Here is a 226828-nt window from a genome sequence, read left to right as displayed (position 1 = left end):
GGGCCCCAGGGTACGGGAACGTCGGTATCGCACCAAGAATAGTTCGAACGGGCTATGGCGGACCATCCCAGGTGATCTGGTGCCCGCGCCCGAACCCCGGGAGTCTGGAACAACATCGGCCCCCGTCGATGGGGGCCATCTCGGGGAAGGTGTGGGCCGTGAGCTGGAACGAGGACTGGGCGGGAGCCGCCCTGTGCAAGGAGTCGGCAGACGCGCTGTTCGTCCGCGGGGCGGAGCAGAATCGCGCGAAGCAGGTCTGCCGGGGCTGTCCCGTGCGCAGCGAGTGCCTGGCCGAGGCGCTCGACAACGACATCGAGTGGGGCGTCTGGGGCGGCATGACCGAGCGGGAGCGTCGCGCCCTGCTCCGCCGCCGCCCGAACGTCGTGTCCTGGCGTGCGCTGCTCGAGGCGGCTCAGGAGAGCCGCGTCACCCAGGCGACGCCGGCCGCGAGCGCCGCGGGCTGACCCGGTCGGCGTGACCCAGCCGACCTGACCCACCGGGTCCTCAGCGCGTCGACGCGGCGAGCAGCTCGCCGACGCGTCGCAGTCCGGCCAGGTCGTGCACGTCGGTCGGCAGCGACGGGACCTCAGCCACCCGTACGCGCGGGTGCGCCTGGGTGAACCCGCGCACCGTCCTGCGCTCGCGCGCGCAGATCCTGGCCTGCTCGACGTGGACGTCGAGAAGCGCGGCCACCACGTCGTCGTTCGCGCCCCGCCGCCGGCGCACGATCGCGGGGTCCTCCGGCTCTCTCGCATCGTCGCCACGGCCGTTCGCCTCGGCGTCAGGGGCCGGCTCGGAACCGTTCGTACGGCGGAGTACGCGCGCCGCCGCCAGCGCGTCGTCGGGGTCGAGGTCGGCGCGGGGCGTGGTCATCCGGTTCACGACGAGCCCCGCGAGCGGCATCCGGTCCTGGCTGAGCCGGTCCACGAAGTACGACGCCTCGCGCATCGCGTCGCGCTCCGGCGCCGCGATGACGAGGAACGCCGTCCCGGAGTCCTGGAGCAGCGCGAACGTCGCCTCCGCGCGCGCCCGGAACCCGCCGAACAGCGCGTCGAACGCCGAGACGAACGTCTGTACGTCACGCAGCACCTGAGCCCCGAGCACCTTCCCGAGCGCGGACGTGACCATCCCGAACCCCGCGGAGAAGAGCCGCGCCGGGCCACGCGCCGGCGCCAGCAGGAGTCGCAGCAGGCGTCCGTCCAGCAACGACGCGAGCCGCTCCGGGGCGTCCAGGAAGTCCAGCGCCGAGCGGGACGGCGGCGTGTCGACGACGATCAGGTCCCAGCGCGGGTGCTCGGCGTCGGCGATCGCCTCGGCGTGCAGCTGCCCGAGCTTCTCCATCGCCATGTACTCCTGCGTGCCGGCGAACGAGCTCGACAGCGCCTGGTAGAAGGGGTTCGCCAGGATCTGGGCGGCCTTCTGCGGTGACGCGTGCGCCTCGACGACCTCGTCGAACGTGCGCTTCATGTCGAGCATCATCGCGTCGAGCGATCCGCCGTCGGCGCCGACGCCGTCCACCGGACGCGGGGTGTTGTCGAGCTCGGTCAGGCCGAGCGACTGCGCGAGACGCCGCGCCGGGTCGATCGTGAGCACGCAGACCCGCCGCCCCTGCGAGGCCGCCCGCAGCGCCAGCGCCGCCGACGTCGTCGTCTTGCCGACGCCGCCCGAGCCGCAGCAGACCACGATCTCGAGCCCGGGGTCCGCGAGCAGCGCGTCGACGTCCAGCGGACCGCTCGCGCGACCGCCGGCCGTCCGCACGGTCGACGACGGGGTCACGGCAGGGCCTCCGCGAGCGTCTCGCCCAGCGACAGCAGCTGCGCGAGGTCGATCCCCTCGCTGACCGCCGGCAGCTCGACGACGGGCGCCCCCGCGTCGTCGAGCAACGCCCGCTGCGCGGCCTGGAGCCGCATCCGCTCGATCCGTTCGCGGCCCTCGTCCAGCAGCGCCTGGGCCTGTCCGCCGTCGAGGTCGAGACCGGCGCTCCGCAGCGTCCGGCGTACGCTCGCCGCGGTCAGGCCGCCGTTGCTGATCCGCTCGATCTCGTCGTCGTCGAAGACCGCGGGATGCACCTGGTTCACGATCAGGGTGCCGATCCGCAGCTCGGCCGCGGTCAGCTCGTCCACGGCGTCCAGCGTCTCCTGCACCGGCATCTCCTCCAGCAAGGTGACGAGGTGGACCCGCGTCCGGCGCGAGCGCATCAGCGTCATGATCGAGTCCGCCTGGCGATGGATCGGCCCGACCTTCGCGAGGCCCGCCACCTCCGCGTTGACGTTGAGGAACCGCGCGATCCGCCCCGTCGGCGGAGCGTCCAGCACGACGGCGTCGTAGACCGGGTCGCCGTCGTCGTCGCGCCGGCGCACCGCCTCGTACACCTTGCCGGTGAGCAGCACGTCGCGGACGCCGGGCGCGATCGTGGTCGCGAAGTCGATCACGCCGAAGCGGTCCAGCGCCTTGCCGGCACGCCCGAGGCGGTAGAACATCGCGAGGTACTCGAGCAGCGCCTCCTCCGCGTCGATCGCCAGCGCGTACACGGCGCCGTCGTCGAGCGCCGCGACCTGACGCTCCTCGTACGGAAGGGGCGCGACGTCGAAGATCTGAGCGATGCCCTGGCGTCCCTCCACCTCGCAGAGCAGCACCTTGCACCCCTGTGCGGCCAGGCCGACGGCGAGCGCGGCCGCGACGGTGCTCTTGCCCGTCCCGCCCTTGCCCGTCACGACGTGCATCCGGGTCTGCCCAGCCACGAACCCGAGCGTACGGGGTCGGGATACAGTCGACCCATGACCCAGTGGGAGTACCTGACGGCACCGGTCCTCGTGCACTCGACGAAGGCGATCCTCGACAACTTCGGCCGCGACGGCTGGGAGCTCGTGCAGATCGTGCCCGGGATGAACCCGGAGAACCTCGTCGCGTACTTCAAGCGCCCGATCCAGGACTCGTGATGCCGGCGCCGAGCGAGCGTCTCGCCGGGCTCGGCCTCGAGCTGCCCGACGTCGTCCCGCCGGTCGCCGCCTACCAGCCGGCCGTACGGACGGGCTCGTACGTCTACACCGCGGGCCAGCTGCCGATCCGCGACGGCGACCTGATCACGACCGGCAAGGTCGGGGCGGACGTCACCGTGGAGGAGGCAGCCGCGTGCGCCCGGCAGTGCGCCCTGAACGCTCTCGCGGCCGCCGCGTCGCAGTCCGGCGGGCTGGACCGGATCGCACGGATCGTGAAGGCCGTCGTGTTCGTGGCGAGCACCCCCGACTTCACGGGGCAGCCCGTGGTCGCCAACGGCGCCAGCGAGCTGCTCGGCGAGGTGTTCGACGACGCGGGCCTGCACGCCCGCAGCGCGGTGGGTGTCACCGTGCTGCCGCTCGACGCTCCGGTCGAGGTCGAGCTGGTGGTGGAGGTCGGCTGAGCCTCGAGGCCGGCCGAGCGTCGGTGCCGGTCGATGGGATAGACCTAGGGGCATGACGATGCGCGTCCCCCTGCCCACGTCCCTGCTCGAGCACGTCGGCCGTGACGTCGAGTCCGCCGCGCCCGCGCGCGACGCGGCGACCGTCGTCCTGCTCCGCGACGGGACCGACGGCGTCGAGGCGTACCTCCTGCGTCGGCAGCAGTCGATGCGCTTCGCCGCGGGGATGTACGTGTTTCCCGGAGGCGCGGTCGATCCGCGCGACTCCGACGCCGATCTCGCGTGGGCCGGGCCGGCGCCGGCGATCTGGGCGGAGCGCTTCGGCTGCTCCGAGGAGCTCGCGCGCGCCCTGGTCTGCGCGGCCGTCCGGGAGACGTTCGAGGAGGCGGGCGTGCTCCTCGCGGGCCCCGACGCCGGCTCCGTCGTCGACGACGCGAGCGCCCCCGACTGGCAAGCCGACCGGGCCGCGCTCGAGGCCCACGACATCTCGCTCGCGGAGGTGCTGACCCGGCGCTCGCTCGTCCTGCGGACGGACCTGCTGGCCGCGTGGACCCACTGGATCACGCCGACGTTCGAGCCGCGCCGCTTCGACACGCGGTTCTTCGTGGCGGTGCTTCCCGAGGGCCAACGCGTCGGCACGCTGCCCGGCGAGGCCGACCACGCCTCCTGGATGCCTCTGGGTGCGGCGCTCGCCTCGGTCGACGCCGGTGAGATGGGGATGCTTCCGCCGACCGCCGTGACGTGTCGCGACCTCGCGGGACTGGAGCACGCCGCCGAGGCGCTGACCGCCGCGGCCGACCGTACGATCGCTCCCGTCGTCCCGCGCCTCGTCGTGATCGACGGAAACCCCTACCTGGAGACGGAGCTGCCATGACTCCCCAGACCGCCGTCGCGTCGCACGGGACGCCGTCGCCGTGGGCAACGTTCGTACGCGAGGACAACCCGGGGCTGATGACGCTCGACGGGACCAACACCTGGGTGCTGCGACGGCCGGACGCACCCCCGGGGGCGCTGGCGGTCGTCGTCGACCCCGGCGAGCTCGACGAGGAGCACCTCGGGCGCGTGCTGTCGGTCGCGGCGCCGGTCGGACTCGTCCTGCTCACGCACCACCACCACGACCACACCGAGGGTGCCGAGCGCTTCGCCGAGCTGTCCGGTGCACCGGTGCGCGCTGTCGACCCGGCGCTGTGCCGCGGCGGCGGGGAGACCCTGACCGACGGCGAGACGGTGGAGGTGGACGGAGTCCGGCTCGAGGTGCTGGCCACCCCGGGCCACACCCGCGACTCCGTCTCGTTCCTGCTGCGCGACGACGCGTCCCTGCTGACCGGAGACACCGTCCTCGGACGCGGAACCACCGTGGTCGCCCACCCGGACGGCGCGCTGGGCCCGTACCTCGCCTCGCTGGCCGCGCTCCGCGCCGTGGTCGACACCCTCGGTGGGCCGGTCCGGCTGCTGCCGGGCCACGGACCGGTGCAGCCCGACGCCGGCGCCGTGCTGGACGCGTACGTCACGCACCGCGCCGAGCGTCTCGATCAGGTCCGCGCCGCGCTCGACGACGGCGCCCAGAGCGTGGAGGACGTGGTCAGGATCGTGTACGCCGACGTGGACGAAGCACTCTGGCCGGCGGCGTCGCGCTCCGTGGCCGCGCAGCTCGACTACCTGCGGGGCGACGAGCAGTAGCGCCGCGCAGTCTGCCCAGCCCACTGGGGAGACCCCCACCGGGCGCGGGAAACCATCAGGGCCTGGTGCGCAACTCCCCAGCCAGCTGGGGAGACCCCCACCTGGCGCGGGAAACCATCAGGGCCTGGTGCGCAACTCCCCAGCCAGCTGGGGAGACCCCCACCTGGCGCGGGAAACCATCAGGGCCCAGTGCGCAACTCCCCAGCCAACTGGGGAGACCCCCACCTGGCGCGGGAAACCATCAGGGCCCAGTGCGCAACTCCCCAGCCGGCTGGGCAGACTGTCACCCCCAGCCAACTGGGCAGACCGTCACCCGTCAGCTGCAGGGGCAGGGACAGCCCGTCACCCGCAGGGGCCTGCGGACCGGACGTCCGCGTCGGCGTGGCGGCGCCTCAGCGGGCGCGCTTGGAGAGGCGGTCCGGCTCGATGATGACGACCGAGCGGGGCTCGAGGCGCAGCCAGCCGCGCATGGCGAAGTCGGCGAGCGCCTTGTTCACCGTCTCGCGCGAGGCGCCGACGAGCTGGGCCAGCTCCTCCTGCGTCAGGTCGTGGTGCACGTGGATGCCGTCGTCGGCCTTGCGCCCGAAACGGTTCGAGAGGTCCATGAGCGCCTTCGCGACGCGCCCGGGGACGTCGGAGAACACCAGGTCGGCGACCACGTCGTTGGTCCGGCGCAGCCGCGAGGCGAGCTGGCCGAGCAGCGCGCGGGAGACGTTCGGGTGCTCCTCGAGCCACTTCGTCAGCTCGTCGTGGCCGAGGCTCTCGAGCTCGCACTCGGTGACGGCGGTGGCCGTCGCGGAGCGCGGACCCGGGTCGAACAGCGACAGCTCGCCGAACATCTGGCCGGGCCCGAGGATCGCGAGGAGGTTCTCGCGGCCGTCGGCGGAGCTGCGGCCGAGCTTGATCTTGCCGTCGGTCACGATGTAGAGACGGTCGCCCTCGTCCCCCTCGTGGAACAGCACCTCGCTGCGGCGGAGGTGGCCCGAGGTCATCTTCGAGCCCAGCGACTCCGCGGCCTCGTCGTCCAGCCCCGAGAAGAGCGGCGCCTGGCGCAGTACGTCGTTGTCCACGAGATCTCCTTGTCCCCGACGGAACGGCCGTCGTCCGACGGATGCAGTCATCCGTACGTCAGTGTCCCCCATTGTGTCAAAGGATCGCCAGCATGGCGCCGCTGCGCGTGGCGACCTCGCCGCGATGCTGGACGTCGGCGCTCCTGCGTAGGCTGGCAACGTGCCGAAGCCCGCCCCCGCCGCGCGCCGCCCAGCGAAGAAGCAGCCCGCGAAGAAGAAGCTGCCCGAGGTCCCCGATCCGCCGACCTCGCTGGTCCGCCGGGCACGCAAGATCGACAGGGTCCTGGCCGAGACCTACCCTGACGCCACGATCGAGCTCGACTTCGACGACCCGTTCCAGCTGCTGGTCGTCACGGTGCTCTCGGCGCAGACCACCGACCGCAGGGTCAACGGCGTGCGTCCGACGTTGTTCGGGCGGTTCCCCGACGCGCGTGCGCTCGCGGAGGCGGACCAGAGCGAGGTCGAGGAGATCATCAAGCCGACCGGCTTCTTCCGCGCGAAGGCCGAGCGGATCATCGCGCTGGCGACTGCCCTGGTGGACGACTTCGGGGGCGAGGTCCCGCCGCGGATGGACGACCTCGTGACGCTGCCCGGTGTCGGGCGCAAGACCGCCAACGTCGTGCTCGGCAACGGCTTCGGCATCCCGGGCTTCCCGGTCGACACCCATGTCCAGCGGCTGTCGCGCCGGCTCGACCTGCTCGACGCGACCACGGCGAAGGATCCCGTACGGGCCGAGATGGCCCTCAACCGTCTGGTCGCGAAGAAGGACTGGACCGCGGCGTCGCAGCACCTGATCTGGCACGGCCGGCGCTGCTGCCACGCGACGAAGCCTGCCTGCGGAGCCTGCTCGATCGCCCGGTGGTGCCCGTCCTTCGGGGAGGGCCCGACCGACCCGGAGGTCGCGGCCAGGCTCCTGCGGACCGAGGGGCGGGCGTGAGCCGCTCGACCCTCGTCGCGGTGCTGCTCGGCGCCGTGGTCGTCCTCGCGGCGTGTGGCGGCGAGGATCTCAGCCCCGCCGATGCGCCGGAAGCCTCAGGAAGCGCCGCGAGCGTCGACGCGGACGCCGCCGAGCTCGCCGCGGCGAAGGCCGACGCGGGGATCGAGCCCTGCCCGCGGACGAGCAAGCGGGGGGCTGTGCCGGACGGCCTTCCGGCTGTCGTGCTCGAGTGTCTCGGTGGTGGCGCCCCGGTCAACCTCGCCGGCCTCCCGGGCACGCCGACGGTGATCAACCTCTGGGCCAGCTGGTGCGGGCCGTGCCGCGACGAGCTGCCCGAGCTCGCCCGGCTGCACACCGAGGCCGGCGGGCAGGTCGCGGTGCTGGGCGTCGACTACCGCGATCCCGACCCGCTCGGCGCCATTGCCCTGGCGGCCGACAGCGGGGTGACGTACCCGCTGGTCAGCGACCCCGACGAGGCCGTGCGCGACGCGCTCGGCGTGATCGGCCTTCCGCAGACCGTGTTCGTGGACGCGTCGGGCACAATCGTCGCAACGGAGCGCCGTCCGGTCACCGACTACGACGACCTCGTCGGCCTCGTCGACGAGCATCTCGGGGTCGACCTCCGATGAGCGGCACGCGGAGCACGAGAGGACCGTCGATGACCCACGAGCCCGAGCTGGTCGGCCACCAGGCGCTGCCCTCGTGGCTGCGGCCGGTGGCCGAGGCGGGGTCCGCGATCGACAGTCCGCGCTTCCTCTCCCCGTCGATGCCCGAGGCCCCGACGGACGCTCGTCCCGCGGCGGTGCTCCTGCTGTTCGGTGAGGGCGAGGCCGGTCCGGACGTGCTGCTCACCGAGCGCGCGCACACCCTGCGGTCGCACGCAGGCCAGATCGCGTTCCCCGGAGGTGCGACCGACCCGACCGACGCCGGTCCGATCACCACCGCGCTGCGCGAGGCCGAGGAGGAGGTCGGGCTCGACGCCGACGGCGTGGACGTGTTCGCGACGCTGCCGCGGCTCTGGCTCCCCCCGAGCAACTTCGCCGTCACCCCGGTCCTCGGCTGGTGGCGCGACCCGGTCCCGGTCGGACCGGTCGACACCGTCGAGGTGGCGTCGGTGTTCCGCACACCGCTGGACCACCTGATGGATCCACGCAACCGCTTCACCGTCACCCACCCGTCGGGCTTCCGCGGGCCGGGTTTCGACGTCGCTCACGGCCTGACTCTGTGGGGCTTCACGGCGGGTGTGATCGCACGGCTGCTCGCCCGGGCCGGCTGGGAGCGCCCGTGGGACACCGAGCGCCTGCGCCCGTACCCTCAGCCGCGCACGGACCCGGTGATCGAGGAGATGGAGGCCGACGTCGCGCGGTCGCAGCGACGAGGCGACAGGTGAACCTCGTCGACGTCGCGATCCTCCTGGTCGTCGTGGCGTACGCCGCGGTGGGTTACTGGCGCGGCTTCGTCGCCGGGTTCGCCGGTGTCCTCGGGCTGCTCGTGGGCGGGTCCGTCGGGCTGGTCCTGGTCCCGCTTCTCCTCGGCGGGCTCGAGAGCGGGCTGGGTCGCTCGCTGCTGGCGCTCATGGTCGTGCTCGTGCTGGCGTCGTCCGGGCAGGCGATCGGCTCGCACTTCGGGGGAGGTCTCCGCGACCGCCTGACCACTCCCGCAGCCCGGGCTGCGGACGCGGCCGGCGGGGTCGCGCTCAGCGTCGCCGCCGTCCTGGTGCTCTGCTGGGCGCTGGGATACGCCGTGTCCGGGGCGCAGATCCCGGGAGCGTCGTCGTCGGTGCGTGGCTCGAAGATCCTCGCGACGATCGACGGCGTCATGCCGGACCCCGCCCGGGAGGCGCTGCACTCGTTCGACGGGATCGTCGACTCCACGCTCTTCCCGCGTTATCTCGACCCGTTCGCGCCCGAGACGATCGAGCCCGCGGCCGCGCCCGACCCCGAGGTGCTGAAGCAGCCCGGGGTCCGCAAGGCCCGGCGCAGCGTCGCCCGGATCACCGGGCAGTCGTCCTGCGACCGGATGCTCGAAGGCTCCGGCTTCGTCTTCGCCTCCGACCGGGTGATGACGAACGCCCACGTCGTCGCCGGCGTCACCCAGCCGTACGTGACGGTGCGGGGCCAGGAGTACGAGGCGACGACCGTGGTCTACGACCCCGATCTCGACGTCGCGGTCCTCCGGGTGATCGGGTTGCGGGCTCGGCCGCTGGCCTTCGACCCGTCCGGGGCGCCGGGAGACGACGCCGCCGTGCTCGGGTTCCCCGAGAACGGCCCGTTCGACGCGCGCGCGGCACGGATCCGTTCCGAGCAGCGTCTGCGCAGCCGCGACATCTACGGCGAGCAGCGGGCGACCCGTGAGGTCTTCTCGCTGAGGAGCCTCGTACGTCCGGGCAACTCCGGCGGGCCCGTGATCTCGTCGCAGGGGCGCGTCTACGGGGTGGTCTTCGCTGCGTCGGTGGAGGACTCCTCCACCGGGTACGCGCTGACCGCCGACCAGGTCGCGGAGGCCGCCGAGGACGGCCGGACCGCCATGCGCCCGGTCTCGACCGGTGCGTGCGCGCGGTAGCCCTCACCGGGGCCGGGTGACGGCGGCGCGAGTGGGGTCGGGGACACTAGGGTGCGCACAACGGACGCGCGTGCTGACGACCCGAGGCGAAGGACGACGATGAGGACCCTGGTGGCTCTCCTGCTCACCGTGCTGCTCACCCCTCTCGCCGGCTGCGCGGCCGGCACGTCCGAGGAGGCGAGCGACGCCGCCACGGCGACCGCGCCGGCGACGCGCGGCTCGCTGGGGTCCGACGTCGAGGACGCGGTCGCGGTCGAGGCCGCCGATCGCGTGGTCGGGCTGTGGGCGCGACCGGACCTGCCGCCCGCGCAGTGGGCCGCGGAGCTGCGTCCCCACCTCTCGGTGGTCGCGCAGTCCGCGATGGCCTACGTCGACCCGTCGACGCTGCCCGACACCGAGCCGTCCGGCGAGTCGTTCGTGACCTCCGGGGCCGAGCTGCAGGCGGTGGTGGTGGTGCCGACCGACGCAGGCGACTTCCGGGTGAGCCTCAGCCGCCGCAGCGAGGACTCGAACTGGTCGGCTGATCGGGTCCGAAGCCCCGGCGACTCCTGATCGGCTCTAGTCTCGACCACGTGCGGAGCGTGTGGTCGACCCTGATGGTGCTGGTGGCGCTGACTGCCACGGCGTACGCCGTGCCTGCGGCCTGGTTCGAACGGACCGTCGTGGACGAGGAAGGGTTCGTCGCCCTTGTGTCCCCGCTCTTCGACGACCCGGCCGTCCGCGACGTCGTGGTCGACGACGTCAGCGACGCGGTGATGGAGCGCTCGGGCCTCGACGGCGCGGCTGCCGTGGTCGCCGAGCGCGTCGTCCGTACGGCGACCGAGCAGGTGCTGGTGAGCCCGGAGCTGTCGGCTGCGTGGGTCGAGGTCGCGCGCCGATCGCATCGCATCGACGTGACGGACCTGCCGCCGGAGTCCCTGGAGGGGCGCTTCGCGCTGGACCTGACGCCGCTGGTCGAGGTCGTCGTCGACCAGGCCAACACGACGTTGGGGGTCGACCTGCCGGTCGGCCGCGACTACGTCGTGCTGGTCGGGACGCCTGAGCACCGGCAGGCGTTCGACCGGCTGCGGGACGTGACCCGGTGGTGGGGTGCGGGCGTCGCCGTCGCGGTGGCGGCAGCGATCGGAGCGGTGGCGCTGGGCCGCAACCGCGGTGCGGTCACCGCGCTGCTCGGCGTCGGACTGGTCCTGGTCGCGGCCGGCACGGCGGTCGTCGTACGGGTGGCGGTGCCCGCGGCGCTGTCCGGCGACCAGACCGAGTCGCGGGTGCTCGGCGCGGTCACCGAACGGATCGGGGAGCAGGCGGTGGAGTCGTACGACGTGTGGGCCACCGCGACCGCCGTGGGTGGCGTCGTCCTGATCGTCGTGGGACTGGTGTGGCTCAGTCGGTCGAGGGCGTCGCGGCGGGCTGTCCCTGCCCCTTGAGGGCCCCCGGGATCTCCTTCACGGTCGCGATCGTGCGCTCGGGTGCTCGCACCTTCTTGACCATCCGGATCCCGATCAGGGCGCAGATGACGACGACGAGCAGCCAGATGCCGGTCATGATCAGGAAGCCCCACGTGAAGGCGATGCTGACGTCGTGGTCGAAGACCCAGGCCAGGAAGAACCCGCCGGCCATCGACAGCATCGTGATCACGAAGAGCATGAGCACGGCGACGGCCGCCAGGAAGCCCGCGCCGACCGCGCCCGACTTCGCGCTGACCTTGACCTCGGACTTCGCCAGGGCGATCTCGGTGCGCACGACGGTCGACAGGTCGCGACTGGCGTCGGCGACCAGCTGCCCGATCGTCGGCTCCTGCGACGCCTCTGGGCTTGCGGGAACACCTGGCTCTGACATCACGACTCCTCGTCGATGCTCGTGCGGTTCTCGCACGAGCCTAGGGGATATCGTCCCGCGTTCGTCGGCGCGTCGCCGGTCGGCCGCAGGCGGGTTCCGGCCGGCGACGCACCGTACGGGGTCGTTCAGTCGTCGTCGGCGCCGCTCGACAGCCCGGTCTTGATCTGGTCCATCACGCTCGAGTCCGCGAGAGTCGTGACGTCGCCGACCTCACGGTTCTCGGCCACGTCCCGCAGGAGGCGGCGCATGATCTTGCCCGAGCGGGTCTTCGGCAGCTCGGGCACGACCATGATCGAGCGCGGCTTGGCGATCGCGCCGATCTCCTTCGCGACGTGGTTGCGCAGCTCGGTGACGATCTCGTCGCCACCGCCGCCCGCGGACTCGCGCAGGATCACGAACGCGACCACGGCCTGGCCGGTCGTGGCGTCGGTGGCTCCCACGACCGCGGCCTCGGCGACCTTCTCGTGCGAGACGAGGGCCGACTCGATCTCGGCCGTCGACATGCGGTGGCCCGACACGTTCATCACGTCGTCGACGCGGCCGAGCAGCCAGATGTCGCCGTCCTCGTCCTTCTTGGCGCCGTCACCGGCGAAGTACACGCCCTCGAAGCGCGACCAGTACGTGTCGATGAACCGCTGGTCGTCTCCCCACAGCGTGCGCAGCATCGACGGCCACGGCTCGGTCAGCACCAGGTAGCCGCCGGAGCCGTTCGGGACCGGCTGGCCGGAGTCGTCGACGACGTCCGCACCGATCCCGGGCAGGGCCTTCATCGCCGAGCCGGGCTTGCCCGAGGTGACCCCGGGGAGCGGGCTGATCATCATCGCTCCGGTCTCGGTCTGCCACCACGTGTCGACCACGGGCGTACGGTCGCCGCCGATGTTCGTGCGGTACCAGACGTACGCCTCGGGGTTGATCGGCTCGCCGACCGACCCGAGGACGCGCAGGCTCGACATGTCGAACTGCTCGGGGATGTCCGCACCCCACTTCATGAACGTACGGATCGCGGTCGGCGCGCAGTACAGCAGCGTCACGCCGTACTCCTGCACGATCTCCCACCAGCGCCCCTTGTGCGGCGTGTCCGGCGTGCCCTCGTACATCACCGAGGTGGCGCCGTTCGCGAGCGGGCCGTAGACGATGTAGGAGTGCCCGGTGACCCAGCCGATGTCCGCGGCGCACCAGTAGACGTCGGTGTCGGCCTTGAGGTCGAAGACCGCCCAGTGCGTCCAGGCGGCCTGGGTGAGGTACCCGCCGGTCGTGTGCAGGATGCCCTTCGGCTTGCCGGTGGTCCCCGACGTGTACATCACGTACAGCGGGTGCTCGGCGTCGAACGCCTCGGGCGTGTGGTCCGCCGACTGGCCTCCGACGAGCTCGTGCCACCACGCGTCCTTCTCGCCCCACGCCACGTCCTGGCCGGTCCGGCGGACCACGAGGACGTGCTCGACGCCCGGCGAGCGGCCGACGGCGTCGTCGACCGCGGGCTTCAGGGCCGACGGGGCGCCGCGGCGGTAGCCGCCGTCGGCGGTGATGACGACCTTCGCCTCGCAGTCCGAGATCCGGCTCGCCAGCGCGTCGGAGGAGAACCCGCCGAACACCACGGTGTGGATCGCGCCGAGCCGGGCGCACGCGAGCATCGCGACGACCGTCTCGGGGATCATCGGCATGTAGATCGCGACCCGGTCGCCGCTGGTGACGCCCAGCTCGGTGAGGGCGTTCGCGGCGCGGCAGACCTCGTCCCTGAGCTCGGCGTACGTGATCGAGCGGGTGTCGTCGGCCGGCTCGCCGACCCAGTGGATCGCGACCTTGTCGCCGTTGCCGGCCTCGACGTGGCGGTCGACGCAGTTGTAGGAGGCGTTCAGGGTGCCACCGACGAACCACTTCGCGAACGGTGGGTTCGACCAGTCGAGGACCTCGTCGAACGGGGTCTCCCAGGACAGTCGCCGAGCCTGCTCCGCCCAGAACGCGAGCCGGTCCTCGGATGCGGTCTCGTACGCGTCGGCCTGGACGTTCGCGCTCGCCGCCAGGTCTGCGGGCGGGTCGAACCGGCGGTCCTCGTGCAGCAGGTTGGACAGGCTGGGTTCCGTCACTGTGCTTCCTTCTCTGGTCGGCTCTGCGCTGGTCGTTGCCATTGTGCCTCGGGTCACACCGCAGCGGGACGGGCGGCCGTCGGCGGACCCGGCGAGCGGGCGTACGGGTCGGTCCGACGGCCTTCGCGCCGCGCTCGACGGTCGGGTCGCGAGCACGTCGACGGCGTCACCGGCGGCACGCTCCGGCCTGTGAGCAGGGGCGATGGTGGAGCGGAAACATCGCTGAAATATCAAGGGTCATGTGATGAAAACGTGATCTAGGGCACCGAGGGGGGAGGCGGTGTGACGTACGTCGGCGAGGGGCTAGGATGACGCCCACGGGGGCGGCAAGGGAATCTCGGATCCACCAGACCGCAAGAGCACAGAAGAGAGCATTCGTGACCGCGTATCCCGGATGGCAGATCATCCACGAAGCCACCAGCAAGGGCCCTTCCTCCATGCGTCGCGTCGTGATCTTCAGTCATCGAGCGGGGTCGCGCCTGCGCGTCACCAGCGACTACCGCAACGACGTCGCGACGACCGTGGCCGAGTCCTGGTCGACGATCGGATGGGTCGAGGCGCACCGCAACGTCGACAGCCAGCTGTTCCGCAGCAGCACGCCTAACGAGGCCGCGATGGTCGACACCCTCGACCGGCTCCTGATCGACGTGTTCCGGTTGGCCAGCCAGATCGTGATCGGCCCTGCACCGAGCCAGCCCCAGACCCCGGTGTCCTCGGTCTACTCCGACGCGATGCGCTGACCCGCCTGGCCGCCCTGTGCCGGTCGAGGCCGCGCCTCGCCGGTCGAGCCCGCGCCGCTGGTCGAGGCCGCGCCTCGCCGGTCGAGCCCGCGCCTCGCCGGTCGAGCCCGCGCCGCTGGTCGAGGCCGCGCCTCGCCGGTCGAGCCCGCGCCGCTGGTCGAGGCGCGAGCGGAGCGAGCGATCGAGACCCGTCCTCCTCAGTCGTCGCCGATGCCGCGGGCCACGAGCGCGTCGCCCGTGTCCTGCGCACGGGCGACGGCGCGCAGGACGAACGGGATCAGCACGGCGCGGGCGTTCCGCTCGAGACCCCGGGCGCGGGCGGCGTCGCGGGTCTCGTGCCCGAGCTCCAGCAGAGCCGGGATCGAGCGCAGCATCAGCGCGAACGCCAGGCCGACGCGCTCCGGGTGCACGCCGAGCCGGCGGAACGGCCCGAGCCAGCGCACGATCGCCTCGATCATCGCGTCCACCGGCGTGGTCGCGGTGACGACGGCGGCAGCGAGCACGAGCGTCAGCAGGTCCACCGGGACCTCCACCGCGCGCTGCCACGTCGCCTGCCATGCCTGGAACACCGCGAGCGCGGCCGCGACCAGGAGGATCGGACGGAGCGCGCGGACGCACTCGCGCAGGCTCAGCCCCGCGTACACCGCGACTCCGGTGACGACCAGCAGCCCGGTCACCGCCGCGACCGGCCCGCGCACCCAGGTCACGACGACCGCCGTGAGGGCCAGCGCGAGCAGGGTCGCCCCGACGCTCATCCGGTGCAGCAGCGTGTCGCCGGGGCGATAGAGGCCGATCACGGTGCCACCAGCGCGCGATAGTGGGCGATCGCGTCGTCCGGGGCGCCGTCGTAGGCCACGGCGCCGTCCTCGACCACGACGACCCGGTCGCACCGCGCCGCGAGGTCGAGGTCGTGCGTCACCAGGACCAGGCGCTGCTCGAGCCCGAGCAGCAGGTCGCCGATCCGGCGGGTGTTGCGCAGGTCGAGCAACGTCGTCGGCTCGTCGGCGACCACGATCCGAGGGCCGGTCGCGAGCACGCCGGCGAGGGCCAGCATCTGCTTCTGCCCGCCGGACAGGGCGTGCACCGAGGTGTCGGCCAGGTGCTCGAGGCCGTGCTCGGCGAGCGCCGCCAGGGCCATGGCTCGACGCTGCGCCTTGTCCGCGCCGCTGCGTCGCAAGGAGAGCGCGAGGTCCTCGGCCGGGGTCGGCATGACCAGCTGCGCCTCCGGGTCGGTGAAGGCGAACCCCACCCGCCGGCGGACCGCGGCCGCGTCCTCGGTCACGTCGATCCCGTCGACCTCGACGGTGCCGCGCGACGGCGTCACGAGGCCGTTGACCAGGCGCGCGAGCGTGGACTTGCCCGACCCGTTCGAGCCGATGAAGGCCACCCGGTGCTCGGTCAGCGTCAGGTCGACGGGCCCGAGGATGCGCAGCATCCCCGCGGGGACGCCGGGCGGGCGGGCGTGCGCGGGGGCTGCGTCCGGTGCCCGCCCGGCGTCGGTCCTGCCCCGCCGCCGTCGCGGTACGGGGGGTGTGGTGCGGTCGCTGACGAGCACCTCGACCCCCCGCATCGCGATGGCGGAGGGCCGGGGGTGCTCGGACGTCGGGGACACGGCTCAGTCGGTCGTCCGCCGCGCGGGGAGCAGGGACGGGAAGGCGCGGTGGACGGCGACGGCGACGATCGCCACGGCGAAGCTCTTCACGGCGTCTCCGGGCCAGAAGACGACGTCGATCCGGAACGCGCCGGCCAGCGTCAGGTCCGGCACGCGCAGCGCCATCCCGACGATGCCCATCGGGTGGGTGAACAGGAAGTTGGCGGCGAGCGCCGACGCGAAGACGAGGGGCACGCTGAGCGCCACCCGCTCCCGCGGGATCCGCTCGACGAGGAAGCCCGTCATCCACGCCGCCAGGGGGAAGGCGAGGATGTAGCCGACGGTCGGGCCGGCGAGGACGCCGAGGCCGCCCGCCCCGCCGGAGAAGATCGGCAGCCCGGCGAGGCCGGCGACGACGTACAGCAGGGCGGCGAGGAAGCCGCGTCGGGCGCCGAGCACGGCTCCGGCCAGCCCGACGGCGAAGGTCTGCAGCGTGATCGGCACCGGAAGGCCGACGTTGATCGCCGGCAGCAGTGCGCACGCGGCGATCAGGGCGGCGAAGAGGGCGATCAGCGCGACATCGGCGGCGGGGGAGCGGTGGGCGACGCGGATCGGCGCAGCCGCGTCCACGGCTGCGGCGCTCGGGTTGGTCTCAGGCATGGGCGTCACTGTAGTCCGTCCTGACCGTTTTCCTGAACAGTGTTCAGGAGGCGGAGATCGTGACCTGCGTCACCAGCTCGCGTGCAGCGGGCGACCTTCGTCGTAGCCCGCGCTGCTCTGCAGGCCGACGACGGCCCGCTCGGCGAACTCCGGCAGCGTGCGCGCCCCCGCGTACGTCGCCGACGACCGCACCCCGGCGACGATCGTGTCCACCAGGTCCTCCACGCCGGGCCGCTGCGGGTCGAGGTACATCCGGGAGGTGGAGATGCCCTCCTCGAACAACGCCATCCGCGCCCGCTCGAAACCGGCCGCGTCGCGGGTGCGGTTCGAGACCGCACGGGCCGAGGCCATCCCGAACGACTCCTTGTACGGGCGCCCGTCGGTGCCCGTCCGCAGGTCGCCCGGGCTCTCGTACGTCCCGGCGAACCAGGAGCCGACCATCACGCTCGCCGCGCCCGCGGCCAGCGCCAGCGCCACGTCGCGCGGGTAGCGCACGCCTCCGTCCGCCCACACCGTCGCACCGAGCTCGCGCGCCGCCTCGGCGCACTCGAGGACGGCGGAGAACTGCGGACGGCCGACGCCCGTCATCATCCGCGTCGTGCACATCGCTCCCGGCCCGACGCCGACCTTCACGATGTCGGCGCCGGCCTCGACCAGGTCGCGCGTCCCGTCCGCGGACACGACGTTGCCCGCGGCCACCGGGACCCGGCGACCCGCCCGCGCCTCGTACGCGTCGCGCTCGGCGACCACCGCCGGAAGCGCGGAGAGCATCTTGTCCTGGTGGCCGTGCGCGGTGTCGACCACGAGCACGTCCACCCCCATCTCCAGCAGGCGCGCGGCCTTCGCGGCCACGTCGCCGTTGATCCCGATCGCCGCCCCGATCACGAGGCGGCCCGACGGGTCGAGCGCCGGCTCGTAGATCGTCGACCGCAGGGCGCCGGTCCGTGTCACGACCCCGACGAGGTCGCCGCCGTCGAGCACCGGCGCGTACGCGAGGTGGCGCTCGCTCATCGCGTCGAAGATCGCGCGCGGCTCCGTACCGGCCGCGATGGTCAGCACGTCCGTGCTCATCACCTCGTGGACCTGCGCGAACCGGTCGACCTCGGCGCCGTCACGCTCGGTCACGACGCCGAGCGGCTTGCCGTCGGCGACGACCAGCGCCGCACCGTGCCCCCGCTTCGGCAGCAGACTGAGTGCTTCGCCGACCGTCGTCTCCGGCGTCACCGAGACCGGGGTGTCGTAGATCGGGTGCGCGGCCTTGACCTGCGCGACCGAACGAGCCACCACGTCGAGCGGGATGTCCTGGGGGAGCACCGCGACGCCTCCGCGCCGCGCCAGCGTCTCGGCCATCCGCCGACCGGAGACCGCCGTCATGTTGGCGGCGACCAGCGGGAGCGTCGTGCCGACGCCGTCGGCCGTGGACAGGTCGACGTCGAAGCGCGACGTCACCGACGAGCGGGCCGGCACCATGAAGACGTCGCTGTAGGTGAGGTCGTGGGACGGCCTCAGATCGTTGAGAAAGCGCACCCGTCCAGCCTACTCGGGGCCGCGGTGGCGCTGCGGCGCCCGGCGAGCCGCTCAGCGGTAGCGGTGGAAGACGCGCTGCGCCTCCCGGAGCCGGGCCCAACCGACCTCTCCGTACGGCTCGGCCCGGGCGCGCACGGCCGCCAGCACGTCGTCGGCCGAGCGCCGCGCCGTCGCGACCAGCTCGTCGGGATAGCCGAACCGCAGGCGGTGGTCCTCGAACTCGTCCTCGTCGAGCAGCCGGACGTCGCCGTCGACGGTCAGCACCACGTCGAGGTCGAGGTCGACCATCGTCACCACGTCGTCGGACTCCCAGTGGGCCGGCGTCGTCATGTCGGCGTACATCGCGTAGCGCAGCCGGTGCTGGGGCGCGTCCCAGGTGGCGTGGAAGGTCGGGACCACCGGCGCGTCGGTCGGCACCAGGGTGACGCTGTCGACCCGGGTGTGCATCTCGCGCCCGGGGCGCGCGGCCCGCGTGCCGGCACTCATGTACAGCCAGGTGCCCCACTCGTCGACGTCGAGCAGGGCAGTGTCGAACTCCCAGTGGGGCTGGTCGGGGTACTTCGTCGTCACCTGGCGGACGTGCCGACCGCGCGTGCGGCTGTTCACACCAGCGAGGCTACGTCGCCGGTGGTGGTCCGTCGCCCCGCTCGCGCGGGCCCGAGCGGGTCAGGCGGCGATCGCGACCGGGGTCTCGCACGGCCGGGGTGCCTCGGCCGCCGCAGCAGGGGCAGCAGGCGCGTACGAGGCGGCCGCGACCGACAGCAGGTGCAGCATGGTGACGCCGAGCGCCTCGCACACGGCGGCCAGGATCTCCGAGGACGCCTCCTTCTGCCCGCGCTCGATCTCCGACAGGTACGCCAGGGAGACCTGGGCCGCGGCGGCGACGTCGCGGAGCGTGCGCCCGCGGCGACGGCGGGTGGAGCGCAGCGCGTCGCCGAGCGCCTCGCGCAGCAGCGGAGGCCGTTCGTCGACGTCGGGGAGCCCGACCAGGAGCGTGCTCACCCCTTCACGCTAGGCGCAAGGTCCAAGGATCCGCCATCGAAGCGCGGGCTCGTTCGCTGACAGCAGACGCGGAGCTCACAGGCGGAAGGCGAGATCACCCTCGGAGGTCGGTCGCTCCGGTGGCAGCGCGTCCTTGTGCACCTCGGCGGAGAAGCAGCGCGTGGCGTAGCGCATCCGGAGGCCGTTGTGACCGCTGGCGTAGGAGTCGTAGAGCGTGCGGACCGAGCTCAGGACACGCTCACGGGCCCCCGGGTCGAGGGACGCCACCTGCGGGCGCGTACGGACGAGCGTCAGCAGGCCGTCGAGGTCGAGGCGGTGCCAGACTCCGTGGTCGGACTGCTCGGGCAGCGAGAACAGCCCGGACAGCGGGAGGCGCTCCGCGACGTCGGCGAGGTCGTCGGCGTCGCTGCCGATCAGCGCGGACAGGCGGCGCGCCCACGGGACGGACTCGTCGCGTACGTGCCAGACGAGGCCCAGCCGCCCGCCGGTCCGGAGCACGCGTGCGATCTCGGGCAGGGCCCGCGCGGCGTCGAACTGGTGGAAGGCCTGGGCGGCGAGCACCACGTCGAACGACCCCGCGGAGAACGGCAGGCGTTCGGCTGCGGCGCGGACCACGGTGACGTCGACGCGGCGTGACAGCCGGTCGAGCGCGTCGGCGGCCACGTCGACGGCGACCACGTCGTGGTCCTGCTCGGTCAGTGCCGTCGTCATCGCACCGTCGCCGGCCCCGAGCTCGAGCACGCGGAGGGGCCGGTCCCCGACCAGCCACCGCACGGTGCGTGGCGAATAGGCGAGCGACTCGCCCGGCTGCGTCCCGTGCGAGTCGAAGGCGCCTTCGAGGTTCCCCGGACCGTCCACGCCCTGAGGCTAACCGAGCCGGACCATGGCGCCGAGTACGCTGCAGGGCGTGCCCGACCCGTTTTCCGCGCTGATGGACCTCGAAGGCGTCCCGTCGGCCTTCGCCGCCACCCGTGACGGGATCGACTCGCTGCTGCGCGATCGTGGGCTGCGACGCACGAGCCCCGAGGCGACGGCCGAGTCGCTGCTGCGCGGCGCGGCCGCCAGCGCCGCGATCGAGGGCGCGCCGTACGACCTGGAGGCGCTGCGTGCGGGCGAGGGCGACCCGCTTGCGCTGGCGGCGGCCCGGATGTCCACGGAGCTGCTCGGCCTGGTCCCGACCTGGCAGCGAGCGCCCCTGCAGGCCCTGGCGCGCCTGCACACCCTGGTCGCCCGCGGTGGGGTCGCCGACGCCGATCTGGGACGTCCCGTCGACCCCGCAGGCGCGCGACGGCTGACGGCGCTCGCGCAGACCCTCGCCGCGCCGAGCGACGCCCCGGGGCTCGTCGTCGCAGCCGTCGTGCACGCCGAGGTGGCCACGGCCGGGGCGTTCGCGTCGGACAACGGTCTGGTCGCGCGCGCGGCCGAGCGGCTGGTGCTGGTCGCCCGGGGAGTCGACCCGGCGGCGCTCACCGTGCCGGAGGCTGGGCACCGCGCCGCGGGACGGGCGTACGGGGCTGCGCTCGCCGACTACGCCGGCGGCTCGCCGGCCTCCGTCCACCGCTGGCTGCTCTACGCCGCCCAGGCCTTCGCGGACGGCGCCGAGGCGTCCCCCGTCGAACCTCCGCGAGGGCCACGGCGCACCTGATCGCGGATTCGCGGCAACCATCGGCCGAGCCTCCCCGAAGTACCTCATAACGGGGTCGCGGCCGGTGGCCCCTCGACGGAGGGAATGCTCGTGAAGATCCGTACGATCGCCGCGGCCGCGCTGGCCGCGCCGCTGCTCGCCGCCGGGGTGCTCGCTCCGGCCGGCTCCGCATCCGCCCAGACGCCGACCGGCAAGGACGGCGCGAAGGGTGGGGACGGGCAGCGCAGCCTCGCTGCGGTGCTCACCTCGGACGGCAACCGTTTCGACCGTCGCGGCGGCGACTACGACATCGTCACCGAGGCGGTGCTCGCGGTCGTCGGCGCGAAGCCCGACAGCCCGGTGGCGGTCCTCGCCGACGGATCGACGCCCGTGACGGCGTTCCTCCCGAACGACTGGTCGTTCAAGCGGTTCGTCAAGGACGTCACCGGCCGCTGGTACCGCTCGGAGAAGAGGGCGTTCGACGCGATCGTCGCCGCCGCCGGCGTCGACACCATCGAGCAGGTCCTGCTCTACCACGTCGTCCCCGGCGCCACGCTGACCTCCAGCGACGCCCTCGGCGTCGACGGCGCCTCGCTGACGACCGCCCAGGGCGGCGCGATCGAGGTCGACGTGAAGTCGCGCTGGTTCCGCGTGGTCCGGCTGCACGACGCGGACCCCGACGACCGCGACCCCTACCTGAACCCGTTCGCCCTCGACATCAACAAGGGCAACCGGCAGATCGCTCACGGCATCCTCGGGGTGCTGCGTCCGATCGACCTGTGACACGACCTGTGACACGACCGAGAGAAGGAAGAGGAAGCATCATGCGCACGCTCATCCGTACGATCGCCGGCGCAGCAGCCGTTGCGGCATCGGCACTCATGTTCGCGCCGGCGGCCCAGGCCGCCGACGCCCAGGTCACGGTGGTCCACGGCGTACCCGGGGCGACCGTCGACGTCTACGCGAACGGGGAGGCGCTGCTGACCGACTTCGAGCCGGGCACCGTCACCGACCCGGTCGCGATCCCCGAGGGGGACTACGACCTCAAGGTCGTCGCGGCGGGGGACGGCCCTGACGGCGACGCGGTCATCGAGGCCAACGGCGTGGCCGTCCCCGGGGGTGCCAACCTCTCGGTGGTGGCCCACCTCGATGCCGACGGCAACCCTGTGCTCACCCCGTACGTCAACGACACCTCGGCGACCGCGCCCGGTGAGGCACGGGTGACCGTGCGGCACGACGCCGCGGCGCCCGCGGTCGACGTCCGGGCCAACGAGGAGGCCGTCTTCACCAACCTGAAGAACCCCGACGAGGCGTCCGCCGACCTGCCGGCCGGGACGGTCTCCGCCGACGTGGTCCTGGCCGGGACGTCCGACGTCGCCATCGGCCCGGCCGATCTCGACCTCGCCGAGGGCGTCAGCACGATCGTGTACGCGTGGGGCAGCGCCGAGGACGGCAACCTGGACCTCGCGGTCCAGACGATCGACGGCCTGCACTCCTCGCCGTCGGGCGTTCCCGGCGGGACCGGTGGCCAGGCCGCCGGTGACGACGCGGTCCCGTTCTGGGTCATCGGTGCAGGCGCGCTCGCGGCCGCCGGTGCGGCCCTCGTGCTGACCTCGCGTCGGCGTTCCGAGGTCCGGTGATCCGAACACCATCCCCGCGGAGGGTGGCCGTCGTCCTGACGGCCGCCCTCCTCGGCGGTCTGCTCACCGCCGCTGCGCTGGAGCGCAGCGGTGACGGTGAGCCGGACCGGACGTTCGCCGCCGAGCTCCCGCGCGCGACGGCCCTGGGCGAGGACGTCCTCGAGCCGGCCCAGCAGCCCGCTCCCCGGCCTGCGCCGTCGGCGAAACCCCGTGGGTCCGCCGCGCTCCCGAAGCCGGCGAAGGAGCCGCCGGCCCCGTCGCGGCTCCGGATCCCCGCGGCGAACCTGTCGATGCCGGTCCGTGCGATGGGCGTCGACAAGCGTGGCGAGATGGCGCTGCCACGACGCACCACGGCCGTCTCGTGGTACCGCTACGGGCCGGGACCGTTCGAGGCCGGCGCCACCGTGCTCGCCGGGCACGTGGACACCGAGGAGGACGGGATCGGTCCCCTGGCGAGGGTCGCCGGGCTGAGGAAGGGCGACCGGATCGTGGTCGACTCCGGCCGCCGACGGGTGGTCTACCGGATCACCTCGGTGACACGAGTGGCCCAGCGGGACCTGGACACCGCCGCGTTGTTCTCCCGGACCGGGCCGCCTCGCCTGCATGTCGTCACCTGCGGAGGGCGGTACCGTCCCGAACGGGGGTACGAGGACAACGTCGTGGTGGCCGCGCGTCCGGTCGAGCGAGGCTGAGGTGGTCGTACGGCGGCCCGATCCGAGACTCGTGGCAACCACGCGGCACCGACCGACGAAGTAGAGGTATGGACAGCTCCGAACCAGCCCGCGGGCGATCGATCGGGCAGCGGCTCGCTCGCCACGACGAGTCGGCGCTGGAGGACGCGTACGAGGCGTACGGCGCGACCGTTCTGGCGTACGCCCGCCGCTACGTCGGTGCCGACGAGGCCGAGGACGTCGTGCAGCGGACGTTCCTCGACGCCTGGCGGGGTGCTCGACGGTACGATCCGAGCCAACGCTTCACCTCGTGGCTCTTCACGATCGCGCACCGGCGCGCGGTCGACGTGCTGCGGACGCGGAAGGTACCGGTGGTCGACGTCGAGGCGCTGCGCGATCTTGCCGCAGAGGACGGTCGCGAGTCGGCCGACCGGTTCGCCGACGCCGCCGACGTCCGGTGGGGCCTGGCGCGTCTGCCCGAGCACGAGCGGGTGGTCGTCGAGATGGCGTACTTCGACGACCTGACCCAGCGTGAGATCGCCGAGCGGCTGGAGCTGCCGATCGGCACGGTGAAAGCAAGAGCCTCGCGTGGCATGCGCAGGCTGGGCGGAATCCTGAGGACCACGACCGAGGAGGGTGAGCGGTGATGACCGACGACGAGCAGACCCACGAGCCGCACCCCGACCTGGTCGCGCTGCTGCGCGGCGAGCTCTCCAACGCCGAGGCGCTGGAGGCCGGGGACCACCTCGACGCGTGCGAGCAGTGCCGTGCCGAGCTCGCGGAGACGGCCGTGGGCCATGCGCTGTTGGCGCGCACCCGGCGTACGCTCCGTCCGCTCGGCGCCGCCTCCGCCCCGTCGCACGCGGTCGACGACGAACCGCCGGCCGACGCGCTGCCCCCGCTCGAGATCCCTCGCCGCCGGTGGGTGCGGCCGGTCGCGCTGGTGGCGGCCGCCGCCGCGCTGGTCGTCGCCACCGCGGGCATCACCTCGTGGGTCGAGTCCGACCCCGAGACGCCTCCGGTGGCCGCGCCCGAGCGGTCCGCACCGCTCGAGCCGGTCGACAGCGACGGCAGCGGGCTGGTCGAGATGGCGTCGGACGCCGGGGACGAGGTCACCATGACGGTCGAGACCCACGGGCTGCCGAAGACCGGTGCCGGCGAGTACTACTACGTGTGGCTCTTCGACCCGACGACGGAGAAGATGCTGGGTCTCGGCGTGATGGACCCGGACGGTACGGCGTCGTTCCGCGTGCCGGAATCGCTGGTCGGCCGCTACCAGGTGGTCGACGTGAGCCTCGAGAGCGACGACGGGGACCCGCAGCACTCGGTCACGTCGGTGCTCCGGGCGACCTACGACGAGGCGTGAGGAGCTCGCGCCCTGCACGCAGAACAGACGCGCCACCTGCTCGAGGTGGCGCGTCTGCGGCGGGCCGTACTCCCGGCTACCAAGCGTCCGTGATTCCGTAGCATCGCTCCGGGGCCCAAGGGGTTGTCCCGGATGCGAATCCCCATAAGACGGGAGGATCGCCGCGTGGGTACCGGTTGTGTGGCCTGCCTCTTACTTGTCTCTTTTGTACCTGTCGATCCCGGATCGGGCTACCCCTACTCGGAGGTAATCTCGCCTGCCTCCGGCGTGTCGGTCACTCCGGACGGCGCCGCTTGATCTGGTGGAGCGCGACCCCGGCCGCCGCCGAGACCGCGGCGGCGGCGAGGCCCGCGACCGCGACCTTCGAGCCGGTCGACTCGAGAGTCACCCGGCTGCGCAACGCCACCGGCTCGTCGAACTCGAGGACCGGCCAGCCCTCCTCGGTCGCGACCCTGCGCAGCGCGCGGTCGGGGTTGACCGCGACCGGGTTCCCGACCTCGGCGAGCATCGGGACGTCGGTCTCGGAGTCGGAGTAGGCGTAGGACTCTCCGAGGTCGTAGCCGTGCTCGTCGGCGAGCTCGCGCACGGCGAGCGCCTTGTTCTCGCCGTAGGCGTAGAAGTCGATCTCGCCGTTGTAGGCGCCGTCGACCTCCACGAGTCGCGTCGCGATCACGTGGTCGGCCCCGAGCATCGCCCCGATCGGCTCGACCACCTCCGACCCGGACGCCGAGACGATCACCACGTCGCGACCGGCCGAGTGGTGGTCCGCGATCAGCGCGACCGCCTCCTCGTAGACGAGCGGGTCGACGACGCTGTGCAGCGTCTCGGCCACGACCTCGCGCACGGTCCGGACGTCCCAGCCGCGGACGAGGTCCGTCAGGTACGCGCGCATGCGCTGCATCTGGTCCTCGCTGGCACCGGACAGGGCGAAGACGAACTGGGCGTACGCGCTGCGCAGCACCGCGCGGCGGTTCAGCAGGCCGGAGCCGTAGAAGTGTCGTGAGAAGGCGAGCGTGCTGGAGCGCGCGATGATCGTCTTGTCGAGGTCGAAGAAGGCGGCCGAACGGACGGCGGCCGAGGGCGTGGGCGTCGCACCGGACGTGGTCACGATTCCAGCATAGGCCGCGGGGCACGTCGGGCAGCGCTCACCTCGGACGCGCCTGCACCGGGCGCGCCTGCACCGGACGCACCTGCACCGGGCGCACCTGCACCGGGCGCACCTGCACCGGGCGCGCCGGCACCGTCCACCGTTGCTCCCCAAGATCCTCGCCTCCCCAGACCGTACGGAGCGGGGTGCCGGCCCGGCGTGCCGAGCGCGAGCCTGGGTCCATGCCGTCAGGATCCGAGCACTCGTCCCGGTCAGCGCGCGATGCCGTCGCGTCCCTCCGTCGTGTCGGAGCGTCGCCCGAGCCCCCGACGGGTGGCCGCCCGCTGGTCGTGACCGCGGACGACGATCTCCTGGACGACCTGGTCCGTCTCTGCGCAGCGCTGGACCGGGAGCCGACGGTCGCGCACGACGTCGGTGCGGCACGGCGCTGGTGGGTGCGCGCTCCCGTGGTCGTCGCCGGCACGGACCTGCTGGAGGCCCTGGCCGACGCCGCGTTGCCACGACGCCCCGGGGTCGTCGCCGCGGGTCGGCTCCAGGCCGGGGAGCGCACGTGGTCCACCGCTCTCGCGCTCGGTGCCGAGCGGGTCCTCCGGCTGCCCGAGGACACCGACGACCTGAGCGACCTCCTGGCGACCGGCATCGAGGGGACCGGCGAGCCCGGGCCGGTCGTGGCGGTGCTCGGCGCGTCGGGCGGGGTCGGTTCCTCGACGATGGCGACCGCGCTCGCGGCAGTCGCGGCTCGCGACGAGCCCGTCGCGCTGGTCGACGCCGACCCGCTCGGTGGAGGCATCGACCTCCTGCTCGGCGAGGAGGACCGGCCCGGCCCACGCTGGCCGGACCTCGCCGACACCCAGGGCCGGCTGTCGGCGACCGCGCTGCGCGACGTGCTGCCGCGCGCCTCCCGCCTCGGCGTGCTGTCCTGGGACCGAGGGCCGCTGCGACAGCCTGCGCCCGGGGCACTCGACTCGGTGCTCGACGCGGCCCGGAGGTCCCACGGTCTGGTGGTCGTCGATCTGCCGCGGACGGGGCCGGGTGACGAGGCGCTCGAGCACGCCACCGCGGTCGTGGTCGTCGTGCGGGCCGACGTGCGGGGCGTCGCAGCCGCGACCCGGCTGCTTCCGGGGCTGCTGGAGCGGGCCTGCGAGCCGCGGCTGGTCGTCCGTCGGCCCGCCGGCACCGCGACCGATCCACGCCTGGTCGCGGAGACGCTCGGCCTCGCCGCCGTCGCCGTGGTGCGCGACGACCCGGGTCTTCGCCGGGCCGTCGACGAGGGCATCGGCCCGCTCGCGCGCAGCCCGCGGCTGCGGCGTGCGGCGCGGGACGTGCTCGACTCGCTCGACCTCCGTGTGTCGCGATGACGCGGCCGGACACGCGGCTCGTCGAGCAGATCCGGGCGCAGCTCGCCGAGTCCGGCGAGGACCCGACACCGGAGCGGGTCGCAGCCGCCCTGCGATCGTCCGGCCGTCTCTACGGCGACCGGACCGTGCTGGCGCTGGTGGACGCGCTCCATCGGGAGACCGTCGGGGCGGGACCGCTCGAGGGCCTCGTGAGATCCGCCGGGGTCACCGACGTCCTGGTGAACGGGCCGGACGAGGTCTACGTCGACCGCGGGGAGGGCCTGGAGCGGACCGACGTGCGCTTCACCGACGACGCGGCGGTCCGCCGGCTCGCGCAGCGGCTGGCCGGCATCGGAGGCCGCCGCCTCGACGACGCCAGCCCGTACGTCGACGTCCGCCTTCCCGACGGCACGCGGATGCATGCCGTCCTCGCACCCATCGCCCGACCGGGCACCGCGGTGTCGCTGCGGGTGCCGGCGCGCCGGTCGTTCGGCCTGGCGGAGCTGTGCCGAGGAGCACCGGACGAGATCCTGGACCTGCTCCGCCGGGTGGTCGCGGCCCGGGTGGCCTTCCTCGTGACCGGCGGCACCGGCTCGGGCAAGACCACCCTGCTCGCGGCCATGCTGTCGGAGGTCGGTGCGTCGGAGCGGATCGTGCTGGTCGAGGATGCGAGCGAGCTGCGGCCTCGGCATCCCCACGTGGTCGCGCTCGAGGCGCGGACGGCCAACGCCGAGGGCGCAGGTGCGGTGGTGCTGCGCGACCTCGTGCGGCAGGCCCTGCGGATGCGTCCGGACCGTCTGGTCGTGGGCGAGGTCCGTGGGGCGGAGGTGGTGGAGATGCTCGCCGCGCTCAACACCGGCCACGAAGGCGGGTGCGGGACGCTGCACGCGAACGCCCCACGCGACGTCCCGGCCCGTGTCGAGGCCCTCGCGACGGCCGCAGGTCTCGCACGCGCCGCTGCGCACAGCCAGCTCGCGGCAGCCCTCGACGTCGTCGTCCACGTCGCGCGTGCGCCCGACGGGCGGCGCCGGGTGGCGCAGATCGCGATCGTGGCGGCGCTCGACGGTCGCACCGTCAGCTGCACTCCCGCCGTCGCGGTCTCCGCCGAGGGGACGGTGACGCGGTTTCCGGCCCTCGACCGGCTCGACCATCTGCTCACCGGTGGACGAGCGACGTGACCGCCGCGGTCGCTGCCCTCGCGGCCGGGGCATCGATGTGGCTGTGGGTGCCGGGTGGCCGGTGGAGGCTGCGACGGGTGGTCGGCCCCGACCCCGGTGGCGCGTCCGGGTGGCGGTCGGTTCCCGTCCTTGCCCGCGGCGACTCGTCGACCGCGGTGATCGTCCTCGCCTGCGTCGTCGTCACCTGTCTCGTCGTCGCCGGAGTGCGCCCGATGGTCGCCACGGCCGCAGCGGTCGCGGTGGTGACGGCGTTGCGGATCAGAGCACGGACTCGTCGGCGCCGTACGGTCGCGCGGACCCGGCGGGAGGTTGCGCGAGCCTGCGACGCTCTGGCGTCGGAGCTCGCGGCCGGCACCGCCGCCCAACGGGCACTCGACACCGTCGCTGCGGAGTGGGAGGTGCTCCGCCCGGCGGCGGCGAGCGCACGTCTGGGCGCGGACCCGACGGAGGCGATCCGGGTGGCGGCACGCCGGTCGGGCGCCGATGGCCTGCGGGTGCTCGCTGCGGCGAGCGAGGTGAGCCGACGGACCGGAGCTCCTCAGGCGATGGTCCTCGACCGCGCCCTCGCGGCCCTGAGAGCTGACGAGGACCTCGCACGCGAGGTCGAGGCCGCGCTCGGTCCTCCGCGCGCCACCGCGAAGCTCCTCGCCGTGCTGCCGGGTGTGGCCCTGGCGCTCGGCGCCGGGTTGGGCGGGGATCCGCTCGCCTTCCTGCTCGACTCCCGTCTGGGGGGCTGGTGTCTGCTCCTCGGGGTGTGCGCTGCGGCCGCCGGGCTGGTCTGGGTGGAGCGGATCGCCGACGGAGCGAGCCGATGATCCTGGCAGCCCTGGCAGCGGCCGCGGCTGCACGCCTGTGGCTGCACGACACCGCAGGCGTGCGTACGAGGCGCTTGCGCGCACGGCCCCGGGGATCCCGCGGGCAGCGTGGGCAGCCCGCCTGGCTCGCGTCGCCCTGGCTGGCCGGCGCCCTCGCCGTGCTCGGGGTCTCCCGCATCGTCGAGGGCCTGACGGGGCTCGCCGTCGGCGCGGTCGTCGGGGCGGCGGTGGCATGGTGGGTCTCCCGGCTCGAGCCGGCCGCCGAACGCCGCCGCCGTGAGCGGATCGAGCGGGACCTGCCGCTGGTGCTCGACCTCGTCGTCGCCGCGGCGCACTCCGGCCGGCCCACGTCGGTGGTGCTGATCGCCGTCGGCGACGCGATCGGAGAGCCGACGGCGGACCCGCTCCGGACGGTGGCAGCCCGGCTCGACCTCGGTGTCGAGCCGCACGAGGCGTGGCGCGACGTCGCGGACGACCCGGTCCTCGCGCCGCTGGGTCAGGCCTTCGTCCGGGCGAGCCGGACAGGGTCGGCGATCTCCGGGACCCTCGTGCGGGCCGCCGACGAGGCGCGGGCACAGCAGCGAGCCGCGGCAGACGCTGCCGCACGCTCGGTCGGGGTGCGCACCGCCGCACCCCTCGGCGCCTGCTTCCTGCCCGCGTTCATCCTCCTCGGAATCGTCCCGGTGATCGCGTCGACCTTCCGCACCCTCGGGCTCTGAGGTGCCCGCTGCGCACCTCCGGTGCCGTTCCACAGGCCGTCCCGCTCCCCAGGGCCGCCGGCGGTGTGGCGATCCCGGCGCCGGCGCACCACGGAGACGACGTCCGCGTCGTGCGGACGAGCCATCGAGACAGGCCGTCGAGGCCAGACAGGAGAGACCATGAAGATCCTCGCCACCCTCCGTGCTCGCGCCGGTGAGCAGGGCATGTCCACCTCGGAGTACGCCGTCGGCACCGTCGGTGCGTGCGCGGTCGGTGGGGTGCTCGTCAAGGTCGCGCAGTCGGACTTCTTCAACAACTTCGTGACCGGCGTGATCCAGAAGGGCCTCGAGCTGCTGCCGTTCTGATCGTCCTGGGCGGGCGGCTCCAGGGTCGCCCGCCCACGTCCCTCAGCGCCCGCACCACCCGACAGGAGAGTCCCGTGACCCACCACCCCAACCCGACCCGCGACGAGCGAGGCACGACGACAGCGGAGTACGGCGTCGGCACCGTCGGCGCCATCGGCATCGCGATCACCCTGTACTACCTCGCCACCCGCGGCGCGGCCGGAGAGATCCTCTCCAGCCTGTGGGGGCGTGCGATGGACGGCCTCCGCTCGGCCCTTCCCTTCCTTCCCGAGGTTCCGTGGCCGTGGTGAGGCGTCGCCGGGCACACGGTGGGGCTCGGCGCCGAGCTTCACCGCACCGCAGTGCTCCAGGCCTCCGAGGGCGCCGCCCTCGTGCTGAGGACGGGATGGTGACCGCGGAGACCGCGACCGCACTTCCGGTCCTCGTCGTCGTCACGATCGCCCTGACGTGGGGGTTGACGCTGGCCGTGACCCAGGCGCGGCTGGTCGACCTGTCCCGTGACGGCGCCAGGATGCTGGCGCGCGGCGAGTCCGAGGCCGCCGTCCTGCGTGAGACTCGCTCGATGGCGCCGGCAGGCTCGGACGTCGTGATCGAAGGCGCCGACGACGTGGTCTCCGGATCGTCCGGGTTTGCCCGATCCCGACGGCCGGCGGAGTCGCGGGCGCTGCCGGACGGTGCGGTGCGCGTCACGGTGCGTGCGGAGGCGCGCATCGACCTCCCGCTGCTCCGTCGGCTCCCGGCCGTCGCCCTGCAGGCGAACGCGGTCGCGGACGTCGAGGGCGGAGAGCCGTGAGCAGCCTGCGGGGCCGCCTCCTGCCGGACTCACGGGCCTCCGGCGTCGACGCGTCGAAGGGCCGCAGCACCGAGACCGGGGCGGCGACGCTCTACGTGGTCATCGCGGTGGCGGTCGTGGTCGTGGTCTTCGCTGTCTGCGTCCACCTGATCGCCCTCACCCGGCTCCAGCACCGCGCCGCGGCGGCCGCTGATCTCGCGGCGCTCGCCGCGAGCGCCGCCTCCCTCGCCGGGGAGGACGGCTGCCTGCGGGGCCGGGTGATCGCGGCGGCCAACGACGTCGAGGTCACCTCCTGCGAGCGCGCGCACCACGCGGTCACGGTCAGGGTCGAGGCCGGTGCTCGGCTCTGGGGGCGCTGGTGGCGAGTCCGGGCGATCGCTCGCGCAGCCCCGCGGGACTACCGACCCGCCGCGTGAGGCTGCGCAGCGTCACGGGCGACGGGGCCCGAGGCCTGTGAAGAGCGCGTCGACCACGCGGTCCACGAAGCGGTGGGTGAGTGGTTCACCGGTGATCAGGAGCTGGAAGTAGAGCGGGCCCGACAGGATCGCCATCGCGAGGTCCAGGTCGAAGTCGGGTGAGATCTGGCCGGCATCGCGTGCCCGCTCCAGGCGAGCGACCGTGCGGGCGGCCTGCGGCGCGATGAACCGCTCGTTGAGCGCGCTCAGGACGCTGGGGTCGTGCTGGGCCTCTGCGATCAGCGCCCGGTAGAGCGAGCCGAGCGGCCCGGACCCGAGGAGGTCGACGGCGGCGTGGATCTGCTCGCGGAGGTCTGCGACGACGTCACCGGTGTCGGGATAGTCGAGGCCGTCGTCGTTGCCGGTGAGGACCGCGTCGAGGAACAGGGCTCCCCGCGACGGCCACCGTCGGTAGATCGTGTGCTTGCCGACGCCGGCACGGGCGGCGACCCCCTCGATGCTCAGCTTGGGGTAGCCGACCTCTCGCGCGATCTCGAGCGCGGCGCGCCGGATCGACTCGGCTCTCTCGTCCGACCTGCTGGTTCGTTCGTCAGCCATCGGATCACCGTAACGGAACGGCACGTGCCGTGTTGACGGAAGGAGGGCGCCTTGCCATGATGGAGCGGCACGGCACGGGCCGTGCCGTTTGTCGAAAGGCCTCCATGGACCATTCCTCCCCTCCCGCCGGTGGCACCGCCGTCTCCTCGACGACCGGTGCAGGATCGGTTCGTCTCACCCCGTGGCCCACCGCCCTCCGTACGGCGCGGAGTCGACCGCCGGCGCTGCGAGGGGGCGGGTCTCCTCGCAGCGGTCGCCCGGCCGACCTCGCCGGCCTCGGGGCTGGGCTGGACCGGGCTCGGCTCACGGGCGGCCCTGACATCCGTCAGGTCCCGTGCCACTCCCGCGACCCGGACTTCTTCTTCTCAGAGACTCCCGACGGTGTCGAGGCGGCCAAGGCGGTGTGCCTCGAGTGCCCGGTACGCCGGGAGTGCCTCGCCGGAGCGCTGGAGCGAGCCGAACCATGGGGAGTGTGGGGCGGGGAGCTCTTCTCGAGTGGTGTCGTCATTCCCCGCAAGCGACCGCGGGGGCGTCCCCGGAAGTCGTCGGCCTGACCGGGCGTCGATCCGACCGGGTGACGGTGCTCCCTCAAGAGGAGCGGCGAGGGGACTCCGGATCGTCGCCGGGTGCAGCGGCTGTGCGGCCCGGGTCCGCAGCGGTGCCGGGTGTGCGAGCCGCACCCGCGGTCGCGTCGCCGGCGGGCGCCTCGGGGGTGGTCTCCGAGCGGTCGGGCTGCGAGCGTCGGGACTCGTCTGTGCCGACGTCGCGTGAGCCCGCCTGTGCCGCCGCGAGGTCGCGGTCGTCGGCGAGCCGCTCGTCGGGTGCCTCCGGCGCCGCGGCCTCGCGCTCGCGCAGCAGTCGCTTCTGGTCCTTGCGGAGGCGACGGTTCTCCCGTCGAACCTGGTAGGAGCGCCTGGTGCCGCGCATCATCAGCCAGAGCCCGACGACGACCACGAGCATCGTCGCTGCACCCAGCACGAACAGCCCGATCCCGGTCGTGTCGAAGTCGAGGCCGAGCACCGAGATCGACACGCCCTCGGCCGCCTCGGCCACGACCACCACGACGACGAGGACTGCCACGGCCACGAGAAGGACGCCCAACGCGATCATGTCCAACCCCCTCCAGGATGCGCTCCCACCGTAACGCCAGGGGACGGGTCAGTGCCGATCGTGCGCGGCGTCAGGCCGCGTCCACGCTCCCGAGCGACGCCTGGGCGAGCACGGCGTCCAGGAGGACGATCGCGCCCGTCTTCGACAGGGGGTGGTTGCCGTTCCCGCACTTCGGTGACTGCACGCACGACGGGCACCCGTCCGGGCACGTGCACGACGCGATGGCCTGCCGGGTCGTCTGGAGCCAGTGATGGACGACGTCGTAGCCGCGGCGGGCGAAGCCGGCGCCGCCGGGCAGGGCGTCGTGGACGAACACGGTGAGCATGCCCGTGTCGGGATGCATCGCCGTCGAGACGCCGCCGATGTCCCACCGGTCGCAGGTGGCGAGCAGGGGGAGAAGTCCGATCGCCGCGTGCTCGGCCGCGTGAGCGGCACCGGGCACGAGCTCGGGTGCCAGACCGGTCGCGGCGACGACATCGCCTGGCAACGTCCACCACACCGCGCTCGTCCGGAGCGTCCGCACCGGCAGGTCGAGCGGCACCTCGCCGAGGACCTCCCCGGAACCCGACCGACGCCTCACGTACGAGACCACCTGCGTCGAGACGTCGACCTCACCGAAGCAGGCCGAGGCGCGGTCCCAGACCGTCTGCTCGTGCTCGGCGACGATCGCGATGTCGGTGACGGTGCGCGCCGACGTCGTGTGGTCGGGCTCGTCGGCGCGGACGAGCGCGACGCCGTCGTGCGGGTCGTAGTGCTCGACGACGAACGACTCGCCGCGGTGCACGTACACGGCGCCGTCGTGGACCTCGCCGTCCGCACGGCCGCCGTCGACCGTCCCGAGGAGCCGACCCGTCTCGGTGTCGACGATCTGCGTGGCCTGGCCTCCGACCGAGCGGATGTCGACGAGGTCCGCCGCCCGGTCGCGTCGCACCCAGAACCAGCCCTGCGCTCGGCGGCGGAGCCAACCGGCGGCCACGAGCGCCTCGACGCCGTCCCGTGCCCCCGGACCGAACAGCTCGAGGTCGCCCTCGGTCAGTGCGGTCTCCTGTGCGGCGGCGGCGAGGTGACCGGCGATCACGTGCGGGTTGGACGGGTCCAGGACCGTCGCCTCGACCGGAGCACCCAGGAGCGCCTCGGGGTGGTGGACGAGGTAGGTGTCGAGCGGGTCGTCCCGTGCGACCAGCACGCCGAGCGCGCTCCCACCACGTCGTCCCGCGCGGCCGAACTGCTGCCGCAGCGCCGCCCTGGTCCCGGGGAACCCGGTCGTGAGCACGGCGTCCAGCCCCGCGATGTCGATCCCCAGCTCGAGAGCGTTGGTGGTGGCCAGTCCCAGCAGGCGGCCCTCGCGCAGGTCGGTCTCGATCGCGCGGCGCTCCTCCGGCAGGTAGCCGCCGCGGTAGGTGCCGACCCGGTCGGCCAGGTCGCCGTGGACCTCGCCGAGCATGGCACGGGCCGCGAGCGCGACCGTCTCGGCGCCCCGCCGTGATCGTACGAAGGCGAGCGTCCGGATCCCGGCAGAGACCAGGTCCGCCAGGAGACCGGCCGACTCGGTCGTCGCAGAACGCCGGACCGGCGCACCGTCGGCGCCACGAGCGTCGATCAGCGGCGGCTCCCACAGGGCGTAGGCGACCTCGCCGCGCGGGGCCGCGTCGTCCACGACCTCGCTCACCTCCAGCCCGGTCAGCAGCGAGGCCGAGCGCGCCGGCTCCGCCGCGGTCGCCGAGGCGAGCACGAACGTCGGATCCGCGCCGTAGGAGGCCGCCAGGCGGCGCAACCGGCGGAGCACGTGGGCGACGTGGGACCCGAACACGCCGCGGTAGTGGTGCGTCTCGTCGACCACCACGTACTGCAGCCCGGCGAGGAACCGCGCCCACCGCGCGTGCGACGGCAGCAGCGTGCGGTGCAGCAGGTCGGGGTTGGTGAGGATCCAGTTCGCGTGGTCGCGCGCCCACTGGCGCTCCTCGCGGCTGTTGTCGCCGTCGACCGCAGCGCTGCGGATCCGGCGGTCGTCTCCGACGAGGGCATCCAGCGCGGCGAGCTGGTCGCGGGCGAGCGCCTTGGTCGGGGCGAGATACAGGACCGACGGCAGCCGCCGCAGGCCGTTCGCGTTGCGCTGCCCCGCGTCGGAGGCCGACCGCAGCGCCGTCACCGCCGGGAGGAGGTACGCCGCCGACTTGCCCGACGCGGTCCCGGTGGCCACGACGACGTGGCGCCCGGCGCGAGCGCGCTCGGCCGCCTCGGCCTGGTGCGCCCACAGCGTGTCCGCGCCGAGCCCGGCGAAGCGTCGCCGCAGGTCGTCGTCGACCCACGCCGGCCACGCGGCGTACGTCGCCTGGCGCGCGTCCTCGCGCTGCAGGTGCAGGAGGCGTCCGTCGGACGCACCGGGCGTCCGTAGCAACGTCTCGACGGGATCGGTCACCCCTGCAGTCTGCCAAGTCCCTCCGACGGGGCGTGCTCACAGTCGATCGGAGCGCCTCGCGGCATGGTTGAATGGCAACGAATCCCGGCCGCTGGAGGAGCGACGAACGTGGACCTCTCGCTCGAGACCCGACGAGTCGGCGACGCGCAGGTCGTTGCGGTCGCCGGCGAGATCGACGTCTACACGGCGCCGCGTCTGCGGGAGGCCCTCGCCGATCTGGTCGAGACGGGCCACCACCGGATCGTCGTGGACGTGGAGAAGGTGGACTTCCTCGACTCCACCGGCCTCGGCGTGCTCGTCGGGGGACTGAAGCGGGTCCGCGCCAACAACGGCAACCTCGCGGTCGTCTGCACCCGCGAGCGGTTGCTGCGGATCTTCGACATCACCGGTCTGGCCAAGGTCTTCGGGATCCACGACAGCGTCGACGCCGCGGTGACGTCGGTCTCGCGCTGATCGCCGCCTCCGCACGCGGCCGGGGACGACGCCGATAGCGCACGTGGTGAGACGACACGCAGCAAACTGTTGTGTTCTCGATCACCTTCCTGGTTGGGTGTTCGAGCACCCTCCACGTCGGGACCCGTGCTGAGGAAGGAACCGGATGCCGTACTCCACCATGGCTGCCGCCGAGGATCTGTCGCTGTCCAGCAGCAACATGACTCTCGTCGGCGTCGTCGCCGCCGTCGCCGTCGTCGCCCTCGTGATGGCCGCCGTCTTCCGCAGGGAAGTGCTGGCCGCTCCCGAGGGCACCCCCCGGATGCAGGAGATCGGGCGAGCCGTCCAGGAAGGGGCCTCGGCCTACCTGACGCGGCAGTTCAGAACGCTCGCCGTGTTCGCGGTGCTGGCGTTCGCGCTGCTCTTCGTCCTCCCCGGCAGCACCGAGGTCCGGGTCGGACGGTCGCTGTTCTTCCTGCTCGGCGCGTTGTTCTCCGCCGCGATCGGCTACCTCGGGATGTGGCTCGCGGTCCGCGCGAACGTCCGGGTCGCTGCGGCCGCCCAGGACGTCGGGCGCGACCCGGCGATGCGGATCGCCTTCCGCACGGGCGGCACCGTCGGGATGTCGACGGTCGGCCTCGGCCTGCTCGGCGCGGCCGTCGTGGTGCTGTTCTACAAGGGCGACGCGCCGTCGGTGCTCGAGGGCTTCGGCTTCGGCGCGGCGCTGCTCGCGATGTTCATGCGGGTCGGCGGCGGCATCTTCACCAAGGCCGCCGACGTCGGCGCCGACCTGGTCGGCAAGGTCGAGCAGGGCATCCCCGAGGACGACCCGCGCAACGCCGCGACGATCGCGGACAACGTCGGCGACAACGTCGGCGACTGCGCCGGCATGGCAGCGGACCTCTTCGAGTCCTACGCCGTGACCCTCGTGGCCGCCCTGATCCTCGGGTCGGTCGCGTTCGGCGAGGACGGCCTCGTCTTCCCGCTGATCGTTCCCGCGATCGGTGCCCTGACCGCGCTGATCGGCGTCTACCTGACGCGTCCCCGCGCCGGCGAGGGCGGGCTCACGACGATCAACCGTGCGTTCTACATCTCGGCCGCGGTCTCCGCCATCGGGTGTGCGATCGCCGCCTTCCTCTACCTGCCGTCGAGCTCGGCGGACCTGGTCGACGCCGGGGGCAGCACGCAGGTCGAGGCTCTGTTCGGCCAGCTCGGTGCGATCGAGCCGCCGGGCGAGTTCAACCCGCAGATCGTCGCGATCGTCGCGGTGCTGATCGGCATCGTCCTCGCCGCGGTGATCCTGGCCCTCACGGGCCACTTCACCGGCACGGAGCACCGCCCGGTCACCGACGTCGCCAAGACCTCGCTGACCGGTCCGGCGACCGTCATCCTGTCGGGCTTCTCGCTGGGTCTGGAGTCGGCCGTCTACACGGCGCTGGTGATCGCGGCTGCTGTGTACGGGGCGTCGCTGCTGGGCGGCGGCGCGGTGCTCGTGTCGCTGTTCGCGATCGCGCTCGCGGGCTGCGGACTGCTGACCACGGTCGGCGTGATCGTCGCGATGGACACCTTCGGGCCGGTCAGTGACAACGCACAGGGCATCGCCGAGATGTCCGGCGAGGTCGACGAGGAGGGCGCGGCCATCCTGACGGAGCTCGACGCCGTCGGCAACACGACCAAGGCGATCACGAAGGGGATCGCGATCGCCACCGCGGTCCTCGCGGCCGCGGCGTTGTTCGGGTCGTTCACCGACACGGTCTCGCGGGCGGCCAACGACATCAGCGGCAACGTCGACGACCTGAGATCCGGCGAGCTGCTCAGCCTGCTCGGTGTCCTGAACGTCGCCGAGCCCGACATCCTGGTCGGCCTGCTGATCGGCGCGGCCGTGGTGTTCCTGTTCTCGGGTCTGGCGGTCAGCGCGGTCGGACGTGCGGCCGGCGCGGTCGTGTTCGAGGTCCGGCGACAGTTCCGTGAGATCCCCGGGATCATGGAGGGCACCGGCCGCCCGGAGTACGGCCGTGTCGTCGACATCTGCACGCGCGACTCGTTGCGAGAGCTGGCGACGCCGGGAGTTCTCGCGATCTTCGCCCCGATCGCGGTGGGCTTCGGGCTCGGAGTGGGACCGCTCGGCGCCTACCTCGCGGGCGCGATCGCCTGCGGTGCCTTGATGGCCGTGATGCTGGCGAACGCCGGCGGCTCGTGGGACAACGCGAAGAAGCTCGTCGAGGACGGCAACCACGGCGGCAAGGGCTCCGTGGCGCACGAGGCGACCGTCATCGGCGACACCGTCGGCGACCCGTTCAAGGACACCGCCGGCCCGGCGATCAACCCGCTGCTCAAGGTGATGAACCTCGTCGCGCTCCTGATCGCACCGGCCGTCGTCTCGACGTCCTTCGGTGATGACGCGAACCCGGCTCTGAGGTACACGATCGCCGGCGTCTCCGTGCTCATCATCGTGGTGGCGATCGTCGTGTCCAAGCAGCGCTCCACGGCGATCGCGGACAACGACGACGACGTCGACCGCGGTGGCGACGGTGACGGTCCCGACCACCACGGTCGTACGCCGTCCGGTGTCGACTACGACGCGACCAGCGACGACGACCGGGAGCCCCGGCGCCACCCGGTCCAGGACCCGCCGCGCTACGACGAGTCGGGGTACGAGGACCCGCGCCCGGTGGAGTAGCCCTCGTCCGCGATGTGGGCGGTTCGGGCCCGAGTCACCGACGTGATTCCAGCCCGAACCGCCCGAATCGTGCTCGGAGTGGACGCCCCTAGGGTGGAGGCATGCTCCGCGACCACGATGCCGCTGCCCTGGCGGAGGCGTTGCGCTCCGCCCCGTACACCGTCGACGCCGTCGCGGCCCTGATCGGACCGGACGCCCACCGGGCCCTGCTGCGCAACGAGACCACGGCCGCCCGGCGCGCCACCGGCGACGGATCTGCGCTGGCGACGCTCACCCGGATGTTCGCGCTCCAGCTGCCCGTCGCTCTGGCCGACGCAGAGCGCGCGCTGCCCGGCCTGGTGGATCCGCTGACGGTCGCCGGTGTCCTGGAGCGCTCGGTCGGCGAGGTCGCGGCGCGGGTGGACCTGCGGGCGTACGGCGACGAGGAGCACGACTGGTGGGTGGTCTGCGACCTCACCCCCGGTCTCGACGGGACGCCGCGGACGGTCGGACCGGAGCACGTGCTGGGGATCAGCGAGGCCTCGACGTCGCTCGCGCAGCTGACCGTGCGGGAGCCGGTCGCTTCCGCCCTGGACCTCGGGGCGGGGTGCGGGGTCCAGTCGCTGCACCTCGCGACCCACGCGCAGCGTGTGGTGGCGACCGACGTCAACCCGCGCGCGCTCTGGATGGCGCGACTGACCGCCCAGATCAACGCCAGTGCGTACGAGGTCCGCGACGGGAGCCTGTTCGAGCCCGTCCGCGGGGAGCGGTTCGACCTGATCGCGACCAACCCGCCGTTCGTGGTGTCGCCGGCGACGGGTGAGCGGCTCGTGTACCGCGACTCGGGTCTGCCCGGCGACGAGGTCGTCCGGCGGATCGTGACCCAGGCGCCGGACCACCTGAATCCCGGAGGCTGGTGCCAGGTCCTCGCGAACTGGGTGCACGACGCCGACCGGCCGTGGACCGAGCGGCTGGCCGACTGGCTCGCGCCGACCGGCTGCGACGCCTGGGTGCTCCAACGCGAGGTCGCGGACCTCCCCACGTACGTCGAGATGTGGCTCGCCGACGCCGGACTGCAGGGCGCTCCCGACTACGTCGAGCGGTACGACACGTGGCTGTCGTGGTTCGACCAGCAGGGCATCGAGGCGATCGGGTTCGGGTGGCTGAGCCTGCGCAACAGCGGTCGTGACGAGCCGGTGCTCCGCCTGGAGGAGTGGCCGTACGAGATCGAGCAGCCGATCGGCCCGCACGTCGCCGCGTGGGGCGCCCGCAGCGACGCGTACGGTGACCTCGGCGACGACGCGCTCCTGGCGACGCACCTCACCCAGGCCGACGGGCTGGTGCAGGAGACCGCGGGCCCGGCCGGCGCCGCGGATCCCGAGGTGATCATCCTGCGGCTCCAGCGTGGCGTACGGCGGGCTCGGCAGGTCGACACCGTGGAGGCCGGCTTGGTCGGCGCGTGCGACGGCGACCTCAGCGTCGGGCAGATCCTCGATGCGCTCGCGACGCTGCTCGAGCAGGATCCGACGCAGGTGCGGGCGCAGACCCTCCCGGCCGTACGCGAGCTCGTCGCCGACGGCTTCCTGCACTAGCGACCACGGGCGTCCCGCACTCCCCGGGCGCGGCCCGGCCCGTACCTGGCTGGGCAGACCCGCACCTGGCTGCGGAAACCTCCCGTGCCGAGTGCGGGACTCCGTAGCCGGCTACGGAGTCTCCTCAGCCCTGCCGCAGACTGCGTCCGAGCCGGACGGCGAGTCCTCCGAGGAGCACCGTCAGCAGACCGAGGAGGCCGAGACCCGGGGTGACCGGGCTGCCGGTCCACGGGAGGTCCTCGTCAGCGCCCCCACCGGCGCCGGTCCCGGGCGGCGGGTCGAACGTGTTCGTCACGGTGACGCGCACGTTGCTCCCGTCGTCGACCGTCACGGTGCCCGGGTCGATCGCGACGGCATCCGCACCGCCGGAACGCGGCTCGGTGACCGTGCACTCGGCTCCGGCGGGTACGTCGTCGACCGCCCAGGTCTCGCCCCCGGCGAGCTCGGTCCGCTCGTCACGGACCTCGTCGGGCGCTGCAGCGTCGAGCGTGCACCGGACCCGCAGGGTGAACGGACCCGCACCCGTGCCGTCGACGACCTTGCGGATCCGCAGACCGCCGGCGCCGTACGTGTTGGTGGCGGTGACCGCGTCGAGCTCGGCGCCGCCGGCCGTCAGCGTGAACGACACGGAGTCGCCGTCGCCCTCGGACTCGGTGCCGCTCTGCGTGACCACCAGGGCGGTCGCCTTCGCGCCACCGTCGTCGGTCTCCGTCACGGTGCAGTCCGATCCGACCGGCAGCCCGTCGAACTCCTGGGACTCGCCCGAGCCCAGCTCGACCTCGGTGTCGAGCACGGTCTGGTCGTTGAACGTGCACAGCGCCGAGAACGTGTACGTCAGGTCGTACGCGATCGGGTCACCGTCGCTGTCGACGGCGCCGCCCGGGTCGACCTGCTTACCGAGCACCAGGCCGGTGTCGTCGAAGGTGTTCGTGATCGTCGCTGTCGTACCGTCGACGGCGACGACGACCTCGCCGTCACCGGTGATGGTGGTCGACGTCGCGCCACCGTCGTCGGTCTCCCTCACGGTGCAGTTCGCGCCGACCGGCATGTCGGCCGTGGTGAAGGAGCCTCCGGCCTCGATCGTCACGTCCAGCGGACCGGGCGCGGCATCCGGGTCGTCCGGGTCGATCACGAGCGGGATGTCGCCGTCCGCGGTCGCGTAGGAGCAGGAGATCTCGGCGTCGAACTCGGCCGGCGCGACGTCGGCCGCGTCGCCGTCGACGACCTTCTCGACCGTCAGCGGCGCGACCTCGAAGGAGTTGATCACCTCGAACCGGGCCGTCACGTTGTTCCGGACCGTCACGGTGTCGGGCACGATCAGGACCGTCGGCGGATCCTCGAGGTCCTCGCCCAGCTCCTCGGTGATCGTGCACTCGGCACCGACCGGCAGACCGGTCCACTCCCCGATCGGGTCGTCGGCCGGCACGACCTCACGGATCGGACCGCCGGGGATGTCGGCGTCGGGGATCGGCGTGGGCGTGCCGTCGATGTCACGGGTGCAGGAGAGGTCGAAGATGTAGGTCACCTGGAGCGCATCCTCGAGGGCCTGGCCGTCGAGGCCCGCGACGACCTTGCGGACGTCGATGGTGCCGGTCTCGAAGGTGTTCGTCACGGTCACCTCGGCCGGATCGTCGACGTCGTCGTTGCCGACCGTGACCGGGTTCGGCGCGATCGAGGAGGTCGTGGCGCCGCCGGTCGCGGTCTCGGCGAACGAGCACTCGGCGCCCGTCGGGAGATTCTCGACCGACCACTCCAGATCGTCCGGCGCGGTGAACACCTCGGAGTCCTCGTACACGGGGTCGGGTGACGTCCCCGCGAGCTCGCACGTCATCTCGACCTCGAAGGGCGCCGTCGCCCAGTCGTCGGCTCCATCGCCCTCGACAGCCTTCACGACGTCGACCGAGCCGACGGTGTAGCTGTTCGTGTAGGCGACGGCGTTGACGTGCTCGTCGCCGTCGTCGGGGTCCAGGACGAAGTCGACCGTGGTGCCGTCGATCTCGTCGGCGTCGACCCCGGACTGCGTCAGCTGGATCGACGTCTCCGCCGCTCCACCGGTGCCCGTCTCGGTCACGGAGCACTCCGAGGCGGCAGGCAGGTCGTCGAACGTCATCTCCTCGCCGTCGCCGAGGCTGAAGCTCTGCTCCGCGTCGGGGATCATCTCGGTTCCGTTGAACGTGCACGACGCGGTGAAGTCGTAGTCGGTGTCGTACGTGATCGGCTCGCCGTCCTGGTCCTCGGCGCCACCGGTGTCCACGGTCTTGCTCACCGAGAAGCCGGCCAGCTCGTACGTGTTCGTCGCGGTGATAGCGAGCGGAGGGATCGGGTCCGGCCACGCCTTGTACAGGATGTCACCGCGGTCGGCGAAGTCCCGCGTGGCCTCGACCTCGCCGGAGGCGGGATCGACCCCGGCCGGGTCCCAGGTGACCGTCGCCCCCTGCGGCGCGGGCTCCTCGGTCGCGGTGCACTCGGCGCCCCACGGGATGGTGAGGTTGCCGCTCGCGTTCACGGTGATCGGCAGGTTGGTCGACGGGACGGTGACGAGGCTGCCGTCAGCGCCGTCGGCGTCGACGATCGAGACCTCCTCCGGTCCCGACGTGCACGACAGCCGCATCGTGTACGACGGCGGGATCGCCGTCGGCGGGAAGCCGTCCGGCACGTCGACGATCTTCTGCAGGTCGAGCTGGCCCGTGGCCGTCGCGACCCCGACCTTCCGCGGCTCGATCACCGCGGTCGGGTTCTGCACGTCCGAGCCGTCGGTGGCTCGGGCGCCTGCGGCGATCGAGTTCCACGCGACGGGCGTCGGCGCCACGAAGCCCGGCTCTTCCGGCGTCCAGGGAGTCTGCGTCTCGTAGGTGAAGGTCTTGGTCTGGAGCGGCAGGAGACCGTTCTCCGGGCCTGGGTTCTCCGAGTAGTCGACGATCCCCTTGACGGCACGCGCCTGGGCGAGCTCGGCGGCGGTCGTCGCCGAGGTGATCCGGATCCAGTCGCGGCTCTCGACGTCGTCGTAGCAGTCGGGGTAGTTCGCCTCGCTCCAGTCCGGATCCGTCTCGCTGAGGATGTCGGCTTCGTTGCAGGCGACGTCCGGCACCGTCGTCATGTAATAGAACGTCTCGAACTCGTCGTCGAGATCGACCGGCTCGCCGTCCGAGGTGAAGTTCCCGAGCAGGGTCGGGGTGAACTCCGAGTCGCGGTCCGTCGGCAGGATCACGCCGGTGTCGCCCGGCGTCGGGAGGACGTCGATGCCCGCGACGATCCCGGCGATCGTGTTGCCCGAGTTCGTGAACCGCGTCGCCCACCGCTCGGTCCCGCCCGGTCGCGTGATCGGAACGCAGGGGTAGGTGTAGAAGCCGTCGGGGGCGTTCGGGGACTCGCAGGAGTTGAGTGACGACGCGCCACTGACCAGGATGCCGAGATCGTCGTAGTTCTGATCGCCGGGTGCGGCGTCGGGCAGGCCCGCGCCGACGCCCCTGACCGCCTTCGCCACACGGATCGGGGATGCCGGAAGCGGCTCGGTCACCGTGATCGAGGAGCAGCTGTCGACCAGCTCGGAGGTCCGGTCGATCGTCTGGTTGCGGGTCGACTCGCAGACGTCGTACGTACGGTCGTCGCTGACCGTCACGCGGTTGCGGACCTGCGTCCCCGGGTTGAGCCCCGGCTGGTAGACGAGCGGCGTGCCGATCGTCAGCACGTCCCCGGGCTCGAGGACGAAGCCGTCCGGCGGGGTGATGGTCAGGACGCCGGTCTCCTCGTCGAGGTCGGCCGTGAAGCCGTCCGTGGGCTTCGGCGTGCCGTCCGCGCCGACCAGGGTGAAGGTGTACTCGACCTCGGGGTTCCCCTCGTCGTCGACCGGGAGGACGAGCATCGCGCCGTCTTCGTTCGTCTGGATCTGGTCGGTGATGGTGACGCCGGTCTGCGGCCACGATCCGGTGTTGGTGATGGTGATCGTGTAGGGGATCGGGGTGTCGGGGAGGTAGAGCGGCGGGTCGTCGTCGCCGCGACCCGGCGACTTCACGATCGAGACCTCGTTGGTCAGGTGACGCAGGAGCGTCGAGTCGGTGTCGGAGTCGGACGCGGTGTACTCCTGTCCGCCCGCCTCGTTGAACGCGCCCGTCGCGTCGACGTCGACCGTGTCGGTGGTCCGGCCCTGCTCGTCCTCACCCGGCGCCGTCTCCATCCCGGGCAGCGTCGACGGGACCGGCACCGTGTCGTCCTCGCCGTTCGGCCCGATGATCAGGGTGTCGCGCCGGGTCGCGGTGAAGGCGACCGGGACGACCGGCGTCGATGACCGCTCCCAGCCGGTGTTGTCGGCGTTGCGGAACGAGAACCGCAGCCCGCGCACCTGTGCTGCCGAGACGCCGTCGGGGAGCACGGGAAGGATGTCGCCGGTCACCTCGGTCCACTCGCCCTCGGCCCAGCATCCGGTCAGGTCCTCCGACCCGTTGCACAGGGCAACAGGACTGCCGCCCGCGTCGAGCTCGTAGGTGATGCCCACCAGCGCGTCCGTCTTGATCTGCGCGATCGGGTCCTGGCGTGTGGTCGGCTCGAAGGAGGTGAAGTCGAACGCGTTCCAGAACGTCTCCGCCGTGTCGCTGATCGTCAGCTCGCGGGTGCGGACGTTCCCGGTCGGCTGACCCTCGAGGGTGATCGTGTAGACGTCGCTCTCGTCCTCGTACCGCTCCGCCGGAGCGATCGTCTTCTCGGCCTGGACGCCGTAGGTCGCCTGCTCGATGACGATCTGGGCGGGGGAGGTCGCCGTGGCGTCGTCCTCCGGACTGCTCACGTCGCTCTGGGCACGGTTGATCGCCGTGTCGCCTTCCTCGATCGGCGCGCCGCTGGTGCGGTAGGTGGGGCGGAGACGCAGGCTCAGCTCGACCACCGACGTGGCATCGGGCTCGATCGCGACCAGCGTGCCGTCCGGGCTGTGGTGGAGGACGCTGATCCCGGTCACCGTCGCCAGGCTTCCCTCACTGCGCGCGAGGGCCTCGTCGATCGTGATGGGAGCGTCCACCGTGCCGGTCTGATGGGTGAGCACGACCTCCGTCAACGCTGGATCCGCGCCCGCAGGCACGCTGATCGAGACGATGTCCTGGAGGTTGAACATCTCGAACACGTTCGTCGGCGGGGTCCCGTCGACCGGATCCGTGACCGTGAGGTCGGAGACGAGGGCCGGGGTCGTGTTCGTCGCGGTCAGCGTCACCAGCGTGAGCGGGAAGTCCTGGATGCTCGTCCCACCGCCGGCCGGGGGAAGGCCGATGGAGTCGGCGTCGAACGTCTTGGTGATCGTGGTGTTGACGTTCTCGTCCGTGATCGTGATCAGTGCGTCGTCGGTCGACGGGTCGTAGTCGTCGGGCGTCAGGCTGGCGGTGTTGTCGACCAGGCCGGCCGTCCCGGTGTTGTAGGTGTAGTCGTGCTCCGTGCCGAGGACCGGCTGGGACGGGTCGGAGCGGAGCGTCTGGCGGATCTGGAAGGTGAGGTCGACCGGCCGGCTCGCGGCGTTCGACAGAGCGACACCGCTCCCGACCGGCGGGTCGGTCGCCGGGTTGGTGATCCGGTCGCCGCGGGTCGGGCTCTCCTCGAAGGTCAGGCGGACCCCGATCGTGGAGGCCTGCTGGTCGGCGTCGAGGGTGTAGCCGGGGAAGGTCCCGTCGCAGCCGGCGCCGTCGGCGCCGCAGACGTCCGTGGTGATGTCGACCCAGCCCGACCCGTCGTACAGCTCGACGGCCGTGACGGCGTCGAAGGTCATGAGCGGATCGCTGCTCGCGTCGATCGGCTGGATCTCGACCAGGTCGAAGGCGTCGAAGACGCTGGTGGAGACGTCGGCCAGCTCACCGGCGCTCGCGGGGTCGGCGACCACCGCCTGCTCGATCGGGAAACCTCCGGTGCCCCACAGGACGCGGGCGGCCCGCTGGTCGTCGGTCAGCGCGGGCACCGTAACGGCGTCGCTCGGGTTGCCGGAGTCGGGATCGAGCCACGTCTTGTCGAGCAGGTCCGTGCCGGGGCCTCCGTCGACGGGGTACACGTCGATGGTGTCGTCATCGTCGTCGTAGACCGGGGTGTCCTGCGAGGCGTCGTTGTCGACCTTCGACTGCGCGTCGTTGTCGTACGTGAGGGTGCCCGTCGTGTCGTCGGGGAGAGCGCTGCCCGACCCGTCACGCATCGTGTCGCGCTGGCTGACGGTGAAGTACGGGGTGACCTCGAAGCCGGGCGGCAGGGTCCCGTCGGGGTCGGTCGGTTCCCAGGTCAGTCGGATCCCGGCGATGTCCTCGCGCTCGTCGGCCGTCGGTGTCCAGGTGTACGGCGAGGCGTCGGCGCCGATGTCCGACTCCACCGTCACCCACTCCTGCTCGGAGTCGCTCCAGTACTCCACGGTGAGCGTGGTGTTCGTGGGGATCTCGACCGGTCCGAGCGACGCCAGGTCCATCCGGTTCCAGAAGTCGGTCAGCGTCGGCGGTGCGTCGCTGTCCGGCGGCTGCGGGGACGGGTCGGTGATCTGGAGGTAGTCCGACCCGATCGTCGAGCTGTCGGAGACCCCGGCGTTGAGTGAGATCACCGTCGACGCGCCGGGAACCCCGGGCATCTCGGTCCGGATGATGTCCTTGGTGATGTCGGTCTCGACCTGGAGCGGGAGGACGTTGATCGTCGCCGAGTCGGTGTCGTCGGCCGGCGTGCCGTTCGCGTCGGTGACGGTGGTGCTCGTCGTGTTGGTCGAGGTGTCCGGCCCCGAGCCGTCCGGCAGGGTCTCGACGGTGACGTCGTACGCGATGTTCGCGGTCGCGTTCGCCTGGATCGGTCCGGCGAAGGTGATGGTGAAGCCGGTGACGGTCTTGCCGGCGTCCGGGTCCGGCAGCGTGTTCGGGACGTCGGTCGTCTCGGTCGACGTGGTCCCGTCGTCGTAGGTGTAGACGATCGTCGCCTCGGTGGCGTTCGCGGGCCACTGGATCGAGTCCGGGTCGAACCCCTCGAACGTCACGTTCTGGTCCACGAAGCTCGCGGTGCCGGCTGCCGGGTCCTGGATCACCATCTCCGTGACGGGGATCGACCCGACGGCCGACGTGATCGTCGCGGTGGTCGTCCCACCGGAGGGCACGTTCGTCGGCGTGTAGGTCTTCGTGGTCTCGACCGTCGGGGCCGTCCGGTTGATCACGACGGTCGCGGCGTCCGTGACCGGCACGGACGTGGCGTCGTCCTGGGTCACCAGCGCGGACGTGACGTTGTCGACCGTTGTCGCACCTTCAGGGAGGTCCGCGACGTTCGGACGCGTCTCCGTCGCCAGCACGATCGTGCTCTCGGTGTCCGGTGGGATCGTCGCGCCGTCGTCGCCGATCCACGTGATCCGGAGGCCGTGCACCGCAGTCAGGTCGGGAATGCCCGACAGAAGGGCGTTGGGATCGGTCGGGATGGCCGACGGTGTGCCCTCGTTCCAGGTGCCGTCCTCGCTCTGCCAGTCGACCTGCACCTGGACCGCGCCGTCGGGCGGGGTGAACGAGACGACCCCGGTCACCGCGAGGTACTCGAACGGGTCGTCGGCGCCGTCCGCGGGATCCTGGACGACCAGGGAGTCGACCGACGCGTTCGAGGTGTTCGCGGAGTCGATCGTGATCTCGACCGGCACGCCGGGGACGCCGGGCACCGTGGTGGGATCGATCGTCTTGTCGACCGTCGCGGCGAGCGTCGTCTCGATGTTCAGGGTGACGTCGGCCGAGTCGGAGGCAGGGTCGCCGTTGGACTGCGTGACGTCGGCGGTGTTCGTGACGGTGCCGTCGTAGTCGCCCGAGGCGTCCTCGGGGACCTCCACGTTGACGATGATCGAGATGTCGCTGCCGGCGGTGAGACCGATGACCCCGCCGCCGAGGGTTTCGGTGAAGTCGATCGTGAAGTTGTCGCCGTCCTCCGTGATCTCGGCGTCGCTGGTGCCGCTCACGGTGACCGCCGGGTCACCGGACAGGACGAGCGGCGGAGGGAGGGTGTCGGTGAGCTGCGCATCGTCACAGCCCGGTCCGTCGAGGTTCGAGCACGACACCTCGATCTCGTACTGGAACGTGTCCCCCGGCTCGTACCCGCCGGCCGGCGGCGTGCCGACCACGGACTTGTCCACCGACACGACTCCCGTGCCCTGGGCGAGCGCCGGCGCGAACACCGCGCCGGTCAACGCGAGCGGCAGAGCGATGAGCAGCGCGGCGACGAACGACAGGGCAGCACGAGCTCGGTGGGACACGTAGCCTCCGGGGTCGAAGCGGACGAATCGGCAGGATCCTGCCCCTCAGACTGGCGGTCTCGGAACCTTTCCACAACCTCAACCGTTGACGTCACCACCTGTCCGCTTCTCGCCGGACACCGGGCCCCGTGGTGCACACCGGTGTCCTCCGTTTTTCGCCGAACGCGCTACCGTGGCGCTCGGCTGCCCCGTTCGGGCGCCCGGACGGGCCGTCCCGTCCGACCCACACGCCAGGAGCACACGTCCGTGACCTCTCTCGTCATCGTCGAGTCGCCGAAGAAGATCGCGCAGATCGCCGGCTACCTCGGCAAGGGCTACGTCGTCGAGGCCAGCTTCGGCCACGTCCGCGACCTGCCCAACGGCGCGGCGGAGGTCCCCGCGAAGTACAAGGGGCAGCCCTGGGCGCGGCTGGGTGTGGACGTCGACGGCGACTTCGACCCGGTCTACGTCGTGCCGGCGGACAAGAAGGCCCAGATCACCAAGCTCAAGAAGCTCCTCAAGGAGTCCGACGAGCTCATCCTCGCGACCGATGAGGACCGGGAGGGCGAGGCGATCGCCTGGCACCTCGTCGACGAGCTGAAGCCGAAGGTCCCGGTCCGCCGGATGACCTTCAACGAGATCACCCCGCAGGCCATCGAGGCCGCGATCGCCAACACCCGCGAGATCAACACCGACCTCGTCGACGCCCAGGAGACCCGTCGCATCCTCGACCGTCTGTACGGCTACGAGGTCAGCCCGGTCCTGTGGAAGAAGGTGATGTCGGGTCTCTCGGCAGGGCGCGTGCAGTCGGTCGCGACCCGGCTGGTCGTCGAGCGCGAGCGCGAGCGGATCGCGTTCCGCTCCGCCACGTACGCCGACCTGGACGCCCGGCTCGACGCGGGCGAGGGCAAGGACCCGCAGGTGTTCCCCGCCCGGCTCGTCAACGTCGACGGCGCCCGGGTCGCGCAGGGCCGCGACTTCGACTCCGAGGGGCAGCTCACGGGCAAGCCGCCGGTGATCCACCTCGACGAGGCCCGCGCCGTCGCGCTGGCCGACGGGCTGCGCGACGCGACGTTCACGATCCGCTCGGTCGAGTCGAAGCCCTACACCCGCCGCCCCTACGCCCCGTTCCGGACCGTGACGCTGCAGCAGGAGGCGGGCCGCAAGCTCGGCTGGGGTGCGCAGCGCACGATGCAGGTCGCGCAGCGGCTGTACGAGGGCGGGCACATCACCTACATGCGGACCGACTCGACGACGCTGTCGCAGACCGCGCTGGACGCCGCGCGGGCACAGGTCCGCGAGCTGTACGGGCCGGACTACCTGCCCGAGGCGCCGCGGACGTACGCCTCGAAGGTGAAGAACGCGCAGGAGGCGCACGAGGCGATCCGTCCGGCGGGCGAGACGTTCCGTACGCCCGGCGACACCGGGCTGAGCGGCGACGAGTTCCGGCTGTACGAGCTGGTCTGGATGCGCACGATGGCGTCGCAGATGAAGGACGCCCGCGGCAACACCGTGACCGTGCGGATCGGCGCGACCGCCGGCTCCGGTGAGGAGTGCGAGCTCACGTCGTCCGGACGCACGATCACGTTCTACGGGTTCCTGAAGGCCTACGTGGAGGGCGCGGACGACCCCGAGGCGGAGTCCGACGACAAGCAGACCCGGCTCCCCGACGTCGCGGAGGGGGAGACGGTGACGGCCGCGTCGATCGAGGCGGCCGTCCACGCCACGAAGCCGCCCGCGCGCTACACGGAGCAGACGCTGATCGGCGAGCTCGAGAAGCGCGAGATCGGGCGCCCGTCGACGTACGCCTCCATCATCCAGACGATCCTCAACCGCGGCTACGTCTACAAGAAGGGCAACGCCCTCGTCCCTGCCTGGGTCGCCTTCTCGGCCACGCGGCTGCTCGAGCGTCACTTCGGGCGCCTGGTCGACTACGGCTTCACCGCGATGATGGAGGACGTGCTCGACGAGGTCGCTGCGGGCCGTGAGCGCCGACCTGAGGTGCTGCACAGCTTCTACTACGGCGACAAGACCGAGGACACCGGGCTGAAGAAGCTCGTCGACGGCCTCGGTGACATCGATGCCCGCGAGCTGTCGACGTTCGACCTCGGCGACGGGGTCGCGATCCGGGTGGGGCGGTACGGCCCGTACCTCGAGGGCCCGGACGCCGACGGCGTGGTGCAGCGCGCGAACATCCCCGACGACCTGCCGCCGGACGAGCTGACGATGGACAAGGCCCGCGAGCTGCTCGCGAACCCCGCCGGGCAGGACCGCGAGCTCGGGGTCGACCCGTCGACCGGGCGGACGATCGTCGCGAAGAACGGTCGCTTCGGCCCGTACGTCACCGAGGTGCTGCCCGAGGCGGAGACGCCGGCGAAGAAGGGCGCGAAGAAGGAGAAGCCGAAGACCGGCTCCCTGCTCAAGTCGATGGACCTCGACACCGTCACGATCGACGATGCCCTCAAGCTGTTGTCGTTGCCGCGCGTGGTCGGGGTGGACCCGGAGTCCGGCGACGAGATCACCGCGCAGAACGGCCGGTACGGCCCGTACCTCAAGAAGGGCACGGACTCGCGCTCGCTGGAGACCGAGGAGCAGCTCTTCGACATCACCCTCGAGCAGGCGCTGGCGATCTACGCCCAGCCGAAGCAGCGCGGTCGTCGCCAGGCTGCCGCTCCGCTCAAGGAGCTCGGCAACGATCCGGCCAGCGGGAGCCCGGTCGTGGTCAAGGACGGGCGGTTCGGGCCGTACGTCACCGACGGTGAGTACAACGCGACCCTGCGCAAGGGCGACGAGGTCGAGACCGTGACGCTGGAGCGCGCCGCTGAGCTGCTCGCCGAGAAGCGCGCCAAGGGCCCGGCGAAGAAGTCCACGCGCAAGAAGTCGACGGCGAAGAAGACGCCCGCGAAGAAGACGACGAAGAAGTCGACCGCCAAGAAGACCGCCAAGAAGTCCTGAGCCCGCCCCGACCGTCGAGCCTGTCGTGATCGCGACTCGTGCGTAGGATGCACCCGATGGCGAACGTCGACGTGATCGTGGTGGGGGCCGGCGTGAGCGGGCTCGTCGCGGCCGACCGTGTGCGGGCCGCCGGCCGCAGCGTGGTGGTGCTCGAGGCGCGGGACCGCGTGGGTGGGCGGACGTGGACCGAGACCGTCGACGGCGTCGACGACGTGCGGGTCGACTCGGGCGGTGCGTGGGTCGCGCCGGACCAGCGGCTGGTGGCCGCCGAGCTCCAGCGCTTCGGGCTGACGACGACGGCGCAGGCCGGCGTCGGCGACGCTCTCATGCGGCTGCACGGTCGGACGCGGCGCTACCGCGGTGCCGCGGCGACGCTGGACGCCGTCGCGACCGCCGACGTCGCCCAGGCGATGCTGCGTTTCACCGCGGCCGCGAGCAAGGTGTCGCTGGAGGAGCCCTGGCACGGGGACGCGGCCCGTCGCTACGACGCGATGACGTTCGAGACCTGGATCCGGCGGACCTGCCTGACGTCGAAGGGGCGGGACTTCTTCCGCGGCGCGTGCGGGGCGGTGCTCGCGACCTCGCCGTCGAACGTCTCGCTGCTCCACGTGCTGTTCGGCGCACGCTCCGCCGGGGGTCTGGAGCACATGCTGACGACCGAGGGCGGGGCGCAGGACGCCCGGGTCGTCGGCGGGATGCAGCAGCTCGCGCAGCGCCTCGCCGAGCCGATGGGGCGCTGGGTCCGGCTTGAGGAGCCGGTGTCCGCGATCCTGTCCGACGACGACCACGTGACGGTCGACAGCGACTCCGGTGCGACCACGGCGCACCGCGTGATCGTGACGGTCCCTCCGGCGCTGGCCGCGAGCATCGACTACCGCCCCGGTCTGCCGGCGGGGCGCACGATGCTCACACAGCGGATGCCGCACGGCAGCGTGATCAAGATCCACGCCGTCTACCGTCGCCCGTTCTGGAGGGAGCAGGGGCTGTCCGGGGAAGCGATGACGGACCGCGGTCCCGTGTCCGTCACCTTCGACACCTCCGAGCCGGTGGGCGACGGGTACGGCGTGCTGACCGCGTTCGCCGAGGCCGACGACGCGATCGCCCTGGCGGCGTTGTCCCCGCAGCGTCAGCGCGCGGAGGTGCTCGACGCGCTCGCGGACCTGTTCGGTCAGCCGGCCTACGACGTGGTCGCCCTCCAGCTGCGGAACTGGACCGACGAGGAGTGGACGCGCGGGTGCTACGCCGCGCACCTGCCACCCGGGGCGTGGACGCAGGTCGGCACCGCGCTGCGTGCGCCGGTCGGGCGGATCCACTGGGCGGGCACGGAGACCGCGCGTCGCTGGTGCGGGTACGTCGACGGAGCGATCGAGTCCGGTGAGCGCGCCGCGGCGGAGGTGCTCGCCGCCCTGCCGTGATCGCGAGATGCTGAGCGCGTGACGACACCGCTGATCAGCGTCCTGAGACCACGCGATCCCGCTGAGGGGCACCGCTCCGCCACCCCGCTGGAGCTCTTCACCGACCTGTGCTTCGTGGTGGCGGTCGCCCAGGCCGCGACCGCGCTCCACCACGCGGGGTCCGAGGGCCACCTGATCGAGGGCGTCGGGCACTTCGGGCTGGTCTTCTTCGCGATCTGGTGGACGTGGTTGAACTTCGCGTGGTTCGCCTCGGCCTACGACGACGACGGCGCCGCCTACCGCGTCCTCACGCTGCTGCAGATCTTCGGCTCGCTCGTGCTCGCCGCGGGCATCCCCCGCATGTTCGAGGGAGAGTTCGTCCTCGGCGTCGCAGGCTACGTGATCATGCGCCTCGGGCTGGTCGCGCAGTGGATGCGCGCCGCGGCCGGCGACCCGGAGCGCGCCACCACGTGCCGGCACTACGCCGCGGGGATCAGCGCGGTGCAGGTGCTGTGGATCGCGTACCTCTTCGTCCCGCACTCGCTCGACGTGCCGCTGTTCCTCGTGCTCGTCGCCTGCGAGCTCGCGGTGCCGGTGTGGGCGGAGCGCTCGGGGCAGACGCCGTGGCACCCGCACCACATCGCCGAGCGGTACGGGCTCTTCTACATCATCGTGCTCGGCGAGACGATCCTGTCGACGACCGTCGCGATCCAGCAGGCGCTCGACGAGCGCGAGGTCGACGCCGCGCTGGTCGGTGTCGTCGCGGGCGGGGTGCTGATCGTGTTCAGTGCCTGGTGGCTGTACTTCGCGCGGGACTCCGCCGCCTTCCTCAGCCGCGTCCGGTACCTCGGGACCGGCGTCGAGTACCTGTGGGGGTTCGGGCACTACTTCATCTTCGCCGCCGCGGCGGCGCTCGGGGCGGGTCTCGCGGTCCGCGTCGACCACTGGACCCACCACGCGCACGCCTCCGAGGTGCAGACCGCCGCGGCGCTGACGATCCCGCTCGCGGTCCTGCTGGCGGCGCTGTGGGCCGTGACCGTGCGCCCGCACGCACCGTCGGGCGCGGAGGCGGCACGGTACGCGGTCGCGATCGTCGTCGTGCTCGCGTCGACGTACGCAGCGGTGCCGTAGCTGATCAGCGGCATCGTGTGCGTCGCGCTGCTCGTGGCAGAGGTGCGGTGGCCCGGTGAGGAGTCTCCTCGCGACACCGCCGGTGCCGCCGACGCCGACTGACAGGGGCGATCGCTAGGCTGAGCCGGTGGCGTATCACCCCGGGAGCTCCGACGACAACGACGTCAACGGCATCCGCCTGGTGCTCGGCATCAGGGTGTTCCGCCGGTTCTGGGCGGCGCTCGGCGTGGCCTCGCTGGCGGACTGGATCGGCCTGCTCGCGCTGACGGCCTACGCCAACGACATCGCCACCGGCGGCTACGCCGGGAAGAACTTCGCGATCGCGGGCGTCCTGTTCGCCCGGCTCGCCCCCGCGCTCGTCATCGGACCGTTCGGCGGCTACGTCGCCGACCGGCTGGACCGCCGGCTCGTGCTCACCACCGGGCTGCTGCTGCGCGCCGTGATCTTCGCGAGCATCCCGCTGGTCGGGACGCTGTGGTGGCTGCTCGCGGCGACCGTCCTGATCGAGGCCGTCAACGCCGTGTGGATGCCGACGAAGGACGCGACCGTCCCCACGCTCGTGCCGCGGGCCCACCTCGACGACGCCAACCGCCTCAACCTCGCCACGACGTACGGGTCGGCGCTGCCCGCTGCGGCGCTGTTCATCGTGGCGACGACCGCGACCCGCTTCATCGACGGCCTCACACCGGTCGAGCTGCCCGCGGTCGACCCGACCCTCTACCTGGTCGCGATCGCCTTCGCGATCGGAGGCCTGATCTTCCTCGGGCTCCGCGACATGCCCGCCGGGTCGGCGGTGCCGGAGGACGAGCAGGTCGGCCTGTGGCGCACGATCGGCCAGGGCTGGGCGTACGTGTTCCGCACCCCGCTGGTTCGAGGGCTGGTGCTGGGGATCGTGGGCGCGTTCGCCTGCGGCGGGGTCGTGATCGGCCTCGGTCGTGTGTTCGTCGGTGACCTGGGCGCGGGCGACCCGGGCTACGGTCTGCTCTTCGGCTGCGTCTTCCTCGGCCTCGGGCTCGGGATGTGGCGCGGGCCGCGCGTGCTCGAGCAGGTCAGTCGCCGACGGATCTTCGGGGTCGGTCTGATGGGAGCGGGCGTCGCGCTCGCGGTCGTCGCCGTGATCCACAACATGGCGCTGGTCGCGATCCTGGTGACGATCGTCGGGTTCTGCGCGGGGGTCTCGTGGATCACCGGCTACACGCTGCTCGGGCTCGAGGTCGACGAGGAGATGCGAGGGCGCACGTTCGCGTTCGTCGCGTCGCTGGTGCGGCTCGTGCTGTCGGCGGTGCTGGCGGTCGCGCCGCTGGTCGCCGGCGTGATCGGCTCGCACACGATCGAGATGCGTGAGCTGGGGGACTACACCTACACGGGCTCGGAGATCACGATCCTCATCGCCGCGGTCGTGGCGTTCCTCTTCGGCGCGGTCTCGTTCCGGCAGATGAACGACCGGGTCGGGTTGTCGCTGCTCTCCGAGGTCCGCCAGCGCCCGGGACTGGCCCCGGTCTACCCGGAGCACGGGCTGTTCGTCGCGTTCGAGGGCGGTGAGGGTGCCGGCAAGTCGACGCAGGCACGGATGCTGGTCGACGCGCTCCAGGCCGAGGGCTACCGCGTCCTCCTCACCCGTGAGCCCGGTGCGACCGACGTCGGCCGCACGCTGCGCCAGATCGTGCTCGACCCGGCGACGGGCGACCTGTCGCCGCGCACGGAGGTCCTGCTGTACGCCGCGGACAAGGCCGAGCACGTCGACGCGGTGGTCCTCCCCGCCCTCGAGCGCGGTGACGTGGTCGTGTGCGACCGCTACGTCGACTCGACCCTCGCGTACCAGGCGGGCGGCCGTGCGCTCGACCGTGAGGAGGTCGAGCGGGTCGCGCGCTGGTCGACCCGCCAGCTCCGCCCGCACCTGACCGTGCTGCTCGACGTGGACCCGTCGGTCGGTCGGTCGCGCTTCGAGGTGGCCGACCGGCTCGAGGCGGAGCCGAAGGAGTTCCACGCGCGGGTGCGTGACACCTTCCTGGACCTCGCCGAGAGCGACCGCAACCACTACCTCGTCGTCTCCGCCGACCGCAGCGTGGTGGCGATCGCGGACGAGGTCCTCGAGCGCGTGCGCCCGCTGCTGGGCCTCGTGCACCCGGCGATCGCCGCCCGGTCGGACGACGCCGAGCGCACGGACGACGGCGGCCACGGCACGGACGGGTCACGCGGCGACGGCACGGACGGGTCACGCAGCGAGGACGACGGCGGCGAGCGTACGGGCCCGGAGTCGCCGCGATGAGCGTGTTCGACGACCTGGTCGGGCAGGAGGGGGTCGTCGAGACCCTGCGCGGGGCGGTCGCGTCCGCGTCCGAGCGGCTCGAGGGCGGCCGGGGGACCGCGATGACGCACGCCTGGCTGTTCACCGGTCCGCCGGGGTCCGGGCGGTCCAACGCCGCCCGTGCATTCGCCGCCGCCCTCCAGTGCGAGTCCGGGGGGTGCGGCGCGTGCCACGCGTGCCGGACGGCATTGTCGGGCGCGCACCCGGACGTCTCGCTGGTGCGCACGGACGGCCTCAGCATCGACGTCGCGGAGGTGCGCGACCAGGTCCGCCTCGCGGCGATGCGCCCGTCCGAGGGCCGGTGGCAGGTCGTCGTCGTCGAGGATGCCGACCGGTTGACCGAGAAGGCCGCCGACGCGCTTCTGAAGAGCCTCGAGGAGCCACCGCCCCGTACGGTCTGGATGCTCTGCGCGCCGACGTCGGAGGACGTGATCGTGACGATCCGCTCGCGGTCGCGGCAGGTGGTCCTGCGGACACCGCCCGCCGAGGCGATCGCGGCGATGCTGGCCCGGCGCGACGGGATCGACCCGGGCCGTGCGCTCGAGGCGGCGCGGGCCTCGCAGGGCCACGTCGGCCGGGCGCGGGCGCTGGCGACCGACGAGGCGGCGCGCAAGCGGCGAGCCGACGTCCTGGCGATCCCGGGCTCGCTCACGTCGATCGGCGCCTGCCTGGACGCGGCCGCCACGATCAGCGGGACGGCGCAGGCCCAGGCCGACGAGGTGGCCGAGCGGCTCGAGGAGTCCGAGCGCGAGGCGCTGCGGATGGAGTTCGGCGTGGAGGAGCGTGGGCGTCGCCCGGCCGGGTACGCCGGCAGGCTCGCGAGCCTCGAGAAGGAGCAGAAGCGTCGGCGGACCCGGATCGCCCGCGACTCGATCGACGGCGTCCTGCTGCAGCTGCTCGCCTACTACCGTGACGTGCTCGCGACCCAGACCGCGGAGGGGGCGGCCCTGGTCAACGCCGACGTCCAACGCGAGGTGGCCACAGTCGCCACGACCTTCTCGCCCGAGGAGACGCTGGCCCGCATGGACGCGATCCTGACGTGTCGCGAGGCGCTCGACGCGAATGCCGCGCCTCAGCTCGCGCTGGAGAACCTCATGCTCGGTCTGCGCGGCTGACGACCCTTCCGGTGGTCGACTCTCGATCACCCGCTCCGCCCCCCCGCCTCGAGTACCGCCCGAGCGGAGCGAGGCGGAACCGGTGGTCGAGGCCGAGCGGAGCGAGGATCGAGACCCTCACCCTGGGATCGAGACCCTGTGGACAGCGGGCTTCGCCGTCACCGCCCTTCGCATACGGTGGGTGTCGCCGACGACGAGGGGACACACGTGCGGGGACGACGACTGGCGGTGCTGGCCGCAGCGACCGCGATCCTGGTTGCGGGGTGCACCAGCGCACAGGACGCCCGCGGTGGCGACGACCCGACGGCCGCCGCGACCTCGTCGGCCGCCGACGTGCGGACGCCTCCCGACCCGGCGCTCGCTCCCTACTACGAGCAGCAGGTCGACTGGCGCTCCTGCGACGGCGACGAGTGCGCCGACGTCGAGGTCCCGCTCGACTACGCCAACCCCGATGGCGAGCGGATCGCCCTGCGGTTGCGCAAGCACGTCGCCGGTCGGCCCGACGACCGGGTGGGGACGCTGTTCGTCAACCCGGGCGGCCCCGGGGTCTCGGGCGTGGACTACGCGGCGTACTTTCCCCGCGTCGCGGGGGAGGCGGTGACCGACCGTTTCGACGTCGTGGGGTTCGATCCGCGCGGGGTCGGTGCGAGCTCGGCCCTCGACTGCGGCGACACGGCCGAGGTCGACGCGTACGTCGAGACCGACCAGACCCCGGACGACGCGTCCGAGGAGCAAGCGCTGGTCGAGGCGTCCCAGACGCTCGGTGAGGAGTGCGAGCGCGGCTCGGGGGCACTGGCGTCGCACGTCTCGACGGTCGAGGCGGCCCGTGACCTCGACGTGCTCCGTGCGGTCGTCGACGACCAGGCGCTGCACTACCTGGGTGCGTCGTACGGCACGAAGCTGGGCGCGACGTACGCCGAGCTGTTCGCGGACCGCGTCGGTCGGATGGTGCTCGACGGCGCGATGGACCCGACGCTCGACTCGGAAGGGGTCAACCTCGGGCAGGCCGAGGGTTTCCAGACGGCCCTCGAAGCGTACGTGGCGGACTGCGTCGAGACCGCCGGGTGCCCGCTCGGTGAGGACACCGACGCGGGGCTGGAGGAGATCGGGGACCTGATCGCGTCCCTGGACGACGACCCCCTCCCCACCAGCGACCCGGACCGTCCGCTGACCGAGGCTCTGGGTTTCTACGCCGTCGCGTACCCGCTGTACAACGAGGCGTCCTGGCCGGTGCTGACCGAGGCGCTGGCCGACGGGCTGGACGGCGACGGGGACACGATGCTGTTCGTCGCCGACCAGTACCTCTCGCGCGGCTCCGACGGCTACACGGACAACTCGACCGTGGCGTTCCCGGCGATCTCGTGCCTGGACGACACGGGCGACGTGTCGCTCGACGAGGCGCGGGAGTCGCTCGCGGAGTTCGAGGACGTCTCCCCCGTTCTCGGACGGTCCTTCGCATGGTCGGCGGTCGGGTGCTCGACGTGGCCGATGGAGGCCACGGAGCCGGCTCCGGAGATCGATGCCGCCGGAGCGCCTCCGATCCTGGTGGTCGGGACGACCCGCGACCCGGCCACCCCGTACGCCTGGGCCGAGGCGCTCGCCGACCAGCTGGACTCGGGTGTGCTGGTGACCCGGGACGGCGACGGGCACACGGGATACGCGGCGGGCAACGGCTGCGTCGATGCTGCAGTTGACGAGTACCTCGTGGACGGTACGGTTCCGGAGGACGGACTCGAGTGCTGAGGTTCGTCAACCCCTGACCCGGGTCGGGCGCGCGCTCCCCCGTCCGCGCCCGACCCGGCCCCCCCTGCAGACCCGTTCGTCGAGGCGCGAGCGGAGCGAGCGATCGAGACGCCCTTCCCGTTCGTCGAGGCGCGAGCGGACCGAGGCGCCGTTCCCGTTCGTCGAGGCGCGAGCGGAGCGAGCGATCGAGACGCCCCTCTACTCCACGGGGCGCAGGTTCCCCAGGACCCGCTCGACGTCGATGACGATCGCCACGCGCGTCGCGTTCTCGCGGGGCTGGCGATAGCGCCGGGCGTACCGCGCGACGGCGTCGGCGATCTCATCTGCGTCGCGGGTGACCCGCGCGATCCCGAACAGCGTGACCCACTGCCCGCCGTCGACGTGGTTGACCGCGACCGGAGCACCGTCCGGCCCGGCGGACTCGACGGTGCGGACCTTCACGGACCCGTCGCGTGTGATGACACGCGCAGTCCGGGTCTCGGCGTCGTACGTCACCCCGACCGGAACGAGGTGGGGGGTCCCGTCGGGTCGCACGGTCGCGAGGGACGCGAGGTGGTACTCGCCCATGAAGGCGACCAGTGCCGGATCGTCGAGGTCGAGGCGTGCCATCAGCCGCGGAACGCCTCGTGGTGCCGGATGACCTCGCTGATGATGAAGTTCAGGAACTTCTCCGCGAAGGCGGGATCGAGATCGGCCTCGACGGCGAGCGACCTCAGCCGTTCGATCTGTCGAGCCTCTCGGTCCGGGTCGGCCGGTGGGAGGTCGTGCGTCGCTTTCAACCGGCCCACGCGCTTGGTGCACTTGAACCGCTCGGCGAGCATGTGGACGAGCGCGGCGTCGATGTTGTCGATGCTCGAACGCATCTCCTCGAGCTCGGCGAGCACAGCCGGATCGGGGGACGGTGCGGACGGCTCGTCGGAGCGGTTCGCTCGCGGATCCTGTGCTTCGCTCACGCTGCCCGAGTCTAGGTCCACCCGGCTTTGAGAGCGGTGTGGCCCCTCGGCTACACTCGACTCCGGTCCGCGGGCGATCCCTGCGCGACCGCGCCGCTTTAGCTCAGTCGGCAGAGCGTCTCACTCGTAATGAGAAGGTCGTCGGTTCGATTCCGACAAGCGGCTCCAGACCGGGAAGGTCCTGATCAGCATCTCCGCTGAACAGGACCTTTCCTCGTCCCGTCAGGCGGTTGCTCGCACGATCTGCTTCCCCGGCAGCAGGCAGCTGAGAGGGATCGCGACGAGCGCGGCCGCGGCGGCTGCCCAGAAGGCGATGTCGAACGCGGCGACCAGGTCGTGTCCGCTGACGATCACCTGCTGGAGCACGACGGCGAAGATCGCGGTGCCGAAGGATCCACCGAGCTGCTGGGTGACCCGGGTGATGATGCTCGCGGAGGGGACCTCGTGGTGGTCGAGTCCGACGAACGCGGCACTGGTGAGCGGGACGGTGACCAGCCCGAGGCCGAGTCCGCGGACCAGCAGGACTGCACCGAGGAGCCAGTTGCTGGTGTCGGAGCCGACGTACGCGAACGGGATGGTCGCGGCGGCGATGATCGCGAACCCGGTCAACGCGACGAAGCGCGGGCCGCGCTCATCGGTCAAGCGGCCGGCCGGGGTGCGCGACAGGAGCGCGCCGACGCCCTGGGGGATCAACAGGAGCGCGGTGTCGAGTGCGTCGAGCCCTTGGACCTGCTGCCAGTACAGCGGGAGCAGCAGCATGGCGCCGTAGAGAGCTGTGCCGACGAGGAAGCCGAGCGCGGAGGCCGACGCCAACGGGCGGTGCCGCAGCAGGCGCAGGTCCACGAGGTTGTCCTTGGCACGACGCAGGCCCCGTACGGCGAACGCCGTGACGAGCGCAATCCCGGCCAGCAGCGGGACGAGGACCTCGGCGCTCCCGAACCCGTTCTCGGGGACGACGGTCAACGCGTAGATGAGGCCCGTGACGCCGGGGGTGAGCAGCGTCAGGCCGACGACGTCGAGGCGGGCGGTCGGGTCAGGTGTGTCGCGGGGGACGAACGTGATCGCGAGGAGGGCTCCGATCACGCAGAAGGGGATGTTGATCAGGAAGAGCCACGGCCAGGAGGCGACCTCGAGGATCAGGCCGCCGAGGACCGGCCCGAGGATCGGTCCGAGCGCGGCCGGCAGCCCGACGACGGCCATCACGCGGCCGAGGTTGTGGCCGCGGGCGGCCTGCATGATGAGCGTCGTCATGAGCGGGATCAGCACACCGCCGCCGATGCCCTGCACCACGCGGAACGCGATCAGGCTGGTGGCGTCCCAGGCGATGGCGCAGAGGATCGAACCGAGCATGAAGACGAGCAGCGCGGCGATCCAGAGCTGCTTGCCGCCGAAGCGTCGCTGCGCCCATCCGGTGATCGGGATCGTGGCGAACAGCGCCAGGAGGTAGCCGGTGCTGATCCACTGGATCGTGGCGAACGACACCTCGAACTGAGTGCTCAGGTCGTGCAGGGCGATGCTGATGAGCGTGGTGTTGAGCACCACGGCGAACCCGCCGACCAGCAGCGTCATCGCGAGGCGCCAGACGTCGGCGGGGATGCCGCCACGCTCGGGTGCGGCGACGTCGGCGACGGCGGTCGGCGCCGGCCCTGCGTCGTCGGGTGCGAGGGGTGTGGTCATGGTGCGCGCCTCCTTGTAGATACTGAATCGTTTCTTAAAGGCACGCTACGCTCGCGTGTTAAGATACGCAACAGTTTCCTAGTGTGAGGTGCGAGACGTGACGAGACGCCGGGGCGAGGAGCTGGAGAGGGCGCTGCTGGATGCTGCATGGGCCGAGCTCGCCGAGCGGGGCTACGCCGCCTTCACCGTCGACGGCGTCGCCGAGCGCGCCGGCACCAGCAAACCGGTGCTCTACCGGAGGTGGGCCGACAAGCAGGAGCTGACGCGCGCGGCCGTCCGCCATGCGATCGACCAGCTGCCGCGGCACGAGCCCGACACCGGGAGTCTGCGCGGCGACGTGCTCGCCAGCCTCCGCTACGCGAACGAGACCCGGGTGGAGTTGGTCGGGCTGATCAGCGCCCAGCTCGGGGCCTTCTTCCACGAGACGGAGACTCGCCTCGTGGACCTGCGATCGGAGACGCGACGCGAGGACAGTCCGTGGGGGATCGGGCAGCCGATGTTCGTCCGCGCGCTCGAGCGGGGCGAGGTCGACCCGGAACGCCTGACCCCGCGGATCGCCGCGCTGCCTCTCGATCTGTTCCGCAACGAGGTGCTGAGCACGCTGCGGCCGGTGCCTGAGCCCGTGCTCGAGGAGATCGTCGACACGATCTTCCTGCCGCTGGTGACCCCGAGGTGAGGAGAGCAGGAGTGCGCAGACCCTCGGCGGGCGCTGTTACGCCGCACATGAAGGGGCTGGCGGTCGAACGCCTCCGTGAGCGCATCTACGTGACGTTCACGTCGATCGCTGTGCTCTACACGCTGAGCCTGCACGCCGAAGGGCTGTCGCCGGGGTCGGTCGCCGCCACTCTGGCGATCACCGGGATCGGCACCGTCCTGGCGACCAGTGCCGCCGAGGTGATCGCCCATGTCTTCGTGTACGGCGAGTCGCTGTCGCGCGAGCACCTGGGCCGCATGACGAAGGTCGCTGCCGGGGCGCTCTCCGCACTCGTCGTCCCGATCCTGGTCATCGTCCTGGCGGGCTGGGACTGGTGGGACCTCGACACGGCGCTCACGGTGTCGGTGGACGTCCTGGTCGTCACGCTTGCGCTGATCGTGTGGTCCGGGGTGCGCCGGACCTCCGCGTCGCCGTTCCGCAAGGTGCTGGCGGTGCTGTCGCTGTCGGTCCTGGCGCTGGTCGTGATCGCGTTGAAGAGCGTCGCCCACTAGCCCCGGAGCTCGGACTCAGGTCGGCTCACAGCAGGTCGAGCCCCGCCGCGACCACGCTGTCCGCGTCGATCCCGTGGTGGCGGTAGACGTCGTCCAGGTCACCGGACTGGCCGAACCGCGTGACGCCCAGGTGCTTCGCCCGCACGCCGTTGATGCCGGCCAGGAACGCGAGCGTGTGGGGGTGACCGTCGAGCACCGTCAGCAGTGGCGCGGCTCGATGCGCGGGAAACGCGGCATCGAGGACCCAGGTCGGTGCGTCACCGCTGCCCGCACGGGCCTGCACCGCGTCGAAGAGCAGGCCCGGGCTGGTCACGCACACGACGTCGACGGCGGTGCCCCCGGCCTCGAGCCGCTCGGCGGCGGCGAGCGCCTCCGGCATCATCGCTCCCATCGCCGCGATCGTGAGGGCGGGCGTGTCCTCGGTGCGGCGGATCGGGTACGCGCCCGCCACCGCCTGTCTGCGTCGGCGCTCCCGGGCGGCCGGGTCGGTGGGAACGGCCGCGAGCTTCTGGTCGACGGGACGGGTCGACAGCCGCAGGTACGCCGAGGTGCCGTCGGGCCGCCCGATCTGCGCCATCGCGGCGAGCAGCGTCCACTCGACGTCGATCGCGAACGCCGGCTCGTACGTCGTGCAGCCGGGCTGCTCGAGGCCGACCGACGGGCTCGTGATCGACTGGTGCGCCCCTCCCTCGGGGCCGAGGGTGACGCCGGACGGGGTGCCGACCAGGATCGACTGGCCGCCGGCGTAGATCCCGAACGACCACGGCTCCAGCGCCCGCTCGACGAACGGGTCGTAGAGCACCCCGATCGGGATCAGTGGCTGACCCCACCGGCTCCAGGTCGCCCCGAGCTCGCCGAGCAGGCCGACGAGGTTGACCTCGGCGATGCCGAGCTCGACGTGCTGGCCGGTTGGCTGCTCGCGCCAGTGCAGGATCGTCTCCGGGTCGTCGTCGAACCAGTCGCGCCGCTCGCTCGACGACCAGACGCCGACCTTGTTGACCCAGCCGCCGAGGTTCGTCGACGAGGACACGTCCGGTGAGAGCGTCACGACCCGGCTCGCGGCCTCCGGAGCGCTGCGCGTGAGGTCGAGCAGCGTACGACCGAGCGCGGCCTGCGTCGTCGCGCGCCCCGACGGCGTACGACCGAAGTCGGTCGGCAGGGTCGGCGCCGGGACGGAGGGCACGGGGGTCCGGTGGAGCCGTGCGGCTGCCTGCTCGCACAGCAGGCCGGCCTTCGACGTGCTGTCGAAGCGCTGCCACGGCGCGTCCAGCGAGGTGCCGCTGACCTGTGCCAGGTCGCGCATCTGGGCCTCGTTGAGGAGCGAGGAGTGGTTCTGCGGGTGGCCCTCCGACGACAGGCCGCGGCCCTTGATCGTGTACGCGAAGATCACGGTCGGCCGGTCGTCGGCGATCGCGTCGAACGCGTCGGATACGGCCGAGAGGTCGTGGCCGCCCAGGTTGCGCACCGCCGCGTACAGCGTGTCGTCGTCCAGCGTCGCGATCAGGCGGCGGATCTCCTCCGCGCCTGCGCCGTCGCCGGGCAGACGCTCGCGCAGCTGCTCGGGCGTGCAGCGGAGCAGGCGCTGGTACTCCGGGTTGAGCATCGTGTCGATCCGCGTCCGCAACGCGTCGCCGCCCGGGCGGGTGAAGAGGTCCTCGAGGATGGCGCCGTACTTGATCGTGAGGACCTGCCAGCCCGCCGCCTCGAACATGCCCTGCAGCCGGGTCGCCCCGATGTTGGGCACGACGCGGTCGAGCGACTGGCGGTTGAGGTCGACGATCCAGCAGATCTCCCCGAGGTCGGTGACCATCGGGTCGAGGATCGCCTCCCAGATCGCGCCCTCGTCGAGCTCGGCGTCGCCGAGCAGCGAGTACTGCCGGCCCGAGCCGACCACGGGCTCGCGGGAGGCGACGTAGCGCCGGGCGAGCGCGCCCCAGATCGGTGCCGTCGCGCCGATGCCGACCGAGCCGGTGGAGTAGTCGACCGGATCGGGGTCCTTGGCGCGGCTCGGGTAGCTCTGCAGCCCGCCGAAGGCGCGCAGGGTCGTGAGGTACTCCTCGTCGAGCTCGCCGAGCAGGTAGTTGATCGCGTGCAGGACCGGTGACGCGTGCGGCTTGACCGAGACCCGGTCCTCGGCACGCAGGTGCTCGAACCACAGCGCGGTCATGATCGTCGTCATCGACGCCGACGACGCCTGGTGGCCGCCGACCTTGAGGCCGCTCTCGTTCGGTCGGACCCGGTTCGCGTGGTCGATGATCGCCGTCGAGAGCCACAGGACCCGCTGCTCGACCTCGCGGAGGGTCGCCAGGTGATCGTCCTTCGTCTCGGCAGCGGGATTCGTCATCGTTCGTCACCATCCGGGTCGCGCGGCGGTCGTACGGGGTAAGTGTCGTTCACCTCGGGGGGTCGAAGCACGGCGGGCGCGTCCCGGATCGTCCTCGCGCGCCTCGGTCACCCGTACGAGTCCCTGGTCGTCCGCACCGTCGGCCCCGTGCCGAACGCGGGTCCGGCCGGAGCTCGGCGGGACCCGGGTCGAGCGCCGCTGACGTCGCGGTCGATCGGAGCGACCGTGGACCTGCCAGGACCGGCACACCGGTCGTTCGTGCGTTCCGAGGAGGATCCCATGTCCGTTGCAGCCACCCGACCCACCCCGTCCCTCCCGCGCCTGCGCGGTGCCGCCGGACTGGTCGCGGCACTCGCGCTCGTGCTGGCGCTCGTCGCGCCCGCCGGGAGCGCGTCGGCCTCGCCGAACCCGACCGCGCTGCTGCCCGCAGCCGCAAGTCCCACGGTGGCGACGCCCGTCGCGCGAGCGAAGAGCGCACTGGCCGACGCGCGCGCCCAGCTGAAGAAGCGCCGGTACGCGAAGGCGAACGCGTCGCTGAAGCGTGTCCGCGTCAACAGCGGTCGGGCGCACGTGGCAGCGCTCGCCCTGATCGGCAAGCCGCCGACGGACCCGGAGAGCGACGACCCGCCAGGTCCGCCGGCGGTGCTCGCCGCCCTGGGTCTCCAGCGCCGGATCAGCATCGACGCCGCCACGATGTTCGCCGGGATGAAGACTCACCCGAAGGTCGTGCAGGCGCTGCGGGCGACGCTCTACTGGCCCCACCGGCGACGCGACGCGATGATCGCCCGCGTGATCGGGCTGCCGCCCGAGGGTGCCGGCGCCGATTATCCCGACTCGATGGCCGACACCATCGCCGGGTACACGAAGGAGATCGCGACCATCAACAAGGCCCTGACCCGCTACCGGCTGTCGGCAGGCGGTCGTACAGGCCTGCGCAACGCGCTCGCGCGGGTCAAGGCGACGAAGCGGGTCGTCACCGTGGCGTTCGGGGACGAGTAGTCGCGCCGCGCGGGACGCGAGTTCCGCTGGCCTCGGGGTCCGGGTGGACGGCCGTGCGTAACGGCCGCCCACCCGGACCCCGGGACACGGCCCCTCAGGCCGCGGGGGTGTGCTGCGCGGGATCCGCCTCGGTCTCGCCGATGCGGACGACGTCGCGCTGGCCCCGGGCGTAGAGCTGGCGCTCGCGCGGGTTCAGTCCGCCCCACACGCCGTACGGCTCGCGGACCTTGATCGCGTGCTCGAGGCACTGCTGGACGACGGGGCAGCCGGCGCAGAACGTCTTGGCGCGAGCCTCGCGCTCGGCGCGGGCGGCGCCGCGCTCGTCCTCGGGGCTGAAGAACTCCTCGGTGTCGACGCCGCTGCAGGCGGCGTCGAACTGCCACTCGTAGGAGTCCAGGATCGGAGCGGGGAGACGAGAGATGGTGGACATGGTTCCTCCTCTGGGGGGAGTCTCAAATCGCCGACCGTTTCGGCGAGCTCCGGGATGTCCGGTGTCGTGCTGTTCATGAACATAGACGAAAACTTCTTCAACTGTCCAGCCCAAGTGAATAACTTGATACGCTGAGAACCGATGCACGACCAGGACGGTGTCGGCAGCGGGCGCTGCGCGGGCACCGGGAGGGACTCGGATGCCGACCCAGGGGACCACCAGCGTTCGCGACGCAGCGGCGCGTCTGGGGTTGCCGGCGGCGACCCTGCGGACCTGGGAGCGCCGCTACGGTCTCGGACCCTCGGCCCGCAGCGCCGGCGGGCACCGGCGCTACTCCGAGGACGACCTCGCCGTGCTCGGCCTGATGGCTCGCCTCGTGCGCGACGGCATGCAGCCGCGCGACGCAGCGGAGGCGGCGCGCGGCAGCCGTGGGTCGGCCGGGCCGCTGATCATCAGCTCCGGCAAGGACCAGGCGAACGCCGAGCTCGTGGCGGTCCTCCTGGCAGCGGCCCAGCGGCACGACGCCGCGACCCTGCGCCGCCACGTCACCCGGGTGGCCGCCCAGCGCGGGGCCCTGCGCGCATGGGACGAGATCCTGGTGCCGCTGCTGCGCGCGATCGGAGAGCGCTGGCGCGACCCGGACTTCGGGATCGCCGGGGAGCACCTGGCCTCGGAGGTCATCACGTCCGTGCTGCGGACCTGTACGGCCCTGGCGGCCCGCGACCTCGGTGCGGTCCAGGCGGCGCGGTCGCACGAGGTGCTGCTGGCGAGCGCCGAGGAGGAGCAGCACGCGCTGCCCCTCGCCGCGCTCGAGGCGGCCCTGGCCCAGCAACGGATCGGCTGCCGCATGCTGGGCGCTCGGACCCCGGCACGCTCGCTGGTCTCCGAGGTCGCCCGGACCCAGCCGTGCGTGGTCTTCGTCTGGGCGTCGATGCCGTACCGCGACCCGGACGTGCTGCGCGATCTCGTCGACGCGGCGTCCGGGGAGCTGACCGTCCTGCTCGGCGGTCCGGGCTGGGCCCGTACGCCCCGGCCCGACTCGGGCCCGCGGGCCCGGGTGGCGGAGGTGACGGACCTGCCCGGCGCGGTGGAGTCCGTGGCCTCGACGATCGGGGTCGAGCTGCGCGCGGGTGGGTTCAGCGAGGAGCCCTGAACGAGTTCCTCGCACCGGAACTTGTTCAGCCCCACATCGAGACGAACAAGACGGTACGGTTCCGGTGACATCGGTGCCGCCGTCAGGGCTCGCCGGTCCGCGTGACACCGGCGGAGCCGGTGTATAAGAAGGCATGACCTCCGACCCCGACGCGCCGGAGCCGTCCCGGTTGGACCGGGCCCGCGCGGGTCTGGTGGCGAGCACCAACCCCGCGACCGCGTGGGGGTCGATCCTCGTCCTCGCCGGCCTGCTGGTCCTGGGGCTTCCAGCCGTGAGCGTGACGACCATCGAGATCGTGCTCGGGGTCGTCCTCTGCGGCGTCGGCCTGGTGGACGGCGTGTACGCGGCCACGGGCCGGTGGGGCCGCCTGAACCGGTCCCGGTGGCGCGCCGGGCTCCGGGCCCCGTTCGTGCTCGTGACCGGCTTCGTCGTGATCGTGGCACCGGCCGAGGCGACCGTCCTGATCTTCGCGGCGGTCGGGCTGTACATGTTCGTCCGTGGATCCGTCGCGCTCGCCGGCGCGGTGGTCCGCCGCAGGCGCGACCGTCTCCCGGCATCGCTCGTGATGGTCGCCGCGGGACTCCTGTTCTTCTTCGCCTCCACCGTCGTCTCGCAGGGCATCGTGCTGGCCGTCGCGATCGGAGCGACCATCCTCGGTGGGATCCTCCTCGCCTACGGGCTGCGTGCGGGCCTGCACCCGGGACAGATCGACCTCACCGACGCCGGGGTCGTGGAGATGCTCGACGGCTGGGTGCGGGGCGCCGACGTCGGCGACGCCCGCCGCGACGAGCTGGCCGAGACCCTGTACTTCGAGGCCCCGCAGCGTGCGGACAAGCTGACGGCGTGGTGGGTGATGCTGCTGCTCAGTGCGGCGATCGCGACCTTCGCCGTCCTCCAGGACTCCACCGCGGTCGTGATCGGCGCGATGCTGGTCGCGCCGCTGATGGTGCCGATCCTCGGTCTCGCGGGCGCCCTGGTCAACGGGTGGTCGTCGCGGGCCGCGGCCTCGGCCCGGCTGGTCGCGGCGGGCTCCGCCGGCGCGATCGGGATCAGCTTCCTGCTGTCCCGCTGGGCTCCGCCGCTGATCAGTCTCGACGCGAACAGCCAGATCTCGTCGCGCGTCAGCCCGACCCTGACCGATCTGCTGATCGCCGTGGCTGCCGGCGCGGCGGGGGCGTTCGCCACCGTGAACGCGCGGGTCGCGGCGTCGATCGCCGGTGTCGCGATCGCCGTCGCCCTCGTCCCGCCGCTCAGCGTGGTCGGGATCTGCCTCGGCGCCGGACTCGTCGACGAGGCGTTCGGTGCCTTCGTGCTGTTCATGACGAACTTCGTCTCGATCGTCCTCTCGGCCGCCGTCGTGTTCGTGCTCGGCGGCTTCGCGAACCCGGCGGTGCTCCGCCGCCAGGGGCGGCAGGTCCTGCTCACGATCGCCCCGTACGGCGCGCTCGCGATGGTCGTCCTCGTGCCCCTGATCTTCACGTCCGCCGGCATCGTCGCCGACGCGTCCCTGAACCGCGAGGTCGCCGGCGTGGTCGACGACTGGGTCGGAGACCGCAACCTGCGCGTGGTCTCGGTCGACGTGACCGCCGGGGAGGTCACCGTCGAGGTCACCGGCTCCGGCTCCCTGCCGGCCGTCGCGGACCTTCAGGACGCGGTCACCGACACCGCCGGCCGTGAGACGGCAGTCCGGGTGGAGTACACGCCGAGCCGGACGGTGGAGGTCGACGCCGACGGCAGCCTGCGGATCGAGTGAGGAGCCGCGACTCAGGCGGCGGGCGGGCGCCGCCGAACGAGCGCGGCCTGGCTGACCTGGCAGATCGGCGCGCCCGTCGCGCCGAACACCGCCGCGTTGACCAGCGCGCGTCCGGCGTCGGCCATCGGGGTGGTGTGCTCGAACAGCATCCACTCGTCCGCCCGCACGTCACCCTGGAACCACAGGGCGTGATCGAGCGACACCGCCCACCACTGCTCGGCCATCGTGCGCTCGTGCCCGGTGACCGCGCCGTGCGGGGCGACAGCAGTCGCCATCAGCATGAGGTCGCTGGCGTAGGCGAGCGCGGCCCGCTGGCGTACGGGGTCGTCGCCGATCGCGTGGGGTGCGCGCATCCAGATGTTGCGGGCGGCGGTCGCCGAGTGCGGCGGAACGACGTCCTCCTCGACCGGCGCCACCCGGACCTCGATCGCGGTGAAGCCCTCCCAGAACTCGCCGAGGCCACCGTCGGGCTGCGCCAGCACCCGCAGGTCGACGCTGTCCTCCGGTGGCGCGACGGCCGGTGTCGTACGGGCGTGGTCGATCCCGTCGGCAGGCGCGCTGGACGCGACCGCGGTCCGGCAGACCAGCCGGCCGTCCTGGTGCGCGCGCACCTCGTGCACGCACGAGCGGCCGCCCTCGCGCAGCACCTCGACGTCGAGGTGGACCGGCGAGCCTGTCGTCCCCGGACGCAGGAAGGACGTGTGGGTCGAGTGGACGACCGTCTCCGGCCCGGCGCAGTGCCCGGCCGCGACGATCGACTGCCCGACGAGCTGCCCGCCGAAGAGCTGGGGCAGCGGGACGACGTCGCTGGCGCCGACCCACCGGCGCGTGCCGGTCTGCTCGAGCGTGAACAGCCGGTTCAGGGGCCCCTCCGTGAGCAGCGGGCCGGTGAGCGTTCCCGCCATCACGACTCCGAGGCCAGCGCGTCGCGTCGCCGCGGTGGTCGCGGGAAGAACCCGCTGGTCCGCGCGACGTACTCGTCGTACGCCGCGCCCTTGCTGCGCCGCATGCCCTTCTCCAGCAGCGCCTTGCCGCTGTAGCTCACGAGCAGCTTCGTCATGACGATCGGCGAGACCACCGCGACGATGCCGATCGGGTGGCCGAGAGCGAGCATCCACAGGCCGAACCACACGCACGCGTCGCCGAAGTAGTTCGGGTGGCGCGTCCAGGCCCACAGGCCGCGGTCCATGATCCGGCCGGCGTTCGCCGGGTCGGCCTTGAACCGCGCGAGCTGCCAGTCGCCGATCGCCTCGAAGGAGAAGCCGACGAGCCACAGCGCGATGCCGAGCGCGCCGAGCAGGCCGATCGACGCGTCCTCGTACATCGCGACCTGGACCGGCAGGGAGATGAACCAGAGCAGCACGCCCTGCAGGCCGTAGATCTTGCGGATCAGGAAGCCGACGAGCGAGCCGGTCTGGTGCCGCATCAGCGCCGTGTAGCGCTTGTCCTCGCCGTGGCCGCGGTTGCGGTTGCCGATGTAGATCCCGAGGCGCAGGCCCCAGACCGCCGTCAGGGCGAGCACGACGAGTCGGCGGGCGTCGTCGCCGTCCGAGGAGGCCGAGGCCAGGTAGGAGACCACGGCGACGACGACGAAGCCCGGACCCCAGACGATGTCGATGATCGACTGGTTCTTGATCCGGATGGCCGTGGCCATGACGAGGCCCATCAGCACGACGACGGCGACGGCGCTGAGGAGCAGGTTCAGGGCGAGGTCGGCCCAGGGAAAGTCGGACATGATGCGTCTTCTTCGCTCTCTGTCGGCTCAGACGAGGTCGGCGGCGAAGCCCTGGAAGGCTTCCTGCGCCTCGCGGTACGTGTGGGACTCGCCGGCACGGGACTGCGCGACCAGCTCCTCGAGCGCCGCCGGTGTCAGCGGACCGTCGGGGAGCAGGACGGTGCCGCGCTCCACGGAGTCGGCGACCCGCAGACCACCGGCCCCGGCGACGAGGACCTGGCCGTTCAGCGTCGAGCGCGGATCGAGGAGGGCCGACGCGATCGGCGCCACCGACTCCGACGTCATCGTCTTCGCGTAGCGCGGGTCCATCCCGGCCTCGGTCATCTGCGTGGTGGCGTACGGCAGCAGCACGTTCGTGTGGACGCCGCGTCGCTCGCCCTCGACCGCGGCGGTGCGGCCGAGCGCGATCACCGCACCCTTGGACGCCGCGTACGCGGAGACCGTCGGCTCTCCGTGCAGGCCCGCTGTAGACGCGACGAGCAGGATCCGGCCGCGCCGTGCCTCCCGCATCGCCCGGAGCGCTGCCGAGGCGACGAGCGCGGTGCCGGTGACGTTGACGTCGAGCACCGCCGCGAGGTTCTCGGGTGTGGTGCTGTGGAACATCTGCGGGCTGCTGATCCCGGCGCTCGTGATGCAGGCGTCGAGCCGGCCGAAGCGTTCGAGCGCGGTCTCGACGAGCCGGGTGGCGGTCGCGGGATCCTCGACGGCGCCGTGGTCGGCCACGGCCGTGCCGCCGGCGGCCTCGATCTCGGCGGCGACGTGGTCCGCCGGGCCGCGGCCGTGCTCGTCGACCTCGCGGTTGCGGTTGTTGACGACGACGGTGGCGCCCAGGCTCGCCAGGTGGAGCGCGAAGGCGCGGCCGAGGCCCTTCCCTCCGCCGGTGACGACGGCGACCTGGTCCTGCATCGGTCGGGTGCTCATGCTGCGATCCTCTCCACCAGGACGGCGACTCCGAGGCCGGCGGCCCCGCTGACTGCGGCGACGCCGTAGCGGCCGTCGCGACGCTCGAGCTCTTCCACGCAGCTGCCGACGAGGATGGCGCCGGTCGCGCCGAAGGCGTGCCCCATCGCCATCGTCCCGCCGTTCGGGTTCATCCGCTCCGGACCCGCGTCGAGGTCCCGGCGGAAGCGCAGGCACAGCGCCGAGAACGCCTCCGCGAACTCGAACACGTCGATGTCCGCGGGACGCAGCCCGGCGCGGGCGATCACCGTCTCGACCGCGGACTGGCCGGCGGTGAGCATGAGGACCGGGTTGACCGACGTGGTCGCCGCACCGAGGACGCGGGCACGCGGCCGCAGCCCGGCCCGCTCGGCGGCGTCGGCGTCGCCGAGCAGCAGCAGCGCGGCGCCGTCGGCCATCGCCGGTGACGTGCCGACCGTGTGCAGGTGCTCGATCCGGTCGACGACCGGGTAGGCGCCGAGCGCGATCGCGTCCTGGCCCTGCCCGCCCAGCTCGGCGAAGGCCGGGGGCAGCCCGGCCAGCGTCTCCGCGGTCGTGCCGGCGCGGACGAGCTCGTCGTGGTCGAGGCCCGGGCTGGACTCGCTCGGCGGAACCGGCACCAGCGATCCGCCGAACACTCCGGCGGCGTGTGCCGCGGCGGCCTTCTGCTGGGTCTCGAGCCCGTACGCGTCGAGCTCCTCGCGGGTGAAGCCCTCCAGCGTCGCGTTGAGGTCGGCGGCGATGCCCATGTGGACGGACCCGATCTGCGCGACCGTCGCCGGGTCGCTCCACAGCGGCCCGCGGTCGACGAACATCGGCACGCGTGACACGCTCTCGACGCCGCCCGCGACGCCCAGACGCAGGTCGCCGGCGCGCAGCCGAGCGGCGGTCTGGCCGACCGCGTCGACGCCGGACGCGCAGAACCGGTTCGTCGTCGCTCCGGCCACGTCGTCGCCCCATCCCGCCAGGAGGGCGGCCGTCCGGGCGATGTTGCCGCCCTGCTCGTCGACCTGCGAGGCGCACCCGAGGGTGACGTCCTCGACCGTCGACGGATCCAGGCCGGTCCGCTCGACGAGCGCCTGCTGGAGGTGCACGACGAGGTCGATCGGCGTGCGGGAGTGCAGCGACCCCTTCGGGGACGCCTTCCCGCGTGGCGTTCTGACGTAGTCCAGGACGAGGGCCTCGGGCATCGGTGCTCCTTGGTCGCGACCACGGAAATGTGATCGGTGTCGCTTCAACTGGTGGAGATACTCTTTTAGTTGTAGTACGGTGAGCACGTTGTTGGCAAGCGAAACAGTGTTGGCAAGCGAACCCGCAGGGGCGAGCGAACCGCCGTGACGAGCGAAACCGCGACGCGATCCGGATGCCCGCGGCGCGACCGGGCGACAGACTGACCTGAGAAGGGGATGCGAGATGAGCGAGACGAACATCTGGGTGCTCGGCGGCTACCAGAGCGACTACGCCCGCAACTTCACTCGCGAGGGCCTCGACTTCGCCGACCTCACCCGCGAGGTCGTCGAAGGGGCGCTGAGCAGCGCCCGCGTCGACGGCACCGCGATCGGGGTCGTCCACGTCGCGAACGCGTTCGGGCAGCTCTTCACCCACCAGGGCCAGCTCGGCGCGATGCCGGCCACGGTCCACGAGGACCTCTGGGGGACGCCGTCGTCGCGGCACGAGGCCGCCTGTGCGTCCGGAAGCATCGCAGCGGTGTCCGCGATGGCCGACCTGCGCGCCGGCTCGTACGACTCGGCGCTCGTCCTCGGCGTGGAGCTGGAGAAGACCGTGCCCGGCGACGAGGCCGCCCGCCACCTCGGTGCCGCCGCGTGGACGGGCCACGAGGGTGGGGACGCGCGCTTCATGTGGCCGTACATGTTCAGCCTCGTCGCCGACGAGTACGAGCGTCGCTACGGGCTCGACGAGGCCCACCTGCGGGCGATCTCCGAGCTCAACTTCGCCAACGCGCGCCGCAACCCGAACGCCCAGACCCGCGGTTGGGACGTGCCCGATCTGGTCGCCAACGTCGGCCGCGACGACGAGACCAACCCGGTCGTCGACGGTCGCGTCCGCCGGTTCGACTGCTCCCAGGTCACCGACGGCGGTGCAGGCGTGGTCCTGGTCAACGACGCCTACCTGCGCGACCACCCGGACGCCCGTCCGATCGCCCGGATCGAGGGCTGGGGGCACCGTACGGTCGGGCTCGGCCTGGAGCGCAAGCTCGAGGTCTCCGCCGACCAGCCGTACGTCCTGCCGCACGTCCGTCAGGCCGTGCTCGACGCCTTCGGCCGCGCGCGGATCACGCTCGAGGACCTCGACGGGCTCGAGACCCACGACTGCTTCACGCCGAGCGAGTACCTCGCGATCGACCACATCGGCCTGACCGGGCCCGGCGAGTCGTGGAAGGCGATCGAGAACGGCGAGATCGCGCCCGGCGGCGTGCTCCCGATCAACCCCAGCGGCGGGCTGATCGGCGGTGGCCACCCGGTCGGCGCGACCGGAGTGCGGATGCTGCTCGACGCGTCGAAGCAGGTCAGCGGCGACGCCGGCGACTACCAGGTCGACGGGGCCTCCCGTTTCGCGACCCTCAACTTCGGCGGCAGCACGGCGACGACGCTCAGCTTCGTCGTCGGCGCGGTCCCCGCCTGATCCCCGGCCGCGCAGCCACGACGAGACGCATAAGGAGAACCATGGACATCGAGATCGTCGGGCGGATGCTGTCGACGCTGCCGAGCGACGACGAGCACCCGTACCGGACCGGGCCCTGGCAGCCCCAGACGACGGAGTGGGTGGCCGACGACCTCGAGGTCGTCGAGGGTGAGATCCCGCGCGACCTCGACGGTGTCTACCTGCGCAACACCGAGAACCCGCTGCATCCGTCGCTGAAGAACTACCACCCGTTCGACGGGGACGGGATGATCCATGTCGTCGGCTTCCGCGACGGCACGGCGTTCTACCGCAACCGGTTCATCCGCACCGACGGCCTCCTGGCCGAGGCGGAGGCCGGCGGTCCGCTGTGGGCCGGTCTCGCCGAGGCGCCGGGGATCGCGCTGCGCGAGGACGGGTGGGGCGCGCGCACGCGGATGAAGGACGCCTCCAGCACCGACGTCGTCGTCCACCGCGGCCAGGCGCTCACGAGCTTCTACCAGTGCGGCGATCTCTACCGCGTGGACCCGTTCACCGCGCAGACGATGGGCAAGGAGAGCTGGAAGGGCCGCTTCCCGTTCGACTGGGGCGTCTCGGCGCACCCGAAGGTCGACGACCGGACCGGCGAGATGCTGTTCTTCAACTACAGCAAGGAGGCGCCGTACATGCACTACGGCGTCGTCGACGAGTCCAACGACCTCGTCCACTACGTCGACGTCCCCCTGGCCGGTCCGCGCCTGCCGCACGACATGGCGTTCACCGAGAACTACGCCATCCTCAACGACTTCCCGCTGTTCTGGGATCCCGAGGCGCTCAAGCACGACGCGCACATCGCCCGCTGGCACCGCGACATGCCGTCGCGGTTCGCGGTGATCCCGCGCCGAGGGCAGTCCTCGGACATCCGCTGGTTCGAGGCCGAGTCGACGTACGTGCTGCACTTCGTCAACGCCTACGAGGACGGGGACGAGATCGTCCTCGACGGGTTCTTCCAGGGCGATCCCGAGCCGGCCGACAACGGGATGGGCAACAGGTGGCAGCGGGCGTTCCGTTTCCTGGCGCTCGACCGGATGCAGTCGCGGCTGCACCGCTGGCGGCTCAACCTCGTGACCGGGCTGGTCAAGGAGGAGCAGCTGTCGGACAGCATCACCGAGTTCGGGATGATGAACGGCGCCTACTACGGCGGCGAGTACCGCTACGCGTACGCCGCGACCGGCAAGCCGTCGTGGTTCCTCTTCGACGGGCTGGTCAAGCACGACCTCCGCGACGGGACCGAGGAGCGGTTCACCTTCGAGGACGGCGTGTACGGCAGCGAGACCGCGATGGCGCCGCGCGTCGGCAGCACCGGTGAGGACGACGGCTACCTCGTCACGCTCACGACGGACATGAACGCGGACGCCTCGTACTGCCTGGTCTTCGACGCGGCGCGGGTCGGTGACGGGCCGGTGTGCAAGCTGCGGCTGCCCGAGCGGATCTCCAGCGGCACCCACTCCACGTGGGCTCCGGGCGAGGAGCTGCGGCGCTGGCAGACTGCGGAGTCGGCCGCGGACGCGGTCGGGCTCTGAGCGCGCGCGACGCCCGAGCCGTCACGACAACGAGGAGACCCGGATGGTCGACCCCACGTCCGAGCAGGACGCCCCGACCCGCCTGGAGGCCGGCGGGACGAACGCCATCGGCCGGATGCTCGGCGTCCTCGGTGACGAGTGGACGCTGCTGGTCCTGCAGCAGGCGCTGACGGGCGTCAGCCGGTACGCCCAGTTCCGCGCGAACCTGCCGATCTCCAACTCGGTGCTGACCGCGCGCCTGCAGCGGCTGAGTGACGAGGGGATGCTCGAGCGGCACGTCTACCAGACCAACCCGCTGCGCGCGGAGTACCGGATCACGCCGCGCAGCCGCGCGCTGTGGCCGGTGATGCTGTCGATCTGGGAGTGGGAGCGGCACTGGGTCGCCGACCGTGCCGACGACCTGCCGGTGATGCACCACGACACCTGCGGGCACGACTTCGCGCCGCTGATGTGCTGCCGTGCCTGCGGCAAGTCGGTCTCGGCCCGCGACGTGGCGGCCGCGTGGGGACCGAGCGGCACCTGGGAACGGTCCGTGCCCGCGGGTGCGACCCGGCGCCGGTCGGACTCCGACGGAGCGCACGGCCAGGCCGGGCTCTTCCCCGACACGATGACGATCTTCGGCAACCGGTGGGCGTCGGCCCTGATGGGGGCGGCGTTCCGCGGCCTGACGCGGTTCAGCGACTTCGCGTCCGCCCTGGGCGCACCGCCGACCCTGGTCGCGGACCGGCTCAAGGCGTTCTGCGCGCTCGGGGTCCTCGAGGCGACGGAGAACCCCACGCGGTCCGACTGGGTCGAGTACCACCTGACCGAGAAGGGGCGCGCGTTCTTCCCGGTCGTGGTGGCGAGTCTCCAGTGGTCCGAGCACTGGTTCGTCGCGCCCGAGGGGCCGGCGCTCGTGCTCAGCCACCGGTCGTGCGGCGCCGAGCTCGTCGCCACCTTCACGTGCGACCAGTGCCGCGAGCCGCTGGCCGGGCACGACATCAGCATCCGACCCTCGGCCGAGGGCGGCGATCTGCCTCGAGGAGGAGCAGAGACATGACGACACGCACCACGCTGGCCGACATCGTGCGGGACACCGCGAAGGCCACCCCCGACGCGCCCGCGATCGTCGGCGAAGGACGCTCGGTGACCCACGGTGAGCTGTCGGCGCGGTCCGACGCGCTGGCCGCCGGGCTCGTGGCGAGCGGGCTGCAGGTCGGGGACCGGGTCGCCTACCTGGCCCGGAACGCGACCGAGTACTGGGAGCTGTTCTTCGCGGCCGCCAAGGCCGGCGTGGTGATCGTGCCGCTGAACTTCCGACTGTCGGCCGACGAGGTCGCCTGGATCCTCGGGGACGCCGAGCCCGCCGCGATCCTCGCCGAGGACCATCTCGCGCACCTCGTGCCCGACGACTTCGCGGGCCCCCGGCTGGTCTTCTCGCAGGACGGCGAGCCGCAGGTCGGCGCCGGCTGGCAGGCGTACGAGGCGTGGCTGGCGCAGATGCCGACGGCCGACCCGCACCGCGAGGTCACCGGCGACGGGCTGTTCTGCCTGATGTACTCGTCGGGCACCACCGGCCGGCCGAAGGGCGTGACGACCACGGTCGCCGGGTTCCTGTGGGCGGTCGAGGCGTTCGGGGCGCAGTTCGACGTGTCGCCGAGCTCGGTCAGCCTCGTGCCCACGCCGTACTACCACATCGCCGCGGGCGGCTGGTCGCTCATCGCGCTGGCGGCCGGTGGCCGGATCGTGCAGTTCACCGAGGTCACGCCGCAGAACATGCTCGGTCTCATGGTCGGCCACCGCGCGACCCACGTGATCATGGTCCCGACCGTGATGCAGCTGTTCATCACGAACCCGCAGGCCGCCGCTGCGGACTACTCGAGCGTCGAGTGGGTCGTGTACGGCGGTTCGCCGATCTCCGAGACCGTGATGGTGGGCGCGAAGGAGGTCTTCGGCGCCGAGCTCGCGCAGAGCTACGGGCTGACCGAGACCATCGGCGTCACGACGATCCTCGGCGCCGACGACCACGTCGTCGGATCCGGGCGGCTGCGGTCGGCCGGGCGAGCCGTCCCCGGTGTCGAGGTGGCGATCTTCGATCCCGAGACCGGCCAGGAGTGCCCGACCGGCGAGGTCGGCGAGGTCGTCACCCGCGGTCCCGGCGTCACGAAGGAGTACTGGCGGCGACCCGAGGAGACCGCCGCGTCGTTCTGGCCCGGCGGCTGGTTCCGTACGGGGGACGCCGGCTACGCCGACGAGGACGGGTACGTCTTCCTCAAGGACCGGATCAAGGACCTCCTGATGTCGGGCGGGGAGAACATCTACCCGGCCGAGGTCGAGAACGCGATCATGGCGCACCCGGCGGTGCAGGAGGTCGCGGTGATCGGCGTGCCGTCCGAGCGCTGGGGCGAGACCCCGCACGCGGTCGTGGTGGCGAAGCAGGGCGAGACGATCGACGGTGACGAGCTGATCGCGTTCACCCGCGAGCGGCTCGCGCACTACAAGTGCCCGACTTCGGTCGAGGTGATCGACGCCCTTCCCCGGAACCCCTCCGGGAAGATCCTGAAGCGCGAGCTCCGCGCCCCGTGGTGGGCCGGGCACGAGAGGAGCATCGGATGACGTACGACGAGGACCGCTGGGCGATCCTGCGCCAGACCGTGATCGGGGCCGCCGACCTGGCGACGACGAGCAAGGAGCTGCGGGACGCCTTCGGGCTGTCCGACGGGTTCGCCGACCCCATCCTCGAGGACGTGGGTCTGGCCGACGAGACGATCCGCGTCGGGTCGCAGACCCACCTCGAGATCGTCGCGCCCCTGCACGACCGGACGTCGATCGCGCAGTGGATCGCGAAGGGCGGCGGTGGCGGCGGTTACGCGCTGTCGATCCAGGTCCCCGACATCGCGCCCCTGCTCGCGAACGCGACCGCGCTGGGCGTACGGACGGTCGCGGACCAGGAGGTGTACGGCCACCGGATCGTGCAGCTCCACCCCAAGGACATGGGGCTGCTCGTCGAGCTGGACGAGATCGCGGACCCGGGCGTGTGGTTCTGGGACGACATCACGACCGAGACGCCGGCCGACCCGGTGATCGACGACGTGGTCGCGGTCGAGGTCGCCTCGGCCGACCCGTCCGCGCAGGCGGCGCGGTGGGCGGAGGTGTTCGGGACCGAGGTCGGCGACGCCGGTGGCGTGCCGTCGATCCGCCTGGGCGAGCGTACGGTGCGGTTCGTGGCCGGCGAGCGGCCGATGCTGGTCGGCATCGACGTCCGGCTCACGCCCGCGCACGCGGACGCGGCCGGTGAGGTCACGATCTCGGGAGTGCGGTTCCGCCTGCTGGCGGCCTGACGCAACAGTGCCGAAGATCGGTGACACATGCTGCCCTCGATCTTCGGCACTGTTGCATTCTTGCGGGATCGGAGCAGCTCAGCTGCCGTACGTGTCCCGCAGGGCGGTCTTGAGCAGCTTGCCGCTCGCGTTCAGCGGCAGCGCGTCCACGAACGCGACGCCGACCGGGCACTTGAAGTGCGCCATCCGGTCGCGCGCCCAGGCGATGATGTCGGCCTCGGACGGCGAGGAGCCCGGCGCCGGCACCACCACCGCGTACGCCGACTCGCCCCAGCGCTCGGACTCGACCCCGATCACCGCGACCTGCGCGATGTCCGGGTGGTCGGTGAGCGTGCTCTCGACCTCTGCGGGGTACACGTTCTCGCCGCCGGAAACGATCATGTCCTTGAGCCGGTCGTGCAGGTAGAGGTAGCCGTCGGCGTCGAACGAGCCGCCGTCGCCGGTGCGCAGCCAGCCGTCGGCGGTGATCGTGGCGTCGGTGGCCTCGCGGTTGCGCCAGTAGCGCGCCATCACGTGGCCGCCGCCGATCAGCACCTCGCCGCGCTCGCCCGGCGGCAGGTCCTCGAGCGTCGCCGGGTCGACCACACGGATCGGCACGTTCGGCATCGGGCGGCCGACCGAGCGCAGCCGGTGCACCGTCTCCGGCGTCGGCCGGTGGTCCTCCGGGGACAGCATCGTGACGCCGCCGGTCGACTCGGTCAGGCCGTACGACTGGAGGAACTTGCAGCCGAACACCTCGGTCGCCTCACGCAGCACCGGCTCCGGGATCGGCGACGAGCCGTAGATCAGGTACTTCAGCGCGCTCCAGTCGCCGGTCCGCGCGGCGGGCTGCGCCAGCATGAACTGGATCAGCGTCGGCACCGCGACCGCGTGCGAGACCCGGTGCTCCTGGAGGATCTCGAGCAGGTCGGCCGGTGAGGTGGCGTTGCGGAGCAGCAGCGCGGACCCGTTCACACCGGCGACCAGCGCCAGGCCGAGGCCGGAGACGTGGAAGAACGGCACCGGAGCCAGCGCGATCGACGTCGTGTCGAGGTCGAGCAGGTAGTGCATCGCCGCGATCGCCTGACCGATGTTGGGGCCGGTGAGCTCGATGCCCTTCGGGTGCCCGGTGGTGCCGGACGTGTAGAACATCAGCGCGGTCTCGTCGGCGGCTCGTGCGTACCCCGGGTCCTCGTCGGTCACCTCACGCAGCCACCCGTCGTACGGGGTGGTCCCGGCCGCGCCCGACAGGGTGACGACGGTCCGGACGTCCGCGGCGCGGGCGACCTCGGCGAGGTGCTCCATGCCGTGCCCCAGGACGATCGCGGCCGGCTCGGCGTTGCCGAGGATGTAGGCGACCTCGGGCCCGGCGAGCCGGAAGTTGAGCGCGGTCGGGACCGCGCCGACCTTCGACGCCCCGTACATCACCGCGAGGAACTCCGGGGCGTTCTCCCCGACGTACGCGACCCGGTCCCCGGGGCCGACACCGTCGGCGCGCAGCGCCTGGCCGACGCGGTTCGACTCGTCGTCGAGGTCGCGGAACGTGGTGGTCCCGCTCGGCGTGATAACGGCGTGCGCATCGGGCGTGACGGCGGCGCGGCGGCGCGGGATGTCCTCGAGGCGCTCGACGCGGGTGCCGTCGGGGTGCAGCGCGTACTCGGGGTCGCGGTACTCCGGTGGCGTGGGGACCAGGGCAGGCATCGTCGGCATCAGGACTCCCGGCTGAGGTGGAAGGGGGCGAAGACGGGCGGCTCGAAGATCCCCGGCGGTGCCTCGACCACGGGACGGATCGCGCGCAGCGCCGGGCCGGCCGTGACGAACTGGCCCGCGGTGGTCCGGCTCGTCGGGTCGTCCGGCTCGACCAGGTTGACGGTCATCACGACCTCGGGCTTGCCGTACAGGTGGATCTCCCAGTGGTCGCGGCCCGCGTACTCCTCGCGGTCGGGCTCCATCGTCCAGATGATCGCGAGGGTGAGGAACGGCTTCCCGTCCCGCATCGCGTGCCAGCGCCACTCGGTGGATCCGACGGTCCCGGCGGCGATGTGCCCGGCCGCGACCTCGAGGTCCCGCGAGGCGGGGACGACCCGGTGGTCGGAGACGACCTCGTCGTACGTGACGCCCATCCGCTCGCACATGAACGCGATCGTCTCCAGGTACAGCGACGCGTACAGCGACGGCAGCGGCCCGGAGCCGTCCAGCGTCGCCGGGTCCGAGCCCATCCCCATCACGGTGAACGCGAAGTCCGGGTCCGGCATCGCGCGGGCGTCCAGCACCTCGTCGATCGTGATCCGGTCGAGCGTCACGCTCGCGCCGGTCAGCGCCAGCGTGAGCCGCTCGCCGATCACGCCGGGGCTGACCCCGACCCCGAAGAGCGTGCTCCCGCCCTTCTCGCACGCCTCGGTGAACATCTGCTCGCGCTCGCTGCCGTGCGCCCGCGGGAAGTGCTGCCCGGCGGTCGTGATCACGTTGACTCCCGCGCCGAGCAGACGCAGCAGGTCGTCGTCGTGGGTCTCGTACGGGACCTGGAGCCGTGGTGCGTGCATGACGACATCGGGCTGCGCCGCGAGGATCTCGTCCACGTCGCGGGTGGCCAGGACGCCGGTCGGATCGCGCCGGGCGATGTCGCCTGCGTCCCGACCGACCTTGCGGTCGCCGTAGACCAGCAGACCGACCAGCTCGAGGTCGTCGCGGTCGAGGACGCCCCGCAGGATCGTCTTGCCGACGGCGCCGGTCGCCCACTGCGCGACCCGGATCCGCCCGCTCACGGCTTCGTCCTCAGCTCGGTGGCGAACAGCAGCTTGCCGAGCCCACGCTCGTACCGCACCGGGTCGCGTGCCAGGCGTGCACGCGACTCGACCGCCATGCGGTCGGTGTCGCACACCCACTCGCCGCGCTCCATGGCCTTGAGGCCGACGGCGGCGATGTCGCGCGGGTCCTCCTTGTCGCCCTCGACGTGCGAGGCCATCCGGGTGTCGACCGATCCGACGACCAGCGAGGTCACCGAGATGTTGTAGCGCTCGAGCTCCGCGCGGGCGATCCCGCCCAGGTAGAGCGCCGCCGCCTTCGACGGCGAGTAGCCACCCATGAACGCGGTCGGGGCGATCGCGGCGACCGACAGCACGTTGACGAACGAGCCGCCGCCGTTCTCGCGCAGCACGGGGGCGAACGCACGGATCGTCCGCAGCGGGCCGAAGTAGTTGACCTCCATCTCGGCGCGCGCGGCGTCGGGGTCGCTCGCCTCGATCAGCCGGTCCCCGGCGTGCAGTCCGGCGTTGTTCACGACGACGTTCGCGTCCGCGCACGCCTTCGCGGCCGCTTCGACGTCGGCGTCGCTGGTGACCTCGAGCGGCACGATCTCGGCGCCGGTCGCGGCCAGCTCGTCGGTCACGGAGTCGACGTCGCGCACCCCGGCGTACACGGTGGCGGCGCCACGCTCGAGCGCCTCGGTGACGAAGGCGAGCCCGATCCCGCGGTTGGCGCCCGTGACCACGATCCGTGCGCCCTCGATGGAAGCGCCCCGCAGCGCGCTCATGCGCCGGCTCCGGTCAGCGAGTCGGCGTAGACCAGGTCGTCGGGGAACTTCGCGCTGCGCTTCATCCGGTCGCGCTCGACGAGCATGCCGAACACCCAGCCCTCGGAGCGCTCCATGTCGTGGTTCCAGTCCCAGCGCAGCGCGCGGTGCCGGATGCCCCAGCGCCCGTCGGAGTAGCCCAGCTCGTCGACCATGCGGGCCGAGGTGAGCGTGTCGCCGACCCCGCCGTCGGGGCGGCGGACCCGGGCGAAGGCCAGGACGTACGACTCGGCGCGGGCGCGGGTCCCGTCGACCTCGACCAGGACGTTCGTCATCGCGTGCGTGGTGACCGCGCGGGGGTGCGTCAGGCTCTGCGCGATCGACGCGACGTACTCCTCGGCCGGGCCCTCGAAGACGCCGCCGTGGTCCTCCGTGGCACCCGGCAGGTAGCAGGCGCGCAGTCCGTCGACGTCGCCCCGGTCGACGGCACGGAGGTAGCGGGTGAGCACCTCCTGGATCTCCTGCTTCGCCAGCAGGTCGAGCAGACGGTCGTCGACGGCGTCTGGTCGGGGTGCGGCGTCCGGTCGAGGCGCAGCGGTCGGTCGTGGGTCGCTCACGGGTACGCGTCCTTTCGAGGGAGAACGGTCCGCCTTACTACGGTTGACGGACTCACTCTGCTTGCTGTAGTAATCTCTATCACACTGCTAATTGAAGTGTCAGCAGGCTGCTCATCGACGTGACCCAGGAAGGCATGCACGTGACACCAGGGCCCAGCACCGACTCCCCGTCGGTCGGCGACGCCGGCGACGCGCTGCTCAGGCTGCGCGACGTCTCCATCGCGTTCGGCGGTGTGAAGGCGCTCGACGGCGTGGGACTCGACGTCCTCCCCGGGCAGATCCTCGGCCTGATCGGCCCCAACGGCGCAGGCAAGACCACGCTGTTCAACTGCATCACGCGGATCTACCAGCCGGACACCGGCGAGATCGTCTGGCGCGGCGACGACCTGCTCAGGATCCGCCCGCACCACCTCGCGGGCCTCGGCATCGCGCGCACGTTCCAGAACCTGGCGCTGTTCGGCGGGATGTCGGTCTTCGACAACGCGATGGCCGGCGGCACCTCGCAGGGCCGGGTCGGCGCGACCAGCGGGATGCTCGCCTGGCCGCCGGCGCGGCGCCGGACCAACGAGCTCCGACGCCGCGCGTGGGAGCTGCTCGAGCGGCTCGACCTCCTCGAGGTCGCCGAGGCGCCGGCCGCCGGCCTGCCGTTCGGCACGCTCAAGCGCGTCGAGCTGGCCCGTGCGCTGATGGCGCGCCCCAGCCTGCTGCTGCTCGACGAGCCCGCCGGCGGCCTCACCCACAGCGAGGTCAAGGACCTCGGTGAGCTGATCGTCTCGCTGCGTGACGACTACGGCTTCGCGGCGCTGCTCGTCGAGCACCACATGGGGCTGGTCCTGGGGATCAGCGACCACGTGGTCGCGCTGGACTTCGGCCAGAAGATCTTCGAGGGCAGCCCGGAGCAGGTCCGCGACGACCCGGCGGTCGTCGCCGCGTACCTCGGGAGGGCGGCATGAGTCTCCTGCACGTCGAAGGACTGCGTGCCGGCTACGGCTCCGCCGACGTCCTGCACGGCATCGACCTCGACGTCGACGCCGGCGAGGTGGTCGTGGTGCTGGGCGCGAACGGCGCCGGCAAGACGACCACGATGCGGGCGCTCGCCGGCTTGATCGGCCGACGCGGCACGATCGAGCTCGACGGGAGCCCGCTGAGCTCGCGGCCCGAGCGCGTCGTCGCCGGAGGCATCAGCCTGGTGCCCCAGGGCCGGGGCACGCTCGGCCAGCTCACCGTGCTCGACAACCTGCGCGTGGGCGCCGCGTCGCGCGACGACAAGGCCGAGATCGAGGCCGACATCGAGCGGTGGGCCGAGGTCTTCCCGGTCCTCGGCCGACGCTCCGCGCAGCTCGCGGGGTCGCTGTCCGGCGGCGAGCAGCAGATGCTCGCGGTCGCCCGCGCGCTGATGAGCCGCCCCCGTCTCCTGCTCTGCGACGAGCCCAGCCTCGGCCTGGCACCGATCGTCGTGCAGGAGCTGTTCGCGACCCTGGCCCGGATCAACGAGACCGACGGCACGGCCCTGCTGATCGTCGAGCAGAACGCGGAGCTCGCGATGGATCTCGCCGACCGGGTCTACCTGCTCGACGTCGGCACGATCGCCGCGGCCGGCACACCGGCCGAGTTCCGGTCCGACGACGCGGTGCGCAGCGCGTACCTCGGCTACTAGGAGCCCCCGTGGAACTCTTCCTCGAACGTCTCATCATCGGCCTGACCAACGGGTCGGTCTACGCGCTGCTGGCGCTCGCACTGGTCGTCGTCTTCCGCGGCACCGGCACCCTGAACTTCGCGCAGGGCGAGCTCGCGCTCTTCACGACCTTCATCGCCTGGTGGCTCACCACCGAGTCGTTCCCGGTCTGGATCGCGATCGTCGCGGCCCTGCTCACGGGCTTCGTGCTCGGCGCGATGATCGAGCGGATGCTGATCAGGCCCGTCCAGCGGCGCAACGACATGGCGGTCCTGATCGTCGCCCTCGGGTTGTTCACCGGGTTGAACTCGTTGGCAGGGGTGATCTGGGGCAGCGAGACCAAGATCATGCCGAGCCTCTTCCCGAACGGCCTGGACGACTACGTCTCGCTCGCCGGCGCGCGGCTCTACTACGACGCGCTCACGGTCTGGGGCGCGCTGATCGTGCTGCTCGTGCTGATGACGCTGCTCTTCCGGCACACCAAGCTCGGTCTGCACATGCGGGCCGTGGCCGACAACTCCGAGTCGGCGACGCTCGCCGGCGTCCGGACCAGCCGCATCCTGGCGGTCGGCTGGGGGCTCTCGGGCGCGATCGGCGCCCTGGCCGGCGTGCTCGTCACGCCGCTCGCCGCCGAGCAGCTCGGACTCACGACGATGTTCCACATCTTCATCGCGGCGTCCGCGGCAGCCCTGTTCGGCGGCCTCGACAGCCTGGTCGGCGCCGTCGTCGGCGGGATCACGATCGGCGTGCTCGAGGCGATGCTGACCGGCTACGTCTCCTTCATCGGCGGTGCGCTCCAGCAGACGTCGGCGCTGTTCATCATCGTCGCGATCCTCTTCGTGCGACCCAACGGACTGTTCGGAACCAAGCGAGTGGTGAGGGTATGACGACCATCGACGAGACGACCTCGATGTCGAACGAACGCAGCGGAACCGCGGCCGGCAAGCCCCGCGGCCCGCGCTTCCTGATCGTCCAGAACAGCCCCAGGCACCGGGCGGTGCAGGCCGTGCTGATCGCGCTGACGGTCGTCGCCCTGCTGTGGGCCGCGGGTCAGCCGACCTTCCGGCTCGGCCAGTTCACCAACGTCTTCATCATCGCGATCGCGGTCGTGGGACTGAACATCGTCACGGGGTACACGGGTCTGCTCTCGATCGGGCACTCGGCCTTCTTCGGCCTCGGCGCCTACACGACGGGGATCCTGATCGTGCGGTACGAGTTCGCACCGCTGGCCACGATCCCGCTCGCGGTGCTCTTCGCATTCGTGCTCGGGCTCCTCGTCGGGCTGCCGTCCCTGCGGATCCACGGTCTCTACCTCGCGCTGGTGACGCTGGCGGTCGCGGTGTCCTTCCCGGAGATCGTCCGGCGGGCCGAGGAGCTCACCGGCGGCGCCGCCGGGATGGTCGTACGGTCGCGCTACCTCGCGCCGCCGGAGTGGACCGGCCTGGTCCGCGGCGAGCGGGCGATCTGGATGTTCTGGCTGTCGGCCGCCGTCCTCGCGATCGTGATGCTGCTCGTCCGCAACCTGGTGAAGAGCCGTTTCGGGATCGCGATGCGGGCGACCCGCGACAACGAGATCGCGGCGGCCGCCAACGGCGTGAGCATCGCGCGGACCAAGATCCTGGCCTTCGGCATCTCGGGAGCGATCACCGGGCTCGCCGGCTCGCTCTTCGGGATGTACATCGGCGCGCTGTCCCCGGACGGCTCGTTCACCCTGATGAAGGCGATCGAGCTCGTCACGGGTCTCGTCCTCGGTGGCATCGCCACCCAGATCGGCCCGCTGGTCGGGGCCTTCGCGGTGGTCTTTCTGCCCTACTGGACGGCCTCGTGGGCCGAGGGCCCGCTGTCCGGCGTCGTCTTCGGCGTGCTGCTGATCGCTCTCGTCTTCCTGATGCCCGAGGGGATCGTCGGTCGCCTCGGCCTGCTCGTCCGCAAGGTCGTGGCCATCGTGCCGTCGGACCACCCGCGCCGTACGGCCGCGTCCCACGACCCGCCACCGGAACCACCCTCACCACCGGGCGACGAACCCCTGACCGCGTCCCGCTGACCCGGGCCCGACCTGTCCCACCCCCTCCTCGATGACGAAGGAACCCCTGATGAACCGTCTCCTGAAGACCGCAGCGGCCGTCTCGGCCTCGCTGCTCATCCTGTCCGCGTGCGGGTCGAACTCCGGTGCGAGCGACGACTCCGCGTCCGCCTCCGGTGTGATCTCCGCCGACGACTGCGTCGACCCCGACGCCGCCACCGCCGAGATCACCGACACGCTCAAGGTCGGCTGGTCCGCGGCGACCTCCGGTCCGCTCGCCGACGCCGTCGGCAACGTGATCGAGGGGATGGAGGCCCGCTTCGCCGTCGAGAACGAGGCCGGCGGGATCGACGGCGTCGACCTCGAGGTGATCGTCAAGGACGACGCCTTCAACCCCGAGCGTGCGAAGGCGAACGTCGGCGAGCTGATCCAGTCCGAGGGCGTCGACGTCCTCGACACCTTCGGCTCCGGCCAGCTCGACGCGGTCGCCGACGACCAGAACGACGCCTGCGTCCCGCTTCTCTTCGGGCAGGCGAGCGTCCCGGCGTACCGCGACATCGAGAACTTCCCGTGGACGACCGAGTACCTCCCCTCCGCCGACGTCGAGATGGAGGTCGTCGTCGAGGGTCTGAAGGAGAAGTACCCGGACGGCGCGACGGTCGCGCTCGCCGAGAACCAGACCGAGTCCGGTCAGGGCTACGCCGACGGCTTCAAGAAGGCCGTCGAGGGCACCGACTTCGAGATCGTCGCCACCGAGCCGCTCACCGACCCGAACACGGCCGCATCGGCCCTGAAGGCCAGCGGCGCCCAGATCCTCGTGGACGCCGGTGTGACCACCGACTGCCTCGCGCTCACCCAGGCGATCGGCCGCGTCGGCTGGAAGCCGGAGACCGTGATCCAGCCGTCGAACTGCGCCGACGGCGCCACGCTGTACGAGCCCGCCGGTGAGGCCGCCGACGGCCAGCAGATCCTGCGCTGGCTGAAGGACCCGGCCAACGAGGCGTTCGCCGACGACCCGGCCGTGACGGAGTACCTCGAGCAGTCCGAGGCCAACGGGGCCGACTCGCCGACCAACAGCTACACCGTCAACGGCTGGGCGATCGCCGACCTGATGATCGACAACTTCCACCGCGCGTCGGAGTCCGAGGACGGCCTGTCGCGTCTGTCGATCATGGAGGCCGCGCGGACGCAGGACTACCAGCCGCCGATGTTCATCGACGGCATCACGTTCCAGATGAGCCCCACGCAGGCGTTCGGCATCCTCGCCTTCCAGCCGTACACGTGGGACGCGGCGGCCAAGACCTTCGTCGAGGCGGGCGAGGTCATCGACATCTCGTCGAACTACGAGTGAGCCGTTCCTGACCCGGTGCTGCGTGCCCGGTCCGGTCATCACCGGGCACGCAGCACCGCACCCCGACCCAGACGAGGAGAACGACATGGCACGAGGACGTGGCCTGCACACGCCGGAGCGCGTGGCCGACTACACCGGCAAGGGCTGGTGGAGCGACGAGACGACGGACGCGCTGTTCGCCGAGCAGGTCCGCCTGCGTGGCGACGCGCTGGCGGTCGTCGACCCGGCGAACCGTGCGGCTCTGCTCGGCAGCGAACCGCGACGGCTGACCTGGAACGAGCTCGACGCCGAGGTGACGCACCTCGCGGCGCGCCTGCTCGACCTCGGTCTCGGTCGTGGCGACGTCCTCGGCGTCCAGCTGCCCAACACGATCGAGCTGGTCGAGGTCTACCTCGCGGCCTGGTCCCTCGGGGTCGTCGTGTCGCCGCTGCCGATGCAGTACCGCGAGCGCGAGCTCGTCGGCATGGCCAACCAGGCCGAGTTCGCGGTCTTCGTCACCACCGAGGGCTTCGCCGGTCGCAACCCGGCGGCCGACGCGGCCGCGGCCCGGGACCGGATCCCGAGCCTGCGGGCCGTCGTCGCGCTGGGGCTGCCCGGTGAGGAGGCCGACGCGACGCCGGCCGACGTCGTACGGCTGGTGCCGTCCGCTGCCTCCGCGGCGGACACCGACGCGGTCGCGGGCCGCCGCGCCGAGGACCCGAACGACCCGAACGACTGCCTGACGATCTGCTGGACGTCGGGCACCGAGAGCGAGCCGAAGGGCGTCCCGCGCTGCCACTACGACTGGCTCGCGATCGCCTGGGCGACCGTCGACGCGCCGCGGGTGACGAGCGACGACGTACTGCTCAACCCGTTCCCGATGGTCAACATGGCGGGGATCAACGGGATGTTCCTGCCGTGGCTGCGCACCGGTGCGGTCCTCGTCCAGCACCACCCGTTCGACCTGCCGACGTTCTTCGCCCAGATCGCGGTCGAGCGCGTGACGTACACGGTCGCGCCCCCGGCGCTGCTGTGGATGCTGCTGCACGACGAGGACCTGCTCGCCAAGGTCGACCTGTCGAGCCTGACGCGGATCGGCTCCGGCTCGGTCCCGCTGCAGCCGTCGATGGTCAAGGGGTGGCAGGACCGTGGGATCCCCGTGATCAACTTCTTCGGCTCGAACGAAGGCATCGGCCTGCTCTCGAGCGCCGAGGACTTCCCGGACCCGGTCGAGCGGGCGCAGTTCTTCCCGCGGTACGGCGCCCCGGGCGTGACGTGGTCGTCGCGGGTCTCGGAGTGGATGAGCACCAAGCTCGTCGACGTGCTCACCGGCGAGGAGATCACCGACCCCGGCCGGAGCGGCGAGCTGCACATCGCGGGGCCGACCGTGTTCGCCGGCTACCTGCACCCGGAGCTGCGGCCCAGCCCGTTCGACGACGAGGGCTATCTCAAGACCGGCGACCTGTTCGAGATCGCCGGGGACGACGGGCAGTTCCTCCACTACCTGGACCGGGCCAAGGACCTGGTGATCCGCGGTGGGATGAACATCGCCCCGGCGGAGCTCGAGGGCCTGATCGGCGCACACGCGGCGGTCGCGGACGTGGCGGTGATCGGCGACCCCGACGAGGTGCTCGGGGAGCGGGTCGCCGCCGTCGTCACGCTGAAGCCCGACGCCTCGCTGACGCTCGACGAGCTCCTGGCGTTCCTCAAGGAGCAGAAGATCGCGTCGTTCAAGCTGCCCGAGCGGCTCGAGGTGCGCGAGGAGCTGCCGCGCAACCCCGTGGGCAAGATCCTCAAGCGCGAGCTGCGCCGCGAGTCGGTCACGGAGCGGGCATGAGCGGCGCGCCGACGAGCGACGAGTCGAGGGACGTTGCGCCGATGAACGACGACGAGAAGCTCGCGCTGGCCCGACGGATGTTCGCCGCGTGGGACGCGATCGACTTCGACACGGTCCTCGACCTGTTCGCCGACGACGGCGTTCTGCACTCGGTGATGCAGGAGCCGGTCGTCGGACGTGACGCGATCAAGGAGCGGCTGGCGATCCTGGGCTCGAAGGCCGAGAGCATCACGCTGCGGATCAAGGCCCTCGGCGTGATCGACGGCCGCGTGTTCGTCGAGCGGGTCGACGACTTCTGGTTCGACGGCCACCACGGCGAGGTCCCGGTGGTCGGCGTGCTCGCGATGGCCGACGGCCGGGTGACCGAGTGGCTGGAGTACTACGACCGTCCCACCCTGCTGGCGGGGATGGGGATCAGCGAGGACTTCGGTCACTGATGCCGCCGTACGGATGGGCGCAGACCGTCGTCGCCGCGATGGGCCGGGCGGCCCCGGGCGCGGTCGCGTTCCGGGGCCACGGCGTGGTGCGCACGCACGCGGAGTCGTACCGCCGGGCGGTGGCGTTCGCGTACGCGCTCGCCGATCGCGGGGTCGGTCCGGGAGACCGGGTCGCGCTGGTCGTGGAGGACCGCGCCGACGCCGTCGAGGCGTACCTCGGAGTCGGGCTCGCCGGCGCCACCGCGGTCCAGGTCAACGACCGTCTCCAGGTCGCCGAGGTCGCCGAGGTGCTCGACCTGGCAGGCCCGCGCGCGGTCGTGCACACCGCCGGGCACGCCGAGCGGCTCGCCGACCTGCTGCGCGGTGGCGGTGCGGACGTCGTGTCGATCGGCCCGGCGACGCCGGCGACGACCTGGCGGTACGAGGACCTGGCGACGGCGTGGGCGTCGACCGCGCTGCCGGGCGTCCGGCACAGTCCCGAGCAGGCCGGGATCGTCGGCTTCACCAGCGGCACGACCGGTCGACCGAAGGGTGTCGTGCACACCCACGAGAACCTCGAGCGGATCGTCCGCCACATGCCGTCCCACGACGGCATCCGGTGGGGGAGTCGGTGCGCGTTCACCGGGACGCTCGCGTTCGCGGCCGCGATCTGGGGCGTCGTCCTCCCGCACCTGTACGTCGGCGGCGAGCTGTCGTTCATGGCGGGACTCGACCCGGATGCGTGGACCGAGCGGATGGCCGCCGAGCGCAGCACGTTCACCTACGCGCCGACGCCGCTGATGAGCGCCTTCGCCGATCGGGTCCGTTCCCGTCCCGCCGTCCTCGACCACCTCGACGTCGTGCTGCACTCGGGGTCGTCGGCCCCGCGTGAGACCGTCGTGGACCTGGTCGACGCGGTCGGCGACCGCTACGTCGAGACGTACGGTATGACCGAGACTGGTGCGCCGGTGACCGCGACCGTGCCGGAGGACTGGCGTGGCGTGGCTGTGTCGGGCGTCGGGCCCGGCGGCGCGGACGATGTGTTCGCCTCGGCCGGTCGGCCGGTCCCGATCGCGCAGATCCGGGTCGTCGGGCCCGACGGCGCCGCGTGCGCTCCGGGGGATGTGGGCGAGATCGAGGTCGCGAGCGAGACGCTGTTCGACGGCTACCTCGACCAGCCGGAGCTGACCGCCGAGGCGCTGGTCGACGGGTGGCTCCGCACCGGTGACCTCGGTTCGCTCGACGGCTCCGGACGGCTGTACGTCCGTGGTCGCGCGAAGGACATGATCGTGTCCGGCGGGATGAACGTGTACCCGGCCGAGGTCGAGCGCGTCCTCGCGATGGCCGACGGGGTCGCCGACGCGGCCGTGTTCGGGGTTGCGCATCCCCGCTGGGGCGAGACCGTGACGGCGGCGGTGGTCCCCGTACCGGGGTCGCGTGTCGATGTCGAGCAGGTGGCGGCGTTCGTACGCGAGCGCCTCGCCGGCTACAAGAAGCCGACCGCGATCCACGTGGTCGACGCGTTGCCCCGCAACGCGAGCCTGAAGGTCCGCAAGGACGAGCTGCGCAGGAGGTTCGAGCATGTCGACGGTTGAGGGTGCGCGGATCCGGGAGGTGCTGGACTCGCTGAGGCTCCCGGTCGTGGCGGCGCCGATGTTCCTGGTGTCCGGGCCGGAGCTCGTGATCGCGGCCGGTCGGGCCGGGATCCTCGGTGCGTTCCCGACCCCGAACTGCCGGACCACCGCCGAGCTCGACACGTGGCTCGGCACGATCACCGACGGGTTGCGCGGGACCGGCACCCCGTGGGCGCTCAACCTCGTGACCCACCGCACCAACACCCGCCTCGCCGACGACCTGCGGCTGGTCGCCGAGTACCGGCCGCCGATCGTCATCACCGCGCTGGGCTCGCCGGTGCCGGCGATCGACACCGTCCACGGGTACGGGGGCCTCGTGGTCGCCGACGTCGTCGACCTGCGGCTCGCCCGCAAGGCGGTCGCGGCCGGGGTCGACGGTCTGGGTCTGGTCGCCGCGGGCGCGGGCGGGCACACCGGTCACCTGTCGCCGTTCGCGTTCGTCTCCGCGGTCCGCTCGTTCTTCGACGGGCTCGTGATGGTCGGGGGCGGGATCAGCGACGGTGCGGGTGTGCTCGGCGCGGTCGCCGCCGGCGCCGATCTCGTGTCGATCGGCACGCGGTTCCTCGCGACGACGGAGAGCCTCGCGGTCGCGGACTACAAGGAGATGGTGGTCGCGCACGAGGTCGACGACCTCGTCGTCAGCGCCGGCATCACCGGCACCCCGGCGTCGTGGCTGCGCCCGAGCCTCGTGGCGAACGGGCTCGATCCCGACGCGCTCGCGTTCGACGGTGAGCGGACCTACGACGCCGCGGCCTCGCCGGCCGGGCGGTGGAAGGACATCTGGGCCGCCGGCCAGGGCCTCGGCACGATCGGCGCGGTCGAGCCGGTGTCGGTGGTGGTCGACCGGCTGGTCGCCGAGCACGCGAGCGCCGTGGAGCGGGTCAAGGGCCTGCTGTAGGACGCGGCGCCCTGCCTCAGCGGCGGGTCGCGTCGGTGAGCGCCGCGGCGGCACGCCGTACGGGCTCGACCGCCGCGTCGGCGACGTCGGCGCGGTGGGTGACGATCGTGACGGCGGCGCGGACGCCCGGGACCGACGTGATCGGCGCCGCCACCCCGTACGCGCCGGCGTTGAGCTCGGAGTCCGTGCGCACCCAGCCGCGGGCACGGACCTCGGCGACCCGCGGCGCCTCGCCCGCGGTCGGCGGACCGGACGCGAGCGCCGCAAGTCCGCCGGCGCCGCGGTCCAGCGGGTCGCGGTTGCCGACCCGGTAGGAGAAGCGGGGACCGTCGCCCGGCGGCTCGGCGACGACGGTCGCGACCGCCGCACCGCCGATCGCCTCGACCAGCGTCGCGGTGGCGTCGAGCTCGGCGCCCAGCGCGTGCAGCACGGGGACGGCGAGCTCACGCAACGAGGGACGCGTGACCTCGACGAGCCCGTGCAGCGTCGGCCCGCTGCGGAAGCAGCCGCCGGAGTCGCGGACGACGAAACCCGTGCGCTGCAGCGACACCAGCAGCCGGTGCGTGACCGAGCGGTGCAGCCCGGTCACGGCGACCACCTGCGCCGCCGTCATCGGCTTCGGTGCGCCCGCGACCGCTTCGAGCACGGCGAGCCCACGCTCGAGGGTCTGCGAACCCTCGGCCCCGTCCACGATTCGGGCGGTCTGGTCAGGAATCGCGGCCATGGCTCTTCCCCGGATCGCCCGAATCGCGCACGTGACGGTCCCGGACGTGGTGGTCGAGCACGTACGGGTCCGCGTGCGCCGGCAGGATCGTGCCGCTCACCTCGGCGAGCGTGATCGGGCCCAGCGCGCCCGGGGCGGTGGCGCGCAGGACCACCTCGTCGCCGACCCGCAGAAAGGTGCGCTCCTCGCCGTGGAGCAGCCACGGCTCGTGGCCTCCCCACGACAGCTCGAGGAGGCAGCCGCGCTCGTCGCGCTCCGGTCCCGAGACCGTCCCGGACGCGAACAGGTCGCCGGTCCGCATCGAGGCACCGTTGACCGTCAGGTGGGCCATCATCTGGGCCGGGGACCAGTGCATCGTGCGGTACGGCGGCCGGGCGACGACGGCACCGCCGATCTCGACCTCGAGCGTCAGGTCGTATCCGGCCGGGTCCTCCACCTGCAGGTACGGCAGCAGCTCGACGTCCCGGGGCGGCAGTGGCACCCGCGCGTGATCGAGCGCCTCCAGCGGTGTCACCCAGGCTGCGACCGAGGTGGCGAACGACTTGCCCAGGAACGGCCCGAGCGGGACGTACTCCCAGGCCTGGATGTCACGCGCCGACCAGTCGTTCAGCAGGACCACGCCGAACACGTGGTCCGTGAACGCGCTCGCCGGCACCGGCTCCTCCAACCGGCTCGCCGTCCCCACGACGAACCCGACCTCGGCCTCCAGGTCGAGCCGCGCGCTCGGCCCGAACACCGGCGTGTCCGCGTCCCGCGAGCGGCGCTGACCGCACGGCCTCCGGACGCCGGTGCCGGAGACGACGACCGTGCCGGAGCGACCGTGGTAGCCGACCGGGAGGTGGCGCCAGTTCGGGAGGAGCGGCTCGGCTCCGGGGCGCAGGATCCGGCCGACGTTGCTCGCGTGGTGCTCGGAGGCGTAGAAGTCGACGTAGTCGGCGACCTCGAACGGCAGCCGCGCGTCGAGCTCCTCGACCGGTCGCAGCAGCGGCTCCCAGGAGTGCTGAACGTCCGGGTCGGTCAGGCCCTCGGCGAGCCAGGTCCGCAGCTGCGTCCACGCCTCCCGGCCGGCGCCCATCAGCGGGTTCAGGGTCGGGGCGTCGAGCAGCGCTGCGAACTCCGGCGCGCCGCTCGGACGAGTCGCGGCGGCCTCGGCGAGGTCGAGCGCGTACGGCCCGATCCGTACGGCCGTGCGGGCCGCGTCGCCGTCGCGGTCGGGGTCGGCGACCACCCCGTACGGGAGGTGGTCCACGTCGAAGCCGGAGCCGTTCGCTCCGTCCACCCAGCAGGTTGACACGCCCCTACCGTAGACCGACGATGACCGATAAGAGAACAGCGCGTCCCGACAATCGGGAAAGGTGGTCACGATGGCGTACTACCGGTGCGTGGGCGAGGTGCCGCGTCAACGGCACACGCAGCTCCGCGACGACGACGGCCGCCTGCGCCGCGAGGAGCTGATGGGCGAGGAGGGGTTCTCCTCCGACTCGTCGCTGCTCTACCACCGCGGGGTCCCGTCGGCGATCGTCGCCAGCGAGGTCTGGGAGCTGCCGGACCTCGCGACGGTGGCCAACCACCCGCTGAAGCCGCTGCACCTGCGGCTGCACGACCTGGCCGACGACACCGACGCGAAGTCGCACGACCCCGTGACGCACCGGCGGCTCGTCCTCGGCAACGGCGACGTACGGATCTCGTACGCGGTGGCGGGCGCGACCTCTCCGTACTACCGCAACGCCCTCGGCGACGAGTGCGTGTTCGTGGAGGAGGGCGAGGGCGTGGTCGAGACCGTGTTCGGCACCGTGCCGTACGCGACCGGCGACTTCGTGGTGATCCCGCGCGCCACGACCCACCGTTGGGTGCCGGCGACGATCACCCGGGCCTACGCGATCGAGGGCAACAGCCACATCGCGCCGCCGAAGCGCTACCTGTCGCGCTACGGGCAGCTGCTCGAGCACGCGCCGTACTGCGAGCGCGACCTGCACGGACCGTCCGAGCCGCTGCTCGAGGAGGGGACCGACGTCGAGGTGCTGGTGAAGCACCGCGGGCCGGGGCCGTCGGGGATCGTCGGCACGCGGATGACGTACGCGACGCACCCGTTCGACGTGGTCGGCTGGGACGGCTGCCTGTACCCGTACACGTTCGACGTCGCCGACTTCATGCCGATCACCGGCAAGGTGCACCAGCCGCCGCCGGTGCACCAGGTCTTCGAGGGGTACAACTTCGTGGTCTGCGCGTTCGTGCCGCGCAAGGTCGACTACCACCCGGGCTCGATCCCGGTGCCGTACTACCACTCGAATGTCGACTCCGACGAGGTGATGTTCTACGTCGCCGGGGACTACGAGGCGCGCAAGGGGTCGGGGATCGGGCTCGGCTCGATCACGCTCCACCCGGGCGGGTACGCGCACGGGCCGCAGCCGGACGCGATCGAGGCGTCGCTGGGCGCGGAGGCGTTCGACGAGCTCGCGGTCATGGTCGACACGTTCCGTCCGTTGGAAGTCGGCGAGGGCGGGCGCGCAGTGGACGACGGCGCGTACGCGTGGAGCTGGGCGGGGCGGCAGCTCTGACGCACTGCGACGCGTCCTCGATTTGACGCGTTCTCCACGCTTCTTGACCTCAGGTTCGGTGGGAGACCCGTCGAATCGGGGACGCAACGGCCCCTCAGCGCGTACGGCCGGGTGCGAGCGCGGCGGACAGCCGGTGGGCGGCGTCGAGCAGGAGCCGGCCGAGCTCGGGTCGGCGCTGCGCCGCGAACCGGTGCTCGACCCCGGTCAGGCTGAGCGCGCCGGTGGGACGGTCGGCAGCGTCGAACACCGCGGCACCCATCCCCCAGCTCCCCTCGACGATCAGACCCGGGTTCACCGCGTAGCCCAGGCGGCGGGCGTCGGCGAGCCGCGCACGCAGGGGCTCGGCGGCGTGCGCCGGCCCGTACGTGTCCTCGAGGCGGGCGGTCGCGAGGTACGCGTCGGCCTCCTCGGCCGGGAGGAACGCCAGGATCACCAGACCCGCCGACGCGACGCCGAGCGGGAAGCGGATCCCCTCGTGCAGGACGTGGGAGCGGAGCGGGAAGCTGCCGTCCTCGCGGATCAGGCACACGGTCTCGGTCCCGCGCAGGACCGAGAAGAACGCGCTCTCCCCGCTCGCCTCGGACAGGGCGTGCACGACCGGCCGGGCGAGCGCGCTCACGTCGTAGCGGGACGCCGCCGCGCTGCCGAGCAGGAAGGTCTCGGGCCCGAGCATCCAGCGGGCGGTGGCGGGGTCGCGCTCCACCAGGCCCTGCGCCTCGAGCGACCCCAGCAGCCGGTGCGTGGTCGAGCGGTTGAGGCGGGTCTCGCGGGCCAGATCGGAGGTCGTCGCGCCGCCCGGCTCGTGCCCGGCGACCGCGCGCAGCAGCGGCCCGACTTTCTCGACCACACCGTCGGTGCTCAACGGATCCGCCTCCCTGTCGCGGCGTTCGTTGAATGAACGCTCCCCGTCCGATGTTTCCATGGACTGAGCAATTGCATGGACTAGCGGCGGTTGTTCCTTGACCACCCTCACTCCGGCCGCGTGTGATGGACCCCAGTCGACGAAGAGGGAGAGCTGATGGACAAGGTCGTGGGGTCCGCCGACGAGGCGGTCGCTGACATCGCGGCGGGCGCGACGCTCGCCGTGGGCGGATTCGGGCTGTGCGGCATCCCGTCGGTGCTGATCGACGCGCTGCTGCGTCGCGGCACGGACGAGCTGGAGGTCGTCTCCAACAACGCCGGTGTCGACGACTGGGGGCTCGGCGTGCTGCTCGGCGCGGGCCGGCTGCGCCGGGTCGTCGCGTCGTACGTGGGGGAGAACAAGGAGTTCGCGCGGCAGTACCTCGCCGGCGAGCTCGAGGTCGAGCTGACCCCGCAGGGCACGCTCGCGGAGCGGATGCGCGCCGGCGGATCGGGTATCCCGGCCTTCTTCACCGCGACCGGCGTCGGCACCCAGATCGCCGACGGCGGTCTGCCGTGGCGCTACCACTCCGACGGCACGGTCGCCGTCACGTCCCCGGCGAAGCAGACCCAGGTCTTCGAGACCGACCGCGGGCCGCAGGAGTTCGTCCTCGAGCACGCGCTGGTCGCCGACGCGGGCCTCGTCCGGGCCTGGAAGGGCGACCGCCACGGCAACCTCGTCTTCCGCAAGGCCGCGCGCAACTTCAACCCGCTCGCCGCGATGTGCGGCCGGGTCACGATCGCCGAGGTCGAGCACCTCGTCGAGCCCGGCGAGCTCGATCCCGACGAGATCCACACCCCCGGCGCGTACGTCCACCGCGTGGTGGAGCTGACGCCGGAGCAGGCGGCGGACAAGCGGATCGAGAAGGTCGTCACCCGACCCCGCCCGGACGCGGACGGCGCGGCGAGCCAGGAGGAGAGCTGACATGGCGTGGACGCGAGACGAGATGGCGGCCCGCGCGGCGGCCGAGCTCGACGACGGGATGTACGTGAACCTCGGGATCGGCCTTCCGACCCTGGTCCCGAACTTCGTGCCCGACGACGTCGAGCTCGTGCTCCAGAGCGAGAACGGGATCCTCGGCGTCGGCGCCTCCCCGTACGCCGGTGACGAGGACCCGGACCTGGTCAACGCCGGCAAGGAGACCGTGACCGTACGGCCGGGCGCGTCGTACTTCGACTCCGCGACCAGCTTCGGGATGATCCGCGGCGGCAAGATCGACGCCGCGATCCTCGGCGCGATGCAGGTCTCGCGGACCGGCGACATCGCGAACTGGATGATCCCCGGGAAGATGGTCAAGGGCATGGGCGGCGCGATGGACCTCGTGCACGGCGCGCGCCGCGTGGTCGTGCTGATGGAGCACGTCGCCAAGGACGGATCGCACAAGATCGTCGACGACTGCTCACTGCCGCTGACCGGCAAGGCCGTCGTCCAGCGGATCATCACCGACCTCGCGGTGCTCGACGTCACCGAGGACGGACTGCGGCTCGTCGAGACGGCGCCGGGCGTCGAGGTCGACGAGGTGCGCGAGAAGACGGGCGCGACAGTCCTCGTCTGAACGACGGCCCGAGTGCGCCCCCGATTTGACGGGTTTCCCACCGAAGTCCTCGGCTGATTCGGTGCACAACCCGTCGAATCGGGGGCGCGTCAGGTCAGCGGCGGTACGCCGGGGCGCGCGAGGCGCCACCGGCGGCCGTCGCGAGCAGCGGGTCGACGCGGTGCGCGATCAGCTCCGACAGCACCACGATGCTCGTGCTCCGTACGACCGTGGGCGTGCGGTCGAGCCGGATCAACGTCTCCTGGAGCTCTGCGTGCGAGGCGGTCGCGACCCGGCACAGGACGTCGTGCGCGCCGGTCGTCGCGTACGCCTCCACGACCTGACCGATCGCGTCCAGTGCGCCGCGGACCTCCTCGAGCGCGCCCTGGGCGATCTCCAACGACACGAACGCCTGGACCGGGAACCCGGCGGCGTGCAGGTCGACGTCCGGGCCGTAGCCCGTGATGACCCCGGCCTCCTCGAGTCGGGACAGCCGCGCCTGGACCGTCCCGCGGGCGACCGACGTGAGGCGCGACAGCTCGAGCGGGCCGGCACGCGGGTGATCGCGCAGCGCCTTCACGAGGGCGAGGTCGAGGTCGTCGAGCGTCATGATGCCGAGTCTCGCGCGGACTGGCCAGAACGTCCAGCAGAACCGGACATCAAACGCACCGAATGCACAGCCTGGGCATCGGGAAGTGGGCCGGTTGCGCTGTTTCGCCAGGCTCGATGAGTCTGGGCGTCGACAGGCTCAACCAGCGGGAGGCGCCATGACCATCGAGCACACCCTGACCAGCGAGGAGCAGCTCGCCGGACTCAGCGTCGACCAGCTCAAGCAGCTCGTCGGCCTGGTGGAGTACGACGACGAGACCGACCCGTTCCCGGTGACCGGCTGGGACGCGGTCGTGTGGGTGGTCGGCAACGCAGCGCAGACCGCGCACTACTACCAGGCGGCGTACGGGATGGAGCTGGTCGCGTACTCCGGTCCGGAGACCGGCAACCGCGACCACGCCGCGTACGTCCTGCACAGCGGCGCGGTGCGATTCGTCATCACCGGCGCCGTGTCGCCGGACAGTTCGCTGGTCGAGCACCACGCGCAGCACGGCGACGGTGTCGTGGACATCGCGCTCGAGGTGCCGGACGTGGACCGCTGCATCGCGCACGCCCGCGAGGTCGGCGCCACGATCCTCGAAGAGCCGCACGACGTCTCCGACGAGCACGGGACGATCCGGACGGCGGCGATCGCGACGTACGGGGAGACCCGGCACACGCTCGTCGACCGGTCGCGGTACGACGGCCCGTACCTGCCGGGTTACGTGGCGCGCACCGGCTCGTACGAGAAGCGTCCCGGCGCGCCGAAGCGGATCTTCCAGGCTCTCGACCACGTCGTCGGCAACGTCGAGCTCGGGAAGATGGACGAGTGGGTCGGCTTCTACCACCGGGTCATGGGCTTCACGAACATGGCGGAGTTCATCGGCGACGACATCGCGACCGACTACTCGGCGCTGATGAGCAAGGTGGTCGCAAGCGGGAACCACCGGGTGAAGTTCCCGCTGAACGAGCCGGCCGTCGGCAAGCGCCGCTCGCAGATCGACGAGTACCTCGACTTCTACCGCGGCCCCGGCGCCCAGCACCTCGCACTCGCCACGAACGACATCGTCGCGGCCGTGGACGCGCTGCGCGCGGAGGGTGTCGAGTTCCTCACCACCCCCGACTCCTACTACGAGGATCCGGAGCTGCGGGCGCGCATCGGCGAGGTGCGGGTGCCGATCGGGGTGCTCCAGGAGCGCGGGATCCTGGTCGACCGCGACGAGGACGGCTACCTGCTGCAGATCTTCACCAAGCCGATCGGTGACCGCCCGACGGTGTTCTTCGAGCTGATCGAGCGGCACGGCTCGCTCGGGTTCGGCAAGGGCAACTTCAAGGCGCTGTTCGAGGCGATCGAGCGAGAGCAGGAGCGCCGCGGCAACGTGTGAGGTCGCGCGATGCCCGGGTGCCGCTGCCGAGTCCCTGCGGACGCGTTCGACCGGTGGCAGCATGGGCCGCGTGAGCCACCATCCGATCGGCGTCGACATCGGCGGCAGCGGCATCAAGGGCGCGCCCGTGGACCTGAAGAAGGGCGAGTTCGCCGACGACCGTCTCCGGATCGAGACGCCGGAGGAGTCGACCCCCGAGGCCGTCGCCGAGGTCGTGGCGCAGATCGTCGAGCACTTCGACAACAAGGACCACGACGTCCCGGTCGGCATCACGGTGCCGGCCGTCGTCACGCGCGGGCTCGTCCGTACGGCCGCCAACATCGATCAGAGCTGGATCGGGACGGACGCGTCGCGGCTGTTCGAGGAGCGCCTCGGCCGACCGGTGACCGTCGTGAACGACGCCGACGCGGCCGGCCTGGGCGAGCTGCAGTACGGCGCGGGGCGCGGCACGTCGGGCGTCGTGCTGCTCGCGACGCTCGGCACCGGGATCGGCACCGCCCTGATCAACGAGGGCGCCCTCGTCCCGAACAGCGAGCTCGGCCACCTGACGATCGACGGGGTCGACGCCGAGACGCGGGCGTCGTCGCACGCACGGGAGTCCGAGGACCTGTCGTGGGAGGAGTGGGCCGAGCGTCTGCAGGAGTACTTCGCGCGGGTCGAGGACCTGCTGTGGCCGGACCTGATCGTGGTCGGCGGGGGCGTCGCGAAGCACGCCGAGCACTTCCTGCCGCTGCTGCACCTGCGAGCCCCGATCGTCGCGGCACGGCTCGGCAACGCGGCAGGCATCATCGGCGCGGCGTGGCTCGCTCGCGAGCACGCGCACGGACGCCGTACGGTCGAGTGAGACGGCGAGCCCGTACGAAGGAGGACCGGTGAGCGAACTGGGTGACCACCTCGAGCCGCAGGCCCGGCTGGTCGAGCTGACCGCGCACGAGTGCCGGCAGCTGCTCGCCGGGCAGCGTGCCGGTCGGATCGCGTTCGTGGCGGACGGCAGGATCCAGGTGATCCCGGTCAACCACATGGTGCGCGAGGAGGCCCTGTACTTCCGGACCGTCCCCTTCGGCGTGCTCGGCGAGGCCCTCGACGCCGGCGGCGGTTCGATGGACGCGTCGTTCCAGATCGACGGGATCGACACCGACTCGCACACCGGATGGTCCGTGCTGGCGTCGGGGACCGCCCGCCGCGAGGAGGACCCGGACGTCCTGCGTTCGCTGTTCGCGCCCGACCGCGCGACGCCGTGGGCGGGTGGTGAGCGCCGGCTGTGGGTCGCGATGGACCTGGTCGAGCTCACCGGGCGTCGGATCGTCCGCTCGTAGCGAGTCGCCGTCGATGGGTCTCGATCGTCGCTCCGCTCCGCCTCGACCAGCGGTTGTGTCGGCGCTCCGCTCCGCCTCGACCAACGGCTCTGTCGGCGCTCCGCTCCGCCTCGACCAACGGCTCTGTCGGCGCTCCGCTCCGCCTCGACCAGCGGTGGCCCTCCGCCGTGTGTGTTCGTTGCGTGCGCGAACTAGCGTGGGGCAGGTGAAGTTTCGATACCTGGGAAACAGCGGACTGAAGATCAGCGAGATCGCGTACGGCAACTGGTTGACCCACGGGTCGCAGGTCGAGGCCGACGTCGCGACCGCGTGCGTACGGCAAGCCCTCGAGGAGGGCATCACGACGTTCGACACCGCCGACGTCTACGCGAACACGAAGGCCGAGGCGGTCCTCGGTGAGGCCCTGGCGAACGAGCGGCGCGAGTCGCTCGAGATCTTCACCAAGGTCTACTGGCCGACCGGCCCGGCCGGCCCGAACGACTCCGGCCTCTCGCGCAAGCACATCATGGAGTCGATCAACGGCTCCCTGAAGCGGCTCGGCACCGACTACGTCGACCTCTACCAGGCGCACCGGTACGACACCGAGACGCCGCTGGAGGAGACGATGCAGGCGTTCGCGGACGTCGTGCGCAGCGGCAAGGCGCTGTACATCGGAGTGAGCGAGTGGACCGCGGAGCAGCTGCGCGCCGGGCATGCGCTCGCGCAGGACCTCGGCATCCAGCTGATCTCGAGCCAGCCGCAGTACTCGATGCTGTGGCGGGTGATCGAGTCGGAGGTCGTGCCGACGAGCCGCGAGCTCGGCGTCAGCCAGATCGTCTGGTCGCCGATCGCGCAGGGGATCCTGACCGGCAAGTACAAGCCGGGCCAGGCCCCGCCGGAGGGATCGCGTGCGACCGACGAGAAGGGCGGCGCCGACATGATCGGCCGCTGGATGACCGACGACGTCCTCGGCCGGGTCCAGAAGCTGGAGCCGATCGCCGCGGAGGCCGGTCTGACGATGGCGCAGCTCGCCGTCGCGTGGGTGCTGCAGAACGACAACGTGGCGGCCGCGATCATCGGGGCCTCCCGCCCCGAGCAGGTCACCGACAACGTGCGCGCCGGAGGCGTCGAGCTCGACGCCTCCCAGCTCGCGGCGATCGACGAGGCCCTCGGCGACGCGGTGATCTCCGACCCGGCGATGACCGCGAAGTCCGCGCCCTCGCGACGCCCGAGCTGACACCGTCCGTCCCGACCGTCCTGACCCGTCCCCGGTGCGCTCACGTCGTTTCGAGTTGAGCGCGCCGGGGTACGGGACGACGGTAGGACGTGTGCCCACCGGCACACCCGAACCAGCGGAAGGAGCCCACGATGCCAGGTCGGAAGTCCCCAGGTCCGAGTGTCAAGGACAAGAAGCTGTACGAAGAGCTCCGCGACGAGGGCGCATCGAAGTCGAAGGCTGCGCGGATCGCCAACCAGGCTGCGAAGACGTCGCGCTCGAAGGTCGGTCGCAAGGGCGGCAAGAATCCCGCGTACGAGGACTGGAGCAAGCAGGACCTCTACGATCGTGCCAAGGAGATCGGCATCGAAGGCCGGTCCAGCATGTCCAAGTCACAGCTCGTGAACGCGCTGCGCAACAGCTGAGGGGCGACGATGGCGGAGCCACAGAGGATCGAGGTCCGGGTCGACGGCGGGCTGGCCGGGACGCAGACGGTCGAGGTGACCGTCTCGCGGGACGCGTCCGACGCGTTCGTCGCATCGCTCTCGGAGGCGGAGATCGCCGCGGACCCCCTGGACAAGCGACCACCCGACCTCGACGGCGTCGTGCTCGCGGTGGGGTCGTTCCACCTCGGTCGTGACGGGTCCGGCTTCGGCACCGCACTGCGCGGCTTCACCGACTCGGTGGCTCCGGCCGCGGTCGCGCTCAGCATCGACGGCACGTCGTACGACGTGGCCGACCAGGCGCAGGTCGGCGACGCGCTCGCCGACCTGCGCGCGCGTCAGGAGTCGGACGACGACGACGCGCTCGAGGCCCGGGCGTCGTGGCAGCGGGAGTACGAGCAGGAGCAGGGCTCGGAGGACTCCGAGGAGCCCAAGTAGGGCAAGGCTGCCCGCGCGGCCGGAGCTTGGTGCTCCGCGCTCAGGCGGCCGTACGGTACGGGTCGTCCCCGGCGGGCGTCCACGCGATCGTCCGCTCCTCGAGCTCCGCGAGGTCGACGTCGGTGAGGTCGACCTCGTCCGGTGTCGCGTCGCGTTCGTCGCTCGGCGCCGCCGCGACCGCGACGGGCTCGGCGGCGACGGTCGCGTCGGCGGCTGCCTCGTCGTCCGCGAGCACGATGGCGTCGGCCGCTCCCTCGTCGGCCACTGCCTCGATGTCCGCTGCCTCACGGTCGTCGTCGGCCACGTCGAAGCCCGCGTCGTGGCGTGCTGCGAGGCCGGAGAGGCCGAGCAGGGCCAGCGCACCCAGGCAGGTGGTCGCGACCCAGGCCGTCAGCATGGGCTCGACGAGCGCACTCGGCGACGCCGTCACGATCAGACTGACGGGCGCGGTGAGGTTCGTCGCGAGCAGGAGGAACGCCGCCCCGAGCGGGACCCACACGTTTCCGCGTCCGCGGTGCGCGACCGTCAGGACGACCACGCCGGCGACGATCGAGACGAGCAGCCCGGCAGCGACGTAAGGTCCGGCGGCGGCGGGGATCCCGACCAGCGGGGCCGCGAGCGCGAGCAGTCCTGCGCCGCTCGCCAGTGCCAGGCCGACCGTCGCGGTCGTGGTTCCGCGCGGCTCCTGGGTGGGCTGCTCCACGGTGTTCCCCTTCGTCCGTTCCACCCGGCCGACGCTGGACGAGTGGTTCCAACGAGACCAACGCGACGCAATCGGACAACGTTTCCTGAGAACCGTGTGAAGACGGTCACCTCGCGAGCACGCCGGCATGGGTCAGGACGCGGGCCGTCGCACCGGGACCGAGCAGGAAGCCGAGGGACCGGACGGCGGAGGCCCGCTCGAGGTGATCCTGCGAGCCCACGTCGGAGACGAGGTCGGCGATCGCTCGGGCGCGTGCGTGGAACAACGCCCGCTCGAGCAGTGGTGGGTCGATGATCCCGCCGCCGGCGGTGTAGGCACGGACCATCCCGTACAGCCCCGCGCTGCCGAGGTCGCGCAGCATCAGGCCGACGTCGAGGGCGGGATCGGCCAGGGCGCCGCCGGACCAGTCGACGACACCGACGATCTCGAGCGGCTCGTCGGCCGCGGAGGCGACGTAGACGTGGTCGGCGCCGAGATCGGTGTGGGCGAGCACGCGACGTGAGGTGGACGGGGGTGCCTCCGTCTCGAGGAACTCGGCGATCGACCCGCGCAACGCCGTCCCGATCGCCGGGGCCGCCAGGTCCGCGCTCTCCCGCAGCGAGGCGAGGAGGTCGGAGGGGCGGGTTGCGTCGACCGGCACGAGCTCGGAGACGCTCGCCGCCGGCAGCGTGTGGAGGGCCGCGGTGAACGCGCCGATCTGCCCACCGAGCCGGGTCCGCTCGGCCGGGGCGAGCCCGGGCTCGGTCAACGGAGCCCGCAATGGCACACCGCCGAGCCGTTCGAGCTCCATCGAGTCGTCCACGACGTCGAGGGCGAGGACCCGTGGCAGCGGGAGCGGGGAGACCGCCGAGACGACCTGGATCAGCCGCGCCTCCTGGGTGGCGGACAGCCCACCGTCGCCGGGCCGCCGCCGACGCAGGATCACGCCGTGCTCGTCGGCCGGCACAGGGGTGTCCGCGTCGGGGGACATGCGCCACACCCTAGGGCGCTCTGCGCCCGCCGGCACGGCGTCGGCTGGCGGCACCGGACGGGCCCGACCGTACGGCTTCCTGAGAATTCCGTGAGGGTGACCACCCACGGGGTCGGCCGTGCGTCGCGCTCCGCCTACGATGATCGGGTGATCGAGACCGAGGAAGCCGGCCGGGCGGACCTGCCGGCGCGCGACGCCGCGTCCGAGGCGACCGGCCTGCGCAGTGCACTGGCCTGGCTGATGGTCGTCGGCGGCGGCATCGGGATCCTCGCCTCGAGCATCCTGACGTACGACAAGCTCAAGGTGGCCGAGAACCCTGATGCGGCCCTCGCCTGCACGCTCAACGCGTGGGTGGACTGCGGTGGGGTCGTGACGAGCAGCCAGTCGTCGCTCCTCGGGTTCCCGAACACCTTCCTCGGCATGATCGGCTTCGCCGTCGTCGTCACCCTCGGCATGCTGCTGCTGAGCGGCGTGCGGCTTCCCGAGTGGTTCTGGGTCGGCCTCCAGATCGGCGTCGTGCTCGCGATCGCGCTCATCACGTTCCTGCAGTACACGAGCATCTACACGCTGGTGCGGCTGTGCCCGTACTGCATGGTCGTCTGGACCGTCACGATCCCGCTGTTCGTCTCGGTCACGGCTCGCAACCTGCGGGCCTGGCGGCCGACCTGGGGATTCTCGCGGTTCGTCTCCGACTGGACGCTGCTGATCGTGCTGCTCTGGTACGTCGCGGTGCTGTCGCTGATCTGGTTCCAGTTCGGGCCCGACCGCCTCTTCGCCTGACCCGCCTCCGCCCGCGAGTCGCGTATGGCGGGGTCGCGACCCCGCCAGCGGTGACGCGCGGTCAGGACCAGGCGCGGGCGATGCGGTCGCGGTACCACCCGTACGACGCACGCGGGGTGCGGTCCTGCGTCGCGAGGTCGAGGTGGACCAGCCCGAAGCGCTGGGTGAAGCCCTCGGCCCACTCGAAGTTGTCGAGCAGCGACCAGCAGAAGTAGCCGCGCACGTCGACCCCGACCTCCCGCGCCGCACCCACGGCAGCGATGTGCCCGTCGAGGAACCCGATCCGCTCGACGTCGTCGTACGGCGGGGCGTCGGCGCCGTCCGGGTAGGCGCACCCGTTCTCCGTCACGAGGATCGGTGGCAGGGCGGCGCCGTACCGGTCGCGGAGTCCGACGAGCAGATCGGTCAGCCCCGAGGGCACGACCGGCCAGTCGAACCCGGTCCGCGGCACGCCCTCGATCGGCACGATCGCGAACGGCAGCGGGTCGTCGCCCTCCGGCGCGGCGATCCGGGTCGGGTTGTAGTAGTTGATCCCGAGCAGGTCGAGCGGCTGCGCGATCGTGGTCAGGTCCCCGTCCCGGACCACGCCGTCGGCCAGCGCGGCAAGCGCGTCGGGGTAGCGGCCGAGCAGCACCGGGTCGAGGAACATCCCGTTGTGGAACGCGTCGTACGCCGCCGCCGCGGTGCCGTCCTCGTCGGAGTCGCTCGCGGCTTCGACCGGGGTGCAGTTGTTCACCAGTGCGACGGGAGCGTCGGAGGCCGTACGCAGGGCTGAGGTCGCGAGGCCGTGTCCGAGCAGCTGGTGGTGGCCGGCAGCGAAAGCGTCGAGCATGCGCGCCTCGCCGGGCGCGTGGATGCCGAAGGCATAGCCGAACCCCATGTGCACGAACGGCTCGTTGAGCGTGCACCATGCGGCGACCCGGTCGCCCAGCGCATCGGCGACCAGCGCCGCGTACTCGGCGAACCGCTCGGCGGTCCCCCGCTCCATCCACCCGCCGTCGTCCTGGAGCGCCTGCGGCAGGTCCCAGTGGAACAGCGTCGCCACCGGGGCGACCCCGCGCTCGAGCATGCCGTCGACGAGCCGGTCGTAGTACGCGAGGCCGGCGGGGTTCGCGGGACCTCGGCCGTCGGGCTGGATCCTCGGCCAGGCGATCGAGAAACGGTACGCGTCGGCGCCGAGGCCGGCGACGAGGTCGAGGTCCTCGGTCCAGCGGTGGTAGGAGTCGCACGCGACCGCGCCGGAGGAGCCGTCGGCGATGACCCCGAGGCGTTCGCAGAACGTGTCCCAGATGCTGCGCCCACGCCCGTCCTCGCGCGCACCACCCTCGATCTGGTAGGCCGCCGTGGCGACGCCCCACCAGAAATCATCGGGTCCGGGTCTGTTCACGGCGGTGCTCATCCCCACATACTGGTCGGGTGTCCAACTCGGTGCAAGCCCCCAGCGCCGCGCTGCGTCGTGCCCGCGTGGCCACGGCGTGCGGCTTCTTCCTGCAGGCGCTGATCCTCGTCACGATCCTGTCGCGGCTGCCGGCGTTCGAGGACGAGCGCGGGGTGACCGAGGGCGACATCACGATCCTGCTGCTGCTCACCTCGGTGCTCGCCGGTGTCGGGTCCGTGGTCGCCGAGAGGATCGCGCTGGCCCGCTCCAGCGGGTTCGCGCTTCGGCTCGCGATGCTGACGATCTCCGTGATGGTGATCGTCGTCGGCCTGGTCGAGTCCGTCGGTGCGATGTACGTCGTCTTCGCGCTGTACGGGATCGGCGTCGGAGCCGTGGACGCGTCGATGAACATGCAGGGCGTGACCGTGCAGAAGCTGTACGGACGCAGCATCATGACCAGCTTCCACGGCGTGTGGAGCATCGGCGCGATCGTCGCCGCCGGGTACGCGGGCCTGACGGTGCTGCTGGACCTCACCCTGCGACCCACGCTGATCCTCGTCGGGGTGCTCGGGATCGTGCTCACCCTCGCGGTCGGACGGCGGTTCGTGACCGCGGCCGGGCTGGAGCACGGCGCCGAGGTGGCCGCCGACCCCGAGCACGTGCCGCACCTGCGGGTTCCGTGGCAGCCGATCCTCGCGCTCGGCCTGGTGATCGTGGTCTTCTACCTCGCCGACACCTCGGTGATGAGCTGGAGCACGCTCTACCTCCACGATGCGCTGGACGCGGCCGAGGCGATCGCGCCGTTCGGCTACGCCGCCTACCAGGCCGGCGCCGTCGTCTCGCGCCTCACCGGTGACCTGTTCGTGCGCCGGTACGGCGCGGTCGCGGTCGTGCGGGCCGGGACGCTGATCGGCTTCGTCGCACTCCTCGGTGTCGTGGCGGCGCCGTCGACGTGGTTCGTGATCGTCGCGTTCGGCGTGATGGGACTCGGCCTTCCCGTGATCGTGCCGTTGGCGTTCGCGGCGGCGGGGACGCTGCCCGACTCCGACGCCGACGTCGCGATCGCGCGGCTCAACATCTTCAACTACGTCGGCAACATCGTCGGCGCCGCCCTGATCGGTGCGATCGCGACCGGGGACGGGCTGCGCTGGATCTTCGTCGTGCCGCTCGTGCTCGTCCCGCTGATCCTGCTGGTCGCCCGTGCGTTCGCGCCGCGGGAGACGGCGAGCCGCGCCGCCCCGCGCGGCGCCTGAGCCGGACCTCGGCACGTGGCGACCGGGACCGCGTCCGGGCTGCCACCATCAGGGCATGACGGAGACCGGCGACCGGGCCGACCGACGGCGGCGCCTCGGGTGGGCCGGCCTGATCGTGCTGATCCTCGGGTGGTTCCTGCTGCCACAGATCGTCGGCCTCTTCGTCTTCGACCTCGACGACATGGACGACGGGTACGCGACGGTGCGCAGCACGATCGCGTCCGACCTCGGGATGGACGTCGGCGGCATCCTGATCCTCGCCCTGGTCGTCTGGCGACTCGGGTGGTGGCGGCTGGTCTGGTACGAGGCGCGGCGCGTGCGGCCCTGGGTGGCGGTCGTTCCGGTCTCGCTCCTCGTGTACTGCGTGCTGGTGACGGACTACGGGCAGCTCGCGGAGGTGCCAGGGTCACTGGTCGTGGTCTTCGGCCTCGCGATGGTGTCCACCGCGGTCAGCGAGGAGCTCCTGTTCCGTGGTGTCGCGCTCCAGACGATGCGCGACCGCTACCGCGAGGGGTGGGCGGTGTTCTGGTCGTGCTTCCTGTTCGGTGCGATCCACCTGGTCAACGCCGTCGTCGTCGGTGGGGCTGCCCTCGGCCAGGTCCTGATCGCCTTCGTCAGCGGCTACCTGCTCTATCTGTGCCTCCGGGTCGGCCGCGGCCTGTGGCTGCCGATCGTCGTGCACGCCGCGATCGACTTCGCCCAGTTCAGCAGCGGTGTCGGGTACGCCGAGCCGCCACTCTCGGACGCCCTGGCCTACGAGGCGCTGCTCCTGCTGGTGCTCGGTGGGGTGCTGCTGGCGGGGCGCAGACGGATCTCGCCCCGCGGACCGGCGGACCCGACGGCGGTCGCCGGCGCGGACGAGATCAGTCCCGGCTGATCCGCACGATCCCGGTCTCCGTCCCCTGGTAGAGCGTGCCGTTCGCAGCCGTCGTGCCGGTCATCTGGAGCGGGTTGTACGCGAGGCCCAGTCCCAGGAACGACGCGCTCAGCTCCGCCCCGGTGTGCGGATCGAGGGTCGCGTAGGAGTAGGCGGCGATGGTGTGACTCCCGACCAGCCCGGTCGGGCCGTCCACGGTGATCGTGGTGATCAGGTCGTCGGCGAGGGACAGCCGCGGCAGTGCAGCGGACGCGACGTCGTTCTCCCACACGACGTCGCAGCCCGACCCGTCGGCCCTCACGTCCACCCGGGTCATGCCCCCGTCGAAGTCCGCGGTCGCCGGGACCGGGTCGGGGACACCCTCCGGCGACGCCGGGTACGGGTAGCCGTAGGTGTTGGTGACGATCATGCTGCGACCGGACGCGATCATCGAGTCCTCGGTGCCGGAGGCGGCGTGGTCGGTCAGCACGGGCAGGCGGCAGACCGCGGCGCCGTCCGCGCTGCGCCGGACGATCAGGTTCTCGTGCGGGGCGGCGTTGTCGGTGATCGCGACGTACTCGGTCCCGTCGACCGGCCCGAAGAACGTCGGCGTCGCCCCGCTTCCCCAGCTCAGCTGACCGGGCTTGCGCGACGGGCCCCGGTCGTACGGCTGGCGCCACGCCACAGCCGGTGCGCCGTCGGCACCGCGCTTCACGCCGTACAGGGCGTGCTCGGTGACGACGCCGGTCAGCCCGGGGACGGTCGAGATGCTGTTCTGGACCGGCTCGCCGAGCGCGGTCGTGCGGACGGTCCCGTCGGGATCCACGGTGCCGACGGTGCCGTCGCTCGCGGCGAACCACACCTCGCCGTCCCAGCCCGGCGACAGGCCGACGACCGAGGCTCCGTCCGGGATCGCGGCGTCCAGCGACGTCGACGAGGCGACCTCGAGCCGCCACCCGAGCCAGGTCCTGCGGTGGCTGATCCGCAGCAGGTTGTGGTCGCCGTCGACGAGCACGAGCCGGTCCGCATCGTCGAGGAAGGCGTAGACGCCACCGAACAGCGCGCCCTTCTCGACCCGCAGCGACGCCAGGCTCCGCCCCGTGTCGGGGTTCAGCAGGTGGACGACCGGGGTGCGGCCCAGCACCTCCGTGCACAGCGCGACGGGCATGCCGTCGGCCCCGACGGTGATCGCGGGGCAGGCGGCGGCGAGCCCGCGGCGTACGGCGTCGATGCGGCCGGTGCCCGGGCTGCCGTACGGGGTGGTGTCGCTCGACGCGGTGTCGCCGTGCATCGTCGCGGTGCCGTTCGGGGCGGTGTGCGGGTTCTGCGGAGGGAGCGGCCCGAAGGACCCGTCGGCGGACGCAGGGGCCGCGAGGGCGAGACCGAGTGCGGCGGCGCCGACGGCGGTGGCGACGCGCAGGGAGCGCTGGGGGAGGTGCGGCATCGGGAGCTCCTGGGATGACCGGGGGTGTCAACGGGAGTGACCTTAGCGCGTGATCCCCGTCACGTCACCGGGCCCGATGCCTGTCGGTGCCTAGCGAGCCAGCACGGACAGCCGGTCGAGCGCCTCCGCGATCACGCTCTCCTGCTTGCAGAACGCCCACCGCACCAGCGGCCGGCCGGTCGCGACGTCGTCGTAGAACACCTGCGTCGGGATCGCCACCACCCCGGCGGTCTTCGGGAGCGCGAGACAGAACTCGATCCCGTCGTCGTACCCCAGCGGGCGGATGTCGGTCTGCGCGAAGTAGGTGCCCTGCGGGACGTACGTCGTGAAGCCGATCTCGCTCAGCCCGGCGCAGAGCTGGTCGCGGCGCGACTGGAGGATGGCGGCGAAGCGCTCGAAGTAGGAGGCGTCGTGGCCCAGGGCGTACGCGATCGCGGGCTGGAACGGCGCGCCGGACGTGTAGCTCAGGAACTGCTTCGCGCCCACCGCCGAGCGGACCAGCTCCGCCGGACCGCTCATCCACCCGACCTTCCAGCCCGTGAACGAGAACGACTTGCCCGCGCTCGAGATCGTCAGCGTCCGCTCGCGCATGCCGTCCAGCGTCGCCAGCGGGATGTGCGGGACGTCGTCGAACGTGAGGTGCTCGTAGACCTCGTCGGTGATCACCGTGAGGTCGCGCTCGACCGCGAGGTCGCGGATCGCGGTCAGCTCCTCGCGCGTGAGCACCGTCCCGGTGGGGTTGTGGGGACTGTTGATCAGCATCGTCGTGGTCCGCGGTCCGACCGCGGCGCGGAGCTCGTCGAGGTCGAGGCGGAAGTCGGGCGGACGCAGGGTCACCGGCCTGCGCACGCCACCGGCGAAGCCGAGCACCGCCACGTAGGAGTCGTAGTACGGCTCCAGCACCACGACCTCGTCGCCGGGGTCGACGAGTCCGAGGAGGGCGGCGGCGATCGCCTCGGTCGCGCCGGTCGACACCGCGATCTCGGTGTCGGGGTCGACGTCGAGGCCGTACCAGGTCTTCTGGTGGGTGGAGATCGCCTCGCGCAGCGCCGGGATGCCGGCGCCGGGCGGGTACTGGTTCGCGCCGCCGCGCATCGCCTCCACCGCCTGCTCGACCACGTCGGCCGGCCCGTCGGTGTCAGGAAAGCCCTGGCCGAGGTTGACCGCGCCGGTCTGGACCGCCAGTGCCGACATCTCGGCGAAGATCGTCGTGCCGAGGTCGGCCACGCGTGCGCTCGTGGACTTCATCGCCTCCGACCCTACGGCGTCGGTGCGACAATGACGAGGTGAGCACACAGGTCACCGAACCCGCCCCGCCGGGCCCGCGCAGCAAGCGCCGGAGCCGGACGGGTCGTGTCCTGACGGCTCTCGGGCTGGTGCTCGTGCTCGTCGGCGTGGGGATGCTCGGCTACGTCGGCTGGCAGTACTTCGGGACCAACATCATCTCCAAGCAGCACCAGGCCGAGCTGCGCCAGGATCTCGTACGCGAGTGGGACGCGCCGGTCAGAGCCACCGAGCCGGTGGAGATCGGCGACGCGATGGCGTTGCTGCGCGTGCCGCGCTTCGGCGACGACTACGTGATGCCGGTCGTACGCGGCGTCGACGACGCGTCGCTGGCCAGCGGGGTCGGGTGGTTCCCGGACACCGCGCGGCCCGGTCGGGTCGGCAACTTCGCGATCGCCGGCCACCGGGTCACCCACGGAGAGCCGTTCCGGCACTTCCTCGAGCTGAGGGCCGGCGACGAGGTGGTCGTCGAGACGCGCACCCACGTCTACACCTACGTGCTGCGCGACGACGGCACGGACCGCGAGCTCGACTTCTCCGAGGGCTGGGTGCTGGACCCCGTGCCGGGTGCGCCGGACGCCGAGCCGACCGAGAAGCTGATCACGATGGTGACCTGCTCGGAGCTGTTCCACACCGACAAGCGCAGCATCGTCTTCGGCGAGCTCGAGAGCGCGGTGAAGAAGTAGCCGGCGCTGCGCTCGTCGACTCTCGATCACTCGCTGCGCTCGTGCCTCGAGTACCGGAGGCAGCTCCGCTCGTCGAGGCCGAGCGGAGCGAGGATCGAGACGCGACCGCCGTGGAGCGGAGCGACGATGCTTCGTTCGTCGAGGCGGAGCGGAGCGACGATCGAGACGTCCCCCCGATACCCTCGCCCCATGAGCGATCACGAGGCCCTCGTCCGTCAGGTCACCGCGAAGGCGGTCGTGCACGGGCGCGTCACGCTGTCGTCCGGCAAGGAGGCCGACTACTACGTCGACATGCGCCGCGTGACGCTCGACCACGAGGCCGCCCCGCTGGTCGGCAAGGTGATGCTCGACCTGCTCGACGATCTCTCCTACGACGCAGTCGGCGGGCTCACGATGGGCGCCGACCCGGTCGCGATGGCCATGATGCACGCGGCTGCGGCGCAGGGCCGCCCGCTCGATGCGTTCGTGGTCCGCAAGGCCGAGAAGGCGCACGGGCTCCAGCGGCGGATCGAGGGTCCGGACGTCGAGGGCCGTCGGGTCGTCGCCGTCGAGGACACCTCGACCACCGGTGGTTCGGTGCTCACGGCCGTGGAGGCGCTGCGCGAGGCGGGTGCCGAGGTGGTCGCCGTCGCGGTGATCGTCGACCGCGACACGGGGGCTGCGGACCGGGTGCGCGAAGCCGGGTACGACTACCGGTTCGCGATCGGCAAGTCCGAGCTCGGGCTCTGAGCTCGGCGGAGTCCATGACTGAGGTCGGTGTCGGTCCGTGGGACGGTCCGTGGCCGGACGACCCGCGCTACGACCCCGAGCTGTTGCGCGACGGCGATCGGCGCAACGTCGTCGACACCTATCGCTACTGGTCGCTCGACGCGATCGTCGCCGACCTCGACACGCGGCGGCACCCGTTCCACGTCGTGATCGAGAACTGGCAGCACGACCACAACATCGGCTCGATCGTCCGGACCGCCAACGCGTTCGCCGCGGCCGAGATCCACATCGTCGGCCGGCGGCGCTGGAACCGCCGCGGTGCGATGGTCACCGACCGGTACCAGCACGTACGCCACCACGCGGACGTGGCCGCGTTCGGCACGTGGGCGGATGCGGCGGGCCTCGAGGTGGTCGCGATCGACAACGTCCCTGGCGCGGAGCCGATCGAGCGGGCGTCGCTGCCGCGGGAGTGCGCGCTGGTGTTCGGTCAGGAAGGCCCGGGGCTGAGCAGCGAGATGATCGGTCTGTGCTCGCGCGTCCTCGCGATCAGCCAGTTCGGGTCGACGCGCTCGATCAACGTCGGCGCGGCGGCTGCGGTCGCGATGCACGCCTGGATCCGCGAGCACGCGGAGATCTGAGCACCGTGTTCACGCAACGTGAACACATCAGATTCTGAGCACGCGGCGCGGTTCGGTGCCGGTTCTCCGGATGGCGTTCGGAAGGCCCGCTGCTCCGCCAGATGACCGGGAACATCGCCGACAACCGGCTGCTGCTCGAGGCATTCCGCTCCGGCCTCGCTCGTGACGCCTAGGCTCGCCTCATGCCTCGCAGAATCGTCGTGGTCGGGGGAGACGCCGCCGGGATGTCCGCCGCGTCCACGGTCAAGCGCGCCCTCGGCGACTCCGCTGACGTGCTCGTCCTCGAACGCCAGCCGTGGACCTCGTACTCCGCGTGCGGCATCCCGTACTGGATCGCCGGCGACGTCCCGACGCTCGACGACCTGATCGCACGCACACCCGACGAGCACCGCGCCAACGGCATCGACGTCCGGACCGAGACCGTGGTGACCGGACTCGATCTCGACTCCGGCAAGGTCACCGCCCGCGACGCCGACGGCGAGCGTTCGTACGGCTACGACGAGCTCGTGATCGCCACCGGCGCGGAGCCGCAGGTCCCCGAGGTCCCGGGCGCGGACGCCGAGGGGATCTACGGCGTCCAGACCCTCGACCAGGGCGCCGCGGTGCTCGACGCGCTCGAGCACGATCCCAAGCACGTCGTGGTGGTCGGGTCCGGCTACATCGGGCTCGAGATGGCCGAGGCGTGCGTACGGCGTGGTCTGGAGACCGTGGTCGTCGGACGCAGTCCGCAGCCGATGACCGGCCTGGACCCGGAGCTCGGGACGGTCGTGGCAGACGAGATGCGCCGCGACGGGATCACGGTGCGGTCGTCGGAGACGGTGACGGCGTTCGAGACCGACGCGCACGGGCGGCTGCGGGCCGCGGTCACCGACCAGGGCACGATCGAGACCGATCTCGTGATCCTCGGGACCGGCGTCAAGGCCCGTACGGAGCTCGCCGCCGCGGCCGGGCTGTCGCTGGGGGTCAAGGACGCACTGCCGGTCGACGGGCGCGGACGGGTCGACGCGGACCGGCACGTGTGGGCCGCCGGCGACTGCGTGGAGTCGTTCCACCGGGTCTCGCGACGCCCGACGTACGTCCCGCTCGGCACCCACGCGAACAAGCAGGGCGTCGTCGTCGGAAAGAACCTCGCCGGGCACCCGCTCGCGTTCCCCGGGGTCGTGGGGACGGCGATGACGAAGGTGGTGACCCTGGAGATCGCCCTGACCGGGCTCGGCGAGACCGACGCAGCCGAGGCCGGGTTCGAGCCGGTTCCTGTGACGGTCGAGGCGACGACGTTCGCCGGCTACATGCCCGGCGTCCGGGACATGACGATCAGGGTCGTCGCCGACCGGCCCTCGCGGCGCCTCCTCGGTGCGCAGATCGTCGGTCGTGAAGGGTCGGCGCTGCGGATCGACTCGTTCGCACTCGCGCTGTGGAACGAGATGACCGTCGACGACCTGATGATGACCGACCTCGGATACGCCCCGCCGTACTCCAGCGTCTGGGACCCGGTCCAGCAGGCCGCTCGCCGGGCCGCGTCCGTGCTCTGACCCGGGCTTTCCACGGCGGCGTCGGCTGCGATAATGACCGGACCAGCCCCAGGTCGATGAGGAGTCACCATGCCGGTCGCCACGCCCGAGGTCTACGCCGAGATGCTGGACAAGGCGAAGCGTGAGTCGTTCGCCTACCCCGCCATCAACGTGAGCTCGTCGCAGACGCTGAACGCCGCGCTCGCCGGGTTCGCCGAGGCCGAGAGCGACGGCATCATCCAGATCTCGACCGGCGGCGCGGAGTACCTCTCCGGTCCGACCGTGAAGGACATGGTCTCCGGCTCGCTCGCGTTCGCAGCGTTCGCCCAGGAGGTCGCGAAGAAGTACCCGATCAACGTCGCGCTGCACACCGACCACTGCCCGAAGGACAAGCTCGACGGCTTCGTACGGCCGCTGCTGGCGGCGAGCGAGGAGCGGGTCGCGTCCGGCGGCCTGCCGTACTTCCAGTCGCACATGTGGGACGGCTCCGCCGTGCCGCTTGAGGAGAACCTCCAGATCGCCGAGGACCTGCTCGCGCACTGCGCGAAGGCCCAGGTCGTCCTCGAGATCGAGGTCGGTGTCGTCGGCGGCGAAGAGGACGGCGTCGAGAACGCCATCAACGAGAAGCTCTACACCTCGCCCGACGACGCCCTCGCGATCGTCGAGGCGCTCGGGACCGGCGACAAGGGCCGCTACCTGACCGCACTCACCTTCGGCAACGTGCACGGCGTCTACAAGCCCGGCAACGTCAAGCTGCGCCCGTCCGTGCTCGACGTCGCGCAGAAGGCCGTCGCCGAGAAGTACGGCCAGGAGCGCGCGTTCGACTTCGTATTCCACGGCGGCTCCGGCTCGAGCGCCGAGGAGATCGCCGAGGCGGTCTCGTACGGCGTGATCAAGATGAACGTCGACACCGACACCCAGTACGCCTTCACCCGCCCGGTCGCGGACCACATGTTCCGCAGCTACGACGGGGTGCTGAAGGTCGACGGCGAGGTCGGCAACAAGAAGACGTACGACCCCCGCGCCTGGGGCAAGGCGGCCGAGGCCGGGATGGCGGCGCGGGTCGTCGAGGCCTGCTCGAACCTGTCCTCCACCGGGACGAAGCTCTGACGGCGGCGCGCTCCGGCCGCGGCGTTACGGTGGGCGCATGACGAACCTTCTCGGCGAGCCCCCGGAGACCCTCCTTCCCGACGACCCGGCAGCCTCGGCCGTCGGCACCCCGCAGGAGGTCGCGCGGGCCCACCCGGCCTCCAGCCTCGCGTGGGCGCGCTGCGCCGAGGAGGCGCTCGCGTCCGACGACGACGTCGTGGCGTACGCGTTCGCGCGGACCGGCTACCACCGCGGGCTGGACGCGCTGCGGCGCAACGGCTGGAAGGGCCACGGGCCGGTCCCGTGGTCGCACCCCGGCAACCAGGGGTTCCTTCGGGCGCTGGCCGCACTCGCGACGGCGTCGGAGCGGATCGGTGACGACGAGGAGGCGCACCGCTGCCGGGAGTTCCTCCGCGAGTCCAGCCGCGAGGGCTACGACACCCTGATCGGCGGCTGACGCCCTTCGGATGGCCGCCCCTGCGCGCCGGTTGAGCCGCCCTTCCGCGCCGGTTGAGCCGCCCTTCCGCGCCGGTTGAGCCTGTCGAAACCCCACAAAGCGAAGCAGTGGCCGCGGACTGGAGTCATCCCCCGGTAGACTCCGTCGCGGCCACTGCCACTGGACCTATTGTTGCGCGAGTTCGCGTCCTCCGCAATATGTCCGATTAATCCGCTTCTCGTGTCGTGGCGAGGTCCGGGCCGGTGCCGTCGCCCCCGCCGGCGGGCACGAGCATCCGGTACGCGCCGTGCTGCAGCCGCCAGGTCCGCTCGCGCAGCCCGTCGCCGGTCTCGCCGTCGACGTTCCACACCAGGTCACGCCCGCTGATCGTCACCTCGCGGGCGCGCACGCTGACCGTGTCGCGAAGCCTCGTATGGGTGCCCCGGAGCATCTTCAGCCCGTACGCGACCCGCCGCCCGAACCGGGCCGCGTGCGAGATCGTCACGTCCAGCAGCCCGTCGGTCGGGTCGGCCTCGGGGAGCAACGGCGTCCCGCCGCCGACGAACCGGCCCACCCCGACCGCCACCTGGATCACGTCGTCGCCGCCGTCGAGGACACGGCCGTCGACCGCCACCGTCATGGTCCGCGCGGGTCCGAACAGGCCGCGCCGCAGCGCCCCGACCGGGTAGCCGAGCGGGCCGAGCCACTTCTTCAGCGGCTCCGCGGCACGGGTGGCCTCCGCGCCGACGCCGACGTGCAGGGCGTTGACGACCACCCCGCCGTCGTCGTCGACCGCGAGATCGAGCGGGACCGGGTCGGCGTCGAGCATGGCGGCCGCCACGGTCAGCGGATCCTCGTCGAGCCCCAGGGTGCGGGCGAAGTCGTTGCCGGTCCCGAGCGGCAGCAGCCCGACGACGACGTCGCCGAGCCGGTCCAGCGTGTGCAGCGCCGCGATCAGCGCGTGCAGCGACCCGTCGCCGCCGGCTGCGACCACCACGTCCACGGCGGGACGCTCTCGCAGCGCCGCCTGCAGCTCGTCCGGTCCACCGGTGCGGACCACGTCGACGTCTCCACGAGCGCGCAGCAGCCCGACGGCGGAGTCGAGCACCTCGTCGTCGGCGCTGCCGGCGGTCGCGTTCGCGACGATCAGGACCTGGGGCATGTCATCGGTGTACCACGGCGGTCCCCACGGGCATCCGTACCGCCGCAGCGGGTTCGCTAGACTGCGACGGTAAGAGCCCCAGGATCCGGGGCTTGTCGCATGTTCGCAGGTGGTGCCCTCCATGCCCGCAGTCGTGATCGTCGGAGCCCAGTGGGGTGACGAGGGGAAGGGGAAGGCGACCGACCTGCTCGGCAGCCGCGTCGACTACGTCGTGAAGTTCAACGGCGGCAACAACGCGGGCCACACGGTGGTGATCGGCAGCGAGAAGTACGCCCTCCACCTCCTCCCGAGCGGCATCCTCACCCCGGGGGTCGTCCCGGTGATCGGCAACGGCGTCGTCGTCGACGTCGGTGTCCTGTTCGAGGAGATCGACGGGCTCGAGGCGCGCGGGATCGACACCTCGCGGCTGCGGGTGAGTGCGAGCGCCCACGTGATCCCGGAGTACAACAAGGTGCTCGACAAGACCACCGAGCGGTTCCTCGGCTCCCGCAAGATCGGCACGACCGGGCGGGGCATCGGCCCCACGTACGCCGACAAGATGAACCGCCAGGGGATTCGCGTCCAGGACCTCTTCGACGAGAAGATCCTGACCCAGAAGGTCGAGGCCGCGCTCGACCTGAAGAACCAGATCCTCACCAAGGTCTACAACCGCCGTGCCGTGACCGTCGAGGAGGTCGTCGACGACCTGCTGTCGTACGCCGACCGGCTCGCTCCGTACGTCGCGGACACCGGGCTGCTGCTGCACGAGGCACTGACCGACGACAAGGTCGTGCTGCTCGAGGCCGGGCAGGCGACGATGCTCGACGTCGACCACGGCACGTACCCGTTCGTGACCTCCTCCTCGGCGACCGCCGGCGGCGCGGCGACCGGGTCGGGGATCGCTCCGACGGCGATCGAGCGCGTGATCGGGATCGTCAAGGCCTACGCCACCCGCGTCGGCGAGGGTCCGTTCCCGACCGAGCTGTTCGACGACTCCGGCGACTTCCTCCGCGATGCGGGCGGCGAGTACGGCACGACGACGGGTCGTCCGCGCCGGTGCGGCTGGTACGACGCGGTCGTCGCGCGCTACGCCGCACGGGTCAACGGCGTGACCGACTTCGTGCTCACCAAGCTCGACGTCCTCACGGGTCTCGAGACCATCCCCGTCTGCGTCGCCTACGACGTCGACGGGGTGCGGCACGACGAGATGCCGGTGAACCAGACCGACTTCCACCACGCCACGCCCGTGTACGAGGAGCTGCCGGGCTGGGACGAGGACATCTCGGACGCCCGTTCGTTCGAGGATCTGCCGGTCAACGCGCAGGCCTACGTACGCCGGGTCGAGGAGCTGTCCGGGTCGCGGATCTCGGTGATCGGCGTCGGCCCGGGTCGCGACCAGGCGGTCGTGCTGCACGACCTGGTCTGAGTCCGCTGCGCGACCGGTCTGTGGCGGTCTCCGGCACTCCGGTTCGCCGGTGGCGGTCTCCGTAACTCCGGTTCGCCCGGTGGCGGTCTCCGTAGCCGGCTACGGAGTTCCGCACCGGGCCCTGATGGTTTCCCGCGCCAGGTGATGGTCTCCCCAGTTGGCTGGGCAGACCGTCAGGCCTGACAGGTCTCCGTAGCCGGCTACGGAGTTTCGCACCGGGCCCTGATGGTTTCCCGGGCCAGGTGATGGTCTCCCCAGTTGGCTGGGCAGACCGTCAGGCCTGACAGGATGCGCGCATGACCGAGCTGCTCGCCGTCGACCGCTACGCCGCGCAGATCCGTGCCGCCGCCGACCTGCTCGCCTCGGAGGCGGGCCGCGCCGGACTCGCGACACCGGTGCCGACCTGTCCCGGCTGGACGGTCGCCGACCTGCTCGCACACCAGGCGATGGTGCACCGGTGGGCGACGGGTCACCTCGCCGGCCGGCCGCACGACGAGCCGACCGAGGAGGAGGCGCGGTCCGCGGCGGGAGCCGATCCGGTCGGCTACCTCCTCGCCGGGGTCGACCCGCTGCTCGACGCGATCGGCGAGGCGAGCGACGACCTCGAGGCGTACGTGTTCCTGGCGGACCCGCCGCCGGCGCGGATCTTCTGGGCCCGGCGGCAGTGCCACGAGACGACGGTGCACGCCGTGGACGCGGTCGCGGCCGCGCTCGGTCGTACGCCTCGCGCTGACGAGGTCGCGCTCGAGGCCGACGTGGCGGCCGACGGGATCGACGAGCTGCTCCGCGGTTTCCTGACCCGGCGCCCGTCGCGGATGTTCGCCGGCGGCGACGAGACCATCGCTGTCGTCCCGACCGATGTGCCGGCGTCCTGGACGATCCACGTCGGCGAGCGCCTCGCGATCACCGCCGGAGCCGACCCGGACGCGGCCGACGCGACGTTCTCCGGCACCGTGACCGCGCTCGACCTCGCCCTGTGGAACCGCTGCGACGACCTCGAAGTCGACGGCGACCCGGACCTGCTCAGGCGTTGGCGGGAGGCGCACCGCGTGACCTGGTGAGCGCCAGGACGCCGGCGCCGAGGAGCGCGAGCGCGGCGCCCAGTCCGCAGGCCGCCCACGGCAGCCACGTGGGGATCCCCAGGTGCACCGTGATCCCGAGGATGCGCGACAGGCCCCACGGCAGCAGCGCCATCTGGTCGTTCCACACGGTCAGCGCGTCCTCGAGGCCGACCGCGCCGACGAGAGCCCCGAGGACCAGCAGCGGCGCCGCCGCCGCGAGCAGCACCCGGCCGCTCCCGCCGGCCCACCCGAGGCCGTACGCGTTCCGCAGCACCACGGTCGCCGCCACGAAGAGCCAGCAGAACGCCGCGAACGCGATCGTCACGTACAGACTGCGCGCCTCGGGGTCGGTCCAGAACTCCAGCCAGTAGCGACCGGGCCCGCGCAGGATCAGCGCGAGCAGCAGCACGACCGTCCGCAGCACCGCGACGCCGCCCAGCGCCGCCCAGAGCGCGTACGGGTCGCGTCGCCCGACGAGCAGTCGCGCGACCCCGACGAACAGCAGCCACGAGCCGAGCGTGACCAGCAGGTGCGCCGGCGCCGCGAACCATGTGAGCGTCGCGCGGCTCGCGACCAGCAGCGCCGCCGGCAACGCCCACACCGCGATCGCGTCGATGCGCGTCGGCGCGGGCCCGCGCAGCCGCCAGGGTGCGACCGCGCCGATCCCGAGCGCGCGGACCGCCGCGATACCGGGTGCCCGGCGCCGGCGCAGCGCCAGCGCGAGGGCGCCGACGACCACGACGAGGGCGAGGAGCACCCGCGCGGCCCAGGCCATCGCCGGGTCGCGGTCGGCCCGGACGGTCCCGATCTCGGCCGCCGTGAAGTTGTACGCCGGTTGGTCGAGGTCGTCGCCGTAGCGCGCGACGTGCGCGGCGCGCTCGGTCTCGTACGTCGCGCGCGCGTCCTCCCACGCGGTCCGGGCCTCGGACGATCCGGTGTCGAGCCACTGGCGGTGGCGCAGCACGGTGGCGCGGTACGCGGTGAGGGTGGCGACGAGGTTCTCCTCGTACGCGAGGTTGTCGACGAGCTCCTGGCGCAGAGCGGGGTCGCGCCAGGTCGCCGGGTCGGTGTCCTCGACCAGCAGCCGCATCCTCGACGCCGCCTGCGCTGCCTGCTCGCCCTCCGCGATCGCCTCGTCGATCGCGTCGCGCGAGACGTGGTAGATCGCGCCGAGCGACGCGCTGTCGCCGGTGACGAGGTCCCACTCGAAGATCCACATCATCGGCGGCGGTTCGAGGCCGAGGGCCTTGACGCTCTGGTCTGCGTAGGGGCCGATGTAGAGGCCGTCGGTGATCGCCTCCCGCGACAGGGCGAACGCCTCGCCGAGTGTCCGCACCGTCTGCGGGTCGGCGGAGAAGGTCTGCCGCACCCAGTCCGCGGTGGCCTCGCCGGGGTCGGTGCCGGGATCGGCGGCGAGCCGGCCGGCGACGTAGACGTTCAGGTCCGCGAGCTGCCAGAACCCGTCGCGCAGGTACAGCGAGCGCGGGCCTGCGTACAGCGGGCCGCCGCCCTGCGCCCACGTCCAGACGCCCTCGACGTTCGGGTTCGCGTCGAGGAAGTGGTCCAGCGCGGTCTGCGTGAGGTCGCCCAGGTCGTCGGGCAGCGCCCCGAGCCCTTCGAACTCGCGGCGTGCCTGCAGCTCGACGATCCGTCGCTGGGTGCCGCGCTCGAGCGTCGGGTTCAGCGGGAGGTGGCTGTAGAAGTCGCCGGCGACGAGCTTCGTCGACACCACGAGGTGCGGGTCGTCGAGATCGCCGAGCACCGCGTCGTACGAGGCGGGGTTGGTGTGCAGGTCACCGACCGGGCCGACCCCGACCGTCCAGGTCCGGAAGATCACGTCGACGTCGGTCTCGTCGGCGACCTCGAGGAGCGCGCGCAGCATCGTCCGTACGGCGGGTGCCGTGGTCACGGCGAGCTCGGAGGAGTAGTCCCAGCCGTCCAGCGCGTACGCCGAACCGCCCTCCCCGACGCGGATCATCGTGCCGGACGCGAACGGCATCGCCTCGAGCAGCTCGCGCATCCCCGCCTGGTAGACGGTCCAGAACGCCGGGTCGTCGATCGCGTGGCCCTGCGCGTCGAGGTAGTCGCGCAGCGGCGGGGAGACCGCGAGCATGTCGGTGAGGAAGTACACCTGCAGGCCCTGGTCGGCCGCGTACTGCCAGACCGGCGCGAACGCGTCGACCATCGCCTCGGCGCGTGCGACGTGCGGGTCGCCCTCGGGGTAGACGGCGTGGCCGTCGCCGACGTCGCGGAAGGTCACGTACTCGAGGAACCCGGGCACCACGACGCCGTTGTAGCCGCGGGAGAGCGCGTGGTCGACGAGGTCGTGGAACTGCTGCGCGATGTCGTCGACGGCAGCTGCGTCGACGTACGGCGCGTCCGGCAGGACGGCGGAGGCGACGACGTCGGTGTTGAGCGAGTAGTCGTCGCCCTCCGCGAACCGTGCGGGGTCGTCGTCGAACCCGACGGCGCCGGCGTCGATGAGTCGCGTGCCCATCCGCGGCGCGGTCACCGTGCCGTCCTCGGACGTGGGGAAGGCCGGCCGCGCCGACCGGATGCGGTCGGCGTAGGTCTGCACCGCGACGACGGCGCCGGCGGTGGTGGCCGTCTCGAGGCTGTGGTCGCCGGAGGTCGTCGTGAGCCGGTACGCCTCGGGGCTCGGGTCGGCGGGGATCGTCCCCACCGTCACCAGCAGCGTCGCCTCGCCGTCGGCCGCCGGGCGCGCCGCGCCGCCGCGCTCGGGGTCGTACGTCTCCAGGCGCGGCGGTGCGCCGCCCCGTTCGGCGATCGCGTCGGACAGGTCCTCGGCAGCGGCGGCGATCGGCACGTCGTCAGCCGGATACGTGACGACGTCCAGCGTCGGGAGAGGCGACGCGACCCGCTCGGGCGCTGCCGTGGGGTCCTCGGCCGGGATGTCCGCCGGGGTGTTCGCGATGCCGAGCGCGTCGTCGAGCACCGCGGCGACGCCTGCCCCCGTCGCGAGCAGCGCGCCGATCAGAACGACGAGCAGCAGGGCCGTGAGGAGACGCCGGGGACGGCGCGGCTCGGCTTCGGGGGGCACCGGAGGATCGTACGGTGTGGAGCGCGGGGTCGGTCAGTCTTCCGGCGAGATGTACGGGGGCGTGCCGGTGCCGCTGATCCGGTACCCGCCCCAGGGATTGCGCTCGCCCAGCCGCGCGGTGACGGGATCGCCACCCGGGAGGTGGACGGCGAGCGGCTTGCGCCCGACCCGTGCGGCCAGCGCGGTCACCTGCTCGTCGGGCTGGAGCCGGCCCTGCCAGTGGTAGGCACCGTCGATCGGCTGGACGAACCCGGAGAGCGTCACCTGAGCCGTCACCGGCTCCGGTGCGCCGTCCCCGCGGTCCGGGGCGACGAGCACGCACGGCCCGCGGTACGCGGCGACCTCGGACTCGTGCACCTCGTGCTGGTCGCCGAGCCCGCCGCGTACGGCGTCGCCGTGGCTCACGCAGCTGCCTCGACGTCGTCGAGCAGCCCCGCACGGCGCCACAGCGTCGCGCTCGGACCGCCGATCATGTCGATGTCCTCCAGGCTCGCCCGGACCCGGCGGGCCGCCCAGGCGCGGGTCGCACGGGCGTGCGGGTTGGCGCGCGCCACCTTCCAGGCGTGCTTCGGGTCCAGGCCCGCGTCGGCGTAGGCCCGGGGGTGGATCAGGTGGACCGAGGACAGGTAGGCGGCGGCGGCGATCACGAACCGTGAGCGGCGCTTCGTGACGGGGCCCTGGGCGGCGTACTCGATCGCGGCCTCCTCCCGCGCGAAGCGCATGTGCCGCGCCTCCTCCACGACGTGGACGTGCGAGACGCCGCGGACCAGCGGCTGCAGCGACTCGTCCGCGGCGGCCTCACGCTGGAGCTGGTCGAGGATCTCCTCGACGAACAGGGCCCCGGCGAAGCACATCGCGCCGTTCGAGGTGGTCTTGAGGAACCGTCCGCCGGCGTGGAGCAGCGTGCCCGGTCGGTAGTAGCGGGCGCCGACCTTGTCGATCAGCTTGCCGAACATCACCGAGTGGCGGCACTCGTCGCCGATCTCGGTGTAGCTGAACTGGACGTTCGCGCTCGTCGGGTCGGCGTCGTAGGTCCGGCGGATCAGCATCTGCATGAGGATCGTCTCGAACCAGATCCCCATCGAGGCGACGCTCGCGAGCTCGTAGCGCGAGAGGTCGATCCGCTGCTCGAGCGACATCGAGTCCCACAGCGGCGTGCCGTACAGCGAGATGCGGTGCGGCGGGACGTAGAACCGGTCCGGATCGAGCGGGGCGTCCCAGTCGAGGTCGACGAGCGGGTCGTAGGACAGGGTCGCCGCGGATCGGAGCAGCCGGCGACCGGACTCCTCGCGCTGGGCGGCGATCCGCTCGGCGTCGGTGTGCGCGTGACGGGTCTCGGTCACGGTCATCTCGATCGGCCTCCTCGGCGCCGCGTGCAGCGGCGTGAACGGGGGGTGACAGCATCGGTCAATCGCAATGTAACAGTGAGTGTGTCACGTTGTCACGGGTCGCTTCGAGACGCATCCCCGCCTCGGCCGCGCGACCCCGTAGGCTGGTCGCCCGTGAAGACCCTCGTGATCGGCACCGGCGGCCGCGAGCACGCGCTGGCGCTCGCCCTCTCCCGCGACCCGTCCGTCGACGAGGTGCACGCCGCACCCGGGAACCCGGGGATCGCCGCCGTCGCCGCGCTCCACGACGTCGACCCGCTCGACGGGGAGGCGGTCGCCGACCTCGCCGAAGGTCTGGGCGTCGACCTCGTGGTGGTCGGGCCGGAGGCACCGCTGGTCGCCGGGGTCGCGGATGCGGTCCGGGATCGCGGGATCGCGGTCTTCGGACCGTCGGGCGAAGCCGCCGCGCTGGAGGGGTCGAAGGCGTTCGCCAAGCAGGTGATGGCGGCGGCCGAGGTGCCGACGGCGATGGCCCGCGTCTGCGAGACCGCCGAGGAGGCCGAGGCCGCGCTCGACGCGTTCGGGCCGCCGTACGTCGTGAAGGACGACGGGCTCGCCGCCGGCAAGGGCGTCGTCGTCACCGAGGACCGCGACGCGGCGCTCGCGCACGCGCAGGGGTGCGACCGGGTCGTGATCGAGGAGTTCCTCGACGGGCCGGAGGTGTCGCTGTTCGCGCTGTGCGGCTACAGCGAGGCGGGCGGCGCGACCGTGGTCCCGCTCCAGCCGGCCCAGGACTTCAAGCGCGCCTACGACGACGACGCCGGCCCGAACACCGGCGGCATGGGCGCGTACACCCCCCTGCCGTGGGCGCCCGACGACCTCGTCGCCGAGGTGACGGCTCGCGTGCTCCAGCCGACCGTCGACGAGATGGCGCGTCGCGGGACACCGTTCACCGGCCTGCTGTACGCGGGGCTGGCGCTGACCAGCCGGGGCGTACGGGTGGTCGAGTTCAACGCACGCTTCGGCGATCCGGAGACCCAGGCGCTGCTCGCGCTGCTCGAGACGCCGCTGTCGGCGCTGTTGCACGGCGCCGCGACCGGCACGCTCGCCGAGGTCGGTCTGCCCGTGTGGCGCGACGGCGCGGCGGTCACCGTGGTGGTCGCGGCACAGGGCTACCCGGCGTCGCCGCGCAAGGGCGACCGGATCACGGGGGTGGATGCTGCCGACGCGCTCGACGGCGTCGACGTGATCCACGCCGGGACCGCGCTCGACGCCGACGGCCAGCTGGTCACCGCGGGTGGTCGCGTCCTGGCTGTGACGGCGACCGGCACCGATCTCGCCGACGCCCGCCGGCGCGCGTACGCAGGGGTGGATCTGGTCGTGATCGACGGCGGCTTCTCCCGCCGCGACATCGCCGCTGCGGCCGCCGGCGCCTGAGCTTCCCGCCCGACCCCGATTCGTCGCGTTGCGGTGTGATTCGGACCCCCAGCTCCGACCGGAACTCGACGAATCGCGGTCGGGGCGGATTGCGAGGCAGACTGGGCGCATGGCACTGCAAGGGGAGTACGAGCCGAATCCGCAGGGCTGGGTCGCGCAGCACATCGAGGAGATGGAGCGCACCGGCACCGTCGAGAACCCTCCGTACGGCCGACCGATCGTGATCATCACCTTCCGGGGGCGCAAGAGCGGCAAGCTCCGCAAGACCGGCGTGATGCGGGTCGAGCACGACGGGGCGTACGCGCTGGTCGCGTCGAAGGGAGGGGCGCCCGAGCACCCGACCTGGTACCTCAACCTCGTCGACGACCCGGTGATCGACGTCCAGGACGGCTTCGAGAAGCAGACGATGCGCGTCCGCGAGCTGTCCGGGGACGAGCGCGCGGTGTGGTGGGACCGGTCGGTGGAGGCGTACCCGCCGTACGCCGAGTACCAGACGAAGACCGACCGTCTGATCCCGGTCCTGCTCGCCGAGCCGGCCGAGTAGCAGGCGGTACGCACGCTCGTCCCCACGGAGCGACGGGCGCTGGCGGCGACCTGGGACAATGGGGCGTGTGACGACTCCGAACGTGCTCGCCCACCGCTACGCCTCGCCCGAGATGGCCCGCCTCTGGTCGCCGGAGCACAAGATCGTGCTCGAACGACGGCTCTGGATCGCGGTCCTGGAGGCCCAGCGCGATCTCGGCATCGAGACGCCCGCCGGCGTGATCGAGGCGTACGAGGCGGTGGTCGACCGCATCGACCTCGACTCGATCGCCGCGCGTGAGCGGGTGACGCGGCACGACGTGAAGGCGCGGATCGAGGAGTTCAACGCACTCGCCGGGCACGAGCACGTCCACAAGGGCATGACCTCGCGCGACCTGACCGAGAACGTCGAGCAGCTCCAGATCCGCTCGGCGCTCGAGCTCGTACGGGACCGCGCGGTGGCCGTGCTCGCGCGTCTGGCCGCGCGCGCCGCGGAGCACGAGGCGCTGGTGATGGCGGGGCGCAGCCACAACGTCGCGGCGCAGACGACGACGCTGGGGAAGCGGTTCGCGACCGTGGCCGACGAGATGCTGGTGGCGGTGCAGCGGCTCGAGGAGCTGATCGCGCGCTATCCGCTGCGCGGCATCAAGGGCCCGGTCGGCACCGCGCAGGACCAGCTCGACCTGCTCGGCGGCGACCGCGACGCTCTCGCGCGCCTCGAGCAGCGGGTCGCCGAGCACCTCGGCTTCGCGAACGTCCTCACCAGCGTCGGCCAGGTCTACCCGCGTTCGCTGGACTTCGACGCCGTCAGCGCGCTGGTCCAGCTCGTCGCGGCCCCGTCCAACCTCGCGACCACCATCCGGCTGATGGCCGGCAACGAGCTCGTGACCGAGGGCTTCAAGCCCGGGCAGGTCGGCTCGTCGGCGATGCCGCACAAGATGAACTCCCGCTCCGCCGAGCGCGTCAACGGGCTCGCGGTCGTGCTGCGCGGCAACCTCGCGATGCTCGGCGAGCTCGCCGGCGACCAGTGGAACGAGGGCGACGTGTCGGACTCGGTCGTACGGAGGGTCGCGCTGCCGGATGCGTTCTACGCGTGCGACGGGCTGTTCGAGACGTTCCTGACGGTGCTCGACGAGTTCGGCGCGTTCCCGGCGGTGGTGCAGCGCGAGCTCGACCGCTACCTGCCGTTCCTCGCGACGACGAAGGTGCTGATGGCGGCGGTGCGGCACGGTGTCGGCCGGGAGAGCGCGCACGAGGCGATCAAGGAGCACGCGGTCGCGGTCGCGCTGGAGATGCGGGAGAAGGGGACGAACGAGAACGACCTGTTCGCCCGGCTCGGGGCCGACTCGCGGCTCGGTCTCACCGAGTCGGATCTCGAGGCGCTGGTCGCCGAGCCGTTGTCGTTCACGGGCGCGGCGGTGCCGCAGGTCGAGGCCGTGGTCGCGAAGGTCGGCGAGCTCACCGCGCGCTATCCCGACGCGGCCGCGTACGGTCCCGGCGACATCCTCTGACGTCGGTGCCTCTCCTTCGCGCTGTGTGCCGTCAGCCCGGTTCCGCCCATCCGAGAACGGGGCTGCGGCCACACAGCGGGAAGGGGGTCATCCGCGTTCACTCCTCTGCCGGCGGCTGCCGCCGTGCCAGTCCTCCTGCTTGCCGACGGCGCCGGGCTCGACCCCGAACCCGACCAGCTGCGGTCGCTCGCGCAGGCTGCGCTTCAGCTCGGCGAAGCCGGGGAACCGGGCCAGGGCGAGCACGTGGTCCCAGAGCTCGGCCGCCTCGCCCTGCTCGGGGAGCCGGCTGATCACGGGCCCGAAGAACGCGACGCCGTCCGGCGGCTCGAAGTGGATGATCGGCGTGCCGACGTCCTTGCCGGTGAGCGCGAGCGCCTCCTCGCCGTCGGCGCGGATCTCGGCGTCCCAGGCCTCGTCGTCGAGCGCGTCGGCCAGCTCGGCCGGCAGCCCCGCATCGCGCAGGATCGGCTCGACGAACTCCCGCGTGCCGCGGCGCTCCCTGTTCTCGCCGTCCGTCGCCCCGGACGGCGGGGGCGTGTCGAAGATGTGCGCCCCGAGTGCGGCCTGGAGCCGGTCCAGCGCCTCCGGGCCGTGCTCGGCGCGGGTACGGGCGGCGACGCGCAGCAGACGCAGGCCCGCGGTGTGACCGGCCTCGTACTCGGGCGGGAAGTGCGCGTCGTAGTCGACGTGGGCGTTGATCAGCCGCAGCGAGATGAACCGCCACTCGACGGCGAAGCCACGCTCGGCCTGCACCATCCGGATCCACTTGCTGGTCAACCAGCAGAACGGGCACACCGGGTCGAAGTAGAAGCGGAGGTTGTTCGAGGTCATGCCTCCACCGTAGGCACAGGGCCCCGCCGCGTCCGAGTGCCGCGGCCTCACGTGAGTCTCGACATCACCGTCGCCCGAGCAACGGTGATGTCGAGACCCACGGCGATGTCGAGACTCCCGTGGGCGGGTCAGGCGCTCGCGCGCATCGCCCGGGATCCGACGAAGAGACCGACGGCCGCCATCAGCACCGCGGCGACGGCGCCCTGGGTCGCATCGGCCCCGAACGTCCCGTCCAGCAGCGCCCGCTCCGCGTCCACGACGTAGGTCAGCGGGTTGAGCCGAGAAGCGACCTCGAGCCACCCCGGCGCCCCCGTGAGCGGGAGCAGGATCCCGGCGAGCAGCATCAGCGGGAACAGCAGGGTCTGCTGCACGCCCCAGAACGCCCACTGGTTCTCCTTGACGGCCAGCGCCAGGGCGTACGACAGCGCGCCGAGGCCGACGCAGAAGCCGGCGAGGATCACCAGCCCGACGACCAGCCCTGCCGGATCCGGGCGGAATCCGAACGGGATCGCGACCGCGACGATCACCACGGCCTGCACGATCGCCGGGACGATCTCCTTGAGCGCGCGGCCGATCATGAGGGAGGACCGGGACAGCGGGCTGACCAGCGTGCGTTCGTGGGACCCGGTCTGCATCTCGAACTGGAGGTTCGCGCCGGTCGTCGACGTCCCGAACAGCGCCAGCATCACGATCACGCCGGGCACGAACCACTGCAGCGTGGCTGCGGCCGACTGCCCCGAGGACGCGACCAGCAGCGGCGTGAACAGGCCGAGGAAGAACAACGGCTGGATCAGTCCGAAGACCACCGAGAACGGGTCGCGGACGACCGGGCGCAGCTCGCGTCCGAAGACGAGCGCGACGTCGAGCAGCGTGCTCGTCGCGCGCGTCGGCGCCGGAGCGGTCGTACGGAGGGGTGCGTCGGTGTGCGTGTCGAGGGCGGTCATGCCGCCACCTCCTCGAGGACGGTGTCGTGATCAGGGTTGGTCTTGCCCTCGCGCAGGCTGCGGCCCGTGAGGGAGAGGAAGACGTCGTCGAGCGTCGGCCGGGCCACCTCGACGCTGGTCGGGACGAGACCGGCCGTCGCGTAGTCGCCGAGCAGGCCCGCGACCAGCCCGGACCCGCCGGCCACGCGGACGTCGATGCCCGCGCCGTCGCGCCGTACGTCCGCACGCGGGTGCGCGGCGGACGCGCGCTCGGCAGCCCGTACGGCGTCGGCGTCGCTACCGAACGCGAGCGTGATCCGGTCGCCGGCGTGCTCGGCCTTGAGCGCGGCCGGCGTGTCGTCGGCGACCACCCGGCCGTGGTCGACGACCACGATCCGCTCGGCCAGCGCGTCGGCCTCGTCGAGGTAGTGGGTCGTCAGCACGACGGTCGCGCCGTGCTCGCGCCGCAGGTCGAGGACGTGCTGCTGGAGGTTCGCGCGGCTCTGCGGGTCGAGGCCGGTCGACGGCTCGTCGAGGAACAGGAGCCCCGGCGCGTGGATCAGGCCCATCGCGATGTCGAGCCGGCGCCGCTGCCCGCCCGAGAGCGTCATGACCTTCTGCCGTGCCTGCTCGGCCAGGTCGAGCGACTCCAGGAGCGCGCCGGCGCGATCGTGAGCGGCCGTCCGCGACAGGCCGTACGACCGGCCGGCGACGACGAGCTCGTCGATCGCGCGCTGGGCGTGGCCGGCGCTGTTGCCCTGGCCGATGTAGCCGATGGCGCGCCGCACCGCCTGCGGGTCGGCGGTGACGTCGTGCCCGGCGACCCGCGCCGTGCCCGACGTGGGGGTGAGCAGGGTGGTGAGCATGCGCAGGGTGGTCGACTTGCCGGCGCCGTTGGGACCGAGCAGCGCGACCATCTCGCCGACCTCGATGTGGAGATCGAGGTCCTTGACCGCGGTGACGGTCTTCTTTCCGGAGCGGAACTCCTTGGTGAGTCCCCGGGTGTCGATCATCGTGTCCATGGATCCACCGTCTCGTCGATTCCGGTCAGTTTCTGTCCTGATTCGAGGTCTACGCTGAGAAACATGAGCGGATCGAGCGAACGGATGCTGCGCCTGCTGTCTCTGCTGCAGACGCACCGCTTCTGGACGGGGCCGGAGCTCGCCGAGCGGCTCGCGGTCAGCGAGCGCACCCTGCGCCGCGACGTCGACCGGCTCCGCGACCTCGGCTATCCCGTCGACGCCACCCGTGGCGTGGCCGGCGGCTACCAGCTCCAGGCCGGCGCGTCGCTGCCGCCGCTGCTGCTCGGCGACGACGAGGCGGTCGCGATCGCCGTCGGTCTGCGCTCCTCGGCGAGCGCGCAGTCGCCGGGGCTGGACGAGGCGTCGGTGCGGGCGCTCAGCAAGATCGTGCAGGTGATGCCGCCGCGGCTGCGGCGCCGGGTCAAGGCGATCCAGGACTTCGCGGTGCCGGGTCCGTTCAGCGGGCCGACGCTCGATGCGGAGCTGCTCGCGACCCTCGCCCAGGCGTGCCGCGACGACGAGCGGATCGAGATCGTCTACCGGCGCCGCGACGCCGAGCGCAGCCGCCGCACGATCGAGCCGCACCGCCTCGTCTCGCGCCGCACCCGCTGGTACCTGATCGCGTACGACCTGACCCGCGGCGACTGGCGCACGTTCCGCGTGGACCGGATCGGCGAGGCGCGCGCGACCGGGGCCCGCTTCCGGCAGCGGGACCTTCCCGCCGAGGACGCGGCCGCGTACCTCGAGTCGTCGATCGCCTCGGCCGCCGAGGCGGCGAGCACCCGGGTCGAGGTGATCGTCGAGGCGCCGGCAGGGCAGGTGGGTGCCGCCGTCCGCTGGTGGGGCGAGGTCGAGCCCGAGGGCGACGAGCGGTGCCGGCTGCGGATGCGCGTCGACACCTTCGACTGGGTCGTCTACGTCCTGGCCGCCGTCGGGGCGCCCTTCGAGGTCGTCACGCCGGGCGCCCTGCGCGACCACCTGCGCGAGACAGCCGCGCTGCTCGCCGGGCCTGCCTGACCGGATCGGGACGGACGGGCCTGCCTCGACAACCGGCATGCTCGGATGACAAGGTAAGCGGACGCTTACCCCGAGGAGGCATCGCATGGCCGAGGTCCACGGCACCTACGACGACCGGTTCGCGCCGCTGGTCGACGAGCTCCGCGTGCGCCTCGATGCCGGCGACGAGGTCGGTGCGTCGATGGCCGTCGTGCACGAGGGCCGCACCGTCGTGGACGTGTGGGGCGGCCACGCCGACGCCGAGCGGACCCGGCCGTGGGAGGCCGACACCATCACCAACGTCTGGTCGAGCACGAAGACCGTGACGGCGCTCGCCGCGCTCATGCTGCACGACCGCGGGCTGATCGACGTGCACGAGAAGGTCGCCGCCTACTGGCCGGAGTTCGCCGCGCACGGCAAGGCCGACGTCGAGGTGCGTCACCTCCTCTCCCACACGTCCGGGGTCTCGGGGATGGACCAGCCGTGCACGGTCGAGGACCTGTACGACCCGGTCGTCGCCGCGGCGCGGTACGCCTCCCAGGCACCGTGGTGGGAACCCGGCACGGCATCGGGCTACCACGCGATCAACTACGGCCACCTGATCGGCGAGGTCGTCCGCCGCGTCACGGGGCAGAGCCTCACGGACTTCGTGGCCGAAGAGATCGCGAAACCCCTCGGAGCCGACTTCACGATCGGGCTGCCTCGCACGGCGTACGACCGGTGCAGCCCGAACATCCCGCCGACCGGCGTCGAGCTCCCGCCCGGCGTGACCCCGGGGCCGCTGGCGATGAAGACGCTCGGCGGCCCGCCGCTGCACGCGAGCGTGGTGCTCACCGACGGCTGGCGCGACGCGGAGATCGGCGGAGCGAACGGGCACAGCCACGCCCGCGGCCTCGCCGCGATCCAGTGCGCGGTGAGTCACGGCGGCAGGGCCGGCGGGCACAAGCTGCTCGGCCAGGACACGATCGACCTGATCTTCGAGGAGCAGGCGAGCGGCCTCGACCTCGTCGTCGGGGCGCCCCTGCGCTGGGGGATCGGCTACGCGCTCGTCGACCGCGCCACCCAGCCGTACCTCCCAACCGGCCGGGTCTGCCACTGGGGCGGCTGGGGCGGGTCGTACGTCATCAACGACCTCGACCGGTCGATGACGGCGACCTACGTGATGAACCGGATGAGCAACGCGATGCTCGGCTCGAAGCGTGGCGCCGGCTACCTGCGCACGCTGTACGGGTGCGTGGGGTAGGTCTCGATCGTCGCTGCGCTCCGCCTCGACCAGCGGTGGGCCGCGCTCTTCTCCGCCTCGACCAGCGGCGGGGGCGCGCTGCGCTCCGCCTCGACCAGCGGGGTCCGGTGTTCGAGGCGGGCGAGGGACGAGCCCGATCGAGAACGGTCTCGCGTCGTCAGCGGGTTCCGGTGTTCGAGGCGGGCGAGGGACGAGCCCGATCGAGAACGGTCTCGCCTAGGCTGGCCCGCGTGAGTGCACCGTACGACGTCCCCGGAGCCACCCACGTCTACTCCGGCAAGGTCCGCGACCTGTACGACCTCCCGAACGGCCACCTGCTGATGGTCGCCTCGGACCGGATCTCGGCGTACGACCACGCGCTCGAGCCGCCGATCCCGGACAAGGGCGAGATCCTCACCCGGATGTCGCTGTGGTGGTTCGACCAGCTCGCCGACGTCGCCCCCAACCACGTGGTCTCGACCGACGTCCCCGACGTCGTCGCGGGCCGCGGGATCGAGGTGGAGCGGCTCGACATGGTCACGGTCGAGTGCATCGCCCGCGGCTACCTGACCGGGTCCGGCCTGGCCGACTACCGCGCGAGCGGCGTCGTGTCCGGGATCGCGCTCCCGCCCGGCCTGACCGACGGCTCGAAGCTGCCCGAGCCGATCTTCACGCCGAGCACGAAGGCCGAGTACGGCGGCCACGACGAGCCGATCAGCTACGAGCAGGTCGCCGACGCGGTCGGATCCGAGCTCGCAGCGCGGCTGCGCGACCTCACGCTCGAGGTGTACGCACGGGGCGAGGCGCTCGCCCGCGAGCGGGGGATCATCGTCGCCGACACGAAGATCGAGGTCGGGTTGCGCGGCGACGGCACGCTGGTGCTCGCCGACGAGCTGCTCACCCCGGACTCGTCGCGCTTCTGGCCCGCCGACGCGTGGGAGCCGGGCCGGGCGCAGACGTCGTACGACAAGCAGTTCGTGCGCGACTGGCTGACCTCGCCCGCGTCCGGGTGGGACCGTGCCTCCGACACACCGCCGCCCCGGCTGCCCGGCGAGATCGTCGAGCGGACCCGCGCCCGTTACGTCGAGGCGTACGAGACGCTGACCGGGGAGACGTTCCGCCGGTAGGCCTCCCGAGCACGGACGGTGCCGCTCACGCCCCGAGCCACCACACGCCGGCCGCCGCGGCCACGAACCCCGCCACCATCATCAGCACGACCAGGCTCGGCGCGACGGTCCGTACCGGTGGTGTGTCGTCGACGGTCTCGATCGCCTCGGCGAGCCGGCCGGGTGACTCCGGGCGGTCCGACGGCCGGACCGCGGTCGCCGCGGCGAGAACCCGGTCGACGCCCGCGCCGGCCTCGGTGGGGTCCGGGCGGTCCGACGGGCTGCGCCCGACCGGCCCGTCGAAGGGCAGGCGCCCGGCGACGAGCTCGTAGGCGAGGACGCCGAGCGCGTGGACGTCGCAGCGGGCGTCGAGCGGCTGGCCGAAGGCCTGCTCGGGAGCCATGTACGCGGGGGTGCCGGTCGTGACCGTGATGCCGCTGGCCTCCGCGAGCCGCTTGGCGCTGCCGAGGTCACTGACGACCACCTGACCGTCGGCGTCGAGCAGGAGGTTCGACGGCTTGACGTCGCGGTGCAGGACGCCCGCGTCGTGCAGGACCTGGACGGCCCGCGCCGACTCCGCGGCGAGAGCGAGCGCGCGCTCGCGGCCGACTCCGGTGGCGATCACGTCGGCCAGGGTCCCGCCGGGGAGGAAGTCCATCACGAAGTACGGTCGGTCGTCGGCGATCCCGACGTCGTGGACCCGCACCACCCGGGGGTCGTCGATCCGACGCAGCAGGCGCGCCTCGGCGAGGAACCGCTCGCGGACGTCGGTGTGGTGGACCCAGTTGTCGGCCAGCACCTTGACCGCGACCTGCACCTCGAGATCGGTATCGTAACCGCGCCAGACGGTCGCGAACGCGCCCACGCCTTCGACCGCGTCGAGGCGGTAACGACCGAGGTGTCTCACGCAGGACAGTATCGACGGAGGCTTCGTGGAGGTCGAGGACGGGACGCTGGCCGCGGCGCGCTCCGGGGACCCGGTGGCGCTCGACGCCCTGCTCCGTACGATCCGGCCGATGGTGCTGCGCCGCTGTGCCCGCGTGCTCCCGTACCGGCAGGACGCGGAGGAGGCCGCGCAGGAGGCGCTGCTGACCGTGGCCGAGCGGATCGGAGACTACGCCGGACGTGGTTCGTTCGCGGGATGGGTCTCCGCGATCGCGACGAACCAGGCCCGGATGACCTATCGGAGTCTGCGGCGACGGTTCGCCGAGACCGGTCTGGCCGAGCTGCCGGAGGCTCCGGACCCGCGCCGGGTCAGCATCATCGCGGGCAGCCGGGTCGATCTGATGGACGCGATCGACGCCCTCGAGGCCACGCACCCCGAGACGGTCGAGGCGTTCCTGCTCCGTGACGTCGCCGGCCTGGCGTACTCCGACATCGCCGTGACGACCGGGGCGCCGCTCGGCACGGTCAAGGCGCGGATCCACACCGCCCGCCGCTTCGTCCGTGGCAGGCTGGTCGACGCCGACGGAACCCGATGACAACCTTTCGTGTGGCCGGTGCATCGGAACAGGTGAGAGTCGCCACCGGGGCGGCCGAGGAGGAATCATGCGCCGCACCATCGCCGCCCTGCTGGTGTCGCTGAGCATCGTCGCCGGCGGCGCGCTCGGGTTCGTGGCCGTCGACGTGAACGACGGTCGCGCGCTCGCCGGTCAGGGCCCGGCCGAGCCTTCCCCGTCGTCGGCCCCTGCCCCGACGGTGGCCACCGCCGTACCGGGCTACGTCGTCCCCGGTGCGATCGGGCCCGTACGGGCCGGGATGTCCGTCGCCGACGCCGTCGAGACCGGCTACGTCGAACGCGATCGAGAGCGCGAGCGCATCTGCGGTCAGCGCTACTACCGGTGGACGGGCGATCTCCGGGAGGACCTCGACCTCTACACCTACCAGGGAGTCGTGACCGACGTCGGGATGCTCGGCCCCCGCGTCGAGACACCGAACGGCATCACCGTCGGCGACACGCTGCGCAGCCTGCGCGATGCGTACGGCCCGGACCTGTCGGGGCCGATCACGCTGGACTACGGCAACGTCGGGTTCATGGTCTCCGACGGCGACGACTGGGTGGGCTTCGGCTTCGAGGCCGGACCTGACGCGATCGGCGCCGCGTCGCGGATCACGCTGATCCAGGTGACGAGCGGGAGCCGTCCGGGCCTGATGCGCGACGGCTGCTGACGGGGGCCTTCCGGAGCCGCCGTCGCGGACCGACCCCGGTGAGCAAACGCTCACGTGCGCTGTGTCACCCTGGTTCCGTACTCGCCAGTAGGGTTCTGCGTGAGGTCCCGCTGTGAGTAGCCTCACTTCCACAGGACATGACAATCAGGAGCACGCCGTGAGCAACCTGGCCTCCCTTCTCGAGAACTCGACCGCTTCCTACCCCGACCGCACCGCGATCGTGTTCGGCGACACGCGGCTGTCGTACCCGCAGGTGAACGCCGCCGCGAACCAGGTCGCGAACCTGCTCGCCTCCCGCGGTATCGGCCACGGCGACAAGGTCGCCCTCTCGTGCCCGAACCTCCCGTACTTCTCGATCGTCTACTACGGCATCCTCAAGTCCGGCGCGACCGTGGTCCCCCTGAACGTGCTCCTCAAGGGCCGCGAGGTCGCGTACCACCTCGCCGACTCCGAGGCCCGCGCCTACTTCGCCTTCCAGGGCACGCCCGAGCTCCCGATGGGCCAGGCCGCGTGGGAGGGCTTCAACGCCACCGACGGCTGCGAGCACTTCTTCCTGATCACCGCCGACCCGACGGCGCCGTCGCCGATCGAGGGTGCCGAGACCTTCGCGGCCGCGGTCGGCAACCAGCCCCCGACGCATGACACGGTCGCCACCGACGACTCCGACACGGCCGTCATCCTCTACACCTCCGGCACCACCGGCCAGCCGAAGGGTGCGGAGCTGTCACACTCCAACATGCTGAGCAACGCCCTGACCGGCGAGAAGCTGTTCGGCGCCGACGCGAGCAACCCCGACACGTACCTGTGCGTGCTCCCGCTGTTCCACTCCTTCGGCCAGACCGTGATCCAGAACGGCGCCTTCGGCTACGGCGGCACCGTCGTGATGCTGCCGCGGTTCGAGGCCGACGCGGCGCTCGGTCTGCTGGTCAAGGAGAAGATCACGTTCTTCGCCGGCGTCCCGACGATGTACTGGGGCCTCCTCGGCGCGCTCGAGGGCAGCGAGATCCCGGCGGGCGCGGTCGCCGAGAACCTCCGCGTCGCCGCGGCCGGCGGCTCGTCGCTGCCGGTCGAGATCATCCGCGACTTCAAGGCGAAGTTCGACGTCGACATCCTCGAGGGCTACGGCCTCTCGGAGACCTCGCCGGTCGCGTCGTTCGCCCCGCTCGGCGCCGAGCCGCGCCCGGGCTCGATCGGCAAGCCGATCCCCGACGTCGAGATGAAGCTGATCGACCCGGACTGGAAGGAGATCACCGAGGTCGGCGACATCGGTGAGATCGCGATCAAGGGCCCGAACGTGATGAAGGGCTACTACAACCGTCCCGAGGCGACCGACGAGGTGCTCCAGGACGGGTGGTTCCGGACCGGCGACCTGGGCCGCAAGGACGAGGACGGCTACTACTACATCGTCGACCGTGCCAAGGACATGATCATCCGCGGCGGGTTCAACGTGTACCCGCGCGAGCTGGAGGAGGTGCTGATGACCCACCCGGCGGTGTCGCTGGTCGCGGTCATCGGCGTCCCGCACGACAGCCACGGCGAGGAGGTCAAGGCCGTCGTCCTCAAGAACGCCGGTGACGAGACCACCGAGGAGGAGCTCGTGGCGTGGGCCAAGGAGCAGATGGCGGCCTACAAGTACCCGCGCATCATCGAGTTCCGTGACGAGCTCCCGATGACCAGCACGGGCAAGATCCTCAAGCGCGAGCTCTGAGCCGTCCCGCTGGTCGAGGCGCGAGCCCGCCCCGTCCCGCTGGTCGAGGCGCGAGCCCGCCGCGTCCCGCTGGTCGAGGCGCGAGCCCGCCGCGTCCCGCTGGTCGAGGCGCGAGCCCGCCCCGTCCCGCTGGTCGAGGCGCGAGCGAAGCGAGCGATCGAGACCCCTCACCCGGGTCTCGATCCTCGCTCCGCTCGGCCTCGACCACCGGTTGGTCGGTAGACTCGGCGCGTCCCGTCCCACCGTTCCCAGGAGCGCACCGTGGCCCGTGTCGTCGTCGACGTCATGCCGAAGCCGGAGATCCTCGACCCCCAGGGCAAGGCCGTCCACCAGGCGCTGGACCGGCTCGGGTTCGGCGGGGTGGCCGACGTCCGGCAGGGCAAGCGGTTCGAGCTCGCCGTCGACGGCGACCTGACCGAGGAGCGGCTCGCGGAGGTCCGCAGGATCGCGGAGACGCTCCTGTCCAACCCGGTGATCGAGGACTTCGAGGTCCGGATCGAGGAGCCGGTCGCGTGAAGGTCGGGGTCGTCACCTTCCCGGGCTCGCTCGACGACGTCGACGCGCAGCGCGCCGTCCGCCTCGCCGGCGCCGAGCCGGTCGCGCTCTGGCACGGCGACGCGGACCTGCGCGGGGTCGACGCGGTGGTGCTGCCGGGCGGCTTCTCCTACGGCGACTACCTGCGCTGTGGCGCGATCGCACGGTTCGCGCCGGTGATGGCCGAGGTCGTCGCAGCAGCGGAGCGCGGGATGCCCGTGCTCGGGATCTGCAACGGCTTCCAGATCCTCTGCGAGTCGCACCTGCTGCCGGGGGCGCTGATCCGCAACGACCACCGCACGTTCGTCTGCCGCGACCAGCGGCTGCGGATTGAGAACGCCTCCACCGCCTGGACCAGCGCGTACGGCTCGGGTGAGGAGATCGTGATCCCGTTGAAGAACGGCGAGGGCGGCTACGTCGCCGACGACTTCACGCTCGAGATGCTCGAGGGCGAGGGTCGGGTGGTCGCGCGCTACCTCGACGACAACCCGAACGGCTCGCTGCGCGACATCGCCGGGGTCACGAACGAGCGCGGCAACGTGGTCGGGCTGATGCCGCACCCGGAGCACGCCGTCGAGGATCTCTGCGGTCCCGGCACCGACGGGCTCCGGTTCTTCACGTCCGTCCTCACCAGCCTGGTCTCCTGAGCAGGAGCGTGCGATGACCGACCCGGCGATCGAGATCACCGACCAGGCCGACCGGCGACGCTACCTCCTCACCGTCGACGGTGAGCAGGTCGGCAAGATCAACTACCGCGATCCGAGCGACGGGGTCCGCGACCTCCTGCACACGGAGGTGGACCCGCGGATGAGCGGGCGAGGGCTCGCGAGCCGGCTCGTCCGGACCGCCCTGGACGACATCCGGAGCAAGGGCTGGACCGTCGTCCCGACCTGCCCGTTGGTCCGCGCCTACGTCGAGAAGCACCCCGAGTACGCCGACCTGGTCGCCACGCGCTGACCGGCTCGCGCCGACCCGGTCCCTCGACTGGCGGCATCCCTGCGCCCGGGTGAGGATCGGAGCATCCCCCGAGTCCGACCACCGGATGGCGAGGGGGTGCGTGTGCTCACGAAGGCCGTCGTCGTCGCGTCCGCCGCACTGGTCGCGATGGTTCTCGGACTGATCGGCTGCTCCGGCCAGGGTGCCGCCGACCGGCCCGGCGAGACGCTCTCCCGGATGCTCGTGGCGCTCGCCGACGGACGGTACGAGGACGCGTGCCGGCTGACCGCGGACGCCGACGGCCGGATCGAGGACGGCACGCGGCTGGCGGCCTGCACCGAGCGGATGCGCGTGTACGCCGAAGGGTCGGGCTATCGGGCCCTGAGGTCGCTGCGTGACGTCGGCATCCCGCCGCCCGACGTCGACGGTCGCCGTGCCGAGATCGACGGAGCGGAGATGACGGGGGCCTCGGCGGCATTCCGCGAGGGCACCTTCGAGCTCGTGCGGATCGATCAGCGCTGGTACGTGAGCAGCCGATGAGCACCCCGGAACCGCGTCACGCGTCACTGGCGCCACGCCCGCGGCTGGTTCTGCTCGTGGCAGTCCTCCTGGCGGGCGGGGCGATGGCGGTCGGCCTCGTCGGCGGCCTCGGCGCGACCCGGGCGACGGGCGCGGCGGAGCCGTTGCCGCAGGGGCCGGCGGAGACGTTGCAGAGCGTGCTGCGGGCCCTGGGTCAGGGCGACGTCGAGGCCGCGTGCCGCTCCGCAGCCCCGGACGGAGTGCCGATCGTCGACGACGAGCAGCTCCGTGGCTGCGCGGCCGATCTGCGCGACCGGCTCGACGACGTCTCCGACGCGACGCTGCGGGCGTACCGCCGCATCGAGGTCCGGGGGGCCACGGTCGCGCGGACGCGCGCGACCGTCGAGCCGCACCAGATCGAGGACCGTCCGGTCCCGCTCCGCGGCCAGACCTTCACACTGGTGGTGCACGCCGGCCGCTGGTACGTCCTGGTCTGAGATCACCGCCGGTGAGGCGTTGAGGATGCCGGTAGGACATCCTTGGGTGCGTGTTCGTCCGGAGTCCGCGCGCCGCGCGCCAGGTGGGACTGCTCGGCCCTGCCTTCGTCGCGGCGGTCGCGTACGTCGACCCGGGCAACGTGGCGACGAACGTGACCGCGGGCGCCGAGTACGGATACACGCTGGTGTGGGTCGTGGTGCTGGCGAACGCGATGGCGGTGATCGTCCAGTACCTGTCGGCGAAGCTCGGCCTCGTGACCGGCCGCTCGCTCGCGTCCCACATGGGCGACGTGCTGCCGCGGCGCACCCGGATCGCGTACTGGCTGCAGGCCGAGGCCGTCGCGGTCGCCACCGACGTGGCCGAGGTGGTCGGCGGTGCGGTCGCTCTCGCGCTGCTGTTCGATCTGCCGCTGCTGCCGGGCGCGCTCGTCACGGTGGCCGTCTCGGTGCTCGTGCTCAAGGTCGGCGACCGGTGGGGGCAGAGTGCCCTGGAGCGCCTGGTGATGGCGTTCCTGCTGCTGATCGCGGTCGGCTTCACCGCGGGGCTGTTCGTCGCCCCGCCGGAGGCGACCGACGTCGTCGGCGGGCTCGCACCTCGGTTCGACGGCACCGGCAGCGTGCTGCTGGCGTCGGGGATCATCGGAGCGACCGTCATGCCGCACGTGATCTACCTGCACTCCGGTCTGACGTCGGGGCGGCTCGGACGGCGCGGGCTGCTCCGCTCCACCCGGGAGCTCATCGCGGCGACGCGCGTCGACGTCGTGGTCGCACTGGTCGTGGCCGGGACCTTGAACCTCGCGCTGCTGCTCGTGGCGGCGACGAGCCTGGCCGGACTCCCCGGCACCGACACCTTGGAGGGCGTGCACGCGTTGATGACGAGCGAGCTCGGCGCCGGCGTCGCGCTGCTGTTCGCGGTCGCGCTGCTCGGCTCGGGACTCGCGTCGACGTCGGTCGGGTGCGCGGCGGGCGCCGAGGTGATGGCGGGCCTCCTGAACAAGCGCGTGCCGGTCCTCGTCCGGCGCCTCGTGACGGTGATCCCGGCGCTGGTCGTGCTCGTGCTGGGCATCAACCCGGCGCACGCGCTGATCGGCTCCCAGGTGGTGCTGTCGGTCGGGATCCCGTTCGCGCTGATCCCGCTGCTGTGGTTGACGTCGCGGCGCGACCTGATGGGCGAGCACGCGAACCGTCGTTCGCTCACGGCCGCCGCGGTCGTCGTCGCGGGGATCGTGATCGTGCTCAATGTGGCGCTGCTGGTCCTGACCTTCGCCTGAGCCCGCGCGACCCTGGGCCGTGTCGGTGGCACGGCCTAGGGTCGCACTATGGATCAACGTCTGAGCTTCATCTCCGTCGCCGTCACCGACGTGGCCCGCAGCCGCGCGTTCTACGTCGACGGCCTCGGGTGGGCCGAGAGCATGTACGTGCCCGGTGAGGTGCTGATGATCGGTGTCGCCGACAAGGTCGTCCTCTCGCTGTGGGACGTCGACGGATTCCGTTCCGAGGTGGGCGAGCCGTCGACCGGCGGCATCCCGCCGATCACCCTCGCGCACAACGTGCCGACGACCGACGACGTCGATTCCGTCTTCGCGCAGATGGTCGCGGCCGGTGGGACGGCGGTGGCCGAGCCCCAGGCCCGTGACTGGGGGGGATACACGGGATACGTGGCCGACCCGGACGGATACCGGTGGGAGATCGCGTACAACCCGGGGCCGATCGGCGAGACCGTCCTCCCGTGACCCGGCCGGTGAGCCTGACGACGGACCGGCTCGTCCTGCGTCCGTGGCAGGAGACCGACCGCGCGCCGTTCGCCGCTCTGAACGCCGACGGGCAGGTGATGGAGCACTTCCCCGCGCCCCTGACCCGGGCGGAGTCGGACGCGCTCGTCGACCGGATCGTGCAGCGGTTCGCGGCGCAGGGCTTCGGTCTGTGGGCGGTGGAGGAGTCCGCGACGGGGACCTTCCTCGGCTTCACCGGCCTGAACCCGGTGCCCGAGGCGGTCGCCGCGGCAGCCGTCCGCGACACGGGCGCCGGGGTCGGCGGCGAGGACGATCCGACGCCGACCGAGATCGGGTGGCGGCTGGCGCGCCACGCCTGGGGCCGAGGGCTGGCGTCGGAGGCTGCGCGTGCGGCGGCGCGGTACGCCTTCGACCGCGCCGGTCTCTCGACGGTGTGGTCGTTCACCTCGGTGACCAACGACCGCTCGGTCGCCGTGATGCGGCGGATCGGGATGGTGCTCGCGGGCGAGTTCGACAACCCGAGGGTGCCCGCCGGGTCGCGGCTGGTCCGACACGTGCTCTACCGCCTCGACGCCGTCGACGGGCCCCGGGACGCCTCGACCTCGACCACCGGTTCGTTAGGGTGACCTTATGAGCGTGACTGCGATCGACCCCCCGGGCTCCGCTGCCGACCGCAAGCGCTATCCGTTGCGGTTCGAGGTGGTCTCCAGCGAGCCGATCACCCCGCACATGCAGCGCGTGGTGCTCGGGAGCGTCCAGTTCGACGAGTTCGCCCGCCGGTTCGGCGGCTACTCCGACTCCTACGTGAAGCTCGTGTTCCTGCGCGACGGCGTCGACTACCCCGATCCGCTCGACATGCAGTTCGTCCGGGCGACGTTCCCGGCCGACGACCTGCCGGTCGTGCGGACCTACACGCTGCGCACGATCGATCTCGAGCACGCCCGGATCACGATCGACTTCGTGGTCCACGGCGACACAGGTGTGGCCGGCCCGTGGGCGGCCTCGGCCACCCCGGGCGACGTGATCCACCTGCTCGGGCCCGGCGGCGCGTACGTCCCGGACCCGGTCGCTCCGTGGCACCTGCTCGCCGGTGACGAGGCCGCGCTGCCGGCGATCCAGGCGGCCCTGGAGGCGATGCCGGCGGGCGCGCGGGTGCACGCGTTCGTCGAGGTGGGCGGTCCCGAGGACGAGCAGCCGTTCACCTCCGAGGCCGACGTGACCCTGACCTGGCTGCACCGCGGTGACGCGCCCGCCGGGACGACGACGCTGATCGCCGACGCGGTCAGGACGGACGCGTGGCCGGCGGGTGCGCCGCAGGTGTTCGTGCACGGGGAGTCGTCGCTGCTCAAGCAGCTGCGTTCGTACCTCCTGCACGATCGCGGCGTCCCGCGTGAGCAGCTCTCGCTGTCCGGCTACTGGCGTCGCGGCGAGTCCGAGGAGGGCTTCCGCGCCTGGAAGGCGCAACAGCAGGCCTGATGCGGCGGCCCGCGCCGTACGGTGCCTCCAGGGGCACGCCGCACGGGCGCGCCCGTACGGGGGAGGTCGCCATGAGCAACCGCATCGTCCATTTCGAGATTCCGTTCGCCGACGGCGACCGGGCCCGTGCGTTCTACCGGGACGCGTTCGGCTGGCAGGTCCAGGAGATGCCGGAGCTGAGCTACACGATGGTCCAGACCGGTCCGGTCGGCGAGGACATGGCACCGAGCGAGCCCGGGTTCATCAACGGCGGGATGTTCGAGCGCTCCGAGCCCTTCACCGGGCCCGTGATCACCGTCGACGTCGACGACATCGATGCTGCCGTGGCGCGGTTGCGCGACCTCGGAGCGACCGACGTCTCCGAGAAGCAGGCAGTCGCGGACATGGGTTTCGCCGCCTACTTCCGCGACCCCGAGGGCAACATGGTCGGCCTGTGGCAGAGCGCGTGATCAGCGCGCGGCTCAGAAGTGGACGGTCATGAACGGCTCGGCCGCGAACGCCGCGTCGAGCACCGCGTCCTGACCCCGGTCCCCGCCCTGGGCGAGCCCGGCGGCCCGTAGCGCGCCGGTCGACGTACCCGCGAACAGTGCAGCGAGACCCTGCGGCCCGAGCCGGATGCCGTCGGTCGTCTCGGTCGGGTGCAGCGTCGCGGCGCCGTCGTGCACGGTGAGCCGGTACGCGGTGGGCCCGCCGTCGTTCAGTACGGGGTCGTCCAGGACGAGCGGGACCTCGACCACCAGCCCGGACGGGAACCCCCGCGCCGCGATCGCCGCGACCGGGTCGATCACCCGGAGCATCCACCACTCGCGGTGCTGGACCTGGATCTGGTTCTCGTCGAGCCACCACCACAGCGGGTCCCGCGGCGCGAGCGCGGCGCGCACCACGGGCGCCACGGACGAGCCGGATCCCACGAGGCTCCACAGCGTGCGTCGCGTGGCCGCCGAGCCCGCGGCGAGCTCGTGGACCGTCAGCCGCTCGCCGCCGTCGAACTCGTACCCGACGAACCCGTCGTCGGCGAGATAGCCCAGCACGTCGTCGTCCTCGAGGTCGGCGGCGACCTCCTCGGCCGCCCAGGTGTACGGGCCGTCGACCCGGTCCGCCGCGTACCCGGCACCGAGCGCGTCGATCACCGTCCGGGCATCGGACGGCGCGGCGCGGCGCAGCCCGCTGGTGTCCCCGGCCAGCCGCCGCAGCGCCTCCGACGGAAGGTCGACGACCTGACGCTCGCCGGCGATCTCGTACCCGACGGCGCGGTAGGGCCGCACGGTCGCCGGGAACAGCGCCGACAGCGGGTATCCCAGCTCCCTGCTGCGCACCAGCACCGCGCGCATCAGGGCGCCGCTGGCGCCGCGGCCGCGGTGCTCGGGCGCCACGACGACGCCCCCGACCCCGGCCATCCGGACGGGGCGGCCGTGCCACCACTGGACGAAGTCGTTGATCCGCGCGGTCGCGACCACCCGCGCCCCGTCGTACGCCGCGAGCTGGCGCCGCCCTGCGATCGCGCGGCCGGTCATCTGCCGCCACAGGTCGTGGTGCGCGCCCGGCAGCGGCCCGAACGAGCGTGATCGGACGTCGAGCGCGGCGTCGAGGTCGTCGGGGTCGAGCTCACGGATCTCCACGGCTCGAACCTAGGGCCACGACCTGCTCAGGGCGAGCGGATAACGGTTCGGCCACGGCGACTACCCTGGGGGCGTGACCGAAGCGCCTTCGACGCCCGCCGTGCGCCGCCTCGACACCGTCGAGCAGGCCGCCCGCACCCCCGACCACCCGCAGCCGTGGACCGAGCTGGGTCTCAAGCCGGACGAGTACGAGCGGATCCGCGAGATCCTCGGCCGCCGTCCCACCGGGGCCGAGCTGGCGATGTACTCCGTGATGTGGAGCGAGCACTGCTCCTACAAGTCGAGCAAGGTGCACCTGAAGAAGTTCGGCGAGCTCCCGCAGGAGACCCCGCTGGGCAAGACGCTCGCGGGGATCGGCGAGAACGCCGGCGTGATCGACGTCGGTCAGGGCTACGCGGTCACCTTCAAGGTCGAGTCGCACAACCACCCCAGCTACGTGGAGCCGTACCAGGGTGCGGCGACCGGTGTCGGCGGGATCGTCCGCGACATCCTCGCGATGGGCGCGCGCCCCGTCGCCGTCATGGACCCGCTGCGCTTCGGCCCGCTCGACGCCGCCGACACGGCACGTGTGCTGCCCGGTGTGGTCGCCGGCGTCGGCGGCTACGGCAACTGCCTCGGCCTCCCGAACATCGGTGGCGAGGTCGTCTTCGACGAGACCTATCTCGGCAACCCGCTCGTCAATGCGCTGTGCGTCGGCGTGCTGCGGCACGAGCAGCTGCACACCGCCCACGCGAGCGGGGTCGGCAACCAGGTCGTGCTGTACGGCGCGCGGACCGGCGGCGACGGGATCGGCGGCGTCTCGGTGCTCGCGTCCGAGACGTTCACGGAGTCCTCGGACGGCAGGGGCGGCCCCGCGAAGCGACCGAGCGTCCAGGTCGGCGACCCGTTCATGGAGAAGCTGCTGATCGAGTGCACGCTCGAGCTGTTCGACGCCGGTGTGGTCGCCGGCATCCAGGACCTCGGCGGTGCCGGGCTGTCGTGCGCGACCAGCGAGCTCGCCAGCGCCGGCGACGGCGGTATGCACGTCGAGCTCGACACCGTGCCGCTGCGCGACTCCACGCTCTCGCCCGAGGAGATCCTCATGAGCGAGTCGCAGGAGCGGATGATGGCCGTCGTCGAGCCCGAGCATCTCGCGCGGTTCCTCGAGATCTGCGCGAAGTGGGAGGTCGAGGCGACCGTCGTCGGCGAGGTCACCGACGGCGACCACCTGGTGATCGACTGGCACGGCGAGACCGTGGTCGACGTCCCGCCGCGCTCGGTCGCCCACGACGGTCCGACGTACCAGCGCCCGTACGCCCGGCCGGACTGGCAGGACACCCTCCAGGCCGACACCACCGCGTCGCTGGAGCGGCCCGCCGACGGCGACGCCCTCCGTACGGCCCTGCTGGATGTGCTGGGCTCGCCGAACCAGGCCGACAAGTCCTGGGTCACCGACCAGTACGACCGCTACGTCCGCGGCGACACGGTGCTCGCGCAGCCGGAGGACGCCGGCATGATCCGCATCGACGACGAGACGAATCTCGGCGTCGCGGTCGCGACCGACTGCAACGGCCGGTTCGCGAAGCTCGATCCGTACGCCGGGGCGCAGCTCGCGCTCGCCGAGGCGTACCGCAACGTCGGCGTGTCCGGAGCCCTGCCGCTCGCGATCACCGACTGCCTCAACTTCGGCTCGCCCGAGGACCCGGCGGTGATGTGGCAGTTCGAGCAGGCCACGAGCGGGCTCAAGGACGCGTGCGCCGAGCTCGGCATCCCGGTCACCGGCGGCAACGTGTCGTTCTACAACCAGACCGGCGAGACGGCGATCCTGCCGACCCCGGTCGTCGGCGTGCTCGGCGTGATCTCCGACGTGACGACCCGTGTGCGGCAGGGCTTCGCAGGCGAGGGCGACGCGCTCCTGCTCCTCGGGTCCACCCGCGACGAGCTGGACGGATCGGCGTGGTCGCAGGTCGCGCACGGCCACCTGGGCGGTCGGCCGCCGCAGGTCGACCTGGCCGCCGAGAAGGCACTGGCCGACCTCATGGTCGAGGCGGCCGCGCAGGGCCTGGCGAGCACGGCGCACGACCTCTCCGACGGCGGCCTCGCGATCGCGCTGGCCGAGGCCACGATCCGCAACGGCGTCGGCGCGACCGTCACGCTGCCCGGCGACCCGTTCGTGTCCCTGTTCTCGGAGTCCGTCGCGCGGGCGCTGGTCTCCGTACCGTCCGGGTCGGTGGACGCGTTCGAGGCGCTCGCGGCACGCTACGGTGTGCCGGCGGCGCGGATCGGGACGACCGGGGGCGACGCGCTGAGCGTCGACGGCCAGTTCACGATCGGGGCCGAGGAGCTCCGCACGGTCTGGCGCGCGCCGATCCGCGAGGCGATGCGGGGGTGATCCCGGCCGCGGCCTACCGCCTGGACGCAGCGTCGATCGTGGCGCTGCGCGACGACCTCGCGCGCTGGCAGCAGCGCGAGGGGATCGAGCAGTGGCAGGTCGGGGAGGTCGGCGCCGACGAGGTGCGTGACCAGATCGCGGCCGGGCAGTGGTCGGTGCTGCGCGACGACGGACAGATCCAGGCGACCATCCGGCTGATGGAGTCCGACCCGTTCTTCTGGGACGACCTGGTCCCCGGCACGGCGACCGACGCGCTCTACGTCCACGGGCTGATGGTGCGACGAGCGCAGGCCGGTCGCGGGCTCGGCGAGGTGCTGCTCGACTGGGCTGCGCGCCGCGCTGCCGACGACGGTCGTGCCTTCCTGCGTCTCGACGCCCGGGTGAGCAATCCCAGGCTGATCGCGTACTACGCCCGCCTCGGCTTCGTCGAGCGCGGGGCCCGGGCGATGCCGGAGCCGTGGGGCGAGGCGATGCGCCTCGAACGCCCCGTCTGACGGGTCAGCCGCGCAGCTGCTCCGAGAGCGCCTCCACGTCGAGATCCCACCGGAGTGCGCCGTCCTCGAACGACGGGACCCAGCCGCGGAGCGAACCGCCGGTCCTCAGCACCTCGAGGACATCGCTCAGGAGGTGCTCGATCGAGGGCCACTGGACCCCGAAGTAGTCGCACTCGACCTTGTCGAAGCTCATCAGGCACCCGTGGTCGGGCCCGCCCCGCAGATCGACAACGAGATCCTCGCCGCCGCGGTCGTCGCCGATCGGGACGAAGTGGTGGATCCACTGGTGCGCGGGAACCCCGGCGACAGGGAGAGGCGTGTTGGGCACGTCGGCATCGCGCAGGAGGTCGTCCCAGATCTGGCGCATCATCACGGCCTTCGCCGCGGCTTCGGTCGGCGACACCAGGTCGAATGTCGGCAGCACCGAGCCGGGCGTCGGCCGCTCGCCCTCGGTCCTGCGCTGTCCGTCGTGCAGGGACCACCACTCTCGCAGCTCCTCCGGGAACGTGAGAGAGAGCTGAGCCTCAGCGCGCTCGATCTCGCCAGGCCGTGGCTCCCGCAGCGTGCCGGCGGTCAGCTCGGCCCGGCGGTGGAGGATCTCGAGGATCTCGCCCCAGAGCGTCCGGACGCCTGATGTCATCGTCCCTCCTGGTCGCGTGGCTGGTCACCGTGATCGACGACCCGACCGTACCGGTGCGTAACGGCTCGCGAGTCTCGACATCGGCGCGAGTCTCGACATCGGCGTTGCCGGGACAACGGGAATGTCGAGATTCGCGTGATTCCGCGAGGAAGTGGACGGGAGTCTCGGCCGAGTATCAGGTCGCCGTCCTCGACCGGGACGCCTCAGCCGCGGCGCTGGGAGCCGGCCGGGCGGCCCTTCGAGCCGTCGGTACGGCCGCCGCCGGAGCGACCCGAGCTGCTGCCGCCGCTCGCCGCTGGGCGCGCGCCACCGCGACCGCCGCGCGACCGGCCCCCACGACGGCGCCGTGAGCCGGAGCGCGGGGCGACGTCGTCCCCGCCGCGGGATCCTCCCGGGCGTCCACCGCCGTTGCCCCGACCGCCGTTGCCGCGGCCGCCGTTGCCGCCGCCGGACGAGTCCGGCGCAGGCGGAGCGACCCGCTCGGCCTCGGGCCCGACCAGCCGCGCAACGATCGCGTCGTCGACGGCGACGTCGTGCTCGGCCGGCTTGATCGAGGCTGCGCGCATGAGGCTCCGCACGTCACGACGCTGGTCGGGGGTCGCCACGGTGACGACGACGCCGGAGGCGCCGGCACGGGCGGTGCGGCCCGAGCGGTGGAGGTACGCCTTGTGCTCGGCCGGGGGATCGACGTGCACGACGAGGCCCACGTCGTCGACGTGGATCCCGCGGGCGGCGATGTCGGTCGCGACGAGCACCCGGACGCTGCCGTCGGCGAACGCGGCGAGGTTGCGCTGGCGGGCGTTCTGGCTCAGGTTGCCGTGCAGCTCCACCGCGGGGATCCCCGAGGTGGTGAGCTTCTTGGCCAGGCGCTTCGCGTGGTGCTTCGTCCGGGTGAAGGCCAAGGTCCGACCCTGTCCGGCGACGAGCGCGTCGACGAGCGTCGGCTTGCCCTCGCGGGTCACCGTCAGCACGTGGTGCTCCATGTCCGGCACGGGCGAGCTGGCGTCGTCGACGGAGTGGGTGACGGGGCTGGAGAGGTAGCGCTTCACGAGCGTGTCGACGCCGTTGTCGAGCGTCGCGGAGAACAGCAGGCGCTGGGCGTCCCGCGGGGTGCGGTCGAGAAGCCGGCGCACGGCCGGCAGGAAGCCGAGGTCGGCCATGTGGTCGGCCTCGTCGAGCACGGTGACCTCGACCTGGCTCAGGTCGCAGTGACCCTGCCCGATCAGGTCCTCCAGGCGGCCCGGGGTCGCGACGACGACGTCGACGCCGTTGCGCAGCTTGGTGACCTGAGGGTTCTGGCCGACGCCGCCGAAGATCGTCATGGTGCGCAGCCGCAGCGACTGCGCGAGCGGTGCGAGGGTGTCGAGCACCTGGGTCGCGAGCTCGCGGGTCGGCACCAGCACGAGCGCACGGGGGCGCCCCGGCTCGCGGCGCCGGCTGCTGCCGTCGAGGGTGGCGAGGAGCGGGACGCTGAACGCGACGGTCTTCCCGGAGCCCGTACGGCCCCGGCCGAGGACGTCGCGGCCGGCGAGAGAGTCGGGGAGCGAGGCCGCCTGGATCGGGAACGGCTCGGTGATGCCGCGCTCACGGAGGGAGGCGACGATGGGCGCGGGCACGCCGAGGTCGGCGAAGCTGGGCACAGAGGTGTCCTTCGAGTCGGAGGGAGGCCGTGGTTGCCGGCCATCGCTCACGAAGAGGACGGGGAGGGTGCGAGGCGCACCGCTCGACAGACGACCGCGGACGCCGGGGGCGTCCTGGTGCCACCGTACGGGATCGGTGGTCGAATCCACGCATCCGACGCGGGAGTGAGTCTCATGACACACTCCCGCCATGCGCACCACGCGGTCGCGTCGCCGCCTCGGCTCCCCGGAGGACCGGGCGACCTACGAGACGCTCCACACGGCCTCGCTGGCCGGACGCGCGCTGCGCCGCGGTCTCGACGAGGAGTCGGCCGAGCGTGCGCTCAAGCACCTGCGTGCTCTCCTCGGGTCGCCGGCCGTGGTCCTCACCGACACCGAGCGGGTGCTCGCGACGGACGGCACCCGGGTCCGCGCCGAGCACGCCTGGGACCTGGCACGTCGGGTGATCGAGCACGGGGCGACCGGGGCGTTCCGGACGCCGACGGCCCGCCACCCGCACGCGATCGTGGCACCCCTGACCGTGGAGGACGCGGTGGTCGGAGCGGTCGTCGTGTTCGCCGACGACACCTCGGCCGGGCTCGCCCGCGCGACCGACGAGGTGGCCCGGTGGGTCTCCGCGCAGCTGGAGCTGGCCGAGCTCGACCGCTCCCGCACCGCCCTGATGGAAGCCGAGCTGCGGGCGCTCCGGGCGCAGATCTCGCCCCACTTCGTCTACAACTCGCTCGGCGCGATCGCCTCGTTCGTCCGGACCGACCCCGAGCGTGCGCGCGAGCTGCTGCTCGAGTTCGCCGACTTCACCCGCTACTCCTTCCGACGTCACGGCGAGTTCACGACGCTGGCCGACGAGCTCCGCTCGATCGAGCGCTACCTGGTGCTGGAGAAGGCGCGGTTCGGCGACCGGCTCCAGGTGACGGTGCAGGTCGCCCCCGAGGTGCTGAGCGTGACGCTGCCCTTCCTGTCGATCCAGCCGCTGGTCGAGAACGCGGTCCGGCACGGTCTGGAGCGCAAGGCCGCCGCCGGCCAGGTCGTCGTGCTCGCTCGTGACTCCGGCACGGAGGCCGTGATCACCATCGAGGACGACGGGGTCGGCGAGGACCCGGACCGGATCCGCCGTGCGCTCTCCGGTGCCGTCCGGGAGTCGGTCGGCCTCGGCAACGTCGACGCGCGGATGCGAGCGGTCTACGGCGACGCGTACGGGATCGTCGTCGAGACCGAGCGCGGCGCCGGCACCAAGGTGACCGTACGGATCCCCAAGTACGCCCCCGGGACGGAGCGATGACCCCGTCGGTGGAGGCGCCGGACTGGTGCGCCGACCCGAAGAGCTGGCCCGCTGAGGTCGCCGCATGGGTCGACGCGATGCTTCGCCCGGCCGGACGGGTGCGCACCGGTGCGCCCGAGCAGGTCGAGCGGAGACCGTGGGCGATCGTGCTGAGGATCCCGACCGACCGCGGAACGGTCTGGTTCAAGGACAACGTGACGGCCCAGCGCCACGAGGCAGCGCTGGTCGCGACGCTCTCCTCCCTCGTGCCGGGGGCCGTCCTGGACCCGATCGCCGTGGACGGCGACCGGGGCTGGCTCCTGATGCCCGACGGCGGCTGCACGGTCCACGACCTCCGCCGTGACACCGAGGTCGAGGTCTGGGCCGAGGTGGTCGGTCGCTGGGCGGCCACGGCCAGGGCGCTCGCCGACCACACCGGTGCGCTCACCGGCTCCGGGGTCGATGTCCTGGGAGCCGGTGACGCCCTCGCCTACCTCCAACGGCGGACCGAGGAGATCGCCATGATCGCGGCGGACGATCCTGCGGCAGTCGCGCCCGAGGCACTGACCGGCCTCCGGAAGGCCATGCCGGCCCTGGGGGATGCGCTCGGCGCCCTCGATCGGCTCGGGCTGCCGGACACGTTGGTGCACAACGACCTGCACACCAGCAACGTGTTCGCGCCGGGGGCGCCCGACGCGTCCTGGGCGGTGTTCGACCTCGGCGACGCGCTGCTGTCGAGCCCGCTGGCCGACCTGCTCGTGCCGTTGCGGTTCGCGGCCCGCGCCCGCGGCACGTCGCTCGACGACCCGGAGCTCGCCCCGGTCGTCGACGCTGCGTTCGACGTGTGGGCCGACGCGACCGACCCGGCCGCCCTGAGGGCGGCGCTCCCGGGCGCCCTCGTCCTCGGTTGTCTGTGCCGCTCGGAGAGCTGGCGCCGGATCGTGACACCCTCGGTGGCCGAGGCCGCCCCCGAGCTCGCGACGGCGAGTCCGGACTGGCTGCTGGAGACCGTCGCCCTGCCGGGCGTGACGCACGCCACAGACCGCGCTTAGAATCCCGCGCATGGGTCTGTCCGTACTCGTCGCCGACGACGAACCCCCCACGTTGGACGAGCTGGTCTATCTGCTCGGTCGCGACGAGAGGGTCAGCCAGGTGCGTTCGGCGTCGTCGGGCGCCGAGGTGCTGCGGGCGCTCGAGGAGTGCGAGGCCGACGCCGTCTTCCTGGACATCGCGATGCCCGAGCTGTCCGGCCTGGACGTCGCCCGCGTCCTGGGTCACTACCGGGTGCCTCCGAAGGTCGTCTTCGTCACCGCTCACGAGGACCACGCGGTGGACGCGTTCGACCTCGACGCGGTCGACTACGTGCTGAAGCCGATCGCCGAGTCGCGGCTGCGCGAGAGCGTACGGCGGGTGCTGGGCAGCGGGACGGGCCGCCGCGACCCGGAGCCGGCCGCGGACGAGGTGGTCGCGGTGGAGCTGGCCGGGGTCACCCGGTTCGTCAGCCGTTCCGACGTGGCGTACGTGGAGGCGCAGGGCGACTACGTCCGGCTGCACACGGTCGACGGGTCGACGCACCTGCTGCGGACGTCGCTGGCCGCGCTGGAGCGGGACTGGGCGCCCGCCGGGTTCGTGCGGCTGCACCGCAGCCTCCTGGTCGCCGGGTCTCGGGTCCGCGAGGTCCGTACGCACGAGGGCCGTTGCACCGTGCTCGTCGAGGTCGACGGCCGCCCTCTCGCCGAGCTGCAGGTCGCCCGCCGCCACGTACGAGACCTGCGGGACCTCGTCGCCCACCGCGCCGGCCGTACGGGTCCGCTCCGGTGAGCCCGGAGGGCGGATCGCGCCCGGCGCGGGTTCGGGTGACGAGCCCGCGGACCGTGGCCCCGCCGCACCGGCGCCGCAGCGTGGCCGAGGAGATCGACGACGGCACGGCGATCGGCGAGGTCTACGTGCGCTCGTTGGTGCGCTCGCAGTTCAGGCTCGCTGTCGGTGTCACGCTGGCGCTGGCGGCGACCCTGGGGATCCTTCCGCTCGTGTTCCTCGTGCTGTCGGACCTCGGCACGATCAGCTGGGGGCCGCTGCCGGTGCCGTGGTGGCTCCTCGGGGTCGCGCCGTACCCGGTGCTGCTGGTCCTGGGCTACGTCGTGGTCCGTCGCTCCGCGCACCACGAGCGCGCGTTCGCCGACCTGGTCGAGCGGCCCTGACGGAGCGGCGGTGGGCGTGAACAGCACGTACGCGGCCGTCGCCGTCATCGTCGTCGCCGTCGTGACCCTGGCGATCGGGTTCTTCGGGCTGCGGTTCAGCCGGACGACCTCGGACTTCTACGTCGCGTCCCGATCCGTCAGCCCGCTGTGGAACGGATCGGCGATCGGCGGCGAGTACCTCTCCGCGGCGTCGTACCTCGGGATCGCCGGACTGATCCTCACCTACGGCGCGGACATGCTGTGGTTCAGTGTCGGCTGGACGGCCGGCTACCTGCTGCTGCTCGCGTTCGTCGCGGCACCGCTGCGCCGGTCGGGGGCGTACACGCTGCCCGACTTCACCCAGATCCGCGTGCCCTCGCCGTACGCCCGGGCGCTGGCGAGCGTGCTGGTGGTGGTGATCGGCTGGCTCTACCTGATGCCGCAGTTCCAGGGCGCCGGTCTGGTCCTCCACACCGTCACCGGGTCCCCGCCCTGGGTGGGCGCCGTCCTCGTGGCGGTCGTCGTGGTCGTGAACGTGATCTCCGGCGGGATGCGCAGCATCACGTTCGTCCAGGCGTTCCAGTACTGGCTGAAGCTCACCGCGCTGGGCGTCCCGCTGATCTTCCTGCTGCACGCATGGACCCGCGACGGCCGTCCCAGCCCGGCGGACGTCGGTGTGGGCGAAGGCTGGCTGTCGCCGCTGTCGTACCAGGGCACCGGGATCGCGATGTACGCGACGTACTCCCTGATGATCGCGCTGTTCCTCGGGACGATGGGGCTGCCGCACGTGGTGGTGCGGTTCTACACCAACCCCGACGGCGACGCCGCGCGGCGGACGACGCTGCTCGTGCTGGGACTGCTCGGGCTGTTCTACCTGATGCCGGCGATGTACGGCCTGATCGGCCGCGTCTACGCCAGCGACCTGGCCGGGACCGGGCACAGCGACATCGTGGTGCTCGCCCTGCCGGGCCGCATGATCGGGGGTTCGCTGGGGGACGTGCTGGGCGCGTTGCTGACCGCGGGCGCGTTCGCGGCCTTCCTGTCGACGTCGTCAGGGCTCACGATGTCGATCGCGGGCGTGGTCGCGCAGGGGCCGGTCGGCCGGTGGGTCGCGGCGCTGCGCCCGGCAGCGCTGAGCGGCCCGGCGACCGAAGGCGTGCCGCCACTGCGCGTCGCGGCAGTCCTCGGGGCCTCGGTGCCGCTGCTGCTCGCCCTGGTCTCCGACCGGATCGCCGTCGCGTCGTCGGTCGGCTTCGCGTTTGCCGTCGCCGCGTCGACGTTCTGCCCGCTGCTGGTCCTCGGGATCTGGTGGCGCCGTCTGACGGCCCCGGGGGCGATCGCCGGGATGCTGGCCGGGGGCCTCGGCTCGGGGGCCGCCGTGGTCGCGACGATCGTGCGCGGCTCGGACGAGGGATGGCTGGCGATCCTGCTGGCGCGGCCGGCGGCCTGGTCGGTGTCGCTCGCGTTCGTCGTGATGATCGTGGTCTCGCTCGCGACCGCCCGTCGGGTTCCTCCGAACGTCTCGCGGGTGATGGTGCGGCTGCATGCGCCCGAGCGGGTGCGCCTCTCGCGCTGACCCGCGCCCGCGGGCCTGTGTCAGCCGACCGGCCCCTCGCCCAGGGTGACCTCGGCGCTGTGCGACTGCCCGTCGGTGTCGGTCCAGGTGACCGTCATCCGGTCGCCGACCTCGTGCTGCGCGATCGCCTCGGACAGCGCGGACGCGGTGCCGACCGCGGTGCCGTCGATCGCCGTGATCGCGTCGCCGCCGGTGATCCCCGCCTCCTCGGCGGCGGACCCGTCCACCACGCCCTGGACCGCGACGCCCTCGGGCTGCTCGCTGCCGCTCCCGTACGGGTCGGACTGGGACCAACCGCCGCGACCGGGGCGGACGGAGGACTGCGTGGCCAGGGTGACGCCCAGGAACGGCGTCGCGCCGATCTGGACGGTGCCGGACTCCTCGCCGGACTGGATCTGGCTCACGATCTCCAGCGCGGTGCCGATGGGGATCGCGTACCCCGTGATGTCGGCGCTGCCGCTGGAGGCCGCGGTGTTCATCCCGACGACCTCGTCGTCGGCGTCGTACAGCGGGCCGCCGGAGTCGCCGGAGACGATGTCGGCGTCGACCTCGATCAGGCCGGTGAGCTGCTCGGATCCGCCCCCCGTCTGGTCCGCGACGTCGATCGACTCCTCGAGTCCGGTCACCGTGCCGGACGCCGCGCTCGGCTGCTCGGAGCCGCCCGCGTTGCCGACGCCGGTGACCTCGTCGCCGACCTCGACCGGATCGGTGGTGTCGGGGGTGACCGTGTCGAGCCCGGAGGCGTCGTCGAGCTGGAGCAGCGCGACGTCGGTCACCGCGTCGTACCCGACGACCTCGGCGCTGTAGGTCTGTCCGGTGGCGGCGATCTCGACCTCGATCGCGGTCGCGCCCTCGACCACGTGGTGGTTGGTCAGGATCTCGCCGTCGGAGGAGAGCACCATGCCGGTGCCGGCGGCCTCGCCCTGGTCGTAGCTGACCTCGGTGCGGATGTAGGCCAGACCGGCCTGCTGGTCCTCCGACGCGGTCGTGGTGCCCTGGGACGAACCCGAGCCGCTGCCCGGCGCCTGGCTGCCCGGGCCCTGTCCGCCCGATCCCCACGGCGATACCTCGCCGTCGTCCTGCGTGCCAGGAGGGATCTGGTCGGTCGTCCCCGTCGACGGGTCCGTCGCCGAGGTGGTGGACTGCCCGGCGATGTCGGCGGCCTGCGTCCCGCCGACGAGGACACCTCCGCCGAACGCGAGCGCCGAGGTGCCGAGCACGGCGCCCGCGGCGAGGCCGGCGATCAGAGCGCGAGGCCTGCGGCGCCCGTCGTGCGCGGTCGGGGCGGTGGAGGGCTCAGCGGGGCTGGGGGCGACGGGTGTGGTCTCCATGTGTTCCAGAGAACCGTGCGAACCTGGGGAGATCCTGGGAGCGCCCTGTGCATCGGCGAACAGTCGCCGTGACCGCGTCTGGCACGATGGCGCGATGACGACACGCGCGCTGGTGCTCGGTGGCGGCGGCACCACGGGGATCGCCTGGGAGGTCGGGATCCTCGCCGGGTTGGCGGAGTGCGGCGTGGACCTGCGTGACGCCGACCTCGTCGTCGGGACGTCGGCCGGGTCGCTCGTCGGGGCGCAGGTCGGCGCCGAGGCCGACCTCGACGCGATGTACGAGCGCCAGCTCGTCGGGATCCCTGGCGAGCGCGGGGCGGTGATCGGCGCGCGGGTGAGCGCGACGTGGATCCTGTCGGTGCTGCGGTCCGGACGCGACACCGAGGCGCTGGGTCGGCGGCTCGGACGGTTCGCGCTCGCGGCCCGCGACGGCGGGCGGGTCCCGGACGTCTCCGAGCGGCTGGCGGTGATCCGCTCTCGTCTGCTGTCGTCGACCTGGCCCGTCGGCTGCGACCTGCGGATCACGGCGGTCGATGCGGTCACGGGCACCTTCCGGACGTTCGGGCGCGACGACGGGGCGGACCTGGCCGAGGCGGTCGCCGCGAGCTGCGCGGTCCCCGGGGTGTACCCGCCGGTGGCGATCGGCGGTCGGGACTACATCGACGGGGGCACGCGCTCGTCGGCGAACGCCGACCTCGCGGACGGGTACGACCGCGTCGTCGCGCTCACACCGCTGAGCCGCGCCTGGCCCCCGTCGCGCGGAGCAGTCCCGCAGCTGGACTCCACGGGGGCGCGCTGGGCCCTGGTGGCACCCGACCGGGCGTCGATGCAAGCCATCGGGCACAACGTCCTCGATCCGGCTGCCCGCCCCGCGACCGCCCGGGCGGCACGCGCGCAGGCCCGGTCGCACGTCGACGAGGTCGCGGCGGTCTGGGACTGACACGGCGCCGCGCCGTACGCTCTGCGGGTGGCACGACGACTGACCCCGCTCTCCGACGACACGTGGCGCCGGACCGCCGGCCGGATCGAGGACGCGCTCGAGTCCGGTGAGTCTCCCGTGCGCGACGATCTCAAGGCGGCGACGAAGCACCTGCTCGCCGTGCTGGCGCAGCGCTCACCCGGGGCGAGCGTCGAGGTGCGTGTCCCTCCCTTCGCCGCTGTGCAGGCGATCGAGGGCGCGCGTCACACCCGCGGCACCCCGCCGGCGGTCGTCGAGACGGACCCGCTGACCTGGATCGGGCTGGCGACCGGCCGGGTCCGCTGGCCCGACGCGGTCGCCGACGGGCGCGTCCGGGCGTCGGGGGAGCGCAGCGACCTCGCCGGTCACCTGCCGCTGGTGTGACGCGAGGGCCTGGGGTCGTTCAGCGGCGCCCGGCCTGCAGCGCGTTCCACAGCCGTGCGTCGGCGGTGGGCCAGCGGGGCAGGCCGACCCGGGCCCGGTAGTCCTTCACGGCCCTGGTGGTGATCGATCCGTACAGCCCGGTCCGGGGGACCGAGCGCCCGAGCGCGGCGGTCAAGGACCGTTGGAGCCGGTAGACCTTCTTGCCGGTCGACCCGTACTTCAGGACGGTGTCGGTGCCCTGCGACAGCAGGCTGACCCAGACCCGGCGTCCCAGCACCGGCTTCGCGGAGAACCCGTGGTCCCGGCGGTACCGCACGACCGCTCGCTGCACCGTACGGCCGTACCGCGCGCTCCTGCTCTTCGTGCCGTAGCCGGTCTTCCGCAGCAGGCACTTCGCGATCGGTGCGAGGAACCGGCCCCGCTTGCCGGGACGGAGCGTGCGGTACTTCGTGACGTCCTCGGTGCCGCACTGGCGGCGCGCCCTCGTCGGGTGCGAGCCCTTGCCGACGTCGAGGAAGTTGTGGTCGATGTGGATCGCGACGCCGCCGTTGCGCTCGGTCACGTTGCCCGTGTACTGGTGGACGCGCCGCCCGTTCGCCCAGACGTCGTCGTCGAGGTACGGCCCGCCGTCGGTGTTCGCACGCCCGTTGTACCAGCCGATCCAGAGGTGGTCGGGGTAGTCGTACGCGGTGCGTCCGGCGTTCTTGAGGGCGTTCATCGTGGCGATCGCGGCGGAGCCGCTGGAGTAGAGCCCGGAACGGTACGAGAGCCGGTGCAGCTTCGTGGTCCAGCCGTCGACGAAGCGCTGGACCGCGGCGTCGCAGCTCGCGTTCGAGCGGGGGTACCACTCGATGTCGAGGTAGAGCACCCGCCCGCCCGGGATCCCGAGGCCGCGTGCCGCCTTGACGCTCGCCTTCGCCGCGGCGATGCCCTGGTCGTGCGCGGTGGCCGGGTCGCTGGACATCCGGGCCTTGCTGCCGCTGTAGCAGGGGGCCTGACGGCCGACGTGGATCGGGAGCAGCCGCCACCCGCGCGCGGCCTGGGTCGTCACCCACGAGCGCGTGAGGTTCGGTTGGGCGCAGCCACGCGAGCCGCCCGAGATGTAGATGCCGACCGCGGCGTACCGCGAGGAGCGCCACCAGGCGTCCATCGCCTGCTGGGAGGGTGCTGTGCAGGTGTCGAAGCCGTAGCCGGTGAAGCTTCCGGGTGCCTGCACGCTCGCCGCGGCCGGGGCGGCGGCGAGCGTGGGCGCCAGGGTGCCGGCGGCCAGGGCGATCCCCGCGGCCAGGACGGCGGTTCGTGAGCGGAGCGTGGGCATCGGGTCCCCCCGTAAGGTTCGCCGCATGAGCAGCAGTGGAGCGGTCGAGAGACTTCAGTTCATCATGCCGTCGATTCTTCGCGACCTCGACGCGCTCGTACGCACCCCGTCGGTCGGGGCCGACCCCGCCCGGGCGGACGACGTGCGAGCGAGCGCCGACCAGGTCGCGGGTCTGCTCCGCGACGCCGGGTTCGCGGACGTCGAGGTGGTCTCCGAAGGCGGTGGCCCGGCGGTGATCGCCCGTCATCCGGCGCCCGAAGGGGCCCCGACCGTGCTCCTCTACGCCCACCACGACGTCCAGCCGACCGGCGATGCCGCGCTGTGGACCTCGCCTCCGTTCGAGCCGACCGTGCGGGACGGGCGGTTGTACGGGCGGGGTGCCGCCGACGACAAGGCGGGGATCGCCGCCCACCTGGCCGCGTTCCGGGCGTACGACGGGCACCCGCCGGTCGGCGTGACGGTGTTCGTGGAGGGCGAGGAGGAGTCGGGGTCGCCGACGCTCACCCGTTTGCTCGAGACCCACCGCGACCGGCTCGCGGCGGACGTGATCGTGATCGCGGACTCCGGCAACTGGGACATCGGAGTCCCGGCCCTCACGACGACGCTGCGCGGGCTCGTCGACCTGACCGTCGAGGTCGAGACGCTGGAGCACGCCGTGCACTCCGGCATGTGGGGCGGCGTGTTCCCCGACGCGGTGACCGCGCTCGTCCGGCTGCTGAGCAGCCTGCACGACGACGACGGCGAGGTTGCCGTCGCCGGCCTGGTGTCGGGGCAGGCGGCGGACGTGGAGTACCCCCACGAGCGCCTCGTCGCGGAGTCGGGCGTGCTCGACGGTGTGCAGCAGATCGGCTCGGGCTCGGTCGTCGACCGGCTGTGGACCAAGCCGGCGATCAGCGTGATCGGGATCGACGCGCCCAGCACGGCCGAGGCGTCCAACACCCTGCTGCCGCGCGCGAGCGCCCGGGTCTCGATGCGGATCGCGCCGGGTCAGGTCGCCACCGAGGCGATGGACGCCCTGGCGGCGCACCTGCGTCACCACGCGCCCTGGGGTGCCCGCGTGACGGTCACGCCGGGCGACCTCGGCGAGCCGTACGCCATCGATGCGGCCGGCCCGGCGTACGACGCCGCCCGTGACGCGTTCCGGGAGGCCTGGGACGGCGTCGCCCCGATCGACATGGGGGTCGGCGGGTCGATCCCGTTCATCGCCGAGTTCGCGGAGCGGTTCCCGGAGGCGGCGATCCTGGTCACCGGTGTCGAGGATCCCGACACCCGGGCGCACGGGATCGACGAGGGCCTGCACCTCGCGGAGTTCGACCGGGTGTGCCGGGCCGAGACACTCCTGCTCGCACGTCTGGCCGAGAGCTGGGGCGAGGCATCCGAATCTGTGCGGTGAAATGTCGGCTTCGTCGGGTTCGTACGGTCCGATACTGACTCCGAGCGGCCGGGGTGTTCCCGGCTGTCCTGGGGGTGACCATGTTCGACGCCGCAGCGCCCGACGACGACCCGGGCGACGACATCTACGACGACCGGATCAGCAGGCTCCCGGACGAGCCCAAACCGAAGCGTGACGTCTTCACCGGCAAGTCCGGCCGCCGCGCGCCCAAGCCGACCACCGAGCGTGACGTCGACGACCTCGGGTCGGGGGCGCGCCGTGGGTAAGAAGCGCCAGCGCCGGTCCGAGGTCGTGGAGTACCACGGCAAGAAGATGAACGCCTACGACCGCGCGGTCGTGCAGACCGCCGAGAGGATGCTCGGCTACCAGCTCACGATCGTCCAGGGCGGCTACAACGCCGGCGGGGTGTCGGCCTCGGCCGGCACGCACGACGGCGGCGGAGCGCTCGATCTGATCCCGTACGACCACGCCAAGAAGGTGAAGGTGTTCCGCGAGCTCGGGTGCGCCGCCTGGCACCGCAAGACCCTGCCCGGTGTGTGGGGCGAGCACATCCACGTGGTCATCCCGGGCTCACCGGACATGTCGCCGGTCGCGGAACGGCAGGTGATCGCCTACGACAACCGGCGCGACGGGCTCGCCGGCAACGGCCCCGACCGAGGGCCGAAGCGCCTGCCGCGGGACAAGATCCGGTTCCCGCCGCGGTGGCGGATCAGCGGCACCTGGTACCACACCACACGCTCGGTCTGGAGCCGCTCGTCGCCCGAGATGGGCGGCGCCAACCACGTCCGTCGCGCGCCCGCCGGCACCAACATGAAGATCACCCGCACGAAGACCGTGGGCGACCGCGAGTTCGGGCACCGGGCGAACGGGCGATGGGTCCAGATGTCCGCGCTCGAGAAGGGGCGGATCAAGCAGGAGGACGAGGACGACTGAGGTTCTCGATCGCTCGCTCCGCTCGCGCCTCGAACCCCGGAGGCGATCGCTCGCTCCTGCCGCGCGCCACGGACCCGATGGTCCCGCTGGTCGAGGCGCGAGCGGAGCGAGCGATCGAGACCTCCGATCGAGACCTCTCAGACCTGTCGGCCCGACTCCGCCCAGTAGCCCTTGCGGAGCTCGCGCTTGAGGATCTTGCCGGACGGGTTGCGCGGCAGCATCTCGACGACGTCGACCGACGTCGGGCACTTGAAGTGCGCCAGGTGCTCGCGTGCGTACGCGATCACCTCCTCCGCCGTGCCGTCGGCGCCCTCCTGGAACGCGACGACGGCCTTGACGGTCTCGCCCCACCGCTCGTCGGGAACGCCGATCACGGCGACCTCCGCGATCGCCGGGTGCGCGGTGAGGACCCGTTCCACCTCCGGCGAGTAGACGTTCTCGCCGCCCGTGACGATCATGTCCTTGATCCGGTCCTCCACGTAGACGTACCCGTCGACGACCCGACCGATGTCGCCCGTCCGGAACCATCCGTCGGGCGTGATCACCTTCGCGGTCTCCTCGGGCTTGTTCAGGAAGCCCTTCATCAGCTGCGGCGTGCGGAACCACAGCTCTCCCGCCTCGCCGTCGGGCACGTCCTCCAGCGTCGCCGGATCGACGACCCGGACCTCGGCCTCGGGAAGGACCGTCCCGGCCGAGAGCAGCCGCTCCGGGTGGTCGGCGTCGGTGTGCGCCTCGGGCAGGAGGTGGGTGATGACGCCGCAGACCTCGGTCAGTCCGTAGACCTGCATGAACTGCGTGTCCGGCCAGGCCTCCATCGCCCGCTGCAGCAGCGGCAGCGGCATCGGGGCCGCCCCGTAGGAGAACATCTTCAGCTTGCTGAACAGCGCGACCGCCTGAGGCCCGCCGTTCAAGGCGGCCTGGGCGACGGCCGGGACGAGGAAGGCGGAGTTCGCGCCCTTCGCGATCGCGGTCGCCAGCGAGACCGGGTCCGGCTCCCGGGTCATGATCTGCGCGAACCCGTCGTACAGGCCGAACTGGGCGTACGACGTCCCGCCGACGTGGAACAGCGGCATCGCGACGAGCGCCTTGTCGCCGGGGTCCATCGCCCAGCCCTCGTGCGAGTTCACGGTGTGGGCGACCATCGCGCGGTGGCTGAGCATCACGCCCTTCGGCCGCCCCGTCGTCCCCGAGCTGTACATCACGAGGCACGTGTCGTCCGGTGTGAGGTCGGGGGCGTGGCCGACGCCCTCGGACGCCGCCAGCCACGCCTCGTACTCGTCGCCGTCCTCGCCGTCCGGCGTGACCGTGATGATCTTCTCGACCGCCGGGAGCCGGTCACGGATCAGCTCGATCGCCGGCACCAGCTCGGTGCCGACGAAGAGCACGCGCGCCCCGGAGTCGTTGATGGTGTAGTCGAGCTCGTCGCCGGCGAGACGCCAGTTCACGATCGCGGTCGCCATCCCGCGCGACGCGGCGGCGAGGGTGACCTCGAGGCAGGCCGGGTGGTTCTTGTCGAGGAACGCGACCGTGTCGCCGTGACCGAGACCGAGGTCGCGCAGCCCGCCCGCGGCGCGGCGCACCCGCTCGTGCATCTGCGCGAACGTCCACGTGCGCTCGCCGTACGTCATCGCCTCGGCGTCCGGTGTCACCTCCGCCCACCACGAGAGTCGGTCGTCGAGGAAGGTCGGATCGGGCGGCTGCGTCATCGGGGCTCCTCCTGTGGGGCCGAACGGGTGTCTGACTGTGACACGCACCACAGCCGCCGTTCAAGGGAGGGCGACGGAGTGGCGGCACACGACCGGGCGCCCCGTACAGTGGCGGCGTGTCTCCTGCCCCCAGTCCCGCCGACCTCGCCCAGCTGGCCGCGGGCACGCTGCCGCAGCCGCTGGTGGGTGCGATCGCGGTCGGCATCCCGATCCTGATCGTGATCGTGTTCTTCGTCTTCTGGGACCGTCCGCCCAAGCGCTGAGCCCGTCGGGGCCGGATTGACCGGACCTGCCTACACTGAGGGTGTGCCTCGCGGAGACGGTCGACTGACCCACGACCTCGATCCTCACGACGTCGGCCCCCAGGACGCGTGCGGTGTGTTCGGCGTCTGGGCCCCCGGCGAGGAGGTCGCCAAGCTGACCTACTTCGGCCTGTACGCGCTCCAGCACCGCGGTCAGGAGTCGGCCGGCATCGCGGTCTCCAACGGATCGCAGATCCTGGTCTACAAGGACATGGGTCTGGTCTCGCAGGTCTTCGACGAGGCCACGCTGGACTCGCTCCAGGGGAGCCTCGCGATCGGCCACGCGCGCTACTCGACCACGGGCGCGAGCGTCTGGCAGAACGCCCAGCCCACCTTCCGCCCGACCGTGCACGGGTCGGTCGCCCTCGGCCACAACGGCAACCTGACGAACACCGCGGAGCTGGCCGAGACCCTGGCCCGACGCACCGCCGAGAACGGCGACCTCGCCGGCCGGGTCCGTGAGCTCGCCACGAGCGACACCGCCGTGATGGCGTCGCTGCTGGCGTCGTACGAGGACCTCAGCCTGGAGGAGGCCGCGATCGAGGTCCTCCCGCAGCTGCGCGGCGCGTTCTCGCTGGTCTTCATGGACTCCGACACGCTGTACGCCGCGCGCGACCCGCAGGGGATCCGTCCGCTCGTGCTCGGGAGGCTGGAGCGCGGCTGGGTGGTGGCCTCGGAGACGGCGGCGCTCGACATCGTCGGCGCCTCCTACATCCGCGAGGTCGAGCCGGGCGAGCTGGTCGCGATCGACGCCGACGGGCTGCGTCACCACCGCTTCGCCGAGCCGGCGCCGAAGGGCTGCGTCTTCGAGTTCGTCTACCTCGCACGTCCCGACACCCAGATCTCCGACCAGCGCGTGTTCTCGGTCCGCACCGAGATCGGCCGCAGCCTGGCCCGCGAGGCGCCGGTCGAGGCCGACCTCGTGATCCCGGTGCCGGAGTCGGGCACACCCGCCGCGATCGGGTACGCCGAGGAGTCGCAGATCCCGTTCGGCCACGGCCTGGTGAAGAACTCCTACGTCGGCCGGACCTTCATCCAGCCCAGCCAGACGCTGCGCCAGCTCGGGATCCGGCTCAAGCTCAACCCCCTGCGCGACGTGATCGCCGGCAAGCGACTGGTGGTGGTCGACGACTCGATCGTCCGCGGCAACACCCAGCGCCAGCTGATCCGGATGCTCCGCGAGGCCGGCGCCGCCGAGGTGCACGTGCGGATCTCGAGCCCGCCGGTGAAGTGGCCGTGCTTCTACGGGATCGACTTCGCGACGCGTGCCGAGCTGATCGCGAACGGCATCTCCGTGGACGAGATCTGCCGCTCGATCGGCGCGGACAGCCTCTCGTACGTCTCGCTCGAGGCGATGGTCGAGGCCACGCGCGTCCCGAAGGACTCGCTGTGCCGCGCCTGCTTCGACGGCGAGTACCCGGTCGGCCTGCCCAGCGACGACCGCACCACCCTGCACCTGCTGGAGCCGGAGCGCGCCGACGACCGCGTCTCGGTGACCATGGTCAACCCGTGAGCGATTCGAGGGACACCGTGACGTCGTACGCCAGTGCCGGGGTCTCGGTCGAGGCCGGGGACCGCGCCGTCGAGCTGATGAAGGAGTGGGTGGCGCAGGCACGCCGTCCCGAGGTGGTCGGCGGGATCGGCGGGTTCGCCGGGCTGTTCGACGCCTCGGCGCTCAAGGACTATCGGCGCCCGCTGCTGGCGACGTCGGCCGACGGCGTCGGGACGAAGGTCGCGATCGCGCAGCGGATGGACGTGCACGACACCATCGGGTACGACCTGGTCGGCATGCTCGTCGACGACCTGGTGGTGTGCGGTGCGGAGCCGCTCTTCCTCACCGACTACATCGCCACCGGGAAGGTCGTGCCGGAGCGGATCGCGTCGATCGTCAAGGGGATCGCCCAGGCGTGCGCGGAGGCCGGCTGCGCCCTGCTCGGCGGGGAGACCGCGGAGCACCCCGGTCTGCTGGCGCCCGACGAGTACGACGTCGCCGGGTCGACGACCGGCGTGGTGGAGGCCGATGCGCTGCTCGGGGCCGAGCGGGTCCGCGCCGGCGACGTGGTGATCGCCATGGCCTCCTCGGGCCTGCACTCGAACGGCTACTCGCTGGTCCGCAAGGTCTTCTTCGACATCGCCGGCTGGTCGCTGGAGCGCGAGGTCGCCGAGCTCGGCACGACGCTGGGCGAGGCGTTGCTGACCCCTACCCGGCTGTACGCGAAGCCGTGCCTCGACCTCGCTGCGCGCACCGACGTGCACGCGATGTCGCACATCACCGGAGGCGGCCTCGCCGCGAACACCGCCCGCGTGGTCCCCGACCACCTCTCGGTGGAGATCGAGCGGGGGACGTGGGCGCCGGATCCTGTCTTCGGGCTGGTCGGCGAGCTCGGCTCGGTGGCGCGGGGGGATCTGGAGCACGCCCTGAACATGGGTGTCGGGATGGTTGCGATGGTCGCTCCGGACCATGCGGACGCTGCGGTGGCGGTGCTGGCCGAGCACGGAGTGGCCTCCTGGGCCTGTGGCCGGGTGACGTCCGCAGCGGGCGGCGAGGTGACGCTCGTGGGCGACTACGCGTGACCGTGATCTGAATCACACGCGCGTGATCTCGCCCGCGATCGTCGAGGATCCGGACGCCGGGTCGGTTCGCACAATCTTGGACCGAACCGGTAGCCTAGGGCCTACGACGTGAAACCGAGACTGTGCGAGGGGGTCGGACCCTATGGGGCGCGGCCGTGCAAAAGCCAAGCAGACGAAGGTTGCTCGCAACCTGAAGTACCGCACGCTGGACACTGACTTCGATCAGTTGCAGCGCGAGCTCCATGGCGAGCCTGAGGGCCCGGCGGCCGAGGAGCCGGATGACGAGCTCCTCGAGAAGTACGCCGACTTCGCCGACAGCGACTCCGGTCCGTCGACCCACTGACGCACCGTCGCACCGGCACGCCGACGACGACCACCGATGAACGGTGGTCGTCGTCCGCTCGACTTCGGCCGTTCGTGACCGCGCCGTACGGCCCCGGTTGAGGGCGCTGCCTCAGCGGGGCGGCAGCCAGGTGGAGCGCAGCCGCGAGACCTCGGCGATCCGCTGCTCGGCGATCTGGTCGGCCGCGACCGACGGCGCGACTCCCTCGCCCTTGGCGCGGGTCAGCACGTCGAAGGTGGTCTGCTGGATCCGGGTCGCCCTTGCCTTCGCTCGCTCGAAGGAGAATCCCTCCAGCTCGTCGGCGACCTGGATCAGCCCGCCCGCGTTGACGCAGTAGTCGGGCGCGTAGACGATCCCGCGCTGCTCGAGCAGCAGCTCGGTCCCGGGGTGGGCGAGCTGGTTGTTGGCGCCTCCGCACACGATCGCGGCACCGAGGGCCGCGACCGTGTCGTCGTCGAGCGCTCCGCCCAGTGCGCAGGGTGCGTAGACGTCGAGGTGCTGACGGACCAGCGTCGCCGTGTCGGAGACTGCCCGCACCCCTTCGTACGTCTGCAGGACGCTCTCGACGGCCTCGGCGCTGACGTCGGTGACGACGACCTCGGCGCCGTCCTCGACCAGGTGCCCGACCAGGTGGCGTCCGACCTTGCCGACGCCGGCGACCCCGACGACGCGACCCGCCAGGGACGGCGAGCCCCACACGAACTCCGCGCTGGCGCGCATCCCCTGGAACACCCCGTACGCCGTGAGCACCGAGGAGTCGCCGGCGCCGCCGTGCTCGACGGTGCGCCCGGTCACGAAGTCGCACTCGCGCGCGATGACGTCCATGTCCTCCGGGTACGTGCCCACGTCGCACGCTGTGTAGTAGCGGCCGTTGAGCGACTGGACGAACCGGCCGTACGCGCGCAGCAGGGCCTCGGACTTGTCCCGGCGCGGGTCACCGATGATGACGGCCTTGCCGCCGCCGAGGTCGAGACCCGCGAGCGAGGCCTTGTAGGCCATCGCCTTCGACAGCGCCAGCACGTCGGTCAGCGCGGCGCCCTCGTCGGCGTAGGGGTAGAAGCGGGTCCCTCCCAGCCCGGGGCCGAGCCCGGTCGACGCGATCGCGACGACGGCGCGCAGCCCGCTCGCCTCGTCCGAGCAGAAGACCACCTGCTCGTGGCCCCCGCCGAACGGGGACGGGATCGTACGGGTCTCCACGTCTGTTGTGTTCACGAGTCCACTCTAGGAGCCCGCCTGGAGCGACGCGGAGTCCCCGGACGGGGAAAAAGAGTGTCACAGGTCGATACGAATTCCGTTCGGGGGGTCCGAACCGAGGCTTCCCTTTGGCATGATTCCTCCCATGGATTCGCACTCCCCCGATGCGGAACGCCTCCTGACCCCGTCCGAGGTCGCCAAGATGTTCCGAGTTGTCCCCAAGACCGTCACCCGTTGGGCCCAAGCAGGCAAGATCAGCTCGATCCGCACGCTCGGCGGTCACCGCCGATTCCGTGAGGACGAGGTGCGACGGCTCCTGAAGGAAGGTTTCGGCAGTCCCGAGGAGTTCGGGCCGGTCGACGAGAGCAAGGCCAGCTGATCCGGCTGCCGCCGTCGTCGCCCTGGCCGGGAGGGTCGGGGGACCACTGGTCGGGGCGACGGCGACGGCAGCCGGACAGTACTCGCAGCGCGGTCGCGGCCGTGTGGTGTCACAGTGGTCCTCGACTCGGAGGCGAGGAGCAGCCGTGACCGATCCATCCGCTCGAGCGACCCGCGGTCTCGTCGCGGGTCTGCTGCTCGGTGTCGCCGCAGGGTGCCGCTCGTCGCTCGGGGTCGCGGCCCCTGTGCTCACCTCGGGTGCGTCGCGCCCGCGCAAGATCGCCGCCGGCGTGGCGGTCGTCGCCGAGCTCGCCGGTGACAAGAATCCGGCGGCCATGAGCCGGCTGATGACGCCGAGCCTGGTCGGCCGCGCCGCGGCGGGGCTCACCGGCGCGGGTGCGCTCGCGCGTGGCAGCGGCTCCGGCTGGGCGGGCTCGCTCCTGCCGGGTGTCGCCGGCGCCGCCGGTGCGCTCGCGGGGACGTACGGCGGCGCGCGGTGGCGTGGCTGGGTCGCCGCGCACGGTCGGCCCGACCTGCCTGCGGCGCTGGCCGAGGACGCGGTCGCGATCGGACTCGCGCTCGCGGCGACGCGACTCGTCCGGCGCTAGCGTGGTGCGATGGCCACACGACCCGCCGACCTCATGATGGGTGCGCTCTGCGACCTGCGGATCCATCCGGTCCGAACCTGGGTCCGGGCGACGTCGGGCGGCGTGACGGTCGTCGACACCCGCGATGCCGCCCTCGTGTGGGAACCGCGTCGCGTCGTCGCGTCGTACGCCGTGCCGCGCGCCGACGTCACCGGCGACCTCGTGCCCTGGGACGGGACGGCTGGTGCCGAGCACGCCGTGCGGATCGGTCACGATGGTCCGTCGGTCCTCGACCCGCGCACGCCGTTCTCCGTGCACACCGCGGCGGGGCGAGCGTGGTCGATCGCAACGTCGTCGGGGGTGCTGGAGGGCGCCGCCTTCGTCGCCGACGATCCCGACCTCGACGGCCTCGTGGTGCTGGACTGGAGCGTGTTCGACGAGTGGCGCGAGGAGGAGGAGCGGGCCTACGGTCACCCGCGCGACCCGTACCACCGGATCGACTGCCTGCGGAGCAGCCGGCACGTGACCCTGTCGATCGGCGGCCAGGTCGTCGCCGACACGCGACGCCCGACCTACCTGTACGAGACCAACCTCCCGCCGCGCGTGTACGTGCCCGCCGAGGACGTCCGGACGGACCTGCTCTCGACCAGCCCGACGATCACGTACTGCGCGTACAAGGGGCGGGCCTCGTACTTCTCGCTCGGGGCCGGCGACGCGCGGATCGAGGACGTGGCCTGGACCTACGAGGCGCCGCTGCACGACGGGCGCCCGGTCGCGGGCCTGATCTGCTTCTACGCGGAGCGGTTCGACGAGACCGTCGACGGGGTGCCGCAGGAGCGTCCGGTCACACCCTGGTCATGAGCTCGCCGGGACCGCGGGGAGCCGGCCCCGACGAGTGTGCGCCGGTGCTCAGCTCTCGCGCAGGGCGTAGGTCAGGACGGCGTTGCCGACGCTGGTGACGGTGTGGTCGGTCATCGTCAGACGCGTGACGGGCAGCGAGTCGTCGAAGAGCCGCTGGCCCTTGCCGGCGATCACGGGGTGCACGGTCAAGGTGAGGTTGTCGACGACACCGGCGAGGAAGAGCGATCGCACGGTCTCGATCCCGCCCACCACGCTGATCGCGCCCTCACCGTCGTTCTTCAGCGCGCGGACGTACGCGACCGGGTCGCCGTCGATCGCCGTGCTGTTCCAGGCGAGCTCGCCGGTCAGCGAGCTGCCGATCACGTGCTTGCGGACCGGGTTGATGAACGCGCCGAACGGGTCGTCGGCGCCGGGCCAGTACTCCGACCACTCCTCCCACAGGACGCGGCCGATGACGACGTCGGTGACGCCACTGATCGCTGCGCCCATCAAGGCCCCCTCGTCGGGCCCGAATGCGTCGAACTGCCACTGGTCCGGAGCCTCGACGACGCCGTCGACGGAGGCGAACAGGTGGGCGTTGGCGGTGCGGGTCATGACGTTTCCTCTCGTTGCACCAGTGTGTCGGACACCGGGTAGACAACGGCCACCCGACGAACTCATCGGTGGCGAGGTCGAGCTCGTCCGCACCGGGACGCCGCTGGACGCACGAACGCCGCAGGACGGATGTCCTGCGGCGTTCGGAGGCGGTGGCCAGGGCCGGGGTCGAACCGGCGACCTTCCGCTTTTCAGGCGGACGCTCGTACCAACTGAGCTACCTGGCCTTACACCAAACCGCCCGGGTCCACCCGGGCGGTCCCTACTATACAAGCCGCCCCCGACCGGCCGTGCACAGGCTGGCGGGGGCGGCCGGTCGACGGGTCGGGACCGTGCCGTTCAGAGCACCGTGGTTCAGAGCACCGTGATGACGTGCTCGGCCTCCAGCCGGGGGAGACGGTCGAGATACGCGTCCGCGCCGGGGTGGCCGATGTTCACGATGACGCGCGAACGCTGGCTCGTGCCCGCGAGGAACTCGGCGTCGACCCCCGCCGCGTCGAAGCCGGTCATCGGGCCGGCGTACAGCCCCGCGGCCCGCACGCCCACGATGAAGTAGCCGATCTGGAGCCCGGTGTTCAGCTCGGCCATCGGGGCCCGCGCCTCGCCCATCCCGGCGAACATCTCGCGCGCGTCCGGCTTGTGCGGGAACGTCGTCGGGAAGTGCTCGTGGAAGTCGGAGTCCGACGACAGGATCGCCACCAGCGGAGCGCTCGCGGTCTTCGCACGGTTGCCCTCGGCCATCAGCGGGAGCAGGCGGCTCCGCGCCTCGTCGGAGGAGACCAGGGTGATCCGGAGCGGCTGGCTGTTCATCGCGGTCGGGCCGTACTTGACCAGGTCGTAGACGGCGCGGATCTCGTCGGGAGTGACGGGCTCGTCGCTGAACGTGTTCGCGGTGCGGGCCTCGCGGAAGAGCAGGTCCTGCGCGGCCGGGGCCAGCGCGAGCTCGGGGATCGTCTGAGTCATACAAGGTGCAACGAGTCGGCAGATTAGATGCATTCCGCAACCATGTGTGGCGATTCTCACGCCACGACCCAGCCGTCTGTGTAGCCGTGCCCGCGTCGCGACAAACGTCGCGCCCGGCCGTACGGACGTGCCTGCGTTGTGTACCGTGACGCGGTCGCGGTGCAGGCATCTGCGTCCCCGGCCTGCGGGAACGCAGGCACGCACTGCGCCCAGCCGTACGACGGGGTGTGCCGAACAACGAGAAAGGTCCGAGCCGGACGGCTCGGACCTTTGCTGGCGACCCTGACGAGACTCGAACTCGCGACCTCCGCCGTGACAGGGCGGCGCGCTAACCAACTGCGCCACAGGGCCTTGCATCTTCAGTTGTTCGTGCGCCCTCAGCGGGTGCGAGCACCACTCTACTCGACCGGTTCAAGACCCCCAAGACCGGGGTGCCGTTCCACGGAGAGCACCCCTCGAGCGTGCCCCCAACGGGATTCGAACCCGTGCTACCGCCTTGAAAGGGCGGCGTCCTAGGCCACTAGACGATGAGGGCGGACGCGTCTGCACGCGACCGGATCAGCATACGGGGACGTGGACGAGTCGGGCAGACTGGGAGGCGTGATGACGATGGACCCGGACCGGTTCAACGAGCTCGTCGAGCAGGCGTACGCCGACCTCCCGGCCGAGCTGACCGACCTGCTCGACAACGTCGTGCTGTTCGTGGAGGACGACGCGCCGGCCGACGACCCGACCCTGCTCGGCCTCTACGACGGCATCCCGCTCACCGAGCGCGGCGGCACGTACGCCGGGGTGCTGCCCGACCGGATCATGGTCTACCGCAACCCCACCCTCGCGATCTGCGAGACCGAGGAGGACGTGGTCGCCGAGGTCGGGATCACCGTCGCGCACGAGATCGCGCACTACTTCGGGATCGACGACGACCGGCTGCACGACCTGGGGTACGCATGAGCGGGCGCTGGCGGAACCGGCTGTCTCGATCGTCGCTCCGCTCCGCCTCGACGAGCGGGGCCGATGTCACCTTGATCCGCTCCGACGAGCGGTACGTGTCGGTCCGCGACGGCATCACGACGCGGCACTCCTTCTCCTACGGCGACCACTACGACCCCGACAACGTCGCGTTCGGTCCGCTGCGCGCGGTCAACGAGGAGCTGCTCGCGCCCGGCGCCGGCTACGACGCCCACGCCCACGCCGACGTCGAGATCGTCACGTGGGTGCTCGACGGCGCCCTCGCGCACGCCGACTCGACCGGCGTCGACGGGACCGTACGGCCGGGCGAGGTGCAGCACGTGAGCGCACGCACGGGGATCGAGCACACCGAGCGCAACGCGTCGGCGACCGAGCCGCTGCGCTTCCTCCAGATGATGCTGGCGCCGTCGCCGGACGAGCTCGCGTCGCCGGACCCGGGCCCTCCGGTCTACCGGCAGGCCGACCTCGCCGGCGCCCGCGGCTACCTGATCGATGTCCTCGCCGTGCGGCCGGGCGTCGGGCTCCAGGCCGCGTTGCTCGACGCGGGCGACCAGGTGGGTCTCGACGAAGCGCCGGGGATGGTGCACCTGCAGGTCAGCCGTGGGAGCATCGACCTCGGCACGCCTCGACGGCGTCGGCCGCACCGGCTCGAGGTCGGTGACGCCGTGCGCGCCGTCGACGCGGCCGGGCTCTCCGTACGGGCGGTCACGTCCGCGGAGGTGCTGATCTGGCGGTTCGACGAGGAAGTGGCGTGATGACGGTCCTGGTGCTCAACGGTCCCAACCTGAACCGGCTCGGCAAGCGCGACCCGACCGTCTACGGCTCGCGGACCTACGACGAGCTGGCGGCGCTGTGCCGCCACACGGGAGCCGACCACGGTCTGGACGTCGACGTCCGCCAGACCAACAGCGAGGCCGTGATGATCGACTGGCTGCACGAGGCGGCCGAGGCCGGCTCGCCGGTCGTGATCAACGCCGGCGCCTGGACCCACACCTCGATCGCGATCCGCGACGCCGCCGAGATGCTGACCGCGCCGCTGATCGAGGTGCACATCTCGAACGTGCACCAGCGTCAGGAGTTCCGGCACCACTCGTACCTGTCGGACGTCGCGACCGGGGTGATCGTCGGCCTGGGCTTCGAGGGCTACGTCGCCGCCCTCGGATTCATCGCCTCGCAGCTCGACTCCGACCCGCCGGGATGAGCGGCTGCCACGGCGTGTGACAGGTGACGTGACCGGCCCGACGTAGCGGCATCCCGCGGGTTTCCCTAGGGTGTGCTCGTGAGCCAGATCGTCGGACCACAGCAGCACTCCGACGCCGTGCGCCGGCTGACCGCCTCGTACGACGCGCTTCCCGACGGTGCGCCGGTGCGGCTGGCGAAGCGCACGACGAACCTCTTCCGACCCCGCGACGTCGTGACCACCCCCGGCCTGGACGTGTCCGGCCTGACCGGTGTCGTCAGCATCGATGCGGACGCGCGCACGGCCGACGTGCAGGGCATGTGCACCTACGAGGACCTGGTCGCGGCCACCCTGCCGTACGGCCTGATCCCCTTCGTCGTGCCGCAGCTGCGCACGATCACGCTGGGTGGTGCCGTGACCGGTCTCGGGATCGAGGCGACGTCGTTCCGCAACGGCCTGCCGCACGAGTCGGTTCTCGAGATGGACGTGTTCACCGGAGCCGGCGAGGTCGTCACCTGCAGCCCAGAGCGCAACGCCGACCTGTTCCACGCGTTCCCGAACTCCTACGGCTCGCTCGGGTACGCGACCCGGATCCGGATCGCGCTCGAAGCCGTCCCCGCGAACGTCCGGCTGCGGCACGTGCGCGTGGACGACCCGACCACCGCCGCGGAGCTGATCGCGCGGATCGTCGAGGAGCGGTCGTACGACGGGGTGCGGGTCGACGCCATCGACGGGACGGCCTTCCACCCCGGCGAGATCGACCTGACGCTCGCCGAGTTCACCGACGACGACCTCGACGTCAGCGACTACACCGGCCAGGACGTGTACTACCGGTCGGTCCGGACCCGCAGCACCGACGCGCTGACCATGGAGGACTACCTCTGGCGCTGGGACACCGACTGGTTCTGGTGCAGCCGGGCGTTCGGCGCGCAGCATCCGCTGGCCCGGCGGCTGTGGCCGAAGCGCTACCGGCGCAGCGACGTCTACCAGCGCATGGTCGGCCTCGACACGAGGTTCGCGATCGCCGCGAAGCTCGACCGGATCAAGCGCAACGGCGTCGAGCAGCGCGAGCGGGTGATCCAGGACATCGAGGTGCCGGTCGACCGGCTCGCGGAGTTCCTCACCTGGTTCGACGACGCGGTCGGGATGCGGCCGGTGTGGCTCTGCCCGCTGCGGCTGCGCGAGCCCGACGGGCCGGGCAGCGCGACCCGGTGGCCGCTGTACCCGCTGGAGCCGGGACTGACCTACGTGAACGTCGGGTTCTGGGGCACGGTCGAGGTCCGGGGCGGATCGCCGGCCGGACTGGTCAACCGCCGCGTGGAGGAGAAGGTCCACGCGCTCGGCGGCCACAAGTCGCTGTACTCGGAGGCGTTCTACTCCCCGGAGACGTTCGCCGAGCTCTACAACATGCCGTACCTCGCCGAGGTGAAGGCTACGTACGACCCCAAGGACCGGCTGACCGGTCTGTACGAGAAGGCGGTGAGACGTCGATGAGCATCTCCAGCAAACCCACCCGACCGACGATGAGCCTCGGTGAGGCGATCGAGGCCATGCTCCCCGGTGAGCTGGCGTTCCGGTTCGAGGCCTACGACGGGAGCACGGCGGGTCCGGCCGACGCCGCGATCACGGTCCGGCTGCTCAACGAGCGCGGGCTCTCGTACGTCATGTCCGCGCCGGGCGACCTCGGGATGGCCCGGGCCTACGTGACGGGCGACCTCGAGATCGACGGCGTCCACCCGGGCGACCCGTACGACGCGCTGGTCCTGCTGATGGACAAGACCCGGCTGCGTGCGCCGAGCGCGGCCGAGACCCTCAGGATCGTGCGTGCGCTCGGCATGAACCACCTGCTGCCGCCGCCGACCCCGCCCCAGGAGCACCTCCCGCGCTGGCGCCGGCTGCTCGAGGGCCTGCGCCACTCCAAGACCCGGGACGCCGAGGCGATCCACCACCACTACGACGTCTCGAACCGCTTCTACGAGCTGGTGCTCGGCCCGTCGATGACCTACACGTGCGCGGTGTTCCCGAAGGTCGACTCGACGCTGGAGGAGGCGCAGGCCGAGAAGTACGACCTGGTCTGCCGCAAGCTCGACCTCCAGCCGGGCCAGCGGCTCCTCGACATCGGGTGCGGCTGGGGCGGCATGGTCCGCCACGCTGCCAAGAACTACGGCGTCGAGGTGATCGGCGCGACGCTCTCGGAGCAGCAGGCGCTCTGGGCGCAGGCGGCGATCGAGCGCGAAGGTCTCGCGGGTCGGGCGCAGGTCCGGTTCTCCGACTACCGAGACGTGCCCGAGACCGGCTTCGACGCGATCAGCTCGATCGGCCTCACCGAGCACATCGGCGTGCACAACTACCCGGCCTACTTCGCCTTCATCCGTGACCACCTGAAGGAGGGCGGCCGGATGCTGAACCACTGCATCACCCGCCCCGACAACCGGTCGCGGGCGAACGCGGGCGCGTTCATCGACCGGTACGTGTTCCCCGACGGGGAGCTGACCGGGTCCGGCAAGATCATCACCGAGGTCCAGAACGCCGGTCTCGAGGTGCACCACGAGGAGAACCTCCGCATGCACTACGCGATGACGCTGCGCGACTGGTGCCGCAACCTGGCGGAGAACTGGGACGAGGCCGTCGCCGAGGTCGGCGTCGGCACGGCGAAGGTGTGGGGCCTCTACATGGCCGGGTCCCGGCTCGGGTTCGAGCGCAACAAGATCCAGCTGCACCACGTGCTCGCCACCAAGACCGCCGACGACGGCACGGTCGACTTCCCGCTGCGTCCGACCTGGGGCAGCTGAGCCGTTCGTCGAGGCGGAGCGGAGCGACCCTGCCCGTTCGTCGAGGCGGAGCGGAGCGACCTTGCCCGTTCGTCGAGGCGGAGCGGAGCGACGATCGAGACGCACTCTGAGGGGTCTCGATCACTCGCTCCGCTCGCGCCTCGACCAGCGGGGTTCTCCGCTCGCGCCTCGACCAGCGGGGTGCTCCGCTCGCGCCTCGCCGTCGGAAGCGGCGTCACTGCTCCGCGGCTGCCCCGACCTCGCGACGATCCGGGCGGCGGAGCGGGCCGAGCCTGCGGTCGAGCACGATCAGGGCCGCCGGCAGCAGGAACAGCCGGACCACCGTCGCGTCGAGCAGGATCGCGACCGACAGGCCGACCCCCATCTGCTTCATCTCGAGCATCGACAGGGTCGCGAACACGGCGAACACCGAGATCATCACCGCCGCCGCGCTCGTGACCACGCTCGCCGTCTGGCGCACCCCGTACTCCACCGCGAGCCGGGTCGACATCCCACGCCGAAGACCCTCGCGGACGCGGCTCATCACGAACACGTGGTAGTCCATCGACAACCCGACCAGGACGACGAAGCAGAACAGCGGCACCCAGTCGACGAGGAAGCCCGCTGAGGTGAAGTCGAGCAGCGACTCCGCCCAGGTGTTCTGGAAGACCAGCACCATCACGCCGAACGCAGCACCGACCGACAGGAGGTTGAGCGCGGTCGTCACCAGGGCGACCGTGACGCTGCGGAAGACCGCGACCATCACGAGCATCGTGAGCCCGAGCACGAACGCGACGACGAGCGGGAGGGTCCAGCGCTGGTCGGCGTGGTGGTCCACCGCTCGGGCGTCGTTCCCGCCGACCGCCCAGGTCGTCCCGAGCCCGTCCAGGGCACCGGGGACGAGGTCGTCACGCAGGTCGGTGACGGCTCGTTCGTTGCGGGAGTCGCCGTCGGCCTCCGGCGCCGTCAGCTCGAGCAGCACCGTGCGGCCGTCGTCGCCGACCACGACCTCGCCGGTCGCGGACGCGGTGCCGGCGTCGACGGCCTCGCGGCCGAGCATCTCCAGCGCACCCCGTACGTCGTCGGTCTGGCCGGCGTCAGCGGTCCGAGCGACGACGTCGATCGACGACCGCTCGGTCGGGAGATAGCGCTGCACCTGCTGGTACGCCGCGACCTCCGGCACGTCGTCGGGCAGCGTCTCGATCGTGCCCTCGTGCAGCTTCATCCCGAGCGCCGGCGCGGCGAGCACCGCCATCACGACGACCGAGGCTGCGAGCGAGACCCGCGGGTGGCGCAGCACAGGACCGATCAGGCGCCTGCTGATGCCCCCCGTGCCGATCCGGCGGTTCATCCGCCACAGGCCCGGGACCCGTGGCCGGTCCACCCAGCGGCCCAGCTTCGCGAGCAGCGCCGGCAGCACCGTCACGGAGCCGAGCATCGCGACCGCGACCACCAGCATCGCCCCGACGGCGAGGCCGACGAAGACGGTGTCGCGGGTCAGCATCAACCCGGACATCGCGACGATGACGGCGACGCCGGCGACGACGATCGCGCGTCCCGACGTTGCGGCGGCGATCTCGATCGCGTCCACCGTGGAAGCGCCCTTGCGCCGCTCCTCGCGTTCGCGCTTCAGGTAGAACAGCGAGTAGTCGACGCCGACCGCCATCCCGATCATCAGGATGACGCTCGCGACGGTCCCCGAGTCCGGCACGAGGAACGACACCAGCGCGTACAGCCCCATCGCGGTGAGGACGCACGAGAACGCGAGCGCGACCGGGATGGCCGCTGCGATCAGGGCGCCGAAGGCGATCACCATGAGCGCGAAGGTGATCGGGAGGCTGCGGGCCTCACCTGCGGCCAGATCGTCGCCGACCCGCTCGTCGATCGCGGACCCGATCGAGGTGCCGCCGGTCTGGACCACGTCGAGGTCGGGGTGCGCGTCGGCGACGTCGGCGGTCACGTCCTGCAGGTCGGCGGCGGTCGTCTCCTGGTCCTCCAGGTCCGCGTCGGTGAGCGAGATGCCGACCAGCATCGCCGTGCCGTCGTCGGACCAGACCGGTTCGGCCACACCGGCGACCCCGTCGACGGCCGAAGCGGCCGGCTGCAGGTCGGCGGCGACCTGGTCGGCGGCCGTACGGTCGAGCGTGCCACCGCCGGGTGCGGTGACCAGCACCAGCTCGGACGGGGTTCCGGTGAGGCCGGCCTCGTCGATCATCGCCTCGGCTCGCCCGGACTCCCCGATCCTGTTGTCCTCGTCGCCCATCGACTGCGTCGGCACGCTCGCCATCACGGCCATCGCCGCCGCGACGAACGCGACCCACAGAGCGAGGGCACGCCACGGATGGGTCGCGCTCCACCGGGCGACCCGGACGACGGGCGAGCGCTGCGCGGTCGTCGGCGGACGGGTGGGCGGGGGTGTGGTGGTCGTGGTCATGGCTCCTCCAGGGATCGTGTGTTCCGTGGTATCGAGCCAATCGACCGGCGTGCGCGTGCACACGGGGGTGACGCCCCCGATCGTGGTAGTGCTGGCCCCACTGTTCGTGGCATCGACGTCGCGCAGAGTGGGATCATGACCACGACCGCCCGAGGAGCCCCGATGAGCGCGCCGCCGCCCCCGACCCCCGCGCCGGTGGCGACGCTGCCGCCCCGGCGGACGTCGCGGTTCCGGCTGACCGGTCTGGTCTTCGTCTACGTCGCGCTCGGTCTGCCGACGATGGTCGTGGCGATCCTGGTGACCGTCGCGATCCCGCTCGCCGCGATCGGGATCGGCTTCGGTTTCCTCGTGGTGCTCGTCCCGGTGCTCCGACGGCTCGCGGGTGCGCACCGTTGGATCGCGGGCGCGGTCCTCCGTACGCCCGTGCCCGACCCGTACCGCGTCCGGACCGAGCGTGGCGCCGCGGCGATGGTCCGCAGCTGGGCCAACGATCCCGCCCGTTGGCGCGACCTGGCCTGGGCGTACGTCGCGACGACCCTGTCGTTCCTGGTGTCGCTGGTCCCGTTGGTGCTGCTGCTCGGCGTCGTGTGGTTCCTGGTGTTCCCGTTCGTGTACGCGGTGACGCCCGACGGCGTCTTCGACCTGGACGCGGGCGTGGTGCAGATCGACAGCGCAGGCAGTGCGATGCAGGCCTGGATCCCCGCGGGTCTGCTGATGATCGTGTGGTGGTTCACGACGCCACCGGTCGCGCGGCTGCGGGCACGGATGGACGTCGCGCTGCTGGCTCCGACCCGTGGCGAGCTCGAGCGGCGTCTCGCGCACGTCGAGGCGTCGCGCGCGGAGACGATCGACCACTCCGCAGCCGAGATCCGCAGGATCGAGCGTGACCTGCACGACGGTGCCCAGGCCCGCCTCGCGTCGCTCGGCATGAGTCTCGGGCTCGCCGAGCAGGTCTTCGACACCGACCCCGAGTCGGCCCGCCGCTTGATCGCGGAGGCACGCGACACCACGACGGCTGCGCTGGACGACCTGCGCGGCGTGGTCCGCGGGATCCACCCGCCCGTGCTCGCCGACCGCGGACTCGGCGGTGCGGTCGAGGCGCTCGCGCTCGACCTCGCGGTGCCGGTCGACGTCCGCCCCGCCCTTCCCGGCCGCCTGCCGGCTCCGGTGGAGTCGGCCCTGTACTTCGGCGTCGCCGAAGCGCTCGCGAACGTCGTCCGGCACGCGCACGCCAGCAGCGCTTCCGTCGACCTGACCTACGACGCCGGCCGCGTGCGGGCGGTGGTCGCGGACAACGGCGTCGGGGGAGCCGATGCCGCACGCGGCACGGGCCTCGCGGGCGTGGCGCGGCGGATGGACTCGTTCGACGGCACGATGATGGTCGAGAGCCCCGCCGGGGGACCGACCGTCGTGACGCTGGAGCTGCCGTGCGCGTTGTCATCGCCGAGGACCTCGCCCTCCTGAGAGACGGGCTGACCCGCCTGCTGGAGGCGAACGGGCTCGAGGTCGTCGCCGCGGTCGACAACGCCCCGTCGCTGGCGAAGGCGCTCGGTGAGCTCTCGGTCGACGTCGCCGTGGTCGATGTGCGGATGCCGCCGACGTTCACCGACGAGGGGCTGCGGGTCGCGATCGACGCGAGGGAGGCTCGACCGGGTCTGCCGGTGCTGGTGCTGTCGCAGTACGTCGAGCAGCTGTACGCGCGCGAGCTGCTGGCGAGCGGCGACGGTGCGGTGGGCTATCTGCTCAAGGACCGGGTCGCGGACGTGGAGCGGTTCGTCGACGCCGTACGGCAGGTCGCGGCCGGTGGCACCGTGCTCGATCCCGAGGTCGTGGCGCGGCTGATGTCGCGGGCACAGCCCGGCGGGCCGGTCGATCGACTGACCGAGCGGGAGCGCGAGGTGCTGGCGCTGATGGCCGAGGGCCGCTCGAACACCGCGATCGCCGCCCGGTTGTTCGTGACCGAGAAGGCCGTCGCGAAGCACACCGCGAACATCTTCGCGAAGCTCGATCTGCCCGTCTCCGGCGACGACAACCGGCGGGTGCTCGCCGTGCTCGCCTACCTCCAGTCCTGATGCGGGTCGCGTGGATCGAGACGCCCCCGTTCGTCGAGGCGGAGCGGAGCGAGGATCGAGACGCCTCCCGTTCGTCGAGGCGGAGCGGAGCGAGGATCGAGACGCCTCCCGTTCGTCGAGGTGGAGCGGAGCGAGGATCGAGACGCCTCCCGTTCGTCGAGGCGGAGCGGAGCGAGGATCGAGACGCCTCCCGTTCGTCGAGGCCGAGCGGAGCGAGGATCGAGACGCCCTGTCGTGGCACACTGGGTCATGGCCCGTACGACCCGTTCAGCATGGTTCGTCCCGTTCCGGATGCCTGAGGCGGAGCAGATCGAGGCGTGGTTCGAGGAGCGTGCGGCCGAGGGATGGGCGCCGGGCGAGCTGCGGGCGACGAGCGCGATCAGGTTCGCGCTGCACCGCGACGAGAGCGCAGCGCGCTACCGCTACGTCGTCGACCAGCGGCCGTTCCCTGACGCAGAGGGCGACATCGCGATCGAGGCAGCCGGGTGGGAGGAGATCGGGCAGCTCGGTGGACGCGACGTGTGGCGCAGGCCGTACGAAGGGGAGCGCCCGGGTTCGTTCTCGACCGAGTCTCTGGTGGAGCGCCGCTGGCACCTGTCGCGGGCTTTCGCGATGGCGTCGGGGTTGGCCTTCGTCGTGGCGATCGCTGTCTTCGCCGTCGGGACGACGGCCGCCGGCGAGGACCAGTCGGTGGTGGTCATGACGGCGGCGATCGCCGTCCTCGTCGGGGTCGTGTGCGCGGCCGTCGCCGCCGGCATCACACGCCGTACGGCACGCCAGGTCGCCCTGGATGACTCGCGACCACGCCCTGGATGACTCGCGACCACGCCCTGGGTGACTCGCGACCACGCCCTGGGTGACTCGTCAGGTGAGGGTGACGACGACCGGGGCGTGGTCGGAGGCGCCCTTGCCCTTGCGCTCCTCACGGTCGATCGTCGCGTCGCTCACCCGGTCGGCGAGCGCCGGTGACCCGAGGGCGAAGTCGATCCGCATCCCCTGCCGCTTCGGGAAGCGCAGGCGCTGGTAGTCCCAGTACGTGTAGACGCCCGGGCCCGGGGCGTACGGGCGGACGAGGTCGGCGTAGCCCGCGTCGACGACGGCGTCGAACGCCTCCCGCTCGAGCTTCGAGACGTGGGTGTGTCCCTCGAAGGCCGCCATGTCCCAGACGTCCTCGTCGCGGGGTGCGACGTTCCAGTCGCCCATGAGGACGACCTGGGCCTGCGGGTCGTCCGCGAGCCAGCCGGCGGCGTCGTCGCGCAGGACGCGCAGCCAGTCCAGCTTGTACGTGTAGTGCGGATCCTCGAGCGTGCGGCCGTTCGGGACGTACAGCGACCAGACGCGCACACCACCGCAGACCGCCGAAATCGCACGGGCCTCCGCGATCGCCGGATCGCCCCAGGTCGGCATCCCCTCGAACCCGACCCGGATGTCACCGAGCCCGACGCGCGACGCGATCGCGACGCCGTTCCACTGCGACAGGCCGTGGTGCGCGACCTCGTACCCCAGTGCGCTGAGCGGGAGCTCGGGGAACTGGTCGTCGCGGCACTTCGTCTCCTGGATCGCGAGCACGTCGACGTCGCTGCGCTCCAGCCAGGCGGCGACGCGGTCGATGCGCGACCGGATGGAGTTCACGTTCCAGGTGGCGATCCGCATGGACCCGACCGTACCCGGCGGCTCCGACAGGCTCGGATGCCGTCCGGCCCGTCCCTCAGCCGGTGCGTGGTGTACGCGCGCCGCCGTCCAGGTTGCCGATCTTCTGCTCCGGGAGAATAGAATCTCCGGCATAGACCCGATCAGACGAGAGGATTTGCGTTGGACGAGCACAACGGCGCGATGATGACGGCGCGGACGCTCAAAGTGCTCATCGTGGACGAGCGTCCGACGGCTGCGACCGCGCACGAGGAGATGCTCCGCCGGGTCGTGCAGGAGCTCGAGCGGATCGACGTGCGGACGGAGTTCGCGCCGAACCCGGACGACGCCGTGCTCCGCGTCGCCTCGGACGCCTCGCTCTGCGCCGTGATCGCGGACGCCGGCGGTGACTCGACCGACCGTGACGCGCACGTCGACGCGGGCGGGATCGCCGAGTTCCTCACCGGCGTCCGCGCCCGCAACAGCGACCTGCCGGTCTTCGTGATGACCGGCACGCGCGGAGCCGATGCGCTCGACACCTCCGTGCTGCGCGAGGTCGACCAGCTGATCTACCTCCTCGACGACACCCCCGCCTGGATCGCGGGCCGGATCCGCAACGCCGCCAAGCGCTACCGGGCCGACGTGCTGCCGCCGATGTTCTCGGCGCTCGTCGCCTTCTCGCGCAAGCACGAGTACTCCTGGCACACCCCGGGCCACGAGGGCGGCGCCGCGTTCCTGCGCTCACCGGCAGGGCGGGCGTTCTTCGAGTTCTACGGCGAGCAGACGTTCCGCTCGGACCTATCGGTCTCGGTCCACGAGCTCGGATCGCTGCTCGACCACTCGGGTCCGATCGGCGAGGCCGAGCGCCGCGCCGCGACGATCTTCGGAGCCGACCAGACGTACTTCGTCACCAACGGCACGTCCACCTCGAACCGCGTCGTCCACCAGGCGTCGGTCGTCGCCGGCGACGTCATGGTGCTCGACCGCAACGCGCACAAGTCCGTGGAGCAGGCCGCCACGCTCACGCACGGCGTCCCGGTCTACCTGACCACGACCCGCAACCACCTCGGCATCATCGGTCCCGTCCCGCCGAGCGAGCTGACCCGTGAGGCGGTCGAGGCCAAGCGGGCCGCCTCCCCGCTCGTGGAGGGCGACGACGGGGAGGCCGTGATCGCGATGATCACGAACTCGACGTACGACGGGCTGCTCTACCACGTCCCGACGGTGGAGCGGACGCTCGGCAGCCACGTCGGCCGGCTGCACTTCGACGAGGCCTGGTACGGGTACGCGGCGTTCCACCCGATCTACGCGGAGCGGTTCGCGATGCACACCGGTGACCGCGAGGCCGACGCGCCGACGACGTTCGCCACCCAGTCGACGCACAAGCTGCTGGCCGCGCTGTCGCAGGCGTCGTACCTGCACGTCCGGCAGGGCCGCGACCCCGTGGACCCGGACCTGTTCAACGAGGCGTTCATGATGCATGCCTCGACCTCACCGCTCTACTCGATCATCGCCAGCAACGACGTGTCGGCCGCGATGATGTCCGGGCGGGGCGGGCCGCTGCTCACGGGCATCTCGATCGCCGAGGCGGTGGCGTTCCGCCGGACCCTCGCGCGCGTGGCCGCGGAGACCGCCGCCGACGACTGGGCCCTGCTGCCGTGGCAGCCGGAGACCGTGACGCAGCCCGACGGGACGACGGTGCGGTTCGAGGACGCCGACGAGGACTGGCTCTGCTCCTCGCCCGATCCGTGGCAGCTGCGCGCCGGCGAGCCCTGGCACGGCTTCGAGCTGCCCGACGGCTACGCCATGCTCGATCCGATCAAGGTCACCGTCGTGACACCGGGCGTCCGTGCGGACGGCGCGATCGAGGAGTTCGGTGTGCCGGCGCCGATCCTCGCCGCGTACCTCGAGCAGCAGGCGTCGATCGTCGTCGAGAAGACCCAGTCCTACTCGATCCTGCTCCTCTTCTCGATCGGCGTGACCCGCGGCAAGTGGGGTTCGCTCGTGACGACCCTGATGTCGTTCAAGCGCGACCTCGATGCGAACCGCCCGTTGGACCAGGCGCTGCCGGCGACGTTCGCCGAGGATCCGCGCCGGTACGCCGGGATGGGTCTGCGGGACCTCGCCGAGCAGCAGCACGAGGTGATCGGTCGTACGGGTCTGCTCGCCCTGCAGCGCGAGGCGTTCGCCGCGTACCCGCAGCCGGCGATGACGCCCGCCGCGGCGTACGCCCGGGTGGTGCGGCGCGCGGTCGACGTGGTCGCGCTCGACGACGCAGCGCACCGTACGCTCGCGGTCGGCGTCGTGCCGTACCCGCCCGGGATCCCGCTCGCGATGCCCGGAGAGACCACGGGTGAGACCGACGGTCCGGCGCTGGGCTACCTGCGGGCGATGGAGGCGTTCGACGCGCGCTTCCCCGGGTTCGAGCACGAGACGCACGGCGTCGAGGTGGTCGACGGGCGCTACCGGCTGCGCTGCGTCCGCGAGGACTGAGGAAGGCGGGCGTCGAGCACCGCCAGCGCGTGCTCGGCCCAGGCGACGTTCTCGCGCTCGAAGGCGTGGCCGCGCAGCAGGGTGAGGTACGGGCCGACGCGGTCGGTGGCCGCGAGGTACTCCGCCTCGGTGCGCCCGGACAGCATCCGCTCGCGCCGCCGCTCGTACCGTGCGAGCTTGTCGCGGGCCGCTTCGAGGCGGCCGCTGATCGCGTCGCGGACGGCCCCGGCATCGCCGTCGTCGACCGCGTAGACCTTCACCATCAGCTCGTCGCGGACCACCGTGGGGCGGGACGCGGTCGCCGTGTGCTCGCGCAGCGCGGCATGGCCGGCCTCGGTCAGGGAGAACATCCGCTTGTTCGGGCGGCGCTCCTGCTCGACGAGCCGCGCCTGGATGAGTCCGTCGTCCGCCATCCGCTCGAGCTCGCGGTAGATCTGCTGCGGGCTGGCGAGCCAGAAGTTGGCGACGCCGGCGGAGAACGACTTCGCGAGGTCGTACCCGGACGACTCCCCGTCGAGCAGGGCCGCCAGGACGGCGTCGCGGAGAGCCATGCCGTCAGTGTAGTCTAGGAATCACCTATTCAATTCGTTGACTATGAGGAGGAGCCATGGAGGCATTCCGAGCGGCAGCCGAGGCGCACGACGGCGACGCGATGGAGGCGCTGCTGGCCGACGACGTCGTCTTCACGAGCCCGGTGGCCTTCACTCCCTACCCCGGCAAGGCGATCACCGCGGCGATCCTGCGCGGCGTCATGCGCGTCTTCGAGGACTTCCGCTACACGCGCACGATCAGCAGCGCGGACGGGCGCGACCACGCGCTGGTCTTCGAGACCACCGTCGACGGCAAGCAGATCGAGGGCTGCGACTTCGTCCACGTCGACGACGACGGCCTCGTCGACGCGCTGACGGTCATGGTCCGGCCGATGTCGGGAGCGCAGGCCCTCGCCGGGGCGATGGCGGCGCAGTTCGACCGGATCCAGGCGGAGGCGGCCGCGGCGTCCTCGGCGGGCTGACCGCCGGCCCGTCAGCCGAGCGCGATTGCGCCGGCGAGGGCCAGCGTGCCGACGAGCAGGGTCGACGCCGTCGCCACGACGGCGGCGCGCCCGCCCGAGCGGACGAGTGACGGCAGGTGCACCGCTGTCCCCATCCCGAACAGTGCCGCCGCGAGCGCCACGTCCTGCACGTGCGCGATCGGGGCGAGCGCGGCGTCCGGGACCAGGCCGAGGCTCCGCAGCGCCACGCAGGCGAGGAAGCCGACGACGAAGAGCGGGGCCACCGGGGGGAGCGACGCCCGGTCGGACGACGTGGCGGCCCGCCGGACCCGGAGCCGCTGCACCACGCTCACGCCGGCGACGACCGGGGCGAGCAGCAGCACACGCGTCAGCTTGACTACGACGGCGACGCCGACCGCGGTCGCGCCTGCTGCGCCGGCCGCACCGACGACCTGCCCGACCTCCTGGACGCCGGCCCCGGCCCAGACGCCGAGCTGGGCGTCGGACAGCCCGAGCGGGCCCTGGAGCATCGGCAGCGCCACCATCATCACGCTTCCGAAGAGCGTCACCATCGCCACCGCCACCGCCACGTCGTCCTCGTCGGCGTCGGCGTTCTCGCGCATCGCCGCGATCGCCGACGCACCGCAGATGGCGAAGCCCGTGCCGATCAGCAGCGCCTGCGGCCCGGGCAGTCCGAGGCGGCGACCGAGCCAGGTCGTCACGACGAGCGTGGTCGACAGCGTGATGACGACGAGCAGGATCAGCGGGAGTCCGAGCGCCACGATCGAGCCGACCGACAGCGACAGCCCGAGCAGCACGATCCCGGCGCGCAGCAGCCGTCGCGTGGCCGCGTCGACGGTGGGGCGGGCCGAGTCCGGGATCGCGCGCGCGTTCGCCGCGACCACACCGAACAGGATCGCCCACGTCAGCAGCCCGACCGCGTCGACGAGCCGGTGCGCGAGCATCGCTGCCGCGACCCCGACGGCGAGCACGGTGAGCCCGGTCCAGCGTCCGCCCCGGTCGCGCCCGGGCCCCCCGGAGGTACGGGCGCGCGCGGCGGCCTCCGTACGGGCGGGAGCGTGGCCCGGCGCGGCGGCGGGCGGGCTGAGGGCGGGGACGGTCACGACGTCCAGCCTCCCTCCGGCTCCACCCCCGCAGTAGGGGTCGATTGGGCATCGGGTCATACGCTGGCTGCATGACTGAGGCGTGGCCCGACCTGGAGGACCTGGCGCTGCTGGTGGGCGTGGCCGAGGCCGGGAGCATCGGGCGGGCCGCCGAGCTGCGCGGGATGACCCAGCCGAGCGTCAGCCGACGGATGGCGGCCCTCGAGCGGCGACTCGGCGTCGCGCTGCTGGTCCGCACCCCGCGAGGGACGACGCTGACCGCGGGCGGACGGACGGTCGTCGAGTGGGCCGACCGGCTGCTCGGCGCCGCGGACGACTTCCGCGCATCCGTCCGCGGGCTGCGCGCCGGGCGTACGGCCGCGGTCCGCGCCGCGGTCAGCATGACGATCGCGGAGTGCTACGCGTCGGCCTGGCTGGCCCGGCTCTACGAGCGGGAGCCGGACCTGTTCGTGTCTCTGGAGGTCCACAACTCCGCGGACGTGGGCGCGATCGTGGCCGCGGGGGACGCGGACATCGGGTTCGTCGAGTCACCGACCGTGCGCAGCGACCTGCGCAAGCGCCGCGTGGGGATCGACCGGCTCGCGGTCGCCGTCGCGCCCGGCCACCGGTGGTCCGGCACGGACGCGTCGGTGCGACCCGGGGATCTCGCCGACGGCGGCGTGCTCGTGCGTGAGCAGGGGTCCGGCACACGCGACACGCTCGAAGCCGCGTTGGCCGCCGTCGGAGAGGACCTCCGCCCGGGGCTCGTGCTCGGCTCGAACACCGCGCTCGCCTCGTCGGCCGCGACCGGGATCGGCCCGGTCGTGCTGTCGGAGCGGGCGCTCGCTGCGGACCTGGAGTCCGGCCGGCTGATCGAGGTCCGGGTCGACGGGATGGACCTGACGCGCCCCCTGACCGCGGTGTGGCGCGACGGCGAGGCGCTCACCCCTGGAGCGGAGGCCCTGCTGTCCGCGGTCGCCGGGTGACTCACCCGTCGCGGCGGCTGCTCCCGCCCGGCCGGGGCATCCGCTCGTCCACCAGCAGGTTCTCCTCCTCGGGGTCACCCGCCCGGTAGGTCGCGCGCCCCAGCATGTGGGACGACACCGGGACCGTGAGCAGCTGGAAGAGCGCGACCAGGAGGACCAGCCCGACGTCGCGCCAGTCGTCCAGGCGCAGCGCGATCCCGGCCAGGACGAGCAGCAGGCCGAGGGTCTGCGGCTTGGTCGCCGCGTGCATCCGGCTGAAGAGGTTCGAGAACCGCAGCACGCCGATCGCGGCGACCAGCGACAGCGCCGCACCGAGCAGCAGGCAGACGACGGCGATCGCATCGGTCACCTCACCGAGGCTCATCCGAGGCCCCTTCCGCAGTCTCGCCGGACTCCTCCGCCATCTCGTCGTCGTCGGCGACGGCGAAGCGGGCGATGCTCACCGACCCGACCACGCCGACCAGCGACAGCACGACGAGGATGGGCAGCGTGTCGGTGTGCCGGTTGTACGCGGCCTCCAGCCCGAGTGCGCAGACCAGCACCGCGACCAGGGTGTCGACGGCGATCGCGCGGTTCGCCATGGTCGGCCCGATCGCTGTGCGGACCACGCACAGCAGAGCGGCGATCGCGAGCATCACGCCGGCGACCCAGACCGCGACCAGGGTCACGCTCATCGGCTCTCACCCCCGTCGTCGGGCGGGTGCTGCGCGTCGGGCGGCGGGCTCACGCCGGGCACCGTCACGTCGAGCGCCGCGATCTCCTCCGCCGTCCCGAACGCCCGCACGACCCGTGCCTCCTGCGCCAGGATGCTCTGCCGTCCCCGCTCGACGGCGTCCTCGTCGTCGACCCCGAGCAGGTGCACCTGCAGCGTCCAGGTGCGCCGCGACGCCTCGATCAGGAGACTACCGGGCACGAGCGAGACCAGCTCGGCCGTCAGCATCAGGTGCAGCTCGTTGCGGGTCCGCAGACCGACGACGACGACGGCGTTGCGCGGCTGGTGCCCGAACCGCAGCGCCTGGGCCGCCACCTGGACGCTCGAGACGGTCAGCTCAGCGAGGAACACCGCCGCGAGCCGGACCAGGGCGAGCGGGCGGGGCACCCCGCCGTAGGCGATCGGCGGTTGGGGGAAGACCCGGATCACCGCGAACGCGATCAGCAGGCCGGCGAGGACGTTCGCGACCGACAGGTCCCCCCAGAGCAGCACCCAGACTGCCGTCAGCCACGTGATCGCCGGCCACTGGAGGGCCGAGCGTGCTCGCTCACGGCGTTCGGGTCGTCCGTCGGTGACGCTCACGGCACCCCCGATCCGTCGTCGAGGACCGCGGTGACATAGGGCTCGCGGTGCCGCAGCTGCTCGGCCGCACGGTCGGTGACGGCCAGCAACGGCCCCGCGACGAGGGTGATGGCGGTCCCGGCGACGACGAGCGCGACGGTCGGCGCGACCATCGCGAGCGGGAGCCGCCGTACCGCGGTGCCGACCTCCTCCGGGCGGTCGGCGTCGAGCGCGGCCGCCGGCACACGCTGCCCCCAGGGCGCGCCCGACTTGGTGCCCGAGGTCATCGCCGCCTCCGGAGGGACCTCCGCCCGGGGCTTCCAGAACGCGCGGTTCCACGTCTTCGCGATCGCGTAGAGCGTCAGGAGGCTCGTCGCCAGGCCGCCCGCGACCAGGACGTACGTGAGCCAGCCTGCCTGGTCGACGCCCGCCTGCATCAGCGCCACCTTGCCGAGGAAGCCGGAGAACGGGGGGATCCCGGCGAGGTTCATCGCGGGCAGGAAGAACAGGATCGCCAGGAACGGCGCTGCCCGGGCCAGCCCGCCGAGGTGCTCCAGGGACGTCGACGCGCCGCGGATCTCGATCAGGCCGGTCACGAGGAAGAGGGTCGTCTGGATCGTGATGTGGTGGACGATGTAGAAGATCGCACCGGACAGGCCGGCCTCGGTCGCGAGCGCGACGCCGAAGACCAGGAAGCCGATGTGGCTGATCAACGTGAAGGACAGCATCCGCTTGATGTCGGACTGCGCGACGGCGCCGAGGATCCCGATCAGCATCGTCGCGAGCGCAGCCCACATCAGCAGGGACGACAGCGGGCTGTCGGGGAACAGCAGCGTCTGCGTCCGCATGATCGCGTACACGCCGACCTTGGTCAGCAAGCCGGCGAACACGGCGGTCACGGGTGCGGGGGCGGTCGGGTACGAGTCGGGCAGCCAGGTCGACAGCGGGAAGACCGCCGCCTTCACCGCGAACGCGACCAGCAGCAGGGTCTGGAGCACGAGCCGCACGCCGGGCGGGACCTCCTGGAGCTTGACCGCGAGGTCGGCCAGGTTGACGGTGCCGGTCGCGGCGTACGTCGCGGCGATCGCGACCAGGAACAGCACCGACGACAGCACGGCCACCACGACGTACGTGGTGCCGGACCGGATCCGCGGGCCCGTGCCGCCGAGCGTGATCAGGACGTACGAGGCGGCGAGCAGCACCTCGAACCCGACGTACAGGTTGAACAGGTCGCCCGACAGGAACGCGTTCGAGACGCCGGCGACGAGCACGAGGTAGGTCGGGTAGAAGACCGACAGCGGGGTGTCGCGCCCGAACTCGATGATCCCCTGCCCGACCGAGTACGCCAGCACGCACAGCGTGACGATCGCCGACACGAGCAGCAGGAGCGCCGACAGCCGGTCGGCGACGAGCACGATCCCCATCCGTGACGGCCAGCCGCCGACGTTCACGACCTGCGGGCCGTGCCGGTCGGCGGCGACGACGAGGATCCCCGCGATCACGACGACGGTCGACAGCGCCGCGAAGCTGATGACGCGCTGCGCGCGGGCGTGGTGGCCGAGCACGAGGCACAGCCCCGCGGCGAGCAGCGGGAGCAGCACCGGCAGCGGGATGAGGTACGAGGTGGCGGAGTCGACGGTCATCGCTCGTCCTCCTCGGTCGGTGCCGGGGAGCCGGCGGACGGCTCCTGCGTACGCGGGGGCGCGGCGGGCGCGGGTGCGTCCGCGCCTTCCTCGTCGGGCTCGCCCTCGACCCCCGACTCGTAGGACTGGGAGGCCTCGTCGAGCTCGGCGAGGCGGCGGATCAGGCGGTCCTCGATGTCGTCCTGGACCTCGTCGTCGCCTTCGACCTGCCAGGCACGGTAGGCCAGCGCGAGCAGGAACGCCGCGACCCCGAGCGTGATCACGATCGCGGTCAGCACGAGGGCCTGCGGCAGCGGGTCGCTCATCGGCGACGGGTCGGACTCGTCGACGATCGGTGCGCGTCCGGGTGCGCCGGACGCGACGACGAAGATCAGGTTGACGGCGTTGCCGACGAGCAGCGTGCCGATCACGATCCGGGTGAGGGTGCGTTCGAGCATCAGGGTGACCCCGCACGCGAACGTGATGCCGATGACGACGATGAGGACGAGGTTGACGGTCACGGGACCTCGCCTCCGACCAGCTCGGACGGATCGGCGTCCTCGCCGCGCTCGCGGGCGGCGTCGATCCCGCCGCCGAGGCTGCGCAGCAGGTCCAGGACCATCCCGACGACCACCAGGTAGACGCCCACGTCGAAGAACAGCGACGTGACGAGGTGGACGTGGCCGAGCAGGGGGACGTCCACGTCGACGATCGCGCTCTGCAGGACCTGACCGCCGAACGCGAGCGGCGCCAGCGCCGTCAGCGCGGCCGTGACGAGGCCGATCCCGAGCAGCTGGCCGGCGTCGATCGGGGCGGCGTCGTCGAGCTCGTAGCGGCCGCCAGCGAGGTAGCGCACGGTGAGGGCCAGGCCGGCCATGAGCCCGCCGGCGAACCCGCCGCCGGGCCCGTTGTGGCCGGCGAACAGCAACCACAGCGAGAAGACGATGATCGTGTGGAACAGCAGCCGGGTGACGATCTCGAAGACGATCGACCGCTCCGCGCGGGTCTGCGTGCGTCCGGCGCGCAGCCAGCGGCCGGAGCCGGCGTCCGCGTCGGCCAGGGACGTCCGAGGACTCTGGGCGCCGCCGCGGCCGGTGATGAGGAAGATCAGGGAGGCCACCCCGGTGGCGGCGACGACCAGGACCGAGATCTCGCCCATGGTGTCCCAGGCCCGGATGTCGACCAGGGTGACGTTCACGATGTTGTGCCCGCCGCCGTACTCGACCGCGGCGTCGGCGAACTCCGCGGAGACGGACTCGCCGGTCCGGGCGCCGGCCGCGATCAGCGCGACGAGCGACGCGAGCACGCCGCAGGCCGCGCCGATCGCGACCCTCACCCAGCGCGCACGGGTCAGGGGCCGGTCGGAGAAGTACGGTGCCATCCGTCGGATCACCAGGACGAACACGACGACCGTCACGGTCTCCACCAGGACCTGGGTCAGGGCGAGGTCCGGGGCGCCGTGCAGCAGGAAGAGCAGCGCGGTGCAGTAGCCGGACACGCCGGCGAGCAGCACGGCCTTCAGCCGCCGACGCGACCGTACGGCGAGGACCGCCGCGAGCGCCATCACGGCGGCGGTCGCGGCCTGTGCGGCGGAGTCGGCGCCGCGGACGTCGACGGCCCAGTCCGGGTTCGTCGCGACGGCCGTGCCGGGCACGAGCAGCGTCACGATCAGGACCGTGCCGAGGGTGAAGGGGAGCGAGCCGCGCTGCGTGAGCCCGGTGACCTCGACCGCGAGCCGGTCGGTGCCGCGCATCGTGGCGCCGTACGCGCGCTCGGCCGACGGCATCCAGGAGGGTGCGGCGAGCGCGGCCGAGCGGCGCTGCATCCAGGCGAACAGGCCGATGCCGCCCACGACGGCGACGACCGACAGCCACAGCGGCGGTCCGAGCCCGTGCCACAGCGCGAGCTCAGCATGGTGCTCACCCGGGGGGAACAGGTGGTCGTAGCCGGCGAACGCGTCGGTGAGCGCACTGCCGGTGAAGCCGAGGGCGAGCGACAGGACCGCCAGGATCGCCGGCGAGGCGACGAAGCCCACCGCGGCCGGCTCGGGCCGTACGGGGTCGACGCCTGGCTTGTCGGCGAAGATCCCCCAGACCAGTCGCAGCGAGTACGCCATCGTCAGCAGCGAGCCGACGACCAGGCCGGCGAGCACGACGCTGCCGAAGGCGGGCCCGATCTGGGTCCCGTCCCCGGTGCGGACGACGTCGACGAACGCCCCGTACACCGACTCCTTGGCGACGAAGCCGAGCATCGGGGGCAGCCCGGCCATCGACGCGGCGGCGAGCACGGTGAAGCCGAACAGCCAGGGCATCTGGCGGCGCAGACCGGACAGGCGCCGCAGGTCGCGGGTCCCGGCGCTGTGGTCGACGATCCCGACGACCAGGAACAGCGCCGCCTTGAACAAGGCGTGCGCGACGACCATCGCGAGACCGGCCAGGGCCGCCGCGCGGGTCCCGAGCCCGACGACCGCGACCAGGAAGCCGAGCTGGGAGACCGTGCCGTAGGCCAGGAGCAGCTTCACGTCGTGCTGGGCGAGCGCACGCAGGCCGCCGACGATCATCGTGAGCGTGCCGAGCACGAGCAGCGTGGGGCGCCACAGCTCGAGATCCGTGAACGCCGGCGCGAGCATCGCCACGAGCAGCACGCCGGCCTTCACCATCGCGGCCGCGTGCAGGTAGGCGCTGACCGGCGTCGGTGCGGCCATGGCTCCCGGGAGCCAGAAGTGGAACGGGACGAGGGCCGACTTCGTCACCGCACCGACGAGCACGAGGGCGATCGCGACGGACACCAGCGTCGACGTGCCGGCCTGCTCCATCACGGTGTCGACCGCGTACGAGCCGGTGTGCTGCCCGACCAGGATGATCCCGCCGAGCATCGCCAGGCCGCCGAAGGTCGTGACGATCAGCGCGGTCATCGCGGCGCGGCGGTTCGCGGCGCGCTCGGGGTTGTGGCCGACGAGCAGGTAGGAGAAGACCGTCGTGGCTTCCCAGAACACGTAGAGCAGCAGCAGGTCCCGCGCCATCACCAGGCCGAGCATCGACCCCGCGAACGCCACGAACGTGCCGGCGAACCGGGCGACGTCGGCGTCGTCGGAACGGAAGTACCAGCGGCAGTAGGCGAGCACGAGCGCCCCGACGCCCGTGACCAGCAGCGCCATCGTCCAGGTGAGCGTGTCGAGGCGCAGCGCGACCGACAGTCCGAGGCTCGGCGCCCAGGCGTACGTCTCGGTGATCCGGCCCGCGTCGGCTCCGGTCAGGGCGCCGGCCTGGGTGAGGAGCCAGGCGAACGACGCGGCGGGTGCGAGGGCGAGCACGAGGAAGGCGCGCCGCCCGATCCACGCGACCAGGGCAGGCGCCAGCGCCGCAGCGACGAGGTGGACCAGCAGCAGCGCGAGCATCTGGCTGCAGTCTATGTGGCCCCGTCCGTCGAGGCCGAGCGCAGCGTGCCCTGCCGTTCGTCGAGGCCGAGCGCAGCGAGGATCGAGACGCCCACCCACTCACAGCCGACTCACAGGTTTCGCACAGCGACGGTCCAGTCGCTGTGCGCACACTGTGACCGTGCCTTCCGGATCCGCGCGCCTGCTCGTCGTCGACGACGATCCCAGCATCCTCGACCTGCTCGCCTCCAGCCTGCGCTTCGCCGGCTTCGAGGTGTCGACGGCCGCGGACGGCCGGGCGGCGCTGGCGGCCGTACGGGACCTGCCGGACCTGGACCTCGTGGTCCTCGACGTGATGATGCCGGAGCTCGACGGGTTCGAGGTCCTGAAGCGGATGCGGTCCGAGCACGTCGACGTGCCGGTCGTGTTCCTGACCGCCCGTGACGCGACGGCCGACCGCGTCGCCGGGCTGACCGCCGGCGGCGACGACTACCTCGTCAAGCCGTTCAGCCTCGACGAGCTGGTCGCGCGCGTCCAGGCGGTGCTCCGACGGACGCGGCGCGGCACGGGCGACGACTCCGCGATGCGGGTCGCCGATCTCGAGATGGACGTCGACAGCCATGAGGTCCGCCGTGCCGGCGAGGTCGTGGAGCTGTCGCCGACCGAGTTCAACCTGCTGCGCTACCTGATGATCAACACCGGCCGGGTGCTCAGCAAGCAGCAGATCCTCGACCACGTGTGGAAGTACGACTTCGGCGGGGACGGCAACGTCGTCGAGACCTACGTCTCGTACCTGCGACGCAAGATCGACACGACCGACCCGAAGCTGCTGCACACCGTGCGCGGCGTGGGGTACGTGCTGCGGGTGCCGCGATGACCTCGCCGCCGAGCGCCGTTGCCCCGGGACCGCCGCGTCGTTGGTGGGAGTGGCGATCGTGGCCGCTGCGCGTCCAGCTCGTGGTGGTGGTCGACCTGCTCGTGCTGCTGGCGCTGGTGATCAGCGCCTTCGCGACGAACGTCATCCTCGAGCGGTCCCTCACCCAGCGGGTCGACGACCGTCTGGCCGAGCAGGCGCGGGTCTTCGCGCTCCGCGGGACCCCCGGCGTCAACGGCCCGTCAGGTCCCGGCCCGCGACAGCTCCCGAGCGAGTTCTTCGTCCAGTGGTACGACGCGCAGGGGTACGCGGTGGCGCGACTGGCCGACCCCCAGCTCGACAGCGCCGACTATCCGGAGCTGCCCGACGAGATCACGCCGGCCGACGGCGGGCCGGGCGATCCGATGACGGTGGAGTCTGCCGACGGCACGACTCGTTGGCGTGTGGTCTACGCCGAGTCGGAGGACGGTACGGTCGCCGTCGCGCTCGACATCGACGACGTCGCGGCGACGATGACGCAGCTGCGTTGGATCGAGACATTGATCGCGCTGGTCGTGCTCGCCGCGCTGGCGGCGGTGAGCTGGGCCGTGGTCCGGGCAGCGTTGCGGCCGCTGTCCCGGGTCGAGCACACCGCCGAGGCGATCGCGGGCGGCGACCTGACGGCGCGGGTCCCCGACGACCTCGACCCGCGGACCGAGGTCGGGGCGCTGTCGGCGTCCCTGAACACGATGCTCGCGCGGATCGAGGACGCCGTGCGCACGCGCGAGGAGGCGGCGCGGGACGCGCGCGAGTCGGAGGACCGGATGCGCAGGTTCGTCGCCGACGCGTCGCACGAGCTGCGGACGCCGCTGACGTCGATCCGCGGCTTCGCCGAGCTGTACGGGCGCGGCGGCGCGGCCGACGAGGCGACCACCGACCGGTTCATGGCGCGGATCGAGCAGGAGGCGACGCGCATGGGCGTGCTGGTCGAGGACCTGCTGCTGCTCGCACGGCTGGACCAGCAGCGCCCGTTGCGGCGCGAGCTCGTCGACCTGCGGGAGATCGCCTGCGACGCAGCCGAGGACATCGCGGTCACGAACCCCGACCGGCCGGTCGCGGGTCCCGAGCGGGACGGCGTTCCCGTCCCTGTGATCGGTGACGAGGACCGGCTGCGGCAGGTCGTCGGCAACCTCGTCGGTAACGTGCTGGTGCACACGCCGGAGGGCACCGTCCTGAGGATCGAGGTCGAGCCACGTACGGATCGGGCGGTGCTCGTCGTCGCCGACGACGGGCCGGGCATGACCACCGAGCAGTCCGGTCGTGCGTTCGAGCGGTTCTACCGCGCCGACCCGTCACGCAACCGCGCGGACGGAGGCTCGGGCCTCGGGCTGGCGATCGTCTCCGCGCTGGTCGCGGGGCACGGCGGCGAGGTCGCGATCGACACCGCGCCCGGCGACGGCACCAGCGTGACGGTGACGCTCCCGCTGGTCGAACGACCTCCCGCCGGCTGAGCTTGCGCCGTCCTGAGCCTGTCGAAGGATCGAAACCCGCGCCGGACGGGTCAGGACACGCCGGCGCGGGACCGGCGGCGGCGCGGCCGTGCCGTACGGGCGCGGGCGGCGGTCCCGGTCGCGCGGCGGGCGAACGTTCCGACCTCGCGGGTCGCCTCCCGGGCCTCGGGCACGAGTCCGAGGGCGACCTGGAAGACGTGCACCTGCTTCTCCCAGATCTGGAGCTCGCACTCGACGTCGGAGCGTGACAGACGGATCGCCATCAGCTCGCCGTCGGTGTGGACCAGCTCGTCGGAGCCGACCTGGATCAGGGTGGTCGGGAGTCCCGTGAGGTCGGCGTCGACCAGGGACGCGGCGGCGGTCACCTCGTCGTCGAGCAGGCTGCGCTCGACGGCCTCGACCAGTGAGAGGAAGCTGCGCCAGGCGCCGTGGGTGAACATCGCGCACGACCCGCCGATGCCGCCGTCCAGCTTGCGGTCCGGGTCGAAGTCCGTCAGCGGTGACATGGCGATCAGCCCGGCCGGGAGCGGCAGACCGGCGTCCCGGATCGCGAGCGCGACCGCGAACGTGAGGTAGCCGCCCGCGGAGTCGCCGGCGACCACGATCCGCTCCGGCGCGTACCCGGCCTCGAGCAGCCAGCGGTAGCCGTCGAGGGCGTCCGCGACGGCGTGCCCGATCGGGCTCCTCGGCATCATCCGGTAGTCGACGTTGAGGATCGCCGACCCGCTGGTGGCGGAGATCCGGGCGGCGAGTCCGCGGTGGGTGTTGAGCCCCCCGACGAGGAACGCGCCGCCGTGCAGGTAGAGCATCGCGTGGTCGTCGGCCTGGTCGGCGACATCGGCGCGGATCAGCTCCGCACCGCACGACGGCAGGTCGACCTTCTCCACGGACGTACGGGCGGGTGCGGGGATCAGTCGGCACACCGAGTCGAGCAGGCCGGTCGGCCAGAGGACGGCCGGGGTCCGCGCCCAGGTCGCGAGCGCCGGCTTGACGGTGTAGCGCAGGGCGGTGGAGAGCACTGCGGCCCGCAGGCTGTGCCGGGGCTTCTCGACGACGTTGAGACGCCGGCCCGCGAGCGGGACGACGTCCGCGGCGGCGTGCTGCGCTGTGTCGGTCATGGCGTCTCCTTCCCGAGAAACACGCCGATTCACCTGCCGGACACGTACCTGTGTGCTGCACGTCACATCCGCGTGTAGTTGAGAGCGTACCTTGTCGGGCGTCCAACTTCCGGAAGACGGCACCAGAGCGGCCGAAGTGCAAGGCTGTGAGCATGAGCAGCACGCCGGAGGTCCCGAACGGGGAGGAACCGGTCCCGAGTGGTCGTCTGGAGCGCGTCCAGGCGTCGGGCTCGAGGGTCGTACGCGCCCTCATCCTGATCGCGATCACGGTCGTGCTCGTGGTGGCGCTCGCGTACGCGCTCGCCGCGTTCGTCCCACGCTCGTGGGCGCAGTGGGTGGGCAACCGGGTCGACGGCAGCCTGCTGTCGGGGACCGTGTGGGGCCTGTTCCTCGGGTTCGCCTTCACGCTGGTGCCGCTCGCGCTGATCTGGCTGGCGACCAAGCGCTGGGTCCGCGGCGGGTGGACCGTCGCGGTCGTCCTGCTCGCGGTGCTGCTCGCCGCTCCCAACCTGATGACCCTCTCGGTGGTGCTCGGGACCAACTCATCCGCCCACGCCGGCGAGCGGATCCTGGACGTCGACGCGCCAGGCTTCCGGGCGGGGAGCCTGTGGGGGGCGCTGCTCGCCGTGGCCGCGTCGGTCGCCGTGGTCTGGCTGACGCGCAGTCGACGCAGCCGCGGTCGGCGGATCCGCGACCTCGAGTCGGAAGCGGGTCACCGCGGTGAGGCGGAGTCGGGTGCATCGCCTGGCGAAGCCGGCGGCGATCAGCTCCCTGGGGACGAGGGCGGCACCCGCCGTACGACGGGTGACGGCACGGCGGGGGCCGTACGACCGCCGTCGACACCGCCGACCACGCCGCCCGAGGCGCGTTAGCCCGCTCGATCCCGCGAGCGCCTGGCAATACGGTCACGGTTCGTCCGATCGCGCCGGCACGGGGCGATGACCCGAGTCGTTGTCGGCCGATCGGCTGCTACGAGGCCGCTCCGGGCCTCGCGTCCACCTACCGGAGGGACCGCGATGAGTACTGACCGGATGACGCCGGACGAGGAGCATGAGCTCTAAGCGCATCCCGAGAACCAAGAGCCCAGGGCAGGCCGCGTCGACGCACTCGTGGTCTGAGCGCGCAGATCCCGGTGCGCTTCACCGACGAGCAGCTCGACGCGATCAGGGCGCGCGCTGGGGCTGACGACAGGTCGGTCTCGGCCTGGATCCGCCGTGCCGTCGAGCACCAGCTGGACCGTCCAGCCTGAGCCTCATCGCACCGACGCGACGCGCTCCAGGATCGCATCCGCGAGGGCGTCCGGCGCCTGCTCGGGGATCCAGTGCGTGATGCCCTCGAGCGCGACGAAGCGGTAGTCCGCCGCCACGTGCCGTCCGCAGCGTCGCGCGCCGACCCCGCCGATGGCCATGTCGTCGTCGCTCCAGACGTACGTGGTCGGGACGGTGACGGTGCTGGTCCGGGCGAGCTCGGGACCCATCGCGCGGTACCACGCGAGCGCCGCCGTGAGCGCGTCCGGCTCGCCGAGCACCGCGACGTACTCGTCGATCTGCTCCGGGGCGACCCCCTCGCCGTACATCGCCCGCAGTCGCCGCGCGTCCTCGGCGAGCAGGACCTCCTCGGCCTTGCCCTCCTGGCGGAACAGCCGGATGTACTCCGACCGCTTCTGCTGGTCGGGGTCGTTGGACAGCGCCCAGTTGTACGCGGACAGGTGCGGCACCGACACGGCGGTGAGGCTGCGGACCCGTTCGGGGTGCGCGGCCGCCAGGCGCCACGCCACCGATGCGCCCCAGTCGTGCCCGACGACGTGCGCCCGCTCGTACCCGAGCGCGTCGAGGATGCCCAGCGCGTCGTCGACCATCGCATCGGTCGCGTAGTCGGCGACGTGCTCGGGGCGGGCTCCGGGGGAGTAGCCGCGCTGGTCGGGAGCGATCGCCCGCAGGCCTTCCTCGGCGAGCCGGGCCGCGACGTCGCTCCAGCAGGCCGACGTCTCGGGGAACCCGTGCAGAAGGAGCACGGGATCGCCGTCGTCGGGACCGGCCGTACGGACGTCGAAGGTCAAGGCTCCGAGGGTGATCTGCTGCTGCTCGCCCCAGGTCATGCGCGCGCCTTGATGACGACCGAAGCCTCGTCGGTGAGCGGGAGGAACGCGAAGGACTCCTGCAGGTAGAGCGTCACGGACTCGTCGTCGTGGTGCAGGTAGCCGATCGACGTGTCCTGTCCCAGGTGCATGTCGAAGTCGCCGCCCCGGGTCGAGAGCACCACCGCCCCCGACAGTGCCGGTGCCCAGACGACGTGGTCGTCGACCATGCGCGAGAGCTGGTTGTGGACCGGATAGCCGTGGTCCGTCGTCTCGTTCACGGCGGTGTACGCGTCGGCGCTCAGCAGCAACGCGTACGGCCCCTCGACTCCGACGAGCCGCAGCTGGCTCAGCGCCTGGGCGACGGCGTCGGGGTAGTCGACGACGCGTTCGGGGAGCTCGAGCGCGGGGTTGCTCGACGTCTCGACGATCCCGCGGATCCCGACGTCGCCGAGGCCCGCGAACAGCGCCTGGTCCTCGGCGAACGCGAGCGCGCGGGCGGCGTCCTTCACCGGCTGCCAGTCGGAGTCCTGCGAGCCGCGCTCGACGTCGTCGATGTCCTCGCGGCCCAGGTCGAACGTCACTCGCAGCTCGGCGACCGGTGCGACCTCGCGACGCCGCGCCTCCACGCCGTTCGCGTCCGTGCGTGCGTCGCCGCGGTGGCCGGTGGACAGGCCGGCGAAGCCGACCCCCTGCGGGTCGTGCACGTCGACGACCCGGCGGCCGGCGAGATTGCGCCGGAAGGTACGGGCCGCCTCCTCCTCGATCTCCGACCAGGCGGCGTCTGAGATCGGGGCGAGTGAGCGGTGCAGGTTGTTCATGATCCGTCTCCTCGGAGGCTTCCGACGCGCAGGCTGCCGTCGGTGTCGATGGACGCGGGTTCTGGTGCCGGTGGCGGCGCAGGCTCGTTCTCCGCATCGGAGGCGAGCTCGTCGAGCGCGGCGAGCCGACCGGCCGACGGCACGAAGTAGAGGTTGCCGGTGGTGGCGGTGGAGAAGTCGAGGATGCGGTCGTAGTTGCCCGGCGGCTCGCCGACGAACATGTTGCGCAGCATCAGCTCGGTCACCGAGGGGTTCTTCGCGTAGCCGATGAAGTACGTGCCGACCTCGCCGGCGGCGTAGCTGCCGAACGCCATGTTGAACCGCACGATGTCGAGCTCGTTGCCCTCGTCGTCAGTCACCGTGTTGAGCGTGACGTGGGAGTTCGACGGCATCACGTCGTCGTCGAGCTCGACGTCGTCGATCTTGGTGCGCCCGATGATGCGCTCCTGCTCCTCGGTCGACAGCCGGCTCCACGCCCCCAGGTCGTGGGTGTAGCGCTGGGTGATGACGTAGCTGCCGCCCTCGAAGCCGGGCTCGTCGTCGATGTAGGCGACCTCGGCGAGCTCGTCGCCGGTCGGGTTCTCGGTGCCGTCGACGAAGCCGAGCAGGTCGCGGGCGTCGAAGTAGCGGAAGCCCGCGGTGTCGTCCACGACCCGGACCGCGTTGCCGAGCTTGTCGAGGATGAGCCGCTCGAGCTCGAAGCACAGGTCGTGACGCGACGCCCGGATGTGGAACAGCAGGTCGCCCGGGGTGCTGGGCGCGGTGTGCCGGTCGCCGACCACCTGCTCGAACGGGTGCAGGAACCGGGGGCGGGGCGTGAGGCCCATCCGGTCCCAGGCGTGCGAGCCGATCCCGACGACGCACGTGAGCCCGCCGTGCAGGCTGCGGAACCCGACCGCGCGGACGAGTGCGTCGACGTCGGTGAGCACGTCGAGGGCCCGCTCGGGCGCGTCGGCGTCGTCGGCCAGCGTGACGACGAGGAACACGGCGTTCTCGGTCAGCGGTGCGGTCACCGACTGCGGCTCTCCGAACTCCGACACGCTCGCCATCGGCACCCCTGTCGCTCGACTGCGGCCAGCCTAGCGGCCCCGGCCGCGACCGCACCGGGCTGCGGGGCGTCCTGCCGGGGGACGGCGTGCGCGTACCTCCCTAGGATGGAGGCGAGGGGGTGGGCCGATGGCGAACGAGAGACTTCGCACGGTGGACGCGGGCGAGGCGCGCGAGCTCCTCGAGACGGCGCGCGTCGGGCACCTGGCGTACGACGGAGCCGAGGGGGTCGATGCGACCCCGGTCAACTTCCGCGTCGACGGCGACCGGGTCGTGGTTCGCACGGCGGACGACAGCGCGCTCGCCCGGGCCGAGCGACCGCAACGGGTCGTGATGCTGGTGACCTACCTGGAACGTCTGGCGCAGAAGGCCTGGAGCGTGAAGGTGCGCGGCACGCTCAGCGAGCCGCCGCCGGAGGCGCTGCCCGAGGTCGAGCCGGCACCGTGGACCGGTGCGCCGGGGACGGTGCTGCTCGAGATCTCGCTCGACGAGATCACCGGCCGACGCGTCGGCTGAGCGGCGAGATTCGCCCGCGCACCCGTACCCGCACCGGTATCTTGCTGCCGTGACAGATGAAGAGCGCAGCATCGGACTGCGCGAGCTCGTCGCCGTCGTCCTTCTCTCGGTGACCGCGGTGCTGACGGCGTGGAGCGGCTTCGAGTCGAGCAAGTGGGGCGGCGAGATGTCGATCGCCTTCTCGAAGGCGTCGTCGTCGCGGATCGAGGCGAGCCGCGAGGCCGCGCACGCCGACGCCGCGCGCGGGATCGACCTCGACACGTTCAGCCTGGGCTCCAGGCGTACTCCGCCGACGACCAGGAGCTGCTCCAGTTCGTCGAGACGCGCTTCACCGAGCACTTCAAGGTGGCCTTCGATGCCTGGGTCGCGACGAAGCCCCTGCAGACGCCCGGGGCGCCTGCGTCGCCGTTCGCCATGGACGAGTACGTGCCGCCGGGCCAGGCCGAGTCCGACGCCGCCGACGCGCGGGCCGATCGCCTCTTCGCCACCGCGTTGCGCAACAACCAGCGCGGTGACGACTACACGCTGCTGACCGTGCTGTTCGCGCTCGTGCTGTTCTTCACGGCGGTCGCGCAGCGGATCCGGACGGCGTCGCTGAGCTGGGCGGTGCTGATCGGCGCCAGCGTCCTGCTGGTGGTCGGGATCATCTTCCTGACGGCGTTCCCGAAGATCATCTGAGCCGAGCCGGAGCGGGCGATCCACGGCGCCAAAACGTGAGGGGTGCCTCATGTCTTGCTGCTCGCGGTGTGGGATTCTAGAAGGCGTGCCTACGACTCCTTCCGTCTCGTACTCGATCACCGTCCGCCTCGACGTCCCGTCCGGCGGGTCGGCCGTCAGCGAGCTGACCACCGCCGTCGAGAAGGCCGGCGGCGTCGTCACCGCGCTCGACGTCGCGGGTGCTCACACCGAGCAGCTGCGGATCGACCTCACGATCGCCACGTCCGACACCGACCACGCCGACCGGATCGTCGCGGCGCTCGCCGCGATCGAGGACGTCGACGTCAGCAAGGTCTCCGACCGGACGTTCCTCATGCACCTCGGCGGCGTGATCGAGACCGCCACGAAGCATCCGCTGCGCACCCGTGACGACCTGTCGATGATCTACACCCCCGGCGTCGCCCGGATCAGCCAGGCGATCGCGAAGGACCGCGAGGACGCCCGGCGCCTCACCGTCAAGCGCAACGCGGTCGCCGTCGTGACCGACGGGTCCGCCGTGCTCGGCCTGGGCAACATCGGCCCGTACGCAGCGCTGCCGGTGATGGAGGGCAAGGCGGCGCTGTTCAAGACGTTCGCCGACATCGACGCGTGGCCGATCTGCCTCGACCTGACCGACGTCGACCAGATCGTGGAGACGGTCGCGGCGATCGCGCCCGGGTTCGCCGGGATCAACCTCGAGGACATCGCGGCCCCGAAGTGCTTCGAGGTCGAGGACCGACTGCGCGAGCGGCTCGACGTCCCGGTCTTCCACGACGACCAGCACGGCACCGCGATCGTCGTGCTCGCCGCGCTCCGCAACGCGCTGCGCGTGGTCGGCAAGGATCTCGGATCGGTCCGGCTGGTGATGTCGGGCGCCGGCGCGGCGGGCACCGCGATCCTCAAGCTGCTGCTCGAGGCCGGGCTGCGCGACGTCGTGGTCTGCGACATCGACGGCGTCGTGCACACCGGCCGCGAGGGTCTCGGCCCGGCGCTGCGCTGGATCGCCGAGAACACCAACCCGCGCGGCCTGACCGGCGGCCTGTCCGACGTGATCGAGGGTGCGGACGTGTTCGTCGGCGTCTCGGCGCCGGACGTGCTCACTGCGCGCGACGTCGAGCGGATGGCCGACGGCTCCGTGGTGTTCGCGCTCGCCAACCCGGTCCCGGAGATCGACCCGGCGCTCGCCCGCGCGCACGCGACGGTGGTCGCGACCGGGCGGTCGGACTACCCGAACCAGATCAACAACGTCCTCGCGTTCCCCGGCGTCTTCCGCGGGCTGCTCGACGCGCAGAGCCACGGGATCACGACCGAGGTGCTGCTCGCGGCGTCGGAGGCGATCGCGGCCACGGTTGCCGACGACGAGCTGAACGCGAACTACATCATCCCGAGCGTGTTCCACCCCGACGTGCACGACCGCGTCGCCGAGGCCGTCCGCGACGCCTGCACCGCCGCCCGCGACCGCGCCTGACGTCCGTCGGCGCCGTCGCGAGCGGGCCTTGCCCTGAGCAAGTATCTTTGGTCTAATATTTTTAGACCAAAGAGTTATGACGTGGGACGGAAGGCGAACATGGCGACGATCGCGATCAGCGGAGCGGGCATCGGCGGGCTGTGCGCGGCCATCGGGCTGCGCCGGCTCGGGCACGACGTGGTCGTCTACGAGCAGGCACCCAAGTTCGCCCGCGTCGGCGCTGACATCAACCTGACCCCGAACGCGGTCCGCGCGCTCGACGGTCTCGGCGTCGGGGACGCGCTGCGCGAGACCGCCGCCCGGCCGGTCGCACGGATCAGCCGCACGTACGACACCGGTGAGGAGACCTCCCGGCTGCCGATGGGCGACGTGGCGGAGGAGCAGTACGGAGCGCCGCAGCTCACGATGCACCGCGCCGACCTGATGAACGCGCTGGAGGACGCACTGCCGGACGGCGTCGTCCGCTTCGATCACCGTCTGGTCGGGATCACCCAGGACTCCGGCGGGGTCGAGCTCGCGTTCGCCGACCGGGAGAGCGCCCGTGCCGACGTCGTGATCGGCGCCGACGGGATCCACTCCACCGTCCGGACCGTGATCCACGGGCCCGAGAGCCCCACGTTCACCGGCGTGGTCGCGTTCCGCGCCGTCGTCCCCGTCGAGACGCTCACCGGCGTCGCGAACCTGGACGCCTTCACCAAGTGGTGGGGGCCCGACGTCAACACCCAGATCGTCACGTTCCCGCTCAACCGCGGGCGCGACCTCTTCATCTTCGCGACCATCCCCCAGGACGGCTGGCACGAGGAGTCCTGGACGCAGCCCGGGCGGGTCGCGGAGCTGCGCGAGCTGTACGCCGACTTCCACCCCGAGGCGCGGAGGCTCCTCAGTGCGTGCGACGAGGTGCTGAAGTCCGCGCTCTACGTGCGCGACCCGCTCCCGTCGTGGACCGCCGGCCGCGCCACGCTGCTCGGGGACGCCTGCCACCCGATGATGCCGTTCATGGCCCAGGGCGCCGGTCAGGCGATCGAGGACGCGGTCGTCCTCACGCGCTGCGTCGAAGCCGCCGAGGATCCCGCGGAGGCGTTCGTCCCGTACGAGCGGGCGCGGCGGGAGCGTACGGCGCGGATCCAGGTCTCCTCGCGCGACAACGCCTGGCTCAAGGACTCCGGTACGGGCGAGTGGGTCTACGGCTACGACGCCTGGTCGGTCCCGCTCGACTGAGCAGACCCGCACGACGCAGCGCCCGCCCCGGCCACCGGGGCGGGCGCTGCGTCGTGCGGTCGGTGCGCGCCGTTCGAGCCGGTCAGCGACGCGCGGGAGCGAGTGCGCGGAGGAAGCTGCGCACGTGGGCGTCGAACGCCATCGGGTTCTCGGTGTTCGCCAGGTGCCCCGCCTCCGGCACCACCCGCAGGACGGCCCCGGGGATCTGCGCCGCGATCGCCTCGCTCTCGGGCGCGCCGGTGATGCGGTCGTCGTCGCCGTGCAGCACGAGCGTCGGCACGTCGATCGTCCCGAGCGACCCGTCCAACCACGTCGCCGCCATCGACGCGGTGGCGTCTCCGTAGCCGGGGAGCCGGATCGCGGAGGCCATGGCCCGCGCCTGCGAGGCCACCTCGTCGGCGGGCGCGGACGTGCGCAGCAGCCGTGCCGCGCGTCGCTGCGCGAAGACGTCGGGGCCGACCTCGGCGAGCTCGGCCGCGCGCGACCGCATCGCCGCGGCCGTCTCGGGCGACCGCCCCGAGCCGCGGGTGCTGTCGCCGAGCACGAGCGCGCGGACCCGCTCGGGGTGCCGCTGGGCGAGCCGCATCGCGATCACCCCGCCCCAGGACATCCCGAGGACCGCGGCACGGCCCTGGCCGTGCGCCTCGATCACCTCGGCGGCGACGTCGGCGTAGTCGTCCATCGTCAGGTGCGCCCCGGAGTCGGGGGAGCCTGCGTACCCGGGTGCGTCCCAGGCGACCACGGTGGCGAGGTCGGCGAGCGAGGCCAGCTGCGGCTCGAAGGTGGCGGAGGACCCGCCGATGCCGTGCAGGCACAACAGGAGCGGGCCGTCGCCGGCGCGCCTCGTGCTGAGGCGTGCCGCGACGGCCCGCGGGTCGACGTCGTGCGACACGTTCAGTCGCGGGTGACGCCGTGCATCTCCGACGTCTCCGGGTACGTCGGCAGCTGCGGCTTCTGGGTGCCGATGATGACGCAGATCCGCGCATCCTCCTCGCTCACCGTCTCGAGGCTCCGCGGCACGCCGGCGGGCACGCAGAGGAGGTCGTACCTGCCGAGCACGCGGCTGGCGGTCTTGGTGCCGTCCTCGACGTCGTGGAGGGTGAACTCGACCTCGCCCTCGAGCACGAAGAACGCCTCCTCCACGTCGTGGTGCGTGTGCTCGGGGCCGACGCAGCCCGACGGAAGGATCATGTTCGAGAACGTGAAGTGGTCCGACGGGATGATGTTGGCATCACCCTCGTGGTTGCCGGTGGCGCCCGACCCGATGTAGCGGACCTGGGCGCGGCGGAACTTGTCGCCGGCCTTGGTCTGGAACTTCAGGGTGTCGAAGTCGATCGTGCGGGTCGCGCTGGTCGCGAGCGCCCGGTCGAAGGCGGCCTCGAGCTCGGGGTGGGTCTCGGTCGTGGTGCTGGTCATCGGTGGTTCCTTCCTTCGTGGGTCCCGTGGCGGGAGCTGTTCGGGGCAGGTGGGTGCGAGCGGGTGCAGGGCCAGGAGGTCAGCCCTGCACCCACCCGGGATCGGGGACGCCGGCCATGTGCTCGCGGATGAAGGGCGACGGCGGGCCGGCGGTGCGGAAGAGGTCGGACAGCTCGGGGGTGCGCGGCCAGACCCGCGGCATCCAGGTGTCGTCGTCGATCTGCAGGACCTCGGCCGTCATCTCGGGCACGAGCCCGGCCGGGTCGACGTAGTACGCGAACGCGTTGTCGCCGGGACCGTGCCGCCCGGGTCCCCAGGACACCTCGTGGCCCGCGACCTTGAGCCGCCCGATCGAGCGCATCCAGGCGTCCAGGCTCGCGACCTCGTACGCGACGTGGTTCGGGGCGGTCCACTCGGCCTGGTTGAAGGCGACGACGTGGTGGTCGCCGACCGCGCGCAGGAACACCATCTTGTGCTCGGACCAGTCGCTGACCCGCAGTCCGAGCACGCGGGTGTACCAGGCGGTGGCAGCGTCGATGTCGGTCGTGTTGAGGACGACGTGAGCGACCTTGCGGGGAACCGGCACGTCCTGCGGGCGCTCGGGCACCGCGTGGTTCTCGGCGCTGATCTCGAGCACGCGGTTCTCGGGATCGAGGCACCGGAAGCCGTACCCGGCACCGGGCCGGTCGAGCGGCCCGGGCTTCTCGAGGATCGTCGTGCCCTCGGCCTCGACCCAGGCTGCGGCCGCGTCGACCTCCGCCGGCGTCGGCACGGCGAACGCCACGTGGTCGAGCGCGTTCGACGCGGAGCGGTAGAGCGCCAGGACGTGGTGCTCGGGGCCGGCGGCGCGGAGGTAGACGGCGTCGTCGGTGCGCTCGACGATCTCCAGGCCCCACGGGCCGGCGTAGAACGCCACCGACTCGTCGAACGCGGAGGTCCGCAGGCCGACGTGGCGCAGCGCGCGCAGCCGCGGGGGAACGAGGGATGTCATCTGCGTCGTCTCCTTGAGGGTCTCAGGCGCCGGGGATGCTGACCGGCGGGGTGAACGGGCGGGGGATCGGGCCGAGCGCGTCGACGTCGACCTCGACCACGGCGGGACCACGCGCCGACAGGGCGGAGGCGAGCGCCTCCTCGATCGCGTCGACGCTGCGGACGACCGTGTGCGGCAGCCCGTACGCAGCGGCGAGTCGGCCGAAGTCGGGCGTCGCGAGATCGACCCCGGAGCGGCGTCCGACGAACCCGTCCTGGGTGTTGCGCAGCACGCCGTACCCGCCGTCGTTGAAGAGCAGCAGCACGGCCCACGGACGCTCCTGCGCGAGCGTGCCGAGCTCGCCGAGGTGGACCGCGAGCCCGCCGTCGCCGGCGAGGATCAGGGTCGGCAGGTCCGGCCGAGCGATCGCGGCCCCGATGCCCATCGCGAGTCCTTGCCCGATGCCGCCGCCGCGCGGGAAGACGTTGACGCTCGGGTCGTCGACCGCGAGCAGCCGGTTGCCCCACATGCTCGACGGGATGGTCACGTCGCGGGCGAGGACCGCCTGCCGCGGGAACGCCGAGCGCACCGCGTCGCAGATCTGGGCCTGCCAGCCGATGCCGTCGCGCAGTGCCTGGCGTGCCCCGCGCCGGGCGGCGGCGACCTGGGTGAGCCAGCCGTCCTCGGTCGCCGTCCGATCGGGGAGCGCATCGGTGAGCCGGGCGAGCGTCGCCGCGGCGTCACCGACGAGACCGACCTCGGCCGGGTGCACCCGACCGATCGCCGCCTTGTCGACATCGATCTGGACGTGGGGGACCGGCAGCGGCAGCGCGTAGTCGCCCGTCTCGTTGCTGCGGAAGTGCGTCCCGACGCTCACGAGCAGGTCCGCCGACTCCAGCAGCGGGCGCACCGCCGGACTGGTGGCGAAGTTGCCGACGCAGGCCCCGTGGCCCTCGCCGACCACGCCGCGGCCGGAGTTGCTGGTGAGGATCCCGGCGCGGGTGCGCGTCGCGAGCGCGAGCACCTCGTCGCGCGCCTCGACTGCGCCCCCGCCGATCCAGAGCAGCGGTCGGCGTGCGCCCGCGACCAGGGCGGCCGCATCGGCGAGTGCGTCCTCGTCGACGTCGGGAGCCGCGTCCGCGAACGGCTCGACCGTCACGGTGCCGATCTCGTGCGGACGGTACTGGAGGTCGATCGGCCACTCGACGCTGACGGGCCCGTACGGCGCGGTCAGGGCCTCGGCCGCGGCGCCGGCCAGGATGTCGGCGGCGCAGTCGACGTTGAAGATGGTGTACGCGGCCTTGCTGACCGCGGCCAGCATCCCGGCCTGGTCCTTCGTCTCGTGGATGAAGCCGCGGCCCTGGCCGAGGTAGCGGCTCTCGATCTGGCCCGTGACGTGCAGCACCCGGGAGCCGGTCGCCAGCGCCTCGACGAGCGAGCCCGCGGCGTTGCCCGCGCCGGTGCCGGTGCTGGTCAGGGCGACGCCGACGGTGCCGCGGACGCGCCCGTACGCATCGGCGGCGTTCACCGCGGCGGCCTCGTGCCGGACCGGGACGAATCGGCGCCGGGAGGCGATCGCGTCGACCAGGGGCAGGTTGTGCACGCTGACGACGCCGAACGCGACGTCGACGCCGAGCGCGTCCATCACCGCGACGAGCAGGTCGCCGCCGTTGGTCGCGTCGAGCGCCGCGGGGCGCGGGGCAGGCTGATCGGCCGCCGGGGGCTGCTCAGTCGCAGAGGGCTGCTCAGACATAGCGGCTCACCCCGCCCGCGACCTCGAGCTGGGTGCCGGTCACGTACGACGCGCGCGGCGACGCGAGGAACACGATCGCGTCCGCGACCTCCTGGGCGGTGCCGAGCCGTCCGAGCGCGATGCGCCGGTCGGCGGCCAGGTCGCGGGCCCACGCGTCGTACGCGAGCGCGGTGCTGCCCTCGGCGCGTGCGGCCTCCCAGCGGCGGGTCCACTGGCCGGTGTCGATCACGCCGACGCTCACGGAGTTGACCCGCACGCCGTCGTCGGCGTGCTCGCCGGCCATCGACTTGGTCAGGTTGAGCAGGGCCGCGCGTGCCGCCGAGGTGGCGACGAGGTGCGGCTCGGGCTGCCGGGCGAGCACGGCGTTGACGTTGACGATGGCCGCGGCGTCCGAGGCGCGCAGCGCGGGCAGGGCCGCCCGCGTGGGGTGCACGACGCCGAAGAGCTTGAGGTCGAGCTCCTCGCGCCACGCGTCGTCCGTGGTCGTCGCGAACGTGGACAGGTGCGAGCGGCCCGCGTTGTTGACGAGCACGTCGACCGAGCCGAAGGCGTCGAGGGCGTCCGCGACGAAGGCGCCGACCTGGTCGGCGTCGGTCACGTCGGCCACGGCCGTACGCAGTCGGTCGCCGTGCGTGCTACGCAGGTGCTCGAGGGCCATCTCGAGGCGGGTCGCGTCGCGGCCGCAGGTGGCCACGCGGGCGCCCTCGGCCAGCAGCGTCTCGACGACGGCGAGCCCGATGCCCGAGCTGCCGCCGGTGACGAGAGCCGTCCGACCGGCGAGTCCAAGTTCCATGCCGATCACGCTACCATGATCTCTCAGTTCTGAGTATCTTTGAGCCAAGTTAATTTTGGAGGTGTGCGTGACCACGTCGAGTCCCACCCGTGAGGTCGCCGTGCTCGGCTTCGGCTCGATCGGCTCCGTCGTCGCCGACGAGCTCGCCGCAGGACGCGTCCCCGGCGCACGCCTGAGCTGCGTGGTCGGCGATCGGGCCCGCGGCCGGGTCGACGTCCCGGTCGTCGACGTCGACGAGGCGACCGCCCGTGCCGACGTCCTGATCGAGTGCGCCGGGCACGCCGCCCTGCTCGCGCACGGGGCGCGGATCCTCGACTCCGGGACGGATCTGGTGATCTCGTCGGTCGGCGCCCTCGTCGACCGCGACCTCCGGGCCCGCCTGGATGCGGCCGGGCCGGGCCGTACCTTCCTCACAACGGGCGCGCTCGGCGGGCTCGACCTGCTGGTGGCAGGCGCCTCCGCCGCTCCCTTCGGGCGGGTCCGGCTGACGACGACGAAGACGCCCTCCGCACTCGTGCAGGACTGGATGGACGACCCGCAGCGTGACGCGCTGCTCGGCACCGACGCGCCCGTCGTCGTCTTCCGCGGCACGGCAGAGCAGGCGGCGCCGCTGTTCCCCAGGTCCCTCAACGTCGCCGCGACCCTGGCGCTCATGCTCCCCGAGAGCGAGGTCGAGGTGGAGCTGGTCGCCGATCCGGCCGCCACCCTGGTGTCGCACGTGGTGGAGGCGGACGGGCCGGTCGGGACGTACCGGTTCGAGGTTCGCAACCGCCCGTCGCCGACCAACCCGCGGACCAGCCAGGTCGTCCCGTACGCGGTGCTGCGGACCCTCCGCCAGGCCCTCGCCGTCTGACCGCCCGCACGAGAGCGGCGGCCGGCCCCGACCCTCACGGGGTCGGGGCCGGCCGCCGTCGGAGTGCCGGGGGATCGCCGGAGGTCAGTCGGCCCAGCCGATCGGGGTGCTGTCGGTGGAGACGTAGACGCTCTTCTGCCGCTGGTACGCGCGGATCGCGTCCTGGCCCTTCTCGCGGGTCGACCCGCTCTCCTTGACGCCTCCGAACGGTGTCGCGATCGACAGCTGCTTGTACGTGTTCACCCACACCTGTCCGGCCTGGACGGCCCGCGCGGTCCGCCACGCCTTCGGGAAGTCCCGGGTCCACACGCCGGCCGCGAGCCCGTAGACCGTGTCGTTGGCCTGGGCCACGACGTCCTCGAAGTCGTCGAACGGCATCGCGACGAGCACCGGACCGAAGATCTCCTCCTGCGCGGTGCGGGACGCGTTGCCGAGACCGGTGACGACGGTGGGGCGCAGGTAGGTCCCTTCGGCGAGCGCGGGGTCCTCGGGACGCGACCCGCCCGCGACGACGGTGCCGCCCTCGGACCGGGCCAGCTCGACGTACGCCTCGACCGACGCGCGGTGCTGCTCGGTGATGAGCGGACCCATCTGGGTCTTCTCGTCGCGCGGGTGCCCGACCCGCAACGCCTCCGTACGACGGACGAGCCGGTCGAGGAACGCGTCGAAGATCGAGCGCTGGACGAAGAGCCGGGAGCCGGCGATGCACGACTGGCCCTGCGAGCTGAAGATGCCGAACAGGACGCCGTTGACCGCGACGTCCAGGTCGGCGTCGTCGAACACGATCGTCGGCGACTTCCCGCCCAGCTCGAGCGACGTCGTCATCAGCTTCTGCGCCGCCGAGCCCGCCAGGCGGCGCCCGGTCGAGGTCCCGCCGGTGAACGAGACGTGGCCGACCGCGGGATGGTCGACGATCGCCTGGCCGACCGTCGCGCCGTCGCCGGGCAGCACGCTGACGAGCCCCGGCGGGAAGCCGGCCTCGAGCAGGATCCGGCCGAGCTCCAGCGACAGGAGCGGGGCCCAGCCCGCCGGCTTCAGCAGGACGGCGTTGCCGCCCGCGAGCGCCGGGGCGAGCTTCTGGGCGTCCGACGCGATCGGCGAGTTCCACGGGGTGATCGCACCGACCACGCCGATCGGCTCGTGCACGGACATCGTGAGGTACGGACCGCGCGGCACCGTGAGCGCGTCGTCGGACGACTCGAGGGCCGCGGCGACGTAGCGGAACGTGCCGATCGCGCTCGCGACCAGCGCACGCGTCTCGGTGATCGGCTTGCCGTTGTCGCGCGACTGGAGCAGCGCGAGCTCGTCGCGGCGCTGCTCGATCAGGTCGGCGGTGCGGTGCAGCAGCCGGGCGCGGATGTGCGGCAGCATCCGCCGCCACGCCGGGTCGGACTGCGCGGCCGCGGCCCGCCGTACGGCGGTCTCGACGTCGTCGACCGACGCCGAGGCGATCGTCGCGATCGGCCGGCCGTCCACAGGGTCGGTGCTGGTGAGCTCGCGGCCGGCGCCGAGCTGGAGCTCGCCGCCGACGAGGATCGGGGTCAAGGACATCGGGATCCTTCAGGACTCGGTGGGGAGGAAGCCGGTCTGGCGCCAGAAGATGACCCGGCGCTCGATCACGTCGACCGCGAGGTAGACGAGGAACGCCAGCACGGAGAGCAGGATGACGAAGGCGAAGACACGGTCGAGCGCGAAGCCGACGCTCGCGGTCTTCACCATCACGCCGAGCCCTTCGCCGCCGCCGAGGAACTCCGCGACGATCGCGCCGATCACCGCGAGGACCGCGGCGGACTTCAGCCCGGCGAAGATGAACGGCAGCGCGTTCATCAGCTTGAGCTTGAAGAACCGCTGCCAGCGCGAGGCCCGCATCGACCGGAACAGCTTGTCCTCGTCCTCGTCGATGCCGGCGAGGCCCGCGGCGGTGTCGACCATCACGGGGAAGAACGCGATCACCGCGGCCATCACGATCTTCGGCGCCATCCCGAACCCGAACCACGCCACGAACAGCGGAGCGAGCGCGACCTTCGGCGCGGCGTAGAGAGCGACCATCAGCGGCTGCAGCACCCGGCGGCCGATCACGGTCTCGGCGATCGCGACGCCGAGCACGACACCGGCGACCGCGGCGATCAGCAGGCCGTAGAGCGTCTCCTGCGCGGAGACGAGGAAGGCGTCGAAGACGGGGCCGCCGGTGAACAGGTCGACGGTCACGTCCCAGAGCGCGACGGCGGTGTCCCACGGCGTCGGGAGCACGTACTCGTTGACGAGCCCCGCGGCGATCACGCCCTGCCAGACGGCGACGAGCACCGCGAGCGCGATCGTCAGGAGCACGGGCGTCGGGATCCGCTCCATCAGCGGCTTGCGGGTCCGGGCGGCCGGCGGGGAGGTCGGCGCGGCGGGCGCGGTGGCGGTCTGCGCCATCTCAGGACTCCTTCGTGGTCGAGGACGCGGCTTCGTAGCCGGTCTTCAGCAGGTCGCGCGCCTCGCGCACGTAGGACTGGAAGGCCGACCCGGTCATCACCTCGGGGTCGCGCGGTCCGGGCAGGTCGACGTCGACCACACCGGCGATCCGACCGGGACGCGCGCTCATCACCACCACGCGGTCGGCGAGGAACACCGCCTCGGAGATCGAGTGCGTGACGAAGACGGCGGTACGCCCGGTCAGCGCGCAGATCCGCGCGAGCTCGACGTTCATGTACTCGCGGGTGAACTCGTCGAGCGCTCCGAACGGCTCGTCGAGCAGCAGGACCTCGGGGTCCTGGATCAGCATCCGGCAGATCGCCGCACGCTGCTGCATGCCGCCCGACAGCTCGTTCGGCATCTTGTCGGCGAAGCCGCTCAGCCCGACGAGGTCGAGCAGCTCGTCGGCCCGGGTGCTCGCGGCCTTCGCGGCCCTGCGGCCGCCCGCCACCTCCACCGGGAGGAGCACGTTCTCCCGGATCGTCCGCCAGGCCAGCAGGACGGCCTTCTGGAACATCATCCCGACACCGTCCGGGACGCCGGCGACGTCGTTCCCGCCGACCCGGACGGTGCCCGAGGTCGGCGGGAGGAGTCCGCCGATGATGTTGAGCAGCGTGCTCTTGCCGCACCCGGAGGGACCCAGGAGCGCCACGAACTCACCGGGCTCGATGTCGAGCGACACCGGTCCCAGGGCGTGCACCGTTTCACCGTCGCGGGTGAAGGTCCGGACGAGGTCGGCCACGTGGACCGCCCCTCCCGCCGGTCCTCGTTCCGCGGTGGCGGTGGTCGCGGTGCCGTTGGTCGTGCCGTGGTCAGTCATGGTTCCCTCTCGTGGCGGGTGCGGCCGCCTGGTGCGGGTGCTCAGGAGGCCGGGTCGGAGTTCCAGGCCTCGACGTGGTCGTTGTTCACGTCGGCGGCGCCGTCGGCGCTGTCCACCAGCCCCAGGTCGGCGAGCTGTCCGGCGACCGTGCCGAACGTGTCGAGGTCGATCGCGCCGTACTGGCCGTTCGCGCTCGCGGGCAGCGTGAGCAGGTCGCTGACCCGGTCGTAGACGACCTTCGCGAAGTCGGGGTCCTCGGTCTCCTCCGGTGCGTAGGTGCCGCACAGGTCGATCACACCGTCGGGGTTGTCCAGACCCCACGCGGTCCCGCGAGCGATCGCCCGGCCGAGGCCGTCGACGGTGTCGCTGTTGGCCGACGTCCACTCCTGCGTCGCGACGAGGAAGTTGTCCACGACCTGGGGCTCGTCCTCGCCGTGCAGCACGGTGAGGTCGATCCCGCCGGCCTTGATGACCTCCTCGTCGAAGAAGGACGCGGAGTAGGCGTCGACGGAGCCCTTGCTGAGCGCCGTCGCGGCCGACGAGCCGTCGCCCACCGCGAGCTCGGAGAAGTCCTCGTCCTTGTGCAGCCCGGCCTGCGCCATCAGCCACTCCATGTAGATGACGTCGCCGCCGCCGGGGGTGCTGATGCCGATCGTCGAGCCCTCGAGGTCGGACAGGTCGTTGATGCCGGAGTCGCTCGGCGTGACGAGCGAGAACGTGCTGGCCTGGTAGAAGCCGTAGTACGCCTCGAGGTCGGCGCCGGTGCCGGTCGCGGACAGGTAGGCGTTGGGTGCCGCGAGCGCGAGGTCGGCCTTCCCGGACAGCGTGGCCTGCACGGCGCCGCCCGAGCCATCCGTGGCCTCGAACGTCGCGTCGATCCCCTCGTCGTCGAAGTAGCCCTTGTCCTTCGCGACGTAGAGCGGGTACCAGGACAGGCAGCTGGCGAACGGCAGGGCGACCGTCACCTTCCCGCTCTCGGAGGCGTCCGAGCCGCCGCCTCCGCAGGCGGTGGCGACGAGCGCCGTGACGGTCACCATCGCGGCGGTGACGAGCTTCTTCGACATGGGCTGGCCCTTCTCTCAGCGGGAGTACTTCTTAGATCAATAAGTATTAGACCTAAGATATATGGCGCCTAGACAGTTTCGGTAACGATTCGGTAACGGGCTTCAGTGGGCGCTGCGCCGTCCGAGGAGAAATGCCGCCGCGATCGCCAGCACGACGCCGGCGGGCGCCAGCCTGCGGGCGATCACAGGGCCGGCGACCGATCCGAGGTCGAGCGGCGCCGCCGCGGGCGCAGCGGACCGGTCCGCCTCCGCGGCGCCCGCACCTGCGTTCGCGCCCCGGAGGAGCTCGGCCCGGAGGTTGTCCGCGAACGCCGCGATCACCCGGTCGCCGACCTCGCTGATCACGCCACGGCCGAACTGCGCCGGACGTCCGGAGATGTCGAGGCGGGTGTCGACGACGACCCGGGTGCCGTCGCCGTCGGCGTCCAGCCGGCACACGACGTCGGCCGCAGCGCCGCCGGCGCCCTTCGTCTCGCGTGCCTCGACGCGCAGCGGGATCGTCCGGTCGTCGCCGTCCAGGAACCGTCCCGCGCCCTGGTACGCCATCACGATCGCGCCGACCTTGACGGTCATCCGTCCGCTGAACTCATGTCCGTCGAAGTCGTCGAGCGTCGCACCGGGTACGCACGGCGCGAGCCGCCGTACGTCGTGCAGCACCGCGGCGGCCTCTCCGGGGTTGATCGGGACGGTGAACGTGTGCTGGAGCTCCATGCCTACCTCTCTGCGGCCGTGCGGCCGTCGCGGATGTGGTCGCGGATCCGGCTCGGGCTGAGCGGTCCGCGGGTCAGGTGGACGCGGTCGGGGCCGAGGGCGTCCTCGACCGCGTTGGTGACGGCGGCCGGCGGGGCGATCGCCCCGCCCTCGCCGAGGCCCTTGACGCCGAGCGGGTTGAGGGTGGAGGGCGTCTCGACGTGGTCGAGCACGTACGGCGGGGCCTCCGCCGACGTCGGGACCAGGTAGTCCATGTAGGTCACCGACCGCGGCTGCCCGTCCGGCCCGTACTGCATCTCCTCGTAGAGGGCACCCCCGATGCCCTGCATCACGCCGCCGGTCACCTGGCCGTCGGCGACCATCGGGTTGACCACGCGTCCGCAATCGTGCACCACGGCGTACCGCAGGATCTCGACGGTGCCGGTGCGCTCGTCCACCTCGACGACCGCGCCGTGAGCGGCACTCGCCACGGTGACGGTCGGGGGCTTGAAGAAGGCGGTCTCGCTGACCGTCGCACCCGGTCCCGTCGTGGTGCCCGGGGCGAGCAGCGGGGCCCGCCGCCGTGCCAGCTCGGCGACGTCGATGCCGGCGTCGGGGATGCCGACCGGTCGTACGGATCCGTCGACGAGCTCGAGGTCCTCGACCGCGATCTCGAGGATCTGCGACGCGTCGGCCAGCAGGGCCTCCCGCACCGCGAGCGCTGCGGTGTGGATCGCGTTCCCCGCCGTCACCATGCTGCGGCTGGCGATCGTCCCGACGCCGTGCCCGATCGCGGCGGTGTCGCCCTCGACGAGGTCGATCCGGTCCCACGGGACCCCGAGCGCGTCCGCGGCGACCTGGGCGAAGGTCGTCCGGTGCGCCTGGCCCTGGGAGCTGGCTCCGGTCGCGACCCGCACCCGCCCGTTCGGCAGCACGCTCACCGAGCCGCTCTCGAACGGACCCAGCCCCGTGCCCTCGATGTACATCGCGAGCCCGACGCCGATCCGGCGGCCGGCGGACGCGCCGGCGGCCTGGCGCGTGCGGACCGCGTCGACGTCGAGGTGCCCGACCAGGCGGCGGAGCAGCTCGGGAAAGTTCCCCGAGTCGTACGTCTGCATCGTTCCGTCGCGGTACATCAGGCCGGTCTCGTGGGGCATGGCCTCGGGCTGGACGAGGTTGCGGGCGCGCAGCTCGTGCGGCTCGATCCCGATCTGGTGGGCGAGCCGGTCCATCGCCCGCTCCATCGCGAACACCGCCTCCGGCCGCCCGGCCCCGCGGTATGGCGTGGCGAACATCGTGTTGGTCAGCGCGCCGCGCACACGCAGGTCGAGCGCGGGGACGACGTAGGGGCCGATCACGTGGGTGAGGGTGTTGTACGGGACCACGAGGCCGGTGAGGTTCGCGCACCCGAGGTTGATCACGACGTCGTCGCGCAGCGCGAGCAGCCGTCCGTCGGCGTCCGCGGCGAGCGTGATGTCGTGCACCTGCTCGCGGGCATGGGACGACGAGGTCAGGTTCTCCAGTCGGTCCTCGACCCAGCGGACCGGTCGGCCGAGTCGACGCGCGAGGTACGGGACGAGCACGTCCTCGACGTACTGCACCCCCTTCTGGCCGAAGCCGCCGCCGACGTCGGGAGCGGTCACCCGGACCGTGCCCGCGTCGATGCCCAGCGTCGAGGCGATCACCTCGCGCAGCCGGTGCGGTGTCTGCGTCGAGGCGAACACCGTCAGCGAGCGGTCGTGCGGGTCGACCGTCACCGCCACGCCGCGGGTCTCCATCGGGGAGGCGACGTAGCGGTGCGAGCGGTACCGCTCGGTGACGACGTGGACGGCGGAGTTCAGCGCGGCGTCGACGTCGCCGACGTGGCCCTCGACCGAGATCGCGAGGTTGTCGTCCGTCCCGGGTGCGACCGCGTGCGCGTCCGGCCCGAGGGCGTCGAGCGGGTCGACCAGTGCCGGCAGCGGCGCGTAGTCGATGTCGACCAGCTCGAGCGCATCCTCGGCGACGTAGCGGTCGACGGCGACGACGACCGCGACCGGCTGCCCGACGCAGAGCACCGCCCCGTCGGCGAGCAGCGGGAACGGCTGCAGGCGCGACAGCGGCCGCACCGCCTCGACGACCCGCTCGGGGACGCGCATCTCCGCCTCGAGCACGAGCGGGGCGACGTCGTCACGGAGGTCGTCCCACGCGAAGGCGGCGACGACACCCGGAAGCTCGCGGGCCGCGCCGAGGTCGACCTTCGTGAGCGTGGCGCGCGCGTGCGGGCTGCGTACGAACGCCACCTCGAGCGCACCCGGGATGTCGAGGTCGGCGAGGAACCGGCCCTCGCCCCGCAGGAGCGCGTCGTCCTCGCGCCGCGGGATCGAGGCGCCGATCAGCGAGGCCCTCGACGCCGAGCCGTCGGTCGGAGCGGTCATCGTCGGGCCTCCTCGCGCTCGCACCCGAGGGCGCGGTGCGCGGCCTCGGTGATGTTGCGGTAGCCGGTGCACCGGCAGAGGTGGCCGGAGAGCGCCTCGTCGACCTCGTCGGTCGCGGGTCGCTCGTCCCGCTCGTGCATCGCGACGAGGGTCATCACGATGCCGGGTGTGCAGAACCCGCACTGGAGCCCGTGGCAGTCCGCCATCGCCTGCTGGACCGGGTGCAGCGTGGACGCGTCCGGCGCGACGGACTCGACCGTACGCACCTGGCGGCCGTCCGCCTGCACGGCGAGCACGAGGCACCCGCGCACGGGGAGGTCGTCGAGCAGCACCGTGCACGCACCGCAGACGCCGTGCTCGCACCCGAGGTGGGTCCCGGTGAGCCGCAGCCGGTCGCGGAGCAGGTCGGTGAGGAGCAGCCGGTCGTGGACGTCGAGCCGGTGCTCGGTGCCGTTGACGGTCACGGTGATCTCAGGCATCGGCGTGCTTCCTCCTGGTCGTGGCCCACGCCTCGGCGAGGGCCTCCTGGACGAGATGGGCAGCGACCTCGCGCCGGTAGTCCGCGGAGGCGTGCGCGTCGCTGGTCGGGTCGATCTGGTCGGCGGTGGCCTCGGCCGCCGCGTCGAGCGCGGGCTCGTCCACCACCGTGCCGAGGAGCCGGTCCTCGACCGCGCGCACCCGGACGGGCGTGGACCCCACGCCGAACAGGGAGATCCGGACGTGGTCGACCACGCCCGCGTCGTCGGTGTGGAGCAGTGCGCCGACACCGACGAGGGCGAAGTCGCCGCTGCGGCGCGCGACCTCGCGGAACGACCAGCCGGTCCCCTCGGGAGGCATCGCGAACTGGACCGACGTCAGCACCTCGTCGAGGTCGAGCGCGGTGTCGAACGTCCCGGTGAAGAACGCGTCCGCGGTGCGCGAGACGGGGCCGCGGACGCTGAACGAGGTCAGCCGGGCGTCGAGCGCCAGCGCGAGCGCGGGCAGCTCCGCCGACGGGTCGTGGTGGGCGAGGCTGCCGCAGACGGTGCCCCGGTTGCGGATCTGCGTGTGCCCGATCCTGGCGATGCCGGCGGACAGGATCGGCACCCGGGACAGGGTCAGCGGGTGGGTTGCCACCTGGGTCTGGGTGGCCGTTGCGCCGATCTCGAGGTGACCTTCGACCTCGTCCACGTACGCGAGGTGCTCGATTCGCCCGACGTCGACGAGCCGGGCAGGTCTGGCCAGACGCATGCTCAGCATGGGGACGAGGGACTGGCCGCCCGCGAGCACCTTCGCGTCGGGGTCGGCGGCCAGGAGCTCGGCCGCCTCGTGGAGGGATCGAGCGCGGACGTACTCGAACGGAGCGGGCTTCACCGGCGCCGCCACGCGGTTGTCGTCATGTCGAGACTCTCTGTCCTGGCACTATGCTTCGGTGCCGTTGAAGTGTTTCCTGTGTTAACAATCTTAACGCTGGGATATATAGTTTAGGGCAAAGATCTTTTCTGGCAATGGCCAGTGGAGTCGAGGAGAGCCACATGGAGGCGAACGTGTCGCAGGACGAGCGTGACGAAGTCGATGACATCGTCGCCCAGTGGACGCGCGAACGGCCCGACCTGGACGCCGCGGCGATCGGGGTCTTCGGGCGCATCACCCGGCTCAACGCGGCTCAGCGTGCGGTCCTGCGCCAGGTGCACGAGCGGCACGGGCTGACGCTGGCGTCCTTCGACGTCCTCGCGAACCTGCGCCGCTCCGGTGCGCCGCACCGCAAGACGGCAGGCGAGCTCGCGGAGTCGTCGCTGCTGACGTCCGGCGGGATCACGTTCCGCCTGGACAAGATGGAAGCGGACGGGCTGATCCGGCGGACGCGCTCGAAGGAGGACCGGCGGGTCGTCTACGCCGAGCTCACCGAGCTCGGGCTGGGGAAGATCGATGCGGTCTTCGCGGACCACCTCGCCACCGAGCAGGCGATGCTCGGTCTGCTCGACGCCCACGAGCAGGCGATGCTTGCCTCGCTGCTGCGACGTCTGAGCGCATCGGTCGCGTCCTTCCAGGCGGAGCCTCTGGTCGAATCGGATTGACTCCAGCTCTCCGAGCCCGCGAGCGCGGCGTCCGGACTCAGTGCCGATCCGACCCGGGCCGCACGCGTACGAGGTCGAGGTCGTGACCGACCGTGACGAGGCCGCGCTTCCGCCGTACTTGTCGTCTCCACCGGCCGGCGGGCCAGTTGGCCGGCGAGAGGTGCGAGAGCACCAGGTTGCGCGCGCCCGCCTCGTCTGCGACGCGCCCGACCTCCCCGACAGGGGTGTGCGAGTCCACGAGCTTGCTCACCAGGGCGTCCTGGCGAGGGTTCCGCGGTTGCGGGAAGACACCCTCGGCCCAGGCGGGATCGACGACCTCGTGAATCAGGACGTCGGCGTCCGCAGCCAGCGCCACCACATTGCTCGAGGCGGCGGTGTCCCCTGAGATGGCCACGACACCGTGCTCGGACTCCACCCGGTAGCCGAAGGCGGGGAAGGTGACGCCGTGCGGCACGAGTGTCGCGGATACCCGGACCCGATCGTCCTCGTAGACGACGAAGGGCGCCATCGACGGTGCCGTGTCCTGGTTCGGGTCGACGAGGAGCGAGCTGGGAAGCGCGACGTCGTGCGCGATCACCTGGTGGCGGACGTCCGCCCGTCCGGTGTCGCGCATGCTCTCGTTCAAGGATGTCGCGCTCCCGGCGATCATGTGGTCGACCAGTGCCGACGTGCCGGGAAGCGGCTCGGCTGGGCTGATGAGATCCGGCTCTGAGAGGCGCGGATCGACCGGTGGGAGGACGCCTCGCGATCCGGGGCCGTAGAGCCCGATGGTGTCGAACGCGCCTTTCGTGAGGCCCAGAACGGGAGCGAAGAGCAGCAGCCCGGGGAGGTCGAGGTAGTGATCCGGATGGAGGTGGGTGAGGAACACCGTCCGGAGGTTCTCGAAGCCTGCGAAATCGGTCGCCATGCTTCCGAGGCCTGCTTCCCGGAACCGGCGAAGTGAACCATCACCGCAGTCGAACAGGTAGACGGCTCCGTCGACCACCACGGCAGTGCTGGTCCCGGCACGATCCGTCCCGGGGTACCAGACGGGGCCGCCTGCGGTGCCGAGGAGTCGCACGCTCATGCCGGTCAGATCGTGAGTCTGCCCACCAGCAGGGGCCGCGGCCGCCGCTGGAGCGGTCACGAACTGTGCGGCCGCGGTCGCAGCCGCCGTGGCGGCCGCTCCACCAAGGAGAGTCCGCCGGTCGAAGCTCCGGCCAGACGCCGTCGAACAGGTTTCACACATGGATTCCTCCACTTCCGAATATCCCTTAGGCATCACTGTCTTAGCGCTAAGGTATATCTGTCAACCCTGCTGCGTAGGCGGAGGCGATCACTCAGATTCAGCCGCCGTGACGGGCGTACGGAGTCGCCTGTCCGGCTGGTGCGCTGCATGCGCACACAACGGCGCCCCCTCCGCGACTGCGAAGGGGGCGCCGGGGGCGTTCGTTCAGTCGGCGCAGACCGAGGTGAGGCGGTCGCCGACGCTCGCGTTGGGTGACGTCGACAGCACGTGGCAGCCGGCACCGACCTCGTCGACCCGCAGGAAGCCCCGCTCGTACGTCCCGGGGCGGGCCACGCCGTCGACGTAGACGGTCGCGTCGCCCTCCTCCGACGTCGGTACGAAGACCCGCGCCGTCGTGTTGCCCGGCACGGACACGCCCACGTCGGTGCGCCCGTCGACCACGTCGTACGCCGCGCCGATCCGGCCCTTGAGCGTCGGCAGCGTGACGTGTGCCCAGTCGACGCCGCCGGGCTGCGGCCGGACGTCGTACGTCGCGTAGCCCGGGGTGGTCGGCTCGATCCCGAACATCCCCTGCGGCACGGTGTAGGCCGGCGAGGCGGCCCACGGGTGCGACCACGTCATGTTGGACTTCAGCGACGTGTCCCACGCCTCCGCGGTCGCGCCCGCGCCCTTGGCGATCATGTTCATCCAACTGCGCAGCCCGGTGTCGGTCAGCAGGTCGTGCGCGCCGTCGCCGCGGTCGCCCGCGTACAGCGACTCGATCACGAACGCCGCGCAGTAGACCGAGCACGCCATCCCGCGCGACTGCACGTAGTCCGCGGAGGCCGACGCCTGGTCCGCGTCCGGCAGGCCGAACGCCGCCGCGAACACGCTCGCCTGCACCGCGAAGTGGTCGACCGGCGTGCCGTCGGCGTTGAGCCCGTCGCGGTAGGCGCCCTTCTCGGTGTCGAACAGCCGCTCGTTCGCGGCCTCGCGCAGCCGGTCGGCGGTCGCGGTGAAGGAGGCCGCGTCGGCGTCCTTGCCGAGTGCGGTGGCGATGTCGGCCATGTCGCGGTAGCTGCGGTAGCCGATCGCGTTGATCACCGTGTTGTACGGCCGGAACACGTAGCCGTCGCGCTCCGAGGTCGGCCAGTCCACGATGTCGCAGTCCGTGCAGCTGTTCCCGCCGTTCGAGCCGGAGTTCTTCCGGATCAGCCCGGTGCTCTGCTCGATCCACTGGTCGGGCAGCTTGTCGACGAGCTGGTCGTAGTTGCGCTCCAGTCCGGCGGTGTCGCCGGTCTGCAGGTAGCTGTCGTGGAACGCCAGGATCGTGTACATCGGCCACTCGGTCGGCCAGGTCCGACGCGTCAGCAGGTAGTCGAGCGAGTAGTTGCCGAGCGTCGGGTCGGACGAGGTGAAGAAGTTCGCCATCATCTGCAGGTACGAGTCCGCCTCGTACGCCTTGCGCTCACGCGTCCACGAGTCCACGTACAGGTTGTGGTTCGTCGCCTCCACCGTGTGGCGCGACAGCTCCCAGACCTGGTTCAGCGCGTCGTCGGAGGAGTCGAAGACCGCGCCGTCGGGGTCGTACGGGTAGAGCTGCGCGAGCGCCGGGAAGTCGTCCGCTCCGAGTCCCGTCGGAGCGCCGATCACCTCGACGTAGCGGAAGACCCGCATGCCCCAGGTCTCGAGGTGCTGCTCGCCGTCTCGCAGGGTCCAGAGGTCCTGGTACGTGTTGCCGGTCCGCATCGCGTACCGCACGGTCTGCGGCGACGACAGCTCCTCGCCGAAGCGCAGGTCGAGCACCTGGCCGTCCTCGCCGTCGAGGTCGAGGCTGAGGCCGCCGATCCAGGTCTTGCCGTAGTCCAGGAAGTAGTGGCCCGGCGACTTCTCGACCACCTCGACCGGCGTCTTGAGCTCCTGCTCGACCTTCGCGGTCGGGGTCGCCTCGAGGTCGTCGAACGCCGGCTTGGCCGCCGCGTGCTCCCAGACGGAGTCGTCGAAGCCGGGCTCGGCGAACCCGGACGGGTACGCCTCCGCCTGGAGGTTCTCCTTGGGTGCGGCGTAGAAGCCGGTGCCGATGCTCCCGGCCTGGGGGAAGACGACCGAGCCGTTCATCGTCGTCCACTCCGGCCCGGTCCCGAAGGTCTCGCGGGTCCCGTCGGTGTGGTCGACGACGAGCCACGCCTGGAACCGCTGGTCCGCCGTCGTGTACGCGAGCGCGCCGAGCGCGTTCGCCTGACCCGCCTCGACCAGGTCGGTCACGTCGTAGCCGTCGAACCGGGTCTCGTTCGCGATCGAGCGAGTAGGCCCGAAGCCGACGACCTGGCCGTTCAGCCAGAGCTTGTAGACGTACTGGCTCGCGGGCTCGGCGGATGCGCCCGTCGCGTAGACGACGGCCTTCTCGATCGGCGCGTCGCCCAGCTCGGTCTCGCCGCGCAGGAACGCCCAGTCGGTCGTGACCTCGCCGAGCAGGCACTGCGCGTTCACGTCGACGGCGAGCCGGCCCCCGGTCGTACGGGCGCAGGCGAAGTCGGCGCTGGGTGCGTCGAACGTGTTCGCGTAGAGGGTCGAGCCGCCCGCGCCGGTGACGGTGAGGTCGTCGAACGTGGTCTGCTCGGTGCGGCCGGTGCGGAAGCCGATCGTGCCGGCGTCGAACGTCGAGTCGGTGGTGGTGTCGACGAGGGTGCCGTCGATCCAGGTCCGGATCGTGCTGCCGACCGCCTCGATCTTCAGCCGGTAGTCGGTGTCGCGCTGCAGGTCGATGCCGAGCGGCACGGTCTTGAGCACGCTGTAGGTGCCGTTGACGCGCTTGTGCGGGGCGAGCTCGTTCACGCCGTCGCCGCGGACCTGCCACATGTAGTAGTTGTTCTCGTCGGCGGCGCGGAACAGGATCGTCGCGTTCTGAGCGGTGATCGAGAACGTCGTCTCGAGCGTGTAGTCGCGCCAGGCCTCCGACAGGATGCAGTTCTGGCCGGTCCCGACCACGAGGCGTCCGTCGGACGTCGTGGCGCAGGCGAAGTCGCTGGCCGTCGACGAGAAGTCGCTCGCGTACAGGCTCGTGCCGTCCGGTGCGGTGACGCTCAGGTCGTCCCAGGAGTTGCGCTCGGAGCCGCCCGTACGGAAGCCGATCGTGCCGGAGGAGAAGGTCGCGT

Annotated in this window: 218 protein-coding genes and 4 tRNA genes (1 of these 222 only partly in view); 134 read left to right on the top strand and 88 right to left on the bottom strand. The window is 72.2% G+C overall.

The window, feature by feature from the left end:
• Window positions 1–128 precede the first annotated feature (128 nt).
• Window positions 129–464, top strand: coding sequence for a WhiB family transcriptional regulator (locus tag CLV56_RS08055; protein ID WP_100414662.1), 336 nt, complete (start codon window positions 129–131; stop codon window positions 462–464).
• A gap of 40 nt (window positions 465–504) precedes the next feature.
• Here CLV56_RS08055 and bagB read toward each other — a convergent pair whose 3' ends face one another.
• Both bagB and bagA read right to left on the bottom strand, forming a co-directional pair.
• A complete protein-coding gene (gene bagB / locus CLV56_RS08050; RefSeq protein WP_245857700.1) occupies window positions 505–1776 on the bottom strand; it encodes an ArsA family ATPase in 1272 nt (423 codons plus the stop codon).
• The gene (gene bagA, locus CLV56_RS08045) at window positions 1773–2741 is read right to left on the bottom strand and encodes an ATPase BagA (RefSeq protein ID WP_425437705.1); all 969 of its coding nucleotides are present in this window, start codon (window positions 2739–2741) and stop codon (window positions 1773–1775) included. Before bagA ends, bagB begins: the two co-directional genes overlap by 4 nt.
• 36 nt (window positions 2742–2777) lie before the next feature.
• Here bagA and sp36 point away from each other — a divergent pair, with 36 nt between their 5' ends.
• The 4 genes from sp36 to CLV56_RS08030 are packed head-to-tail and all read left to right on the top strand — an operon-like array spanning window position 2778 to window position 5077.
• The gene (sp36, locus tag CLV56_RS20840; RefSeq protein ID WP_170224769.1) at window positions 2778–2939 is read left to right on the top strand and encodes a Sp36 family protein; all 162 of its coding nucleotides are present in this window, start codon (window positions 2778–2780) and stop codon (window positions 2937–2939) included.
• On the top strand, window positions 2939–3400 hold the full coding sequence (locus tag CLV56_RS08040; protein WP_039350466.1) for a RidA family protein: 462 nt from the start codon (window positions 2939–2941) through the stop codon (window positions 3398–3400). The genes sp36 and CLV56_RS08040 overlap by 1 nt, the downstream gene beginning before the upstream one ends.
• Window positions 3401–3458: 58 nt before the next feature.
• Entirely contained in the window at window positions 3459–4271 is an 813-nt protein-coding gene (locus CLV56_RS08035) for an NUDIX hydrolase (protein ID WP_039350647.1), read from the top strand.
• On the top strand, window positions 4268–5077 hold the full coding sequence (locus tag CLV56_RS08030) for an MBL fold metallo-hydrolase (protein WP_039350467.1): 810 nt from the start codon (window positions 4268–4270) through the stop codon (window positions 5075–5077). The genes CLV56_RS08035 and CLV56_RS08030 overlap by 4 nt, the downstream gene beginning before the upstream one ends.
• A 392-nt stretch (window positions 5078–5469) precedes the next feature.
• Here CLV56_RS08030 and CLV56_RS08025 read toward each other — a convergent pair whose 3' ends face one another.
• The gene (locus CLV56_RS08025; RefSeq protein ID WP_039350468.1) at window positions 5470–6147 is read right to left on the bottom strand and encodes a Crp/Fnr family transcriptional regulator; all 678 of its coding nucleotides are present in this window, start codon (window positions 6145–6147) and stop codon (window positions 5470–5472) included.
• Between the two features lie 160 nt (window positions 6148–6307).
• Here CLV56_RS08025 and nth point away from each other — a divergent pair, with 160 nt between their 5' ends.
• From nth to CLV56_RS07995, 6 genes are all read left to right on the top strand, one after another.
• A complete protein-coding gene (gene nth / locus CLV56_RS08020) occupies window positions 6308–7084 on the top strand; it encodes an endonuclease III (RefSeq protein WP_100414660.1) in 777 nt (258 codons plus the stop codon).
• On the top strand, window positions 7081–7713 hold the full coding sequence (locus CLV56_RS08015) for a TlpA family protein disulfide reductase (protein WP_039350470.1): 633 nt from the start codon (window positions 7081–7083) through the stop codon (window positions 7711–7713). Before nth ends, CLV56_RS08015 begins: the two co-directional genes overlap by 4 nt.
• Window positions 7714–7742: 29 nt before the next feature.
• A complete protein-coding gene (locus CLV56_RS08010) occupies window positions 7743–8474 on the top strand; it encodes an NUDIX hydrolase (RefSeq protein WP_170224768.1) in 732 nt (243 codons plus the stop codon).
• Window positions 8471–9646, top strand: coding sequence for a MarP family serine protease (locus CLV56_RS08005; protein WP_039350471.1), 1176 nt, complete (start codon window positions 8471–8473; stop codon window positions 9644–9646). The genes CLV56_RS08010 and CLV56_RS08005 overlap by 4 nt, the downstream gene beginning before the upstream one ends.
• 99 nt (window positions 9647–9745) lie before the next feature.
• On the top strand, window positions 9746–10198 hold the full coding sequence (locus CLV56_RS08000; protein ID WP_100414657.1) for a hypothetical protein: 453 nt from the start codon (window positions 9746–9748) through the stop codon (window positions 10196–10198).
• A 20-nt stretch (window positions 10199–10218) separates the two neighbouring features.
• Window positions 10219–11070, top strand: coding sequence for a hypothetical protein (locus tag CLV56_RS07995; RefSeq protein WP_157805109.1), 852 nt, complete (start codon window positions 10219–10221; stop codon window positions 11068–11070).
• On the opposite strand, the gene CLV56_RS07990 is transcribed toward CLV56_RS07995, so the two are convergent.
• Together CLV56_RS07990 and acs are read right to left on the bottom strand one after the other, a co-directional pair.
• Window positions 11027–11482, bottom strand: a complete 456-nt coding sequence (locus CLV56_RS07990) for a phage holin family protein (protein WP_039350485.1) — start codon at window positions 11480–11482, stop codon at window positions 11027–11029. The genes CLV56_RS07995 and CLV56_RS07990 overlap by 44 nt on opposite strands.
• Before the next feature lie 125 nt (window positions 11483–11607).
• Window positions 11608–13608 (bottom strand): acetate--CoA ligase, encoded by a 2001-nt coding sequence (gene acs, locus CLV56_RS07985; protein WP_170224767.1) that lies wholly within the window; start codon window positions 13606–13608, stop codon window positions 11608–11610.
• A gap of 335 nt (window positions 13609–13943) precedes the next feature.
• Here acs and CLV56_RS07980 point away from each other — a divergent pair, with 335 nt between their 5' ends.
• On the top strand, window positions 13944–14306 hold the full coding sequence (locus CLV56_RS07980) for a hypothetical protein (RefSeq protein WP_157805108.1): 363 nt from the start codon (window positions 13944–13946) through the stop codon (window positions 14304–14306).
• Window positions 14307–14503: 197 nt separating this feature from the next.
• Here CLV56_RS07980 and CLV56_RS07975 read toward each other — a convergent pair whose 3' ends face one another.
• The 7 genes from CLV56_RS07975 to CLV56_RS07945 all read right to left on the bottom strand — a co-directional run bounded on the left by CLV56_RS07975 (window position 14504) and on the right by CLV56_RS07945 (window position 19944).
• On the bottom strand, window positions 14504–15103 hold the full coding sequence (locus CLV56_RS07975) for an energy-coupling factor transporter transmembrane component T family protein (RefSeq protein WP_039350496.1): 600 nt from the start codon (window positions 15101–15103) through the stop codon (window positions 14504–14506).
• A complete protein-coding gene (locus CLV56_RS07970) occupies window positions 15100–15918 on the bottom strand; it encodes an energy-coupling factor ABC transporter ATP-binding protein (RefSeq protein WP_245857697.1) in 819 nt (272 codons plus the stop codon). The genes CLV56_RS07975 and CLV56_RS07970 overlap by 4 nt, the downstream gene beginning before the upstream one ends.
• Before the next feature lie 3 nt (window positions 15919–15921).
• Entirely contained in the window at window positions 15922–16557 is a 636-nt protein-coding gene (locus CLV56_RS07965; RefSeq protein WP_100414655.1) for a biotin transporter BioY, read from the bottom strand.
• 69 nt (window positions 16558–16626) lie between these two features.
• A complete protein-coding gene (locus CLV56_RS07960) occupies window positions 16627–18084 on the bottom strand; it encodes a GuaB1 family IMP dehydrogenase-related protein (RefSeq protein WP_039350499.1) in 1458 nt (485 codons plus the stop codon).
• Between the two features lie 51 nt (window positions 18085–18135).
• On the bottom strand, window positions 18136–18690 hold the full coding sequence (locus CLV56_RS07955; RefSeq protein WP_100414654.1) for a DUF402 domain-containing protein: 555 nt from the start codon (window positions 18688–18690) through the stop codon (window positions 18136–18138).
• A 60-nt stretch (window positions 18691–18750) separates the two neighbouring features.
• A complete protein-coding gene (locus CLV56_RS07950; protein WP_425437704.1) occupies window positions 18751–19086 on the bottom strand; it encodes a helix-turn-helix domain-containing protein in 336 nt (111 codons plus the stop codon).
• A 75-nt stretch (window positions 19087–19161) separates the two neighbouring features.
• Window positions 19162–19944, bottom strand: a complete 783-nt coding sequence (locus tag CLV56_RS07945) for a class I SAM-dependent methyltransferase (RefSeq protein WP_100414653.1) — start codon at window positions 19942–19944, stop codon at window positions 19162–19164.
• Between the two features lie 49 nt (window positions 19945–19993).
• On the opposite strand from CLV56_RS07945, the gene CLV56_RS07940 reads away from it, so the two are divergent.
• From CLV56_RS07940 to CLV56_RS07915, 6 genes are all read left to right on the top strand, one after another.
• On the top strand, window positions 19994–20731 hold the full coding sequence (locus CLV56_RS07940; RefSeq protein ID WP_245857694.1) for an oxidoreductase: 738 nt from the start codon (window positions 19994–19996) through the stop codon (window positions 20729–20731).
• A 90-nt stretch (window positions 20732–20821) separates the two neighbouring features.
• Window positions 20822–21493 (top strand): fasciclin domain-containing protein, encoded by a 672-nt coding sequence (locus CLV56_RS07935; RefSeq protein WP_039350672.1) that lies wholly within the window; start codon window positions 20822–20824, stop codon window positions 21491–21493.
• Window positions 21494–21534: 41 nt separating this feature from the next.
• Entirely contained in the window at window positions 21535–22350 is an 816-nt protein-coding gene (locus CLV56_RS07930; RefSeq protein ID WP_039350505.1) for a DUF4397 domain-containing protein, read from the top strand.
• Between the two features lie 23 nt (window positions 22351–22373).
• Window positions 22374–23042: a class F sortase gene (locus CLV56_RS07925; RefSeq protein WP_100414651.1), complete on the top strand. Its 669-nt coding sequence runs from the start codon at window positions 22374–22376 to the stop codon at window positions 23040–23042.
• 68 nt (window positions 23043–23110) lie between these two features.
• Window positions 23111–23668 carry an RNA polymerase sigma factor gene (locus CLV56_RS07920; RefSeq protein WP_039350508.1) on the top strand — a complete coding sequence of 186 codons (558 nt, stop codon included), beginning with the start codon at window positions 23111–23113 and terminating at the stop codon, window positions 23666–23668.
• Complete coding sequence (locus tag CLV56_RS07915) at window positions 23668–24387, top strand: anti-sigma factor (RefSeq protein ID WP_039350511.1); 720 nt, start codon at window positions 23668–23670, stop codon at window positions 24385–24387. The genes CLV56_RS07920 and CLV56_RS07915 overlap by 1 nt, the downstream gene beginning before the upstream one ends.
• A gap of 274 nt (window positions 24388–24661) precedes the next feature.
• Here the strand turns inward: CLV56_RS07915 and CLV56_RS07910 are convergent, their stop codons facing one another.
• The gene (locus CLV56_RS07910; RefSeq protein WP_100414650.1) at window positions 24662–25495 is read right to left on the bottom strand and encodes an HAD family hydrolase; all 834 of its coding nucleotides are present in this window, start codon (window positions 25493–25495) and stop codon (window positions 24662–24664) included.
• Window positions 25496–25716: 221 nt separating this feature from the next.
• Between CLV56_RS07910 and ssd the strand changes: the two genes are divergently transcribed.
• From ssd to CLV56_RS07870, 8 genes are all read left to right on the top strand, one after another.
• The gene (gene ssd / locus CLV56_RS07905; protein WP_100414649.1) at window positions 25717–26853 is read left to right on the top strand and encodes a septum site-determining protein Ssd; all 1137 of its coding nucleotides are present in this window, start codon (window positions 25717–25719) and stop codon (window positions 26851–26853) included.
• On the top strand, window positions 26850–28010 hold the full coding sequence (locus CLV56_RS07900; RefSeq protein ID WP_100414648.1) for a TadA family conjugal transfer-associated ATPase: 1161 nt from the start codon (window positions 26850–26852) through the stop codon (window positions 28008–28010). The genes ssd and CLV56_RS07900 overlap by 4 nt, the downstream gene beginning before the upstream one ends.
• Entirely contained in the window at window positions 28007–28825 is an 819-nt protein-coding gene (locus CLV56_RS07895; RefSeq protein WP_100414647.1) for a type II secretion system F family protein, read from the top strand. The genes CLV56_RS07900 and CLV56_RS07895 overlap by 4 nt, the downstream gene beginning before the upstream one ends.
• Window positions 28822–29544, top strand: coding sequence for a type II secretion system F family protein (locus tag CLV56_RS07890; RefSeq protein WP_100414646.1), 723 nt, complete (start codon window positions 28822–28824; stop codon window positions 29542–29544). The genes CLV56_RS07895 and CLV56_RS07890 overlap by 4 nt, the downstream gene beginning before the upstream one ends.
• Before the next feature lie 159 nt (window positions 29545–29703).
• Entirely contained in the window at window positions 29704–29889 is a 186-nt protein-coding gene (locus CLV56_RS07885) for a DUF4244 domain-containing protein (protein WP_039350522.1), read from the top strand.
• A 74-nt stretch (window positions 29890–29963) separates the two neighbouring features.
• The gene (locus tag CLV56_RS20565; protein ID WP_039350524.1) at window positions 29964–30179 is read left to right on the top strand and encodes a DUF4244 domain-containing protein; all 216 of its coding nucleotides are present in this window, start codon (window positions 29964–29966) and stop codon (window positions 30177–30179) included.
• Between the two features lie 98 nt (window positions 30180–30277).
• A complete protein-coding gene (locus CLV56_RS07875) occupies window positions 30278–30682 on the top strand; it encodes a TadE family type IV pilus minor pilin (protein ID WP_157805107.1) in 405 nt (134 codons plus the stop codon).
• Window positions 30679–31098: an Rv3654c family TadE-like protein gene (locus CLV56_RS07870; RefSeq protein WP_100414643.1), complete on the top strand. Its 420-nt coding sequence runs from the start codon at window positions 30679–30681 to the stop codon at window positions 31096–31098. Before CLV56_RS07875 ends, CLV56_RS07870 begins: the two co-directional genes overlap by 4 nt.
• A gap of 12 nt (window positions 31099–31110) precedes the next feature.
• On the opposite strand, the gene CLV56_RS07865 is transcribed toward CLV56_RS07870, so the two are convergent.
• Entirely contained in the window at window positions 31111–31695 is a 585-nt protein-coding gene (locus CLV56_RS07865; RefSeq protein ID WP_039350696.1) for a TetR/AcrR family transcriptional regulator, read from the bottom strand.
• A gap of 56 nt (window positions 31696–31751) precedes the next feature.
• Between CLV56_RS07865 and CLV56_RS21430 the strand changes: the two genes are divergently transcribed.
• Window positions 31752–32249 (top strand): WhiB family transcriptional regulator, encoded by a 498-nt coding sequence (locus CLV56_RS21430; RefSeq protein ID WP_425437702.1) that lies wholly within the window; start codon window positions 31752–31754, stop codon window positions 32247–32249.
• Window positions 32250–32283: 34 nt separating this feature from the next.
• Here the strand turns inward: CLV56_RS21430 and CLV56_RS07855 are convergent, their stop codons facing one another.
• Both CLV56_RS07855 and CLV56_RS07850 read right to left on the bottom strand, forming a co-directional pair.
• Window positions 32284–32805 carry a LapA family protein gene (locus tag CLV56_RS07855; protein ID WP_039350527.1) on the bottom strand — a complete coding sequence of 174 codons (522 nt, stop codon included), beginning with the start codon at window positions 32803–32805 and terminating at the stop codon, window positions 32284–32286.
• Between the two features lie 70 nt (window positions 32806–32875).
• Window positions 32876–35224 carry a DEAD/DEAH box helicase gene (locus CLV56_RS07850; protein ID WP_039350529.1) on the bottom strand — a complete coding sequence of 783 codons (2349 nt, stop codon included), beginning with the start codon at window positions 35222–35224 and terminating at the stop codon, window positions 32876–32878.
• A gap of 108 nt (window positions 35225–35332) precedes the next feature.
• On the opposite strand from CLV56_RS07850, the gene CLV56_RS07845 reads away from it, so the two are divergent.
• The 3 genes from CLV56_RS07845 to CLV56_RS07835 all read left to right on the top strand — a co-directional run bounded on the left by CLV56_RS07845 (window position 35333) and on the right by CLV56_RS07835 (window position 39907).
• Window positions 35333–35677: an STAS domain-containing protein gene (locus CLV56_RS07845; protein ID WP_039350531.1), complete on the top strand. Its 345-nt coding sequence runs from the start codon at window positions 35333–35335 to the stop codon at window positions 35675–35677.
• Between the two features lie 145 nt (window positions 35678–35822).
• Window positions 35823–38336 carry a sodium-translocating pyrophosphatase gene (locus tag CLV56_RS07840; RefSeq protein WP_100414642.1) on the top strand — a complete coding sequence of 838 codons (2514 nt, stop codon included), beginning with the start codon at window positions 35823–35825 and terminating at the stop codon, window positions 38334–38336.
• 101 nt (window positions 38337–38437) lie between these two features.
• Complete coding sequence (locus CLV56_RS07835; protein ID WP_039350533.1) at window positions 38438–39907, top strand: DUF7059 domain-containing protein; 1470 nt, start codon at window positions 38438–38440, stop codon at window positions 39905–39907.
• A gap of 124 nt (window positions 39908–40031) precedes the next feature.
• Here the strand turns inward: CLV56_RS07835 and CLV56_RS07830 are convergent, their stop codons facing one another.
• Window positions 40032–48122, bottom strand: coding sequence for a DUF5979 domain-containing protein (locus CLV56_RS07830; protein ID WP_039350536.1), 8091 nt, complete (start codon window positions 48120–48122; stop codon window positions 40032–40034).
• 246 nt (window positions 48123–48368) lie between these two features.
• Here CLV56_RS07830 and topA point away from each other — a divergent pair, with 246 nt between their 5' ends.
• The 6 genes from topA to CLV56_RS07800 all read left to right on the top strand — a co-directional run bounded on the left by topA (window position 48369) and on the right by CLV56_RS07800 (window position 58747).
• Window positions 48369–51056 carry a type I DNA topoisomerase gene (gene topA / locus CLV56_RS07825; protein WP_039350538.1) on the top strand — a complete coding sequence of 896 codons (2688 nt, stop codon included), beginning with the start codon at window positions 48369–48371 and terminating at the stop codon, window positions 51054–51056.
• Between the two features lie 56 nt (window positions 51057–51112).
• Window positions 51113–52471 carry a flavin monoamine oxidase family protein gene (locus CLV56_RS07820; RefSeq protein WP_039350540.1) on the top strand — a complete coding sequence of 453 codons (1359 nt, stop codon included), beginning with the start codon at window positions 51113–51115 and terminating at the stop codon, window positions 52469–52471.
• 18 nt (window positions 52472–52489) lie between these two features.
• Entirely contained in the window at window positions 52490–53581 is a 1092-nt protein-coding gene (locus CLV56_RS07815) for a low temperature requirement protein A (RefSeq protein ID WP_245857693.1), read from the top strand.
• Between the two features lie 127 nt (window positions 53582–53708).
• Entirely contained in the window at window positions 53709–55850 is a 2142-nt protein-coding gene (gene tmk, locus CLV56_RS07810; RefSeq protein WP_100414640.1) for a dTMP kinase, read from the top strand.
• Window positions 55847–57004 carry a DNA polymerase III subunit delta' gene (locus tag CLV56_RS07805; RefSeq protein ID WP_039350542.1) on the top strand — a complete coding sequence of 386 codons (1158 nt, stop codon included), beginning with the start codon at window positions 55847–55849 and terminating at the stop codon, window positions 57002–57004. Before tmk ends, CLV56_RS07805 begins: the two co-directional genes overlap by 4 nt.
• A gap of 207 nt (window positions 57005–57211) precedes the next feature.
• Window positions 57212–58747: an alpha/beta hydrolase gene (locus CLV56_RS07800; RefSeq protein ID WP_039350704.1), complete on the top strand. Its 1536-nt coding sequence runs from the start codon at window positions 57212–57214 to the stop codon at window positions 58745–58747.
• A gap of 198 nt (window positions 58748–58945) precedes the next feature.
• Here CLV56_RS07800 and CLV56_RS07795 read toward each other — a convergent pair whose 3' ends face one another.
• Entirely contained in the window at window positions 58946–59356 is a 411-nt protein-coding gene (locus CLV56_RS07795) for a pyridoxamine 5'-phosphate oxidase family protein (RefSeq protein WP_039350544.1), read from the bottom strand.
• Window positions 59356–59631, bottom strand: a complete 276-nt coding sequence (locus CLV56_RS07790) for a chorismate mutase (RefSeq protein WP_039350707.1) — start codon at window positions 59629–59631, stop codon at window positions 59356–59358. The genes CLV56_RS07795 and CLV56_RS07790 overlap by 1 nt, the downstream gene beginning before the upstream one ends.
• A 161-nt stretch (window positions 59632–59792) precedes the next feature.
• On the opposite strand from CLV56_RS07790, the gene CLV56_RS07785 reads away from it, so the two are divergent.
• Window positions 59793–59868 (top strand) — tRNA-Thr (locus tag CLV56_RS07785).
• Between the two features lie 54 nt (window positions 59869–59922).
• Here the strand turns inward: CLV56_RS07785 and CLV56_RS07780 are convergent.
• Window positions 59923–61377: an MDR family MFS transporter gene (locus CLV56_RS07780; protein ID WP_039350552.1), complete on the bottom strand. Its 1455-nt coding sequence runs from the start codon at window positions 61375–61377 to the stop codon at window positions 59923–59925.
• Between the two features lie 97 nt (window positions 61378–61474).
• Here CLV56_RS07780 and CLV56_RS07775 point away from each other — a divergent pair, with 97 nt between their 5' ends.
• Both CLV56_RS07775 and CLV56_RS07770 read left to right on the top strand, forming a co-directional pair.
• Window positions 61475–62053 carry a TetR/AcrR family transcriptional regulator gene (locus CLV56_RS07775; RefSeq protein ID WP_039350555.1) on the top strand — a complete coding sequence of 193 codons (579 nt, stop codon included), beginning with the start codon at window positions 61475–61477 and terminating at the stop codon, window positions 62051–62053.
• An 11-nt stretch (window positions 62054–62064) separates the two neighbouring features.
• Window positions 62065–62583: a hypothetical protein gene (locus CLV56_RS07770; RefSeq protein WP_157805106.1), complete on the top strand. Its 519-nt coding sequence runs from the start codon at window positions 62065–62067 to the stop codon at window positions 62581–62583.
• 25 nt (window positions 62584–62608) lie between these two features.
• On the opposite strand, the gene CLV56_RS07765 is transcribed toward CLV56_RS07770, so the two are convergent.
• A complete protein-coding gene (locus CLV56_RS07765; RefSeq protein ID WP_100414638.1) occupies window positions 62609–64927 on the bottom strand; it encodes a transketolase-like TK C-terminal-containing protein in 2319 nt (772 codons plus the stop codon).
• Between the two features lie 279 nt (window positions 64928–65206).
• Between CLV56_RS07765 and CLV56_RS07760 the strand changes: the two genes are divergently transcribed.
• Window positions 65207–65926 carry a hypothetical protein gene (locus CLV56_RS07760; RefSeq protein ID WP_039350557.1) on the top strand — a complete coding sequence of 240 codons (720 nt, stop codon included), beginning with the start codon at window positions 65207–65209 and terminating at the stop codon, window positions 65924–65926.
• A 94-nt stretch (window positions 65927–66020) separates the two neighbouring features.
• Here the strand turns inward: CLV56_RS07760 and CLV56_RS07755 are convergent, their stop codons facing one another.
• Entirely contained in the window at window positions 66021–66356 is a 336-nt protein-coding gene (locus CLV56_RS07755) for a WhiB family transcriptional regulator (protein WP_039350560.1), read from the bottom strand.
• Window positions 66357–66555: 199 nt separating this feature from the next.
• Here CLV56_RS07755 and CLV56_RS07750 point away from each other — a divergent pair, with 199 nt between their 5' ends.
• Window positions 66556–67509, top strand: coding sequence for a MerR family transcriptional regulator (locus tag CLV56_RS07750; protein WP_100414636.1), 954 nt, complete (start codon window positions 66556–66558; stop codon window positions 67507–67509).
• 133 nt (window positions 67510–67642) lie between these two features.
• Complete coding sequence (locus CLV56_RS07745; RefSeq protein ID WP_100414635.1) at window positions 67643–69262, top strand: DUF389 domain-containing protein; 1620 nt, start codon at window positions 67643–67645, stop codon at window positions 69260–69262.
• A gap of 11 nt (window positions 69263–69273) precedes the next feature.
• Here CLV56_RS07745 and CLV56_RS07740 read toward each other — a convergent pair whose 3' ends face one another.
• The 4 genes from CLV56_RS07740 to CLV56_RS07725 are packed head-to-tail and all read right to left on the bottom strand — an operon-like array spanning window position 69274 to window position 73126.
• Entirely contained in the window at window positions 69274–70167 is an 894-nt protein-coding gene (locus CLV56_RS07740) for an acyl-CoA thioesterase (protein WP_039350563.1), read from the bottom strand.
• On the bottom strand, window positions 70167–70997 hold the full coding sequence (locus CLV56_RS07735; protein ID WP_039350566.1) for a DUF1295 domain-containing protein: 831 nt from the start codon (window positions 70995–70997) through the stop codon (window positions 70167–70169). Before CLV56_RS07735 ends, CLV56_RS07740 begins: the two co-directional genes overlap by 1 nt.
• Before the next feature lie 27 nt (window positions 70998–71024).
• Entirely contained in the window at window positions 71025–71918 is an 894-nt protein-coding gene (locus CLV56_RS07730) for an SDR family NAD(P)-dependent oxidoreductase (protein ID WP_039350569.1), read from the bottom strand.
• A complete protein-coding gene (locus CLV56_RS07725; protein ID WP_039350571.1) occupies window positions 71915–73126 on the bottom strand; it encodes an acetyl-CoA C-acyltransferase in 1212 nt (403 codons plus the stop codon). The genes CLV56_RS07730 and CLV56_RS07725 overlap by 4 nt, the downstream gene beginning before the upstream one ends.
• Before the next feature lie 223 nt (window positions 73127–73349).
• Here CLV56_RS07725 and CLV56_RS07720 point away from each other — a divergent pair, with 223 nt between their 5' ends.
• The 5 genes from CLV56_RS07720 to CLV56_RS07700 are packed head-to-tail and all read left to right on the top strand — an operon-like array spanning window position 73350 to window position 79458.
• On the top strand, window positions 73350–74579 hold the full coding sequence (locus tag CLV56_RS07720; protein WP_039350575.1) for an acetyl-CoA acetyltransferase: 1230 nt from the start codon (window positions 73350–73352) through the stop codon (window positions 74577–74579).
• Between the two features lie 41 nt (window positions 74580–74620).
• A complete protein-coding gene (locus CLV56_RS07715; protein WP_039350577.1) occupies window positions 74621–76138 on the top strand; it encodes a carotenoid oxygenase family protein in 1518 nt (505 codons plus the stop codon).
• Between the two features lie 43 nt (window positions 76139–76181).
• Window positions 76182–77177: a winged helix-turn-helix transcriptional regulator gene (locus CLV56_RS07710; protein WP_039350580.1), complete on the top strand. Its 996-nt coding sequence runs from the start codon at window positions 76182–76184 to the stop codon at window positions 77175–77177.
• Window positions 77174–78733, top strand: a complete 1560-nt coding sequence (locus tag CLV56_RS07705; RefSeq protein WP_039350583.1) for a long-chain-fatty-acid--CoA ligase — start codon at window positions 77174–77176, stop codon at window positions 78731–78733. The genes CLV56_RS07710 and CLV56_RS07705 overlap by 4 nt, the downstream gene beginning before the upstream one ends.
• Window positions 78730–79458 (top strand): VOC family protein, encoded by a 729-nt coding sequence (locus CLV56_RS07700; RefSeq protein WP_100414634.1) that lies wholly within the window; start codon window positions 78730–78732, stop codon window positions 79456–79458. The genes CLV56_RS07705 and CLV56_RS07700 overlap by 4 nt, the downstream gene beginning before the upstream one ends.
• 78 nt (window positions 79459–79536) lie before the next feature.
• Here the strand turns inward: CLV56_RS07700 and CLV56_RS07695 are convergent, their stop codons facing one another.
• From CLV56_RS07695 to CLV56_RS07680, 4 genes are read right to left on the bottom strand one after another with little or no spacing between them, the layout of a single operon-like run.
• Window positions 79537–81147: a long-chain-fatty-acid--CoA ligase gene (locus tag CLV56_RS07695; protein ID WP_170224765.1), complete on the bottom strand. Its 1611-nt coding sequence runs from the start codon at window positions 81145–81147 to the stop codon at window positions 79537–79539.
• A complete protein-coding gene (locus CLV56_RS07690) occupies window positions 81147–82202 on the bottom strand; it encodes an NAD(P)H-dependent amine dehydrogenase family protein (protein ID WP_039350586.1) in 1056 nt (351 codons plus the stop codon). Before CLV56_RS07690 ends, CLV56_RS07695 begins: the two co-directional genes overlap by 1 nt.
• Window positions 82199–82969: an SDR family oxidoreductase gene (locus CLV56_RS07685; RefSeq protein ID WP_039350588.1), complete on the bottom strand. Its 771-nt coding sequence runs from the start codon at window positions 82967–82969 to the stop codon at window positions 82199–82201. The genes CLV56_RS07690 and CLV56_RS07685 overlap by 4 nt, the downstream gene beginning before the upstream one ends.
• The gene (locus tag CLV56_RS07680) at window positions 82966–83565 is read right to left on the bottom strand and encodes a nuclear transport factor 2 family protein (RefSeq protein ID WP_211288014.1); all 600 of its coding nucleotides are present in this window, start codon (window positions 83563–83565) and stop codon (window positions 82966–82968) included. The genes CLV56_RS07685 and CLV56_RS07680 overlap by 4 nt, the downstream gene beginning before the upstream one ends.
• Window positions 83566–83705: 140 nt before the next feature.
• Here CLV56_RS07680 and CLV56_RS07675 point away from each other — a divergent pair, with 140 nt between their 5' ends.
• The 9 genes from CLV56_RS07675 to CLV56_RS07635 all read left to right on the top strand — a co-directional run bounded on the left by CLV56_RS07675 (window position 83706) and on the right by CLV56_RS07635 (window position 93378).
• Window positions 83706–84518 carry an ABC transporter ATP-binding protein gene (locus tag CLV56_RS07675; RefSeq protein ID WP_245857691.1) on the top strand — a complete coding sequence of 271 codons (813 nt, stop codon included), beginning with the start codon at window positions 83706–83708 and terminating at the stop codon, window positions 84516–84518.
• Entirely contained in the window at window positions 84515–85222 is a 708-nt protein-coding gene (locus CLV56_RS07670) for an ABC transporter ATP-binding protein (protein ID WP_039350589.1), read from the top strand. The genes CLV56_RS07675 and CLV56_RS07670 overlap by 4 nt, the downstream gene beginning before the upstream one ends.
• Before the next feature lie 8 nt (window positions 85223–85230).
• Entirely contained in the window at window positions 85231–86127 is an 897-nt protein-coding gene (locus CLV56_RS07665) for a branched-chain amino acid ABC transporter permease (RefSeq protein ID WP_039350591.1), read from the top strand.
• The gene (locus tag CLV56_RS07660; protein WP_245857689.1) at window positions 86124–87284 is read left to right on the top strand and encodes a branched-chain amino acid ABC transporter permease; all 1161 of its coding nucleotides are present in this window, start codon (window positions 86124–86126) and stop codon (window positions 87282–87284) included. The genes CLV56_RS07665 and CLV56_RS07660 overlap by 4 nt, the downstream gene beginning before the upstream one ends.
• 49 nt (window positions 87285–87333) lie before the next feature.
• Entirely contained in the window at window positions 87334–88614 is a 1281-nt protein-coding gene (locus tag CLV56_RS07655) for an ABC transporter substrate-binding protein (RefSeq protein WP_039341792.1), read from the top strand.
• Between the two features lie 85 nt (window positions 88615–88699).
• Window positions 88700–90430 carry a class I adenylate-forming enzyme family protein gene (locus CLV56_RS07650; protein ID WP_039341789.1) on the top strand — a complete coding sequence of 577 codons (1731 nt, stop codon included), beginning with the start codon at window positions 88700–88702 and terminating at the stop codon, window positions 90428–90430.
• Between the two features lie 41 nt (window positions 90431–90471).
• Window positions 90472–90867, top strand: coding sequence for a nuclear transport factor 2 family protein (locus CLV56_RS07645; protein WP_039341907.1), 396 nt, complete (start codon window positions 90472–90474; stop codon window positions 90865–90867).
• Window positions 90867–92441, top strand: coding sequence for a class I adenylate-forming enzyme family protein (locus CLV56_RS07640; protein ID WP_039341787.1), 1575 nt, complete (start codon window positions 90867–90869; stop codon window positions 92439–92441). Before CLV56_RS07645 ends, CLV56_RS07640 begins: the two co-directional genes overlap by 1 nt.
• On the top strand, window positions 92428–93378 hold the full coding sequence (locus CLV56_RS07635; RefSeq protein ID WP_100414633.1) for an NAD(P)H-dependent flavin oxidoreductase: 951 nt from the start codon (window positions 92428–92430) through the stop codon (window positions 93376–93378). Before CLV56_RS07640 ends, CLV56_RS07635 begins: the two co-directional genes overlap by 14 nt.
• A 16-nt stretch (window positions 93379–93394) precedes the next feature.
• Here CLV56_RS07635 and CLV56_RS07630 read toward each other — a convergent pair whose 3' ends face one another.
• Both CLV56_RS07630 and fahA read right to left on the bottom strand, forming a co-directional pair.
• Window positions 93395–94102, bottom strand: a complete 708-nt coding sequence (locus tag CLV56_RS07630; protein ID WP_100414632.1) for an IclR family transcriptional regulator — start codon at window positions 94100–94102, stop codon at window positions 93395–93397.
• Complete coding sequence (gene fahA / locus CLV56_RS07625) at window positions 94086–95396, bottom strand: fumarylacetoacetase (RefSeq protein WP_100414631.1); 1311 nt, start codon at window positions 95394–95396, stop codon at window positions 94086–94088. The genes CLV56_RS07630 and fahA overlap by 17 nt, the downstream gene beginning before the upstream one ends.
• Window positions 95397–95466: 70 nt before the next feature.
• Between fahA and CLV56_RS07620 the strand changes: the two genes are divergently transcribed.
• The gene (locus CLV56_RS07620) at window positions 95467–96660 is read left to right on the top strand and encodes a homogentisate 1,2-dioxygenase (RefSeq protein ID WP_039341896.1); all 1194 of its coding nucleotides are present in this window, start codon (window positions 95467–95469) and stop codon (window positions 96658–96660) included.
• Between the two features lie 94 nt (window positions 96661–96754).
• Here the strand turns inward: CLV56_RS07620 and CLV56_RS07615 are convergent, their stop codons facing one another.
• Window positions 96755–97522, bottom strand: coding sequence for an IclR family transcriptional regulator (locus CLV56_RS07615; protein WP_039341894.1), 768 nt, complete (start codon window positions 97520–97522; stop codon window positions 96755–96757).
• A gap of 156 nt (window positions 97523–97678) precedes the next feature.
• Here CLV56_RS07615 and CLV56_RS07610 point away from each other — a divergent pair, with 156 nt between their 5' ends.
• Both CLV56_RS07610 and CLV56_RS07605 read left to right on the top strand, forming a co-directional pair.
• A complete protein-coding gene (locus tag CLV56_RS07610) occupies window positions 97679–98485 on the top strand; it encodes a CoA transferase subunit A (protein WP_039341784.1) in 807 nt (268 codons plus the stop codon).
• Window position 98486: 1 nt separating this feature from the next.
• Window positions 98487–99116 (top strand): CoA transferase subunit B, encoded by a 630-nt coding sequence (locus tag CLV56_RS07605; RefSeq protein ID WP_039341781.1) that lies wholly within the window; start codon window positions 98487–98489, stop codon window positions 99114–99116.
• A 94-nt stretch (window positions 99117–99210) separates the two neighbouring features.
• Here CLV56_RS07605 and CLV56_RS07600 read toward each other — a convergent pair whose 3' ends face one another.
• Window positions 99211–99705, bottom strand: a complete 495-nt coding sequence (locus CLV56_RS07600) for an Lrp/AsnC family transcriptional regulator (protein ID WP_039341779.1) — start codon at window positions 99703–99705, stop codon at window positions 99211–99213.
• Between the two features lie 157 nt (window positions 99706–99862).
• Here CLV56_RS07600 and hppD point away from each other — a divergent pair, with 157 nt between their 5' ends.
• From hppD to CLV56_RS07570, 6 genes are all read left to right on the top strand, one after another.
• Window positions 99863–101068 (top strand): 4-hydroxyphenylpyruvate dioxygenase, encoded by a 1206-nt coding sequence (gene hppD, locus CLV56_RS07595; RefSeq protein WP_039341777.1) that lies wholly within the window; start codon window positions 99863–99865, stop codon window positions 101066–101068.
• Between the two features lie 61 nt (window positions 101069–101129).
• Window positions 101130–101912, top strand: coding sequence for a polyphosphate--glucose phosphotransferase (gene ppgK, locus CLV56_RS07590; protein WP_039341774.1), 783 nt, complete (start codon window positions 101130–101132; stop codon window positions 101910–101912).
• Window positions 101913–101940: 28 nt separating this feature from the next.
• A complete protein-coding gene (locus tag CLV56_RS07585; protein WP_100414629.1) occupies window positions 101941–102384 on the top strand; it encodes a pyridoxamine 5'-phosphate oxidase family protein in 444 nt (147 codons plus the stop codon).
• A gap of 205 nt (window positions 102385–102589) precedes the next feature.
• Window positions 102590–103600, top strand: coding sequence for an aldo/keto reductase family protein (locus tag CLV56_RS07580; protein ID WP_039341889.1), 1011 nt, complete (start codon window positions 102590–102592; stop codon window positions 103598–103600).
• 131 nt (window positions 103601–103731) lie between these two features.
• Window positions 103732–104004: a DUF7218 family protein gene (locus CLV56_RS07575; RefSeq protein WP_039341772.1), complete on the top strand. Its 273-nt coding sequence runs from the start codon at window positions 103732–103734 to the stop codon at window positions 104002–104004.
• A gap of 9 nt (window positions 104005–104013) precedes the next feature.
• The gene (locus tag CLV56_RS07570) at window positions 104014–104460 is read left to right on the top strand and encodes a hypothetical protein (protein WP_039341769.1); all 447 of its coding nucleotides are present in this window, start codon (window positions 104014–104016) and stop codon (window positions 104458–104460) included.
• 40 nt (window positions 104461–104500) lie between these two features.
• Here CLV56_RS07570 and CLV56_RS07565 read toward each other — a convergent pair whose 3' ends face one another.
• Together CLV56_RS07565 and CLV56_RS07560 are read right to left on the bottom strand one after the other, a co-directional pair.
• Window positions 104501–105163 (bottom strand): hypothetical protein, encoded by a 663-nt coding sequence (locus CLV56_RS07565; RefSeq protein WP_157805105.1) that lies wholly within the window; start codon window positions 105161–105163, stop codon window positions 104501–104503.
• Between the two features lie 106 nt (window positions 105164–105269).
• The gene (locus CLV56_RS07560; RefSeq protein WP_039341764.1) at window positions 105270–106133 is read right to left on the bottom strand and encodes a phosphotransferase family protein; all 864 of its coding nucleotides are present in this window, start codon (window positions 106131–106133) and stop codon (window positions 105270–105272) included.
• 147 nt (window positions 106134–106280) lie between these two features.
• On the opposite strand from CLV56_RS07560, the gene CLV56_RS07555 reads away from it, so the two are divergent.
• A complete protein-coding gene (locus CLV56_RS07555; RefSeq protein WP_039341885.1) occupies window positions 106281–106913 on the top strand; it encodes a vitamin K epoxide reductase family protein in 633 nt (210 codons plus the stop codon).
• A gap of 61 nt (window positions 106914–106974) precedes the next feature.
• Here CLV56_RS07555 and CLV56_RS07550 read toward each other — a convergent pair whose 3' ends face one another.
• Complete coding sequence (locus CLV56_RS07550; RefSeq protein WP_039341762.1) at window positions 106975–108312, bottom strand: GH1 family beta-glucosidase; 1338 nt, start codon at window positions 108310–108312, stop codon at window positions 106975–106977.
• Window positions 108313–108329: 17 nt separating this feature from the next.
• On the opposite strand from CLV56_RS07550, the gene CLV56_RS07545 reads away from it, so the two are divergent.
• Window positions 108330–109544, top strand: a complete 1215-nt coding sequence (locus CLV56_RS07545; protein ID WP_039341759.1) for an MFS transporter — start codon at window positions 108330–108332, stop codon at window positions 109542–109544.
• A 55-nt stretch (window positions 109545–109599) separates the two neighbouring features.
• Window positions 109600–110421, top strand: a complete 822-nt coding sequence (locus tag CLV56_RS07540) for a CPBP family intramembrane glutamic endopeptidase (RefSeq protein WP_100414626.1) — start codon at window positions 109600–109602, stop codon at window positions 110419–110421.
• On the opposite strand, the gene CLV56_RS07535 is transcribed toward CLV56_RS07540, so the two are convergent.
• Both CLV56_RS07535 and CLV56_RS07530 read right to left on the bottom strand, forming a co-directional pair.
• On the bottom strand, window positions 110408–111844 hold the full coding sequence (locus CLV56_RS07535; RefSeq protein WP_039341757.1) for a hypothetical protein: 1437 nt from the start codon (window positions 111842–111844) through the stop codon (window positions 110408–110410). The two genes, CLV56_RS07540 and CLV56_RS07535, sit on opposite strands and share 14 nt — an antisense overlap.
• Before the next feature lie 90 nt (window positions 111845–111934).
• Window positions 111935–113092 (bottom strand): pyridoxal phosphate-dependent aminotransferase, encoded by a 1158-nt coding sequence (locus CLV56_RS07530; RefSeq protein ID WP_039341754.1) that lies wholly within the window; start codon window positions 113090–113092, stop codon window positions 111935–111937.
• A 38-nt stretch (window positions 113093–113130) separates the two neighbouring features.
• On the opposite strand from CLV56_RS07530, the gene CLV56_RS07525 reads away from it, so the two are divergent.
• From CLV56_RS07525 to CLV56_RS07500, 6 genes are all read left to right on the top strand, one after another.
• Window positions 113131–113814 (top strand): class E sortase, encoded by a 684-nt coding sequence (locus CLV56_RS07525; RefSeq protein WP_245857687.1) that lies wholly within the window; start codon window positions 113131–113133, stop codon window positions 113812–113814.
• A 189-nt stretch (window positions 113815–114003) separates the two neighbouring features.
• Entirely contained in the window at window positions 114004–114543 is a 540-nt protein-coding gene (gene pyrE / locus CLV56_RS07520) for an orotate phosphoribosyltransferase (RefSeq protein WP_039341752.1), read from the top strand.
• A 14-nt stretch (window positions 114544–114557) separates the two neighbouring features.
• Window positions 114558–115160 carry a TrmH family RNA methyltransferase gene (locus tag CLV56_RS07515; RefSeq protein WP_100414625.1) on the top strand — a complete coding sequence of 201 codons (603 nt, stop codon included), beginning with the start codon at window positions 114558–114560 and terminating at the stop codon, window positions 115158–115160.
• 182 nt (window positions 115161–115342) lie between these two features.
• Window positions 115343–116692 carry an FAD-dependent oxidoreductase gene (locus tag CLV56_RS07510; RefSeq protein WP_039341749.1) on the top strand — a complete coding sequence of 450 codons (1350 nt, stop codon included), beginning with the start codon at window positions 115343–115345 and terminating at the stop codon, window positions 116690–116692.
• Between the two features lie 69 nt (window positions 116693–116761).
• Complete coding sequence (gene fbaA / locus CLV56_RS07505; protein WP_039341746.1) at window positions 116762–117781, top strand: class II fructose-bisphosphate aldolase; 1020 nt, start codon at window positions 116762–116764, stop codon at window positions 117779–117781.
• A 37-nt stretch (window positions 117782–117818) separates the two neighbouring features.
• The gene (locus CLV56_RS07500) at window positions 117819–118217 is read left to right on the top strand and encodes a DUF3151 domain-containing protein (protein ID WP_039341743.1); all 399 of its coding nucleotides are present in this window, start codon (window positions 117819–117821) and stop codon (window positions 118215–118217) included.
• A gap of 205 nt (window positions 118218–118422) precedes the next feature.
• Here the strand turns inward: CLV56_RS07500 and CLV56_RS07495 are convergent, their stop codons facing one another.
• Window positions 118423–119358 carry a diacylglycerol/lipid kinase family protein gene (locus CLV56_RS07495; protein WP_170224764.1) on the bottom strand — a complete coding sequence of 312 codons (936 nt, stop codon included), beginning with the start codon at window positions 119356–119358 and terminating at the stop codon, window positions 118423–118425.
• Window positions 119359–119467: 109 nt separating this feature from the next.
• Between CLV56_RS07495 and CLV56_RS07490 the strand changes: the two genes are divergently transcribed.
• Entirely contained in the window at window positions 119468–120763 is a 1296-nt protein-coding gene (locus CLV56_RS07490; RefSeq protein ID WP_245857685.1) for an adenylosuccinate synthase, read from the top strand.
• Between the two features lie 296 nt (window positions 120764–121059).
• Window positions 121060–121824 (top strand): maleylpyruvate isomerase N-terminal domain-containing protein, encoded by a 765-nt coding sequence (locus CLV56_RS07485; RefSeq protein WP_100414623.1) that lies wholly within the window; start codon window positions 121060–121062, stop codon window positions 121822–121824.
• On the opposite strand, the gene CLV56_RS07480 is transcribed toward CLV56_RS07485, so the two are convergent.
• The 3 genes from CLV56_RS07480 to CLV56_RS07470 are packed head-to-tail and all read right to left on the bottom strand — an operon-like array spanning window position 121787 to window position 126234.
• A complete protein-coding gene (locus CLV56_RS07480) occupies window positions 121787–124885 on the bottom strand; it encodes a hypothetical protein (protein WP_100414622.1) in 3099 nt (1032 codons plus the stop codon). The genes CLV56_RS07485 and CLV56_RS07480 overlap by 38 nt on opposite strands.
• 33 nt (window positions 124886–124918) lie before the next feature.
• Window positions 124919–125290, bottom strand: coding sequence for a DUF4873 domain-containing protein (locus tag CLV56_RS07475; RefSeq protein WP_157805104.1), 372 nt, complete (start codon window positions 125288–125290; stop codon window positions 124919–124921).
• Window positions 125287–126234 carry an AurF N-oxygenase family protein gene (locus tag CLV56_RS07470; protein ID WP_100414620.1) on the bottom strand — a complete coding sequence of 316 codons (948 nt, stop codon included), beginning with the start codon at window positions 126232–126234 and terminating at the stop codon, window positions 125287–125289. Before CLV56_RS07470 ends, CLV56_RS07475 begins: the two co-directional genes overlap by 4 nt.
• Before the next feature lie 153 nt (window positions 126235–126387).
• Here CLV56_RS07470 and purD point away from each other — a divergent pair, with 153 nt between their 5' ends.
• The 3 genes from purD (at window position 126388) to purB (ending at window position 129683) form a co-directional block, all read left to right on the top strand.
• The gene (gene purD / locus CLV56_RS07465; protein WP_039341737.1) at window positions 126388–127650 is read left to right on the top strand and encodes a phosphoribosylamine--glycine ligase; all 1263 of its coding nucleotides are present in this window, start codon (window positions 126388–126390) and stop codon (window positions 127648–127650) included.
• Window positions 127651–127759: 109 nt separating this feature from the next.
• On the top strand, window positions 127760–128194 hold the full coding sequence (locus CLV56_RS07460; RefSeq protein ID WP_039341735.1) for a nitroreductase family deazaflavin-dependent oxidoreductase: 435 nt from the start codon (window positions 127760–127762) through the stop codon (window positions 128192–128194).
• Between the two features lie 58 nt (window positions 128195–128252).
• A complete protein-coding gene (gene purB / locus CLV56_RS07455; RefSeq protein WP_039341733.1) occupies window positions 128253–129683 on the top strand; it encodes an adenylosuccinate lyase in 1431 nt (476 codons plus the stop codon).
• Window positions 129684–129770: 87 nt separating this feature from the next.
• Here the strand turns inward: purB and CLV56_RS07450 are convergent, their stop codons facing one another.
• From CLV56_RS07450 to CLV56_RS07440, 3 genes are all read right to left on the bottom strand, one after another.
• Window positions 129771–130514, bottom strand: a complete 744-nt coding sequence (locus CLV56_RS07450; RefSeq protein ID WP_039341730.1) for a DsbA family oxidoreductase — start codon at window positions 130512–130514, stop codon at window positions 129771–129773.
• Window positions 130515–130642: 128 nt separating this feature from the next.
• A complete protein-coding gene (locus tag CLV56_RS07445; RefSeq protein WP_100414619.1) occupies window positions 130643–131458 on the bottom strand; it encodes an ABC transporter permease in 816 nt (271 codons plus the stop codon).
• On the bottom strand, window positions 131455–132459 hold the full coding sequence (locus CLV56_RS07440) for an ATP-binding cassette domain-containing protein (RefSeq protein WP_342745001.1): 1005 nt from the start codon (window positions 132457–132459) through the stop codon (window positions 131455–131457). The genes CLV56_RS07445 and CLV56_RS07440 overlap by 4 nt, the downstream gene beginning before the upstream one ends.
• A 63-nt stretch (window positions 132460–132522) precedes the next feature.
• Here CLV56_RS07440 and CLV56_RS07435 point away from each other — a divergent pair, with 63 nt between their 5' ends.
• The 3 genes from CLV56_RS07435 to CLV56_RS07425 all read left to right on the top strand — a co-directional run bounded on the left by CLV56_RS07435 (window position 132523) and on the right by CLV56_RS07425 (window position 135804).
• Window positions 132523–133476 carry a helix-turn-helix transcriptional regulator gene (locus CLV56_RS07435; RefSeq protein WP_039341729.1) on the top strand — a complete coding sequence of 318 codons (954 nt, stop codon included), beginning with the start codon at window positions 132523–132525 and terminating at the stop codon, window positions 133474–133476.
• Between the two features lie 85 nt (window positions 133477–133561).
• Complete coding sequence (locus CLV56_RS07430) at window positions 133562–134698, top strand: EstA family serine hydrolase (RefSeq protein ID WP_039341727.1); 1137 nt, start codon at window positions 133562–133564, stop codon at window positions 134696–134698.
• A 221-nt stretch (window positions 134699–134919) separates the two neighbouring features.
• Window positions 134920–135804: a phosphoribosylaminoimidazolesuccinocarboxamide synthase gene (locus tag CLV56_RS07425; RefSeq protein ID WP_425437713.1), complete on the top strand. Its 885-nt coding sequence runs from the start codon at window positions 134920–134922 to the stop codon at window positions 135802–135804.
• Between the two features lie 25 nt (window positions 135805–135829).
• On the opposite strand, the gene CLV56_RS07420 is transcribed toward CLV56_RS07425, so the two are convergent.
• A complete protein-coding gene (locus tag CLV56_RS07420; RefSeq protein WP_039341723.1) occupies window positions 135830–136690 on the bottom strand; it encodes a serine/threonine-protein kinase in 861 nt (286 codons plus the stop codon).
• A gap of 25 nt (window positions 136691–136715) precedes the next feature.
• Between CLV56_RS07420 and CLV56_RS07415 the strand changes: the two genes are divergently transcribed.
• From CLV56_RS07415 to CLV56_RS07355, 13 genes are all read left to right on the top strand, one after another.
• Entirely contained in the window at window positions 136716–137264 is a 549-nt protein-coding gene (locus CLV56_RS07415; RefSeq protein ID WP_039341721.1) for an RNA polymerase sigma factor, read from the top strand.
• A 67-nt stretch (window positions 137265–137331) separates the two neighbouring features.
• A complete protein-coding gene (locus CLV56_RS07410) occupies window positions 137332–137952 on the top strand; it encodes a hypothetical protein (RefSeq protein ID WP_039341719.1) in 621 nt (206 codons plus the stop codon).
• A gap of 157 nt (window positions 137953–138109) precedes the next feature.
• Complete coding sequence (locus CLV56_RS07405; RefSeq protein WP_039341718.1) at window positions 138110–139660, top strand: long-chain-fatty-acid--CoA ligase; 1551 nt, start codon at window positions 138110–138112, stop codon at window positions 139658–139660.
• 261 nt (window positions 139661–139921) lie between these two features.
• Window positions 139922–140176, top strand: coding sequence for a phosphoribosylformylglycinamidine synthase subunit PurS (gene purS / locus CLV56_RS07400; RefSeq protein ID WP_039341717.1), 255 nt, complete (start codon window positions 139922–139924; stop codon window positions 140174–140176).
• The gene (gene purQ / locus CLV56_RS07395; protein WP_039341716.1) at window positions 140173–140841 is read left to right on the top strand and encodes a phosphoribosylformylglycinamidine synthase subunit PurQ; all 669 of its coding nucleotides are present in this window, start codon (window positions 140173–140175) and stop codon (window positions 140839–140841) included. Before purS ends, purQ begins: the two co-directional genes overlap by 4 nt.
• A 13-nt stretch (window positions 140842–140854) precedes the next feature.
• A complete protein-coding gene (locus CLV56_RS07390) occupies window positions 140855–141151 on the top strand; it encodes a GNAT family N-acetyltransferase (protein ID WP_039341715.1) in 297 nt (98 codons plus the stop codon).
• A 102-nt stretch (window positions 141152–141253) separates the two neighbouring features.
• Window positions 141254–141670 carry a hypothetical protein gene (locus CLV56_RS07385; protein WP_157805103.1) on the top strand — a complete coding sequence of 139 codons (417 nt, stop codon included), beginning with the start codon at window positions 141254–141256 and terminating at the stop codon, window positions 141668–141670.
• Window positions 141667–142146: a hypothetical protein gene (locus CLV56_RS07380; protein ID WP_039341713.1), complete on the top strand. Its 480-nt coding sequence runs from the start codon at window positions 141667–141669 to the stop codon at window positions 142144–142146. The genes CLV56_RS07385 and CLV56_RS07380 overlap by 4 nt, the downstream gene beginning before the upstream one ends.
• Before the next feature lie 50 nt (window positions 142147–142196).
• Window positions 142197–143417: an Nramp family divalent metal transporter gene (locus CLV56_RS07375; RefSeq protein WP_039341712.1), complete on the top strand. Its 1221-nt coding sequence runs from the start codon at window positions 142197–142199 to the stop codon at window positions 143415–143417.
• A 48-nt stretch (window positions 143418–143465) separates the two neighbouring features.
• Window positions 143466–143879, top strand: a complete 414-nt coding sequence (locus CLV56_RS07370; protein ID WP_039341711.1) for a VOC family protein — start codon at window positions 143466–143468, stop codon at window positions 143877–143879.
• Window positions 143876–144505, top strand: coding sequence for a GNAT family N-acetyltransferase (locus tag CLV56_RS07365; RefSeq protein ID WP_039341710.1), 630 nt, complete (start codon window positions 143876–143878; stop codon window positions 144503–144505). Before CLV56_RS07370 ends, CLV56_RS07365 begins: the two co-directional genes overlap by 4 nt.
• A 4-nt stretch (window positions 144506–144509) precedes the next feature.
• Window positions 144510–145355, top strand: a complete 846-nt coding sequence (locus CLV56_RS07360; RefSeq protein WP_100414616.1) for a siderophore-interacting protein — start codon at window positions 144510–144512, stop codon at window positions 145353–145355.
• Window positions 145356–145426: 71 nt separating this feature from the next.
• On the top strand, window positions 145427–145804 hold the full coding sequence (locus CLV56_RS07355) for a VOC family protein (protein ID WP_039341709.1): 378 nt from the start codon (window positions 145427–145429) through the stop codon (window positions 145802–145804).
• A 12-nt stretch (window positions 145805–145816) separates the two neighbouring features.
• On the opposite strand, the gene CLV56_RS07350 is transcribed toward CLV56_RS07355, so the two are convergent.
• The gene (locus tag CLV56_RS07350; RefSeq protein WP_039341708.1) at window positions 145817–146974 is read right to left on the bottom strand and encodes a GNAT family N-acetyltransferase; all 1158 of its coding nucleotides are present in this window, start codon (window positions 146972–146974) and stop codon (window positions 145817–145819) included.
• 73 nt (window positions 146975–147047) lie between these two features.
• Between CLV56_RS07350 and purL the strand changes: the two genes are divergently transcribed.
• Both purL and CLV56_RS20560 read left to right on the top strand, forming a co-directional pair.
• Window positions 147048–149345, top strand: a complete 2298-nt coding sequence (gene purL, locus CLV56_RS07345; RefSeq protein WP_211288013.1) for a phosphoribosylformylglycinamidine synthase subunit PurL — start codon at window positions 147048–147050, stop codon at window positions 149343–149345.
• Window positions 149342–149839 carry a GNAT family N-acetyltransferase gene (locus tag CLV56_RS20560; RefSeq protein WP_157805102.1) on the top strand — a complete coding sequence of 166 codons (498 nt, stop codon included), beginning with the start codon at window positions 149342–149344 and terminating at the stop codon, window positions 149837–149839. Before purL ends, CLV56_RS20560 begins: the two co-directional genes overlap by 4 nt.
• A 4-nt stretch (window positions 149840–149843) precedes the next feature.
• On the opposite strand, the gene CLV56_RS07335 is transcribed toward CLV56_RS20560, so the two are convergent.
• Together CLV56_RS07335 and CLV56_RS07330 are read right to left on the bottom strand one after the other, a co-directional pair.
• Window positions 149844–150479 (bottom strand): SMI1/KNR4 family protein, encoded by a 636-nt coding sequence (locus CLV56_RS07335; RefSeq protein WP_039341707.1) that lies wholly within the window; start codon window positions 150477–150479, stop codon window positions 149844–149846.
• 203 nt (window positions 150480–150682) lie between these two features.
• Window positions 150683–152119, bottom strand: coding sequence for a DEAD/DEAH box helicase (locus CLV56_RS07330; RefSeq protein ID WP_245857682.1), 1437 nt, complete (start codon window positions 152117–152119; stop codon window positions 150683–150685).
• Between the two features lie 190 nt (window positions 152120–152309).
• Here CLV56_RS07330 and CLV56_RS07325 point away from each other — a divergent pair, with 190 nt between their 5' ends.
• The 5 genes from CLV56_RS07325 to CLV56_RS07305 are packed head-to-tail and all read left to right on the top strand — an operon-like array spanning window position 152310 to window position 157133.
• Window positions 152310–153398 carry a sensor histidine kinase gene (locus CLV56_RS07325; protein ID WP_039341705.1) on the top strand — a complete coding sequence of 363 codons (1089 nt, stop codon included), beginning with the start codon at window positions 152310–152312 and terminating at the stop codon, window positions 153396–153398.
• The gene (locus tag CLV56_RS07320) at window positions 153395–154429 is read left to right on the top strand and encodes a phosphotransferase (protein WP_039341703.1); all 1035 of its coding nucleotides are present in this window, start codon (window positions 153395–153397) and stop codon (window positions 154427–154429) included. The genes CLV56_RS07325 and CLV56_RS07320 overlap by 4 nt, the downstream gene beginning before the upstream one ends.
• A gap of 10 nt (window positions 154430–154439) precedes the next feature.
• A complete protein-coding gene (locus CLV56_RS07315) occupies window positions 154440–155198 on the top strand; it encodes a LytR/AlgR family response regulator transcription factor (protein ID WP_039341701.1) in 759 nt (252 codons plus the stop codon).
• Between the two features lie 53 nt (window positions 155199–155251).
• Window positions 155252–155578, top strand: a complete 327-nt coding sequence (locus CLV56_RS07310) for a hypothetical protein (protein WP_245857679.1) — start codon at window positions 155252–155254, stop codon at window positions 155576–155578.
• A 16-nt stretch (window positions 155579–155594) separates the two neighbouring features.
• The gene (locus CLV56_RS07305; protein WP_039341842.1) at window positions 155595–157133 is read left to right on the top strand and encodes a sodium/solute symporter; all 1539 of its coding nucleotides are present in this window, start codon (window positions 155595–155597) and stop codon (window positions 157131–157133) included.
• Between the two features lie 20 nt (window positions 157134–157153).
• Here the strand turns inward: CLV56_RS07305 and CLV56_RS07300 are convergent, their stop codons facing one another.
• A complete protein-coding gene (locus CLV56_RS07300; RefSeq protein WP_211288011.1) occupies window positions 157154–158464 on the bottom strand; it encodes a S1C family serine protease in 1311 nt (436 codons plus the stop codon).
• A gap of 94 nt (window positions 158465–158558) precedes the next feature.
• Here CLV56_RS07300 and CLV56_RS07295 point away from each other — a divergent pair, with 94 nt between their 5' ends.
• Window positions 158559–159404 (top strand): patatin-like phospholipase family protein, encoded by an 846-nt coding sequence (locus tag CLV56_RS07295; RefSeq protein WP_039341697.1) that lies wholly within the window; start codon window positions 158559–158561, stop codon window positions 159402–159404.
• Window positions 159405–159431: 27 nt separating this feature from the next.
• Window positions 159432–159806: a sterol carrier family protein gene (locus CLV56_RS07290; protein ID WP_245857677.1), complete on the top strand. Its 375-nt coding sequence runs from the start codon at window positions 159432–159434 to the stop codon at window positions 159804–159806.
• Between the two features lie 19 nt (window positions 159807–159825).
• Here the strand turns inward: CLV56_RS07290 and CLV56_RS07285 are convergent, their stop codons facing one another.
• Window positions 159826–161124, bottom strand: a complete 1299-nt coding sequence (locus CLV56_RS07285; protein ID WP_157805101.1) for a glycoside hydrolase domain-containing protein — start codon at window positions 161122–161124, stop codon at window positions 159826–159828.
• 25 nt (window positions 161125–161149) lie between these two features.
• On the opposite strand from CLV56_RS07285, the gene CLV56_RS07280 reads away from it, so the two are divergent.
• The 3 genes from CLV56_RS07280 to CLV56_RS07270 all read left to right on the top strand — a co-directional run bounded on the left by CLV56_RS07280 (window position 161150) and on the right by CLV56_RS07270 (window position 163450).
• Entirely contained in the window at window positions 161150–162517 is a 1368-nt protein-coding gene (locus tag CLV56_RS07280) for a dipeptidase (protein WP_039341696.1), read from the top strand.
• 80 nt (window positions 162518–162597) lie between these two features.
• Window positions 162598–162783, top strand: coding sequence for a hypothetical protein (locus CLV56_RS07275; protein ID WP_039341695.1), 186 nt, complete (start codon window positions 162598–162600; stop codon window positions 162781–162783).
• Window positions 162776–163450, top strand: a complete 675-nt coding sequence (locus tag CLV56_RS07270) for a hypothetical protein (protein WP_100414612.1) — start codon at window positions 162776–162778, stop codon at window positions 163448–163450. The genes CLV56_RS07275 and CLV56_RS07270 overlap by 8 nt, the downstream gene beginning before the upstream one ends.
• Window positions 163451–163587: 137 nt before the next feature.
• On the opposite strand, the gene CLV56_RS07265 is transcribed toward CLV56_RS07270, so the two are convergent.
• Window positions 163588–165156: a long-chain-fatty-acid--CoA ligase gene (locus tag CLV56_RS07265; protein ID WP_039341694.1), complete on the bottom strand. Its 1569-nt coding sequence runs from the start codon at window positions 165154–165156 to the stop codon at window positions 163588–163590.
• Between the two features lie 116 nt (window positions 165157–165272).
• Here CLV56_RS07265 and CLV56_RS20555 point away from each other — a divergent pair, with 116 nt between their 5' ends.
• The 4 genes from CLV56_RS20555 to CLV56_RS07250 all read left to right on the top strand — a co-directional run bounded on the left by CLV56_RS20555 (window position 165273) and on the right by CLV56_RS07250 (window position 168375).
• A complete protein-coding gene (locus tag CLV56_RS20555) occupies window positions 165273–165419 on the top strand; it encodes a hypothetical protein (protein WP_157805100.1) in 147 nt (48 codons plus the stop codon).
• 43 nt (window positions 165420–165462) lie between these two features.
• Window positions 165463–166971, top strand: coding sequence for an amidophosphoribosyltransferase (gene purF / locus CLV56_RS07260; RefSeq protein WP_039341692.1), 1509 nt, complete (start codon window positions 165463–165465; stop codon window positions 166969–166971).
• Window positions 166968–168032 carry a phosphoribosylformylglycinamidine cyclo-ligase gene (gene purM / locus CLV56_RS07255; RefSeq protein WP_039341690.1) on the top strand — a complete coding sequence of 355 codons (1065 nt, stop codon included), beginning with the start codon at window positions 166968–166970 and terminating at the stop codon, window positions 168030–168032. Before purF ends, purM begins: the two co-directional genes overlap by 4 nt.
• 142 nt (window positions 168033–168174) lie before the next feature.
• A complete protein-coding gene (locus CLV56_RS07250) occupies window positions 168175–168375 on the top strand; it encodes a DUF3073 domain-containing protein (protein WP_039341688.1) in 201 nt (66 codons plus the stop codon).
• Between the two features lie 111 nt (window positions 168376–168486).
• Here the strand turns inward: CLV56_RS07250 and CLV56_RS07245 are convergent, their stop codons facing one another.
• Window positions 168487–169587 (bottom strand): Leu/Phe/Val dehydrogenase, encoded by a 1101-nt coding sequence (locus tag CLV56_RS07245; RefSeq protein WP_281254199.1) that lies wholly within the window; start codon window positions 169585–169587, stop codon window positions 168487–168489.
• Between the two features lie 127 nt (window positions 169588–169714).
• Here CLV56_RS07245 and CLV56_RS07240 point away from each other — a divergent pair, with 127 nt between their 5' ends.
• From CLV56_RS07240 to CLV56_RS07230, 3 genes are all read left to right on the top strand, one after another.
• Window positions 169715–169948: a BldC family transcriptional regulator gene (locus CLV56_RS07240; RefSeq protein WP_039341686.1), complete on the top strand. Its 234-nt coding sequence runs from the start codon at window positions 169715–169717 to the stop codon at window positions 169946–169948.
• A 145-nt stretch (window positions 169949–170093) separates the two neighbouring features.
• Complete coding sequence (locus tag CLV56_RS07235) at window positions 170094–170555, top strand: hypothetical protein (RefSeq protein ID WP_100414610.1); 462 nt, start codon at window positions 170094–170096, stop codon at window positions 170553–170555.
• A gap of 9 nt (window positions 170556–170564) precedes the next feature.
• Window positions 170565–171395 (top strand): DUF427 domain-containing protein, encoded by an 831-nt coding sequence (locus CLV56_RS07230; RefSeq protein ID WP_039341684.1) that lies wholly within the window; start codon window positions 170565–170567, stop codon window positions 171393–171395.
• Window positions 171396–171443: 48 nt separating this feature from the next.
• On the opposite strand, the gene CLV56_RS07225 is transcribed toward CLV56_RS07230, so the two are convergent.
• From CLV56_RS07225 to CLV56_RS07205, 5 genes are all read right to left on the bottom strand, one after another.
• Window positions 171444–171989 carry a dihydrofolate reductase family protein gene (locus CLV56_RS07225; RefSeq protein WP_039341683.1) on the bottom strand — a complete coding sequence of 182 codons (546 nt, stop codon included), beginning with the start codon at window positions 171987–171989 and terminating at the stop codon, window positions 171444–171446.
• A gap of 153 nt (window positions 171990–172142) precedes the next feature.
• Window positions 172143–172216: transfer RNA gene (locus CLV56_RS07220), tRNA-Phe, on the bottom strand.
• A 127-nt stretch (window positions 172217–172343) separates the two neighbouring features.
• Entirely contained in the window at window positions 172344–172952 is a 609-nt protein-coding gene (locus CLV56_RS07215; RefSeq protein WP_039341681.1) for a malonic semialdehyde reductase, read from the bottom strand.
• A 274-nt stretch (window positions 172953–173226) separates the two neighbouring features.
• Window positions 173227–173303, bottom strand: a tRNA-Asp gene (locus CLV56_RS07210).
• 111 nt (window positions 173304–173414) lie between these two features.
• Window positions 173415–173487, bottom strand: a tRNA-Glu gene (locus tag CLV56_RS07205).
• 68 nt (window positions 173488–173555) lie between these two features.
• Here CLV56_RS07205 and CLV56_RS07200 point away from each other — a divergent pair.
• The 5 genes from CLV56_RS07200 to CLV56_RS07180 all read left to right on the top strand — a co-directional run bounded on the left by CLV56_RS07200 (window position 173556) and on the right by CLV56_RS07180 (window position 177893).
• Window positions 173556–173903 carry a metallopeptidase family protein gene (locus CLV56_RS07200; RefSeq protein ID WP_211288106.1) on the top strand — a complete coding sequence of 116 codons (348 nt, stop codon included), beginning with the start codon at window positions 173556–173558 and terminating at the stop codon, window positions 173901–173903.
• Window positions 173904–173974: 71 nt separating this feature from the next.
• Complete coding sequence (locus CLV56_RS07195) at window positions 173975–174676, top strand: pirin family protein (protein ID WP_039341821.1); 702 nt, start codon at window positions 173975–173977, stop codon at window positions 174674–174676.
• Window positions 174676–175122 (top strand): type II 3-dehydroquinate dehydratase, encoded by a 447-nt coding sequence (gene aroQ / locus CLV56_RS07190; protein ID WP_039341677.1) that lies wholly within the window; start codon window positions 174676–174678, stop codon window positions 175120–175122. The genes CLV56_RS07195 and aroQ overlap by 1 nt, the downstream gene beginning before the upstream one ends.
• A gap of 78 nt (window positions 175123–175200) precedes the next feature.
• Window positions 175201–176595 (top strand): FAD-binding oxidoreductase, encoded by a 1395-nt coding sequence (locus CLV56_RS07185; protein ID WP_245857675.1) that lies wholly within the window; start codon window positions 175201–175203, stop codon window positions 176593–176595.
• A complete protein-coding gene (locus CLV56_RS07180) occupies window positions 176592–177893 on the top strand; it encodes a class I SAM-dependent methyltransferase (RefSeq protein WP_039341676.1) in 1302 nt (433 codons plus the stop codon). Before CLV56_RS07185 ends, CLV56_RS07180 begins: the two co-directional genes overlap by 4 nt.
• Window positions 177894–178107: 214 nt before the next feature.
• On the opposite strand, the gene CLV56_RS07175 is transcribed toward CLV56_RS07180, so the two are convergent.
• A complete protein-coding gene (locus CLV56_RS07175) occupies window positions 178108–180306 on the bottom strand; it encodes an MMPL family transporter (RefSeq protein ID WP_100414607.1) in 2199 nt (732 codons plus the stop codon).
• 162 nt (window positions 180307–180468) lie between these two features.
• Here CLV56_RS07175 and CLV56_RS20550 point away from each other — a divergent pair, with 162 nt between their 5' ends.
• The 3 genes from CLV56_RS20550 (at window position 180469) to CLV56_RS07160 (ending at window position 183194) form a co-directional block, all read left to right on the top strand.
• Window positions 180469–181770: a sensor histidine kinase gene (locus CLV56_RS20550; protein WP_170224763.1), complete on the top strand. Its 1302-nt coding sequence runs from the start codon at window positions 180469–180471 to the stop codon at window positions 181768–181770.
• Window positions 181734–182378 carry a LuxR C-terminal-related transcriptional regulator gene (locus CLV56_RS07165; protein ID WP_039341673.1) on the top strand — a complete coding sequence of 215 codons (645 nt, stop codon included), beginning with the start codon at window positions 181734–181736 and terminating at the stop codon, window positions 182376–182378. Before CLV56_RS20550 ends, CLV56_RS07165 begins: the two co-directional genes overlap by 37 nt.
• Window positions 182379–182612: 234 nt before the next feature.
• Window positions 182613–183194: a DUF2812 domain-containing protein gene (locus tag CLV56_RS07160; protein WP_157805098.1), complete on the top strand. Its 582-nt coding sequence runs from the start codon at window positions 182613–182615 to the stop codon at window positions 183192–183194.
• Between the two features lie 48 nt (window positions 183195–183242).
• Here the strand turns inward: CLV56_RS07160 and CLV56_RS07155 are convergent, their stop codons facing one another.
• Complete coding sequence (locus CLV56_RS07155) at window positions 183243–184031, bottom strand: exodeoxyribonuclease III (protein ID WP_039341669.1); 789 nt, start codon at window positions 184029–184031, stop codon at window positions 183243–183245.
• 159 nt (window positions 184032–184190) lie between these two features.
• Here CLV56_RS07155 and CLV56_RS07150 point away from each other — a divergent pair, with 159 nt between their 5' ends.
• Window positions 184191–186500, top strand: coding sequence for an Orn/Lys/Arg family decarboxylase (locus CLV56_RS07150; protein ID WP_211288010.1), 2310 nt, complete (start codon window positions 184191–184193; stop codon window positions 186498–186500).
• Here CLV56_RS07150 and CLV56_RS07145 read toward each other — a convergent pair.
• Window positions 186470–187051 carry a PadR family transcriptional regulator gene (locus CLV56_RS07145; protein ID WP_039341667.1) on the bottom strand — a complete coding sequence of 194 codons (582 nt, stop codon included), beginning with the start codon at window positions 187049–187051 and terminating at the stop codon, window positions 186470–186472. The two genes, CLV56_RS07150 and CLV56_RS07145, sit on opposite strands and share 31 nt — an antisense overlap.
• 56 nt (window positions 187052–187107) lie before the next feature.
• Here CLV56_RS07145 and CLV56_RS07140 point away from each other — a divergent pair, with 56 nt between their 5' ends.
• The gene (locus CLV56_RS07140; protein WP_039341665.1) at window positions 187108–187512 is read left to right on the top strand and encodes a nuclear transport factor 2 family protein; all 405 of its coding nucleotides are present in this window, start codon (window positions 187108–187110) and stop codon (window positions 187510–187512) included.
• Window positions 187513–187523: 11 nt separating this feature from the next.
• Here the strand turns inward: CLV56_RS07140 and CLV56_RS07135 are convergent, their stop codons facing one another.
• Window positions 187524–188615 (bottom strand): YeiH family protein, encoded by a 1092-nt coding sequence (locus CLV56_RS07135; protein WP_211288009.1) that lies wholly within the window; start codon window positions 188613–188615, stop codon window positions 187524–187526.
• A 71-nt stretch (window positions 188616–188686) separates the two neighbouring features.
• On the opposite strand from CLV56_RS07135, the gene CLV56_RS07130 reads away from it, so the two are divergent.
• Window positions 188687–189580 (top strand): LysR family transcriptional regulator, encoded by an 894-nt coding sequence (locus CLV56_RS07130; protein ID WP_039341663.1) that lies wholly within the window; start codon window positions 188687–188689, stop codon window positions 189578–189580.
• Window position 189581: 1 nt separating this feature from the next.
• Here the strand turns inward: CLV56_RS07130 and mnhG are convergent, their stop codons facing one another.
• The 6 genes from mnhG to CLV56_RS07100 are packed head-to-tail and all read right to left on the bottom strand — an operon-like array spanning window position 189582 to window position 195872.
• Complete coding sequence (mnhG, locus tag CLV56_RS07125; RefSeq protein WP_039341661.1) at window positions 189582–189944, bottom strand: monovalent cation/H(+) antiporter subunit G; 363 nt, start codon at window positions 189942–189944, stop codon at window positions 189582–189584.
• Entirely contained in the window at window positions 189931–190254 is a 324-nt protein-coding gene (locus tag CLV56_RS07120) for an MrpF/PhaF family protein (protein WP_211288008.1), read from the bottom strand. The genes mnhG and CLV56_RS07120 overlap by 14 nt, the downstream gene beginning before the upstream one ends.
• Window positions 190251–190874: a Na+/H+ antiporter subunit E gene (locus CLV56_RS07115; protein ID WP_100414604.1), complete on the bottom strand. Its 624-nt coding sequence runs from the start codon at window positions 190872–190874 to the stop codon at window positions 190251–190253. Before CLV56_RS07115 ends, CLV56_RS07120 begins: the two co-directional genes overlap by 4 nt.
• Window positions 190871–192496, bottom strand: a complete 1626-nt coding sequence (locus tag CLV56_RS07110; RefSeq protein ID WP_039341659.1) for a Na+/H+ antiporter subunit D — start codon at window positions 192494–192496, stop codon at window positions 190871–190873. Before CLV56_RS07110 ends, CLV56_RS07115 begins: the two co-directional genes overlap by 4 nt.
• Window positions 192493–192996 (bottom strand): Na(+)/H(+) antiporter subunit C, encoded by a 504-nt coding sequence (locus CLV56_RS07105; RefSeq protein ID WP_039341655.1) that lies wholly within the window; start codon window positions 192994–192996, stop codon window positions 192493–192495. The genes CLV56_RS07110 and CLV56_RS07105 overlap by 4 nt, the downstream gene beginning before the upstream one ends.
• On the bottom strand, window positions 192993–195872 hold the full coding sequence (locus tag CLV56_RS07100) for a Na+/H+ antiporter subunit A (RefSeq protein WP_039341652.1): 2880 nt from the start codon (window positions 195870–195872) through the stop codon (window positions 192993–192995). The genes CLV56_RS07105 and CLV56_RS07100 overlap by 4 nt, the downstream gene beginning before the upstream one ends.
• Before the next feature lie 160 nt (window positions 195873–196032).
• Between CLV56_RS07100 and CLV56_RS07095 the strand changes: the two genes are divergently transcribed.
• Window positions 196033–196728, top strand: a complete 696-nt coding sequence (locus tag CLV56_RS07095) for a response regulator transcription factor (RefSeq protein ID WP_245857673.1) — start codon at window positions 196033–196035, stop codon at window positions 196726–196728.
• A complete protein-coding gene (locus CLV56_RS07090) occupies window positions 196725–198215 on the top strand; it encodes a sensor histidine kinase (protein ID WP_100414602.1) in 1491 nt (496 codons plus the stop codon). The genes CLV56_RS07095 and CLV56_RS07090 overlap by 4 nt, the downstream gene beginning before the upstream one ends.
• 50 nt (window positions 198216–198265) lie before the next feature.
• Here CLV56_RS07090 and CLV56_RS07085 read toward each other — a convergent pair whose 3' ends face one another.
• Window positions 198266–199333 (bottom strand): alpha/beta hydrolase, encoded by a 1068-nt coding sequence (locus CLV56_RS07085; RefSeq protein ID WP_100414601.1) that lies wholly within the window; start codon window positions 199331–199333, stop codon window positions 198266–198268.
• A 152-nt stretch (window positions 199334–199485) separates the two neighbouring features.
• Here CLV56_RS07085 and CLV56_RS07080 point away from each other — a divergent pair, with 152 nt between their 5' ends.
• Complete coding sequence (locus CLV56_RS07080) at window positions 199486–200205, top strand: hypothetical protein (protein ID WP_211288007.1); 720 nt, start codon at window positions 199486–199488, stop codon at window positions 200203–200205.
• 380 nt (window positions 200206–200585) lie between these two features.
• Here CLV56_RS07080 and CLV56_RS07070 read toward each other — a convergent pair whose 3' ends face one another.
• The 3 genes from CLV56_RS07070 to CLV56_RS07060 are packed head-to-tail and all read right to left on the bottom strand — an operon-like array spanning window position 200586 to window position 203280.
• Window positions 200586–201431: an alpha/beta fold hydrolase gene (locus CLV56_RS07070; protein ID WP_039341646.1), complete on the bottom strand. Its 846-nt coding sequence runs from the start codon at window positions 201429–201431 to the stop codon at window positions 200586–200588.
• Window positions 201428–202231 (bottom strand): family 1 encapsulin nanocompartment shell protein, encoded by an 804-nt coding sequence (locus CLV56_RS07065; RefSeq protein ID WP_039341644.1) that lies wholly within the window; start codon window positions 202229–202231, stop codon window positions 201428–201430. Before CLV56_RS07065 ends, CLV56_RS07070 begins: the two co-directional genes overlap by 4 nt.
• Complete coding sequence (locus tag CLV56_RS07060) at window positions 202228–203280, bottom strand: Dyp-type peroxidase (protein ID WP_039341641.1); 1053 nt, start codon at window positions 203278–203280, stop codon at window positions 202228–202230. Before CLV56_RS07060 ends, CLV56_RS07065 begins: the two co-directional genes overlap by 4 nt.
• A 127-nt stretch (window positions 203281–203407) precedes the next feature.
• Here CLV56_RS07060 and CLV56_RS07055 point away from each other — a divergent pair, with 127 nt between their 5' ends.
• From CLV56_RS07055 to CLV56_RS07040, 4 genes are all read left to right on the top strand, one after another.
• Window positions 203408–203794: a pyridoxamine 5'-phosphate oxidase family protein gene (locus CLV56_RS07055; protein WP_039341638.1), complete on the top strand. Its 387-nt coding sequence runs from the start codon at window positions 203408–203410 to the stop codon at window positions 203792–203794.
• A 153-nt stretch (window positions 203795–203947) separates the two neighbouring features.
• Entirely contained in the window at window positions 203948–204472 is a 525-nt protein-coding gene (locus CLV56_RS07050) for a hypothetical protein (protein ID WP_211288005.1), read from the top strand.
• Between the two features lie 85 nt (window positions 204473–204557).
• Entirely contained in the window at window positions 204558–205958 is a 1401-nt protein-coding gene (locus CLV56_RS07045) for an NAD-dependent malic enzyme (RefSeq protein ID WP_039341636.1), read from the top strand.
• Window positions 205959–206039: 81 nt separating this feature from the next.
• On the top strand, window positions 206040–207176 hold the full coding sequence (locus CLV56_RS07040; protein WP_245857670.1) for an FAD-dependent monooxygenase: 1137 nt from the start codon (window positions 206040–206042) through the stop codon (window positions 207174–207176).
• Window positions 207177–207258: 82 nt separating this feature from the next.
• Here CLV56_RS07040 and CLV56_RS07035 read toward each other — a convergent pair whose 3' ends face one another.
• The 5 genes from CLV56_RS07035 to CLV56_RS07015 form a co-directional block, all read right to left on the bottom strand.
• The gene (locus tag CLV56_RS07035) at window positions 207259–208068 is read right to left on the bottom strand and encodes an alpha/beta fold hydrolase (RefSeq protein ID WP_100414600.1); all 810 of its coding nucleotides are present in this window, start codon (window positions 208066–208068) and stop codon (window positions 207259–207261) included.
• 2 nt (window positions 208069–208070) lie between these two features.
• Entirely contained in the window at window positions 208071–208592 is a 522-nt protein-coding gene (locus CLV56_RS07030) for a cupin domain-containing protein (RefSeq protein WP_039350320.1), read from the bottom strand.
• Window positions 208593–208671: 79 nt separating this feature from the next.
• Window positions 208672–209583, bottom strand: coding sequence for a VOC family protein (locus CLV56_RS07025; protein WP_039350317.1), 912 nt, complete (start codon window positions 209581–209583; stop codon window positions 208672–208674).
• A gap of 22 nt (window positions 209584–209605) precedes the next feature.
• The gene (locus CLV56_RS07020; RefSeq protein WP_100414599.1) at window positions 209606–211315 is read right to left on the bottom strand and encodes a thiamine pyrophosphate-binding protein; all 1710 of its coding nucleotides are present in this window, start codon (window positions 211313–211315) and stop codon (window positions 209606–209608) included.
• The gene (locus tag CLV56_RS07015; RefSeq protein WP_039350314.1) at window positions 211308–212108 is read right to left on the bottom strand and encodes an SDR family oxidoreductase; all 801 of its coding nucleotides are present in this window, start codon (window positions 212106–212108) and stop codon (window positions 211308–211310) included. Before CLV56_RS07015 ends, CLV56_RS07020 begins: the two co-directional genes overlap by 8 nt.
• A gap of 67 nt (window positions 212109–212175) precedes the next feature.
• Between CLV56_RS07015 and CLV56_RS07010 the strand changes: the two genes are divergently transcribed.
• The gene (locus CLV56_RS07010; RefSeq protein WP_211288004.1) at window positions 212176–212961 is read left to right on the top strand and encodes an aspartate dehydrogenase domain-containing protein; all 786 of its coding nucleotides are present in this window, start codon (window positions 212176–212178) and stop codon (window positions 212959–212961) included.
• Between the two features lie 84 nt (window positions 212962–213045).
• Here the strand turns inward: CLV56_RS07010 and CLV56_RS07005 are convergent, their stop codons facing one another.
• The 8 genes from CLV56_RS07005 to CLV56_RS06970 all read right to left on the bottom strand — a co-directional run bounded on the left by CLV56_RS07005 (window position 213046) and on the right by CLV56_RS06970 (window position 221774).
• Window positions 213046–214512: an aldehyde dehydrogenase gene (locus CLV56_RS07005; RefSeq protein ID WP_039350313.1), complete on the bottom strand. Its 1467-nt coding sequence runs from the start codon at window positions 214510–214512 to the stop codon at window positions 213046–213048.
• Between the two features lie 9 nt (window positions 214513–214521).
• Entirely contained in the window at window positions 214522–215379 is an 858-nt protein-coding gene (locus tag CLV56_RS07000) for an ABC transporter permease (RefSeq protein WP_039350312.1), read from the bottom strand.
• A 1-nt stretch (window position 215380) separates the two neighbouring features.
• Window positions 215381–216238: an ABC transporter ATP-binding protein gene (locus tag CLV56_RS06995; protein ID WP_100414598.1), complete on the bottom strand. Its 858-nt coding sequence runs from the start codon at window positions 216236–216238 to the stop codon at window positions 215381–215383.
• Window positions 216239–216279: 41 nt separating this feature from the next.
• The gene (locus CLV56_RS06990) at window positions 216280–217302 is read right to left on the bottom strand and encodes an ABC transporter substrate-binding protein (RefSeq protein ID WP_039350311.1); all 1023 of its coding nucleotides are present in this window, start codon (window positions 217300–217302) and stop codon (window positions 216280–216282) included.
• Between the two features lie 102 nt (window positions 217303–217404).
• Window positions 217405–218013, bottom strand: coding sequence for an SRPBCC family protein (locus CLV56_RS06985; RefSeq protein WP_039350308.1), 609 nt, complete (start codon window positions 218011–218013; stop codon window positions 217405–217407).
• Window positions 218014–218015: 2 nt separating this feature from the next.
• The gene (locus CLV56_RS06980; RefSeq protein ID WP_039350306.1) at window positions 218016–220409 is read right to left on the bottom strand and encodes a xanthine dehydrogenase family protein molybdopterin-binding subunit; all 2394 of its coding nucleotides are present in this window, start codon (window positions 220407–220409) and stop codon (window positions 218016–218018) included.
• Complete coding sequence (locus CLV56_RS06975) at window positions 220406–220888, bottom strand: (2Fe-2S)-binding protein (RefSeq protein WP_039350304.1); 483 nt, start codon at window positions 220886–220888, stop codon at window positions 220406–220408. The genes CLV56_RS06980 and CLV56_RS06975 overlap by 4 nt, the downstream gene beginning before the upstream one ends.
• The gene (locus tag CLV56_RS06970; RefSeq protein ID WP_211288003.1) at window positions 220881–221774 is read right to left on the bottom strand and encodes an FAD binding domain-containing protein; all 894 of its coding nucleotides are present in this window, start codon (window positions 221772–221774) and stop codon (window positions 220881–220883) included. The genes CLV56_RS06975 and CLV56_RS06970 overlap by 8 nt, the downstream gene beginning before the upstream one ends.
• A gap of 149 nt (window positions 221775–221923) precedes the next feature.
• Here CLV56_RS06970 and CLV56_RS06965 point away from each other — a divergent pair, with 149 nt between their 5' ends.
• Window positions 221924–222466 (top strand): MarR family winged helix-turn-helix transcriptional regulator, encoded by a 543-nt coding sequence (locus tag CLV56_RS06965; RefSeq protein ID WP_100414597.1) that lies wholly within the window; start codon window positions 221924–221926, stop codon window positions 222464–222466.
• Between the two features lie 37 nt (window positions 222467–222503).
• On the opposite strand, the gene CLV56_RS06960 is transcribed toward CLV56_RS06965, so the two are convergent.
• Both CLV56_RS06960 and CLV56_RS06955 read right to left on the bottom strand, forming a co-directional pair.
• Window positions 222504–223727, bottom strand: coding sequence for an MBL fold metallo-hydrolase (locus tag CLV56_RS06960; protein ID WP_100414596.1), 1224 nt, complete (start codon window positions 223725–223727; stop codon window positions 222504–222506).
• A 171-nt stretch (window positions 223728–223898) separates the two neighbouring features.
• Window positions 223899–226828: the 3' portion of a family 78 glycoside hydrolase catalytic domain gene (locus CLV56_RS06955; protein WP_170224762.1), read on the bottom strand. 796 nt of this gene lie beyond the right edge of the window; 2930 of the gene's 3726 nt are visible here — the last part of the coding sequence; its start codon lies beyond the right edge, outside the window — the gene reads right to left on this strand; it ends in the stop codon at window positions 223899–223901.

Origin of the sequence: Mumia flava, from assembly GCF_002797495.1 — a bacterium.
In the GTDB taxonomy this organism is placed as follows: Bacteria; Actinomycetota; Actinomycetes; order Propionibacteriales; family Nocardioidaceae; genus Mumia; species Mumia flava.
The sequence above is the reverse complement of the archived record's forward strand: the minus strand, read 5'-3'. Positions and strand labels throughout refer to the sequence as shown.

Excerpts from the sequence above, each read along its gene's own strand:
- CLV56_RS08055 (WP_100414662.1), top strand. The coding sequence starts at position 129 with ATGGGGGCCATCTCGGGGAAGGTGTGGGCCGTGAGCTGGAACGAGGAC.
- sp36 (WP_170224769.1), top strand. The coding sequence starts at position 2,778 with ATGACCCAGTGGGAGTACCTGACGGCACCGGTCCTCGTGCACTCGACG.
- CLV56_RS08040 (WP_039350466.1), top strand. The coding sequence starts at position 2,939 with ATGCCGGCGCCGAGCGAGCGTCTCGCCGGGCTCGGCCTCGAGCTGCCC.
- CLV56_RS08035 (WP_039350647.1), top strand. The coding sequence starts at position 3,459 with ATGCGCGTCCCCCTGCCCACGTCCCTGCTCGAGCACGTCGGCCGTGAC.
- CLV56_RS08030 (WP_039350467.1), top strand. The coding sequence starts at position 4,268 with ATGACTCCCCAGACCGCCGTCGCGTCGCACGGGACGCCGTCGCCGTGG.
- CLV56_RS08010 (WP_170224768.1), top strand. The coding sequence starts at position 7,743 with ATGACCCACGAGCCCGAGCTGGTCGGCCACCAGGCGCTGCCCTCGTGG.
- CLV56_RS08000 (WP_100414657.1), top strand. The coding sequence starts at position 9,746 with ATGAGGACCCTGGTGGCTCTCCTGCTCACCGTGCTGCTCACCCCTCTC.
- CLV56_RS07990 (WP_039350485.1), bottom strand. The coding sequence starts at position 11,482 with ATGTCAGAGCCAGGTGTTCCCGCAAGCCCAGAGGCGTCGCAGGAGCCG.
- acs (WP_170224767.1), bottom strand. The coding sequence starts at position 13,608 with ATGGCAACGACCAGCGCAGAGCCGACCAGAGAAGGAAGCACAGTGACG.
- CLV56_RS07965 (WP_100414655.1), bottom strand. The coding sequence starts at position 16,557 with ATGCCTGAGACCAACCCGAGCGCCGCAGCCGTGGACGCGGCTGCGCCG.
- CLV56_RS07930 (WP_039350505.1), top strand. The coding sequence starts at position 21,535 with ATGCGCACGCTCATCCGTACGATCGCCGGCGCAGCAGCCGTTGCGGCA.
- CLV56_RS07920 (WP_039350508.1), top strand. The coding sequence starts at position 23,111 with ATGGACAGCTCCGAACCAGCCCGCGGGCGATCGATCGGGCAGCGGCTC.
- CLV56_RS07915 (WP_039350511.1), top strand. The coding sequence starts at position 23,668 with ATGACCGACGACGAGCAGACCCACGAGCCGCACCCCGACCTGGTCGCG.
- ssd (WP_100414649.1), top strand. The coding sequence starts at position 25,717 with ATGCCGTCAGGATCCGAGCACTCGTCCCGGTCAGCGCGCGATGCCGTC.
- CLV56_RS07900 (WP_100414648.1), top strand. The coding sequence starts at position 26,850 with ATGACGCGGCCGGACACGCGGCTCGTCGAGCAGATCCGGGCGCAGCTC.
- CLV56_RS07890 (WP_100414646.1), top strand. The coding sequence starts at position 28,822 with ATGATCCTGGCAGCCCTGGCAGCGGCCGCGGCTGCACGCCTGTGGCTG.
- CLV56_RS07885 (WP_039350522.1), top strand. The coding sequence starts at position 29,704 with ATGAAGATCCTCGCCACCCTCCGTGCTCGCGCCGGTGAGCAGGGCATG.
- CLV56_RS07865 (WP_039350696.1), bottom strand. The coding sequence starts at position 31,695 with ATGGCTGACGAACGAACCAGCAGGTCGGACGAGAGAGCCGAGTCGATC.
- CLV56_RS21430 (WP_425437702.1), top strand. The coding sequence starts at position 31,752 with ATGATGGAGCGGCACGGCACGGGCCGTGCCGTTTGTCGAAAGGCCTCC.
- CLV56_RS07855 (WP_039350527.1), bottom strand. The coding sequence starts at position 32,805 with ATGATCGCGTTGGGCGTCCTTCTCGTGGCCGTGGCAGTCCTCGTCGTC.
- CLV56_RS07840 (WP_100414642.1), top strand. The coding sequence starts at position 35,823 with ATGCCGTACTCCACCATGGCTGCCGCCGAGGATCTGTCGCTGTCCAGC.
- CLV56_RS07835 (WP_039350533.1), top strand. The coding sequence starts at position 38,438 with ATGCTCCGCGACCACGATGCCGCTGCCCTGGCGGAGGCGTTGCGCTCC.
- CLV56_RS07820 (WP_039350540.1), top strand. The coding sequence starts at position 51,113 with ATGGCGAACGTCGACGTGATCGTGGTGGGGGCCGGCGTGAGCGGGCTC.
- CLV56_RS07805 (WP_039350542.1), top strand. The coding sequence starts at position 55,847 with ATGAGCGTGTTCGACGACCTGGTCGGGCAGGAGGGGGTCGTCGAGACC.
- CLV56_RS07795 (WP_039350544.1), bottom strand. The coding sequence starts at position 59,356 with ATGGCACGCCTCGACCTCGACGATCCGGCACTGGTCGCCTTCATGGGC.
- CLV56_RS07780 (WP_039350552.1), bottom strand. The coding sequence starts at position 61,377 with ATGACCACACCCCTCGCACCCGACGACGCAGGGCCGGCGCCGACCGCC.
- CLV56_RS07765 (WP_100414638.1), bottom strand. The coding sequence starts at position 64,927 with ATGACGAATCCCGCTGCCGAGACGAAGGACGATCACCTGGCGACCCTC.
- CLV56_RS07760 (WP_039350557.1), top strand. The coding sequence starts at position 65,207 with ATGTCCGTTGCAGCCACCCGACCCACCCCGTCCCTCCCGCGCCTGCGC.
- CLV56_RS07755 (WP_039350560.1), bottom strand. The coding sequence starts at position 66,356 with ATGTCCACCATCTCTCGTCTCCCCGCTCCGATCCTGGACTCCTACGAG.
- CLV56_RS07750 (WP_100414636.1), top strand. The coding sequence starts at position 66,556 with ATGCCGACCCAGGGGACCACCAGCGTTCGCGACGCAGCGGCGCGTCTG.
- CLV56_RS07745 (WP_100414635.1), top strand. The coding sequence starts at position 67,643 with ATGACCTCCGACCCCGACGCGCCGGAGCCGTCCCGGTTGGACCGGGCC.
- CLV56_RS07740 (WP_039350563.1), bottom strand. The coding sequence starts at position 70,167 with ATGGCGGGAACGCTCACCGGCCCGCTGCTCACGGAGGGGCCCCTGAAC.
- CLV56_RS07735 (WP_039350566.1), bottom strand. The coding sequence starts at position 70,997 with ATGTCCGACTTTCCCTGGGCCGACCTCGCCCTGAACCTGCTCCTCAGC.
- CLV56_RS07730 (WP_039350569.1), bottom strand. The coding sequence starts at position 71,918 with ATGAGCACCCGACCGATGCAGGACCAGGTCGCCGTCGTCACCGGCGGA.
- CLV56_RS07725 (WP_039350571.1), bottom strand. The coding sequence starts at position 73,126 with ATGCCCGAGGCCCTCGTCCTGGACTACGTCAGAACGCCACGCGGGAAG.
- CLV56_RS07720 (WP_039350575.1), top strand. The coding sequence starts at position 73,350 with ATGAGCGAGACGAACATCTGGGTGCTCGGCGGCTACCAGAGCGACTAC.
- CLV56_RS07715 (WP_039350577.1), top strand. The coding sequence starts at position 74,621 with ATGGACATCGAGATCGTCGGGCGGATGCTGTCGACGCTGCCGAGCGAC.
- CLV56_RS07710 (WP_039350580.1), top strand. The coding sequence starts at position 76,182 with ATGGTCGACCCCACGTCCGAGCAGGACGCCCCGACCCGCCTGGAGGCC.
- CLV56_RS07705 (WP_039350583.1), top strand. The coding sequence starts at position 77,174 with ATGACGACACGCACCACGCTGGCCGACATCGTGCGGGACACCGCGAAG.
- CLV56_RS07700 (WP_100414634.1), top strand. The coding sequence starts at position 78,730 with ATGACGTACGACGAGGACCGCTGGGCGATCCTGCGCCAGACCGTGATC.
- CLV56_RS07695 (WP_170224765.1), bottom strand. The coding sequence starts at position 81,147 with ATGCCGACGATGCCTGCCCTGGTCCCCACGCCACCGGAGTACCGCGAC.
- CLV56_RS07685 (WP_039350588.1), bottom strand. The coding sequence starts at position 82,969 with ATGAGCGCGCTGCGGGGCGCTTCCATCGAGGGCGCACGGATCGTGGTC.
- CLV56_RS07670 (WP_039350589.1), top strand. The coding sequence starts at position 84,515 with ATGAGTCTCCTGCACGTCGAAGGACTGCGTGCCGGCTACGGCTCCGCC.
- CLV56_RS07660 (WP_245857689.1), top strand. The coding sequence starts at position 86,124 with ATGACGACCATCGACGAGACGACCTCGATGTCGAACGAACGCAGCGGA.
- CLV56_RS07655 (WP_039341792.1), top strand. The coding sequence starts at position 87,334 with ATGAACCGTCTCCTGAAGACCGCAGCGGCCGTCTCGGCCTCGCTGCTC.
- CLV56_RS07650 (WP_039341789.1), top strand. The coding sequence starts at position 88,700 with ATGGCACGAGGACGTGGCCTGCACACGCCGGAGCGCGTGGCCGACTAC.
- CLV56_RS07645 (WP_039341907.1), top strand. The coding sequence starts at position 90,472 with ATGAACGACGACGAGAAGCTCGCGCTGGCCCGACGGATGTTCGCCGCG.
- CLV56_RS07640 (WP_039341787.1), top strand. The coding sequence starts at position 90,867 with ATGCCGCCGTACGGATGGGCGCAGACCGTCGTCGCCGCGATGGGCCGG.
- CLV56_RS07635 (WP_100414633.1), top strand. The coding sequence starts at position 92,428 with ATGTCGACGGTTGAGGGTGCGCGGATCCGGGAGGTGCTGGACTCGCTG.
- CLV56_RS07630 (WP_100414632.1), bottom strand. The coding sequence starts at position 94,102 with ATGGCCGCGATTCCTGACCAGACCGCCCGAATCGTGGACGGGGCCGAG.
- CLV56_RS07620 (WP_039341896.1), top strand. The coding sequence starts at position 95,467 with ATGGCGTACTACCGGTGCGTGGGCGAGGTGCCGCGTCAACGGCACACG.
- CLV56_RS07610 (WP_039341784.1), top strand. The coding sequence starts at position 97,679 with ATGGACAAGGTCGTGGGGTCCGCCGACGAGGCGGTCGCTGACATCGCG.
- CLV56_RS07605 (WP_039341781.1), top strand. The coding sequence starts at position 98,487 with ATGGCGTGGACGCGAGACGAGATGGCGGCCCGCGCGGCGGCCGAGCTC.
- CLV56_RS07600 (WP_039341779.1), bottom strand. The coding sequence starts at position 99,705 with ATGACGCTCGACGACCTCGACCTCGCCCTCGTGAAGGCGCTGCGCGAT.
- hppD (WP_039341777.1), top strand. The coding sequence starts at position 99,863 with ATGACCATCGAGCACACCCTGACCAGCGAGGAGCAGCTCGCCGGACTC.
- ppgK (WP_039341774.1), top strand. The coding sequence starts at position 101,130 with ATGGGCCGCGTGAGCCACCATCCGATCGGCGTCGACATCGGCGGCAGC.
- CLV56_RS07575 (WP_039341772.1), top strand. The coding sequence starts at position 103,732 with ATGCCAGGTCGGAAGTCCCCAGGTCCGAGTGTCAAGGACAAGAAGCTG.
- CLV56_RS07570 (WP_039341769.1), top strand. The coding sequence starts at position 104,014 with ATGGCGGAGCCACAGAGGATCGAGGTCCGGGTCGACGGCGGGCTGGCC.
- CLV56_RS07560 (WP_039341764.1), bottom strand. The coding sequence starts at position 106,133 with ATGTCCCCCGACGCGGACACCCCTGTGCCGGCCGACGAGCACGGCGTG.
- CLV56_RS07550 (WP_039341762.1), bottom strand. The coding sequence starts at position 108,312 with ATGAGCACCGCCGTGAACAGACCCGGACCCGATGATTTCTGGTGGGGC.
- CLV56_RS07540 (WP_100414626.1), top strand. The coding sequence starts at position 109,600 with ATGACGGAGACCGGCGACCGGGCCGACCGACGGCGGCGCCTCGGGTGG.
- CLV56_RS07535 (WP_039341757.1), bottom strand. The coding sequence starts at position 111,844 with ATGCCGCACCTCCCCCAGCGCTCCCTGCGCGTCGCCACCGCCGTCGGC.
- CLV56_RS07530 (WP_039341754.1), bottom strand. The coding sequence starts at position 113,092 with ATGAAGTCCACGAGCGCACGCGTGGCCGACCTCGGCACGACGATCTTC.
- pyrE (WP_039341752.1), top strand. The coding sequence starts at position 114,004 with ATGAGCGATCACGAGGCCCTCGTCCGTCAGGTCACCGCGAAGGCGGTC.
- CLV56_RS07515 (WP_100414625.1), top strand. The coding sequence starts at position 114,558 with ATGACTGAGGTCGGTGTCGGTCCGTGGGACGGTCCGTGGCCGGACGAC.
- CLV56_RS07510 (WP_039341749.1), top strand. The coding sequence starts at position 115,343 with ATGCCTCGCAGAATCGTCGTGGTCGGGGGAGACGCCGCCGGGATGTCC.
- fbaA (WP_039341746.1), top strand. The coding sequence starts at position 116,762 with ATGCCGGTCGCCACGCCCGAGGTCTACGCCGAGATGCTGGACAAGGCG.
- CLV56_RS07500 (WP_039341743.1), top strand. The coding sequence starts at position 117,819 with ATGACGAACCTTCTCGGCGAGCCCCCGGAGACCCTCCTTCCCGACGAC.
- CLV56_RS07495 (WP_170224764.1), bottom strand. The coding sequence starts at position 119,358 with ATGCCCCAGGTCCTGATCGTCGCGAACGCGACCGCCGGCAGCGCCGAC.
- CLV56_RS07485 (WP_100414623.1), top strand. The coding sequence starts at position 121,060 with ATGACCGAGCTGCTCGCCGTCGACCGCTACGCCGCGCAGATCCGTGCC.
- CLV56_RS07470 (WP_100414620.1), bottom strand. The coding sequence starts at position 126,234 with ATGACCGTGACCGAGACCCGTCACGCGCACACCGACGCCGAGCGGATC.
- CLV56_RS07460 (WP_039341735.1), top strand. The coding sequence starts at position 127,760 with ATGGCACTGCAAGGGGAGTACGAGCCGAATCCGCAGGGCTGGGTCGCG.
- purB (WP_039341733.1), top strand. The coding sequence starts at position 128,253 with ATGGGGCGTGTGACGACTCCGAACGTGCTCGCCCACCGCTACGCCTCG.
- CLV56_RS07450 (WP_039341730.1), bottom strand. The coding sequence starts at position 130,514 with ATGACCTCGAACAACCTCCGCTTCTACTTCGACCCGGTGTGCCCGTTC.
- CLV56_RS07445 (WP_100414619.1), bottom strand. The coding sequence starts at position 131,458 with ATGACCGCCCTCGACACGCACACCGACGCACCCCTCCGTACGACCGCT.
- CLV56_RS07440 (WP_342745001.1), bottom strand. The coding sequence starts at position 132,459 with ATGGACACGATGATCGACACCCGGGGACTCACCAAGGAGTTCCGCTCC.
- CLV56_RS07435 (WP_039341729.1), top strand. The coding sequence starts at position 132,523 with ATGAGCGGATCGAGCGAACGGATGCTGCGCCTGCTGTCTCTGCTGCAG.
- CLV56_RS07430 (WP_039341727.1), top strand. The coding sequence starts at position 133,562 with ATGGCCGAGGTCCACGGCACCTACGACGACCGGTTCGCGCCGCTGGTC.
- CLV56_RS07410 (WP_039341719.1), top strand. The coding sequence starts at position 137,332 with ATGCGCCGCACCATCGCCGCCCTGCTGGTGTCGCTGAGCATCGTCGCC.
- CLV56_RS07390 (WP_039341715.1), top strand. The coding sequence starts at position 140,855 with ATGACCGACCCGGCGATCGAGATCACCGACCAGGCCGACCGGCGACGC.
- CLV56_RS07380 (WP_039341713.1), top strand. The coding sequence starts at position 141,667 with ATGAGCACCCCGGAACCGCGTCACGCGTCACTGGCGCCACGCCCGCGG.
- CLV56_RS07370 (WP_039341711.1), top strand. The coding sequence starts at position 143,466 with ATGGATCAACGTCTGAGCTTCATCTCCGTCGCCGTCACCGACGTGGCC.
- CLV56_RS07360 (WP_100414616.1), top strand. The coding sequence starts at position 144,510 with ATGAGCGTGACTGCGATCGACCCCCCGGGCTCCGCTGCCGACCGCAAG.
- CLV56_RS07355 (WP_039341709.1), top strand. The coding sequence starts at position 145,427 with ATGAGCAACCGCATCGTCCATTTCGAGATTCCGTTCGCCGACGGCGAC.
- CLV56_RS07335 (WP_039341707.1), bottom strand. The coding sequence starts at position 150,479 with ATGACATCAGGCGTCCGGACGCTCTGGGGCGAGATCCTCGAGATCCTC.
- CLV56_RS07325 (WP_039341705.1), top strand. The coding sequence starts at position 152,310 with ATGCGCACCACGCGGTCGCGTCGCCGCCTCGGCTCCCCGGAGGACCGG.
- CLV56_RS07320 (WP_039341703.1), top strand. The coding sequence starts at position 153,395 with ATGACCCCGTCGGTGGAGGCGCCGGACTGGTGCGCCGACCCGAAGAGC.
- CLV56_RS07315 (WP_039341701.1), top strand. The coding sequence starts at position 154,440 with ATGGGTCTGTCCGTACTCGTCGCCGACGACGAACCCCCCACGTTGGAC.
- CLV56_RS07300 (WP_211288011.1), bottom strand. The coding sequence starts at position 158,464 with ATGGAGACCACACCCGTCGCCCCCAGCCCCGCTGAGCCCTCCACCGCC.
- CLV56_RS07295 (WP_039341697.1), top strand. The coding sequence starts at position 158,559 with ATGACGACACGCGCGCTGGTGCTCGGTGGCGGCGGCACCACGGGGATC.
- CLV56_RS07285 (WP_157805101.1), bottom strand. The coding sequence starts at position 161,124 with ATGCCCACGCTCCGCTCACGAACCGCCGTCCTGGCCGCGGGGATCGCC.
- CLV56_RS07280 (WP_039341696.1), top strand. The coding sequence starts at position 161,150 with ATGAGCAGCAGTGGAGCGGTCGAGAGACTTCAGTTCATCATGCCGTCG.
- CLV56_RS07275 (WP_039341695.1), top strand. The coding sequence starts at position 162,598 with ATGTTCGACGCCGCAGCGCCCGACGACGACCCGGGCGACGACATCTAC.
- CLV56_RS07265 (WP_039341694.1), bottom strand. The coding sequence starts at position 165,156 with ATGACGCAGCCGCCCGATCCGACCTTCCTCGACGACCGACTCTCGTGG.
- CLV56_RS07250 (WP_039341688.1), top strand. The coding sequence starts at position 168,175 with ATGGGGCGCGGCCGTGCAAAAGCCAAGCAGACGAAGGTTGCTCGCAAC.
- CLV56_RS07240 (WP_039341686.1), top strand. The coding sequence starts at position 169,715 with ATGGATTCGCACTCCCCCGATGCGGAACGCCTCCTGACCCCGTCCGAG.
- CLV56_RS07230 (WP_039341684.1), top strand. The coding sequence starts at position 170,565 with ATGGCCACACGACCCGCCGACCTCATGATGGGTGCGCTCTGCGACCTG.
- CLV56_RS07225 (WP_039341683.1), bottom strand. The coding sequence starts at position 171,989 with ATGACCCGCACCGCCAACGCCCACCTGTTCGCCTCCGTCGACGGCGTC.
- CLV56_RS07215 (WP_039341681.1), bottom strand. The coding sequence starts at position 172,952 with ATGACTCAGACGATCCCCGAGCTCGCGCTGGCCCCGGCCGCGCAGGAC.
- CLV56_RS07200 (WP_211288106.1), top strand. The coding sequence starts at position 173,556 with ATGACGATGGACCCGGACCGGTTCAACGAGCTCGTCGAGCAGGCGTAC.
- aroQ (WP_039341677.1), top strand. The coding sequence starts at position 174,676 with ATGACGGTCCTGGTGCTCAACGGTCCCAACCTGAACCGGCTCGGCAAG.
- CLV56_RS07180 (WP_039341676.1), top strand. The coding sequence starts at position 176,592 with ATGAGCATCTCCAGCAAACCCACCCGACCGACGATGAGCCTCGGTGAG.
- CLV56_RS07175 (WP_100414607.1), bottom strand. The coding sequence starts at position 180,306 with ATGACCACGACCACCACACCCCCGCCCACCCGTCCGCCGACGACCGCG.
- CLV56_RS20550 (WP_170224763.1), top strand. The coding sequence starts at position 180,469 with ATGAGCGCGCCGCCGCCCCCGACCCCCGCGCCGGTGGCGACGCTGCCG.
- CLV56_RS07155 (WP_039341669.1), bottom strand. The coding sequence starts at position 184,031 with ATGCGGATCGCCACCTGGAACGTGAACTCCATCCGGTCGCGCATCGAC.
- CLV56_RS07145 (WP_039341667.1), bottom strand. The coding sequence starts at position 187,051 with ATGGCTCTCCGCGACGCCGTCCTGGCGGCCCTGCTCGACGGGGAGTCG.
- CLV56_RS07140 (WP_039341665.1), top strand. The coding sequence starts at position 187,108 with ATGGAGGCATTCCGAGCGGCAGCCGAGGCGCACGACGGCGACGCGATG.
- CLV56_RS07130 (WP_039341663.1), top strand. The coding sequence starts at position 188,687 with ATGACTGAGGCGTGGCCCGACCTGGAGGACCTGGCGCTGCTGGTGGGC.
- mnhG (WP_039341661.1), bottom strand. The coding sequence starts at position 189,944 with ATGAGCCTCGGTGAGGTGACCGATGCGATCGCCGTCGTCTGCCTGCTG.
- CLV56_RS07120 (WP_211288008.1), bottom strand. The coding sequence starts at position 190,254 with ATGAGCGTGACCCTGGTCGCGGTCTGGGTCGCCGGCGTGATGCTCGCG.
- CLV56_RS07110 (WP_039341659.1), bottom strand. The coding sequence starts at position 192,496 with ATGACCGTCGACTCCGCCACCTCGTACCTCATCCCGCTGCCGGTGCTG.
- CLV56_RS07100 (WP_039341652.1), bottom strand. The coding sequence starts at position 195,872 with ATGCTCGCGCTGCTGCTGGTCCACCTCGTCGCTGCGGCGCTGGCGCCT.
- CLV56_RS07090 (WP_100414602.1), top strand. The coding sequence starts at position 196,725 with ATGACCTCGCCGCCGAGCGCCGTTGCCCCGGGACCGCCGCGTCGTTGG.
- CLV56_RS07085 (WP_100414601.1), bottom strand. The coding sequence starts at position 199,333 with ATGACCGACACAGCGCAGCACGCCGCCGCGGACGTCGTCCCGCTCGCG.
- CLV56_RS07080 (WP_211288007.1), top strand. The coding sequence starts at position 199,486 with ATGAGCAGCACGCCGGAGGTCCCGAACGGGGAGGAACCGGTCCCGAGT.
- CLV56_RS07070 (WP_039341646.1), bottom strand. The coding sequence starts at position 201,431 with ATGACCTGGGGCGAGCAGCAGCAGATCACCCTCGGAGCCTTGACCTTC.
- CLV56_RS07065 (WP_039341644.1), bottom strand. The coding sequence starts at position 202,231 with ATGAACAACCTGCACCGCTCACTCGCCCCGATCTCAGACGCCGCCTGG.
- CLV56_RS07060 (WP_039341641.1), bottom strand. The coding sequence starts at position 203,280 with ATGGCGAGCGTGTCGGAGTTCGGAGAGCCGCAGTCGGTGACCGCACCG.
- CLV56_RS07055 (WP_039341638.1), top strand. The coding sequence starts at position 203,408 with ATGGCGAACGAGAGACTTCGCACGGTGGACGCGGGCGAGGCGCGCGAG.
- CLV56_RS07030 (WP_039350320.1), bottom strand. The coding sequence starts at position 208,592 with ATGACCAGCACCACGACCGAGACCCACCCCGAGCTCGAGGCCGCCTTC.
- CLV56_RS07025 (WP_039350317.1), bottom strand. The coding sequence starts at position 209,583 with ATGACATCCCTCGTTCCCCCGCGGCTGCGCGCGCTGCGCCACGTCGGC.
- CLV56_RS07020 (WP_100414599.1), bottom strand. The coding sequence starts at position 211,315 with ATGTCTGAGCAGCCCTCTGCGACTGAGCAGCCCCCGGCGGCCGATCAG.
- CLV56_RS07015 (WP_039350314.1), bottom strand. The coding sequence starts at position 212,108 with ATGGAACTTGGACTCGCCGGTCGGACGGCTCTCGTCACCGGCGGCAGC.
- CLV56_RS07005 (WP_039350313.1), bottom strand. The coding sequence starts at position 214,512 with ATGTCCTTGACCCCGATCCTCGTCGGCGGCGAGCTCCAGCTCGGCGCC.
- CLV56_RS07000 (WP_039350312.1), bottom strand. The coding sequence starts at position 215,379 with ATGGCGCAGACCGCCACCGCGCCCGCCGCGCCGACCTCCCCGCCGGCC.
- CLV56_RS06995 (WP_100414598.1), bottom strand. The coding sequence starts at position 216,238 with ATGACTGACCACGGCACGACCAACGGCACCGCGACCACCGCCACCGCG.
- CLV56_RS06990 (WP_039350311.1), bottom strand. The coding sequence starts at position 217,302 with ATGTCGAAGAAGCTCGTCACCGCCGCGATGGTGACCGTCACGGCGCTC.
- CLV56_RS06985 (WP_039350308.1), bottom strand. The coding sequence starts at position 218,013 with ATGGAGCTCCAGCACACGTTCACCGTCCCGATCAACCCCGGAGAGGCC.
- CLV56_RS06980 (WP_039350306.1), bottom strand. The coding sequence starts at position 220,409 with ATGACCGCTCCGACCGACGGCTCGGCGTCGAGGGCCTCGCTGATCGGC.
- CLV56_RS06975 (WP_039350304.1), bottom strand. The coding sequence starts at position 220,888 with ATGCCTGAGATCACCGTGACCGTCAACGGCACCGAGCACCGGCTCGAC.
- CLV56_RS06965 (WP_100414597.1), top strand. The coding sequence starts at position 221,924 with ATGGAGGCGAACGTGTCGCAGGACGAGCGTGACGAAGTCGATGACATC.
- CLV56_RS06960 (WP_100414596.1), bottom strand. The coding sequence starts at position 223,727 with ATGCCTAAGGGATATTCGGAAGTGGAGGAATCCATGTGTGAAACCTGT.